This is a genomic window from Mobilicoccus massiliensis, from assembly GCF_000826525.2.
Lineage (GTDB): Bacteria > Actinomycetota > Actinomycetes > Actinomycetales > Dermatophilaceae > Mobilicoccus > Mobilicoccus massiliensis.
Window position 1 is genome coordinate 1 of sequence record NZ_LN651330.1, and the last position, 228,192, is coordinate 228,192.

Sequence of the window (228,192 nt, forward strand, 5' to 3'; positions counted from 1 at the left end):
GTGGCGGAGGGTCAGCGGCGGAGGGTCTGCTGGGTGGCGTCGGCCAGGAGACGGGCGGCCTTGGCGCGAAAGCTCGGCTTCGCGAGGAGTGCGGCGTCCGTGGGATGGCGCATGTTGCCGGCCTCGAGCATGATCGCGGGCCGCCGGCTGAGGTTGAGGCCGGCGATGTCGGTGCGTGGAGTGAGTGCGGTTCCGCGACCGAGATAGGTGGAGCGCGGCATCCCCGTGCGCGCGAACGCCGTTCGCACCCGCATCGCGTAGCGCGTCGAGGCCCGTTGTGCCGCGGGGCCGCCGGTCATCCGCGTCGAGGTGATGATGTGGAACCCGCGGGCCCGGCGTGAGGTGTTGCCGTCGGCGTGGATCGACAGGACGAGATCGGCGCGGGCGCGGTTGCCGATGGCGGCGCGTTCGTCGACGCAGGGTCCGACGCCGCGGTCGTTCGGGCGGGTGAGCACGACGGTCGCGCCGCGGCGGCGGAGCTCGGTGGCGGTGCGGTTCGCGAGGTTCCACGTGAACGCGTGTTCGCTCGCGCCTGACCGCGACGCGGTGCCGCTCGTGTTGCACGGCTTGGTGCGTCCGCCCCCGGCGGGGACGAGGCGGTCGTTGACGCGGCTGCGGCGTCCGTTGTGGCCGGGATCGACGACGATGGTCCGGCCGGTCAGGGGCCCGCGGGCGAGCGGGGCGAGACGGAGTCCGCCGGTCGAGGGCACGGCGTGCGGGCCGCGGGCAACGGTGAGGTGGCGCGTGGTGTGGACCGAGGCCGTCGGAGGTGTCCGACGAGCGACCGGCGTCTGCGCGACCGACGTGGGCCGGGTCGCCGCAGGTGCATTCGCATCGGCAGGCGGCGGGAACGCGGTGAGAGCGCTCGTCAGCGCGGCGGCGAGAGCGGTCGCGCCGAGGACACGGGCGGATCGGGGCATGACGTCTCCTTGATCGGGCCTGAGCCCACGGTCCCATGGCGATGACGTGCCGGGCACGGTGACGTGTCGACGGGGCGTACGCTCGCGGGGATCGACGCGAGGTGGAGGTACGGAGTGCGCATCCTGCTCGTCGACAACCACGACTCGTTCACGTTCAACCTCGCGCACGACATCGCACGCGTCACGGGTGCGATGCCCGACGTCATCGCGAACGACGCGCCCTTGTCCTCCTCCGTCCACGACGTGCTCGCGGGTTACGACGCGGTGGTCGTCTCACCCGGCCCCGGGACCCCGGATCGTCCCGACGACCTCGGACACTCCGGCGCCATCGTCGCGCAGGGCCAGGTGCCGGTGCTCGGCGTGTGTCTGGGGATGCAAGCCATCGCCCATGCCTACGACGCGAGCGTCGAGCGGGCGCCACGGCCCGTCCATGGCGAGATCGGTGAGGTCGCTCACGACGGAACAGGCCTGTTCACCGGGCTGCCGAACCCGCTGTCGATGGTCCGGTACCACTCGCTCGTCGTCACGGGGCTGCCGGCCGATCTCGTCGTCGACGCCACGTGCGAGGGCCTCGTCATGGCGCTGCATCATCGCGACCGGCCACTCTGGGGTGTGCAGACGCACCCGGAATCGATCTGCTCGCAGCACGGCCGCGACCTGCTGGGCACCTTCTTCGACCTCGCCCGGGAATGGAACGACCGGGCTCGGCGGATTCGGCAGTCTCCGGCTCCGGTCGCATCCCCGCGCGCGACCGACGCGCACGGCGCAACTGAGGGGCGGCCGGCTCGGGGCCGACGCGTCCTTGCTCGTGAGGTGGCGTGCGAGGCCACCGGGGAGAACGTGTTCGACGCGCTCTTTCGCGGCCAGGAGCACGCGTGGTGGCTGGACTCGGCGACCTCGCCGGGGTCCGGAGGAGTCTCGGCGTGTGGGTCGGCCGAGGGCCCGCTCGCGTGCATCGTCTCGCTGAGCGATGTCCTCACGATCCGCGACGGTTCAGGGATGCACACCTCGTCGTGCGATCCGCTGGACCTCGTCGGCGCAGACCAGGGCGCCCTCGTTCCGGCGCTCGGCGGCGAACGGGACGGCGTTCGTGAATACGTCTGGGTGCCGGGCGATTCCGTCTCCTCCGAGTACGAGGGTGGGCGTGGCGGGACGCCGTCGACGGGTGACGTGAGGGGACTCCGCGCGAGCCCGTCGTTGCCGTTCGTACCCGGATGGGTCGGATACCTCGGTTACGAGTACGCCGCGGCTCAGTTGCCGGATGCAACCGTGCCCGATGACCCCCGTGACCTCGCCCCGGAGTCACCGGCTCCGCAGCGCGTTCCGGACGACGCCCCACGCGCCGTGCTCGTCTTCACCGATCGACTCGTCGCGCTCGATCACGCCGGTAGCGCGTGGGCCATCGCGATCGCCGACGACACGTGCGCCGACCTCCAGCTCGCGTGGCTCGAATGCACCGCCCGGCGACTTCAGCGCCTCTCGCGTGCGGAGGCGCCGCCACCCGCGGAGGCCGCGCCCGACGTGCGGGACGTCTCGATCCGCCACGACCGTGCCGCCTACCTCGATCTCATCGATCGGTGCCGTGAGCAGATCGCCGCCGGTGAGAGCTACGAGCTGTGCCTCACCAACCGCATCGAGGTGCATGCGGCGATCGACTCCTGGGACCTCTACCGGCGGCTGCGCGCCACCTCGCCGCGCCCGTTCGCGGCCTACCTCGGCTTCGGCGACACCCACGTGCTCTCGGCGTCACCCGAACGGTTCCTGCGAGTCGATCCCGCGCCGAGCGGCACTCGCGTGCAGGCGAAACCGATCAAGGGCACCCGCCCGCGCGGCCGTACGCCCGACGAGGACGCCCGGCTCGCCGCCGAGCTCGCGGACGACGTCAAGGAACGCGCCGAGAACCTCATGATCGTCGACCTCTTGCGGCACGACCTGTCACGGGTCTGCCGGCCGGGCAGCGTCGAAGTCCCGCTGCTCTTCGACGTCGAGACCCACGCAGGGGTGCATCAGCTCGTGAGCACGATCGTCGGAGAGCTGGACGCCGGACGCACGGGGATCGACGTGGTGCGCGCGGCGCTGCCGGGCGGGTCGATGACCGGCGCTCCCAAGGAGCGCTCCGTGCGGATCCTGCGTGACCTCGAAGGCGGCCCCCGTGGGGTGTATTCCGGTGTCCTGGGCTACTTCTCGATCGACGGGACGATCGACCTCTCGATCGTCATCCGTACCGTGGTGCATCATCCCGACCGGCTCATCTACGGTGTCGGCGGCGCGATCACTGCGCGCTCGGATCCTCGGGCCGAATGGCTCGAGACGCTGGTCAAGGCGGCAACCCTCGGGCGGGCGTTCGGACTCGACCTCGACGCGATCCTCGACACGGGCGGGTGAGAGCGTCGAACACGCCACGCACGCACTGCATCGGTCTGCGTGGACGAGGAACGTGTCGGCCCGCGTGAGCGGCGGGGGCGCCGAACCACGGTTAGGGTCCGCCTCATGACGACGTACGCATGGACCGAGGACGGGCTCCGGCGCATGACCGAGCCCGGCGGCGAACTGCGTGTCGCGGACTCGTGGCGGCAGGCGGACGGCGCAGTGCGCAGGCTCGATCTGCATCGGGAGCGGTTCGTCGGGTCCGTGGAGTCGTGCGCACCGGGGGTGCGTGCGGGTGCGTTCTTCGACGCGGCGGCCGCAGCGGTGCCGACGGATGGGGAGTGGTTCCCGCGAGTTCGGCTCATGGATGAAGAGCTGTACCTCGACGTGCGCCCCGGCCCGCCTCGCAGCCCGAGTGCGGTGGTGCACGTGCTGCCGCCGGGCGACCCACGGCGCACCCCCCGTGTGAAGGGACCCGACATGGCGCTCGCCGAGCAGCTCATCGCCCAGGCTCGCGAGCAGGGCGCTGACGAGGTGCTCTATCGGGACGAGGCGGGTCTCGTGCTCGAGGCCGGGTATGCCTCGCTCGTGTGGTGGGACGGCGACGACCTGTGCGTGCCGAGCCGTGGCCTGCCCGTGTTGCCCGGTGTGACGCGAACGGTCGTCGAGGAGCAGGCGCGTGCGCTCGGGATGACCGTGCGGGAGGTTGAGGCCACGATCGACGACCTCGACGGCCGCGAGGCGTGGCTGCTCAACGCCTACCAGGGGTTGCGGCTCGTGACGGCCTGGGTGGGCAGCGAGATCGCACCCGGTGAGGGCGTGCGGTTCGGCACCTGGCGCGCCGCTCTCGAGGAGGCCTGACCGCGAGGCGACGCCTCGATCACTCGCCGCGCACACGTCGCAGTACCTCGTCGAGCGTCGCGCGGAGGGCGTCGCGGCGTGGGTCGAGCCACGTCGTGCGCACCTGCTCGTTGAGCCCGCCGGGAGTCTCGTGTCCGTCGGCGATCTGGGCGAAGGTCGTGCCCGCGGCTGCCTCCGACAGGGTGCCGAGGGCCGCGCCCTGGACGAAGGCTTCGGCCTCGGCCGGGGGAACGCCCTGCTCAGCGGCCCAGTCGACGACCGTGGCGAGGTAGTGCAGGAGGGTCGTCATCGTGGCCGACGTGGTCTGCAGCGCGTCGAACGCCGCCGCGGTCTCGACCGCGACCGTGCCACCGAGATGATCGAAGATCGCTCTGACCTGTGGCTGGTCGGGCAGGACGAGCGTGCGCCCGGCGTGGTGTCGCACGCTCGGCAGCGGGATGGAGCGAACGACGGTGACATCGCCGAGCAGGTCGGTGAACGTCTCGTGCGGCACACCGGCGACGACACTGACGACGAGCGTGCCGGGAGAGACGTCGAGTGGCCGCAGGGCCTCGTCGACCTGGTCGGGACGCACGGCGATGACGAGCACCTCGGCGCCGTCGACCACGGCATGGTTGCTCTCGCAGACCTCCACGTTCGGATGCCGCGCGGCGAGGTCGGCCGCGGTCTCGCGTCCCCTCGGTGAGAGCAGGATGCGCGGGCACGCGTCGGCAAGCCCGTCGACCATGGCGGCCGCGATCTTGCCGACCCCGACGAATCCGACCGTGGGAAGCGTCACCCGGCCTTCGTGAGGATCCGATTCGTGCCGGTTGCCGTGTCTGCTCGACTCCATGACCTCACGTTAGAGGCCGCCGCCGACAGCCCTTCGGCGCTCGAGTCGACGAGGTGAACGAGCAGGCATCGCAATGTCGTTCGTCTCGCGATGTTCGTCTCTGAAGCCGCTCGAGGTGATCACTGCCCGGGGTGGGAGTCGATGTTCCAGTAGTTCCCCTCGGGGTCGAGCACACCGGCGGACCGCCCGCCGTGAGGTGGCTCGTTCGGTTCCTGCGCGATCCGGCCGCCCGCCTCGACAGCGCGTCGCAGCGTGGCGTCGACGGCCTCGTCGGATTCGACGACGAGATTGCACACGCCCGTGCCCGGTCGGAGGGCGAGGCCCTTGGCGTCGTCGCGGACCGACCCGAACATCAGGCCGCCGTTGTCGCGCCACTGGAACTGGGCGTGGACGACGACGGTGGGGTCGAGCTCGTCGCGCACGACGAGCCGCTCGGTGAACCCGAGCGCGACGAGGAACGCGATCGCCGCGTCGGCGTCGCGGTAGCGGAGGCAGTGGAAGAGCTGTGGTTGCGTCATGCCGCCAGCGTGCGCGCGCTCACCCGGCGTCGTCTTGAAGGATTGGGAAGTCGTCGAGGGATGCTCGCGGCGTCATTCCCGAGATCGCCCGCCATTCACGGGTGAGGTGCGGCTGATCGGCGTATCCGGCTCGGGCCGCGACCTCGGCGAGACCGATGCCCGAGCGCAGGAGCTCGCGAGCGTGCTCGAACCGGGCGACACGGGCGAGCTGCGAGGGCGTGAGGCCGAACTCGTCGCGGACGAGCGTGAGGAGGCGCCGCCGCGAGAGACCGACGTCGCCGGCCAGCGTCTCCACCCGCACCGACCCGTGCGAGCCGCGCAACACGTCCCAGGCGCGGGCCGTCTCGGCGCGTGGCTCGACAGCCTCGATCCGTGACAGCAGGTACGCCTCGAGCAGGGCGAAGCGCCGTGGCCACGTCGCCTCCTGCAGCCGGGCCTGCAACGAGCTCGGCAGGCGCCGTTCGTCGTCGCCGGGCACGAGCTCGCCGGCGAACGCCGCGGCCGGTGCACCGAGCAACGCCCGGCATCCGAGCGGGGTGAGGCCGAGCTGGATGCCGTGCTGGCGGCCGTGGGTGCGGATGAGTGAGGGCCGCGTGTGCAGACCGGCGACGAGCGTCGTGAACCGGTCACGTCCGTCACCCGCGAGCCACCCGCAGTCGAGCGGTTCGTCGAAGGCGATGATCACCGTCAGGGACATCGAGGGCACGCCGTGGTGCGTCGCCGCCGGGTCGAGGCGGTAGTCGTACCCGACGCACGAGTCGACGTACGGGCGCAGGGCGGTCGGCATCCGGTACGGCCACTGCGGCATCGCCCACCTCCCCTTGATCGAGCGTTCTCAGCCTGACACGCCCCGCCGACATGCCCCCCGGACTTACGGTGGGCCGGTGACCGACTACGTCTCGCTACCCGGCCTTCGCACCCGCGACCACGAGATCGAGGTGCCACTCGTCCACGGCGATCCCGCCCGCGGCACGATCCGCGTCTACGCCCGCGAGGTCGCGGCGCCCGACGGGCTCGACCGCCCGTATCTCGTGTTCCTGCAAGGAGGTCCAGGGGGCGAGGCGCCGCGCCCGAGCGGAGTGCCGTGGGCGCCGGCCTGGTTGGAGCGGGCGCTCGCGGACTACCGAGTCCTCATGCTCGATCAGCGCGGCACCGGGCGGTCGACGCCGTTCGGAGAGGCCGATCTCACCACCGACGGGTGCCCGGCGAGCCCCCGAGTGGAGGTCGCGCCGCTGGTCGAGCGCCTCAGGCACTACCGCGCCGATGCGATCGTCGCCGACGCCGAGCTCCTGCGCGAACACCTCGGCGTCGAGACCTGGAGCCTGCTCGGGCAGAGCTTCGGCGGATTCACCTCGCTGCGCTACCTCTCGACCCACGCCGACCGTCTCGCGGAGGTCTACTTCACGGGCGGACTGCCGCCCGTCGGGCGCCCGGTGGACGAGGTGTACGCGCGCACGTACGCGCAGATGGCCCGCAAGTCGGAGCTCTTCTACCGGGGCTATCCGGGTACGCGGGAGCGCATGACGCAGATGCTCGCCGCCTGCGAGGCCGGCGACGTGCTGCTGCCGAACGGCGACGTCGTCACACCGCGGTGGTTCCGCACGCTCGGGCATCTACTCGGTGGCACGGGCGGCCAGGCCGCGCTCGCGCACCTGCTCGAGGGCGACGTCCGGGCTCCGTGGTTCCGGCACGACCTCGCGGCGCTGCTGCCGTTCGGGGGCCGTAACCCGCTCTACGCCGTCATCCACGAGTCGTCGTACTGCGATGGGGGAGTGACGAACTGGGCGGCCGCGCGCACGTATCCCGACGCGTTCGACGCCGAGCCCACGCTGCTCACCGGCGAGCACCTCTTCCCGTGGCACTTCGAGGACAGCAGCGAGCTCGCACCCTACGCCGCTCTCGCGGGCGCGATGGCCGAGGTCGAATGGCCGAGCCTCTACGACGCCGACGCCCTCCGCAACGCGGACGTCGCCTGCGCCGCCGCGATCTACGCCGACGACGCCTACGTCGACCGCGAGTTCTCCGAACAGACGGCCGCGCTCCTGCCCCGCATGCACCCGTGGATCACCAATCAGTACGAGCACAACGGCCTGCGCGTCGGCGGCGGCGCGCTGCTCGACCGGCTCATCGGGCTGGCGAAGGACCGGGCGGTGTAGCAGCGCAGTTCACGGACGACCGCGCTGCCGATCCGTCAACCGGGCACGGGTTCGGCACACTGCGCTCGTCGCAGGTCACGTGCGCGGTGTGCTCGAGGCGTGCACCGATGGTCGGGCCGGGGGCGAGGCCGATGACGCGGGTGGCGTCGTCGAGCCCTTCGGGGCGGTGGGTGACGAGCACGACGCTGCGACCGTGCGCCGCCTCGACGAGGTCGCGAAGCACCGCGACGGCCGTCGGGTGGTCGAGGTGGGCGACTGGCTCGTCGAGCAGCATCACCGGACGCCCCGAGAGAATCGCGCGGGCGATGCCGAGGCGCGTGCGCTCGCCGCCGGAGACACCGCGGCCACCCGTGCCCAGGCGTTCGTCGAGACCGGCCGGGAACGCGTCGAGCAGCGGGCCGAGCCCGGCCAGGCGCAGCGCCCGCACGATGTCGTCGTCGGAGGCCCCCGGCCTGGCCAGGCGCAGGTTCTCGCGCAACGTCGACGCGAAGACGTGCACCTCGTCGTCGACGATCGCCAGGTGGGTCCGCACGTCGGCGGGAACCTCGGCGAGAGCGTCGAACTCGCCCAGGCGGTACGTGCCGGAGGTCGGATCGAGGTAGCGCGCGAGCACGGCGAGCAGCGTCGATTTGCCCGACCCGTTCGGACCCACGATCCCGACGACGTCACCCGGTGCGACATCGAGATCGGCCCCGGTGAGCGCGGGCCGGGTCCCGTCCCACGACGCCGATACCGACCGGGCTTCGATCGGGGGTGCCGTCGCGTCACCGTCGGAGGACACCCGCCCTTCGCCGATCGCTTCCGGCGACGGAGGAACGTCGGCACGAGCCACGGCCGGCTCCTGCTCGAGCACTCGTGACAACCTCGCCGACGCGCCCTGGGCGCGGGCGAGCGCGCCGACCGCGTCGGGGATTCCGCCGATGACCTCGCCCAACGCGATCGGGGTGAGGACGAGCAGCGCGGCCAGCGGTGTCTTGAACCCCACCAGCACCCAGGGCTCGACGACGAACGCCATCCAGACCGCGTGACCGACGGCGACGAGCGGCATGAACCCGACTCCGAGTGCCCGACCCCAGGACTGCGCACGCACGGCCCGGGCGAGACGGTCCTGTGCCTCGTCGAGCCAGGTGAGCGCCTGCTCGTGGGCTCCGATGGCCGTGAGCTCGGCACCGTCGCGGGTCACCATCGCGGCGAGATCGGAGACCCGAGCCCGCGCCGCGACGACCTCCGCCTGCGTGCGGTGTTCGATCCACCAGTCGAGCGCGCCGACGACGAGCGTGGCGACGACCGCCGAGGCGATCACCGGGACCGCCGGAACGAGGAACACCGCGTCGATCAACCCCGCCGCGAGCCCCGTGATGACGAGCGCGACCAACGGAACGACGACCCTGACCTGGGCGTACGCGACATCGTCGAGGTCGTCGACGACTCCCGCGAGCAGATCACCGCGGCCGCGCCGCCCGAGCCTCGCCGGGGTGAGGGGGATGAGCCGGTCGTAGACCCGCGCGCGATCCTGCGCGAGGGCGGCCAACGCGGCATCATGCGACCTCACCCGCTCGACGTACCGCAGCACCGGCCGGGCGATGCCGAACGCGCGCACCGCGACGATGACCGCGAGCAGCGTGAGGATCTGCGGCCGGAACGACGCCGCCGTGATGAGCCACCCCGACGCGGCCGTGAGCGCGACTCCGCTCGTCAGCGCCAGCCCGCCGATGATCGCCGCCGGAACGATGCCGGGAACGAGTCGACGGGGACGAAAGCGTGTGGTCGGGGTGGGGTGGGTGGCGGTCATGCGAGGCCTCCCGTCGTGGGTGCGATGTGCAGGCCGTGGACGGCATGGCTCGTGTACGCCAGCCGTGCACGGATGAGGCGAGGCGTGCGCAGGCTCATCTCGCACCTCCTCGTGGCCCGATCTCGATGTGTGCGTCGGCGAGCTTGCCGAGCAGGGGACGGTGAGCGACCGCAACGACCGTTCGTGTGTCGGCGAGCTCGCGGATGAGCGCCGCGACGTGGTGTTCGGTCTCGGGGTCGAGGTGGGCGGTCGGCTCGTCGAGGAGGAGGAGGGGAGCGTCGGAGAGCAACGCCCGGGCCAGCGCGAATCGGGCTCGCTGGCCGGCGGAGAGACCGAAGCCGTCGTCGCCCAGAGGCGTGTCGAGCCCGGCGGGCAGTTCGGCGAGCAGTCCTGCGAGGTCGACCCGGTCGAGCACGGCGCGCAACTCTTCGTCGCTCGGAGATCCCGCCGCTCCGAGCAACAGGTTGTCCCGCATCGACACCGGCGCAAGGAACGGGCGCTGGGTGACGAGGTGTGCACGCGGCGCCTCGAGCCTGCCCTCGGTCGGGGTGCGGAGGCCAGCCAGCAGTTCGAGCAGGGTCGTCTTTCCCGCCCCCGACGGGCCGACGAGCATCGTCAGTCCGGGACCGATCTCGACGTCGAGGCCGTGGATCACGTCGGAAAGATCCGGTGCGTACCGGAAAGACAGCCCTCGCACTGTCACGGTCTCCCCGCGTCCGGGCTGCAGCGCAGCGATATCCGGGGCGGAAGTGGCATCGACACCGGTGGAAACGCCTGTTCGAGCGGAGGGGGTGGTGTCGGCGGGGGTGGCGTCGACACGGGTGGAAAGGCCTGTTCGGGCGGGGGCGACGCTCGCGATCTCCTCGAGGGCGGCGGCGCCGTCGGCGGCGTTGTGGAACTCGGCTCCGACGCGACGGACGGGCCAGTACGCCTCGGGGGCGAGGAGGATGAGGGTGAGGGCGATCTCGAGCTCCATGCGTCCGGTGGCGAGCATGAGCCCGGTGCTCACGGCGACGATCGCGACGGCGATGGTGGCGAGGAACTCCAGCGCGGCGGAGCTGAGGAACGCCAGGCGCAGGGTCGCGACCGTGGCCTCGCGATGGTCCTCGCTGACCTTGCGGATCGACTCGGTCTGCCGGTGCGCCCGCGAGTAGCCGACGAGCGTCGGCAGGCCCTTCATCACGTCGAGAAAGTGCCCGGAGAGCTGGGACAACGCGCGCCACCGTCGGTCGGTCGCGTCGCGGGTGGCCATGCCGATGAGCGCTGCGAACACCGGCAGCAGCGGCAAAGTGAGCACCGGGATGAGGGCGGTCAACGGGTCGAGGGTCGCCATCGCGACGATCGCCGCGAGCGGCAGCACGGCCGCCGCGACGAGCGACGGCAGGTACCGAGCGACGTACGGTTCGACGGCCGTCGCCCCCTGGGTCATCAGGGTCAACGGCGCGGTGGACTCGTGACCGACCCCGCTCTCTGCGCCGTGCGACCCGCCCGCGTGCGCAGGCTGCAGGCCGCCCGCGAGGATCTGGTCGGCGAGGCGCCGGCGCAACTCCGAGGAGACCGCCACACCGGTGCGCGCGGCCACGACCTCGGTCGCGGCCTGCGCGAGGCCCCGCACCGCGAAGGTGCCGAGGGCCCACGCGACGGCCGGCCCGAGCGGCTGGGCTCGCACCACGACGAACACGAGGTGCGCCACGGCGAAGGCCTGCGCGATGGCCGCCAGTCCGGAGATCGTGCCGAGCAGGCCGAGCCCGAGAATCCCGGCACGCGCACCGGGCGCGAGCCGCAGCAGGCGCGGGTCGAAGGGCTTCACGAGATCAGTTCACCACCCAGGTCGAGGACACCCGAATCCGGTTGCCCACCAGCGACGATGCGGTTCGGCGCCCTGCCCCGGGACGAGCGGCGCACACGAGCGCGGGGCTCTCGGGTCGTGCCGGGAGCCCCGCGTCCGCTCGTGTCGGGTTTCAGCCGCGCACCTTCTCGCGCGTCGGAGACACGTCGGGGATCTGGTCGGTCGACAGGCGCCGACGGAAGATCCAGTACGTCCACGCCTGGTAGGCGATGACGACGGGCGTGAAGATCACGGCGACGACGGTCATGATCTGCAGCGTCTGCTCGCTGTTGGCGGCGTAGAAGCCGACGCCGTCCTTGACCGTCGTCAGGGACGCGGCCGGGTCGAGCGTCGAGGGCATGACGTCGGGGAACAGCATGAGGAACAGCGAGCCCACCGCGAGCAGCGTGGTGAGGAACGTGCCGAGGAACGCCCACCCCTCGCGTCCCGCACGGTTGGCGAGGAGGCCCGCGACGAGCGCGACGGCCGCGAGGATCGTGAACACCCAGGCGGCGATCTTGTTGCCCGTGAGGATGTTCGTCCACGTGAGGAACACGACCGCGAGCACCGCCGTGACGAGACCCAGCTTGCCCGCGAGCCGGCGTGCATCCTCCCGGATGCCGCCCTTGGTCTTGAGCGCGATGAAGATCGCGCCGTGGGTGAGGAACAGGAACAGGGTGGTCAGGCCACCGACCAGTGCGTGCGGGTTGAGCAGCGTGAGGAGTGACCCCTGGAACTCCACGCCGCGGCCCAGGGTGTTCTCGTGCACCGCGAGCGGCGTGCCGCCGACGATGTTGGCGAAGGCGACGCCCCACAGCAGGGCCGGCACGAACGAGCCGATGATGATCGCGAGATCCCAGTTCTTGCGCCACGACGGCGAATCGCCCTTGCCGCGATACTCGAAGCCCAGCGCGCGCACGATGAGCGCGACGAGGATGAGCAGCAGCGCGAGGTAGAACCCGTCGAAGAGCGTGGCGTACCACTCACGGAACGCCGCGAACGTCGCACCGCCGGCGGTGAGGAGCCACACCTCGTTGCCGTCCCAGTGCGGGCCGATGGTGCCGAGCAGCACGCGCTTGCGCCGCTCGGAATCCTCCGCGTCCTGCCCCTTGCCGAGGATCGGCAGGAGCATGCCGACGCCGAAGTCGAACCCCTCGAGGCAGAAGTACCCGATCCACAGGACCGCGATGAGGATGAACCAGATGACTGCGAGATCCATTGCCAGGTCCCCTTCTCAGTACGTGTAGACGAGGGGTTCGTCCTCGCCCACGCCCTTGGTGACGGCCTCGGTGGGTTCGCCGATGTCCTCGGCGCCGAGCTTGACGTACTTGACGAAGAGCTTGACCTCGACCACGGCCAGCGCGCCGTAGAGCAGGGTGAAGACGATCATCGACGTCAACACCTCGGCCGCGCTCGTGCGTGGGGAGACACCGAACTCGGTGAGCATGACGCCCATGACGACCCACGGCTGGCGACCCATCTCGGTGAAGATCCAGCCCCAGGAGTTCGCGATGACCGGGAACAACGGGGTGGCGATGAGGAGCCAGTGCCACCAGGCCGGGCGCAGTTCCTTCTCCTTGGCCGACTTGCGGGTCGCCCACAGCGCGAGCACCGCGCAGGCCATCGCGGCGAACCCGAAGCCCATCATGAAGCGGAATGTCCAATAGGCCACCGGAATGTACGGCGTGTAGTTCGTGCGCGTGTCGTTCGTCAGCGCTGTGTCCGTGTAGGTGCTGAGGTAGTCCTTCTGAATGTCGTAGACGCCCTCGATCTCCGCGTCGAAATCGCCCTTGCCGAGGTAGCTGAGAAGACCCGGGATCTCGATGAGGTGCGCGGCCTCGGTGCCTTCGAGGTTGCCGACCGACAACACCGAGAACGGGGCGGGCCTCGCGTTGTAGTAGAGCGCCTCGGCCGCCGCCATCTTCATCGGCTGGACATCGGTCATGACCTTGCCCTGCAGGTCGCCGGTGACGATGACGCCGACGGAGGCGACGAGCGTGATGATCGCGCCCACGCGCGTGGCCCTGCGGTACAGCTCGCGGTAGTGCGGCTCGAGCGTGACGCCGTTCTTCGCCGCCCGGTGCAGGTGCCACAGGCAGACCGCCATGACGACGGCGCCGCCGGTCATGTACGCCGCGGTGATGACGTGCGGGAACGCGACCATCTGCACCTTGTTCGTCATCACGGCCATGAAGTCGGTGAGCTCGGCGCGGCCGTTGTCGGGGTTGATCCGGTATCCGACCGGGTGCTGCATCCAGCTGTTCGCCGCGAGGATGAAGAACGCCGACATCACCGTGCCGATGTGCACGAGCCACATCGTCGTCGCGTGCAGCTTCTCCGGAATGCGGCCCCACCCGAAGATCCACAGGCCGATGAACACCGACTCGAGGAAGAACGTGAGCAGCGCCTCCAGCGCGAGCGGCGCCCCGAAGATGTCACCGACCATGCGGCTGTAATCCGACCAGTTCATTCCGAACTGGAACTCCTGCACGATTCCCGTGACCAGACCCAGGGCGAAGTTGATGACGAAGAGCTTTCCGAAGAATCGGGTCAGCTTGTACATCTGCGGGTTGTGTGTGCGAACCCACGCCGTGTGGAATCCGGCGACGATCGCCGACATGCCGATCGTGATCGGCACGAACAAGAAGTGGTAGACGGTGGTGATACCGAACTGCCATCGCGCGAGTTCCAGCGCGTCCATGAAAAGCCCTCCAGATCAGGGCGGGAAGGCAGGCCGCGCAGGGTGGTCCACCCCCACGGACACCCTTCCCCGGGGTGGCCGATGTGGACGGCAGACGCCGCCCCTCGCCGCCAGGATCGACCGTACGAGCGCTCGACCCAAGGGACCAAGGTCCCCAGAAACGGCCCGTGACCTGCGGAAACCCCGAATCTGCTTGGGCGACACGGGAATTCTACCCACCGGTTATCGGTGGTCGTGATGGCCCCGATACGCGACACTGGCCGAGGGCCGTGAAAGCCTCGGTCAGTTCGACCGGGGCCCGCCCGATGCCGGACGAGGGAGACGCCATGGACGCCACGCAGTGGGACACCCGCTACACCGAGGAAGAACTCATCTGGGGTACCGACCCCAACCGGTGGGTCGTCTCCGAACTCGGCTCCCTCGCACCCGGTGCCGCGCTCGACCTGGGCTCCGGCGAGGGCCGGAACGCCATCTGGCTGGCCGCCGAGGGCTGGAAGGTGACCGCGGTCGACTTCTCCCGCGTCGCCACCGAGCGGGGTCAGGAGCTCGCCCGGGCGGCCGCCGAACGTCTCGGTCGTGACCTCGACATCACGTGGCGCGTCGAGGACGTCGCCACCGCCGAGGTCGACCGCTCCGCATACGACGCCGTCCTCGTCTCCTACCTTCAACTTCCCGCCCACGAACGTCGCCTCGCCATGCGCCTCGCCGCGCGGGCCCTCGCCTCCGGCGGGGAGATGCTCGTGGTCGCCCACGACGCCACCAACCTCACCGAGGGCTACGGCGGCCCGCAGGATCCCGAGATCCACTACACGTCTCGCGACGTCGAGGACGACCTGCAGGACTACATCGCCTCCGGCGCCCTCACCGTCGAACGCTCGGGCCGCGTCGCCCGCGAGATCGAGGCCGACGACGGCACCCACTACGCCTGGGACCTCCTCCTGCGTCTCAAGGGCCGCGACATGCACAAGGGCGAGGTCACCTTCGGCTGACGCACCCCCTCGGACAGGCGTTTTCACCCAAGCGAGCCGGGTGGAAAGGCCTGTCTGAGCGAGGGAGGCCGCCCGGGCCTTCATGACGACCCTGCCTGCACTGGGTCCGACCCGCTCGGACAGGCGGTTTCACCCCTGCGAAGCCGGGTGAAGGGCCTGTCCGAGCGCAAGGGGTCAGCAGGTATCGACCGCCTGCTTGCCGACCGGCGACCGCCCGTCCGGCCCCCATCCCGGCGCCACGCGTCCTCACCGGGTGAGGAGGGTCCAGATCGCGCGGTGGTCGGAGCCGGGGATGCTCACGGGCTCGGATTCCGTGGCGCGCCAGCCGCGGGCGAGGACGTGATCGATCTGGGTGAACGGCGGGATCGGGTCCCAGCGCGGCCAGGTTCGCGTCCACGGGAACCCGCCGCGGGGGGACTCGTCGAGCCCGGCGGAGTAACGACGGAACACCGGGTGTGACCGGCCGGCGTTGAAGTCGCCGGCGAGCACGAGAGGAAGATCGGTGGGCTGTGCCGCGATCCACTGCGCCGTGTCGCGCTGGTCCTCCTGCCAGCGGGACATCGGCGGCATGCGGGGTGACCACGCGTGCACGGCACGCAGGTGGGTGCCGTCGGGGAGGCGCACGACGATCTGATCGAACGCGGGCCGCCCCTGCGCGTCGTAGGCGTACTCCGACCCGTCGTCCGCCGTGACCTCGCCGCACGTCACCCCGGGCATGAGTTCGAGGCAGGTCACCGGCGTCCGGGTGGCGACGACCATGCCGCGGCCGCCACCGGTACGGCCGGTGACGTGAGGCAGGCGGCTCGTCAGGCCCCTGCGTCGAAGTTCGGACCAGAACTCCTCGGTCATCTCGGGCAGGACGAGGACGTCGACCGAGCGCGCGTCGACCTCCCGCATCAGCGCATCGGCGTCGATCCGGCCGACGTACGTGCTCGCCGAGAGCACCGAGAGCGTGCGCGAGCTCCGTGGCACGTCACCGATCGGGGCGGTGAGCACCGGGACGAGCATGACGAGGGCGGCCACGACGGCCACCGCCGCGGTGACGAGGCGGCGCCGCGCCACCGCCGCGATCGCGACGACGAACACGATCACCCCGAGCGACGGGGCGAGCGCCTGCAGCACCGCGAACCCGGCACCGCCGTCGACGAGGGTCGCCACCGCGGTCGACGCGCTCGCGACCACCAGGGCGGTGATCACGGCATCGAGACGGCGCAGGCTCACGCCCTCGCTGGCGGGCATCGTGGCGTCAGTCGCCGATCTCTCCGGCGGTGGCGGGACGCACGACGAGGCGGGTCCACGCTCCGACGTACACCCGGTCGTCGGCGTCGACCTCCGTGCGGCCGGTGATCGGCGAGGACGGCAGGGGCCCGACGGCGGGCCCGATCCACGTGCCGTTGCTCGAGTCGAGATCCTCGATCCACCACCGGCGGCCGTCGCTGGTGAGCAACGCCTGGCGGCGGCTGACGGCGGAGTCGATGCCGCAGTCGATGTCGGGCACCGAGCTCCGGCTGCGGCGGCCGATCAACGCATCCGAGCCGACGAGGGGCACGACCTCGGGCGGAGCCGGCGAGGGGCACGCCTCCTCGGTGTCCTGTTCGGCGTACCAGTCGGGGTCGATCCACACCTCGACCACCCAGTCGCCGACCACCTCACGCGACGGCGGACGGTTGACGGGGCGCGGGGACCGACGGTCCGGACTCGCGACCTCGTCGTCCTCGTGGCCGCCCCGGTCATCGACGCCCGCCACCGCGGCATCGGCGACGACCTGCTCACCCACCGGCGTTTCGGGATCGTCGCTCGCACGCACCGCGCTCGCCGAATCCGCACTCGTCGGTGCGGGCGAGGCCACGGGTTGGGCAGGTTCGGGCGGGGGCGCCGGGCTCGCGTCGTCCTCTGCCGGAGTCCGCGGTTCGGGTGGCACCGTCCGACCGACCGGGTCGGGCAGGTCGAGAAAGCTCGGTTCTCCGCCCTCGACGCGAGGCATGACGCCGGTGGTGAAATCGAAGCCGCAGACCTCGCAGAAGAGGTTGTCCTCGGCGTTGACCGCACCACAGTGCGGGCAGGCCTGCGCGGCAGCGGCATCCGACGATCCGGATTCGTCGTCGGCGACCGCGCCGCCCGCCTTCGGGGTCGACGCGACGCCGCCGGCGGCGACCCCCGGCGACGGCACCGCCGACCCCGCGGGCGCGTCCATGGGCACGCCGCAGACGTCGCAGTAGTCCTCGGCCGCGGAGTCGTGGCCGTCGGGGCATCGCGTCATCGCCTGACCCTGGTCGTCTTGGTCGAGGCCGTGTCGAGCGCCATCTCGTCGAGGCGGTCGATGCCCTGCTTGAGCCGCACGCGCCCGGTTCCGGCGTCGTCGATGTCGACGACGCGCGAGAGTCGGTCGGTGGCGTCGTCGTTGCCGGTCTCGGCGGCGAGCTGCACGGCGCGACCGAGACGGGTCGTGGCGGTGACGTCGTCGCCGATCGACTTGGCCGCGAGCCCCTCCTGGATCGCCTTGGCGAGCTCCGTCTGACCCGTGTAGTGGGCCACCTCGGGGCTGATCCGGGCGGTGAGCGAGTCGTCACCCGACCACTTGGCCTTGACGAGTCCCTGCGCGACCACGTCGTCACCGACGGCGAGTTGCACCCGGGCCGCGAGCTGTTCGGCGCCGAGCGCCTTGGCGGGCAACCGAACCGCGACGTGGTATTCGCGGGTCTCGTCGGCCCACGACCCCGTCGGGTACCCGCCGGTCAGCGGGTTGATCGTCGTGCGGCGCGCCGTGAGGTCCTCCAGCCGCGGCGCGACCTGACGCACGAACAGCACCTCCGACCCCTGCGGCGCCCACACCCGCAGCGTCGCGTCGGCCACGCCCCGCGCCATCGAGGCCCGCATGAGCCGCTCGAACTCCGCCGCCATGTCCTCCCGGCGCGGGATGAGGTCGACGGTGCCGAGCAGTGCCTCGGCGATGCGCCGCACCTCCTCCACCTGCCACGCGGCTCCCAGGCCGCGGCAGTCGGCCTGGAACCGCCCGCGCACCCGCTCGATGGCCTCGGTCAACTGCTCGGGCGTCTCGTGCTGGTTCTCACCGTCGGTGAGGAGGATGACGTGCTTCTGCGTGAGCGAGGGGACCGTGTCGAACAACTGGGCCGCGGCCAACAGCCACGTGCCCATCGCCGTGCCGCCGTCGGCGTAGAGCCGCCCGAGCGACCGCTTGGCCTCGAAGCGCGTGGCCGGTGACATCTGCACCATCGCGGCCGTGTACCCGTCGGGGTAGGCGAGTCGGGCCTGGTGGTTGCCGGCGACGACGGCGAACCACACGCCGTCGAGGATCTGGTCCAACGCCGTCGCGGCGGCCTCCTGGGCAGCGCGAACACCCGCGGCCTCCATCGATCCCGAGGTGTCGATGACGATGATCTCGCCGGCATCGCCACCGGCCGACTGACCGGCGCGCCCGGCGCCCGTGCACGTGATCGACACGATGGCGTGCACGTCGGTGGCACCCGCACCGAGGAACTCGTTCTGGTGGACCGCGGCCGAGAACTCAGCCATCCGTGCCTCCTTCTCGCGTCGATCGGGGGTCGTTCAGCCGAGCCGTGATGACCGTGATGTTGTCATGCCCGCCTCGGGCGTTCGCCCACGTGACGAGGCCGCGCGCCAGCGCGAGCGGATCGATGCGGGTCAGGGCCGTCGTGTTCCCGGCGTCCCCATCGGTAGCCGCCCGCGGGGGTTCGGCCACATCGCCGGCCGCGGCGACGTCGGCGAGCGCGGTGGCGAGGGCGGCCGGGTCGCTCGCGTAGTTCCACAGCCCGTCGGAGCACAACAGCAGCCACCCGGCGCGGTCGACCTGGAACGAGGCCTTGCGGGGGGTGTGCTCGGGCGCGTCGACGCCGAGCCACCGGGTGATCGTGTGCGCGCCGGGGCCGGATTCGGCCTGCTCCCGGGTGGCGCCGAGCGAGATCTGCTCCTCCGCCCAGGAGTCGTCGATCGTCAGTTGAACGGCGGGCGCGTCGTCGGGAAACCAGTAGGCGCGTGAGTCCCCGACCGAACCGACGACAACGTGACCCCCGTCGATCGCGGCCGCGACGATCGTGCACGAGGGGTTGGCGTGCTGGGCGTCGGCCACGGCCTCGTCACCGAGCTCCCGATGGACGGCCCGCGTGATGTCGGCCACGGCGTCGGATGCGGCGTCGGTGGCCGCGTCCAGGCGCGCCGACATCGCCGGGACGAGCGAGGAGGGCACACCGACGCCGGTGGAGGTCGCCCGCCCGAGGATCGTCACCGCGGCGTCGGCAGCGGCCTGACTCGCGTCCTCCGAACGCAATGCGGTCGAGACCCCGTCGCAGACGACGAGCCCGGCACGCGACCCGTCGACGACGAGGGCCATCGCGTCCTGGTTGGACTCGTGATGGACGCCGACGTCGCTCACCCCCGCCACCCACGGCGCCGCAGCGTCCTCGGTGTGGTCACGGGGATCGGGCCGGGGCGATCCGCACTGCTCGCAGTAACCGTCGGAGTACCCGCCGCCGCACTGGCACCGCGGCTGGTCGTCCTCCGGGATCGACGTGGGCGCCGGGGAGTGCGCCGCCGGCCCGCCGAGCACCAACATGCCGCCCGAACGAGGCGCGCCCTCGCCCGGGAGGCCCTGAACGGGCTCGGCCGCCTCGATCCTGCTGCCGCAGTTCTCGCAGTACGGGCCGTCTCCGGTGGTCGTGCGGCACGCCGGGCAGACGGTCAACTCCTCGGTGCTCTCCTGCGCCGCCAGCGGCGTCGTCGGGTCGGGGCCCGCGCCCTGCTCGGGGGTGCGCGCGGCGGACTCCTCTCCAGGCGAAGGTGTCTCGTCGCGGCCGGGCTCGTCGGGGTGACCGGGCGTCATATCAGGCTCCAGGGTCGGATGCGGTTGGCCTCGTCGACGAGTCGGTAACGCTCGCCGGGGTCGGGGGTGAGTCGGGCGAGGTCGCGGTAGGCCGACTCCAGAGAGCGGCGAAGGCGGGCCTCGTCGGCGGGTTTGTCGTCGATCTGCGCCTCCGAGTCGTCACCGGCGACGCGGGCGGCGAGGGCGCGTTCGTACACCTGCACCGCGAGCCAGGCACGAGCGCGGGGCTCGAGTGCGATGCCGGCCGAGCCGCGCAGGACCTCGAGCAGGTCGGCCACGCTGCCACCGGCGCGGGTGAGGAGGTCGGCGCGCATCCACCGGGCGCGCGAGTAGGCGCCCGAGGTGGCGGGCACGGTCTCGATCGCCTGCACGGCTCCGGCGTGGTCGCCCCGCGCCGCACGGGTACGGGCGAGGCCGAAGGCGGCGGCGACGATGTAGGCCGAATCCGTGCGCAGACACGTCGTGTAGGAGGCGTCGGCGGCGGCGAGGGCCTCCGCACCGCCGATCTGCTCGAACGCGCGGGCCATCGCGAGGCGCGGTGCGAGTTCACCAGGCAGCTGCGCGTACACCGCGCGGAACGATTCCAGGGCATCCGACCCGTCGCCGCGTCGCAGGGCGTCGAGGCCGAGCAGCCACACGGCCCGCCAGTCCCACGGGTCGTGCGAGAGCAGCGAGTCCGAGGCCTGCGCGACGAGGTCGCCGCGTTCGGCGCGCAGGGCGGAGCGTCCCATCTCGAGGACGACCTCGGGGGTGATCTCGGGCGCCGCGCGCAGGGCATCGAGCCGCCGCGCCGGATCGGACTCCTGCAGGCCGCGCAGCCAGGAGTTCATCGGGTCCTGCTCGTCGGGTTTGACGCCGGGCAGCTCCCACCAATCGAGGCTCTCGCCCGTGACGACCGGGGCCTCGAACGAGGGGGACACCGGCGCCTGGGTGGCCACGCCGCCTCCGGGCCGGTCGGCGACGACCTGACGCAGTACGCCGAGCGTCTGCACCCGCAGTTCCTCGATCGAGACGAAGCGGTCGGCCGGGTCGGGCGCACAGCACTTGGCGACGAGTCGGTAGAACGGGTCGTGCTCGCGGAACGCCGGCGTCTGGGTCAACGGCGGCAGCGAGTGCACGAATCGGCTCTGGTAGCCGCGGAACTCGGTGGTGAGCACGACCAGCGTGCGCCCGATCGTGTAGATATCGCTGCCGATCGACGGGCCGGTCTCGGCCACCTCGGGCGCCTGGTAACCGATCGTGCCGTAGATGGGTGACTCGAGGTCGTCGATCTCGCGCATGCCGCCGAGGTCGATGAGCTTGACGCCGTCGACGACGTGGATGAGGTTGTCCGGCTTGAAGTCGCAGTAGAGCAGCCCGTGGTCGTGCAGGTAGGCGAACGCGGGCAGGATGCCGAGGACGTAGGCGAGGGCGTGCTCGACCGGCAGCGGGTCGTACTCGCCCTTGGCCATGAGCCGGTCCTTGAGGATCTGCTTGAGCGAGACGCCGCCAACGTACTCCATGACCGTGTAGGCCAGGCCCTCGTGTTCGACGACGTTGTACACCTCGACGATCTGCGGGTGCTCGACCTGCGCGAGGAACTGCTGTTCGGCGATCGCGGCGGCGACCGCGTCCTCGTCGCCCGCGTTGAGGAGCCCCTTGAGCACGACCCACCGGTCCGAGACGTTGCGGTCGCGGGCGAGGTAGATCCAGCCGAGACCGCCGTGGGCGATGGGCCCGGCCACCTCGTACTGGCCGGCGACGAGGTCGCCCGCGGTGAGCTTGGGCGTGAACGAGAACGGGTTACGACACTGTGGGCAGTAGCCCTGGGTGCGGCCGGGAGACCCGTCGTGCGAGCGACCCACCGGAGCTCCGCAGGACGGGCAGATGCGCCGTTCCTCGGGCACGACCGGGTCGACGAGGACGGCCTGCATGGGGTCGGTCTCCTCGACCGGGGGCACCTGGGTCAGCCCGGCGCCGAGTCCCGAACGTCGGACGCGTCGGTGGGGTCGCACGTGACGTCGCACCCCTGCTCCCCGGGCCGAGCCGAGCGGGGTGACCGTGGCGCGATCGGGGACGAGACCGGATTCGACGGGGGAATCCGCGGCCTCGTCGCGTGAGGGGTCGACGGGCGAACCGGTGGCGGACCAGCCGGCCGAACCGGCGGATGAGGGTGCCTGGGACGCAACGGAGTTCGCCGAGTCGGGCGGGTCTGCGGCCGAGGTGGTCGGCGCAGGTCGGGCCGTGGGCGAGGGCATCGGGTCGGCGTCGGGTGCAGGGTCGGGGTGCTCGGGCATCCCGCACCAGTCGCAGTACCCGTCGAGATAGTGCCCGGGGCAGCCGGTCTCGCGGCAGGCGGTCATCGCCGGGCTCCCAGGTACGCGTCGAGGGCGCCGGCGACGGCGCCCAGATGAGCGAGATCGGTCGGCGTCGTCGTGAGCTCACGCCCGCGGCGCGCGAGCATGCGCGCGTCGTCTCGCAGGTGTTCGGGCAGGTCGTCGATGCGGCCGGCGTCGCGATCGAGCTGGGCCAGGAGGTCCGTGCGCCGTTCGAGGGCCTCCGCGTACGTCGAGCGCGCCATCTCCAGGGCTCGCCCGACCCGATCGAGGCGGGTGCAGAAGGCGTCGAGCTCGGCCGGATCGCTCGGAGGGTCGCCGAGGGCGGAGACGTCGGGCACCCCGAGCACCGGTGCGTCCGCGACGGTCGCGGCGCACCTCGCGGCGAGTGCGCGCACGGCGTCGCCGCGGGCCGCGAGGTCGGTGATCGTCGCCCGCACGCCCTCGAGTCGGTCGCGGGCACGGGTGCGGTCGGCCGCGGCCACGATGAGATCGCGTTCGGTGGTCGCGACCTGCACCTCGAGCGGACCGAGCAACCCGCCCACGTCGGCCCCGCGCCGCACGCGGTCGGTGAGATCGACGAGACGACGATCGAGGCCGACGAGCACCTCCTGGGCCGAGGCGGCCCGGCCGGCGGGAATGCCGGCGACGAGGTCACGGATGCGCTCGACCGAGGCGCGCAGCTCGCGCACCCGGTGCTCGACGTCGGGCTCACTGCCGTCGAGGCCGAGAGCGCGGCGCAGGCTCGCGGCGAGGGAATCCGAGAGGCGGCACGCCTCCGGCAACGAGACGGAGAGCGCGGTGCCCGCCGCGGCGTCGTGGTCGAGACGGCCCCAGATGAGGGTGGTGAGCCGGGTCCGATCCTGCGCGAGGAGGCGGCCGGAGTCCCAGGCCGCGACGAGCAGGTCGTGCCGGTCGGCCACGGCCTTCCACAGCGTCATCGACAACAGGATGTCGCCGGTGAGCGCTTGCCGGTCGGGCGACCGCACCGCGGCCTCGTCGAGCGCGTCGAGCTCGACCCGGCGCCGATCACGCCACGTACCGAGGGCATCGAGGTAGGTGAGCAGCTGCTCGGCCGGCACGTCCTCGCCGAGAGAGCCGGGAGCGGGGGGCGCGGTGACGAACGCGGTCATCGGTACTCCTTGCGACGCTCGTCGACGCCCATCCAGGCGAGCCCCGCCGCCGCCAGGCCGCCGACGAGCAGCAGCGGGCCCGAGCCGGACGTCGCGAGGCCCTGGGCCGACAGACCGCTGAACGCGTAGCCGGAGACCGCTCCGGAGAGAACGAGCGCTCCGGTGAGGCCGGGGTTGACGATCCGCTTGGTACGCACGGCGAGCCAGCGTGAGGCTCCGAGGAGCGCGACGAGCGTGGCGAGCGAGGTCACCGAGAGGAACCCGATCGAGAGCACGGAGGAGACCTCGGCGCCGTCGGAACGCTCGGCGTTCTTCGTGCCGAGTTCGGTGAGGACGGGGGCGATGCGCTGGGTACGGATCGATTCCGCCGCGGAGAAGCGGCCGGCGGCCGCCGAGCCGGTGGTGCTGCGGGCCTCCTCGAGCGCCGCGACGTACGCGGCGTACGCCGCCGAGAGGTCGGTGAGCCGGTCGACATCGCCGGTGAACTGTCGTGGGCCGGAGGCCGCGCGCGCGGTCGCGGAGGCGATACCGCTCGCACCCGCCTCGATGCTCTTGAGGTAGCCCTGCTCACCGGCCGCGCCGACGGGCAACCGCGGTGCCGTCGCCGACATCGACGAGATCGACTGGGCCGCGCCGTCGAGATCCTGGGTCTGTGCCTCGGCGACGGCCTGGACCCGAGGGGCGTCGCTCTGCACCAGCGCGTAGGCCGCCGCGCCGTTGAGCGAACAGGCCAGCACGCACCCCAGCGCGAGGCGGGTCATCGACGAGACGAGCGACTCCGCCCGGGCCCTACGGCGTGCCGCTCGTGTGTTGCCGCCCTTCTGTTCGATCTCCGCGTGGGGAGGAGTCCACGTGGCGGGGGTCGTGATCGTCGAGCCCGTCGGCCGGGGTGTCGTCGCCGGCGCGGTCGCGGTACCGGCCGAAACCCCCGTCTCGAGGGCACCGGTGGCCTGCGCCGTCGATGACGTGGCCGGCGCCGCCTGGGCCGCGGCCGAGGAGCGTGCGGGGCTCATGCGCGCTCCTCCGAGGGCTCTGATGTTTCGGAGAGCGGGTCTGCGTGCTCGACCGGGGGTGACGCATCCTCGGCTTGGGGTGAGGCGACGTCCGTGACCGGGGAGAGCGGATGCTGCAGCTCCTCGTCGTCGTGATCCTCGAGGTCGACGCGTTCGATGGTGCGTAGGTCGTCGATGCTCGGATCGTCGAGGTCCTGGACGCGCCACGCGTGGCGGCCGATGGCGCCCTCGAGGACGTTGCGGGCGAAGCGACCGTTGCCGAACGACTCGTCGCGGGGTGTGGCCGCGAGGATCTCGCGGAACCGGGTGAGCGCCGCCTCGGAGAGCACGTAGTCGGACTTCTTCGCGAGCGAGAGCAGGATGTCGGTGATCTCGTCGTCGGTGTAGTCGTCGAAGGTGATCGTCGTGCGGAACCGGCTGGCCAGGCCGGGATTGGTGTCGATGAACTCCTGCATCGGGCGGGGGTAGCCGGCGACGATGACGACGAGTTCGTCGCGGTGGTCCTCCATCTCCTTGACGAGGGTGTCGATGGCCTCCTGCCCGTACTGGTCGCCCGAGAGGGAGTAGGCCTCGTCGATGAACAGCACGCCGCCGAGCGCCGACTGGGCGATCTCGGCGGTCTTCGTCGCGGTCTGACCGAGGTAGCCCGCGACGAGCTCGGAGCGGTCGACCTCGACGAGCCGGCCGGTGGAGAGCAACCCGAGGGCGTGGTAGATGCCGCCGACGAGCCGGGCGACGGTCGTCTTGCCCGTGCCGGGATTGCCGACGAACACGAGATGCCGGGTCATCGTCGCGGTGCGCAGACCGGCCTCCTGCCGCTTGGCGTCGACCCTGAGCATCGCGACCTGTTGGTGGACCTCGCGTTTGACCCGGCGCAACCCGATGAGCTCGTCGAGTTCGCCGAGCAGTTCCTCGACCGACTTCTGCGGCGGGGCGGGCTCGGTGGGCCGGTCGGCGCCCGCAGGCTCGGCTGCACCCGCGACCGCGGCGGGAGCCTCGGCCGGGGAGTCGCCGGGGCGGATGCCGCCCGCGGCCGGTGAGGGCGGCAGGTCGAACGGTGTGAGCGGGCCGGGGGTGGGCGTGCCGCTCCACAGCTCACGGGTGGCGCGGGTGAGCGCCGCGAGCTGGTCCATGACCGCGCCCGAGGTCAGTCGCGCCTCCGGGAGCGCTGACGGTGGGGAGTGCGGATCGGTCGGCAGCCCCGGAAAGGCCCCGGCCGGGGACGCCCCGACTGCCGGAGTGGTCGGCATCGCGCCGGGATCGTCGGACGCCGTGACGGGCGCGTTGGTGGCCCGCACACCGACGGCGGCGAGCTGCGCCTGACCGGTCGTCGTCGCCTTGCCGACGGCCTCCCGGCTCGCGCCCGGCACCGTGCAGGCGGCGGTGGCGACGTCGACGAGTGCAGCGGCGTAGGCGCGTGCCTGGTCGGGCGCGTCGGCCGCGAGACCGGCGAGCAGCGGCGTGGGCCCGGAGGCGAATCGACGACCGCGCGAGGCCGCGTCGAAGAAGTCCTGCGTGGATCCACCCATGACCTCGCGCCACCCGAGATGCACCTGCGAGGGCGCCGACGTGCCGACCACGCCCGCCGCGAGACGACGACCCTCCTCACGCACCGAGTCGGCGTCCAACCCCGCGGCCGTGCCCACGCGCACGAGCGCGTCGAGGGCGACCGGCAGAGGCTGGGGATCGGTGGACGTCATCGGTGTCCTCTCGGTGAGATCGGGGCGGGTGCGGAACGGGTCGGGGTCGCCATTGCGCAGGTCACGGCGAGGGTGGTGCGAGTGGACTCGGCTCGTCCGCGTCGGTCGCGCCCTCCTTCTCGGCGCCCGGCACAGGCGTCGACGGCATCGGGGGCATCGGTGGCTCCGCCGCGCCGGAGCCGGTGAGATCGAGCCGGCCACCGCTGCTCGCCGGGCCGAACTTGTCCTCGAGGAACCGGGCGTGTGCGACGAGGGCCGTCGCGTCGTCGCGGCAGACCGCGTCGAACACGCGGTCCATCGTCGCGCCGAGCAGGTCGAGCTGGTCGACGAGCACCATGAGCGAGGTGCGCGCACCGTCGACGGGGCGGCTGTCGGCGAACCGGCGCGGCAACCGCAGGTATCCGTTGACGGCCTCGGGCAGGTAGTCCGTCGCGGTCGCCATCACCGAATACCCCTGATCGCTGCCGAGACCGACGACCTCCAGCCGGGGGATCGTGTCGCGCACGGTGGCGGTGACCCGACGTACTCTCGCCGCGACCACCGACGGGGCGGCGCCGCCCGCGACCAGCGACTCGGCGCGGTCGAGTGCGACCCGCAGGTCGTCGGCCGTGGGAGCCCGCGGTGTCTCGATCGGCTGCTCCGCCTCCGTCTCACGGCCGCCCAGCCGGGAGAGAAAGTCCCCGAACATGCTGCCCACCCTCTGTCGCGCCTCGTCGTTCGTCCGTCACCACCGACCCGTCACGGCTACAGACGCGGCGGGTCCCCGAGGTCGAACGCGCCGGCAGCGCGGCGCTGCTCGCTCGAACGGGCCCGGTCGAGGTAGCTCTGCGACTTGGCGACCTCGGACTCGAGCACGCCGATGGTCTGCGCCATGTTGTCGAGCGCGCGCACCTTGAACTGGTCGATGGAATCCATCGTCGCGTAGATGTTCTGGAACGCCGCCTGCAGCTGCGGCAGCCCGATCGTCGAGCTCGCGGCCTGCTCCTGGATGGCGGCGGAGTTGTCGCGCAGCATGACGCTCGTGCGCTCGATGAGGTTGCTCGTCGTCGTGTTGAGCGCGGTGATCTGCTCGAGCACGAGCTTCTGGTTGTTGAGCGCCTGCGCCACGATGACGGCCGTGCGCAGCGCCGAGATCGTCGTCGTCGTCGCGCGGTCGACACCCTTGATGAGCTCGATGTTGTTCTTGATGACGATGTCGATCGCGAGGTAGTTCTGGATCGAGACCGCGAGCTGCGTGAGCAGATCCTGATGCTTCTGGCGCACGTAGAACAGCACGTCCTCGCGCATCGCCTTGGCCCGCTCGGGGTCGGTGGCGTCGAGTTCGGCGATCTGGGCCGTGAGCTGCGCGTCGAGCCGCTCGGCGATGTAGACGTACTGGTTGAGCCGCGCCATCGAGCTCCAGAGCTGCTGCTTCTCGAGGTTGAGCGCGGCGTTGTCGCGCTGCAGCTCGTCCTGGCCGCTCTTGAGGGAGTGGAGGATGCCGTCGAGGTGCTTCTGCGCCGACTCGTACTTGCGGAAGTAGTCGGTGATGCGGTCGCCGAACGGGATCATGCCGAGCACCTTCTTGGCGCCCTTGGCCTGGCTCGGGTCGAGATCCTCGACCGTGCGGCGCAGGTCGAGCAGCGTGGCGCCGACCTTCGACTCCTTGCTCACCGCCCCCGACTGCAGCGCCTTGACCGGCGACTTGAGCAGCCGGTTGCTCGTCTCGGCCGCCGCCCGGATGTCGGAGTCGCCCATCGTGCGCACATCGGCGGCGCGGCGGTCGAACTCCGGACTCTTGGTGACGGCGGAGGTGAGCCCGGTGAGGTACTCCTGGACCTTGGACTCGAGCACCGGCACCGCCTCGGGCGCGACCTGCGGCGCCATCTTGGGCGCGCTCGTGGCGGGCACGGCCTGGGACGGCGCGGGGGCCTCGAGCGTGAGCGGCGGCGCCGCGGCCATCCCGGCCGGCGGCTGCAGGGGCTCGGTCATGGAATCTCCTTCACCTGGCTGGCGGGGTGGCGCGCATCCATTCCACCCCAACGGTCGCGACCACGTCCAACGTTCCCACACCCGCTCGGGGTAGACCTGTGGACAACCCGGATCACGGATCGGGGAATCCCCCTAGCGTGGCGACATGCCGTCGCCCACGCCCCTCTCACGAGCCACTCCGCCCCAGGTCCCGGGTCTGTCCGCCCTGCCCGACCTCGCAGGTCTGGCCGCGCGCCTCGACGCGGTCGCCGACGATCTGGTGCTGCAGTCCCGTCTGGCTCGTGCCGGGTACACGCAGGTGGTGTGGGACGACGAGGCGCGAGGCGCCCTCGACCAGCGCCTCGACGCGCTCGACCACGAGCTCACGGGCATCGTCGCCGGACTGCGCGAGCGCTCGGCCGCGCTCCGGCGTGACCTTCTCGGTGCGCAGCCGTGAGCCGCCCACCGGTGGGTCCGGGGTCGATCCCGCGGGCGTGGTCGCCCGAGATCCTCCCGCCGCGACCGCGCGCGCCCGTCCGGGTGGCCGGTGGAGCGCACGATCCGGCGAGCCGTTTCGTCACCGACGTCGAGGCGGTGCAGCGGGCGGCGGTGGCCTACCGCAATCGGGCCGAGGAGATGCGGCGGCACGTGTGGGACCTCCGCCGCATCGACCTCGACGTGTGCCTCGCCGCGATCCCGTCCGCGTCGTTCGCCCGTCGAGCCACCGACGCGCGGATCATCCTCGGCCTCGCTCGCACGCTCGAGCGGCACGTGCAGGCCCGCACCGCGCTCGCCGAGCACACCCAGGTGGCCGTCGTGCTCTACCGCGACGTCGACGCCGCCAACGCTCGCGCGTTCGATCTCCTACTGGACCGGGGGGTGCACGATCTGCGACAACCTCGCCAGAACCCGTGGGTGCTGGAGAGCGCGGGGCAGTGCACGACGACTCCAGGTACTCCCGGTACTCCAGGCAATGGTGAGGACGAGGAGTACCGGCTCCCGGCATGCCCGCAGTTCACGTGGCCCGACCTGCCGGTCGAGAACCTCTACGGCCGACAGGAGTTGGTCATCGACGACGTGTGGGCCCTGCCCACGCAGACGGCGGTGCCGGCCGGACTCGCGGGCGCGTTGCAGACCGTGCACGACAGCTACGCCGCCACCAGCCGCGACGGCGACGAGGAGGTCGACACGGTCGACGTCCGCAAGCGCAGCTACGTCGACGCCTCCGGACGAGAGCGGGAGAGCTACGTCGTCGACCTCGCCGGCACCTCCGCCTGGGATCTGCTCGACCTGCGCCGGGGGGAGGAGTATCGGTCGATGCGGCCCAACGTCGAGGGCGCCCTCGGGCGTGCCTCCGCCGAGGCCCGGCTCATCCCCGAGGTGCTCGAACGCGCCGGAATCCCTCCCGGCGCCGAGGTGCTGCTCGTCGGCCACAGCCAGGGCGGGATGACGGCCATGTCGGCCGCGGCGCTGCCCGCCATGCGGGCGTATCGGCTCAAGGTGCTCACCGCGGGCTCGCCGGTCGGGCGGATGCCCGTGGTCCCCGGCGTCACCTACCTGCATCTGGCCAACCCGGGCGACGTCGTGCCCCGGGCCGAAGGGGTGCGCAACCGCCCCTCACGCAATCAGGTGACGGTGACCACCGGCAAGCCGCCGCACACCTTCGACGAGGACCACGACATCGGCACCTACGTCGACGAGGCCGCTCGTATCGACGCCGAACGTGCCGCCGGAGTGCCGCCGTCACTGGAGTCGACGCTCAAGGAGTTCGAGGAGGCCGGGCACCTGCGGCGCGAGGGCGAGAGCGATGTCACGACGACGATCCGGGCACGGATCCGGCGGCGTTGAGGGCGAATCTCAGCCGATACGACGATCTCGCACAGCGGACACACAGGGCGACGAGACAGGTTGCGCACGTGGGACGAACGAGCGGGAATCCGTACCCCTTACGAGAACTTGACCAAAACCCTTGCGTGCCAAGGTTCTTAATTCTCCCAAGCTCGCAATTCTGTCCTCATGCCCGGCGTGCGGGTGCCGATAGTGCCCCGACACGGTCGACGAGACACGGCCGAACGAGGAGGGATGACGATGTCACTGCATGACGCATTCGACCTGTCGCCGCTCATCCAGGCCGCCCACCACGACCTGGGGGCACCGGTGACGGGCGAGACCCGCTGGGTCTGTGTCGGGGAGCGCGAACTCTCGGCGCTCACGACGAGCGACCGCGATCTCATCCGCGTGGTCACCGGAGAACGGCTGCCGGAGAGCGGCGACGGTGACCTCGCGGTCAGCTTCTTCGTGCTGCAGATCGCCGCCGACCGGCTCGTCGGCGCTCTGCGCGACGGCGACGACGTGCCGATCACCTACGTCGAGGACGTCTACACCGCCTACGAGGAGAACCCCAGCGGCACTCCGCTCTGCGGCGAGCTGCTCGACCTCTCCCTCGCCTACCTCGCAGGCCGCGAGCTCGCGCTCCTGGGTCCCGACCTCTCCTGACCCGCCCCTCGTCGCTCAGACAGGCGGTTCGCACCACTCTCCCCGCTCGAACAGGCGGTTTCGTCCGGCTTCGCGGGGTGAAAGAGCCTGTTCGAGCGGAGTCTGCCTCTGGTCGCTCCCCTCGATCCGGCCGTGTGCTCGCTGCCCTCGATCCGGCCGTGTGCCGGACGCTCAGCCCTCCCATGCGCACCACCCACCCCCTCCCGCTCGAACAGGCCTTTTGGTCGCACGGAATCGGACGAAAACGCCTCTCCGAGCGTTTTCGGGATTGCCCGGAGGACGAAAGTGCCTGTTCGAGTGTTCTCGTCACGCCTCGTGGTCGGGCGGCGGAGGCGCGCTCCGGCGGTGCGTGGCCGGTGAGGGTCCACTGTCGCGTTCCGCTGCGAGGCGTTCGGCGGGGGAGAGCAGCCGGGCGCGATCGAGTTCGAGGCGCATCGCGGCCTCGGCGGCGGCGCGGCGGGCCTCGAAATCCTGGATGAGGGCGGCCCGCCGGACCTCCGCGTGACTCGCGCGCCGGCGCCACGGGTTGTCCTCCTCCGACGACGGGGTCGGTGGTCCCGTCCGACGCCCGAGATCGTCGGGGTCGACGGGCGTGGGCACGTCGTCCGGGCTCGCGTTCTGTCCGTCGACGGCCGGGCTGAGGGGCGTGGTGGGGGCCGTGGTCGATGAGGGGGTCGTCTCCGTCGAGGTGGCCGCCGCCGACCCGCGCCGTCTCCGGCGTGAGGCGCGCGTCACCTCGATCGGCGTCGCGGGGAGCGGACTGCGGTGGCGTCCCCGGCCACTCGCGTCCTCGGGGTCCTCCTGACGGTGGTCGAGAGTTCGAGCGGCGAGGACGACGGTGCCGACGGCAGCCGCGGCCGCGTCGGTGATCCTGTGCCAGGGACGGCGTCGGCGTTCTCGCGACCGCGCTCGACGGGTGGGCAGTTCGCTCGGATCGTCCTGCCTGGGAGCGCTCGGATCGTCCTGCCTGACAGTGCTCAGGTCGTCCTCCGTGGCAATGCCCGAGTCCTCCTGCCTCGCAGCGCTCAGATCGTCCTGCCCGGCAGCGCCCGGATCGTCGTCCCTGATGGACGCGTCCGGATCGTCCCAGGCGAATGGCGCGATGGGAGGGGTTGACGCGACCTCGGGGTGCCGAGGCGATTCACCGTCGAGGTCGACGGTGGCGTCCGGGCGATTCGACGACCTGGGGTGGGAGGGGTTCGCATCGACGTCGCCCGCGGCGCTCTCGATGCGTCCGGTGTTCTCAGCGCTTTGGTCGGTCTCGTCGAGGGCGTAGGCCGCGGCCACGGCGGATCGCCCTCGGGGCACGGGGGCCGTCGGAAGCGGCGCGGCAGGCCGTCGTTCATCGGCGACAGCGACGGCCTCGCGACCAGCCGGAACGGCATCGATCGCGGCACGGTGTGTCGTCGCGAGCGCAGCAGGCGAGGCGGAAGCCGACGTGAGTTCCACGTGTGGCCGCCGCCGCGCGAGGCTCCTGCTCGCCCACACCGGCAGCGCCCGGCGTACGGGGGCGGGGAGGACGTCCAGGCCGGTGAGCAGGGCCTTCGTCGTCGCCGTCGACGACCACGAGACGGGGGCCGGCGCGGCGGACTCCCACTGTGTCCTCGCGAGGACGGTGCGACCGGCGAACCGCTGGACGAGTTCGTCCTCGGACAGCGACGAGGCCAACAGCGCGCACGTCCGACGTCCCTGCCCCAGCGGCGCCTCGGTCGTCGTGCCCGTGGGCTTCGGCGCGGCGACTGCGCGTTTGTCGAAGTCTCCCGGCTCGACCGACCACGTCGTCGCGTCGCACCCCGTCTCACCCCAGCGGATCTCGACCCCCACCTCCGCGAGCAGGCCAGGCAGGTCCGCGGCCTTCAGCGGCGGTTGCGCCGTCATCGTCACCGATGTCGGCCGCACCGAGACGGGCAGCGTCCCGAGCGGGCTCAGGGTCGAACCACCGGGGGCCGTGGCGACACGCACCGCGGTGGTGTCCATCCGGATCTCCGGCACGACGACCTGCACGGTCGTGCTCGGGGTGGCCGGGAGTTCGGTGCCGTTCACCCCGAGCGCCTGCGTCGCCGAGACGCCGATCGCGGTCAGCGCCAGGCCTCCGATCGCCAGCGGCAGGAGTCGCGTCATCACCGGGCTCCGTTCGGGGTGGGGGCCGTCGTCGTCGCGGGCCGTGCCGACCCACCGGCGCCGGTCGGTGAAAGCGAGTGACGGCGAGGTGAGCGACACGGTGAGCGGACGGGCTCCGACCGACGCGCCCTGGAGCGACTCCGGGCCGTTGCCCCAGCCGTTGCGAGCACCGGGAGCCTTGCCGTCGCGCGTGATCCGGGTCGCCGCGCTCCAGCGCACGGCGTAGGTATGGCCGTCCGCGGCGGCGGGCACGGTGTGCGCGCCGGAACGTCCCGCAACGGGTTCGAGGTCGGGGCCGCCGTCGAGCGGCACGACCTCGACGCGAGGCCCGACGGCCGTCAACTCCGCGGCGAGAGCGCGATCGCCCGCGGCGGGCGGGACGTCGACGGTGAGGGTGGAACGAGGCACGCCTCCGGTGTGGACGATCACGGGAACCTCGACGGTCACGGTGTCTCCCACTCGCGCCCGGATCCCCGCTTGCGTGTCCACCGTGCGCGGCGACCCGCCGGGGGAGGTGAGCAGGGTCTTGACCGGTCCGGCCTCGAGCGAAGCACCCTCGGGCGCGGGGACCGCGGCGCTCTGCCAGGCGGCGTACCCGGAGGTCGACATGGTGATCAGTGCGGCGCCCGCCGCCGCGGCGAGGGCGGCGCGCAGGTAGGTGGACGCCACGCGCACCTCCTCGGATCCGGACACACCTCGTCGTCGACCCGATCGGCACCGGCGCGACGCACATGAGAGATTCGAGACGAATTCATCGGGGCGACAAGCGAATTGCCGGTACGTGCGGTTCCTGCCGCTGTCACCGTCGGGCCGGGATGCGCCTCGGTGACGGACGTCATAGACGGGGTGAGGAGGCGTTAGGTTAGCCTGACCTCGTTCATCCGGATCGCCTATCGCGACGATCGACCACGCCTGTCAACACCGGCCCACCGGCCGGGTCGAGAGTAGTCGCCATGTCAGAGTTCGCCACCTTGATCGCGCGGCGCGAGATCCCCACCGGGACAGCCGCGCCCGCGCTCGCCGAGCACACACCCCGCACACGCGGTCTGCTGCGTCGCCGCCGCCCCGCCGCCGGAACCCTGGCCGCCCTGCCCGTCGGTGCCCGCGCGATCGTGGCCGGCGTCGGCGGAGACCTGGACCCCGCGGCCGCTCGCCGGCTCGTCGACCTCGGCTTCGCCCCGGGTGCCCTCGTGGAGGTCCTGCGCCGGGCCCCGCTGTCGGATCCGACGATCTTCCGCGTCGCCGACACCGAGATCGCGCTGCGCCGCCGACACGCGGCAGCGATCCGCATCGACGCCCCGCTCGCCTGATGGCGGCCGATCACTGCGGCGGAGGCGGTGCGACGGCGGTCGCGGGCGATCTGCGCATCGCGCTCGTCGGCAGCCCCAACGCCGGCAAGACGACGCTGTTCAACGCGCTGACGGGCCTGCGTGCCAAGACCGGCAACTACCCCGGCGTGACCGTCGCGCGCTTCGAAGGCCTGTGCCGCTGCGGCGAGGACGACGTCGTCGTCGAGGACCTTCCCGGAACGTACTCCCTCGACCCCATCAGCCCCGACGAGTACGTCGTCACCGACGTCCTCGATCCCGAGAACCCCACCGCGACGCCGGATGCCCTGCTCGTCCTCCTCGACGCGACCTCGCTGCGGCGATCGCTCGGGTTGCTCGCGCAGGTGTTGCAGGTCGGGCTGCCCACCGCGGTGGTGCTCTCGTTCACCGACGAGCTGCAGCGCCGCGGCGGCGCGCTCGACGTCGAAGCGCTGCGTCGCGCTCTCGGGGTCGACGTGCACGTCGTCGTCGCCGGGGGTCGCGGGATGGCCGAGCTGCGGGAGTCGTTGCCTGCGGCCCGGTCCTGGCGCGTGCCCCCGCTGGCGCCCCCGACGGACTCCGCCGAGACCGTCGCGTGGATCGAGTCGATCCTGCGCACCGCGCAGTACCGAACCCCCCAGGTCGACGAGCGCACCCGTCGCATCGACGCGGTGCTGCTTCACCCCGTGGCCGGCACGCTCGTGTTCTTCGCGGTGATGTTCACGTTCTTCCAGACGATCTTCACGCTCGCCGCGCCGGTGCAGGACAAGGTCGAGGAGGGATTCGCCGCGCTCGGCTCGCTCGTCGCCGCGCACGTCGCCAACCCGTGGCTCGCGTCGTTCCTCGGCGACGCGCTCATCGGTGGCCTCGGCGGCGTCGTCGTCTTCCTGCCCCAGATCGCGCTGTTGTTCCTGCTCGTCTCGCTCATGGAGTCGGTCGGGTACATGTCGCGGGCGGCGTTCCTCATGGACCGGGTGATGTCGAAGGCCGGGCTCGAGGGGCGCGCGTTCGTGGCGCTGCTCTCGAGCGTCGCCTGCGCGATCCCCGGCATCATGGCCACCCGCACCCTGCCCTCGGCCCGTGACCGCCTCGCGACGATGATGGCCGCCCCGCTCATGACGTGCTCGGCCCGGCTGCCGGTGTACGTGCTGCTCATCGGCCTGCTCGTGCCTCGCGAGGCACGGTTCGGACCCTTCGGCGCGCAGGGCACGATCATGTTCGTCATGTATCTCGTCGGAGCCGTCTCGGCGATGACGATGGCCTGGGTGTTCAAACGCATCGGTGATCGGCGTGGCCCGATCCTGCCGTTCTACATGGAGATGCCGAGCTACCGCTGGCCGAGCTGGCGATCGGTCGGGCTCGCGGTGTGGGACGCGTGCAAGGCGTTCCTGCGCAAGGTCACGACGATCATCCTCGCGACGACGATCCTGCTCTGGCTGCTGCTCAACCTGCCGATCCGCAGCGACGCCGACCTGGCCGCCGCGGGTGTCGACGTGGGCGACGACATCGCCGTGAGCTCCTACGTCGTCGATCACTCCTACGCCGCCGACATCGGTCGGGTGGTCGGGCCGGTCTTCGAGCCGCTCGGCTTCGACTGGCGCATCAACGTCGGTGTGCTCGCGTCGCTCTCGGCGCGCGAGGTCTTCGTCGCGACCCTCGGTCAGGTGGCGGCCGCGACCGATCCGGAGGAGCCCACCGCGGCGCTCTCGCACATGACCGTGCTCGACGGGGAGCACGCGGGCGAGCCGCTGTTCACGCCCCCCACCGTCGCCGCGCTGCTCGTCTTCTTCCTCTACGCCCTGCAGTGCATGTCGACCATCGGCGTGCTGAGACGCGAGACCGGCACGTGGAAGTGGCCCGCGATCGCGTTCTCGTACATGTTCGTCCTCGCCTGGACGATGGCGTTCCTCACCCGCCAGGTCGTCGAGGCGTTGATGTGAGATTCCGCCGTTCGTCGCGTCCCGGCGCCGCCTCGCGCCCCGAGCCGGAGGCCCGGCCAGACGAGTTCGGTGACGAGGGCACGGTCGTCCCGGTGCATCCGGAGGCCGTCACCGACGACCCGCGCGCTCTGCGATGGGTGGTGCCGCCGGGCGTGCTCGCCGTGCGGGGCAGGGTCACCGCCGCCCCCGGGGCGCTCGACACGCTCATCGCGAGCGGCGAGGTCGAGTGGGTCGAGGCCGGGGCGGACGCCGTGACGATCCGGTTGCGACCCGGCCTCACCTGGCGCGAGTTCGGTCCGCGGGTGCGAACCGCGCTCGGGGAGGCCCTGCGCCGACCGGAGGCGTGGAGCGCGGAATCCCACCGCGTCGAAGGCCCGGACGCCCTCCTCGCCGAGGCGGCGCGAGCGGCGATCGACGGCGAGGCAGGCGACTACGTGCGCTCCCACGGGGGTCACATCGAGTTCGTCGGCGCCCACGACGGCACGGTCGACGTCCGGCTCACCGGAGCCTGCGGCCACTGCCCGGCCGCCGCCGCGACGTTGAGGTACCGCGTGGAGACGGGGATCCGAGCGGGATACCCCGAGCTGGTGGACGTGCGCCAGGTCTCCTGACGCGCCGAGACAGCCGCCGTTTCCGGCCTCGACCTGCCCAACTCCAGGCGTGCCGGGCGTCGAAGCCGGAAACGACGGCTGTCTCGGCGCGCTGGGAGCGTCTCCGGTCCGCGTCAAGGGCGCCGGCGGGCGGCGAGTCCGGCCGTGGCGAGCACGACCCCGACCAACAGCACGACCCCGAGGTCGGGGATCGCGTGACCGGCCTGCAGCATCCACTGCTCGACGCGTTGTTGGGCGCCGACTCCGAGCACTCCGGAGAGCGACGCCGTGCCCTCGGTGACGAGGAGCAGGAGCCCGACCAGCACGAACAGTCCACCGGAGACGAGGTTGCCCACCGTGGTCTCGAACCGGCCGACGCGAACGGGCCGTGGACGCAGCCACGTCTTCGACCCGAGGTCGAGCCGGGTCCACAGCAGCGCGAGCGCCAGGACGGGCAGCACCATCCCGGTGGCGTAGACGACGAGGAGCATCGCCCCGTAGAACGGGTCTCCGCCGAGCGCCGCGACCGTGAGGACCGACCCGAGGATCGGGCCCGAGCACACTCCCGCCACCCCGTAGGCCAGACCGAGGGTGTAGATCGCGACGGGGCTCGCCGAGTCGGCCCCCGAGCCGCGGCGCGAGACCCCCGGCAACGGGATTCCCAGCATCTGCAGCACCCCGAGCACGACGATCACCCCCGCCGCGACGACGACGAGCCACGACCGCTGTGCGACCAGCAAGGCCCCCAGCCCGCCGGCGAGTGCTCCCAGCGGGACGAGCGTCGTCAGCAACCCGGCGAAGAAGACGAACGTGCGGCCGACGAGCGTCGTCGCCGACGTGAACGCGTACGCGAAGAACGCCGGCAGGAGCATCGCGGCACACGGGCTGAGCAGGGTCGCGACCCCGCCCAGCAGCGCGGCGGCGTATCCGATGTCGGTCATCGGTCACCTACACATCCGCACGCGGTGTGCCGTCGCAGAGGGTCTTCGTGGCTCCTCGCGGCGTTCACGGCTCTCGGCGCCTCTGCATGACGAGCCAGCGCGCGTCGCTCTGCCGCGCCCCTCACCGCTTGCCCGCGACCTGCCGTTCGACGGCCTGGACGAACACCTCCGTGGGCTGGGCGCCGCTCACCGCCTCGTTGCCGATGAGGAACAGCGGGACGCTGCCGGGAGCCCCGAGACGTCGCGCGTCCTCGGCGTCGCGTCGCAACTGCGCGGTGACCTCGGGTGAGTCCATGTCGGCGCCGAACTTCTTCATGTCCGGGACCCCGGCCTGCTGGGCGAACGCGACGAGTTTCTCGGGGGTGAGGTCGGGGTGGCCGCGTTGCGGCGCCGCGTCGAACACGACGCGGTAGAACTCCCAGAACCGACCCTGCATGCCGGCCGCCCGCCCGGCGCGCGCGGCGACCTGGGACTGTTCCCCGAAGATCGGCAGATCGCGGTACTCGATGCGCAGGGTGCCGTCGTCGACGAACCGCTGAAGCTCGGGCTTCGTCGTCGTGGCCCACAGCGCGCAGAAGGGGCAGCGCCAGTCGGAGAACTCCACGAGCACGACCGGGGCGTCGACCTTGCCGAGCGCGAACGGGTCGTCCTTCTCGCGACGTTGCACCGAGGCGATGAGCCGATCCGTCTCGCTCGTCCCCGTCGCACCCGGCGTGCCGCCCTCACCAGTGGTCGGCGCCGCGGCGGAGGTCGGCGCCGACGTCCCCGCCGGAGCCGGTGGAGCCGGTGGGGTGGCCGGTGAGTTGCCGCGCACGGCACCGAGGGCCAGGCCGCCGACGAGCAGCGCGGCCGCAGCGATGCCCGCCACGAGCGGTGCGCGTCGTCTCCTGCCGTGCCGGTCGGCGTCGGTGCGGACCTCGGGCGCCGGGCTGCTCACCCCTCGCCCTCGACACGCACGCGGCGGACCCCGAGTACCGAGCGGGCGATCGCCACGGCGACGTCGCGGTCGCGGGCGGATCCGGTACCGCGGATCGTCACGACGCCGTGGGCGACGTCGAACTCCCAGCCCTGCTGGCCGTAGTCGGCGAAGACCGACACGAGTTCGTCCTTGAGTTCGCTGTCCTTGCGCCAGAACGCGCGGATGATGTCGCTGCGGCTGACGATGCCGACGAGCTCCTCGCCGCGCACGACGGGCAGGCTCTTGATCGAGGTCGTGACGAACACGTCGACGAGGTCGGCCACGTCGGCGCCCTCGGTCGTGGTCCGCGGCTCCTTCGTCATGATCTCGGTGAGGTGCCGGGGCAGCGGCTCGCTGTCGGGAAGCAGTCCGAGTTGTGCGCGGCTGTCGGGTTCCACCGCACGGCGCAGTACGTCGATCTCGCTGATGACGCCGACGAGGTGGTGGGAGTCGTCGACGACCGGCAGCAGCGTGATGCGCTTGCTCGCGAGCAGGTCGATCGCCTCGTCGAGGTCGGCGCCGGCGTGGATGCTGACGCCCGGGGCCGTCATGATCTCTCGAACCAGCATGGCTTCTCCTGTCGGTCGGCGAGCGGGCGGCGGAGCGGGTCGACTGCCGGTTCTCCTGCCGCCCGGGGACAGTGTTTCATCCCTGCCTCCGGTCGATAGGCTGAGTCGGCCATCGCGTCGAGCCCCGTGCACGGGTGTCACACGCCGAAGGCGCCTGCGCGCCGGTCTGAGACGCGGGCGGTACGAGAGAAAGAGGCAGGTCATGAGCGGTGAGTGCGGATCCGGTGAGGCGCGTGGCGGCTGCGGTGGCGGTGGCTGCGGAGGTGGCTGCGGCGGGCCCTACGTCCCAGAGCTCGACGCCCGTGAACTCGACCCCATGATCCGTCAGTCCGCGATCTTCGGTGTGCTCATGGGTCTGCCGGCGCAGGGCTCGGTGCGGGTCGTCGTCAACACCGACCCCTCGGGCATCGCCCAGCTCCTCGAGGAACGGCTGCCGGGGGAGTACACCGCCGAGGTCGACCCGGTCTCCGAGGACGAGTTCCGGGTCGTGTTCGCGCGCGCATGAGCGACTGACGCCCGGGCTGGCGCGCTGACGCCGTCGCCCGGGCACGAGTGCGCGTCCGGCAGCCCCGTCCCGGGCGCCGCCCCGAGCCTCGTTCAGTTACGACGTACGACTTAAGGGCATCGTCACTTCATCCTCAAGGCGGATGCCCCCCCGAGGGCCCCGCCCGTACCGTGATGCATGCGGTGGCAGGCCGCATCCGAACCGGTCCGAATCCTCGGCCCGACGGGGGAACGCGCCGGGCGTGGAATCAGGGGTCACGCCCGGCAGCGTCCCCCTTTTTTCATGCCCGAAGCGACCTCGCCTCGACCTCGAACACGCAGAACGGCCGGCTCCCGAGACGGGAGCCGGCCGTTCTGCGTCGTGCGTCTCGTGACGCGGCCGTCAGCTCGGCTTGGGAGCCCCCTTGCGGGCGTAGCGCATCCACGTGATGACGATGCACAGGAGCGCGAACGCGATGCCGATGGCGTAGAAGATCGTCGGACCGAGCGTGGTCACGCCGATGCCGAAGAAGAACGGGCCGAAGGCGGCGATGGCGGCGGTCCAGCCGATGACGCCACCGGCCTGGCGCTTCTCGAAGATCATCGGCATCTGCTTGAAGGTGCTCGCGTTGCCGATGCCGCTGAACAGGAAGATCGCGAGCATGCCCCACAGGAACTGGTTGAACCCGGCGTGCAGAGTGTCGGCCGAGGTCGCGTCGGGGGAGAGGGCCGGGATCGTGTAGGCGATCGAGAACACGAGGCCGATACCGGAGATGAGCGTCCAGATCGCGCCGCCCATGCGGTCGGTGAGCGGGGCGAAGACGAACCGGGCCACGGCGCCGACCAGCGGGCCGAGGAAGACGTAGGCGGCGACGTCGGGCACGTTGTAGCCGGCCACGAGGACCTGCGTGTTCGCGCCCGTGCCCTGGACGATCTCGGGGTTGCCGATGCCGTAGAGGTTGGCCATGAGGAGGCCGAACTGCGCGGACAGGCCGGAGAACGTGCCGAAGGTCATGATGTAGAGCAGGGTCATGTACCACGTGTCGACGTTGCCGAAGATGTCGAACTGCTGCTTGACGTTGGCCTTGATCGGCACCGACTTGAGCATCGTCCACGCGAGGATCGCCCCGATGATCATCAGCGGGATCCACACGAACGCGGCGTTCTGGAACCAGACCTCCTTCGACGGCTTGCCCGGCATCGACATCATCTGGCTGCCGCCGAAGAACGCGAGGGCGCCGAGCGCGATGAGGTAGGGCGTCAGGAGCTGCACGAGCGAGACGCCGAGGTTACCGAGGCCGGCCTGGATGCCGAGGGCGGTGCCCTGCATGCGCTTGGGGAAGAAGTAGGACGTGCTCGGCATGAAGCCCGAGAACGCGCCGCCGCCGATGCCGGCGAGGAACGCGAGGACCATGAGCTCCCAGTAGGGGGCCGTGGGCTGTTGCACGCGCACGCCCCAGCCGAGGGTCGAGGCGACGAGCAGCAGCGTGGTCAGCGCCACCATCTTGCGGGTGCCCATGATGGGCGGCAGCACCATCCAGATGATGCGCAGCAGACCGGCCGCGAGGCCGGGCATGGCCGCCATCCAGTAGAGCTGGCTCTTGGTGAACTCGTATCCGAGCGGGTTGAGCTTGGGGATGATCGCGCTGGGCAGGAACCAGGCGACGAAGCACAGGGTGAGACAGAACGTCGTGATCCAGAGGGTCCGCCAGGCGAGACCGGAGTCCCACGTCTCGGCGTTCTCCGGGTCCCACGACTGCAGCCACTCGCCACCGGAGCGTTTGTCCGGAGCGGCGGCCGGGGTGGGGGTGCTGCTCATGAATTGACCTCGCTGTCGAGTGAGGGGCTGGGCGTGCGTGTCACGGCCACGGTGTGGTCGTCGATGTCACGCGCGATGTGCGGCGCGTGCTTCTCATGCATACGCAAGATCGTCACGTGCATCCACACGGCGCACACGGCGACGAGGATGAAGAGGACGAAGAACGTACTCGTCGGGAACCCGGACCATGCCTTGGTGTAGGCGAACAGCGGCGGCAGGAAGAAGCCGCCGAGCCCGCCGAGCATGCCGACGAGGCCGCCGACGGAGCCGACGTTGTCGGGGAAGTACTCGGGGATGTGCTTGTAGACGGCCGCCTTGCCGAATCCCATGGCGCAGCCGAGGAGGAACACGAGGGTCACGGCACCCCACAGCGGCATGGCGTAGGCGAGGTGCTCGCTCGTGTGCCCGTCGGCGTGGCTGATGACGATGTGGCCGTTGGGCATCATGAGGATTCCGCTGGTCACGAGCATGATCGCGAACGTCTGGTACATGACGCGGCGGGCGCCCCACCGGTCCGACATCCAGCCGCCGACCGGGCGCAGCAGCGAGGCCGGGAAGATGAACGTCGCGGTGAGCAGCGCCGCGCTCTGCAGCGAGACGCCGAAGTTGTCGATGTAGTACTTCGGCATCCAGGCCGACAGGGCGACGTAGGCGCCGAACACGGCGACGTAGTAGAGGCTGAACCGCCACACGCGCACGTCGCGCAGCGGGGTGAGCATCTCGCCGATCGGCTTGCTCGCACCGGGCATCCGGTCGTGCCGCGGTACGATGACGAAGGTCGCGATCGCCAGGACGATGAGCAGCACCGAGTAGATGACCGGGACGAGCCGCCACCCGCCCTCGATGAACCCGAAGTACGTGGCTCCGGCCGTACCGGTGATGAGCGCGGGACCGATGAACTTGGTGACCGACGCGCCGACGTTGCCGGCGCCGAAGAGTCCGAGGGCGAAGCCCTGACGGTCACGGGTGAACCAGGCGGCGTTCCAGGCGACGCCGACCGAGAAGAGGTTGCCGGCGAAGCCGACGAGGAACGCGAGGACGAGCAGCATCCCGTAGGAGTGCGCGGTCGCGACGAGGTAGGCGGGCACCGCGGTCATGATGAGCAGCGCGATGGTCATCTTGCGGCCACCGATGCGGTCGGTGAGCATGCCCGCCGGCAGTCGCCACAGCGATCCGTTGAGAACTGCGACGGCGGAGACCCACGCGAGCTGGGGGTCGGTGAGCCCCAACTCCTTCTGGATGGGGATGCCGAGGATGCCGAACATCAGCCACACCGCGAACATCACGGTGAAGGAGATCGTCGACATCCACAGGACGCGCTGGGCGCCGGGGGCCTGCGGCTCGGGGCGGGTTCTGGCCGCGGTCTGGCTGGTGGTCATCGGGTCCTCGGGACGGTCGTCGGCGCGTGGTCTTCGGGCCGAAAGGGACGGATACGGACATGTTCCAGTAAAACCGTCTCGTTCTCGCAGGTCACGGACCAGGGAATTAAGTCCCATGTCGCCCGTGACAATAAGGGAACTCGCGCCGGTTGTGGACATCCGGCGCGACACGGCGTGTCGGCGCATCTCTGGCCGTCGCGCCCCGGGGCCCCGCATGATGGGAGCATCGTCCTCGTCGACGACACCCCGACGTCCGGCGCATTAGGCGCCATGACTCCGGTATAAATGGTCACGTCGCCCCCTGACGAAGGAGCAGCCGTTGAGCACCACCGGATCCCGTCCGGCCGCTGGCATGGACACCTCGGCCACCGACGCACTCCTGCGGATGGGTCGCCGATTCCACACGCACAAGGCGTCCGTGGCGCCGGACCTGCGCACCATCACGGTCGAGGGTGGGCGCGACGCCGACACCTTCTACCGCGACCGCTGGAGCCACGACAAGGTCGTCCGCTCCACGCACGGCGTCAACTGCACGGGGTCCTGCTCGTGGAAGGTGTACGTCAAGGACGGCATCATCACGTGGGAGGCCCAGCAGACCGACTACCCGACGATCGGGCCCGACAGCCCGGAGTACGAGCCCCGCGGCTGCCCGCGTGGCGCGGCGTTCTCCTGGTACACCTACAGCCCCACGCGCGTGCGCTACCCGTACGCCCGTGGCGTGCTGCTCGAGATGTACCGCGAGGCCAAGGCCGCCCACGGCGGTGACCCGGTCGAGGCGTGGCGTTCGATCGTCGAGGACCCCGAGAAGGCGCGCCGGTACAAGCAGGCCCGCGGCAAGGGCGGACTCGTGCGCGTGACGTGGGACGAGGCGGTCGAGATCGCCGCGGCCGCGCACGTGCACACGATCAAGGCGTACGGCCCCGACCGCCTCGCCGGCTTCTCGCCGATCCCGGCGATGTCGATGGCGAGCTACGCGGCGGGCTCCCGGTTCTACTCGCTGCTCGGCGGCACCGTGCTCAGCTTCTACGACTGGTACGCCGACCTGCCCCCGGCCTCCCCGCAGGTCTTCGGCGACCAGACCGACGTGCCCGAGTCCGGCGACTGGTGGAACTCCGCCTACCTCATGATGTGGGGCTCCAACGTGCCCGTCACGCGCACGCCGGACGCGCACTTCATGACCGAGGTGCGCTACCGCGGCACCAAGGTCGTCGCGGTCAGCCCCGACTACTCCGACAACAGCAAGTTCGCCGACGAGTGGGTCGCGGTGCACCCCGGCACCGACGCGGCGCTCGCGATCGCGATGGGCCACGTCATCCTGCGCGAGTTCTTCGTCGAGAACGACACCCCGGAGTTCAACTCCTACGTCGCCACCTACACCGACCTGCCGTTCCTCGTGCACCTCGAGGAGCGCGAGGTCGACGGCCGGCGGTGCCTCGTGCCCGGCAAGTTCCTCATGGCGAGCGACCTCGGCGACCAGAGCGAGCACGCCGACTTCAAGACCGTGCTGCTCGACGGGTCGCAGGACCCGGCGGGCCGGCCCGTCGTGCCGCCCGGATCGATGGGCTTCCGCTACGGCGAGGAGGGCGAGGGCAAGTGGAACCTCGACCTCGGCGACATCCGTCCGCTGCTCACCGCGGCCGGCGGTGACGCCCAGGCCGTCGAGATCACGCTCCCGCGGTTCGACACGATCGACGGCGCGCCCGGCGCGGTGACCCGCGGCGTTCCGGCGCGTGAGGTCGACGGCCACCTCGTCTGCACCGTCTTCGACCTCCTGCTCGCCCAGTACGGCGTCGGCCGTCAGGGCCTGCCGGGCGACTGGCCCACCGGTTACGAGGACCCCGAGGGCGTCGGCACCCCCGAATGGCAGGAGTCGGTCACCGGCGTCTCGGCCGAGCAGTGCATCCGCCTGGCTCGTGAGTTCGCGCGCACCGCACGCGATTCCGGCGGTCGGTGCATGATCCTCATGGGCGCCGGCACCAACCACTACTTCCACTCCGACACGATCTACCGCGCGTTCCTCACCCTCACCAACCTCACCAGTTGCCAGGGCAAGAACGGTGGCGGATGGGCCCACTACGTCGGTCAGGAGAAGGTGCGCCCGCAGCTCGGATTCGCGCAGATGGCGTTCGCGCTCGACTGGCAGCGGCCTCCGCGCCAGAACATCTCGGCGTCGTTCTTCTACCTGCACACCGGACAGTGGCGCTACGACGGCTACCGTGCCGACGCCACCGCGTCGGCCACCGGCACGGGCATGTGGAAGGGCAAGGCGCCCGTCGACCTGCTCGCCGCCTCCGCACGCATGGGCTGGATGCCGAGCTACCCGACGCTCGCTGGCAACATCCTCGACCACTGCGACGCGGCCAAGAACGAGGGCATGAGCCCCAAGGACTACATCGTCCGCGAGCTCTCCGAGGGCCGGCTGCGCTTCGTCGCCGAGGACCCCGACGGCCCGCACAACCACCCCAAGGTCATGACGGTGTGGCGCTCGAACATCATGGGTTCGAGCTCCAAGGGCAACGAGTACTTCAACAAGATCCTCCTCGGCACCGACAGCTCCCTGCGGGCCGAGCCCGCACCGCCGGACCGTCGCCCGAGCGAGGTGCTGTGGAACGACGAGCTGCCCGAGGGCAAGCTCGACCTGCTCACCTGCCTCGACTTCCGCATGACGAGCACCACGCTGTTCTCCGACATCGTCTTCCCCGCCGCCACCTGGTACGAGAAGTACGACCTGAGCAGCACCGACATGCATCCCTTCGTGCACTCCTTCAACCCCGCGATCCAGCCGCCGTGGCAGTCCAAGAGCGACTTCGCCACGTTCAAGCTGCTCGCCGAGAAGGTCAGCGAACTCGCCCAGACCCACCTGGGCACGCGCACCGACCTCGTCGTCGCACCGCTGCAGCACGACACCCCCGACCAGCTCGCCTACTCCCGCGGCGTCGCCAAGGACTGGCGCCACGGCGACTGCGAGCCCGTCCCGGGCAAGACCATGCCCAAGATGGTCGAAGTCGAACGCGACTACACGCTCATCGCGCAGAAGTGGGGCGCCATCGGCCCGCTCGCCGAGAAGCTCGGCCTCTCCGTCAAGGGCATCACCGTCGACCCCGCACCCGAGGTCGACGTGCTCAAGGGCCGCAACGGCACCGTCCACGGCGGCGTCGCCGACGGACGCCCCGCCCTCGCCCGCGACATCGACGTCTGCGAAGCCATCCTCGCCTTCTCCGGCACGACCAACGGCCGCATCGCCACCGAAGGCTGGAAGAAGTACGAGGCACGCACCGGCCGCCGCCTCGCCGACCTCTCCGAGGACGAGGCCGGCAAGCGGATCACCTTCACCGACACCCAGATCGCCCCCCAGACCGTCATCACCTCCCCCGAGTGGTCGGGCAGCGAACACGGCGGACGCCGGTACAGCGCATTCGTCGTCAACGTCGAACGGCTCAAGCCGTGGCACACCGTCACCGGCCGCATGCAGTTCTACGTCGACCACGACTGGCTGCTCGAGACCGGCGAGGCCATGCCCATCTACCGGCCGCCACTCAACATGCACCTGCTCTACGGCGAGCCCGAACTCGGCGGCCCCGACGCCGACGGCATCGGCCTCACCGTGCGGTTCCTCACACCGCACAACAAGTGGTCCATCCACTCCGAGTACCAGGACAACCTGCTCATGCTCAGCCTCGCCCGCGGTGGCCAGGCCATCTGGATGAGCGACAAGGACGCCGCCAAGCTCGGCATCAAGGACAACGACTGGATCGAGGCCGTCAACCGCAACGGCGTCATCGCCTCACGCGCCATCGTCTCCTCCCGCATGCCCGAGGGCACCGTCTACATGCACCACGCCCAGGACCGCACCATCGACGTACCCATCGCCGAGGCCAGCGGCAAACGCGGCGGCATCCACAACTCCGCCACCCGGATCCTGTTCAAGCCCAGCCACGTCGCCGGCGGCTACGGCCACATCTCCTGGTCGTTCAACTACTACGGCCCCACCGGCAACCAACGCGACGAGGTCACGGTGATCCGCCGCCGCAGCCAGGACGTGACGTACTGATGTCCCGGCCTTCGACCGCGGGACGCTGTGCGTCCCGGTCGGTCACCGTCGTCCACGGCTGCCCCGAACTCCTGATGACCTCCGCTCCCACACACCGAGGAGTCCAGTAATGCGCGTCATGGCCCAGATGGCGATGGTGATGAACCTCGACAAGTGCATCGGGTGCCACACCTGCTCGGTCACGTGCAAACAGGCGTGGACCAACCGCGCCGGCACCGAATACATCTGGTGGAACAACGTCGAGACCCGACCCGGCCTCGGCTACCCCCGCACATACGAAGACCAGGAGAAGTGGAAGGGCGGCTGGGTCCTCACCTCGTCCGGCCGGCTCAAGCTGCGCGCCGGTGGGCGCGTCAAGAAACTGCTCCAGATCTTCGCCAACCCCGTGCTGCCCGGCATCGAGGACTACTACGAGCCGTGGACCTACGACTACGACACGCTCATCAAGGCCCCGCTGCAGAAGCACACCCCCGTCGCCCGGCCCTTCTCCCTCATCACCGGCAAGCCGATGAACATCGAGTGGTCGGCCAACTGGGACGACGACCTCGGCGGTAACACCGAACTCCTCGAACGCGACGTCGTCCTGCAGAAGGTGCAGGCCGACGTCAAGATGGAATTCGAGAAGACGTACATGTTCTACGTCCCTCGAATCTGCGAACACTGCCTCAACCCCAGCTGCGCCGCGAGCTGCCCGAGCGGCGCGATCTACAAGCGCTCCGAAGACGGCATCGTGCTCGTCGACCAGGACGCCTGCCGCGGCTGGCGCCAATGCATCACCGGCTGCCCCTACAAGAAGGTCTACTTCAACCACCGCACGGGCAAAGCCGAGAAGTGCACCTTCTGCTTCCCTCGCATCGAGGTCGGCATCCCCACCGTCTGCTCCGAGACCTGCGTGGGCCGGCTCCGCTACATCGGGCTCGTCCTCTACGACGCCGACAAGGTGCTCGACGCCGCCGTCGAGCCCGACGAGAAGAAGCTCTACGCCGCCCAGCGCGACTGCTTCCTCGACCCGCACGACCCGGTCGTCATCGAGGAGGCGCGCCGCGCCGGCATCGCCGAGGACTGGATCGCCGGTGCACAGAAATCCCCGGTCTGGCGCCTCATCCACGATTACGAGATCGCGCTGCCGCTGCACCCGGAGTACCGCACCATGCCGATGGTCTGGTACATCCCGCCGCTCAGCCCGATCGTCGACGAGGTCGCCAGGTCCGCGGACGCCTCGGTCGACGTCGAATCGACCGACGTGCTGTTCAGCGCCATCGACACGCTGCGCATCCCCAGCGAGTACCTCGCCGAACTCTTCACCGCCGGTGACGTGGGCATCGTCGACGGCGTGCTCAAGAAGCTCGCCGCGATGCGCTCGTACATGCGCGACATCAACCTCGGACGCGACCCCAAGGCCGAGATCCCGGCCTCGGTCGGCATGACCGAGGAGGACATGTACGAGATGTACCGCATGCTCGCCATCGCCAAGTACGAAGAGCGGTACGTCATCCCCAGCGCCCACGTCGAGGACGCACACCGCCTCGAAGAGCTCGCCACCGACTGCTCCGTGTCGCAGTACGGGGGCGGTGACGCCCCGTTCGGTGCCGACTCCGGTCGCGGTGGGCCGGTGCCCGTCGCGATCCAGTCCCGGCGCGAGATCGCCAAGCGGCAGACCGCCGACTCGATGGGCGACCCGAGCGACCGCAGCGAGGGGCTGACGCAGTGAAGATCTCCCTCCCGCTGTTGCGCCGACGGCCGGATCCGTCGTCGACGCCCCGGCCGTCGTACGGCTCCGCCGGCGGCGACCTTCGCGACCCCGAGGCGGGAACGCCCTGGACGCCACCCGACGCGGCGGTCCGCCAGGGCATCCCCGTGGGTGCGACGGTCATCGAACGATCCGTCGACGTGCGCGTGCCGGAATCCGACCGGGTCGTGTATCAGGCCGCCTCCCTCCTGCTCGACTACCCCGACGAGCAGCTCCTCGCCGACCTCCCGGTCATTCGGGCGGCTATCGAGGAGGGACTCTCCGGTCACGAGGCCCGTCATCTGCTCGCGCTCGTCGACCATCTCGAGTCGGTCCCGCTGGCCGAGACCCAACGGCACTACGTCGAGACCTTCGACCTGCGTCGTCGCTGCTGCCTGCACCTCACCTACTACGCCTACGGCGACACCCGTCGCCGCGGCATGGCGCTGCTCGACATCAAGCAGACCTACCAGCGGTGCGGTGCGACGCTGCGCGAGGACGAGCTGCCCGACCACCTGTGCGTCATCCTCGACTTCGCGGCGAGCGTGTCGCCCGCGGTCGGTCGCACGCTGCTGCTCGACCACCGGCCGGGCCTCGAACTGCTGCGGATCTCCCTCACCGAACGGGAGTCCGTATACCGACACGCGCTCGAAGCGGTGAGCCGCACCCTGCCCACCCTCGTCGGGCACGACCGCGACACCGTCCGTTCTCTCATCGCCTCCGGCCCGCCCGACGAGCAGGTCGGCATGGAGGCGTACGTCTCGGGTAGCCACGCAACGACTGGAGTGAGGGTCTGATCATGGGTGAGCTCTTGTGGGTCGCACTGCCCTACCTGTGCATGGCGGTCTTCGTCGTCGGTCACTGGTGGCGCTACAAGTACGACAAGTTCGGCTGGACCACCCGTAGCTCGCAGATGTACGAGAGCCGGTTGCTGCAGATCGGCAGCCCGCTGTTCCACTTCGGCCTGCTCTTCGTCATCGGCGGTCACATCCTCGGCCTCGTCATCCCCAAGTCGTGGACGACGGCCGTCGGCATCAGCCAGGACGTCTACCACTTCATGGCCCTGTCGCTGGGCGCGATCGCCGGCTTCTGCACCATCGTCGGCATGATCATCCTGCTCGCCCGCCGCCGGTTCACCCCGGCCGTGTTCAAGGCGACGACCGCGAACGACAAGCTCATGTACCTGTTCCTCGCCGCGGTCATCCTGCTCGGTCTCGGCAACACCGTGCTCGGCAACCTCGTGTCGCACTACGACTACCGCGACGGCGTCTCGATCTGGTTCCGCCAGCTCTTCTACTTCCAGCCCGACCCGACCCTGATGGAGCAGGCGCCGCTGACGTTCCAGCTCCACGCGATCCTCGCGTTCCTGCTCTTCGCGATGTGGCCGTTCACTCGGCTCGTGCACGTGTTCAGCGCGCCGCTGGAGTACCTGTGGCGGCCGTACGTCGTCTACCGGTCGCGTCCGGGCAGCCGGCTGGGCAGCCGCAGCGCCCGCCGTGGTTGGGAGCGCAGCACTCTGCCCGAGGACCGCGGCGCCGGTGCTCACGCGGCGCCTCGTCGCTGATCTCCACCGCCTCCTCCACCGTGCGAACCGGCGGGTCTCCCCAGGGAGGCCCGCCGGTTCGTCTGTCCGGCCGCGGAGACGACGCGTCTTGCGGGCCTGCCCTCGCCGGATCGGACGCTCCCGCGGGCGGCGCCGCTGCGACCGGCCTAGGGTCGATCCATGAGCGGGACGGAGACCACGCGACACCGGGTCGAGGACGCCATGCGCAGCGTGCGGCGGGAGGGGTTTCTACCCGCCGCGCAGCGGGGCGACGCTGGACTGGACCAGCCGCTGCCGCTCTGGGCCGGGCAGACCAACTCTCAGCCGACGACCGTCGCGAACATGCTCGAGCTGCTCGATCCGGCCCCCGGAGACCGGGTGCTCGACGTCGGCGCCGGGTCGGGATGGACGACCGCGCTGCTCGCACACCTCGTCGGCGCAGGGGGTTCGGTGCTCGGCCTGGAGATCGTGCCCGACCTCGCCGAATGGGGAGCGAGCAACGTCGCCGCCACGGATCAACCCTGGGCCCGGCTCGAAGTCGCCGATCCGGGCGAGCTGGGACGCGCCGCGGAAGGGCCGTACGACCGCATCCTCGTCTCGGCGATGGCGCGACGGCTCCCGCAGGATCTCCTCGACCAGCTCGCACCGGGCGGGGTCATGGTCGTGCCCGTCGACGGGTGGATGCTCCACGTCGAGCGGCCGACGGCGCCCGATGCGGAGACGGTCGTGACCCGCCACGGGCCCTACCGGTTCGTGCCGCTCCTCACTCCCGAATCGCGCTGATATGCGCTGATACTGCGCGGGAGTCAGGCGTCGGCGTCGTCGGCGGCCTTACGCCGCGCGGACCGCCCCTCGTGCACGGGCAGGTAGGCGAGGCAGGCGCCGGGCTCCGCGAACGGCACGACGTGGACGCCGTCGGTCGACTCGTCGCGGGCCTCATACGTGCCCAGTACTGCCCCGAGATGCACCGAACAGACGACCTCCGGGTTGCGCCGGGCCGCCTCGAGCATCGGGCACTCCTGCAGCCGGACCTTGAGCACGGTGGGCTCCGCCGACTCGTCCTCGGGCGTCGTCGCGTCCTGGGACTCCTGCGGGTCGTCGTCGCCCGGGGCGCCCTCGACGCGCGGGTCGAAGCCGAGATCGGTGAGCAGGGTGAGCGAATCGTCGGCGGCGTTGCCACCGAGGGAGTCGGTGGGACGATCGAGGGTGCTCATGCGACGGCCGGCGTCGACCGCGAAACCGCGGGCATCGGGCACCGCCTCGCTGATCTGGTCGGAGAGGGCCGAGACGAGGTTGACGTACTCGCGCATCTGCGGGCGGACCAGCTCGGGGGGCACCGCGGTGTAGCGGATGGCCGGACGTCCGCGTCCCTTGGCGGGGCCGGTCGTGCGGACGACCAGACCGGCCGAGGCAAGCGCGTCCAGGTGCTCGCGCACGGTGTTGGTGTGCTGACCGCACTCGGCGGCGAGGACTCCGACCGTGGTGGGCTCGGCGTGACGGCCGAGCTGCTCGAGCACGGACGCTCTCGCCTTGGACATCTGGGTGGCAGGGTCGAGCTTCGGGCCGACCGGTCGCGGCCCTAGGCCCTCCTCGGCGCGCTCTGTGGACACCTGCTCATCCTACGGGAAAATCCACGGAATGGACCGGGGGTCTGTGGGTACTGCCGCATGCACGCCTTCGCCGAGCCCCGCCCGCGGCCGCCCACTCGAGGTGGAAGATGGGATGGCAGCAGATGTGGGGTGATGACCCCCGATTTCCTGCCATCCCATCTTCCACGTCGGATTCCCCGGTGGGCGGGGGCGTCGGTGTGGGTGCGGGGAGCGTCGCGAGGGCGAGTGCGCGGTCGGCGTGAGGAGGCGCGCGCCCGTACGATGGCTCGCGTCACCTCGCTCCTGGGTGATGCCGCAGCGTGAAAGGTCCCTCGTGCGTCGAATTCGCCTCGCCCTGTTGACCCTCTCCACCGCGCTCGCGCTCGGCGCATGCTCGGGAATCCCGCCCGAGCCGTCGGTCGCGGGGCAGTCGGCGGGCGGCGGGGCGCCGGGGGCCGAGCAGCAGACCCCGACCCCGACACCCACGCCGAAGGAGCTCCCGCAGGGCGGCCGGCAGATCTTTCCCGCCTACCGCCTCGTCGGGTACTCCGGCATCAAGGGTTCCGGTCCCGGGTTGGGCCGCGCCGGCGTCGGCAACATCGACGACCGCATGACCGAGATGGTGGAGCGGGCGCAGCCGTACGGCAAGGACGGCCGCAAGATCATGCCGGTGCTCGAGTACATCGCGACGATGGTGCACCCCTGCAAGAACGCCCCGAAGTGCCGCACGGCCTCCACCGACGACAAGATCCAGGAGCACCTCGACGCCGTCCGCAAGGTCGACGGCATCCTCCTGCTCGCGATCCAGCCCGGTCGCTCCGACTTCCTCACCGAGGTCAAGCGCTACGAGAAGTTCCTCAAGGAGCCCGACGTGGGGCTCGCGCTCGACCCGGAATGGCGCATGGGCCCCAACCAGGAGCCGATGCACACGTTCGGGAGCACCGACGCCAAGGAGCTCAACCAGGTGAGCGCCTACGTCGAGAAGCTCGTGGCCGACAACGATCTGCCCGAGAAGGTGCTGCTCTACCACATGATCCGCGTCAACTGGGTGCGCAACCACGACGAGCTCAAGCCCCGCCCGGGTGTCGCCTTCATCCTCAGCGTCGACGGCATCGGCGACCAGAAGCTGAAGGAGGGCACCTGGAAGTCCCTCATGGCGGTCAAGCCCCCGTTCGTCCACCCCGGTTTCAAGCTCTTCTACCAGGAGGACACGGCCGGCAAGGGATGGAAGCTCATGACGCCGGAGCAGGTCATGGCCTTGACTCCGACCCCGGAGTACGTGCTGTACGAGTGATCTCGACCGGCGGCTCGGCGCGGTCAGAGCAGCCCGAGCATCTCCATCCGGGGCGCCTCCGCGGCGAGCACGGCCTTGAGCACGTCGGGATGACGGTGGTACCAGCGCACGTGCGCGCGCTGCACTCTCCTGATGGTGAGGTTGCGCCCGTTGACCGACCACCGATCCGAGGTGGGGGCCTCGACGCCGAGGGCCTCCGCGACCTGGGGTTCGACCGGCCCTCGGCACTGGCCGAGCAGCAGCGTTCCGGGATCCACGGCGGTGATGTCGACGTCGAGCGCCCGCTGGATGTCCTGGGCGATGCGAAGGAGCAGGAGGTTTCCGGGCCGGTCGACGGTGTGGACGGCGCCGAGCCCTGCGCCACGCACCGAGCTCGCGATCGAGCAGTCGGTGAGGGCTTCGTTGCGTCGCATCCGCAGGAGCTGCCAGGCCGCGAACTCCCGGATGACCTGGGCCGGCGGGACGAGGTCGCGCGCGCTCTCCGGTGACATGCGTCCGGCGGCGACGGCGACCGAACGCAAGTCGTGGTACGGGACCATCGGGGGATCGGAGAGACCGGCGACCGGGTCACGGCCGACGTGGAAGGGGTGAAGACCCGCGTAACTGATGCGCGGGAACGTCACGACGGGGATGCCGGGGCGCAGGTGCGGCAGCAGATCCCCGAGCCCGACGGGCAGGCCTCGGTAGCCGGAGGGGAGGTGCTCGGTGATGAGCGCGTCCGCGTGGTTGAGCAGACGCAGCATCCCGGGCACGTCGGCGAGGGTCATGTCGTCGACCGAGGAAGCACTCACCGCGATGTACGGGGCCCGCAGGTCGGCGGTGAGCAGGCGTCGGAGCGAGTCCGCCTGTGGACCGCCGAGAATGACCCACAGGGGTAGCACGCGCCGGCACCCACTGTTGCGCCCGCGCTGCCTCACCACCCTGGTGGCCGTTGCGCTCATGTCTCCCGGATACCCGAACGGCGCGGACCTCATGCGTGGCGACCACGGAGTTCGGGCTTCCGAGGGGCCTGATCGGGCCCGGATCACCGCGTCCTCACCAGCGGCGATGGGGTGATCCGTAGGCTGTGGACATGGCCAGCGATACGACCCGACCGACCGATCTCGATCCGCTCGACGAGCACGCACGGGGGCTGTGCGCGTTCGTCGACGCCTCGACCTCCCCGTACCACGCGGTCGCGGAGGTGGCGCTGCGCCTGGATGCGGCCGGGTTCGTCGAGGTCGTCGATGCCGACGCCTGGCCGGCCGAGCCCGGCAGCCACTACGTGCGTCGCGGCGGCTCGATCGCCGCGTGGTCGACGGCCCACCTCTCCCGGGATGCCGCGGCGTCGGCGCCGTTTCGCGTCGTCGGTGGTCACACCGATTCGCCCAACCTGCGCATCTCACCGCTGCCCGACCGGAGTTCGGCGGGATGGGACCAACTGGTCGTCGAGGTGTACGGCGGGCCGTTGCTCAACTCGTGGCTCGACCGCGACCTCGGCATCTCGGGGCGGGTGGCCGTGCGGGACGCCTCGTCAGCGACGGGCGTGGGGGAGCGGCTCGTCCGGGTCGATGAGGCCGTGCTGCGGGTGCCGCAGCTCGCGATCCACCTCGATCGCTCGTCGAACGACGGGCTCGCGCTCAACCCGCAGCGTCATCTCACGCCGATCTGGGGCGCGACCGGCGACGCCCCGTCGTTCGACGCCTACCTCGCCGGGCTGCTCGAGGTCGACGAACGCGACGTGCTCGCGTTCGACGTCATGACCCACGACCTCACGCCTTCCGGACCGCTCGGCCGGGCGCAGGATCTCCTCGCGGCCCCGCGGCTCGACAACCTCGGCACGTCCTACGCCGGGACGGCCGCGTTGATCGCCGCGATCGAGGCGCTGGGGCATGGGAACGGGCAGGGGGAGGCCGCGGAGTTCGTGCCGCTGCTCGTCCTGTTCGACCACGAGGAGATCGGTTCGACCACCAGCAGCGGTGGTGACTCGACGTTCCTGCCGACGGTGCTCGAGCGCGTCGTCCTCGCTCGCGGCGGCGACCGGCAGAGCTACTTCCGATCGCTCGCGGGCAGTCTCATCGTGTCGGCCGACATGGCGCACGCGACCCACCCCAACTACGCCGACCTGCACGAGCCCAATCACCGTGTCGAGATCAACGGCGGGCCGGTGCTCAAGGTCAACGCCAAGGGCCGGTACGCCTCGGATGCGCAGGGGGCGGCGCAGTTCGCTCTCGCCTGCGAACGGGCCGGGGTCCCGATGCAGGTGTTCCGCAGCCGCGGCGACATGCCCTGTGGGTCGACGATCGGCCCGATGTCCGCCGCGCTCACCGGCGTCACGACGGTCGACGTCGGCGCCCCCATGCTGTCCATGCACTCGGCTCGTGAGTTGACGGGCGCCCGCGATCCGGGCATGTACGTCGCGGCGCTCACCGCCTGCCTCGCGCCCCGCTGATCGATGTTCCGCGCAGGGGTGCGGCCTGGCCGTCGGGGGTCGTGCGACCGGTCGGCAGAATGACGGGCATGAACAGCATCCCGGCCGACGAGGTGGAACGACTGCTGGCCTACGACCGGGCGCACGTGTGGCATCCGTACTCCTCGGCGCTGCGGCCGTCGGTGATGCAGTTCGCCGAATCCGCGAACGGCGTGCGGCTCCGGCTGCGTCGTGCGGAGGACCCCGACGAGACCGTCGAGGCGATCGACGCGATGGCCTCGTGGTGGTGCGCGATCCACGGTTACGGCGTGCCCGAGCTCGACGCGGCGGCCCGCGGACAGCTCGACTCGATGAGCCACGTGATGTTCGGCGGCCTCACGCACGGCCCGGCGATCGCGCTCGCGCGGGCGTTGATCGACCTCGCCCCCGGTGCGGGCGGCGCGATCGGCGGCACGGGCACGGTCGGTGACCCGGGCGTCATGGCCGTGCCGGAGGACGAACGGCTCGCGCACGTCTTCTTCGCGGACTCCGGCTCGGTGTCGGTCGAGGTGGCACTCAAGGCGGTGTGGCAGTTCCACGCGCTCGCCGGGCGGCCGCGGAGCCGGATGTTCACGATCCGCGGCGGCTACCACGGCGACACGTTCGGGGCGATGAGTGTGTGCGACCCGGTCGGCGGCATGCACACCCTGTTCGGCGACATCCTGCCCGCGCACGTCTTCGCGCCCCGACCGCCGGCCGGCGTCGACCGCTCGCCCGACGATCCGGAGTTCGTGGCGTGGGAGCGCGCCACCCGCGCGCTGTACGCCGAGCACGCCGACGACATCGCCGGGGTCATCTGTGAACCCGTGCTGCAGGGGGCGGGCGGCATGCACGCCTACAGCCCGCACGCGGTGCGGGTGCTCGCCGACCTCGCCCGACAGCACGGCGCGCTGGTGGTCTTCGACGAGATCGCGACCGGGTTCGGCCGCACCGGCACCTTCTGGGCGGCGGATCGCTGCGGGGTCGTCCCCGACATCCTGTGCCTCGGCAAGGCCCTGACCGGCGGGTACGCCACGCTCGCCGCGATGCTCTGCACCCCCGCCGTCGCGCGCGGCGTCAGCGCCGAGCCGGCCGGGGCGCTCATGCACGGACCGACGTTCATGGCCAACCCGCTCGTCTGCGCGATCGGGGGCGCGAGCATCGACCTTCTCCGCCGCACCGATCCGCTCCCCAGGATCGGCGCTCTCGAGGCGAGGCTGGCCGAATCCCTTTCGCCTGCACGTGCGTTCACCTCCGTTGCCGACGTGCGTACGCTCGGGGCGGTCGGTGTCGTCCAGCTCGAGGAACCGGCGCGGACGGCGCAGATCGCGGCCGCGGCGCTGGCGCGCGGGGTGTGGGTGCGCCCGTTCCGCGACCTCGTCTACACGATGCCGCCGTTCGTCATGGACGACGACGACGTCGCGACGCTCGGGTCGGCCCTCGTCGAGGCCGTCGCCGAGGTGCACGGCCGATGACCGCGATCGGTGCGTCGGGCAATCCGGGTCTGGAGGCGTTCCTCGACGCCCACGAGGAGCGTCGTGCCCGGCTGGGTCTGGAACGGCACCTCGTGGCTCGTGCCGGCACGGCGGCCTCCGAGAGCGGCACCGCGCTGCTCGACCTCGCCGGGAACGACTACCTCGGCCTGCTCACCCACCCCGCGGTCATCGACGGTGCGGTCGCGGCGGCCCGCGCCTACGGCGGTGGCGCCGGAGCGTCGCGCCTCGTCACCGGGCATCTCGATCTGCACGACCACCTCGAGCGCGCTCTCGCCGACCATCTGGAGGCGCCGGCGGCACTGGTGTTCTCCACGGGTTATCACGCCAACCTCGCCGCGCTGTCGGCCCTCACCGACGCCGAGAGCCTCGTCGTCTCCGACGCTCACGCCCACGCCTCCCTCATCGACGGCGCGAGACTCTCGCGCGCCGAGGTCGCCGTCAACCGGCACAACGACGTCGACCACGTCGCCGAACTCCTCGCGACCCGGAGCGGCCGCCGCGCGGTCGTCGTCGTGGAATCGGTCTACAGCGTGCTCGGAGACGCGGCTCCCCTCGTCGACCTCGTGGCGCTCGCCGACGCGCACGACGCGACGCTGCTCGTCGACGAGGCCCACGGGCTGGGAGTCGTGGGTGGCCGCGGCGAGGGGGCGGTCGCCGCGCAGGGGTTCGGCGGGCATCCTCGGGTGGTCGTCACCGCGACCCTGTCGAAGTCGCTCGCGGCGCAGGGTGGGGTGGTGGCGGCGTCGGCTCGGGTGAGACAGCACCTCGTCAACGCCGCCCGCGCCTTCGTCTACGACACGGGGCTCGCACCGGCGGCGGCCGGCGCCGCACTCGCGGCTCTCGACGTCCTGCGGGCCGAGCCGGAGCGCGCCGACCGCGCTCGTCGCAACGCTGAGCTGCTCGCCGGAGCGTGCCGCATCGACCCGGTCCCGGGTGCCGTTCTCTCCGTGCCGATGCCGGGGCCGAAGGAGGCGCTCGCAGGCGTCGCGCAGGCGGCGGCCGCAGGCGTCCGGATCGGCTGCTTTCGTCCGCCCTCGACCCCCGACGGTGATTCCCGGCTGCGGCTCACCGCGCACGCCCAGCACACGGCCGACGACCTCGCCCCCGCGCTCGCGGTGCTCCGCGAGATCATCGACGCATGACCCGGGTCCTGTGCGTCGCCGGCACGAACACCGACATCGGCAAGACCGTCGCGGCCGCCGCGGTCGTCGCGAGTGCACGTGCCGCGGGGCTGCGCGTCGCCTACGTCAAGCCCGCCCAGACCGGGCTCTCGCCCGAGGAGACCGGCAGCGACGCCGACGAGATCCGCCGTCTGACGGGCGAGGTCGACGTGTACGAGTTCGTCCGTCTTCCCGACCCGCTCGCCCCCGCGACCGCTGCCCGCGTCGCCGGAACGCAGGTGCCCGCGGTCGCCGAACACGCCCGTCGCATCGTCGACCTCGCGAGCCGTGATGACCTCGACCTCCTCGTGGTCGAGGGCGCCGGCGGTCTGCTCGTGCGGCTCGACGCCGACGGGGGCACCCAGGCCGACCTCGCCCGGGAGCTCGTGGGGCATGGGCTGAACGTGTCGTTCGTCGTCGTCGCCGACCCGGCGCTCGGCACCCTCAATCTCTGCGCGCTCACCCAGGAGGCGCTCGACGCACGCGATCTGCGTTGCGAGGGCTACGTCTTCGGAAGCTGGCCTGCGGGTGACATCCCGCTCGCCCTCACGCACAACCTCGTGGACCTCCCGCACGTGACCGGTCGCCCCCTGCTGGGTCGAATCCCGGCCGGCGCGGGACGGCTCGCACAGCGGGAGTTCGTCGAGCAGGCACCGGGGTGGGTTCGGCTGCCCGACGCGTGGTGAGCAGACCGCGCACCGCCTCGCGGTCGGGTTTGCCGGGGCCGGTAAGCGGAATCGTGTCGGCGACGGCGACGAACCGCGGCAGGGCGTACCCCGGCAGGTCGAGACCGGCCCGCAGCGCCTCGAGGCCCGGTGCGGTGGCGCCGGGGCGGGCCACGAGGAGGGCGCCGACGATCTCCCCCCACTCGAGATCCGGCAGGCCCTGCACCGCGACGTCGGCGATCTCCGGGAACCGTGTGGCGATGGCCTCCTCGACGACGCGGGGCACGACCTTCATGCCGCCGGTGTTGACGACGTCGTCGGCCCGGCCGAGCAGCACCAGGCGGCCGTCGCGCAGCTCACCGAGGTCGTCGGTGCGAAACCACCGGCGTCCGGCCGTGCTGCGGAAGGCGTCGTCGAGCTCTGGCCGGCCCGCGTACCCCGTCGCGATCATCGGCCCACCGATCTCGACCCGCCCGTCATCGAGGCGAAGCTGAGCGCACGGCAACGGGATTCCGTCGTACACGCAGCCGCCGGACGTCTCGCTGGTGCCATAGCCGAGGGTGAGCCCGAGCCCGGCCGCGCGGGCCCGGGCCTGGACGGCCGCCGACAGTGGTGCGCCGCCGATGAGCAGGCGGTCGAAGCGGCGAGCGGCGTCGAGCGCGGCCGGGTCGTCGAGGATGCGGACGAGCTGGGTCGGCACGAGGGTCGTGTAGGTGCGGGCTGACGCGTCGTCGAGGAGGTCGGCGGCCCGGGTGAACGCCGCCGGGGTGAAGGGGCCCGGCGGCAGGCACACGGGCTCGTACCCGGCCGTGTGACTGCGCAGCAGGACCTGGAAACCGGTGATGTGCGCCGGGGGCACCGACAACAGCCACTGGCCGGGACCGCCGAGGTGGGCGTGCACACCGTCGATCGACGCCCGCAGTGCCGTGGCGGTGAGCTGGGCGAACTTGGACCGGCCGGTCGAACCGGAGGTGCCGACGAGCAGAACCGTGCCCTCGGCGACCTCGCAGTCGGGCAGCAGATGCGGTTCTGCGCACAGCGGCGGCCCCGACCCGTCCATGGCGGATTCGACCTGGTTCCAGGCGCGTACGGCGTCCTGCCAGGAGAGCCCCCGAGGCGGCCACTCCCGCACGACGTCCGACCGCATCCGGCCACCCTATGCCGCCGCGTCGGGACCCCGGCGCGGGTCCGCCGAGCCCGGCGGTGTGATCCAGGGTGCTCCGTGACAAAAGACCCGGTGGTGGAGCGCACACCCGGATTACTGTGGTCCGGACACAGACGTCCGGCACCAAGCGGGAAGGCTCGCACCTATGACCAAGTTCGTCTACGCCCTGTCGGAGGGCAACCGCGATCTCAAGGACCTCCTCGGCGGCAAGGGGGCCAACCTGGCGGAGATGCACAACATGGGGCTGCCGGTCCCGCCGAGCTTCACGATCACCACCGAGGCGTGCAAGGCGTACCTGGAGAAGGGCAGCGAGCCCACCGAACTTGCCGAGCAGATCGACGAGCACATCGCGCAGATCGAGAGCGAGATCGGCAAGAAGCTGGGTGACCCGCAGGACCCGCTGCTCGTCTCCGTACGCTCCGGCGCCAAGTTCTCGATGCCCGGCATGATGGAGACCGTCCTCAACATCGGTCTCAACGACGAGTCCGTCCAGGGACTGGCCAAGGTCACGGGGAACCCGCGCTTCGCCTACGACTCCTACCGGCGCCTGCTGCAGATGTTCGGCAAGACCGTGCTCGACATCGACGGTGAGGAGTTCGAGTCCGTTCTCGACGAGGCCAAGGACGCCAAGGGCACGAAGAACGACCTCGACCTCGACGTCGACGACCTCGAGAAGATCGTCGACCGGTTCAAGGCCATCATTCGTGACGCCACGGGCAAGGAGTTCCCGCAGGAGCCCAAGGAGCAGCTGCTCGAGGCGATGCGGGCGGTGTTCCGCTCATGGAACTCCGAGCGCGCCGTGCTCTACCGCCGCCAGGAGCGCATTCCCGCCGACCTCGGCACCGCCGTCAACGTGTGCACCATGGTGTTCGGCAACCTCGGCGAGACGTCCGGCACCGGCGTCGCGTTCACCCGCGACCCCGCGAGCGGCAGCCAGGGCGTCTACGGCGACTACCTGCAGAACGCCCAGGGCGAGGACGTCGTCGCCGGCATCCGCAACACGATGAGCCTGGCCGACATGGAGGGCGTCGACAAGCCCGCCTACGACGAGCTGATGGACATCATGGCCAAGCTCGAGCAGCACTACAAAGACCTGTGCGACATCGAGTTCACGGTCCAGAACGAGAAGCTGTGGATGCTGCAGACCCGCGTGGGCAAGCGCACCGCCGAGGCCGCGTTCAAGATCGCGTGCCAGCTCGTCGACGAGGGCGCGATCAGCGAGCAGGAGGCCCTCTCCCGCGTCAACGGCGACCAGCTCGTGCAGCTCATGTTCCCCCGCTTCGACGAGAAGGCCGAGAAGACCAAGATCGGTCAGGGCATGAACGCCTCGCCCGGTGCCGCCGTCGGTGAGCTGTGCTTCAGCTCGCCCAAGGCCGCCGAGCTCGCCGAACAGGGCAAGAAGGTCATCCTCGCCCGCCGTGAGACCAACCCCGACGACCTCGTCGGCATGATCGCCGCGCAGGGCATCCTCACCAGCCGCGGCGGCAAGACCTCTCACGCCGCCGTCGTCGCCCGCGGCATGGGCAAGACCTGTGTCTGCGGCGCCGAGGAGCTCGGCATCGACGTCGCCAACGAGACGATGAAGCTGCCCGACGGCACCGTGATGAAGGCCGGTGAGGTCGTGTCGATCAACGGCACCACCGGCGAGGTGTTCCGCGGTGAGGTGCCCGTCGTCGACCCGCCGGTGGTCAAGTACTTCGAGGGCCGGCTCTCGGAGTCCGAGATCGACGCCGACGAGCTCGTCCACGCCGTGCACCGCATCATGGGCATCGCCGACCGCATGCGCCGCCTCAAGGTGCGCGCCAACGCCGACACCGGTGACGACGCCGCCCGTGCCCGCCGCTTCGGCGCCCAGGGCATCGGTCTGTGCCGCACCGAGCACATGTTCCTCGGCGACCGTCGTCCCTTCGTCGAGAAGCTCATCCTCGTCGAGACCGACGACGACAGGCACGCCGCGCTCGACGCGCTCGCCCCGCTGCAGAAGGGCGACTTCGTCGAGATCTTCGAGGCGATGGACGGGCTGCCGGTCACGGTGCGCCTGCTCGACCCGCCGCTGCACGAGTTCCTCCCCTCGCACATCGAGATGACGGCCCAGGCCGCGGTCGCGAAGTCCAAGGGGCAGGACCTCACCGAGGACCAGCAGAAGATCATGGCGGCCGTCGAGCGCATGTCGGAGCAGAACCCGATGCTGGGTCTGCGCGGCGTCCGCCTCGGCATCGTCATCCCCGGCCTGTTCGAGATGCAGGCCAAGGCGATCCTCGAGGCTGCGGCCGAGCGCATCAAGGCCGGCGGTGACCCCAAGCCCGAGATCATGATCCCGCTGGTCGCCGCGGTGCAGGAGCTGGAGATCATGAAGGACGCGATCAAGCAGGTCGCCGACGAGGTCAGCGAGGAGACCGGTATCGACCTGCGCAACGTGCCGATCGGCACGATGATCGAGCTCCCGCGCGCGGCCGTCACCGCCGGGCAGATCGCGGAGTCGGCGGAGTTCTTCTCCTTCGGCACCAACGACCTCACCCAGACCACGTGGGGCTTCTCGCGCGACGACGTCGAGGGTGCGTTCTTCAGCCGCTACATCGACAAGGGCATCTTCGGTGTCTCCCCGTTCGAGACCCTCGACGTGGTCGGTGTCGGTGCGATGGTCGAGATGGCCGCCAAGGCCGGCCGCCAGACGCGTCCCGAGATGCACCTCGGCGTCTGCGGTGAGCACGGTGGCGACCCCGCGTCGGTGCACTTCTTCGACTCGATCGGCCTCGACTACGTGTCGTGCTCGCCGTTCCGTGTTCCGGTCGCCCGGCTCGAGGCCGGCCGCGCCGCCAACGAGGCCGAGGGCAGCGACTTCCGCTGAGCCTCACCGCCTTCGTACGCCGAGGAGCCCCGAACCTGGTCCAGGTCCGGGGCTCCTCGGTGCGAGCGGGTCGTTCCTCCCCGTGGAGAGGCGATGGCGAACGGCCCCCTCAGTCGCCGCGGTTGCGGGAGGCGATCGCGGCCGTGAGGGCGGTGGCGAAGGCGCACCATGCGGCGTAGGGCGCGAGACCGGCGCCGTGACCGGGGCTCGCCTCGCGGGCCCGGCGTGCGAGGTCGGCGGAGCTGAGCGCGAGCACTCCCGCCTCGAGCGTCGCGAGGTCGAGACGCCGCACCCGCCAGAACAGCACGCTCCAGCCCGCGTTGAGTACGAGATTGGCGGCGAGAGCGCGCCGGTAGTGCTCGGCCTCCTCGGCGCGGCCGTCGTCCTCCAGCGTTCGGATCACCGACGTCGAGATGCCGGCGATCGAGGCGTACAGCGGCGTCCAGACCAGCGGGAACGCGACGGGCGGTGGCTGCCACGCCGGCAGGTCCAACGCGCGGTACCAGCGTGACTTCGGCGTGGTGGCGAGGCTGCCGACGGCGGCCGCGGCAGCGACGGCGGCCGTCGTCCTCGCGAGCGTGGCCGGTCCGCGTTGGGGTGGCGCGCCGGCCATCGCCCGGCGGATCGCGTCGTCGTAGCCGGTCGGACCGCCCGGGGGAGGACCGACGAGCTCCTCGAGGTCGTTCTCGCGGCGGACGACCTCGTGGACGAGGCTGCCGACCAGCGGCCGGGCGAGACCGGAGGAGACGGGCGTGACCAGCCCGATCCATTGACTCGCGAGCTCCGGGGTGAGCACCGGCACTGGCACGATGAGCCGCTTGCGACGGCCGGTGACCGCGGCGAATCGCTGCATCATCTGCTCGTAGGTGAGCACCTCCGGCCCGCCGATGTCGAAGGTGCGGTTGGCCTCCGGGGGCAGGCCGGCGGCCGCGACGAGGTAGTGCAGCGCGTCGTCGACGGCGATGGGCTGGATGCGGTTGCGCAGCCACGTGGGCGTGATCATCGCGGGCAGCCGCTCGGTGAGATGACGCAGCATCTCGAAGGACGCCGAGCCGTCTCCGAGCAGGATGGCCGCCTGCAGGCACGCGGCCGGCACGGGGGAGTCGAGGAAGATCTCGCCCACCTCGACGCGGGAGGCGAGGTGCTCCGACAGCTTCCCCTCGGGGTGCAGCCCCCCGAGGTAGACGATGCGTTGCACCCCGGCCCGGTCGGCTGCCTGCGCGAACCGGCGGGCCATGTCCTTGTCACGATCGGCGAGGTCGCCGCCGCCGTCCATCGAGTGCAGGAGGTAGTAGGCGACTTCGATCCCGCCCAGCGCGCGGTCGAGGTCGGCGGCGTCGGTGGCGTCACCCTCCACGACGTCGACCTGGTCGGCCCAGGGGCTGCCGTCGAGCTTGCCGGCGTCACGGACGAGCACGCGCACGCGGTGACCGGCATCGAGCAGCCGGGGGACGAGGAGCCCGCCGACATAGCCGGTGGCTCCGGTGACGAGCACGGAACGGGGTGGGGTCATGGGTTCACCTCAGCAGGTCCAGGAGGGGCGGGAGGAGGAATAGCATGGTCGACGACCAGGCGATATGGACGAGGATCGGGCCCAGGACACCCCCGGTCACACGCCGCTGCAGCCCGCACACGAGGCCGAGGACCGCAGCGGCGAACACGAGCAGTGGAATGCCGCTCGTCGCCGTGGTCAGCGTGTAGAGGACGGTCGTCACCGCGACGGCGTGGCGGCGTCCGATCGCGGCGAACAACGCGCCGCGAAAGTACAACTCCTCGCCGATGCCGTTGAGGATCGTCACGAGCGCCACGACCCACAACGACCCGACGCGCGCGTGATCGAGCAGGGCGTCCACCGGCCCTCGGAGAACGGGGATCCGTGCGACGACGAGCGCACCCGCGAGGAAGAGCCCGATGAGCAGGGCCGCGAGGGCCGCCGACTGCACGACGGGCCGGCCGATCCCCCCCTGCCGGGTCCACGCGTGGCCCAGGTGCAGCGGCCCGGAGGCGAGCGCCCCGACGGCCCACACGGCGGCCAACGCGAGCGTGACCGGGTAGAACCCGGGCGCGCCCGCCGGGATGTGCAGACCGACCCCGAGGAGGATCGTGCCTGCGACCAGCGTCAGCGCCGCCACGACGCGACGACGCACGAGCGCGGTCCGTGACTGCGTGTGATCCCGGGGCACGGGATCGAGCAGGGCGGCGTGAACGAACGCTCGCAGCTCGCGCACGGGGTCGATCATCGCGCTGCTCCGGGTGGTGTCATCGAACCCCTTTCGTCGGGCCTCGGGCTGGTCGACGGGCGGTCGGGGCGACCGGAGCCCGGCCGCGGCCGAGGTCGGTCGCCACTAGCGAGCTCGTCACCGTCGACGGGATGAACTCGGCGGGACGCATGCGACGACCCGGCCGAACACGCCACCGGGTCATCGCCGGCTCCTTCGATGGTGGAAAGACTCGTCGCCGCGAAACTTACCCCCGCTCTGCCGATCTCACACGGGGTCGACGGTCGCGTCATCCTCATCGGCGTCGGCGACCGAAGCGCGCCGGGTCGCCTCGATGAGATCGTCGAGCACGCGCTCGACGAGGGCGAGCTCCTCGGACGTGTATCCCGCGAGCGCCTGCGCGTAGCTGCGGTTGAGCGGCCCGAACATCGTTCGGCTGGCGCGCCGTGCCGTGTCGGTGAGGCGCACGACGACGTGACGCCGGTCGCTGTCGTGCAGGGCACGAGTGGCGTGCCCGACGCGTTCGAGGCGGTCGACGAGGGCCGTGGCCGCAGCGGCGGAGAGGCGGGTGCGTCGGGAGAGCTCGCCCGGAGTCAGGGCCTCGCCGCGGCGCCACGCGCTCACGAGGGTGCCGATCGCGGTGACGTCGGTGCGATGCAGCCCGAGAGAGCGGGCGACGGCGTCGACGTAGCCGTCGATCTCACCCGTCAGCTCACGGAGCCGATCGCCGATCCCGCGGCCAGGCCGGTGATCCCGTTCTGCTGCGGTGCTCACCGTGCCCTCCCGATCGACCCTTCGACGAACCGGATCGCGGCCGCCCTTCCGCGCCGGGCCGGTCATGCCCGATCGTCGCATGACGGGCGAGCTCGAAGCGGGTATCCGGGCGGGCGAGGCTCCGAGCGGTGCCCGCCGACGGTCTTTGTGCGGCTCTGCACACGCGCGCCCACAATTTGTGCAGATCGCACGTAGTCGAGGTCGAACGCCTCTCCTAGCGTGACCGAATCGCTCCGCTTCCACCCGCGGACGATCTCTCGCCCACACCGACAGGAGGCAGCCGAGATGGATGCTGCACACGACGACTACGCGCTCGGCCGGGTCGCGCGGAACGACCGGCGGCACTGGTTCGGCATCGCCGTCCAGCGCTTCGGGCAGGTCTCGGCGCTCTCACAGTTCCTGCTGGGGGCGGCGCTGGGTTACGGCCTCGGGTTCTGGGACGCGGCCCTGGCGTTCCTCCTCGGCTCGATCCTGCTCGAGGTCATCACCTGCATCATCGGCGTCATCGGGCAGCGGGAGGGCATGCAGACGGCGCTGCTCGCGCGGTGGACCGGGTTCGGCGAGGTCGGCTCCTCGCTCGTCGGCCTCGCCATCGGCATCAGCCTCATCGGCTGGTTCGGCATCCAGAGCGGCATCTCGGCCGAGTCCCTCGACAGCCTCATGCCGGGTCTGTTGCCCGTCTGGGCGTGGAGCGTGCTCGCCGGCCTCGCGGTGACGGCGATCGTCGCGTTCGGGTTCCAGGGCATGCAGTGGCTCGCCAACGTCACGGTGCCGCTGTTCCTCGTGCTCGTGGGCTGGTCGATCCTCAGCGAGCTGTCGCGACACTCCCTCGCCGAGCTCATCTCGTCGCCCCCGCCGGGCGAGCCGATGTCGGTCTTCGCGGGCGCGGCGCTCGTCGCGGGCGGCTTCATCGTCGGCGCGATCGTCACCGCCGACATGACGCGCTTCAACCGCTCCGGGGCCGACGTCGTCAAGCAGACCGTCGTCGGGATCACCCTCGGCGAGTTCGTCATCGGGATGGCCGGGGTGCTGCTCGCCCACGCGGCGGGCACCGACAACATCGTCGCGATCGTCACCTCGTCGGTCGGCGTCGTCGGCCTGCTGATCGTGCTCACCGGCACGCTGAAGATCAACGACTGGAACCTCTACTCCTCCGCGCTCGGCCTCGTGAACTTCAGCTCCACGACGTTCGACCGCGCGCTCCCGCGGCGCGGCACGACGATCGTGCTCGGCGTCGTCGGCACGGCACTCGCCGCCGTCGGCATCCTGCAGAGCTTCACCGACTTCCTCATCGTGCTCGGCGCCGCGTTCCCGCCGATCGCGGGCATCATGATCGCCGAGTACTTCATCGTCCGGCGTTGGCGTCCCGAGCTCGACGCCACCCGCGACGAGGAGCTGCTGCCCCCGACCGCGCCGCGTTGGGTGCCCGTCACGCTCGTCATCTGGCTCGTGTCGTCGGTCGTCGGCTACCTGCTCACCTGGGGCATCCCGTCGGTCACCTCGCTGGTGCTCTCGATGGTGCTCTACGCGGTCGCGGGCAAGCTCGGCCTCGTCCGCGGCGTGGGCGTCGTGCCCACCGACAACGACATCCCCGTCGGCGGTGCCCCGCCGGTGGCGGTCGACCACGCCCAGCTCCCCACCGACTGACCCCCCACGGATTCGAGGAACTCAGCACATGCACATCGGAATCGACGTCGGCGGCACCAACACCGACGCCGTGCTCATGGACGGGACGACGGTGCTCGCCGGCGTCAAACGCACGACCAGCGAGGACGTCACGGCCGGGATCGTCGGCGCGATCGAGAGCATCCGCGCCGAGCGCGAATTCGACCCCGCCCAGATCTCGGCGGTGATGATCGGCACGACCCACTTCATCAACGCCCTCGTCGAGGCCCGCCGCCTCGCGCCGACGGCGGCCGTGCGTCTCGGGTTGCCCGCGACGCAGGCGCTCCCACCGATGGTCGACTGGCCGGAGCGGCTGCGCCGGGCGATCGGCGGCCACGCCTTCCTCGCGCACGGCGGTTACGAGTTCGACGGCCGGCCGATCTCCCCGATCGACCACGAGGAGCTGCGGCTCATCGCCGGGCAGATCGGTGACGCGGGCGTGCGCTCGGTGGCGATCTCGTCGGTCTTCAGCCCCGTCAACCATGACCTCGAGGTCGAGGCGGCGGACGTGATCCGCGGTGAACTCGGTAACGACGTCGCGATCTCGCTCTCGCACGAGATCGGGCGCATCGGGCTGCTCGAGCGCGAGAACGCGACGATCATCAACGCGGCGCTGCGCGAGCTCGCGGGCGGCATCGTCGACGGCCTCACCTCGGCGGTGCGCCAGATCGGCATCGAGGCGCCGGTCTACCTCAGCCAGAACGACGGCACGCTCATGGACGACGAGTACGTGCGTCGTTACCCGGTGGCGACGTTCGCCTCCGGCCCGACCAACTCGATGCGCGGCGCGGCGGCGACGAGCGGCCTGACCGACTGCGCCGTCGTCGACATCGGCGGCACGACGGCCGACATCGGGCTGCTCGTCAACGGCTTCCCGCGCGAGACGACGACCGAGGTCACCGTCGCGGGCATCCGCACGAACTTCCGCATGCCCGACGTGCTCTCGATCGGCATCGGCGGCGGCAGCCTCGCCGACCCCGAGAGCGCGGAGGTCGGGCCGGAGTCGGTCGGCTACCGGCTCACCGACGAGGCGCTCGTCTTCGGCGGCTCGGTGCTCACCGCGACCGACATCGCGGTCGCCTCCGGGCGGGTCTCCCTCGGCGATCCGCGCCGTGTCGCCCACATCGACAAGGACTTCGCCGAACGCGTCATCGCCCGCATCGCCGAACGGGTCGCCGACGCCGTCGACCGGATGCGGACCTCTCCCGACCCCATCCCCGTCGTCGCCGTCGGCGGCGGATCGGTGCTGCTGCCCGACGAGATCCCGATGTTCGGGGCCGTCGAGCGTCCGCAGAACTTCGCCGTCGCGAACGCCGTCGGCGCCTCGATCGCGCAGGTGGGCGGCGAGGTCGACAAGGTCGTCGCCGTCGACCCGGCCCGTCGCGACGCCATCCTCGACGAGGTGCGCCAGGAGGCGGTCGACAAGGCCATCGCCGCCGGCGCCCGGCCGCGCACGGTCCAGATCATCGACTTCGACGAGGTCCCCATCCCCTACCTGCCCGGCAACGCGACCCGGGTCCGCGCGAAGGCCGTCGGCGACCTCGACATGGGGATGTCATGAGCCGCGCCATCACCACCGACCTCGTCGCGGACCTCGCCCGCGGTGCCGCCGTGCTCGGCACCGGCGGAGGCGGCGACCCCTACATCGGCGGCCTGCTCGCCCGCCAGGCGCTCGCCGAGCACGGCCCGGTGCCGACCGTCGCGCTCGCCGACCTGCCCGACGACGCCTTCGTCGCCTTGGTGGCGATGATGGGCGCGCCGACGGTCATGGTCGAGAAGCTGCCGGGCCTCGCGGAGGTCGTCGCGCCGGTGCGGGCGATCGAGCGGCTCCACGGCCGCCGGGTGACGCACGTGCTCTGCGCCGAGGTCGGCGGGGTCAACTCGACGATCCCCATCGCCGCGGCCGCCGCGCTCGGCCTGCCCCTGCTCGACGCCGACGGCATGGGGCGGGCGTTCCCCGAGCTGCAGATGATCATCCCCACCCTCTACGGCGTCACGGCCTCGCCGCTCGGGTTCGCCGACGACAAGGGCAACGTGGGCGTGCTCGAGACCGTCGACAACCTCTGGACCGAGCGGATCGCGCGCGTCGCGTGCGTGGAGATGGGCTGCTCGGTGATGATCAGCGGCTTCGCGATGAGCGGCGCGCAGGCGAGGGAGGCGCTCGTCGACTCCTCGCTGAGCACGTGTCTGCGCATCGGCGCCGCCATCACGCAGGCGCGCCGCGACAACCTCGACCCGGTGGCCCGCGTCGTCGACGAGCTCGGGGGCCGGGAGCTGTTCGGCGGCAAGGTGCGCGACGTGCAGCGGGCCACGAGCGCGGGATTCGCCCGTGGCAGCGCCCGCATCGAGGGCGAGGGCCGCGAGCTGGAGCTGCTCTTCCAGAACGAGAACCTCGTCGCGCTCCTCGACGGCGAGCCGGTGGTGACGACCCCGGACCTCATCATCGTGCTCGGGGAGGACACCGGAGAGCCGATCACGACCGAGGCGCTGCGGTACGGCCAGCGCGTCCGCGTCGTCGCCGCCCCCGCGGACGAGCGCTGGCACAGCCCGGCCGGGATCGACTTGGCCGGCCCCCGGTACTTCGGGTACGACCTCGACCCGCTGCGCTTCGACGGCCGGAGGTCACAGCCGTGACGTGGCGACTGAGTGCGGACGACCTGCCGGACCTCGCCCGGGGCGCCACCCTGCTCGGCACCGGCGGGGGAGGCGATCCCTACATCGGCCGGCGGCTCGTCGAGCGCGTGCTCGGTGACGGAAGCATCGAGATCCTCGACCCCGACGAGATCGCCGACGACCTGTTCGTCATCCCGACCGCGCAGATGGGCGCGCCCACGGTGATGGTCGAGAAGATCCCCGCGGGCTACGAGGCGACGGCCGCGCTGCGCATCCTCGAGGAGCACCTCGGCCGCACGGCGGAGGCGACGATGCCCATCGAGTGCGGCGGCATCAACTCGATGATCCCGCTCGTCGTGGCGGCCGAGACCGGGCTGCCGGTGGTCGACGCCGACGGGATGGGCCGGGCGTTCCCCAAGCTGTCGATGGAGACGTTCGCCGTCTACGGCGTGCACGGCTCGCCCCTGGCGCTCGCGGGTGAGAACGGCGAGAAGGTCGTCATCGACACCGGCACCGACGACCGCCGGATGGAGTCGCTGGCGCGGGCGATCACAATCCGCCTCGGCGGGGTCGGGCACATCGCCGAGTACGCGATGACCGGCGCCGACGTGCGACGCACGGCCATCCCGCGCACCCTGTCGATGGCCTTGAGCCTCGGCCGGGCGATCCGGGAGGCGCGCGAGGCCAACCGCTCGCCGTACGAGGCGATCGAACAGACGCTCTCGACCACGTTGTACCGGTACATGCGGCGCTTGTTCGCGGGCAAGGTCGTCGACGTCGAGCGCCGTACCTCCGAGGGGTTCGCGAAGGGCGTCGCCAAGATCGCGGCCTCGGACGGCTCCGGCTCGACGCTCGAGCTGCGCTTCCAGAACGAGAACCTCGTCGCGTTGCGCGACGGCGAGTGCGTCGCGATCGTGCCGGATCTCATCTGCGTGCTCGAGGACGAGAGCGCCGAGCCGATCACGACGGAGGGGTTGCGGTACGGGCAGCGGGTGCAGGTGATCGGCATCTCGACGCCCGACATGATGCGCACGCCGGAGGCGCTCGCGGCGTTCGGTCCGGCGGCGTTCGGGCTGAGCGAGCCGTTCCGCCCCGTCGAGGAGCGCGCCGGTGTAACTCGGCAGGACGTTGTTGACGCGGGTCTTGAGGCGTGAGGCTGGAGGCTTGCCGCCGGCGGCGGTGTGGGGTCGATGGTAGTTGTAGTGGTTGACCCAGATGCTGATGCCGTTGCGTCGTTGTTGCTCACTGGTCCATGCCCGGGCATAGAGAACTTCGCTGCTCATCAGTCCTTGGTAACGCTCGACCTTGCCGTTGTGCTTGGTCGTGTAGGGGCGGATCCGCTGGTGGCGTGAGGCGAACGAGGCCAGGTGCCGGGTGAAGTGCTTGGAGGTGTAGGCAGGCCCGTTGTCGGTGACGATCCGCGTGTAGCGGGTGATGCCGTGAGCCCGGAAGAACACGCGGGCGCGGGAGAGGAAGGCGACGACCGTGGTCGCGGTCTCGTCGTCGTGGCACTCGCTGTAGGCCAGGCGGGAGAACCCGTCGACCGCGGAGTGGATGTAGGTGTACCCGGCGCGGGTGCCCTTGCGACCGCCTGCGCGGGCGGCGCGGTCGGCTGCCTTGTCTTGGGCGGATCCGCGTCCGTGGACGCGCCAGCCGCCACCGTCGGGGATTCGGGCGGCTTTCTTGACGTCGATGTGAATCATGTGCCCGGGATATCGGGCGGTGATCGTGCCCGGTGCGCGCAGCGGTTCGCCGTCGGCGTCGAGCCATGACAGACGCGGTAGGCCCACGCGGTGCAGGATCCGGGTGACCGTGCACGCCGCGATTCGTACGCCTTCGGCCGCCAGATCGGTGGCGATCCGTGTCGCTGAGCGATGCTTCTTGCGTAGCTCGATGATCCGCTCGACCACCACCTGGGATGTCTGGGTGGGGCGGTGGTGCGGTGCGCTGGAGCGGTCGGCCAGGCCGGCTTGACCGTGTTCGCGGTAGCGGTTGACCCATTTCGACAGGCACTGGCGTGACACGCCGGCTTCAGCGGCGACGTGGGCGATCGGGCGGTGCTGACAGCGCAGCACGAGCCGGTGACGGCCCTCGATGGTCAGGGGCGCATTACGGTGGGACACAGGGCAGGTCCTTCGAGATCGGCTACACGAGTTGCTTGGTCGCTACTCACGGTGCCGCCGTCGGACCTGCCCGTCCTCAACCCCGGCCACGCGTCAACAACCTCCTGCACCGCAACACCTAGGCTGAGCGGATGCCCTGGGTGCTCGAACGGTCCGACCTGGACCATTACGCCACCGGCGTCGCCCTCCTCTCCAGTGGAGGCGGAGGCCGCCTCGCCGGCTCGGTCCGCAGCGCCGCCGCTCGGGTCGACCTGCCGGTGACGGTGTACGCGGCCGACGAGCTCGACGCGTCGACCCCTTGCATGGCCGTCGGGCACGGCGGCTCGACGGTCCTGCAGACCGAGCGGTTGCCGAGCCCCGAGCCCTTCGCCCGCGCGATCGCCGCGGTCCAGCGGTGGACGGGGCAGCGGATCGACGCCGTCTGCCCCGTCGAGATCGGCGGCGCGAACGGTCTGGCGGCCCTGCACCTCGGGGCCCGGTACCGCACCGTCGACGCCGATCTCATGGGTCGCGCGTTGCCGTGGGTCGACCAGTTCAGCGTGCTCGCCGAGGAACTGCCGGGCCTCGTGCTCGCGACGGCCACCGGCGGCGAGGGGGTGGTCGTCCACGCCGACCCCCGCCCGGCCGACGCCGAGCGGGTGCTGCGCGCCGCCTTCATGAGCGCCGGTGGCTGGTCGGGTGTCGTCGTCGCCGGGTTCACGGTCGGCGACCTGCGAAGGCACGCGATCCTCGGGTCGATGGGCCGGGCCCTCGAGGTCGGTCGCGCGTGGGCGTCGGCCGTCGAGCCGGGCGAGCGCGCCGTCGCGGCCGGCGGGGAACTGCTCGGCGAAGGGCGGATCGAGGACCACGCCCCGGCCGACGACCACGACGTGCACTCGTTCGCGCTGATCCGGCGCGACGGCGCCGTCGTGCGCGTCGTCGCGGCGAGCGAGTTCCTCTGCGTGCTCGTCGACGGCGAGGTCGTCGCCGCGACCCCTCACATCGTCGACGTCGTCGACGTGCTCACCGGCGAGGTGCTGCAGGCCGACGAGGTCGCCGTCGGTCGTCAGGTCGCGGTCGTCGCCCTCCCCGGGCCGCAGTGGTGGACGGCCACCCCCGAGCGGGCCGCGCGGGTCGGCCTTGCGCGCTACGGCCTCGACGACCTCGATGACCCCAATGACATCGGTGCCCTCGGCCTCGTTGACCTCGACGACCCACCCGACCTCGTCGGACGGGGGCCTCGTGCCTGACGCGATCACGACCGCGGCCCTCCTGGCCCACCCCGACACCGGCGAGCTCCGCGTCATCGCCGACGCCGACGGCGCGTGGACGACAGTGCACGTCGGCGAACTGGAGAGCGACCTGCCGCCCGACTCCGGCGGCGCCCTGGCGATCCTCACCCGGCGCGCTCCGTCCAACGCCTGGCAGGTCGAGGCGATGCTGCGTCGTCTGCGCGACGCGGCTACAGCGGGCTCGCGCTGCCGTGGGAGACCGCGGCGCCCGAGAGCACCCGGACGATGGCTCGCCGGATCGGCCTCACCCTGCTGGCCGCCGACCGTCCCACCGCGCTCGCCAAGGCGTGTTGGGAGCTGCTCGAGTCGCGCCAGGCGCTCGTGCTCGCCTACGTGCACAAGGTCGCGCGCTCGATCGAGTACGCCGCGGCCGACCTGCACGACCTGCTCCGGCACATGGCGAGCGGCGTCGGGCATCCCGTGGCGATCGTCGACGAACGCGGCGTCCTCCGGCACGCCGGGCCACCGCCGTCACCGGAGCTGTTGGCGCGCGTCGACTTCGGCAGCCCGTGGATCGATCTCGTGCAGACGCCCGCCGAGTGCGCCGCGAGCGTCCGCGTGCACAGCACCGTGCGCCCCGGGTTGCGGCTGCTCATGAGCGGGCACGGACTCACCGACACGCAGGTCCGGGCGCTGGGCACCGCGGTCGAGGTCGCGATGCCGGCGGTCGCGGCCAGGCTCATGATCGACGAGGTGCACGCCTGGAGCGACGCCTCGCGCTCCTCCGCCATCCTCACGGAGTTGCTCGAGCGCAAGGGCGTGCCCGACGCGGAGCTCGAGCGCCGCCTCGTCGAACGCGGCTGGCGCACCGCGGGCTGGCATCTCGGCGTACGCGTCGTCGGTCGCGGGCGTCTCGACGGTCTCGAACTGGCACGCGTCGTCACCGAGCGCCTCCTCGCGCTGCCCGCCGATTCGCACGCGAGCGTGCTCGGCGAGGGGGTGTCGGGGTGGCTCACCTTCACCCGACGTCCGTCGCCGGAGGTCGTGGAGACGTGGGTGCGGCGGCTGCGCGAGCTTCACGACGACCTGCAGTCGGAGTTGGAGGTGGCGACCGGCATCGGCTCGCTCGCCCCGGAGGGAGCGGGCCTGGCCGCCACCCTGGCGGAGGCGACCGACGCGGCTCGGCTCGCGGTGCGACGAGCCTCGACGGGCTGGTTCCTCCACCTCGACCGGCTGGGCCTGACCCAACTTCTCGCGGCCTGGACGGCGAGCGACACCTTCGAGCCCGCCGCGCGCTCGCTGCTCGGCGCGCTCGGGCCCGAGGAGATCCGCACCCTGGCGGCCTACCTCGACCGGGAGTCCTCCCTCGTCGCGGCCGCGGCCGAACTCGGGCTGCACCGCAACACCCTGGGCCCGCGCATCCGCCGGATCGAGCAGCTGCTCGCCGTCGACCTCACCGACCCCGACGTGCGCCTCGCGCTCCACCTCGCCTGCCGGGTCGTCCTCGCCGGCGGCGACTCGCCAGGCCCCTGACGGGTCTGCTCGGAGTCTGCTCAGAGGCGGGTGACGTCGCGAACGGCGCCCTTGTCGGCGCTCGTCGCGAGGAGTGCGTAGGCCTTGAGAGCGGTCGAGACCTTGCGGGGGCGCTCGACGTGAGGCGTCCAGGCCTGCGCACCTCGGGCCTCCTCCGCCTCGCGGCGGCGAGCGAGCTCGGCGTCGTCGACGTCGAGGTGGATGGAGCGGTTCGGGATGTCGATCTTGATGACGTCGCCGTTCTCGACGAGCCCGATGGTTCCCCCCGACGCGGCCTCGGGGGAGACGTGGCCGATCGAGAGTCCGCTCGTGCCGCCGGAGAATCGGCCGTCGGTGAGCAGCGCGCACGCCTTGCCGAGCTTCTTGGACTTGAGGAACGTCGTCGGGTAGAGCATCTCCTGCATGCCCGGGCCGCCCTTGGGCCCCTCGTAGCGGATGACGACGACGTCGCCCTCGACCACGTCGCCACCGAGGATGCCCTGGCAGGCGTCGTCCTGACTCTCGAAGACCACGGCCCGACCGTCGAAGACGAGGATCGACTCGTCGACACCGGCGGTCTTGACGATGCAACCGGCCTCGGCGATGTTGCCGTAGAGCACGGCGATACCGCCGTCGGCCGAGAACGCGTTCTCGACGGTGCGGATGCAGCCGGCCTCACGGTCGGCGTCGAGATCGGTGTAGCGGGCACTCTGCGAGAACGGTTCGGTGGTGCGCACGCCACCGGGGGCCGCGCGGTACATCTCACGCACCTCCTCCCCGGCACGTCCCTCGGCGGTGATGTCGTGGTCGGCGATGACCTCGGCGAGCTTCGGGCCGCTCACCGTCGACGTGCCGCCGTCGAGGAGCCCGCCGCGCAGCAGCTCGGCCATGATGCCGAGCACGCCGCCGGCCCGGTGCACGTCCTCCATGTGGTACTCGGCGGTCGACGGCGCGACCTTGCACAGGTGCGGGACGTGGCGCGACATGCGGTCGATGTCGGCCATCGTGAAGTCGACACCCGCCTCCTGCGCGGCGGCGAGCAGGTGCAGCACGGTGTTCGACGAGCCGCCCATCGCGATGTCGAGGGCCATCGCGTTCTCGAACGCGGCCCGGGTCGCGATGCCCCGCGGCAGGACGGAGGCGTCGTCGTCCTCGTAATACGCCTTCGCGAGCGCGACGATGCGGTGACCCGCCCGCTCGAACAGGCGGCGACGGTCGGTGTGCGTGGCGAGCAGCGAGCCGTTGCCCGGCAGCGACAGTCCGAGGGCCTCGGTGAGGCAGTTCATCGAGTTGGCCGTGAACATGCCCGAGCACGAGCCGCACGTCGGGCACGCGGAGGCCTCCAGCTTGGCGACCTCGGCGTCGGAGACCGTGTCGTCGGCACCGGCGATCATCGCGTCGACGAGGTCGAGAGCGCGGGTGCCGTCGGGTGAGACGACCTTGCCCGCCTCCATCGGCCCGCCGGAGACGAAGATCGTCGGCACGTCGAGACGCAACGCGGCCATGAGCATGCCGGGCGTGATCTTGTCGCAGTTGCTGATGCAGACGAGGGCGTCGGCGGTGTGCGCGTTGACCATGTACTCGACGGAGTCGGCGATGAGGTCGCGGCTGGGCAGCGAGTAGAGCATGCCGTCGTGACCCATGGCGATGCCGTCGTCCACGGCGATGGTGTTGAACTCCTTGGCCACGCCGCCCGCGGCCTCGATCTGCTCCGCGACGATGCGGCCGACGTCGCGCAGGTGCACGTGACCGGGCACGAACTGGGTGAAGCTGTTGGCGACCGCGACGATGGGCTTGCCGAAGTCGGAGTCCGTCATACCCGTCGCGCGCCAGAGGGCGCGGGCACCGGCCATCGTGCGTCCGGACGTGCTCGTGGCGGATCGAAGGATCGGCATGGGGACCTCCTGCTCGGGTCGAGGATGACCGTCGTTCGTCCTCCATGATCCCGCGACCGGCCGGGGGCGATGACGAGGGGGTCCGACAGGTGAAACGTCCGTCCGAGATGCGGACGTGACGGACGTCCCGCCATCCGCCCTCGGGTCGCGGCCTGAACGCGCCCGGCGGGCCGATACTGTCTGCCTCATGTCAGCCAAGACGCCCAGCCCCGCCTTCTCCGTCCGCATCCGCGTGAGGATCGCCGACCGCCCCGGCGCGCTCGGCCGACTCGCCGTCGCCATCGGTGAGGCCGGTGGGAACATCAACGCCCTCGAGGGATTCACGGTCACCACGGCCTACCTCGAGGAGGACATCATCGTCTACTGCTCGAGCGTCGAGCATCAGCAAGAGATCCGGAAGGCCGTCGAGAGCGTCCCGGGCGTCAGCATCCTCGAATGGGAGGACCGCACCCACGCGCTGCACGAGGGCGGCAAGATCGAGGTGGTCTCCCCGGTGGAGATCCTCGACATGAACACCCTGGCCATGGCCTACTCGCCGGGCGTCGCGCGGGTGTGCACGACCATCGCGAACGACACGGCCGCGTCGTTCGACTACACGATCCGCAAGAACACCGTCGCGGTCGTCTCCGACGGCACGGCCGTGCTCGGGCTCGGCGACATCGGCCCCGAGGCCGCGATGCCCGTCATGGAGGGCAAGGCGCAGCTCTTCAAGCAGTTCGGCGGGGTCGACGCGTTCCCGATCTGCCTCGACACCAAGGATCCCGACAAGATCGTCGAGATCGTCACGGCTCTGGCCCCCACCTTCGGCGGCGTCAACCTCGAGGACATCTCGGCCCCCCGTGCGTTCGAGATCGAGGAGCGGCTCTCGGCCGGTCTCGACATCCCCGTGTTCCACGACGACCAGCACGGCACGGCGATCGTCACGGTCGCGGGCCTGGAGAACGCGCTCAAGATCGTCGGCAAGAAGCACGCGGACCTCAAGGTCATCGTCGCCGGCGTGGGCGCGGCCGGCGTCGCGGTGTCGAAGATGCTGCTCAACGCAGGTGTCACCAACCTCGTCGGCGTCGACCGCAACGGAGCCGTGCACACCGGGCGCGAAGACCTCAACTCGAGCAAGCAGTGGTTCGCCGAGAACACCAACCCCGAACGGCTCGCCGGCACGATCACCGAGGTCATCAAGGGCGCCGACGTCTTCCTCGGCCTCGCCGGACCCGACCTGCTCACCGTCGCCGACGTCGAGTCGATGGCGAAGGACCCGATCGTCTTCGCCATGGCCAACCCCGACCCCGAGATCCGCCCGGAACTCATCAAGGACATCGCCGCGGTCATCGCCACCGGCCGCAGCGACTTTCCCAACCAGATCAACAACGTGCTCGCGTTCCCCGGCATCTTCCGCGGCGCTCTCGACGCCCGCGCCACGACGATCTCGGAGAACATGAAGCTCGCCGCGGCCCGTGCCATCGCCGACGTGGTCGGCGACGACCTGCACCCCCAGTTCATCGTGCCGACCGCCTTCGACCACCGCGTCGCCCCGGCCGTCGCCGAGGCCGTCCGCGCCGCGGCGATCGAGGACGGCGTCTGCCGCTGACCGCCGAGACACCCGCGGCCTCCCAGGACAGGCGGTCCCACCGGGGCCCGGCACCCCTGGCGCTCGAACAGGCGGTTTCACCCGGCGAGGAGCGTGCTGTGTCGTCGTGGGAGGGGATGAAACCGCCTGTTCGAGCGGGAGTGTGACCACCGTTGCCGGGGGTCCGGGGTCCTCCGGGGCTCGGACAGGCGGTTTCATCCGACGAGTAGCGTGCTGTGTCGTCGTGGAGGGGTGAAACCGCCTGTTCGAGCGGGAGTGTGACCACCGTTGCCGGGGGTCCGGCGGCCTCGGGGCTCGGACAGGCGGTTTCTCCGGGGTCTCGGCGGCCCTCGGGGCTCGGACAGGCGGTTTCACCGGGGTCTCGGCGGCCCCTCGGGGCTCGGACAGGCGGTTTCACCGGGGCCCCGGCGTCCCCTGGAGCTCGAACAGGCGGTTTCACCCGACGAGGAGCGTGCTGTGTCGTCGTGGAGGGGGTGAAACCGCCGGTTCGAGCGGGAGCGTGACCACCGTTGCCGGGGGGCCGGGGTCCTCCGGGGCTCGGACAGGCGGTTTCACCCGGCGAGGAGCGAGCGGGAGCGTGACCACCGTTGCCGGGGGGCCGGGGTCCTCCGGGGCTCGGACAGGCGGTTTCACCCGGCGAGGAGCGTGCTGTGTCTCGTCGTGGAGGGGGTGGAACCGCCTGTTCGAGCGGGAGGGTGACCGCCGGAGTGCCGGAGTGCCGGCGCCGGTTGGCGGCCGGGGTGGCCGGGTCAGAGGGTGAGCAGGACCTTGCCGATGTGACTCGACTCCTCGAGCGTGCGGTGGGCGTCGCGGACGTCGTCGATCGGCATGCGAGCGTGGACGATCGGTCGGACGGCTCCCGATTCGATGAGCGGCCATACGTGCTCGCGGACGGAGGCGATGATGGCCGCCTTCTCCTCGACCGGCCGCATCCGCAGCGAGGTCGCGATCACGGCGCCGCGCTTGCTCAGCAGCTTGCCGATGTTGAGTTCGCCCTTGACACCGCCCTGCAGGCCGATGACGACGAGCCGGCCGTTGGTCGCGAGCGCGGAGACGTTGCGGTCGAGGTACTTCGCGCCGATGACGTCGAGGATGACGTCGGCGCCGTGGCCGTCGGTGGCCTCCTTGAGCTTCTCGACGAAGTCCTCCTCGCGGTAGTTGATGAGGATCTCCGCGCCGAGTTCCCGGCAGAACTCGAGCTTCTCCGCCGACCCCGCCGTGACGGCGACGCGGGCACCGACCTGCTTGGCGAGCTGGATCGCCATCGTGCCGATGCCGCTGCCGCCGCCGTGGATGAGCAGGGTCTGACCCGGCTGGAGGTTCGCGGTCATGAACACGTTGGACCAGACCGTCGCGACGACCTCGGGCAGCGCGGCCGCGTCGACGAGCTCGACTCCGGCGGGCACCGGCAACACCTGGCCCGCGTTCACCGCGACCTTCTCCGCGTAACCGCCGCCGTCGAGCAGCGCGCAGACCTCCTGGCCGACCTCCCACCCGGTGACGCCCTCGCCGAGCTGCGCGATCGTGCCGCTCACCTCCAGGCCGGGGAGCTCCGAGGCGCCCTTCGGCGGCGGGTAACCTCCCTGGCGCTGAAGCAGATCCGCGCGGTTGACGCCCGCGGCGGCGACGTCGATGAGCACCTCGCCGGGCTTGAGCGAGGGGGCGTCCACGTCGGCGAGGACGAGAGCGTCGAGGTCTCCGAATTCAGGAATCGTCACAGCCTTCATGTCGTCACCCTAGGAGTGCGGGCAGGGCGTGCGCCTGTCGACCCGGCCGGGCGCTTCGTGAAGCGGCGTGCGGTTCGGTCGTCGGTGCCCGGGTTCTGTGCACCGTGCACGTCGTCGGCGACGTGCACGGTGTGCCCAGGCGGCCACGGATGACGGATCGGCCGCGAGCGCCGTGTCAGCGCACGTGGCGACGGGCTTCGTCGAGATCGGCGGGTGTGTCGACGTCGAGAACGGCATGGCCGAGGGGAGCGAGGCCGTCGAGGCGCAGCCCGGCGAGGGTGCGGTAGACGCCGGCGTCGCGGTGCGGCGCGGAGTTCAGCGCTGAGGCGAGCGGTTCGCGCCGGTAGGCGGCGAGCAGCGGTTGCAGACGCCCGTCGGGTTGCCGGGCGGCGACCCCGTCGAGCTCTGGGCGGTCGCGGAGTGCCGCGACGCACGCGGCGGCCGTGGTTCCGGCGAACGGCTGGTCTCCGGCGAGGGCGACGACGATCGGTGTCGGGCACCGTTCGAGGCCGGCGACGAGGCCTGCCACGGGGCCGCCGAGGGGCGGATCCTCGCGGGCCCACCGCACCTCGCGCGACAGCTCACGCGGATCACCGACGCAGACCACCGGCCAGTCCGTCGGCAGCGACGCGACGAGCGTCTCGAGGATGCTGCGATCACCGAGGCGCATCGCGGTCTTGTCGTCGCCGCCCAGGCGCCGAGAGGTGCCGCCGCACAGCACGATCGCCCCCACGGCGTCATGCGACGACGCGGATGGGACCCGGTTCGGCATCAGAGGAGTCGGGGGTCGGCCACTCGCCGTCGCAGCGCGTGTATCGCATTACGCCCGAGCGTGGCGACGAGCGCCCAGGTCACACAGACGGGCGCGGTGAGCGCGGCCGCCACGAAGATCCACTTCCACCACACGGCGACCAGCGGCAGGGCGAGCACGAAGAAGAGTGCCGAGGTGAGCAACGCACCCGCCTTGGAGGAGTACAACAGCCCGACCGGGCCCAGCAGAGCGGCGAGGACGACGGCGACCAGCACCGAACGCGGCGCTCGGACCGGCCTGGCCGACCACAGGTGGGCGAGGCGGGTTTTCCCGCTCTGCGCGCGGAGCGATCCGCTCGAACACTCGGTGAGCGTGTCCTGAGGGTTGCCGTGGGCGTCGTAGCCACCGACGCGCGGGCCCGGCGACGCAGGCGGGGCCGTGACGTTCGACGGGGGGAGCGGCGAGATGGGCGGGATCGGGGCCTGGTAGGTGCTCACCAGCCGTCTCCGCGGACGGCGAGGATGCGGCGGTGGCGTTCGTTGGTGCGGTGCCCGGCCCACACGCCCCAGATCATGCACAGCGGCCAGACGACCGGCAGGCCGTGGCCGAGGGTGAGGACGGCGACGACGAGGGTGAGGCCGGTCATGACGATCGTGCCGAGGAACGTCGTGTAGATCATGCCGAGCGGCCCGAGGAAGAACGTGAGGATCGCCGAGAGCAGCAGCGACTTGCGCGGAGCGGCGTCGACGTACACCGGGGTGCGTGGATATCGCGGATACGTGGGCGTGGTCATCGGTCCTCCTCCTCGCAGGGACACCGATGGAACGCCTCGGCGAGGAGATTCGTTCCGCCCGTCAACCGACGGGACCGTACCCGGGTGGCCGTCGTGGCGCCGTCGGCGCCGGCGGGGCGGGCCGCCCCCGCAGCAGCAGGCACATCTGGCCGAACCAGCCGAGCCCGACGCAGATGAGCCCGATGACGACCAGGGCGGAGAACACCTCGCTGTCCGCCGGCGCACCCGTGAGTCGTGCCGCGACCGAGGTGGTCGAGCCGGGAGCGTCGCCGAAGTCGGCGAGGCAGAGTCCCACGAGGAACATCCCACCCCAGACCGTCGCCTGCGCCACCGCCTCGGCCTCGTGCAGGGAGAGCCGGGGCCGCCTGCCCATGCCCTGCGCCGTCACGAAGAGTGCGGGCAGGAAGAGCAGGATCATCGGGATCGTGCCGTACCCGAGGATGAGGAACGTCATCCAGCCGCCACCCCCGATGTAGGTCCGGCCGATCGTCACCCAGAAGCACGCCAGCAGGGTGCCGGAGGCCATCGACCGTGCGACGGCCCTCGCGAACGGGCTCATCGGCTCGCTCGGGCGCACCTCCTCGGGCTCAGCGGCCCTGGTGGCCGAGGTGGAGAGGTGGGGTGCAGTGGGATCGGGGTCCATCGGGTCACCTCGAACGGCGGGGACGAACACCGGCGGCTGCCGGCTTCCCCCAGGCTCGGCCGATCACACCGGCATGTGGGTCCCGGGAGCCGCGGCCGTCCACAGGCAGGGGGCACGCGACGCCCCCGACTCCTCAGCCGCCGAGCACGGTGAACGTGCCGACCGCGTGCGCGATGGGAGCGTCGTCGACGGGTCGCATGAGGTCGGCCTCGACGAGGACGAGTCTCTTGCCGGCCTTGCGCACCTCGGCGCTCGCGCGCAGGTCGTCGCCCTCCTTCGCCGGGCCGAGGTAGGTGACGGTCATCGAGACGGTGGCGGTCTCCTGCCCCTCCTCCAGGTGCTCGCGCACGGCATCGCCCATGGCGGTGTCGAGGATCGTCGCCATGACCCCACCGTGCAGGGTGCCGTTGCGGTTGAGGTGTTCGGCGCCGACGGTGAGCGCCTTGCCGGCGTCGTCACCCGGGCGTGGAGACTCCTGCGGAGAGGCGGAGGTGATACCGAGTCGGTCGGGAAACGCAGTCATGCTCCACCCTTACCCGCGAGGTGGCCGTTCCAAGAGGTCAGGCCGGACGAGAGCGGCCGACCGGCGCCGGGGTCGGGTCGTCGCCTCGCTGGGAGCCCAGCCGCGGGAACTCGCGCAACGAGAAGACGACCTCCACGGGCACCTCGAAGTACTCCGCGATGCGCAGCGCGACGAACAGGCTCGGTGCGTACTCCCCGCGTTCGAGATACCCGATGGTCTGGTAGTGCACGCCGAGTGCGTCCGCGAGTTGTCTGCGTGAGACCCCACGCTCGGCGCGCAGCATCGCGATGCGGTTGTGAACCTGCTCGCGGGTGGTGCTGCCGTCGGACATGGGCCCCTCAGTCCTTCCTGTCGGACATGGCCTTCAGTATCCCTTGGCCATGACGCGATCCCGCGCGGCGGCCACGACCGACCCCGACTGGCGTCGCACCATGCGCCGCAGGACACCCGGCGTGAGAGCCAGGCCCACGACGGTCCACACGAGGAGGGCGACGGCGGCCGTGCCGGTGTGGAAGGTTCCGCCCATCTCCAGGGCGGCGGCCTCCGGCGGCAGCATCGCCGCGCGCAGCCCGACCCCGAGCCAGTACGTCGGCAACACCTGTCCGATCCACTGCAGCCACGTCGGCAGTGACGCGAGCGGGTAGAAGATGCCGCTGATCGCCATGGTGGCGTAGATGCCCATGCTGACGATGCCGAGCGCGAGGGGGCCGCTCAGGGCGGCGCCCAGCAGGGCACCGGCCGGCATCGTCGCGGCGAGACCGAGGGTGCAGAAGGCGAGGAACAGCGCCCATCGCCCCGGCGTCGACGGGGCGATGCCCTCGACGAGGAGGCCGCCGAGGCCGACGAGGGCGATGGTCGGCAGCAGGCTCACGGCGCCGTAGGTGAGCAGGCCGGACAGCAGGTGGGCACCCATGGCCCCGGGAACCGCCTTGGCCCGAAGGAGCGTGCCGTCCTCCCGCTCCTGCATGAGGCCGCCGCTGATCCCCATGAGACCGCCGGTGACCAGGTACATCGCGGCGACGCCGGGGATGCCCAGCTGGGCCAGGGAGATCGCGCTGCCCATGACCGAGGAGTCGCGCAGGAAGAAGAGCACGAAGAGGCCGATGGCCGGCCAGATGAGCCACCCGACCGCCGTCCACGACAGCAACTCGATGCGGGTCTGGATGCGGGCCTGGCGCAGCGCGCCGGACATCGTCGTGTTCACGGGGCCACCTCGCGATCGGGGGTACGGAGCCAGAGGGCGCCGGCATCGGCCGCGTCCGCCGGGTCCGCCGCGTCGGCCGCATCGCAGTCACCCGCGCTGCGCCGGACGAGAGACAGGTAGGCGTCCTCGAGGCCGGCACGCCGGACCTCGAGGTGGCTGATGGGCGACCCCGCGGAGAGCAGGACGTCGCGCAGATAGTCGACCGGGTCCTCGCAGGCATGGACCTCGATCACGCCGTCTCGTTCGAACCGCACCTCCGACGTGCGCGAGGCGGCCATCCGCAGGGAGTCCGGCGACCCGTCGGCGACGATGACGCCGCGGGCGAGGATCACGACCCGGTCGGCGAGTTTCTCGGCCTCGTCGAGGTCGTGGGTGGTGAGCAGGATCGTCACGTCCTCGTCGGCCAGCGAGGCGATGAGGTCGTGGAAGTCGCGACGGGCGGCGGGGTCGAACCCGGCGGTGGGTTCGTCGAGAAAGAGGACCTCCGGGCGCCCGACGATGCCCACGGCCACGTCCAGCCGCCGTCGCTGGCCGCCGGAGAGCTTGGAGATCTGCGTGCGGGCCTGCTCGGCGAGGCCGACCCGTTCGAGGAGGGCGTCGGTGTCCCACGGCCGGGGATCGTCGGGCGTCGAGTACGGGCGGTAGAACTCCCCGAGATGAGCGAGGAACTCCCGCACCCGCCACCGGGGGTGATCGCGCCAACTCTGCAGCACGACGCCCACCCGCGCCCGCCACGCCTCGTCGGCCGAGAGCGGGGTGCGGCCGAGCACCTGCACCTGCCCGGCGGAGGGGGCGCGAAAGCCCTCGAGGATCTCGATGGTCGTCGTCTTGCCCGCTCCGTTGGGCCCGAGGAGTGCGACGACCTCGCCACGACGAATGGTCAGGTCGAGGCCGTGCAACACCCGATGACTGCCGTAACTCATCTCGAGACCGCGAACGTCGATCGCGACCTCGGCCGTAGATGTCATGTGAAGGAATGTAGTACGACTGCTACGAACGGTGCAAGGGAAGCGCTCGGACTCACCATCGGCGTGGTCCTCGCCGGCCACGTTCCGGGCATGATGAGTCGATGCGGTGCTTCGTGAGTCTTCCCGTGCCCGAGGACGTCCGCGCTCATCTCGACGCGTTCCTCGAGCCGCGCCGGCTGGCGGAGGACACCCTGCGGTGGTCGTCGCCCGAGCGATGGCATCTCACGCTGGCGTTCATGCCCGACGTCTCCGAGGTGGATCTCGAGGATCTGCAGGAGCGGCTCGAGGCGGCCTGTGCGCGCCGGCGTCCGCTCGAGCTGCGCCTGCGCGGCGGTGGTGTCTTCGGGTCCGCACGCAAGGCGCGGGTGCTGTGGGCGAACGTCGCGATGCCGGCCTCGGACCGCGAGGAACTCGACCTGCTCGCCGTCGGGGCACGGCATGCCGCCGCGGCCGCGGGGACGGTCGTCGAGGGCGGGCAGTTCGTGCCCCACCTCACGCTGGCGCGCACACCCCGGCCTCGCGAACTCGGCCATCTGCTGCAGGTTCTCGACGTCTACGAGAGCCCGTCGTGGACGGCGAGATCCGCCGACCTCGTCGCCTCCGAGCTGACCCCGGTCGTGCGGCACGAGGTGCTCTCCACCCATCGCCTCGGACCACCCGACCCGGACGAGGAGAAGTGGTGGCGTCGCGGCATCCTCGGACGTCAGGAGCCTGCGGAGTAGGCGCGGCGCCTCCGGAGCGCGCTTGTATCGGGGCCGCGATCGGGCCCAGGAACGCGTCGACCGGCATCCCCCCCTTCGCCAGGCCTGCGGCGTGGAACGAAGGCTTGGTCAAGTGCTGACCTGACCGAGGCGAGCCGGTTACCGGGCCGTCGGCCGAGGCGGGGATGATTGACGATGCGTCCGAGATGCCCGGACGACGTCGATCGGTCTCAGGGGGAGATCTCACCATGGCCCAGTCCCGCCCGTTCACGCGCCGCAGCCTGCTCGGCGCAGCTCTGCTCGGAGCGACCGGTGTCGCCGCCGGGTGTGGATCGGCGGGGATCCCACCCGAGCCGGGGATCGGCCGTTCCGGTGGCGAGGCCGCGACCCCCGAGACCCCTGGGACCCCGGCCGGCTCCGCCGACTCGTCGCCGTCCGCCACCGCCGAGGCGACGAACGCCGAGATCATCGCCCGCGCCACGGTTCCCGTGCTCTGCTATCACCAGGTGCGGCCGTACGAGTCGGGCGACACCTCGTACAGCAAGCAGTTGCTCATCATCGAACCGGCGCGCTTTCGCGAGCAGCTCGATGCGATCAAGGGCGCCGGGTACACGACCATCACGCCCGACGACTACCTCGCACACCTCACCGGCGGCGCGCAGCTGCCCGAGAAGCCCGTCATCCTCAGCTTCGACGACGGCAAGGACAACCAGCCCGAGGTCGCCCTCGCGGCCGTGGCCGAGCGCGGGATGAAGGCGACGTGGTTCATCATGACCACCGTCATCGGCAATCCCGGCTGGACGACCAAGGCCCAGATCCGTCAGATGGCAGAGGCGGGCATGACGATCGGTGCCCACACCTGGGACCACCACGACGTGCGCAAGTACAAGGGCAAGGACTTCACGATCCAGTTCGACGAGCCGCGCGAGAAGCTGCAGGAGCTCTCGGGTCAACCGGTCGACACCTTCGCCTACCCGTACGGAGCGTGGAACCCCGCGGCGCTCCCGCACCTGGAGAAGGCCGGTTACCGCACCGGTTTCCAGCTCTCCGACAAGCCGATCGACGGTCGGCACCCCCTCATGACGCTGAGGAGATCCCTGACGGCGTCCGACTGGACCGGTGAGCAGGTCGTCGCCAAGCTCCGGGAGATCGCTCAGAAGGCCTGACGCATCCCATCGCCTACTCGCCGGTCGGGCCCTAGCGTGTGTCGCATACGTGAACGTTCGAGCGGGGGAGTGACACATGTCGAAGGGTCGTCGCGTCGCCAAGGGATGCGGTCTCGGGTGCGGCGGGCTGGTGGTGCTGCTGCTCGTCGTGGCCGCCGTGTTGCTGATCTGGAAGCCATGGGCTCCGGAGATCGTCGTCGTCGAACCCGGCCCCGGTGGCGAACGCGTCAGCGACGCCGGGCTGCTCGGCAACTACTACCGTGCCGACGGTGACGGCCGGCCGGCGGTGCTCGTCCTCGGCGGCTCCGAGGGCGGCATCAGTGACGGGCCCGACGGCGCCGCACGTGCGCTGCACGAGAAGGGGTACTCCGCGCTCGCGCTCTCGTACTGGGGCGGCCCGGGACAGAAGCCGCGCATGGAGGATCTGCCCCTGGAGACCTTCGACACCGCGATCGAATGGCTGAAGAAGCAGCCCGAGGTCGACCCGAAGCGCCTCGCGATCATGGGCGCCTCCAAGGGTGGTGAGGCCTCCGTGGTCGTCGGCTCGCGCCACCCCGACATCAAGGCGACCGTCGGATACGTGCCCTCGCACGTCGTGTGGCAGGGCCTCGACCAGGCCGAGCCGTGGCGGCTGTTCACCGGGATGAGTTCCACGTGGAGCGCGGCGGGGCAGCCGTTGCCGTACGTGCCCTACAGCGAGGACTTCCGCGGCGGCCCCCTCGTCGAGCTGTATCGCATGTCGTTGCAGAACCTCCCCGCCCACCAGGACGCGATCATCCCCGTCGAGAAGGCCGCCGGGCCGATGCTGCTCGTCTGCGGTGGAGTCGACACGATGTGGCCGTCATGCGACATGTCGGACGCCGTCCGCGATCGCGCCGCGGCCGAGAACGGACGCCCGGTCTCGGTGCTCGACTACCCGCAGGCCGGTCACCTGATCTTCGGTCCGCCACTGCCCGCCGACTCCCCGTTCCGTGCGCGTCTCGCCGAGATGGGCGGCACCGTCGAGAGCAACTCCGCCGCCCTCGAGGACAGCTGGCCCAAGGTCCTCGTCTTCCTCGAGAAGAACCTGCGCTCGTAGAAGCACCCCGCATCCGTCGCCGCAGGTGGGTAGCGTGACGGCATGGCCTTCTACGTCGTCAACTACACCTACCGCGCCGATGTCGACCTCGATTCGGTGCGGCCCCGACACCGCGAGTTCCTCGGTGATCTCGTCACCCAGGGGGTGCTGCGCGCCTCCGGGCCCCTCGTCGGCGTCACCCCGCCCGCCGCCGTGCTCATCTGCGAGGCCGACTCCGCCGAGGCGGTCTCCGACGTCCTCGCCGACGACCCCTTCAAGGCCGCCGACTTCATCGCCGGAGCAGAGATCACCGAGTGGAACCCGGTGCTCGGAGTCTTCGCGCCCTGACGTCACGGCGAGAACCCCGCGGCACACCTCCTGGGTGCACCACCCGTACTCGCAGCAGCTCTGCCGACCCCGGAACCGTCGCGCCCCGGACCCGCACGCTCCCACCCAAGATGGAAGATGGGATGGAAGCAGCAGCGGGGTGATCACCCCGGATTCGCTTCCATCCCATCTGCCACGACGAAGGGGGCGATCTGTGATCCACCCGGAGTCGAGTGAATCGGGGTGGGGTGGCCCGTACCCGAGATGCCACGCCCTACGTTGACGAGCAGCGCAGTGGGACGCGCGGCTACTTGCCGAGTTCGGCGGCGCGGGCGTCCCACTCGTCCCAGATCTCCTGCTTGTGCTCCTCCATCTCTTCGAGGGCGACCTTGCGGCCCTTCTCGGTGAGGTGGTCGACGTAGAGGGTGCCGTCGAGGTGGTCGGTCTCGTGCAGGAGGCAGCGGGCGAGCAGACCGGTGCCCTCGATGCGGAGGGGGTTGCCGCGTTGGTCGACGCCGCGGACGACGGCGTAATCGGCGCGGGTGAGTTCGTAGCCGCCGCCGGGGACCGAGAGGCAGCCCTCCCAGCCGGTCTGGCGGCCGGCGACGTCGTCGGGCAGCTTCTCGACGACGGGGTTGACGATGTGGCCGGCGTGGCGGATGTCGTACTTGTCGGTGCAGTCGTAGACGAAGACGCGGAGGTCGACGCCGATCTGGGTGGCGGCGAGTCCGGCGCCGCTGGCGACGGCGTTGGTCGCGAACATGTCGTTGATGAGTTCGCGGAGTTCCTTGGTGCCGAACTCGGTGACCTCGCGGGTGGGGGTGTGCAGCACGTCCTCGCCGATGACGGTGATGCGGCGGCGTTTGCCGCGTTTCACCTCGGGGAGGATGAGGGGCAGGTGGTCGACGGGGACGCCGTCCAGTCGGGGTCGGCGGTCGGGCGGGGGCCCGGGACGGTCCTTTCTGGGGCGACGCACGAACGAACCGAGACCACCGAACGCAGACATGCGTCCCATGATTCCGCAGATCGGCCGGGCCCGACCAATCAGGCGGTGGCGGGTGGTGCGAGCAGGTCAGGCCGTGGCGGGATGGGCGTCGCGTTGCGCCTGTTTCAGCAGGGCGAGGGCGTCGCGGTCGGAGAGCCGCAGAGCGCGGGACTCGGCGACGAAGGACTCCGCCAACGTGGTGAGGCGCGCGCGGCGTACCTCGTCGGTGGCCTCGGCGCTCTGTTCGACGACGGTGGTTCCGCCGCCGCGGCGGGTGACGACGAGTCCGGAGGCCTCGAGCTCGCGGTAGGCGCGGGCGACGGTGCCGTTGGCGAGGTCGAGGGCGGTGGCGAGCCGGCGCACCGACGACAGTCGGGTACCGGCCTCGAGCTGCCCGGAGGTGATGTAACCGGCGAGCTGCCGGCGCAACTGCTCGTACACGGGAGTGGGGTCCTCCGGGTCGATGCTGACGGCGATGCTCATGGGCGGACCTCCTCGTGCACGCGTGCCGGCGGGTTGCAGGATCGAACGCAGACTCGCGGGGCGTTGTATCGAATGACTGACACAATACGACTCGGGCTCGGCGATCGCCCGATTGCCTGGCACGCGCGTCGCCGTGACTCGCGTCTCGGCCCCTAGGCTGTGAACATGCTGCTGTTCGAAGGGGATCCGGAACGTGTCGCCACGGTGCTGCCCGACGCGGTGATGTCGCCGGAGCGGCCGATCCTGCACTTCACGATCGGTCTGCTGATCGAGGCGGGATGGACGGTGCGACTCGTCGAGTGGCAGTCCGGTGAGGAGACGAACCTCGACGTGGCGGAGCGGCAGGCCGCCCGCGATCTCGATGGTGTGTCGGCGCCCTTGCATCTCGTCGTCGGGTTCTCCACCGGAACGGCGGCCGCTCCCGCGGCGGTCGACCGGCGTCTGCCCGCGGTGTGGCTGCGTCCGATGCTGCGCGACGAGCGTGTTCGCGCGGCGCTCGAGGCGTCGCTCGAGCCGGGCCTGCTCGTCGGGGGCACAGGTGACCCGCAATGGGATGGCGAGTTCGCCACCTCCACCGGGCTGCAGGTGTGGTCCGTCGATGACGCCGACCGCTCGCTCGAGATCCCGGGCTCGGTCAAGGACACGCTCAAGTCGCTCACCCGCACCACGCGGCGCATCGAGGACTTCGTCCGCGGTCTGGAGGTGTGAGCCCGACGGCATCTGTGCACGCGTGCCGTCCTCCGTGCCCGGGGTCCACGGGGTGCGTCGAGCACCGTATGCGTGCACGGAGGGTCGATCGGGTGCCTCGGGCGAACGGCCTGGCGCCGGATGACGGCGAAACGCGCGCGAGATCGATACGGGTGGGCCGGTAGCCTGGGCGGGTGCTGACCATGCAAGACGCCCTCCGCAAACTGTCGGACTACTGGACCTCGCGTGGCTGCCTCACGTGGCAGCCGTTCAATACCGAGGTCGGCGCGGGAACGATGAACCCCGCCACGGTTTTGCGGGTGCTCGGCCCCGAGCCGTGGGACGTCGCCTACGTCGAGCCCAGCGTGCGGCCCGACGACTCCCGGTACGGCGAGAACCCCAACCGGTTGCAGACGCACACGCAGTTCCAGGTCATCCTCAAGCCGGAGCCGGGCGACCCGCAGGAGCTCTACCTCGGCAGTCTCGAGGCCCTCGGCATCGATCTGGACGCGCACGACGTGCGCTTCGTCGAGGACAACTGGCAGCAGCCGGCGATCGGCGCGTGGGGGTTGGGCTGGGAGGTCTGGCTCGACGGCATGGAGATCACGCAGTTCACGTACTTCCAGCAGGTCGGCGGCCAGGACCTCGACCCGATCCCGGTCGAGCTGACGTACGGCCTGGAGCGCATCCTCATGGCCCAGCAGGGCGTGACGCACTTCAAGGACATCGCCTACTCCCGCAAGCCCGACGGCGAGATCATCACGTACGGCGAGGCCTTCGGCCAGCAGGAGTACGAGATGAGCCGGTACTACCTCGACGACGCCGACGTCGAGACGAACAAGGCGCTGTACGCGAACTACGTCTCCGAGGCCACGCGCATGGTCGAGGCGAGGCTGCCCGTACCGGCGCACCAGTACATCCTCAAGTCCAGCCACGCGTTCAACGTGCTCGACGCCCGTGGGGCGATCTCGACCACCGAGCGGGCGCAGGCGTTCGCGACGATGCGTCGTCTCATGCGCGACACCGCCACGTTGTGGGTCGAGCGGCGGGAGGAGCTCGGGTTCCCGCTGCTCAAGCAGGACGACGCCGCCGAGGCGAAGACGACTGCCGTCGACGTGCCGACGATCCCCGCCGACGCCGCGCCGCGGACGTTCGCGCTCGAGATCGGCGTCGAGGAGCTCCCGCCGCACGTCCTCCCGCAGACCGTCGAGGCCGTGCGCGAGGCGCTGACCGAGGGGCTGGCCGCCACCCGTCTGGAGCACGGTGACATCACCGTCGACGGCACTCCCCGGCGGATCGTCGCCGTGGTGAACGACGTCGCGGCCCGCGAGCCCGACGCCACCCAGCTGCGCAAGGGCCCCAAGTGGCAGGCCGCGTTCGACGCCGACGGCAACCCCACTCGTGCGCTCGAGGGCTTCATGCGCGGGCAGGGTGTCACCGTCGAGCAGGTCGTCAAGGCCGAGGTGGGCGGCAACGAACACGCCTGCGTCGAGGTCGACGCACCCGGTCGCAGCGCGCTCGAGGTGCTCGGCGGGCTCGTCGAACAGATCGTCGGCGGGCTGCGTGCCGAGAAGAACATGCGGTGGAACGACCCGGGCCTGAGCTTCTCCCGCGCCGTGCGCTGGCTCGTCGCACTCTGGGGCGACGTGGTCGTGCCGGCCCGCATCTCCGGGGTCACGGCCGGTCGCACCACCTACCTGCAGCGGCTCACCGCCGGAACCCGCGAGGGGGACGGCCGCAGCGGCAACCGCGCCGACGGCGTGCTCGTCGGGTTCGTCGACGTCGACAGCGCCGAGGGGCTTCTCGAGGCGATCGAGCGCGGCGGGATCGAGTGGAACACGAAGGCGCGCCGCGAGAACATCGTGGCGCAGGCCACGGCACTCGCTCGGGACACCGGCGGCACGATCGACTTCGACGCGAACGCGGCGCTCGTCGACGAGATCACCAACCTCGTGGAGGACCCGCGGGGGGTGCTCGGCCGCTTCGACGAGCGCTACCTCGAGTTGCCCGAGCGCATCCTCACCTCGGTCATGGCCAAGCATCAGCGCTACCTGCCGGTGCGCGACGCCGACGGCAGGCTGATGAACGCGTTCGTCACGATGGCCAACGGGCTGTGCGACGACGACGTCGTGCGCGCGGGCAACGAGTCGGTGCTGCGGGCGCGCTACGAGGACGCGTTGTTCTTCTGGAACGCCGACCTCGAGACGACGGCGGTCGACGACTTCGTGCCCGGCCTCGACAAGCTCACGTTCGAGAACCGCCTCGGGTCGGTGGGGCAGCGGGCGCGCCGCATCGCCGATGTCGCGGCAGCACTCGGCGACGAGATCGGTCTCGACGCCGCCCAGCGTGAGACCCTGACCCGCGCCGGTCAGCTCGCCAAGTTCGACCTCGCCACGCAGCTCGTCGTCGAGATGAGCAGCCTCGCCGGGTTCGTCGCCCGCGAGTACGCCCTGCGCAAGGGGGAGCCGGAGGCCGTCGCCGACGCCCTCTACGAGATGGAGCAGCCGCACACGAGCGCCGACGCGGTGCCCGCCTCGGTGCCCGGCGCGCTGCTCGCCCTCGGCGACCGGTTCGATCTGCTCGCCGCCATGTTCGGTCTCGGCGCGAAGCCGAGCGGCTCGTCCGACCCGTTCGGTCTGCGTCGCGCCGCGCTCGGCGTGATCCGCATCCTTCGCGAGCGCACCGAGCTCGCCGGCCTCGGCGTTCGCGCGGGGTTGGAGGCCGCCGCCGCCCGCCTCGCCGAACAGGGCATCACGTGTTCGCCCGAATCTCTCGACGCCGCCGAGGAGTTCACCATCGGCCGGTACGCACAGCTCATGCGCGACGAGGGGCACGGCGCCGACATCGTCAACGCGGTGCTGCCGGCCGCGGGCCGCCCCGCAGCGGCCGACGAGCTCGCCCGCGACCTCGAGTTGCTCGTCGCCGACGAACAGTTCCACGAGCTGGTCGAACAGATCGTGCGCATCCGCCGCCTCGTTCCGGCGGGCACGTCCCCGCAGCACGACGCGGAGTTGCTCACCGAGCCCGCCGAGCGCAAGCTCCGCGAGGCGCTCGAGGCACTGGACCCGCAGGCGCGCTCCGGCCTCGCGCCGTTCGCCGAACACGGCCGGGTGCTCGTCGGCCCGATCGCGACGTTCTTCGACGACATCCTCGTCATGGCGAAGGAGGAGGACGTCCGCGCCGCGCGCCTCGGCCTCCTCGCCGCCGTCGCCGCCGCGACCCCCGAGGGGCTCGACTGGCAGGCGGTGGACGCCGCCACGTCCTGACCGACCCCGACTCCGACCCGGCCCCGACCTCGACCACAGCCCCCGTCCCGCCGATTGCGGGTGAGGCGCTCGACGGCACCCGCTCGTGACGCGGGCAGGGCTCCCGGGGCGGTTCGAGTGGTGGTAGTTTCCGCGTGGCCCGGCGCGGGTGCCGGAACTCCCTCGACCACGAATCGAGCTCATCATGGCAACCAGCAGCGGAGAGCCGTCCGGCGACGTGTCGGCCCGGCCCACGGAGGAACTGCACCGGGCACTGCGCCCGCGACACATCAACATGATCGCGATCGGCGGCGCGATCGGCACCGGGCTGTTCGTGGCCTCCGGCGCGACGATCAGCAACGCCGGCCCGGGCGGTGCGCTGCTGTCGTACGCCGCGATCGGGTTCATGGTGTTCCTGCTCATGCAGAGCCTCGGCGAGATGGCGACGTATCTGCCGCTCGCGGGCTCGTTCGAGGCGTACGGCACGCGCTTCGTCAGCCCGTCGTTCGGCTTCGCCACCGGCTGGAACTACTGGTACAACTGGGCGATCACCGTGGCCGGCGAGCTGGTGGCCGCAGCCGTCGTCATGCAGTTCTGGCTACCCGACACCCCGGGCTGGGTGTGGTCGGCACTGTTCCTCGCCGTGCTCGTCGCCCTCAACGCGATCAACGTGCGGGCCTTCGGCGAGGGGGAGTTCCTCTTCGCCTCGATCAAGGTCATCACCGTCGTCGTGTTCCTCATCGTGGGCGTGCTGATGATCCTCGGCATCCTCGGCGGCAGGTCACCCGGATTCTCGAACTGGACCGCTGGGGAGGCCCCGTTCGTCAACGGCTTCTTCGGCATGATGAGCGTGTTCATGATCGCGGGGTTCTCGTTCCAGGGCACCGAGCTCGTCGGCGTCGCCGCCGGTGAGGCCGAGGATCCCGAGAAGTCCATTCCGCGGGCCATCCGCAACGTGTTCATCCGCATCCTGCTCTTCTATATCGGTGCGATCGCCGTCATCGGGTTCCTCCTGCCCTACACCGACCCTCGCCTGCTCGGTGCGGCCTCGGACGACAACATCACGATCGCGCCGTTCACCCTGATCTTCGAGAACGCCGGCGTGCTCGGCGCCGCGTCGGTGATGAACGCGGTCATCCTCACGGCGATCCTCTCGGCCGGGAACTCGGGCATGTTCGCCTCGACCCGCATGCTCTACGCCCTCGCCGTGCAGGGCAAGGCGCCCAAGGTGTTCGCTCGCGTGACGCGCTCCGGCATCCCGTTGCCGGCCCTCACCGCGACCGCCCTCGTCGGGGCGCTGTGCTTCATCGTCAGCCTCGTCGGCACGGGAACGGCCTACGAGATCCTCGTCAGCGCCTCCGGCCTCGCGGGCTTCATCACGTGGATGGGCATCGCCTGGTGCCACTTCAACTTCCGGCGCGCGTACGTGCGCCAGGGGCACGATCCGAACGACCTGCCGTACAAGGCCGCCCTGTTCCCCATCGGGCCCATCGTCGCGCTGATCATGTGCGCCGTCGTCATCGTCGGTCAGAGCTTGGAGTTCTTCACCGGCGAGGGCGATCTCAAGCACTTCCTGCTCGCCTACCTCGGGCTCCCGTTCTTCCTCGCCCTCTGGGGAGGCCACAAGCTCGTGACGAGGTCGCAGAAGGTCGACCTCGCGCACGCCGATCTCACGCGCCGCTGAGACGCGGCTCCGGTCGCGGTGGCAGACGAGAAGGCGGCCGGCGTGGGGTGATCACCCCACGTCGACCGCCATCCCATCTGCCGCCTTCGGCAGGTCAGTTCTTGACGTGCGCGTCGAGGAACCGGATGAGCTGGTCCTGGATTGCGGGGTCGGTGAAGAACTGCTGGTCGCCGTGGGCCGTGTCGATGAGAGTGATCTCGGAGGTGCCGCCGGCGTCCTTGACCGCCTTGGCGAAGCGCTCGGCCTGCGGGTACGGCGCCGTGCAGTCCTCGCGCCCCGAGAACAGCAGGACCGCAGGCGAGTCCGCCGCGGCGTAGGTGACGGGACTGGCCGTCTTGGCCGCCTCGTGTCCCGCGGGAACGTCGGGATCGGTGCCGATGAGCCGCCCGTGGGAGGACTCCGCGCCGGGCTTGCCGCCGCCGCAGATCTCCTTCTGGTCGCGGGTGCGCGCGGTGAGGTCGTAGATGCCGTAGTAGCCGACGAACGCCTTGACCTTCGCGTCGGTGGACGTGTCGCCGAGCGTGCCCTGCAGATCGGCGCGGTCGGGCGTGAGCGCCGTCATCGCCGCGAGGTGGGCGCCCGCCGAGTCGCCCATGAGCGCGACGCGATTCGGGTCGATGCCGAGTTCGCCGCCGTGGGCCTTGAGATAGCGCACGGCCGCGGCGACGTCCTGCATCGGCTGCGGGAACCGGGTGTCGGGCAACAGGTGATAGTTGGGCGCGGCCACGGCGTAACCGCGCGAGAGCATGAGCTCCTTGGTCTGCACCATCTGGATGTCCTCGGCGCGGCCGATGTCGCTCTTGTCGCCGCCCTTCCATCCGCCGCCGTGCACCCAGATCACCAGCGGGAACGGCCCGGGGCCCTGGTCCTTGGGCAGGAAGAGATCGACCTTGTGCTCGGTGATGCCGTCACCCACGGTGTCGATGTCGAGCCGCTCGGGCACGACCTCGCCCGCCGTCGCGCTCTGCGAGGTCTGAGGCGGTGCGCTGCTCGAGGCGGTCGGGCTCGAACCCGTCTCCGGTGTGCTGCCGGAGCCTCCGCATGCGGTCAGTGCGCCGGCCATCGCCACGCATGTCGCGATCGTCATGAATGCTCGCCACGTCATCGCTGGTTCCCCCTCCAGGTCGAACGTCCGTCCCCGTGGACGCCCCCACCCTAAGCGGTACCGCCGTACGCGTGCATCGCCTGTTGTCGACAGCGGCGGACTCGGCGACGTCGGGTGGCTCAGGCGGTCCCCGAACGCTCGGTGAGGCGCTTGATCGACCCGAGGACGTCACGCAGCCCACCGCGCACCGACTCGGCGTCGGCGCGTTCGCTGACGATGCTCACGGTGAGGCGGGCGCCGCCGTCGTAGCGCTCGATCTCGAAGCTGCCCCGGTAGCCGTGACGGCCGCCCACGGCGCCCCAGCTGAACGTGTGCCCGGGGGAGTCGACGCGGGTCCACGCCGTGCCCGTGACCTCGACCCGGGTGCCGTCGGCCAGGCGCGGAGTGGCCGTGACCTCGACCGCACCGTCCCCGACCTCCTCCGCCCGTTGCAACCGCGGCATGTAGCGCGGCAGGTTGCCCACGTCGGCGAGGTAGTCGAACAGTGCCTGGGGGTCGGTGTCGATGTCGACGGACTCCACGTACTCAGCCATGGGAACGGTCTACCGGCCCGCTCGCAGCCCCGGCAAGGGACTTCCGTCACGCTCCGCCGTTCTCGAGCCGGAACACGAGCCGGACACGGGTCTGCGTGCGCTCGAACCCCTCAGCTCGCGGTCCACCCGCCGTCGAGGACGTAGGAGCCGCCCGTCATGGTCACCGCCGCCGGGGAGCACAGGAACAGCGCGAGGTCGGCGACCTCGTCGGGCTCGACCATGACCTTGCGCGCCATGCGGTGGAGCATGACCTTGGCGACCACCTCGTCCTCCGCCATGCCGTGCACGCGGGCCTGGTCGGCGATCTGCTTCTGCACCAGGGGAGTGCGCACGTAACCGGGGTTGATGCAGTTGCTCGTGACGCCGTGTTCGGCGCCTTCGAGGGCGACGACCTTCGACAGGCCCTCGAGGCCGTGCTTCGCCGAGACGTACGCCGACTTGAAGGCCGACGCCCGCAACCCGTGCACCGAGCTGATGTTGACGATCCGCCCCCACTCCTGCTCGTACATGCGGGGGAGCGAGGCGCGGATGAGCATGAACGGTGCCTCGAGCATGACCCGCTGAATCGCCCGAAAGACGTCGGGCTCGAACTCGTGCACCGGCGAGACGCGCTGGAACCCGGCGTTGTTGACGATGATGTCGGCCGTGACGTCGAGGCGGTCGAGCACGGCGGAGTCGGAGAGGTCGGCCCCGATGCCGCGTCCGCCGAGGGGCTCGGCCACCGAGGAGGCGGCCTCCTCGTCGAGGTCGATGACGACGACCTCGGCGCCGGCGCCGGCCAGGGCCTGCGTGCACGCGAGGCCGATGCCGCTCACTCCGCCGGTGATGATCGCGGTGCGTCCTGACAGGTCGACGTTGACGAGGTCGCTCATGTCCACTCCGTTCGTGGGAATCCGGGAGGTTCGGCAGGGGGTTCGTCACCGACTCTAGGCCCGCGCCCGGCCCGCCGGTGCCCGAGCGATCGTGCGGACCGTGCGGATCGGCATGCGAACGGCATCGACGTGACGGGGGAACGAATCGGGCCCCGTCGAGACGGCGTGAAGGGTGGGGGCACGGGAAAGGGCCCACCCCGTTTGGGGTGGGCCCTTCACTCCGGATGACCGGCGAGAGCGTGGATCAGGCCTGGGCCTCGTGCTCACGCAGGCGGGTGCGGAGCTCGTCGAGCGAGCCGCTGGTGTCGAGACCCTTGGCCGCGAGCTCGGACTTGAGCTGAGCGGTGTTCATGAGGTTGTAGTTGCGCTTGGTCTGCTCGTTGGCAGCGTCGGCGACGGTCTCGGTCTGCGCCTTGGCGGCGTCGGTCGCGCGCTCGGTCTGCGCCTTGGCGGCGTCGGTGGCGCGCTGGGTCTGCTCGGTGGCGACGCTCGTCATGCGCTTGGTCTGCTCGGCGGCGGCGTTGGTGAAGCGCTCGGCCTGGTCGCGGGACGCGGCCTGGGCCTCGGCGACCTTCTCCTCGACGACCTGACCGAACTGCAGGGCCTGCTCGCGGGCGGAGTTCGCGAAGGACTCCATCTGCTGGCGGGCGGTCTCGGTCATCGTCTTGGCCTGCTCACGCCACGCGGCGTAGAACTCCTCGGCCTGCTGGTTCCACTGGCTGCCGACCTGCTGGTTGGCGTCGAGGATCTTGTGCGCGGTCTCACGCTGAACGGTGAGGGCCTTGGCGTAGAAGTCGAAGAGCTCGTCGACGACCTTGCGGGGGTCGACCGTGCTCGACGGCGTCATCATCGCGGTGGGGCGCTCGAGCTGCTGGGAGAACTGCGAGGTCATCGCGTCCACGGCGGAGAACCAGTTCTCCTGCATCTTGCGGGTGGCCTCGATGTACTGGCTGGTGATCGACATGAGTGACTCCTTCGGGTCGGTGTCGTCGGCAGTGCCCGTCATCGCCGGACACTCTGCTTGAAATAGTACGCACCAGTGTTTGGCATGTCAAGCAGTCGGGCGATGCGGTGTGACGTCGACTCTCCGGTACCCGAAAGGCATCCGGATGACGCGGGGGTGGCCGTGGGGTGGCCACCTCGAGGGTGAGGGATCGCGTTCGCGGTCGCGCGAGGCGGGTCGCGCGAGTCGGAGTGTGCCCCGCCGAGACGGATTCAGGCCTCGACGTGGCGCTCGACGAAGGTGCGGTAGAGGGCGAGGAGGGCCTGCTTCTCCTCCGCGCTGAGCACGGGGTCGTGGTCGATCGCGTCGACGACGGCGGGGGAGGCGGCGTCCTCGCCGGCCTCACCGTCTCCCCGGGCCTTGCGCAGGTTGGTGGCGCCGGCCGACATCATCCCGGCCTGGGTGAGCAGGTGTTCGGTGGAGATGTCGAGTGCGTCGGCGATCGAGCCGAGCACCTTGAGCGACGGCTGGTGCAGGCCACGCTCCACCTGGCTGAGGTAGGCGTTGGAAACGTTCGAGAGCCCGGCGAGCTGGCGCAGCGAGAGATCGGCGAGCTGGCGCTGGGCCCGGATGTAGGACCCGAGCACCGATGGCGGCTTCTCCTGCGTCATGGCCCCTCCTCGTGATGGTGGACGTCGTGGCGGTCGTTTCGGTGGACGGGCCGTGCCTCGGGTCGATCGAATCGAGGGAGTGCCGCCCGGTCCGGGTGCGTCCGTCCCAGGATACGGGACGAGGGTCCTGGCGCCCGGAGTGTCGCATTCGCCCGTTCGTGGTTCTGTACGGATTCGGCCCTCGTCACGTGCATCTCGACATGCGTCGTCATCTGTCTTCGTCGGTGCCGGACTCGCCGGTAGGGCCGTGCATCGGGTTAGGGTCACATCGAGTGTCCGAGGTCACACATCTTCGTGCCTGCCATCGGGCGTTCCGCACTACGCCCCACCGACAAGCGAGGAATGTCATGGCTCAGCAGCAACCGGCCGAGCAGAAGCTCCGCGAGGCCTACGACAAGACCGAGAAGCAGGTGTCGCGCGCATCGGAGGAGCTCGTCGCCAGCCAGGGATTCGCCGAGGTCCTGGCGACCCTCACGAGCAACGCGGTCGCGCTGAGCCGCGTCGTCTCGATCGGGCTCGACCAGGCCGTCCGGGCGACCCGGTTCGCGGGTCAGCGCGACATCCAGCGGCTCGGTCGCCAGCTCAACCGCACCGAGGACAAGCTCGAGCAGGTTCTGCAGGTCGTCGAGAACCTCGAGGACGAGCTCGCGGCCACCCGCGCCGAGCGCGACGAGGCGCTGCGTGAGGCCCGGCCGCGTCGGGCCGCGGCCGGTCGCGCGTCCGCCGCCGAGGTCTCCGACCGTTCGACGCGTGCCCGGCGCACCGCGCGCACGGCCAAGACCGCCCGGGCGGCCAAGAGTGCCTCCGCCGCCCGTTCCGCCTCGGTCACGCCGGAGGGATCGGAGCAGTGACGATGCTCCAGTCGATGCTGCGGCTCCCGCAGACCGTCCTGCAGACCTCGAACATCCTGCTCACCACCGATGACGCGGTCATTGGTGCGACGCCCAAGGATGTCGTGTGGACGCACCGCAACACCACGCTCTACCGGTACCGCAGCAACAAGCGCCGCTTCCCCGTGCCCGTGTTGCTCGTGTTCGCTCTCATCAACCGGCCGATGATCTTCGACCTGAGGCCGGGCAACTCGTTCGTCGAGTTCCTGCTCGAGCGCGGCTTCGACGTGTTCCTGCTCGACTGGGGCGTGCCGTCGAGCTCCGACGACGACATGGGCATCGACGACTACGTGTGCGACGAGCTCACGTGGGCGGTGCGCGAGGTGCGCCGGGCGAGCGGCAGCGACGAGATCTCCATGATCGGCTGGTGCATCGGTGCGGCACTCACCGCCATGTACGCCGCCCTCGAGAACGACGGACCGGCACGCAACCTCGTGCTGCTGACGATGCCCGTCGACACGCAGGGGTCGTTGTACGAGAAGTGGGTCGGTCAGGACGCGTTCGACGAGGACTTCGTCGTCGAATCCGTCGGCAACCTCGCGGGCCGCGCGGTCGACTGGGCCAACAAGCTCATGAAGCCCGTGCAGAACCACGTCGTCACCAAGCGTCGGCTGTTCGAGCAGGTGCACGACGGCACGGTCAACAAGGTGGCCTACCAGGCCATGAGCAAGTGGGTCAGCGACAACCCGCCGTTCCCCGGCCGTGCGTTCGCCCAGTGGATCCGCTGGATGTATAAGGAGAACCGGCTGGTCCGCGGCCGGATCATCCTGCGCGGCCGCCGCGTCGACCTGCGCAATCTCACGCAGAGCATCCTCGTGGTCACGGCCAGCGCCGACCACATCGCGCCCCGCGAGTCCACCCTGCCGCTGCTCGACCTCATCGGCAGCGACGACGTCGAACACATGGACCGCAAGGGTGGCCACATCGGTCTCATGGCGGGATCCAAGGCCCGTCGGGAGATCTGGCCCGACATCGCCGACTGGCTCGAGCCCCGCTCCCAATGGGAGCCGATCCACCTCGTCGACGAGATCGACGCGATCGATGAACTCGACGAGATCGACAGCGCCGACCTCGTCGAGTAACGCCCCCGGCGGTGTACGCCCTCGCCGCCGGCCCGACCTCCTGCACCACCAGCACGAACCTCACTCAGCACCGAAGCGATGCCCACGGCCCTCCCGCTGCCACGGGAGGGCCACCACCAGAAGGAGAGTTCGATGACCGCAGAGACCACCACCGTATCCGCCGAGGAGACGATGCCCACGAGGCTCGGCGCCGCACCCCGCGGCGGCAAGCTGGCCGGTCGCGTCGCCTTCGTCACCGGAGGAACGCGTGGCATCGGCGCCGCGATCAGCAGCAGCCTCGCGCGTCAGGGTGCCACGGTCGCCGCCGGCTACGCCGGCAACACCGAACGCGCCGAGGAGTTCCTCGCCGACCTCGAGGAGCACTGGGGCGGCGACGGCCGCGAGTTCAGCATCCACCAGGGCAACGTCGGCAACCCGGAGGACTGCCGGCGCACCATCGAGGAGGTCATCGCCAAGCACGGCCGCCTCGACATCCTCGTCAACAACGCGGGCATCACCCGTGACCGGGTCGTCTCCAAGATGACCGACGAGGACTGGCAGTCCGTCATCGACGTCAACCTGTCGGGCGCGTTCTACCTCTCGCAGGCCGCCCTCAAGCACATGCTCGAGCGCGGCACGGGCCGCATCGTCAACGTGAGCTCGGTCATCGGCGAGATGGGCAACATCGGCCAGGCCAACTACGCGGCGTCCAAGGCCGGTCTGTTCGGTCTCACCAAGACCCTCGCGCGAGAGGCCGCGTTCCAGCTCGCCCGCGACGGCAAGCTCACCGAGGACACGATCGGTGTCACGGTCAACGCCGTCACGCCCGGTTACGTGCTCACCGAGATGGTGCAGGCGGTGCCCGAGAAGGTCCTCGACAAGATCAAGGGCAACATCCCCGTTCACCGCCTCGCGCGTCCGGAGGAGATCGGTCGCGTCGTGCACTTCCTGTGCGCCGACGAATCCGGCTTCATCACGGGCCAGGTCTGGGGCGTCAACGGCGGTCAGGACATGTGATCGTCCGACTCCACACCCGCCGGTGGGCGGGGAGCCGTCGTGCTCCCCGCCCACCGGCGTGTCCAGGGGTGGATGTCGTGACTGATTCTGTGACCGATGCTGCGACGGGGCGTCAGCGGGGGTCAGGACATGTGATCGCCCGTCCCCCCCCCCGCCGGTGGGCGGGGAGCCGTCGTGCTCCCCGCCCACCGGCGTGTCCAGGGGTGGATGTCGTGACTGATTCTGTGACCGATGCTGCGACTGACTCAGGGCGATTCCCGCCTGACCCCGGGCGAGGTCTGAGTGGTGTGCCGGGGGCCTGACGGGTGCCTTCTCCTGGCCTCTCAGGACGGCCCGTCTCAGGTGACGGTCGCGACCCCGGCGATCGCGTGCGCCGGCTCAAGTGCGCGGTCGCCGCGCCGATGGACAGACGGGTGTCGCCGACGCCGGCGATGCCTCCTGCCCGTCACGAGAGGACCCTCCATGAGCCGTCGCGGCGCCTGGTCGCGAGTCAGTGAACGTCTGCGACGGTCGGTCTCCGGCTCGGGCCGCGACTCGAGCTCGGGTACGGGAGGGCTCACGCGCGCCAGACAGGCGACCGTCGTGGGTGCCGCGTCGACGATCGCGCTGGCCCCTCTGGCTGCCGGGGCGCCGCCGGAGTTCGGCCTGTCGAGTTCGGAGCTGCCGCGGCCCGTCGGTGTCGTTAGCGTCGCCGGGCCCCGCACTGCGGTTCCGGCCTCGTTGCCGTGGCTGGGAGTGGCGCGGAACGGCTCGGGACTGCCGGCCGTCTTCGCGGGGCTGACGGCGGCCAGTCCGACGGGCATCCCCGCGCCGGTGGCGGCGGCCTATCGGTCCGCCGAGGCGTCGCTGGTCAGGACGCAGGCGGGCTGTCACCTGCCGTGGTGGTTGCTCGCGGGCATCGGTCACGTCGAATCGGGTCACGCCGGTGGGCGGGTCGACGGCGACGGCCGCACGCAGGGGGTGATCTACGGTCCGGTGCTCGACGGGTCCACGCCGGAGACCGCGGTCGTGCCCGACACCGACCGCGGCGCCCTCGACGGCGACACCGCGTACGACCGCGCCGTGGGTCCGATGCAGTTCCTCCCCTCCACGTGGCGATCCTTCGGCGCCGACGGGGACGCGGACGGCAAGGCCGACCCCCACGACATCGACGACGCCGCGCTCAGCGCCGGACGCTACCTGTGCTCCGGCGGTGACGATCTGCGTGATCGGGCCGCCCTGCGCACCGCGATCCTGCGCTACAACCCCTCGGAGACCTACGTACACAACGTCCTCGCCGCGGGGGAGGCCTACCGCGACGGCCGTACGCCGCCACCGCTGTGGATCCCGCCGGTCGGGGCGGGCGACTCCCCGCGAGCCGCGGTGCCTCCGACCGTCGTCGCCGCCGGGCCGCCGGCGAGGAGTGCTACCGCCCCCGCCGCCCCACGCAGTGGGACGAACGCGATTGCCCCGCGGGAAGGGACCGGCACGTCGGCGGCGACCCGTCGCGGCGCGTCGACCTCACCCACCGTGACGCGCATGCCGAGCGCCCCGCGCCCGGCCGCGTCTGCGCTCCCCACCACGCGCCGCACGACGGCGCGACCGACCGGATCGCCCCGGGAGTCGACGCCGACACGTCCTTCGTCGACGACGCCGCCGACACCCATCACGGACACGGCGCCGGATTCGCGCCCGGACGCCACCACCGCCCTGCCTCCGTGCGTGCTCGACCCGAGCCCCACGTCGACGACCACGACGACCCCAGCGCCGACCCCGACGACGACCTCGACGACGACGCCCGTTGTCCCGACGCCCGCTTCCACCTCTGCGGCTCCCGTCCCACCGGTTGCCACGCCCACCGCCCCCGTGCCGCCGGCTTCGGGGACGACGCAACCGAACGGGACGGCGACCCCCGGTGGTCCTCTGCCGAGTCCGACCTGCACCCTCCCGGCGATACCCGCGACCCCTTCGGAGCCACAGACGCCACAGACGCCAACGACGCCGGCGACCCCCACGCCGACGTCTCCGGCCACCACCTCGGCCGCTTCTCCCACTACCACATCGACGGCCGAAAGCGCGCGCTGACGCGAACCCTTTACTCGCTCCTGCAGATCGGCGGTGTTACCGTGTGCAAGTCGGACAGTCGACTTGGGGGCGGGGTTCGAAGTGAAGCGTCAACTGGATGCCGACGGCTACGACATCACCGATGAGACCGAGCCGCGCAGGTCACGCCTGCCCGTCGTCCTCGTCGGAGTCGGGTCGGCCGTCGTCGTCACCGCCTCGGCGGGGCTCGTGGCCTACACGCTGACGCGCCCCGTCGGCGGCTCCGAGCACACCGCCCGGGCCGCCGAGGCGCACATCGTCACCTCCCTAGGTCACGCCGTCACGGCGGACGCGGCGTCGGTGGATGCCGCCCGGCCGACGGCGCAGGCACTGTTCGACGACACGATCGGCAGGCCGCCGGGTCTCGCCGCGGGCGCCACCGACACCATTCCCCCGCGCGTGCTCGACTCCTACCGCCGCGCCGAGGCCACGCTCGCGGGCTCGAACGAGTCTCCGAAGTGCCGGCTGCCGTGGTGGCTGCTCGCGGGAATCGGCAAGGTGCAATCCAACCACGCCGCCGGCGGCCAGGTCGACGCGAACGGCACCTCGACCGTCCGCATCGTCGGCCCGCGTCTGGACGGCACCACGGTCGGCGCCGAACTCGTCCGAGACACCGACAAGGGCGCCCTCGACGGCGATCTCACCTTCGACCGGGGCGTGGGTCCGATGCTCGTCGTGCCGCAGACCTGGGAGAAGATCGGCCGTGACGGCGACCAGGACGGTCGCACCGACGTCTCCGACTCCGACGACGCCGCGCTCGCGGTCGGGACGTTGCTGTGCTCGGCCGGCTCGGACCTCTCCACCCCCGACGGCCTCGCCGAAGGGCTCGTCCGACTCGACGACACCGCGGCCTTCCCCGCCGACGTGCTGCCCTGGGCCGCCCACTACCGCGCCGGAGCGACCCCGCCACCGGCCTCGAGCGCCTCGCCCTCGAACGGCGCCACCCCGACCCCGGGTGCTCCGGCCACCGCGACGCCCGGCATCCCCGGGCCCGAGACGACGACTCCCACCCCGGCGGCCGGGGGCCTCGGATTCACCACGCAGCCCACCACGGCGCCACCGCCCGCCTCGCCGGTCACGGCCGAGGCGGGGCGGGGCGCCGACGACGCACCCAGCGGCAGGGGTCGCGGCACTGCCGGCGAGCGCGGCAACGACAGCGGCCGCCGCGGGGACGACGGCAACGCCGGCGGCAGCAACGTCGACGACTGAATCCCGAACCGGCACCTCGCCGCGCTCGGCACCGACTCCTGTCCGACGCGAACCCCCCTGTGGCGGTAGCGAGGCCTCGCCTCACCGCCGGTCTCGTCGGTCCTACCCCGCGATCGACGCCGTCGACTTTGGTCAGGACAGGTGCCGCCCTTCGGCCGATTCCGCGCCAGGCGTGGTGATTGTCAGGATGGGACCATGCGCGAACCCGTCCTCACCCCGGCCCGTCCGTTGTCCCTGCCCCTGATCGGAGCGTCCTACGGCGAGGTCCTGCGAAGCCCTCGCTGGCGATGGTGGAACCCGGTCGTGGCGTGGGTGCTGGCGATCGTCCTCGGCCTGGTGGCCGTGTTCGTGCCGATGCTCGTCTACGGATTCACGGTCGCGGCGACGACCGGCGCCGAGGCGTTCTCCACGGACATGGAGATGACGCCGTCGATGACCTTCGTGCTCAACGTGTCGTTGGCCCTGCTCATCGTGGTGTCGCTGGCGGCGGTGGCCATCGGGTTCCCGGTCGCGGCGAGGTTCCTCCACTCGGTCGAGGGGCGCGTGCGGTGGGCGTGGCTGATCCGGTGCGTGCTCGTCCTCCTGCCGCTCTTCGTCGTCTACGTCGTCGGCGTGTGGGCGCTCGACGGCGCCCGCAGCCTCGGTCCCTCGCAGGGCTGGCCGGCGTTGCTCGCGATGGCGGTGTTCATGACCCCCCTGCAGGCGGCGGGGGAGGAGTACCTGTTCCGCGGGTTCGTCCTCGCCTCGATCGGGTCGTGCTTCCGGCGACCGATCGTCGGGCTCGTCGTCGCGGGAACGCTGTCGACGGTTCTCTTCGCCGCGGCCCACGGCTCCATGGACCCGTGGATCCTCATCGACCTCGGCGGCATCGCAGTCGCGTGCGTCTACCTCACGTGGCGCACCGGAGGGCTCGAGGCCGCCGTCGCCCTCCACACCACGAACAACGTCGTCGTGTTCTTCCTCGGCATCCTCACCGGAACGGTCTCGGAGAGCTACGTGGACAACACGACGACCGGGACGCCGGAGCAGGCGCTCGTCTCGGTGGCGGTGTCCGCGCTCGCGACCGTGCTCCTGCTCTGGCAGGCCAAGCGGGTGGGCGTCCACCGTGCGGTGCCCGCCTCCGTCGGCGCCCGGCCCTGACGAGCCTCGCCGATTCCTGTTCCGGGTGAGGGCCGGACATGCCATCGTGTGTGGACGCGTGGAGAAGACCGGCCCGAGGCCCGGGTCCCGCGCACCCAGGACCACGGCCAGGCAAGGAGCCACGATGACCGAAGTACACGGCGAGAGCGACGTCGAGACCGGAGTGGTGCGCCTGCGGGATGCCCTACAGGGTGTGCCGACGTACAAACCGGGCCGGCCGCCGACGCAGTCACCGGACTTCGTCTCGTACAAGATGAGCAGCAACGAGAACCCCTACCCGCCGCTGCCCGGGGTCATCGAGGCTGTCGCGCGTTCCGCCGAACAGCTCAACCGTTACCCCGACATGGGAACGGCCGCGCTGCGGGAGGCGATCGCCTCCGACGTCGGCGTGAGCGCGGAGGAGATCGTGCCGGGCACGGGGAGCTCCGGCGTCCTCAGTGCCATCGTGGGCGCGACGTGCGAGGCCGGCGACGAGGTGGTCTACGCCTGGCGCAGTTTCGAGGCCTACCCGATCATGGTGGCGCTCTCGGGTGCGCGGTCGGTGCAGGTGCCGGTCACCGAGGACGGCCGCCACGACCTCGACGCGATGGCCGACGCGATCACCCGCGACACCCGACTCGTCATCGTGTGCAGCCCGAACAATCCCACCGGCCCGGTCGTGCACACCGGCGAGCTCGAACGGTTCCTCGAGCGAGTGCCGGCCGATGTCATCGTCGTCCTCGACGAGGCCTACCTCGAGTTCGTCCGCGACGCCGAGGCCCCCGACGGCCTGGCCGTCTACCGCGCCCACCCCAACGTCGTGCTTCTGCGCACGTTCAGCAAGGCGTACGGGCTGGCGGGCCTGCGCGTCGGGTACGCCGTCGCGCGTCCCCAGATCGCCGGGCCGCTGCGCTCGTGCGTCATCCCCTTCGCCGTGAGCGACCTCGCCGCGAAGGCCGCGATCGCCTCCCTGGAGGCCAAGCCGGAGTTGCTCGAGCGCGTGGAGGCCCTCGTGGGCGAACGCACGCGAGTGCTGCAGGGCCTGCGCGAACTCGGCTACGACGTTCCGGAGACCCAGTCCAACTTCGTGTGGCTGCCGCTGGGTTCGAGGACCCAGGAGTTCGCCGAGGCCGCCGACGCGGTCGGTCTGTCGGTGCGGGCGTTCGGCGACGAGGGGGCGCGGGTCTCGGTCGAAGCCCCCGAAGCCAACACGCGCCTGCTGCAGGTGGCCCGGGAGTTCGCCGAGCGGCTGCGCTGATCCGGCGGTCCGGACGCGGAAACCGGCCGGGTCTCTCAACCCGCGTCGCGCGAGTCGTGGCCCCAGGCGTCGCCTCGATCCACGTCGAGATCGAGGTCGACGTCGTCGTAGTCGGCGAGACGGTCGCCCTCGCGCAGCACGGTGGGCAGCCAGCGCGCGGACCCGAACGACATCGCGACGGCGAACGCCGCGAGAAGCGCCGCGTCCACCCACGGCCGCCACCCGGCGACCGCGACCGCGCCGTCGCCCGTCAGCCACAAGGGAACGACGTCGCCGGTGGTGACACCGATGAGACCGGGGCGGTCGATGTCGCTCGTCTCGACCCGCCCGGAGGGTGCGGCGTAGCGCACGACGCAACCGCTGATGACCTCGGCACTGCACGAGACGACCTCACCGGTCGCTCTCTCGGCCGTCGCGCTCATCAGCGCGTTCGCGCCCGTCTGCCACACCGCCGACCCCCAGAGAAGCAGCGCGAGCGATGCGGTGACGACGAGGGCTACGAGGGGGAACACCCGGCGGCGTGCGGGCGGGCGGAGGCGATCCGGCGACATGCCCTCCTATCGGCCCGACTACACGCGAGTTCAGACGCCCGCCCAACTCATGGCCACAGTGCCTCCGACGGGCGTGATGTGGGTTACCGTCTTCCGGACACGCCCAGGCCGACGGCATCGGGGACAGGTGCGGCACCCACCCCACGCCGGACCTGCCGGTCCGTCCCACTCTCCACGAAGGAGTGCGTATGAGCGACAACGGAGTTGCCCGAGCTTTCGATTTCGAGGTCGAAGGCGTCAAACATCATGAGTCGACCGTCGGCTCGCCGTTCTACGACGGCGGGCCCGAGGCGATCCGGTTCATCGACAAGGACGGGAACCGGATCCGCAACGAGGTCAACCTGCCCTACGACAAGTACGTCGACGCGTTGACCGAGGAGGACGGCCGTCGCCTCTACCGCGACATGGCCCTGATCCGGCGCCTCGACGCCGAGGGCACCGCCCTGCAGCGACAGGGTGAACTCGGCCTGTGGCCCGGCCTGCTCGGCCAGGAGGCCGCGCAGATCGGCATCGGCCGGGCGATGAAGCCGCAGGACTACGCCTTCCCGGCCTACCGCGAACACGGAGTGGCCTGGTGCAAGGACGTCGACCCCCTCGCGATCATGGGGATGTACCGCGGCTGCAGCCACGGCGGGTGGGACCCCGACGAGAAGCGGTTCCACATGTACACGATCGTCATCGGCAACAACGCCCTCCACGCGGTCGGATACGCGATGGGTGTGCAGCGCGACGGCGACTACGGCACCGGCGATCCCGAGCGCGACACCGCCGTCGTCACGTTCTTCGGCGACGGCGCCACGGCGCAGGGCGACATCATGGAGTCGTTCGTGTTCGCCGCGGTCAACCAGGCGCCGGTCGTCTTCTACTGCCAGAACAACCAGTGGGCGATCTCCGAGCCCAACGTGCGCCAGACCCGCAACCCCCTGTACGAGCGCGCCTCCGGCTTCGGGTTCCCCGGCGTGCGGGTCGACGGCAACGACGTCCTCGCCACCTACGCCGTCTCCCAGCACGCGCTCGAGCACGCCCGCAGCGGCCAGGGCCCGTTCCTCATCGAGGCCTACACCTACCGCATGGGTGCGCACACCACCTCCGACGACCCCACCAAGTACCGCGACTCCGCGGAGGTCGAACTGTGGCGTGAGCGCGACCCGCTCATGCGGCTCAAGAACTTCCTGCTCTCGCTGCACGAGACCGAGGAGGCGTTCTTCGACGAGGTCGACCGCGAGGCCGACGAGCTCGCCGCCAAGGTCCGCGCCGGGGTCCAGCAGATGCCCGATCCGCCGACGTCGATGCTCTTCGAGAACACCTACGTCGACCCGCACGAGCCGCTCGAGCAGCAGCGTGCGGAGTTCGAGGAGTACATGGCCGGCTTCGAGAACGAGGAGGCGTGATGAGCACCAAGCTCACGCTGGGCAAGGGCATCAACACCGGCCTGCGACGCGCGATGGAGAACGACCCCAAGGTCATCGTCATGGGCGAGGACGTGGGCAAGCTCGGCGGCGTGTTCCGCATCACCGAGGGGCTGCAGAAGGACTTCGGCGAGGACCGGGTCATCGACACCCCGCTCGCGGAGTCCGGCATCGCGGGCACGGCCATCGGTCTCGCGCTGCGCGGGTACCGCCCGGTGGTCGAGATCCAGTTCGACGGGTTCATCTACCCCGCGTTCGACCACATCACGAGCCAGCTCGCCAAGATGCCGGCCCGCTCGCACGGGCACGTCCGGCTGCCCATCGTCGTGCGCGTGCCCTACGGCGGCGGCATCGGTGCCGTGGAGCACCACAGCGAGTCCAACGAGTCCTACTTCCTCCACAGCGCCGGTCTGCGGGTCGTGACGTGCAGCAACGCCGAGGACTCCTACTGGATGATCCAGCAGGCCATCGCCTCGGACGACCCGGTGATGTTCTTCGAGCCCAAGCGCCGCTACCACGAGAAGATGGAGGTCGACCTCGACGCGACGAGCGCGCCTCGTTCGATGGAGGAGCCGCGGCTCGTGCGCGAGGGCACCGACGTCAGCCTCGTCGCGTGGGGCCCGATGATGAAGACCGCCCTGCAGGCCGCCGCCGCGGCCGAGGCGGAGGGCACGTCCATCGAGGTCGTCGAGCTGCGCGGGCTCAACCCGCTCGGCATCGACGCGATCACCGACTCGGTCGAGAAGACCGGCCGACTCGTCGTCGTCCACGAGGCGAGCAAGTTCCTCGGCCTCGGCGCCGAGATCGCCGCCCAGGTGCAGCAGCGCTGCTTCTACCACCTCGAGGCGCCCGTCGAGCGCGTCACCGGCTACGACATCCCCTACCCGCCGAGCAAGCTCGAACACCTCCACCTGCCCGACCTCGACCGCGTGCTCGACGGCGTCGACCGCGTGCTCGCGTACTGACCGCGCCACGGAGAGGACGCATCGACATGGGTACGAAGACGTTCAACCTCCCCGATCCCGGTGAGGGCCTCACCGAGGCCGAGATCGTGTCGTGGAAGGTCAAGCCGGGCGACGCTGTCAAGGTCAACCAGATCGTCGTCGAGATCGAGACGAGCAAGTCCCTCGTCGAGCTGCCGATCCCGTGGGACGGCACCGTGGGTGAGCTGCTCGTCGAGGAGGGCACCGAGGTCGAGGTCGGCAAGCCGATCATCACGATCGAGGTCGCCGGCGCGGGAGACCCGGTGCCCGATGCCGGTGACGCCGCTCCGCCCACCGACGCCGGCGACGGCTGGGGTGGCACGGCGGCTCCCGAGAGCACCGGTCGCTCCCGGGCGACGAAGGTCACCGACGGGGGCACGGCGGGTGCGACCGGTGGGTCGGCCGGGTCGGCCGGGTCGACGTCGGGGTCGTCCTCGGGTGGTGGCTCGATCAAGACGTTCAACCTCCAGGACCCGGGTGAGGGCCTCACCGAGGCCGAGATCGTGTCGTGGAAGGTCAAGCCGGGCGACGAGGTGAAGGTCAACCAGATCGTCGTCGAGGTCGAGACGAGCAAGTCGCTCGTCGAGCTGCCGATCCCGTGGGCCGGCACCGTCGTCGACATCCTCGAGTCCGAGGGCACCGAGGTCGCCGTCGGGGCGCCGATCATCACGATCCGCGTCGCCGGCGCTGAGGGCGACGCGGCCGGCGCGGGAGAGGACGACGCCAAGCGTGAGCCGAACCTCGTCGGCTACGGCGAGATCGCCGGCTCGACGACGCGTCGTAAGCGGCGTGGTGCGGGGGCTGCCGGCGGTGCCGCCGGCGGCGCTCCCGTGGCGCCGGCTGCGAGCGCGGCACCCGCCTCCGCCGCACCCCAGCAGGCAGCACCGCAGCAGGCAGCACCGCAGGAGACCGCGGCGCAGAGCGACCGGACCTCGGCCCGGGCCTCCGCGGGTCGCCCGCTCGCCAAGCCGCCGGTGCGCAAGCTCGCCAAGGACAACGGCATCGATCTGGCCCAGGTCAGCGGCTCGGGCAAGAACGGGATCATCACCCGCGCCGACGTCGAGGCGTACATCGCCGGTGGCGCTCGCGACGCGGGCGAGCAGGCCGCAGCTGCCGACACGACGGCAGTGGCCGCGTCCTCCGGGGCCGCGACCTCCCGTGCTCAGGGCGAGCGTGAGACCCGCATCCCGGTCAAGGGCGTGCGCAAGATGACGGCGCAGGCGATGAGCGCGAGCAAGTTCACCGCTCCGCACGTCACCGAGTTCGTCACGGTCGACGTCACTCCGATGATGGAGCTCGTCGAGCGGCTCAAGGCCGACCGTGAGTTCCGCGACGTCAAGGTCACCCCGCTGCTCGTCGTCGCCAAGGCCCTGCTGCTCGCGTGCCGCCGTAACCCCGGCGTCAACGCACAGTGGGTCGACGAGCCCGACGGCTCGGCCACGATCGTGCAGAAGAGCTACGTCAACCTCGGCATCGCCGCGGCCACCCCGCGCGGGCTCATCGTCCCGAACATCAAGGACGCCGACGCGATGTCGATGCGCGAGCTCGGCGAGGCCATGGGCGCGCTCGTCGACACGGCACGTTCGGGCCGTACTCAGCCTGCGGACATGTCGGGCGGCACGATCACGATCACGAACGTCGGTGTGTTCGGTGTCGACACCGGTACGCCGATCATCAACCCGGGCGAGTCCGCGATCTTCGTGTTCGGGGCGGTTCGTCGTCAGCCGTGGGTCGTGGGGACGGGCGCCGACGAGCGCATCGAGCCTCGCTGGGTCACCCAGCTCGGTCTGAGCTTCGACCACCGGCTCATCGACGGCGATCTGGGCAGCCGGTTCCTCGCCGACATCGCCGCGATCCTCGCCGATCCGGCCAGGGGCCTCGTCTGGGGCTGACCTCGGTCACCGACGACGCCGCAGGATCCACCCGGATCCTGCGGCGTCGTCGTATCTGTGGCAGCTCTGACGCTGAACGGTCACCGTGTGTGCCGGGCCGGCAGCGACCGCCGGCGCACGACCGCGATGGTGACGAGGGGAGACCTGCCTGCGCGGACTAGACCTGGCGCTGGGTGAACGCCGGCAGGGAGATGTCCAACTCCTGCTCCCCGGGCTCGCCTTCGACGCGGTACGTCACGCGGACCACGGGCTTGGTGCCGGTGGAGTACCCCTCGAGCAGGAGGCGCGCGTTGTCGCCGGCCGGAGTCGCGTCACCATGCTCGGCGTCCTGCTCGCACACGACGCCGACCCGCACGGTGGAGTCGTCGGTGCCGCTCGGCATGCCGAACTCCCGCAGCACTGGGCCGGGGTCGACGACCTCGGCGTCGGTGACCGTGGCCACTCCGGGCTTGTCGAGGCACAAGGTGACGAACCACGAGTACGGGGCGTTGACCGGTGGGTGGTACACGCCATGAGAGTGACCGGTGCCGTCGTCGGCGACGACGAGGCGTGGGCCGGGCTCGGGCATGAAGGCGACCGCGGCGGCGAGGAGACAGGCGAGGAGTCCGCCACCGACGACGAGGGCAGCGGAGTTGGGCTTGCTCATGTGCCGATTGTCGTCCGAACCGGGGCGAGCAGAAGGGTCTTCGGTCCCGCAGGTTTCGGCGAGCCGGCCTGCGCGCCGGCGGGCGTCGACGTCAGGGGGTGATGACGAGCGAGTCGAGAACCCGGCGAGCCACGTCGTCGTCACCGTGGACGGAGTAGTGGAGGTCCTCGGTGCTGCGGCGGCCGGCGGCGCGGCGGGTGAACGCCTCGGTGCTCATCTGGATGCTCGTCGTCTTGCCGATGACCGGGATGGGGCCGGTCTCGTCGACGCCCCCGGTGAACATGAGGCTGCCGTGGGGCTTGCCGTCCTCGTCCTCCTCGACACGAACGCCGCTGCGGGCGACGACGGGGCCCGTGAGCTCGATCATGACGACCCGGCCGGTGGGGACGCCGGCGCGTTTGACGACGATCATCGGCAGCGCGTCGAGCACGGTCTGCGTGAAGTTGGCGGCGCCCAGCGAGTCGAGGTTGCCCGGGCGGCCGAGGGCGGCGCGGATGTCCTGTTCGTGGACCCACAGGTCGTTGATCCGGATGCGCAGGGCCCGAAGCAGCGGCATCTGCTTGCCGCCCGGCATGTCGACGACGATGGCGTCGACCTCTTCGGGGTCGAGCTCCTTGAGGTCCTTGAGCTGTCCGAGCCGTCGGGCCATGACCTGCTGCAGTTCCTGGACCACCTCGGCGCCGGGCCGGGGGCGGCGCAGTTCCACGCCCTGCTCGATGCCTCGGGCGAAGTCGCTGTGGAGGTGGTCGTGATCGGGCACCTCGACCTCGGGGTCGGGGCGGCCCATGAGCCCGGCCTCCAACGCGACGACGTGGGAGAGCTGGTCCTTCACCGTCCAGCCGGGGCACTCGGTGGGCTTGTCGAAGTCGCGGTCCGAGCAGGGGAACGCGAGGTCGATGATCGCCTGCGCGGTCTGGGTGTAGGCGTCGACGAGCTCGGACAGTTCTTCGGGCGCGGCCGGGTGCATAGGCATGACCTCAGCCTAACTAGGGTGGGCGTCATGGCCATCTCGGAACGGGTCCGTACTTCTGTCACCCCTTCGCCGCGGGTCGCCGTGGTGGGGGCGGCGGTCGCGGTCGCCCTGGTGGCGATGGTCCTCGCCGGTCGGGTGGGTGGCATCTTCGCCGAGTTGCCGGGGTTCTCCGACGGCGGGGCGCTCGCGCGCTGGGGCGTCCCGGCGTCGCGGGTGGTGCTCGACGTCTCGGCGGCCGTCACCATCGGGTTGCTGCTGCTCGCGGGAACGATCGTCCCCGAGCGCACCTCGACCGATCGTCGTCGCACCGCGTGCCGGCTCGCGGTCCTCACGGGCAGTGTCTGGGTGCTGGCCTCCCTCGCGTTGCTGGTCTTCTCGGTCTCGAACATCTCGGGCGTGCCCGTCGGCGACCCGATGTTCGGGGCGCAGGTGGCCTCGGTGGTCTGGGATTTCGAGTTCTTCCGCACGATCCTCATCAGCACGCTCGTCGCACTCGGCGCGGTGCTGCTCGCCCTCGGCGCGCGCACCCCGACGTCGATCACGTGGTCGGCCGCGCTGGCGATCGTCGCGGTGCTCGTCCTCGCGCTCATCGGCCACTCCGGCGGCGCGGCGGCTCACGACACGGCGGTCAACTCGATCGCGGTGCACATGGCCGCGGCCGCGGTGTGGATGGGAGGCCTGGCCGGTCTCGTCGTCCTGCGACCGACCCTCGGCAAGGATCTGCCCGTCGTCGTCGCGCGGTACTCCCACCTCGCGCTGTGGGCGTACTGCGGCATCGCGATCTCGGGCGTGCTCAACGCGACGCTGCGCATCTCGTCCTTCGCCGGGCTCGCCACCCCGTACGGGGCGTTGCTGCTCGTCAAGGTCGCCGCCTTCGTCCTGCTCGGCGTCGCCGGGTGGCGCATGCGCGCCGCCGTGGTGGGGCGCTTGCAGGCCGATCACGCCGACGGGCGCGCCTTCGCGACGCTGGCGGTCGGCGAGATCGTGGTCATGGCGCTGGCGTACGGCGTGGCCGTCGCGCTCTCACGCACCCCGCCGCCGGTCCCGCAGACCGAGTCGCCCGACATCGTCACCTCGCTCACCGGCTACCCCGACCCGGGCGGTCCGCCCACCGGGGCCGACTGGTTCACGATGTGGCGGCCCGACTGGATCTTCCTCACCGCCTCGGCCCTCGCGATCGGCCTGTACGTCGCGGGCGTCGTACGTCTGCGCCGGCGCGGCGACGCGTGGCCGATCCACCGCACCCTGTTGTGGATCCTCGGCTGGCTCGTCTTCGTGTGGACCACGAGCGGCACCCCGGGCATCTACGGGCGGCTCACGTTCTCGGCCCACATGGTCATGCACATGACGCTGACGATGGGCGCGCCCGTGGTCATGGCGTTCGGTGCGCCGCTGACCCTCGCCTCGCGGGCGCTCAAGGCCCGTAAGGACAAGACGCTCGGCCCGCGGGAGATCCTCCTTGCGACCGCACACTCGCGGTGGATGAACTTCTGGGCCAACCCCGTCGTGGCCGGGTTCAACTTCGCGGGCAGCCTCTACATCTTCTACTTCACACCGTTGTTCGAGCTCGGGCTGCGCACCCACGTCGGGCACATGATCATGGTCGTCCACTTCATGCTCGCCGGGTACGTGTTCGCGTGGTCCCTGGTCGGCATCGACCCCGGCCCGCGCCGCTGGCCGCCGTCGCTGCGTCTCGTGTTGCTGTTCGCCACGATGTCGTTCCACGCGTTCTTCGGCGTCATCATCATCTCGATGACGACCCTGCTCGGGCACGACTACTTCACCCAGCTCGCCCTGCCGTGGGTCGGCAACCTCCTCGACGATCAGCGTGTCGGCGGAGCGATCACCTGGGGCATCGGTGAGTTCCCCATGCTCGCGCTCGCGTTGCTCGTCGCCGGCACGTGGATGCGCTCCGACGAGCACGAGGCCCGTCGGCTCGACCGGCAGGCCCTGCGCGACCACGACGCCGAACTCGAGGCCTATAACGAGGCCCTGCGCCGGCGTGGTGAGGCGATGCGCCGGGCGCAGGAGGCCGAGGAGGCCCGCTATCGCGCCCGCCAGGAGGGGCGACGCGACCGCCGCGAGGACGGCCACCCGCGCGCGAAGTGACCGGTCGTCCCGTCACGGGCCGGGGTGGACGGGCACGCTTTCACGAGGTGGGAGCTGACGACCCGCGTTCTCGGGACGCTGCTCCGACGCCTCGAATAGGGTCGGAGGTGAGGCGCAGCCCGCAGGGCGACCACGGCCCGACCACGGCAGGACACGACACGAAGAGGTGCTTCCATGACCGACCGTCCTCTCCTCTGGCTGCGTCACGAAGTGCGTCCCGGGGAGGGGCGAGCCGCCATCTCGCCGCGGACGGCGCGCGAACTGCGCGAGGCCGGGTTTCGTGTCGTCGTCGAGGAGAGTCCGCAGCGCGCGTTCCCCCTCGCCGAGTACACGGCGGCGGGCTGCGAGACTGCGGCGACCGGTACGTGGCCGGAGGCGCCGGACGATGCGATCGTCGTCGGGCTCAAGGAGCTTCCCGACGGTGACTCCCCGCTGCGGGACCACGTCTACTTCGGGCACGCCTTCAAGCACCAGCACGGTGCGCGGCACCTGCTCTCGCGGTTCGTCGAGGGCGGCGGCACCCTGCTCGACCTCGAGTACCTCGTCGACGAGGACGGACGTCGCGTGGCGGCGTTCGGTTACTGGGCGGGGTACGTCGGCGCCGCCCTCGCCGTGCTCGAGTACCGCCGACAGCTCGAACCGGGCATGGCTCCGCGCGGCAAGGCCGAGCTCGACGCGTTGCTGCGCGAGGGTCAGGCGGGGGAGCGGCCGACCGCCCTCGTCATCGGGGCCCTGGGTCGCAGCGGCCGGGGTGCATGCGACGCACTCGAGGCCGCCGGAGTGACCACCACGAGGTGGGACGTGGCCGAGACCCTCGAGCTCGACAAGCCGGCGTTGCTCGGCCACGACATCCTCGTCAACTGCGTCATGGTGAGCACGCCCGTGCCCCCGTTCGTCACGGAGGGCGACCTGGACGAAGAGGGTCGCAGGCTGTCGGTGATCTCCGACGTGACCTGCGACGTCACCTCCGACTGCAACGTGCTGCCCGTCTACGACGCGATCACGACGTGGCAGGAGCCGGTGCGTGAGCTGCGGCCGGCCGATCCGGCCCGGGGTCGCCCCGCGGTGCGCATCGTCGCGATCGACAACCTGCCGTCACTGCTGCCCGCCGAGGCCGCCGGCACCTACGCACGCGACCTGCTCCCCACGCTGCTGACGCTCCCCGACGGGCCGGTGTGGCAGCGGGCACGAACGCGGTTCGCACTCGCGCTCGCCGACGAGGGTCTCGATGCGCCGGGGGCGACTGAACCGGTGTGACGGTGGCGCCGAGGCCGGCGTCCTCCCCGATGACGTTCGAGAGGGACGCCGGACGCGGCGCATGCCCGGCGATCAGCGGGGAGACAGGCCCCACGCGTCGGCGAGCAACTCGTAGCTGCGGCGGCGCAACGTCGGGTCCCACGTGTAGGTCGCGACGATGAGCTCGTCGAGGTCGTAGCGCTCGACGAGCTTCTCGAGGTGAGCGACGGCCTCGTCGGGCGTGCCGGCCACCGAGAACGACAGGTCGACGCCGCCGCCGGTGGGGGCGAAGGCGGGTCCGCCACCGAGTCCCTGTGCGGGCCCGGCCGGGCCTTCACCGGGCGGGTCGAGAGGCGCGAGCCGCCCGGTCATGATCCGGGTGCGCATGGCCTGTGCGGTCGTGGCGAGGTGCTCGGCCTCCTCCGTGGTCGGGGCGCAGATGACGTTGACGCCCGCCATGACGTAGGGCTTGTCGATCTGCGCGGTCGACGCCTCGGTGCTGAACCGGGTGCGGTAGACCTCGAAGGCCTGGTCGATCGCCTGGGGGGCGAAATGGGAGGCGAACGAGAACGGCAGCCCGAGTGCGGCGGCGACGCTCGCCCCGCCGAGCGAGGAGCCGAGCATCCACAGCGGCACCTTCGTGCCCTCGCCGGGCAGCGCGCGCACGCGCAGGCCGTCACGGCCCGGCGTCGGCCGATCGCCGAGCAGCAACGAGAGCTCGGCGACGTCGCTCGCGAAGTCGCGCAACTCGCCGGAGCCACGAGAGAGCGCAGCCGCGGTGACGGGGTCGGTGCCGGGAGCACGGCCGAGGCCGAGGTCGATGCGGTCGCCGTAGAGCGTGGCCAGGGTGCCGTAGTACTCGGCCACCATGAGCGGCGCGTGGTTGGGCAGCATGACACCGCCGGAGCCGACGCGGATCGACTCGGTGTGGCCGGCGACGTGGCCGAGGAGCACGGCCGTGGCCGAGCTCGCGAAGGTGACGCTGCCGTGGTGCTCGGCCATCCAGAAGCGCTCGTAGCCGGCCTTGTCGGCGGTCTGCGCGAGCAGCGTGCTGTCACGAAGGGCATCGGCCGCGGTGGAACCCGCGCTCACCGGTGCGAGATCGAGAATGGAAAGGGGGACGCGACGTGTACTCACGTTCATGGCAACGTTCGCACAGCACCCGGATATTGCCTCCGGCTAAGCAATTCGCCGTGTTTTCGCCCGGCCTCCTTGGAGTTGGGGCATCATCCGCCGATGATCGAAGCAGGACACCGACACTCACGGAGGCACCATGTCCATCGGCTTCGGCATCTTTCTCATCGCCCTCGGCGCGATCCTCTCGTTCGCGGTCAAGGACTCGGTCCCCGGCATCGACCTGACGATGATCGGCTACATCCTCATGGGGGCGGGGCTCGTGACGGCCATCGTGTCCATGGCCATGATGAGCCGCTCGCGCACCGGTGTCACCCGCCGCACCACCACCGTCGAGGACCCGCGCGACCCGCGCGTCTGACGCCTCTGGCAGTGATCGCGTCCGGCGGTTCCGACGCGTCCGGTGGCTCTCTCTACGCACCCCTGCACCGCCGACGTCACGACGCTGCCCGACCCGGTGGACCGGGAGGGGCAGCGTCGTCGTGCGTGCTCGCAGCGCGGCTCAGAACGCGGATTCCGGCACGTCCATGAGGGAGTTGTCGGTCATCTCGCAGCTCACCCGCTCGGCCGCCATCCGGGGCAGGACGGTGCGGGTGAAGAACCGGGCCGCCGCGATCTTTCCGGTGTAGAAGTCGGCGTCGGCGCCGGTGGCACCGGCCTCGAGCGCGGCCGTCGCGACGTCCGCCTGGCGCAGCAGTAGCCACCCGACCATGACGTCGCCCGCCGCGAGCAGCAGGCGGGTCGTGTTCTGGCCGACCTTGTAGAGGTTGGCGAGGTCGCCGCCCTCCTGCCGCGGGTCGGACTTCATGAGCTCGCCGATCATGTAACCGCCGATCGCGGTGATGTCCTCGACGGCCTTGCCCAGCAGCTCGCGCTCCTTGGCCAGCGGGTCGTCACCGAGTGCGGAGCCGGCGAGCACGGTGGCCATGACCTGCTCCGACATCCAGGTGAGGGCCTTGCCCTTGTCGCGCACGATCTTGCGAAAGAAGAAGTCCTGGCCCTGGATGGCCGTCGTGCCCTCGTAGAGGGTGTCGATCTTGGCGTCGCGCACGTACTGCTCGACCGGGTAGTCCTGCAGGAACCCGGAGCCGCCGAAGATCTGCAGCGACTCGCTGCCGAGGAGCACCCAGGCCCGTTCGGAGCCGACGCCCTTGACGATGGGCAGGAGCAGGTCGTTGACGCGGGCGGCCATGTCGGCCTCCGAGCCCTTCTCGAAGTCCATCGAACCCGACTCGAGGTAGGCCTGATCGACGATGTCCTGCTGCATCGCGGTGAAGAGCACGACGGCACGCAGACCCTCGGCGTAGGCCTTCTGCAGCATGAGGGAGCGACGCACGTCGGGATGGTGGGTGATCGTGACCCGCGGGGCGCTCTTGTCGGCCATTTGGGGGAGGTCGGCGCCCTGCACGCGCTCCTTGGCGTACTCCAACGCGTTGAGGTACCCGGTCGAGAGCGTCGCGATGGCCTTGGTGCCCACCATCATCCGCGCGTACTCGATGACGCGGAACATCTGGGCGATGCCGTCGTGCACGTCGCCGACGAGCGTGCCCACGGCGGGGTGCTTCTCGCCGAAGCGCACCTCGCACGTGGTCGACACCTTGAGGCCCATCTTGTGCTCGACGTTGGTGACGTAGACGCCGTTGCGCTCGCCGAGATCGCCGGTCTCGAGGTCGAACATGTACTTGGGCACGGCGAACAGCGAGAGGCCCTTGGTGCCGGGCCCGGCGCCCTCGGGGCGGGCGAGGACGAGGTGCATGATGTTCTCGCTCAGGTCGTGCTCACCCGAGGTGATGAAACGCTTGACGCCCTCGATGTGCCAGGTGCCGTCGGGCTGCTGGACGGCCTTGGTGCGGCCGGCACCCACGTCTGAGCCTGCGTCGGGCTCGGTGAGCACCATGGTCGAGCCCCACTGGCGCTCGATCATGTGCCGGGCCATCGTCTTCTGGTCCTGGGTGCCGAGTTCGTGCAGAACGCGCGCGAAGCCGTAGCCCGCGGAGTACATGTACACGGCCGGGTTGGCGCCGAGGATGAGTTCGGCCACGGCCCAGTTGAGCGTGGGAGGGACGACGGTGCCACCGAGTTCGGCCGGCACGTTGAGCATGCCCCAGCCGGCCTCGGTGTACGCCTTGTACGACTTCTTGAACGATTCGGGCAGGGTGACCTCGCCGGTCTCGGGGTCGAACACCGGGGGGTTGCGGTCGGAGTCGAGCAGGCTGTCGGCGATCTCGTTCTCGGCCAGGCGGGCGACCTCGTGAAGGATCTCGCGGGCGGTGTCGGCGTCGATCTCCTCGTAGGGCCCGGAGCCGAGAACGTCGCCGCGTCCGAGCACCTCGAACAGGTTGAACTCCAGGTCGCGCAGGTTGCTCTTGTAATGGCTCACCGTCGGAATCTCCTCATGTCGTGACCGTGGATCCCGCCGTGGTCCGGGGCGACATCGCACATTACTGATCGGTAATCAGGATGGCGGACGGGGTGGGTGCCCGCAAGCAGTGGTGTGCCGCGTCACAAACGGGCAGGGTGGGGACGAAGCCGCCTCGTCGGGGGCTGGTGACCGTGCCGGCGACGTGGGAAAATGACTGCTGGATGACATCGAGTTGAACGAGAGGTGAACGACGATGGGTGCAGGGGCCGAGGCGTCCGAGGCGACGAGCACGGCGTCCGAGAAGAGCGCGACCGGCGTGACGGAGGAGAACGCGGCAGCCGACGACAGCACGACGAGCACGCTCGGGGAGATGGCCGTCGAGACCGAGACCGAGGTCAAGCTCGAGTGCCCGCGCCGGTGGACGATGCCGCGGCTGGACGGGATCGGGCGGGTCGCGACGGTGCGCGGGCCCCAGCGGATGACGCAGACCGCCACCTACCTCGACACCCTCGGTCTCGATCTGCTGCGCAACAAGCACACGCTCCGGCGACGCACCGGTGGCAGTGACGCCGGTTGGCACCTGAAGACGCCTGGCGACGACTCCGCGGAGGAGTCCGGGCGGGTCGAACATCGCCTGGCGCTCGGCCGCTCGGCCGCGCTCATCCCCTCCGAACTCATCGAGATCGTCGCGCCCTTGATCGACGGAGCCGTGCTGCTGCCCGTCGCGACCCTGCGCACCCGCCGCACGCGTCGCGAGCTCTGCGACGAGGCGGGCACGGTGCTCGTGCTGGTCGAGGACGACGTCGTGGAGGCCACGACCTACGTCGACGGCGAGCGGGTCCACCGCTGGCGTGAGGTCGAGGTCGAGGTCGTCGACGGCGCCGGTGAGGATCTCGCCGCGGTGGTCGATGCGCTCGTCGCCAAGGGACTCATGCTCTCCGACAGTCCCAGCAAGCTCTCCCGCGCACTCGCCGAGCCGATGGCCGCGTCGAGCGGCAAGAAGGGCCGCACGGCCGGAGAGGTCGTCCTCGACTACCTCTCCCAGCAGGCCGGGGTGCTGCAGGCGAGTGAGCAGCGCCTGCGTGAGGACGCTCCGGACTCCGTGCACAAGGCGCGAGTGGCGACGCGGCGCCTGCGCAGCACCCTCAAGACGTACCGACCGCTGTTCGAGCGCGTCGACACCGACCCCGTGCGCGATGAGGTCAAGTGGCTGACGGGGGCGCTCGGCGAGCCCCGTGACGCCGAGGTCATGCAGGAGCGCATCGGTGGGCTACTCGACACCCTCGAGCCCGACCTCGTCGTGGGCCGCGCCGACGTCCACATCCGTGCGGCGCTCGAGGCCGAGCACGAGCGGGCGCACGCGCACATGGTCAAGGCGCTCGACTCGACCCGTTACGAGCGCATCATGGGCGACCTCGTCGAGTTGCTCCTGCACCCGCCGTTCTCGGTGATGGCGCACGAGCCGGCGTCCGACGTGCTGCCCGATCTCGTCGCCGCGGCCTCGGACAAGGTGGGCAAGCAGGCGAAGCGCGCCGCGGCGATGCCGGAGGGCGCCGAGCGCGACGAGGCGGTCCACGAGATCCGCAAGCTCGCCAAGGCCGCCCGGTACGCCGCCGAGGCCGCGGGCAAGGCCTCCGGTGGCTCGGCCAAGCAGATCGCCTCCGCCTACGCCGAGTTGCAGGAGGCCCTCGGTGACCACCAGGACAGCGTCGTCTCTCGCGACGTCGTCATGCGGCTGGCCGGCGACGCCCGCCGGGCCGGTCAGGAGACCTTCACCTACGGCGTTCTCGCCGAGCGCGAGTACGCCGGCGCCCGGGCCGTGGAGGAGCGTTACGTGCCGCTGCTCGAAAGCGCCCGTAAGGCCGCCAAGAAGATCGGTTGACCCGTCGACGACCCGAGCATGAGAAGACGCGTTCGCCGCCCCGGCCTGAGTCGGGGCGGCGAACGCGTCGTGTGGAGCGAGTGACGGGAATCGAACCCGCGTATCAAGCTTGGGAAGCTTGTGTTCTACCATTGAACTACACTCGCGTTTTCGCAGGTCAGCGCCGCTTTTGGTCGTCTCGCCGTTCTTTCGTGAAGAGCGGTGGATCGCCGCCGGCGTGGCCGCGTGGTTCTGCAGTCTACGACACCGTCGCGTCATCTCGTGCACACGGTCCCGGAGCCGCGCCCGGGCGATGCGGGCGCGGCTCCGGGAGTCTCGCGAGGTGCGGGCCGCGTTCGACGGCCGGGCCCGACGACCGGGCTCAGCGGCAACCGACCACGGCGGTGGCCATCGTGTCGACCGCGCTGCGCACCGACGCGGTCCTCGTGTTGCCGTTCTGGATGAACGCGAAGGCGCGGATACGACCGTCGCTGCCGCGGGCGACCCCGGCGAGCGCGACGGCGTCGCCGAGAGTGCCCGTCTTGGCCATGACCTTGCCGACCGCGCACCGCTGCCCGGCGGCCTTGAAGCGGCTGCGCAGCGTGCCGGTCTGACCCGAGCGCGGCATCGCACCGTAGGCGAACGTCACCTGTCGCATCGCGGGGTCGTCCCACATGTGGTCGACCGCGGCGACGAGGGCGCGCACCGGCATCCGGTTCGACCGGGAGAGGCCCGAGCCGTCCTTGTTGACGTACCCGGTGAGCGGGACGCCGGCGCGCGAGAGGACGGCGCGCTGGTGGGCCAGGGAGTTCGTCCACGTCGGCCGAAGCCCCGCCTCGAGCGCGGCGACGCGCAACAGGTACTCGGCGTAGTCGTTGTCGCTCACCGAGAGCATGTGGGCGACGAGCGAAGACACGGGCGCCGACCAGCTCGCGCTGAGCTCGTTCGCGCCCTTCGACGTCGCCGCCGCGCCGGCGTACCGCGCGCTGATCCCGGCCTTCTTCAGCGACGCGGCGAAGGAGGACGCGGCCGCGGTGGTGCCGTTGGCCCCGCCTCGGTGGTGGGCGAGGGTCAGGCCGCGGACAGGCTGCACCTCGCTGCCTACGTAACTCCGCTTCCAACCCGTGGCGCTCGTCGGCGCGGGAAAGACCGTGGCGTCGGCGTAGAGGGTCACCGAGCGCAGCCCCTGAGCGCGCAGGCTCGCGGCGGTGCGCTGGGCGAGCGTGCTCAACTTCGAGGCCGTCAGCGAGGGATCTCCCGCGCCCTTGAGGTAGACGTTCGTCGGAACCGCGGAGCTCTGATAACTGCGGGTCACGAGCTGGGTGTTCGGCGACGTCGACGAGAGCACGGTGATCGCGGTCATGACCTTCTGCGTCGACGCCGGCATGCGGGTCGTGCCGGTGCGGCTGGACCACAGCGTGGCGCCGGTGGACTCGTCGAGCACGAGGCCGGAGAATCCGCTGCCCAGGTAACGGCTCTGCGCGCCGGTCCGCAGGCGGGAGGTCATCGCCTTCGTCGCCGTGGCGGAGGCGGGGCTGGTCCTCGCTCGTGACGCGGTGGTGGCAGAGGTGGCCGCCGCCGTGGAGGCGGCGGCCGCGGACGCGCCGTGGGCGACCGGGGCGGTGGCGAGGGTGGGGACGGAGAGGGTGGTCGCCGCGACGGCGGCCGTGACGCAGGTGCGCAGACGCATGGATTTCCTCGGATGCTCGCTGGGACGAAACGCGAGACCCCCTGCGTCACAACGATCGTCACGTGGACGAGACCTTTTCGTGATGCACTCGCAGCCCCCTCTTCGGCCGCGGGGGTGCCCGGCTTGAGCAATCCGGGGCCTTTGCCTGCTCACAGTGATCCGCCGCGCACCTGCAGCGGACGCCCTCGTCCACCCTCGACGAGGACCTCCGCAGGGCCGCGGGACAGGTAGCGTGTGTCCGTGCTGCTCTCCGATCGTGACATCAAGGCCCAGGTGGACGCCGGGCGCGTACGCCTCGACCCCTACGACGCGGGCATGGTGCAGCCCTCGAGTATCGACGTGCGTCTCGACCGCTTCTTCCGGCTGTTCGACAACCACAAGTACCCCTACATCGACCCCGCCGAGGAGCAGCCCGACCTCACGCGACTCGTCGAGGTCGAGCACGGTGAGGCGTTCGTGTTGCACCCGGGGGAGTTCGTGCTCGGGTCGACCTACGAGAACGTGTGCCTGCCCGATGACGTGGCCGCGCGCGTCGAGGGCAAGTCCTCCCTCGGCCGGCTCGGGCTGCTCACGCACGCGACGGCCGGATTCGTCGACCCCGGGTTCGACGGTCACGTCACCCTCGAGCTGAGCAACGTCGCCACCCTGCCCATCAAGCTCTACCCGGGCATGAAGATCGGCCAGCTCTGCTTCTTCCAGCTGTCGTCCGCGGCCGAACACCCCTACGGCAGTGCGGTGTACGGCTCGCACTACCAGGGCCAGCGGGGACCCACGGCGAGCCGGTCGTTCGCCGGGTTCACCTGCATCGAGGTCTAGGCGACGCGCGATGGCCCGCATCGTCCGGCGTCGTCCGCTCACCCGCGCGCGGCACACCGTCGAACGCGGACGGCGGCCCGTCGAGGCAGCCGTCGTCATGCTCCACGGCGGCCCGGAGCGCGGCTTTCGCGAGACCCCCAGGTGGAGCGCTCCCTACCTGCGCCTTCGCCCGTTCGGCCGCCGGATCCGTGAGCTGTCCGACGACCGCATCGCCATCGTGCGCGTGCAGCACACCCAGACGGGCTGGAACGGCGGCGAGCGCACGACCCTCGCCCAGGCCCGCCTCGTGCTCGCCGACCTCACCGAGCGGCGCCCCGACCTCACGATCGGACTCCTCGGACACTCCCTGGGAGGCCGCACCGCCCTCGCCGCCGCCGATCACGACAAGGTGCGCAGCGTCGTCGCCCTCGCTCCGTGGGTCACCCCGTACGACGACGTGGAGCACCTCGTCGGCTGCGACGTCCTCGTCGTCCAGGGAGAGCGTGATCGCGTGTGCCCGCCGCGGGATTCGGAGGCCTTCGTCGCTCGGCTGCGCGCCGCCGGAGGGTCGGTGGAGTACGCGCCCCTCGCCGGCTGTGGACACGCGATGATCCGGCGCGCCGGCCTGTGGCACGAGCTCGCGGCGTCGTTCCTCGTACGCACGCTGCTGGCGCCGGAGTCGCCTCTCGAGCCCCCGCCGGAATCCTCTCGTCACTGAGCCGGATTCATGTCGCTCTCGGCCGGCCACGCTCATCGGATGCGGTCAGTGGCCTGTCAGAACGGGCAGTTGTCGGTGGTGGCCGTTACGTTGGGGCGCATGATCCGGTTCGACCGCGTCACCAAGACGTATCCGGGCGGCACGGTCGCCGTCGACGACCTGACGCTCGAGGTGCCGCGTGGCCGCATCACGGTGCTCGTCGGCCCGTCCGGCTGTGGCAAGACCACCTCGCTGCGCATGGTGAACCGCATGATCGAGCCCACCTCGGGAACGATCTACCTCGACGGCGTCGACACCGCCACGATCCCGCCCACCGAGTTGCGGCGCGGCATCGGCTACGTCATCCAGCAGGGCGGGTTGTTCCCGCACCGCACGGTCGAGCAGAACGTCATGACGGTGCCCAGGCTGCTCGGGTGGTCCACGGCCAAGGCGCGAGAGCGCGCCCGCGAGTTGCTCGAGGTCGTCGGCCTCGCGCCCGAGCTGGGCCGGCGCTACCCGGGGCAGCTCTCCGGCGGTCAGCAGCAACGCGTCGGTGTGGCGCGCGCCCTCGCCGCCGACCCGCCCGTCCTGCTCATGGACGAGCCGTTCAGCGCCGTCGACCCCGTGGTGCGCGAGGGCCTGCAGGACGAGCTCCTCACCCTGCAGGCACGGCTGCAGAAGACGATCCTGTTGGTCACCCACGACATCGACGAGGCCGTCAAGCTCGGCAACGAGGTCGCCGTCCTGCGCGTCGGCGGGCGCCTCGCCCAGGTCGACCCACCCGCGCGACTGCTCGCCGAGCCCGCCGACGACTTCGTCGCCTCGTTCGTCGGGCGCGATCGCGGCTACCGCTCGCTGGCGTTCCAGGGGGCGCAGGTGCAGATCCACCCCGAGCGCGCCGTGCGCGTCGGCGACGCCCTCGACGGCTCCGGTTGGCAGCTCGTCGTCGACGACGCCGGCAGACCCCTGGGCTGGATCGACTCCGATCACGAGGGCATCGCCTCGGCCGACGACCTGCGTCTGGGCGGCACCCTCGCCCGGCAGGACGGCACCCTGCGCGCCTACCTTGACGCAGCCCTGTCCTCGCCCAGCCGCCGCGGTGTCGTCGTCGACGACGACGGTGTGCTCGTCGGCATCGTGCGTCCCGCAGAAGTGCTCGAGGCCATCGAGGCCGCGGGGCGGGCCGGCGCGGCGGGTTCTCGGGAGCCCGCATGACCTGGTTGCCCGAGAACATCGACACGGTCGGCAGTCTCGCCCTCGCACACTCCTACCTCGCGGGCCTGCCACTGCTGTTCGGGCTGCTGCTCGCACTGCCGCTCGGCTGGGCCGCGCACCGATGGGAACGGGTGCGTCCCATCGTCGTCGTCGGCACCGGGTTGCTCTACACGATCCCCTCGCTCGCGCTGTTCGTCCTCATGCCGCTCGTCCTCGGCACGAAGATCCTCGCGCCCGAGAACGTGCTCGTCGCCATGACGATCTACACCGTCGCTCTCCTCGTGCGTACCGTCGCAGACGGCCTCGACTCGGTGCCCGACAACGTGGCCGCCGCCGCCACGGCGATGGGGTACGGCCAGGTGGCGCGCACGCTGCGCATCGACCTCCCGCTCGCCGTTCCCGTCATCGCCGCCGGTCTGCGCGTCGCGGCCGTGAGCAACGTGAGCATCGTCAGCATCGCCTCGCTCATCGGCGTCGCCCAACTCGGCAACCTCCTCACCGACGGCTACGGGCGCGCGTTCCCCGAGGTGCTCTGGGTCGGCATCCTCGCGTGCGTCCTCCTCGCCCTGCTCTTCGACGTCGTCATCGTCGTTCTCGCCCGGGTGCTCACGCCGTGGACGCGCGCCGGGAGGCCGGCATGATCGACCGCCTCATCGCCTGGTTCACCGACCCGCTCAACTGGTCGGGATCCGACGGCATCCTCACGCGGGTGGGCGAGCACGTCGTGTACTCCGTGATCGTCGTCCTCGTCGCTGCCCTCATCGCCGTCCCGGCCGGGCTGCTCATCGGCCACACCGGCAGGGGTCGCTGGCTCATCAGCTCCACCAACGCGGCCCGCGCCGTTCCGAGCCTGGGGCTGCTCTTCGCGGTCGCGCTGTGGCTCGGCCCCCGACTGGAGTCCGACCTCGCGTTCGTCCTGCCCAGCCTCATCGTGCTCGTCATCCTCGCGATGCCGCCGCTGCTCTCCGGGGCCTACGCCGGCGTCGAGGCCGTCGATCCCGCCGCACGCGACGCCGCCTACGGCGTGGGCATGACCTCGCGCCAGGTCCTGCTCGGCGTCGAACTACCCTGCGCCACCCCGCTACTCATGTCGGGTCTGCGCAGCGCCACCCTCCAGGTCGTCGCCACCGCCACCATCGCCTCCTACATCAGCCTCGGCGGCCTCGGCCGCTTCCTCATCGACGGCCTCGCCTCCGCCGACTACGCCCAGGTCGCCGGCGGCGCGCTGCTCGTCGCGCTCCTCGCCCTCCTCGTCGACGGCGTCCTCGCCCTCGTCCAGCGCTTCGTCACCTCTCCAGGGCTGCGACTCGACTCCGGCCGAGCCGCCGGGGGGAAGGAGCCGGAGAACGGCGACGAGACCGACGTCGCCTCCCGCCGGGCCGCCGCCGAGACCGACGCGCCCGCAGACGCCCTCACCAGCCACCGGTCGAGCATCGACCGCCCCGTCCCCTGAGTTTCCACCGCAGGTATCCCACCGGCAGAAAGGCCACGACAGTGACCATCCGCACCCGCACCGGCCTCGCGGTCGCCCTCGCCGCGACCCTCTCCCTCGCTGCCTGCGGCGGCGGAGGCGACCCGCTGAACAACCAGCCCGCCTCAGGCGGCGGTGGCACCGCCGCGGCCGGCACGGTCACCGTCGGCTCCGCCGACTTCTCCGAGTCCAAGCTGCTCGCACAGATCTACACCGGCGCGCTCAAGGCCAAGGGCGTCAAGGTCAACGAGCCCCGCCTCGGCATCGGCGCCCGCGAGACCTACCTCAAGGGCCTCACCGACGGCTCCATCAACGTCCTGCCCGAGTACACCGGCGCCCTCACGTCGTACTACGACAAGAACTACTCCGGCACCGACCCCAACGAGGTGTACGAGCACCTCAAGACCGTTCTGCCCCAGGGCGTCACCGTGCTCGACCCCAGCACCGCCGAGAACAACGACTCCATCACCGTCACCAAGGCCACCGCCGAGGCCAAGTCGCTGCGCACGCTGAGCGACCTCGCCAAGGTCTCCGGCGACCTCACCCTCGGCGCCCCCGCCGAGTTCAAGGAGCGCACCCAGGGCATCCCCGGCCTCGAGAAGACCTACGGCATCACGTTCAAGCAGTTCCGTCCCCTCAACGGCCAGGCCCTCATCCAGGCCCTCACCAACGGTCAGGTCGACGCCGCGAACGTCTTCACCACCGACCCCGCGTTCACCCAGCACGAGATCGTCGCCCTCGAGGACGACAAGGGGCTCTTCGGCAGCCAGAACGTCGTCCCCCTCGTCTCCTCCGACGTCGCCCAGAACAAGGAGGCCGTCGCCGCCCTCAACGGCGTCTCCAAGGCCCTCACCACCAAGGACCTCCAGCAGATGCTCACCCAGGTCGACGTCCAGCACGCCGACCCCGCCCAGGTCGCCGACGATTTCCTCAAGAGCCGCAACCTCGGCTGACCTCGGTCTCGTGGGTCGGCCGGCCTGGGTTTCGTAAGGCTGGTCGCGTGGGTGGGCCGAGGGGCGCGGCGCCTACCATCCGCAGCACCTCCGCTAGCGCTCCGGTGCTGCTCCCGCCAGGCCCAGCCAGTCGCCGCGTCCCTCGGCCCACCCCCGCCGGGTTGGCGCGGGTGGGCTCGGGGAGCGCCGTTCTCGTGTGATCCCCGCGAGCGGCCGGTCCTCGCGGGCTGGTGCGGGTCCGCTTCGTGACCCGTTGCGCTGCTCTCGGTTCGGTGTCTCGCGCGTCGTTTCTCCGCTGGGAGGCTCATCTCTGGGGAGGCCGAGGTGGATTCTGGAAGCCGCGGTGCGGACCCTTCGCCCTCTTGCGGGTCGTCCTGGGGTGCCGTAGGCAGGGGGCATGAACGAGATGCTGACGATCACGACCGACGCGGGGCAGGCCGAGGCCTACCTCACCCGACCCGACGACCAGCGCCGTCCCGGCGTCCTGTTCTTCATGGACGCGATCGGGGTGCGTGAGCGGACCAAGCAGATGGCCGACCGCATCGCCTCCTGGGGTTACGTCGTGCTCATGCCCAACGTGTTCTACCGCGAGGGCACGGCGGACGAGCTGAAGCCCGAGATGGACCTCACCGATCCCGAGCAGCGCGCGAAGTTCGGCGAGATCAGCGCGCCCCGGGTCAAGGCGTACACCCCCGACCTGGCGAATCCCGACACCGAGCGCTGGTTCGACACGTTGTCGCAGTACGCGACGACGCCCTACGGCACCGTCGGGTTCTGCATGGGGGCGCGACTCGCGATCCGCGCCGCGGCGCTGCGGCCCGACGAGGTGGCCGCCGTCGCCGGGTTCCACGGCGCGAACCTCGTAGAGGAGGCCTCCGACAGCCCGCACCGCCTCGTCTCGGACACGAAGGCCGAGTACCTGTTCGGGCACGCCGACAACGACAAGCTCAACGGCGCCGACGCGATCGCCGAACTCGAACGCAGCCTCGACGCCGCCGGCCTCACGTACACGAGCGACGTCTACCCCGACGCCCCGCACGGATACACGATGTCCGACACCTCGAGCTACCAGGAGGCGGGGGAGAAGAAGGCGTTCGGAGAGCTCGAGGCGTTCTTCGCCCGCACCCTCGGCGCACACTGACGCACCCGGCAACGCCGTGGAACCCTCCGGACCAGCTGGCCCGGAGGGCTCCCGCTGGTGAGAGGCCGCATGCCCGGCGAGTGAGGCGGTCGCGGAAGCGGCGTTCCACTATCGTCGGTGCCAGACGATCCGGCGCCTCGACGACGACCGCCAGTGCACTCCCCGGCCCCCGAAGGGTTGTCGGAGGCGTCCGCCACACTGACGACATCCGACGCACCCGCCGGCCGCGTCACTCCTTCGACACCAGGGGAGCCTCACGTGCTGACCCGCCTCCTGCGGCGATTCCTCGCTCCGTACACCGGCCTGCTCGTGTTGGTGTGCGTGTTCCAGCTCGGTCAGACGTTCGCGGCGCTGTGGCTGCCCACGCTCAACGCCGACATCATCAACAACGGGGTGGCCAAAGGCGACGTCGACTACATCTGGGCCGTGTCCGTGCCGATGTTCCTCGCCTCGTTCATCCAGATCGCGTGTGCGATCGGGGCGGTCTGGGCGGGCGCCCGTGCCGCGATGGGCCTCGGGCGCGACGTGCGGGCGCAGCTGCTCGAACGGGTGATGACGTTCTCGGCCCGCGAGATCGCCCGCTTCGGCGCCCCGTCGCTAATCACGCGCAACACCAACGACGTGCAGCAGGTGCAGCAGCTCGTCTTCATGGCCTGCATCATGCTCGTCGGCGCCCCGATCATGATGGTCGGCGGCATCGTCATGGCCTTGCGTGAGGACGCGGGGCTGTCGTGGCTCGTCGCCGTCGCGGTGCCGGTGCTCATGGTCTCGGTGCTGCTCATCATCCGCCGCATGGTGCCGCTGTTCCGGCAACAGCAGACGCGTCTCGACGCGGTGAACCGGGTCATGCGCGAACAGCTCACCGGGCTCCGGGTCGTGCGGGCGTTCACGCGCGAGGAGGCCGAACGACGCCGTTTCGGCGCCGCCAACGAAGACCTCACGCAGACGACGCTCGAGGTCGGCCGGCTCATGGTGCTCATGTTCCCCGTCGTCATGGCGGTGCTGAACTTCTCCACGGTGGCGGTCATCTGGTTCGGCGCGCACCGCGTCAACTCCGGTGGGATGGAGATCGGTTCGCTGTTCGCCTACCTCACGTATCTCACCCAGATCCTCATGAGCGTCATGATGGCGACGATGGTGGCGACCACGGTCCCTCGCGCCGCCGTCTCGGCCGAGCGCATCGGTGAGGTGCTGGCCGAGTCGACGAGCGTCGTCGCGCCCACGAACCCGGTCCCGCTCGGCGATCTGCACGGCGAGGTCGAGTTCGACGACGTGTCGTTCACCTACCCCGGGGCGGAGGAGCCGGTGCTCGACCGGGTCTCGTTCACCGCACGGCCGGGCACGACCACGGCGATCGTCGGCAGCACCGGCTCCGGCAAGACGACGCTGGTCAAGCTGCTGCCGCGGCTCTTCGACGCCACCGGTGGCTCGGTGCGGCTCGACGGGGTCGACGTGCGCGACATCGACCCCGAGCAGGTATGGACGCGCGTCGGGCTCGTGCCCCAGAAGCCCTACCTGTTCAGTGGCACGGTCGCCTCCAACCTGCGGTTCGGCCGCCCGGAGGCCACCGACGACGAGCTCTGGGCCGCGCTCGAGGTCGCGCAGGCGGCGGGTTTCGTGCGCGCCTACGACGACGGCCTCGATCACCCCATCAGCCAGCGCGGCAGCAACGTCTCCGGCGGGCAGCGGCAGAGGCTGTGCATCGCCCGCGCGCTCGTCGCCCGCCCCGAGCTGTACCTGTTCGACGACTCGTTCTCGGCCCTCGACGTCGCGACCGACGCACGCCTGCGCGCGGCACTCGTGCCGTGGGTGGCCGACGCGACGGTCATCGTCGTCGCCCAACGCGTCTCCACCATCGTCGACGCCGACCAGATCGTCGTGCTCGACGCGGGTCGCGTCGTCGGCATCGGCACCCACGACGAGCTCCTCGACACGTGCGAGACGTACCAGCAGATCGTCAGTTCGCAGCTTCGCGTCTCCGATCTCGACGACGCCGGCGTGCTCGTCGCCGCCGAGCGGTCAACGGGAGCGGTGCAGGGCGGCGGGACGACCCGAGTTCTGCCCGACGACGGTGGCTCCCACGCCGAGGAGCCCGGGTCATGAGCGCCGACGCGGCGCCGAAGGCCTCGGCGTCTTCGAGCGCGTCGGACGAGGCCGACGAGGCGGCGGTCGCCAAGGAGGCCCGGCGCAAGGGCGGCGGCGGCCACGGTGTCGGTGTGCCCGCGGAGAAGTCGATGGACTTCTTCGGCTCCGGCAGGCGGCTGCTCGGGCGCCTCACGCCGGTGCGTCTTCACGTCCTCGCCGCCGTGCTCCTCACGATCGTCAGCGTCGCCCTCTCGGTCCTCGGCCCGAAGGTGCTCGGCCTGGCCACCGACCTGCTCTTCGCGGGTGTCTTCGGCGCCCGGCTGCCCGCGGACGTGAGCAAGGAGCAGGTCGTCGCGGGCCTCCGAGCGCAGGGGCAGACCAACCTCGCCGACATGCTGTCGGCCATGGACGTCGTGCCCGGCCGCGGAGTTCCGTTCGCCGAGATCGGGCAGGTGCTGCTCGTCGCCGTCGCCCTGTACGCGGCCTCCGCCGTGCTCATGTGGCTCGCCGGGCGCATCGTCAACTACGTCTCGATGGTGACGATGCGCCGCCTGCGCGACGACGTCGAGAACAAGACTCATCGACTGCCCCTGGGGTACGTCGACGGGCAGCCCCGCGGTGAGCTGCTCAGCCGCGTCACCAACGACATCGACAACCTCGGCCACAGCCTGCAGCAGACGTTCGGTCAGCTGCTCAACTCGCTCGTCACGGTCGTCGGCATCCTCGGCATCATGCTGTGGATCTCACCACTGCTCACGCTCATCGCGCTCGTGGCGATTCCGCTCTCGGCCGTCGCGACCGGGTTCATCGCCAAGCGCAGCCAGAAGCAGTTCGTCCGGCAGTGGAACCGCACCGGGGTGTTCAACGGGCAGATCGAGGAGGCCTTCACCGGTCACGAGCTCGTCACCGTCTTCGGCCGCCGCAAGGAGGCGGTCGCCGACGCGCTGCGGACCAACGGCGAGCTGTACGACGCCGCGTTCGGCGCCCAGTTCGTCTCGGGCCTGATGATGCCCGTGATGGTGTTCATCGCAAACCTCACGTACGTGCTCGTCGCGGTCGTCGGCGGACTCAAGGTGGCCTCGGGGCAGATGACCCTCGGCGACGTGCAGGCGTTCATCCTGTACTCCCGCCAGTTCACCCAGCCGCTCGCACAGGTCGCGTCGATGGCCAACCTGTTGCAGTCGGGAGTCGCGTCGGCGGAGAGGGTGTTCGAGCTCCTCGACGCACCCGAGCAGGTCCCCGACCACCCCCACGCAGACCTGCCCGCGCGGGCACGAGGGCGCATCGAGTTCGACGACGTCTCGTTCAGCTACGACCCCGCCCGGCCGCTCATCGAGCACCTCGACCTCGTCGCCGAACCCGGGCAGACCGTCGCGATCGTCGGCCCGACGGGCGCCGGCAAGACCACGCTGGTCAACCTCATCATGCGGTTCTACGAGATCGACGCGGGTCGCATCACCCTCGACGGCGTCGACATCACCGACATGTCACGCCGACAGCTGCGCAGCCAGATCGGCATGGTGTTGCAGGACACGTGGATGTTCCAGGGCTCGATCCGCGACAACATCGCCTACGGCCGGCCCGGCGCCACCGACGAGGAGATCCGCGGCGCCGCCGAGGCCACGTACGTCGACCGGTTCGTCTCCCACCTGCCCGACGGGTACGACACGATCCTCGACGACGAGGGCGGCAGCATCTCCGCAGGTGAGAAGCAGCTCATCACCATCGCGCGGGCCTTCCTCGCGAGTCCGAGCCTGCTCATCCTCGACGAGGCCACCTCCAGCGTCGACACCCGTACCGAGCTTCTTCTGCAGCAGGCCATGACGGCACTGCGCAGCGACCGCACGAGCTTCGTCATCGCCCACCGTCTGTCCACCATCCGCGACGCCGACCTCATCCTCGTCATGGAGAACGGACGCATCGTCGAACAGGGCAGCCACGACGAACTCATCGCGGCCGGCGGGGCCTACGCCCGGCTCCACGCGGCGCAGTTCGCCGGCGAGGAGACGTGAGCGGTCGCACGGCACCCGGGACGACCGCGGTGCTCTACCCGCCGCGGGTCAACGTGAGGAGTCCTCGGCGCCTCGCGGGATGCCGAGGGTGGCGAGCAGATCCTCGTGGAGCTGGATCCACACGAGGTTGAGCGAGGGCAGGTCGGGGGAGTCGACCCACGCGTTCTCGAGCGACCGCACCCGGAGGAGCGCGTCCTCCAAGCGGCGCTGATGGAGGCCGAACCGGGGGAGTGTCGCGGTGAGCTGCGCGGTGACCGGGCGCAGATCGGCGACGAGTCTGCCCAGGCCGCGGACGACCCGATCGTCGTGGGCGGCGTCGCGGTGGTCGTTCGCGGCCATCGGGTCCGCCGCGGTCGGACGAAGCTGCCAGCGGGTCATGAGGGGCCCGAGCCGGTCGTTGAGCGGGAGGAAGGCCGTGTGCGCGTCGACGACCGACTCCCGCGCACCCGTGGCGTCGAGTTCCGCGGCGAGCAAGGCCTCGTTCCGTGCCCGCCCCGCGTCCGTGAGCGACCACCCCTGGTCGCCCCCGAAGCTCGTGCGCCGCGCCCACCCGAAGGCCTCGGCGTCGAGCAGGTGCTCGCTCACCTCGTTCGGGTCCAGCGCGTAGAGCGCGGCGATCTTCTGCGGCGTCGTGAAGCCGAGCAGCCGCACACCGTGCAGGGTCAGCAGCAGCACAGGATCCGCAGTCACCTCCGGATGATCCCACCCCGGACGAGGTCGTCGTCTTCTCGGCACGCGCCGCCGTCTCCGTCGATCTCCCAGAACGTCCGGAGGAGGCGAAGCACGCGGAACGGGCCGGTGGATCGCGACGACATCGCCATCCACCGGCCCGTTCCGTGGCTGCCCGAGGTTCAGTTGCCCCCGAGAATCCGCATCGCCTCCGACGCGGCGATGGTCTTGCCGCCCGCCGCCTCGACGAGCTTGCCCCACGCGCCGGCCGCCGGCGCAGGCGTGGCCGTCGAGGGAGTCTCCGGCGCGCTCTCTCTCGGGGCCCCTGCCGTGGGCTCGGTCGCGGGCTCCGCTGTCGGTGCAACCGGTGCCTCGTCCTCGTCCTCGGCCTCGGGCGCAGTCTGCGTCGGCGTGTCGACCTGCTCCGACGCCTCCACCTGCGGCGCGTCCTGCGTCGCCGGGGTCGAGGTCATTGCCGCCTCGGCGGCCTGATCCTGCGCCTTGGCGGCATCGGTGTCCCGAGCGTCGTCGGTCTCGGTCTCGACCGCCGCTCGACCCTCTTGCTCGGCCTCGACCGCCGGTTGAGCCTCGGGCTGCGACGACGTCGTCGGCTCCGGTGGCGTCGATGCCTCGGGCTGCGGCGCGGCCGGCGGCTCGGGTGCCGGTTCGGCTGCGGGGGTCGAAGCGCTCGAGCCGCCCATCATCGCCAACGCCTCAGACGCCGACATCCGGCCCTTGGGCATCTCGACGGGCTTGGCGGGAGCCGCCTTCGCCGGAGCCGGGGTCGTCTTCGCCGACGCCGTTGTCGACGGGGCCGATGGCGGTGCCGTCGTCTCGGCCTCGGGGGCCGTTCCGGCCGCAGGTGAGGCCGTGGCGGACGACTCCGTCTTCGGCGCCGGTGCTTCCTGTGGCTCGACCGCCGCGGGTGCCTCGGCGGTCTCGACCGGTGCGGCCGGCTCCTCCGCGACGGTCGCGGGCGTGTCGGCCTCGTCCGCCGGGGCAGGGGAGGACGCCCGCATCATCGCGAGGGCCTCGGCGGCCGACATCTTGCCCTTGGGCATCTCCACCGGCTTGCTCGAACGAGCCGGTGCCGGCTTGTCCGAAGTCGCGGCGGGCGGTGCCTGAGCTGCCTGAGGCTCCGCCTGGGCCGCAACCGGGGGTTGTTCGGCCGGAGCGGCCGGTGCCTGCGCCGCAGCCGACGGCTCGGCCTCGGGGGCAGGCTCGGCGGAGGGCGCCGTCTGCCCGCCCTGCGCCTGCATCATCGCGAGGGCGTCGGCGGCCGACATCTTGCCCTTGGGCATCTCGGCAGGCTTGCCCTGCGGCGCCGAGGCCTGGGGGGCCGTACCGGCGGGCGTGGCCGTCTGTTGCGCGGCCGGAGCCTTCGCGGGTGCGCTCGCCTCGGCCCCGCCGGTCTCAGCGGTACCGGCCGCACCACCTGCGGCACCACCCATCGCGGCGAGAGCCTCGGCGGCGGACATCTTGCCCTTGGGCATGGCGGCCTTCGGGGCCTCCGCGGGGGGCGCCTGCGTCGTCGGCGACTCCGCGGCGGGAGCGGCCTCGCTCGACGCCGGGGCGGTCTCGGCCTGGCCCCCCTGTGCCTGCATCATCGCGAGGGCGTCGGCGGCCGACATCTTGCCCTTCGGTGCCGCCGCCTTGGGGGCCGCCTCCTCGCTCGCCGGCGACTGCGCCTGCGAGGGAGCCGACTCCTGCGCAGGAGCAGCACCGCCGCCCTGTGCCTGCATCATGGCGAGGGCGTCGGCGGCCGACATCTTGCCCTTCGCCTTGCCCTCCGTCGCAGCGGCCGCGGGCGCCTCGGTCTCGGCGACGGGCTGTTCGGCGGTCTCTTCGCGTGCCTGCTCGGCGGCCTCGGCCGTCTCGTCGTCGACCTCGAACTCTCCGGAGCCACCCTCGGCGGCCTCGTCCTTCGCCTCCTTCTCGACCTCGGCCGGGGTCTCGCCACCGGCCGCGCCGAACTCGCCGGCGGAGGTCACGTCGACGTCCTCGTCCGGGGCCGCGTCCGGCTCCTCACCACGACGCACGGCGGCGAGCAGCATCTGGGCGACGTCGACGACCTCGACCTCCTCGCGTGCCTCGCCGTCGGACTGCATGGCGGTGAGGCCGTCGCTGAGCATGACCCGGCAGAACGGGCAGCCGACGGCGATGCGGTCGGCGCCGGTCTCCACGGCCTCGGCGGTGCGGTTGAGGTTGACGCGGGTGCCGAGGTTCTCCTCGGCCCACATGCGGGCACCACCGGCGCCGCAGCAGAACGACTTCATGCCGTGCCGCGGCATCTCGCGCAGTTCGACCCCCGGGAGGGCGCCGATGAGCTCACGCGGTGGGGCGTACACGTTGTTGTGCCGGCCGAGGTAGCACGGGTCGTGGTAGGTGACCGACGGCGCGGTGGAGGCGACGTTCTTCGCCGACGACAGGCCGGGGTGCTCCTCGGGGCGGGCGACGGGCACGAGTCGCTTCTCGCGCACCAACCGGTTGAGGAGCTGGGTGTGGTGCAGCACCTCGTACGTGCCACCGTTCTGCGGGTATTCGTTGCGCAGGGTGTTGTAGCAGTGCGCGCAGGTGACGACGATCTTCTTGGCGCCGACCTCGTCGAGCATCTCGATGTTCTGCGCGGCGAGCATCTGGTAGAGGATCTCGTTGCCCGCGCGGCGGGCCGAGTCGCCCGTACAGGCCTCGGTCTCGCCGAGCACCGCGAACGACACTCCCGCCTCGTCGAGCAGCTCGGCGACGGCGCGGGTCGTCTTCTTCGCGCGGTCCTCGAAGGCGCCGGCGCACCCGACCCAGAACAGGTAGTCGACCTCCGAGAGGTCCTCGACGTCGCTGCCGACGACCGGGATGTCGAACTCGAGGCCCTTGGCCCAGTCCAGGCGCATCTTGGGTGCCATGCCCCATGGGTTCTGCTTGGACTCGAGGTTCTTGAACAGGCCGCCGAACTCCGTGGGGAACGCGGATTCGATGAGCACCTGGTGACGACGCATGTCGACGATCGCGTCGACGTGCTCGATGTCGACCGGGCACTGCTCGACGCACGCGCCGCACGTGGTGCACGACCACAGCACGTCGGAGTCGATGATCGCCTCGGGCCCGAGCGCGTCGTACGCCCCCAGGGGGTGCTCTGCCTCGTAGCCGGTGTCGCCGACCAGGGGCACCGTCGCGAGCTGACGGGTGTGCTCGGGCAGCGCGCCCCGCTCGTCGGCGGTGGCCTTGAGCCACGGGGACACGGCCTCGGCGTGGTCCCGCATCGTCATCATGAGCATCTTGGGCGAGAGCGGCTTGTCGGTGTTCCACGCCGGGCACTGGCTCTGGCAGCGGCCGCACTCGGTGCAGGTGGAGAAGTCGAGCAGCTGCTTCCACGTGTAGTCCTGCACGTGGCCGACGCCCATCGTCATCGTCGCCTCGTCGTCGTCGCCGGCGTCCTCCTCGGCGGCCTCCATGAGGTCTTCGAGGTTCTCGGCGGTGACGGCCTGGCCGTTCACCGTCATCGGCTGCAGCGCACCCAGGCTCGTGCGGCCGTCGGCGTGACGCTTGAACCAGATGTTGAAGAACGCGAGGAACCGGTGCCACGCGACACCCATCGTCGGGGTGAGCGACACGACGATCATCCACGTGAACGAGACGAGGATCTTGATCGCGGCGACGAGGACGATCGACTGCTCGATCCAGGTGACGCTCTGCGACATCCACAACCCGCTCAGCGGCGCGGAGAGCGGGAAGTGCAGCCAGACGTTCGTGTCGGGCTCGGTGAGGCGGACGAGCGCCGCCTCCTGGCTACGCAGCGAGAGGATGCAGATCGAGACGAGCAGGATGATGATCTCGACGAAGTACGCCTGCCACCACACGGATCCGAAGAACCGGCTGCGGCGGCCGTGATCGCCGGCGGCGCTGCGCGGGTGGTTCTTCTGGCGGATCGCCATCAGCACGAGGATGCCGATGAGGCAGCCCCACGCGAACACCTCGATGACCCACTCGAACGGCGGGAAGTGCCCGATGATCGGCAGGCGGAACTCCGGCCACACGAGCTGGAAGAACGCGTTGACCAGCGTCGTGAACAGGATGAGGAAGCCCAGCGCCGTGAACCAGTGGGCGATCGCGACCACCGGCAGCCGCGCCATGCGCGTGTGCCCGAGGAACTCCCGCAACAGCGTCGCCGTGCGTCGGCCCGGTTGCCCGGTGCGGGTGTGGTCGGGCGCGCCGGTGCGGAACAACGCGGTGTAGCGGTAGACCTGCCGGAAGAGCAGGACCCATCCGACCGTCGGGACGATGAGGCACAGGACGATCGCCGTGATCTGCAGCGCTGACATGGCTCGAGAATACGGAGTCGTTCGTGTGTTTTGCCCCGACGGACGCCGTTCGATCCCGTGGTGTGGGTGGTCTCACGGTTTTCGCCGAAACGAGGTGACCCGCCAGTAGCTTTCGAGGCTCCGGGGGATCGGGCCGCCGTCCCGTGGTCGATGGCCCGACGGCCCGCCTCATGCGCCATGTGAGCGCATCGCGCGGCGTGCTCGGTGTGAGCGAACGCACCCACGGGCGGACGCGTCCGTCACGGCCGGCCGAGGATCGTTCTCTCCCAGTCTCTTTCCGCATCGGTGCTCGTCACGGCACTGAGTCGGCGGCGCGTTCGTCTCGCATCACGGAGCCGCCCGGTTCGCGAAGCCCGGGCGGCGGATCATAAGGTGAGGTTGGAATACCGATAACGCGCTGCGGCGTTGTCGCCCATAGAGGCGACCGCACGCGCGGTCGACCACGTCTCCCGCAGCGCAGATCGACGCAGATCGAACTCGACGAAAGGCAACACCGTGCCCATTCATGACGACGTGACCCAGCTCGTCGGCAACACCCCCCTCGTCCGGGTCAACCGCACCCTCGAGGGCGTCGACGACTCCACGACCGTGGCCGCGAAGCTCGAGTTCTACAACCCCGCGAACTCCGTCAAGGACCGCATCGGTGTCGCGATCGTCGACGCGGCCGAGTCCGCAGGCGAGCTCCAGCCGGGCGGCACGATCGTCGAGGCCACCTCCGGCAACACCGGCATCGCCCTCGCGATGGTCGGCGCAGCCCGCGGCTACGACGTCGTCCTGACCATGCCCGAGACGATGAGCGCCGAACGCAAGGCCCTGCTGCGCGCATTCGGCGCCGAACTCGTCCTCACCCCCGGCCCCGAAGGCATGCGCGGCGCCGTGGAGAAGGCGGAACAGATCGTCGAGGAGCGCGGCGGAGTGCTCGCCCGCCAGTTCGCCAACGAGGCCAACCCCGCCATCCACGCGAAGACCACCGCCGAAGAGATCTGGCGCGACACCGACGGCGACGTCGACATCGTCGTCTCCGGCATCGGAACCGGCGGAACGATCACCGGCGTCGGCCGAGTGCTCAAGGAGCGCAAGCCCGGCGTCAAGATGGTCGCCGTCGAGCCCGCCGAATCCCCGATCCTCAACGGCGGCAAGCCCGGCCCCCACAAGATCCAGGGCCTCGGCGCCAACTTCGTCCCCGAGGTCCTCGACACCGGCATCTACGACGAGGTCATCGACATCGACGTCGACACCGCCGTCGAGTTCGCCCGCAAGGCCGCCACCAAGGACGGTCTGCTCGTCGGCATCTCCTCCGGCGCCGCCCTCGCCGCCGCCCAGCAGGTGGCCCGACGCCCCGAGAACAAGGGCAAGACCATCGTCGTCATCATCCCCAGCTTCGGCGAGCGCTACCTCTCCACCGTCCTCTTCCAGGGACTCACCGACTGACCCCCGCACATCCCCGATCGAAGGACGAGACATGACACAGGCAAGCTCGGTCGTCCAGGCCGCACGCAAGGCCCTGCCCACTCTCCGGCTGGTCGGGGACACGCGGGACACCCGCTACGACCCGCCCGAGGACGCCGAACGCTGCGTCGGCATCACCTGCACCCACGAAGACGGCCACCACCCGAGCGGCCCCGACCGCCGCCCCTGGTGGAAGAAGGTCAAGGACACCGTCCTCGAAGACCTCGACGCCGCCGTCGAACGCGACCCCGCCGCCACCTCCCGCGCACAAATGGCCATCGTCTCCCCAGGCCTGCACGCCATCTGGGCCCACCGCGTCGCCCACACCATGTGGCAACACGACAAACTCCGCATCCCCGCCCGAGTGCTCTCCAACATCGCCCGGACCGCCACCGGCACCGAAATCCACCCCGGAGCCACCATCGGCCGGCGGTTCTTCATCGACCACGGCATGGCCGTCGTCATCGGCGAAACCACCGAGATCGGCGACGACGTCATGCTCTACCAAGGCGTCACCCTCGGCGGCCGCACCCTCGACAAGGGCAAGCGACACCCCACCCTCGGCAGCGGCATCACCGTCGGAGCAGGCGCCAAGATCCTCGGCGCCGTCACCCTCGGAGACGGCTCGCAGATCGGCGCCAACTCCGTGGTCGTCAAGGACGTCCCGGCGAACAACGTCGCCACCGGCATCCCCGCCCGCCACCCGTCGACGCCATGTACGCCGAGCCGGCGCTCTGGATCTGACGCGTACTTGCCGCTCGGGCGCGGCCTCGCCCCGGCGTTCTTTGTTCCGTCGATTCAAGAGCTCGCTTCGCTCGCTCGAATCGACGGCGAAGGGGCCCGATCCGGTGTGGATCGGGCCCCTTCCTGCCGTGCGGCGCGGATCAGTCGGGCTCGGACGCGACGTTGTCGTCGCGGATGCCGACCGCCTCGTTCTCGGTGCGCTCCTCGGACTCCTCGAGGATGACCTCGGCCTGGTCGTCCGGATCGTCGCTGCCGGCGGCGCGCTCCTCCGGGAGGAGTTCCGCCCGGCGGGCCACGTCAGCCGGGTCGATGTCGTCGCTACCGCCGTGACCGGTGGCATCGGTCACGAGGACTGGACCTTCGTCTCCCGCGGGGAGTAGTCGCTGCCCTTCTCCTCGCCGATCATGGCGCCGTCGTTCGAGTTCCTGACCTCCGACGCCTTGTTCTTGGCGGCATCGGCGGCGGACGAGGCCTTGTCCTTGGCGGCGGAGGCCGCGTTGCCCGCAGCCGAGGAGAGCTTCGCGCCCACGTCCGGGGCCTTGTCCTTGACCGTCTCGGTCGCGGTCGACACCTTCTCCTGAACACGCGGGTCGTGCCAGAGGGCGTCCGCCTGCTTCTTCATCTCGTCGTAACGGTCACGACCGGCGCGAGTGCCGAGCACGTAGCCGACCGCGGCACCGGAGAGGAAGGCGAGCTTGAGCTTCATGGGTACATCCCTTTCGTCGACTGGAGGCGACTTTACGGGTTCACCCCGACATACGCTCCCTGTCCGACACGCCACGCCGCCACCCCAGTCCGGAGCCGCGCCGTGAAGAACCGCGTCGAGGTGGCAGCCGAGATGGCAGCCACACCGGGGTGATCACCCCACCGTGCCTGCCATCCCATCTGCCGTCATGATCACGCCACCGCCTCGACCAGGAGCGCTGCCGGAGCACCAACGAGACGGGGGAGAGGGCAGGCAGGGCGGAGGGCGTGGGATTCGAACCCACGATGCCGTTACCGACATAGCGGTTTTCAAGACCGCCGCACTAGGCCACTATGCGAGCCCTCCACGTCGAGGCCGTACAGGCATCGACGGATCCACGTTACCCGCGCAGGCCGCCCGATCCCGAACCCGATCGGGTCAGGCATTCGCGACATCCGCGTGCGGAACCGAAGAGATCCGCGAAGGAGAGCCCGCTTGCGCCGCTTTTTGCGCAACGATGGAGGTATGGCGGCGGTGACGATGACGATGGTGGCGCGGGAGGCGGGAGTCTCGGTCAGCACGGTCTCCCATGTCATCAACGGCACGCGCCCGGTGGCGGCGCACACGAGTCGGCAGGTCCGGCAGGCGATGGAACGGCTCGGGTTCACCCACCAGCCGGTGGCGCGGTCGCTGGCCGCGGGGGCGACGACGACGATCGGGGTCGCGATCCCACTCTCCGGAGATCCGTTCCACCAGGAGTTGTTCGCGGGCATCGAGGGTGAGGCGCGGCGCCAGAAGTTCGCGGTGCTCGTCTCCGACACCTCCGACGACCCCGAGCGCGAACGCGCCGCCGTGGCCAACCTCGTCGCCCATCACGTGCGGGGCATGCTCATCTCGCCCACCGCAGGATGGACGTCGGGAGCGGCCAAGGTCATCCGTGAACACCGGCTCGCGTGCGTGCTCGTCGATCGTCTCCAGCGCGCGCAGTTCGATCAGGTCGGCGTCGAGAACGAGCGCGCGACGGTGACCCTCGTCGAGCACCTGCTGACCAAAGGCCATCGGCGCATCGCGTGCATGTCGGGGCGGCAGGGCTTGTCGACGACGGAGGAGCGCATCGCCGGGTATCGGGCGGCGATGGACGCTGCCGGGGTCGCGGTCGACGAGTCACTCGTCGTCAGTGGCGACTCGACGGATACGGGCGGCCGCCGGGCGATGCGCGCACTACTCGCTCTGCCCGAGCGCCCCACGGCGGTGTTCATCGCCAACGACTCGATGAGTATGGGCGCCTTGCGAGCCCTGAACGAGGCGGGCTGCCTGATTCCCGACGACATCGCGGTGGTCTGCTTCGACGACCCGCCGTGGGGAGACCTGTGCAGCCCCGGCCTCACGGCCATCGCCCAGCCGACCTTCGCCATGGGAGCCCGGGCGGTTCAGTTGCTGGCCAAGCGCATCGAGGATCCGGAAGCCACACCGTCGACCCTGCGTCTGCGTGGTGAGGTCACCCACCGCGGTTCGTGCGGCTGTCGCGGGTGACGGCGACCTGCTCGCCGGTCGAGAACGTGGGGCCCGCAGACGCACCCCCGGCCGTCACGACTCGTTCATCGGGACGTTCCCCAGGCGTGGCCGTGGGGTACCATCACGGTCATCGACACTTGAGAATGACGACGCCACCAGGGGCTTTGCGACCGCCGGATCCGCCGGAACGGTTCCTCCTCCCCCCTGCTGTATGGCGTCTTGTCGTGCTAACGTGATCGCGGTTGCAAGTGCAGTTCCTCGCAGTACGGCTACGGTCGCCGGCGCGTGTGCTTCGCTCTGGCGTAGTGCACAGGTGTCCCGCTCGACGTAGGGGTCTCGTGCGGCAGCCGGGACGCCGCGAAGTGCGACGTCCATCGCCACACCAGTAGAGAGTTGTTTTCCCCATGGCACAGGGCACCGTCAAGTGGTTCAACGCTGAGAAGGGCTTCGGCTTCATTGCGCAGGATGGGGGTGGCCCCGACGTCTTCGTGCACTACTCCGCGATTCAGACGAACGGCTACCGCTCGCTCGATGAGGCGCAGCGTGTCGAGTTCGAGGTCACGCAGGGTCCGAAGGGTCCGCAGGCCGACAACGTCCGCCCGCTCTGATCATCACAGACTTCCGCGAAGGGCTCCCGGTCATCACCGGGGGCCCTTCGCGCATGTCGGGGCTCCTCAGCAGGGGTGACCTACCCTGAAGGGCGTGAGCGACGACGAACACCGCCGCGACGTGACGCCGGCCGCAGAACACGGCGCGAGACGCCCGACTCCCGACCTCGGCGATCTTCCCTCGGCGCGTGGCTCGTCCACGTCCGAGGAGTCCCGGGACCGGCCCGCGCCGGGTGCGCAGGGGGGCTCCGGCAGCTCCGCGCAGGCCGCGTTCTGGCCGGAGGACTACACGCCGGGCCGCGCCGACTACGTGTGCATGACCCTCCTGGCTCTGAGCGCCGTCTACGGCATCGTGATCATGCTGGCGCGGCCGACGCTGCTGGCGTTCAACCCGCTCGTGCTCGCCACGTTGTCGGGCAGCCGCAGTGCGCTGGTGACGATCGGAGCCCAGCACGCGGTGGGCGCGACCGGTCTCGTGGTGGTCGTCGCCGCGTTCGTGCTCTCGACGATCAGCGTCATCAAGCTGGACCTGCTCTTCTGGTGGGCGGGCCGTCTGTGGGGGGACTTCTTCATCGTGAGCCTCGTCGGTGACTCCGCGCGCAAGGCCAAGCAGGCCGCGCGGGCGGAGGCGCTGGCGCGGCGGTACGCGACGCTCGCGATCGTGCTGTGCAACGTACCCATCCTGCCGATCCCTCGCAGCCTCGTGTGCGCGGTGCTCGGAGTGTCGGGTACCTCGTTCCGCAAGTTGCTGGTGGTCGACCTGGTCGCCGCCGGGATCGTGCAGGCACTGTGGCTCTATCTCGGGTTCCGCATCGGTGAGCCGGTCGTGCAGGCCGTCGAGGTCATCGCGCGCTACTCGCTGTGGTTGACCCTGGCGATCTTCGTCGTCATCGTCCTCGGAGCCATGCGCAAGTCCCGCTCGCGGGCCCGGGCGGCCGGCGACGCATGAGCCTCGCGAGCGGGCCGGGTGCGACGCGCACGCGCCTCGAGGCCGTCGTCGCGGCCGGGCTCGTCGTCGTCACGATCTACGGATTCGTCGCGGTGCCGCTGCGGGCCTGGCTGCTCGGTCTCGACCCAGCGGCACTGGCGGCGATCACGGGCAGCCGCCCGGCCCTCGTCGCGGTCGGAGCCTTGGCCGCCGCCGAGGGGCGGGCGTGGCTGTGGCCGCTGCTCGTCGCCACTGTGTCGATCCTCAAGTTCCACTGGGTGTTCTGGTGGGCCGGGCGGTTGTGGGGTGAGCACGCGCTCGTGCGGGTCGCGGGTGACACTCCTCGCGCGCGGCGACGTATCGCGCGGGCGGAGGCACTCGTGCGTCGTTACCAGGTGCCCGCGATCGCCGTGACCTACGTGCCCCTGCCGGTCGCGCGCGAGCTCGTCATCGTCGCACTCGGCACGGCGGGCCGCCGGTTTCGCGTCTTCGTCGCGCTCGACCTCGCGGCCGCTGCGGTGACCCAGAGCCTGTGCGTTCTGCTGGGTGCGTGGCTCGGTGAGTCCGCGGTCGTCGTCGTCAAGCAGTACGCGATCTACGCGGGTTGGGTCGCGCTCGTCGCGCTGGCGGCGATGACGGTGGCGGCGCTGCGTGCGTGGCGCCGTCGGCGCCGTGACGGCGACGAGGTCAGCACGCGTCGTTGACGTTGACCAGCCCCTGCTTGGGCTCGTGCGTGGTCGGTGAGCCCGAAGGAGTGCTCGTCGGGGTGGGGCTCTGGGTGCGCGTCCCGCTGCCGGACGGTGTGGGCGTGCCCTCGGCCGGGGCGGGCGAGATCGCGTTCTGGACGATCTCTCGCATGTGGTCGAAGTCGGGGTCGGTCACCTTGACGATCTTGTTCGTGAACGGCAGCGAGCGGATCTTGCCCTCCTGCATGCGCGACACGAGTTGCGCCCACGCCCCGAGGTGTTGTTCGGGCACGTCGGTGTACACGTGGTCCTTCGCGACCTTGGCCAGGGCGGGGTACCGCTCGAGCATGACGGCCGGGTTCACCTGCTTGACCAGCGCGCCGACCATGCAGCGTTGCCGGGCCATGCGGTTGAAGTCGTCGGTGGTGGCTCGCGAACGCGAGTACCACATGGCCGTGTAGCCGTCCATGTGCTGCGGGCCCGGCTCGATCCACCCCGAGATCGAGCCCGGGACGATGCGTCCGTTCTCGACCTTGCCGCCGATCGGGATGCGCTCCTTGACGTCGATGTCGACTCCACCCATCGCGTCCACGAGAGCCGAGAAGCCGCGGATGTCGATGACGACCGTGTAGTCGATGCCGATGCCGAGGATCTCCGAGAGCGTCAGACGCGTCGCGGTGAGGCCGGGCATCGGGTCGCCGGGGAAGAGGGCCTTGTGCTTGTCGCCCTCGTTCCACACCTCGTTGAGCAGGCACTTGTCGCCGCAGTCGTAGCCGTTCGGATACACCTGCGAGAGCGGATTGGCCGGCCCGAAAGGCACCTTCTCCAGGTTGCGGGGGATGCCGAAGAGCACGCTGTTGCCGGTCCGGGTGTCGATGCTCGCGACGATCATCGAGTCGGTACGGATGCCGGGGCGCCCGGGGTAGGCGTCGGAGCCGATGAGCATGACGTTGACCCGCGGGACGTTGCGCCAGGCGTCCTCACCGCTGCCGAGGGGGGTGGCTGCGCCGTCGCCGCGGCGGATGCCGCCGTGGGCGAAGATCGAGGAGACCGTGTCGCGGTGGATCATCACGTACTGCAGCGCGGGGGCGGCCGGGGCCATGATCGCGAGCACGAGGATCGTCGTGAACAGCGAGGCGAAGACGCGTTTGCCGGTCTGCGGGCGGGTGGGCCAGTTGACCACGGCGGTGTGCACGACGGAGATCGCGAGCACGATCAGCGCGGCGATGCCCACGCCGACCAGCGCGAGGAGCAGGTTGGGGCGCACCCCGAGGTAGAGCGCGGCGTCGGTCGGCCCCTCGACGTAGACGTAGGCGGCGGCCGCGACGACGGCGGCGACGAAGAGCGCGAGCAGGGTTCCGCCGATGACCCGGCGGTTGCTCAGCAGCAGGCCCGAGCCGGGGAGGATCGTGCCCAGCGTCGTCATCCCGACGAGTCGGCCGAGGCCTCGCCGGGGCCCGCCGTCCGGATGCGCACCGGTCATCGTGTGTGTTCCCTCCCCGCGTCCCGTGACGCAATCCCACCAATTCTGCACCGGTCATCGGCAGTTTCCACACTGTTCTGCGTGCATTGGTGGCCTGATGCCGGTCCAGGTCTTCATGACTCAACGGTCGGCGGGGCGGTTTTGTGCCCCAGGGAGTCTCCCGGGTAGGCTGGCCTCTGCCGTTCTTCGCGCCTCCTGAGGGCGAGTTGCGGCGTGGAGGCGTCGCCTAGTCCGGTCTATGGCGCCCGCCTGCTAAGCGGGTTTGGGGGTTAAACCCCATCGAGGGTTCAAATCCCTCCGCCTCCGCAGACAGACCGCTCGTGTCGGCCACGATCACCGTGCCCTCACGAGCGGTCTTTGCATGCCCCGGCAGTGCGTTCGTGGTCGGGTCTGCTCACCCACGTGGCAGCCGCAGCGTGAAGCACGTGCGTCCCGGTCGGGAGTCCACCGCCACCTCACCGCCGTGCGCGAGCGCCACGGCCTGCACGATCGACAGGCCGAGCCCGGTCGAGCCGCCATGGCGATGGCGAGCGGTGTCACCACGGGAGAAGCGCTGGAAGATCGTCGGCAGCACGCTCGGGTCGATGCCTGGGCCGTCGTCGGTGATCGTGACGACGGCGCCCTCGCCGTCCGGGTGCAGTGCCCCGGTCACCGTCGTGCCGGGTGGGGTGTGCAGCCGCGCGTTGGCCAGGAGGTTGACGAGCACCTGGGTCAGCCGCGCCCGGTCGCCGGTCACCTCGACGGGCTCGTCGGGCAGCTCGAGCCGCCACGTGTGCTCGCGGCCGACGATGCGGGCGTCGCTCACGGTCTCGACGAGGAGCATCGCGAGGTCGACCGGCTCGCGCTCCAGCTCCCGCCCCGCGTCGAGACGCGCGAGCAACAGCAGGTCCTCCACGAGCGCGGCCATGCGTCCGGATTCCGACTCGACGCGCGTGAGGGACGTGCGCACCTCGCCGGGCAGCCGCGGGTCGCGCAGGGACAGCTCGGTGTAGCCGCGGATCGACGAGAGCGGTGTGCGCAACTCATGGCTCGCGTCGGCGACGAACCGCCGCAACTGCCCTTCGCTCTCCTGCCGGTGACGTAGAGAGGCGTCGACGTGCTCGAGCAGGTCGTTGAGCGCGGCGCCGACCTGCCCCACCTCGGTGCGGCGGTCGGTGTCGCGGGCGGGGACGCGCTCGGCGAGCGTGACCTCTCCGCTGGAGAGCGGAAGCCGTGAGACGCGGGTGGCGGTCGCGGCCACCCGGTCCAGCGGCCTCAGCGCACGGCCCACGAGCCAGGCCGTGCCCAGCCCGACGAGGACGAACCCGAGCAGGCCGAGGCCGGCGGTGATGATCCGCATCTGCCGGACGGAGTCGAGCAGCGGCTGCAGCGGTAGACCGGCGACGACGCGCCGACCGTCCGGAGTCGTCGACCCCACGAGCCGGTAGGCGCCGAACGGTTCACCGAGATCGACCGTCGAGGGTCGGCTCGTGAGCCCGGCCTGCAGCAGGGCCTGCACCTGCGGTGGGTTGAGAGATCCGGTCTCGTCGTGTCGCACGGTGACGGTGTTCGTCACCACCGTCGATCCGTCGACGACGACGACGAGCATGTCGGCGAGCGGACGGCCGTTCGACGGCGGCCCGCCGTGGTTCTGCGGGCCTCGGGGGCCGAGGACGCGGGTGGCCGTCGTCGCGACGCGGGCGTCGAGCTCGGCCATGAGGCTGCGCTCGAGCAATGCGCTCATCCCGATCCCGCTGCCGAGCGTCACGAGGGCGAACAACGTGACGATCGAGGTGACGAGTGTGCGGCGCAGGGTCCACGCCCGACCGCGGCGACGTGCGACCTCCGGATGGGCGTCGAGCACGACACCCGAGACGGCCGTGCTCACGAGGCCGGCTTGAGCACGTAGCCGGCGCCACGCATCGTGTGGATCATCGGATCCCGGCCCGCGTCGATCTTCTTGCGCAGGTAGGAGACGTAGAGCTCGACGACGTTGGCCTGACCGCCGAAGTCGTAGTTCCACACGCGGTCGAGGATCTGTGCCTTGCTCAACACCCGCCGTGGGTTGCGCATGAAGTAGCGCAGGAGTTCGAACTCCGTGGCGGTCAGAGTGATCTCGTCACCGCCGCGAGTGACCTCGTGGGAATCCTCGTCGAGCGTGAGATCGCCGACGACGAGGAGTGCGGAGGAGTCGTCGGTGCTCGCCGCGGTGCGCCGCATGAGTCCCCGGACGCGCGCGACGACCTCTTCGAGGCTGAACGGCTTGGTGACGTAGTCGTCGCCGCCCGCGGTGAGACCCGCCACCCGGTCCTCCACGGCGTCACGGGCGGTGAGGAACAACACCGGCACGTGCGGGTCCTCCGCCCGCATCCGCCGCAGCACCTCCATGCCGTCGAAGTCGGGCAACATCATGTCGAGGACGACCGCGTCGGGTCGGAACGACTTCGCCTCACGCACCGCGACCAGGCCTGCGGCCGCGCTGCGTACCTCCCAGCCCTCGTAGCGCATCGCCATCGACAGCAACTCGGTGAGGTTGACCTCGTCGTCGACGACGAGCACCCGCAGGGGTGAGCCGTCGGGCCGGGTGAGACGTGCGGTGGTCGTCATGTCATCCAGTGAACCCCCGACGGGGCCGTCTTCTGCTGTGCCGCGCCTGTGGAGGAGCTGTGCGGATGAGAGTCGCCGGCGAGCATGCCGGGTCGGGCGGGGCTACGGCCATGCCGACGCCGACCACGCCGACACGGCCGCTGCACCTCAGTCGTCGCGCATCACTTGATGGATGAAGCGTGCGACACGCTCGCGCAATCCTTCGATGCGTAGCCCGGTCCAGAACTCTCGTTCCTCCGCAGTCGCTTGATCGCCGATCTCGCTTCTCGAGGGGGCCCGCCGGACGTTGGACGAGCAGGCGAAGCCGGCGCAGGCGAGGGTGCCGATCGTGCCCCCATCTCGGCCGGCCTTTCCTGCAAGTGGCGCAATCACCATGCGCACGTTGTCGGTCGCCTTGACGTCCTCGCACCACACGCAGATGGCCTTGCGATTGGTGGGGGCACCGCTTCCGGCCGCACGCAGGAGGATGCCGCGTACGGTGCCGTCCACATGCATGACGACATAGGAGATTCCGGGGCGCTTGGCGTCGGTCCAGCCGAGGTAGTCGAGGGAGCCCCAATCGAGGTGGTCCAGCTCGGGGATGGTCGCTCGGTTGGCCTCACCCTTGGAGGCGTTGACGAAGGAACTGCGGATCTGCTGCTCGGTGATGGGTTGCACGGTTGACTCGATTCGTGACGCAGGGCGCGCACGCCCACCGCCGGACGAGTCCCTTCCGGAGTCGTTCTAGAGCGTGGGGGGCGTGCACAGGAAGAATGGAGGAAGCGAGACGTGCTCTGCGCAGCAGGCCATGACGGCCACCTCCCCTTCTCGCCCCTCGGCGCGGTGCTCTCGATCGAGTCGTCGTCGTTCACCCCGACCCTCGGGGAACGATCTCGCATCAGTACACCTGCGGCCAGGATCTCTCGTCAAACGGGCAGGCGTTCTGGACGGGCAGTGATGTTCCGGCCACCCGCCGCGCGGCAGAGCCCCCACTGAACCCGACACGGAACACCCCGACGGGGCCGTCTTCTGCTGTGCCGCGCCGTGGAGCGGCCGTGCGGGTGAGAGCCGCCGACGAGCCTGCCGGGTCGGGCGGGTGCCGCTCGACCCGGCAGGGTGCGGTCAGGCGTGAGGGGAGGTCGCCTGCCGGGGAGGCGATGCGTCCGCCGCCTCGGTGCGGCGCCGGCCGGCCCGGGACCGCACGAGGTAGCCCAGGCCCACGATGCCGACCCACGCCAGGCCGTACAGCGGGGTGAATCGGCTGGAGGGTTGGGTCGTCATGACGAACACGACGAACGCGAGAAAGGCGAGGACGACGTAGTTGGCGATCGGGAAGAACGGCATGCGGAACCCGAGTCGCGCGACACCCTCCGGCCCGATCCGTCTGCGGAAGAGGATCTGGGTGATGAGGATCATCGTCCAGTTGAAGATGCCCGCCATGAGCGCGATCGGGACGAGCAGGAGGAAGACCTTCTCTCCGAGGACGAAGACCATCACCACTGCGACGCCGGTGACCGCGGACGAGACGAGCACGCCGACGTAGGGCGACCCGCTCTGGTTGAGCCTGGTGAGGAACGCCGGGGCGTCACCGCGCAGCGCGAGGCTGTAGAGCATGCGGCCGTTGCTGTAGAGGCCGCTGTTGTAGGCCGACACCGCAGCCGTGAGGACGACGATGTTGAGGATCGTCGCGGCCGCCGGAATGCCGAGCTGGTCGAAGATGAGCACGAACGGACTGTGCTTCTCGTCGAGGGTGTTCCACGGCACGAGGCAGAAGACCACGAACAACGCTCCGATGTAGAAGATGAGAATCCGGTAGACGACCTGGTTGATCGCCTTCGGGATCGTCGTGCGGGGGTTGTCGGCCTCACCGGCCGTGATGCCGATGAGTTCGACACCGCCGAAGGCGAACATCACGACCACGAGTGCGCTGAGCATTCCCCACAGGCCGTTCGGCATGAAGCCGCCGTGCGCCCACAGGTTGCTCGTGCCCACCGCGTCGCCGCGTCCGCCCACGATGAGGAACAGGCCGAGAGCGATCATCGCGATGATCGCGATCACCTTGATGATCGCGAACCAGAACTCGAACTCGCCGTAGGCCTTCACGTCGATGAGGTTCACGGCCGTGATGATGACGAGGAAGACCGCCGCCGTGATTCCCGGGTGCACGTCGGGCAACCAATAGTTGACGTAGATCCCGACGACCGACAGCTCTGCCATCGACACGAAGATGTAGTTGAACCAGTAGTTCCATCCGGAGAAGAATCCCGGAAAGCGCCCCCAGTTCTCGGTCGCGTAATAGCTGAACGCTCCCGACACCGGCGTGTGCCACGACATCTCGCCGAGGGCACGCATGACGATGAGGATCGCGAGACCGCCGAGTGCGTACGTGAGCAGGACGGACGGGCCCGCGATCTGCGCGCTCCCGGCGGAGCCGTAGAAGAGGCCCGTGCCGATCGCCCCGCCGAGAGCGATCATCTGGATGTGCCGATTCTGCAGGTTGCGGCGGAGGCCGGGGGTGCCGGTCACCGCGTCAGGGGCGCTCGGCCCCTGACCCGGTCGGGTACTCATCGTCGCTCCTTCAATCCACGGGGCGCAGCTTGGAGGTGAAGTGGCGCAGGACCTTGGGCTCCCACGTGATCTCGTAGCCCTTGACCTGCTCGGCGCGCTTCTTGATCTCACCGAGGGCCTCGGCGATGACGTCGAGGTGGGCCTGGGTGTAGACGCGGCGGGGGATCGCGAGGCGCGTGAACTCCAGCGGCGCCTGCTGCTCCTCTCCCGTCTCGGGGTTGCGGTCCATGAGGTAGGAGCCGATGTCGCACCCGCGGATGCCCGCCTCGATGTAGAGCTCGACCGCGAGGGCGTGGCCGGGGTATCCGTTCCAGGGCAAGTGGGGCAGGAGTTTGCCGGCGTCGATGAAGATGGCGTGGCCACCGGCGGGTCGCTGGTAGGGGATGCCGAACTCGTCGAGTCGCGCGCCGAGGTAGGCGACCTGGCCGAGCCGGTACTCCAGGTGGTCCTCGTCGAGACCCTCCACGAGTCCGACGGCGAGAGCGGCGAGGTCACGCCCCGACAGGCCGCCGTAGGTGATGTAGCCCTCGCTGGAGATGACGAGCGACCTCACGTCCGGAACGTGCTCACCCTCCTCGCGAACCCCGAGGAGGCCACCCATGTTGGTCACGGCGTCCTTCTTGGCGCTCATCGTGAAGATGTCGGCGTAGGAGAAGAACTCCTTGGTGATCTCGCGCGTGCTCTTGTCGGCGTACCCCTCCTCGCGCGACTTGATGAAGAAGGCGTTCTCGGCGAAGCGGGCGGCGTCGATGACGAGCGGGATGTTGTGCCGGGCGGCGACCTCGGCCGTGGCCTTCATGTTCGCCATCGAGACCGGCTGACCACCGACGGAGTTGTTCGTGATCGTCATGACGATGCCGGCGATGTTCTCCACGCCCAGTTCGTCGATGTACGCCTCGAGGCGGCCGACGTCCATGTTGCCCTTGAAGGGGGCCTCGTGCATCGAGTCGAGCCCCTCGGGGCACACGCAGTCGACCGGGCGACCGCCCGCGAGGCCGACGTGGGCGCGGGTGGTGTCGAAGAACGTGTTGGAGATGACGAACTGGCCGGGTTTCTCGATGAGGACGGGAAAGAGGACCTTCTCGGCCGCGCGGCCCTGGTGAACCGGCTGGATCCACTCGTACCCGAACAGTTCGCGGGCGTTGTCGAGGAGCTGGTAGTAGCTGCGGCCACCGGAGTAGGACTCGTCGCCGGTCAGCATGGCAGCCCACTGGGTGTCGCTCATCGCGTTCGTGCCGCTGTCGGTGAGCAGGTCGATGTAGACGTCCTCCGCCTTGAGGGAGAACAGGTTGTAGCCGGCCTCAGCGATGAGCTTCCGCCGCTCCTCCTCCGTCGTCATGCGGATGGGCTCGACCATCTTGATCTTGAAGGGTTCGGGAATGTAGCGCATCACTGCCTCCTTGGGCATGCCGCCGAGGAGGCCTCGACGGCGTCGTCACTGGCTGATGTTGAGCACTTCAACAGTACGACCAAGGCCCTTCACGTGTAGCCGTATTCTCAACTTCGTGTTGAAGTCTGCGGGTAGGATCGTGGGCATGGCCAACGCGAAGGGCGAGGCGGCGCAGACGCGTGGGCGACTCTCCCTGCCCGATCCCGACCCCGACGAGGCGCGGCGCATCCTCGACGAGCTCTCCGGCCTCGTCGAGCCGTTGCACGCGTCGATCCCGGGTGCGAACGAGGTCCTCCTGCACGACCTGGCGCGGCTGCCCAACTCGGTGATCGCCATCGCAGGAGAACTCACCGGGCGCAGCGTGGGGTCACCGGCCACCGACACGCTGCTGCGCGCGGTCGCCCGGGGCGAGGTCGACACGATGGTCGCCTACGAATCCCGTCTGCCGGGAGGGCGTGAGCTGCGCTCCACGACGATCATCTCGCGCGATTCCGGTGGCGTACCGGTCGCCGCGTTGTGCATCAACGTCGACGTGACCATGTGGCGCGCCGTCCACACGCTCGCTTCCTCCATGCTCCCGGCGCAGCCCCTCGGCCCGAGCGCATCGGCCGAGGACGGGGAGGCCTTCGTCGGCGACATCGACGGGCTGGCACAGCACCTGCTGGCGCAGGCCATCGGAGCGAGCGAGGCCCCCGTCGAGCTGATGCAGAAGCGCCACAAGCTCGCCGTCGTCCAGGATCTCAAGGACCGGGGGTTCTTCATGCTCAAGGAGAGCGTCGAGACGGCCGCGCAGGCACTCGGGGTCACCCGCTTCACGATCTACAACTACCTCAACGAGCTGGAGGCCGACGGCCGCTGAGGCGCCCGCCTCGACGACCGCGGTGAGCGACGCGAAGGGCCGGCCGCCTCCTGACGGAGACGGCCGGCCCTTCGTTCGAGCGGGGGATCAGCCCTCGATGTTCTTCTTGAGCGTCGCGAGCTCGTTCTTGAGCTCGGTGGGCAGGCGGTCGCCGAACTTGGCGAGCCACTCCTCGATCATCGGGAGCTCCTTCTTCCACGCCTCCTCGTCGTAGGCGATCGCGTCGGCGACCTCCTGGGGCGTCATGTCGAGGCCCTCGACGTCGATGTCCTCGGCCTTGGGCAGCAGGCCCACCGGCGACTCCTCGGTCTCGACCTTGCCCTCGAGGCGGTCGACGACCCACTTGAGCACGCGGCTGTTGTCACCGAAGCCCGGCCACAGGAACTTGCCGTCCTCGCCCTTGCGGAACCAGTTGACCTGGTAGATCTTGGGCAGCTTCGCGCCCTCGGTCTTGCCGATGTCGATCCAGTGCTGGACGTAGTCGGTGGCGCTGTAGCCGATGAACGGCAGCATCGCCATCGGGTCGCGGCGCACCACGCCGACGGCGCCGGCCGCCGCGGCGGTGGTCTCCGAGGAGAGCGTCGTGGCGATGAACGTGCCGTGGTTCCAGTCACGGGCCTCGTAGACCAGCGGGATGGTGGTGGCCCGGCGCCCGCCGAACAGCATCGCGTCGATCGGCACACCGTTCGGGCTGTCGTACTCCTCGGCCGCGATCGGGCACTGCTTGATGGGCGTGGTGAACCGGGCGTTGGGGTGGGCGGCCTTGTCGGCGGACTCCGGGGTCCACTCGTTGCCCTTCCAATCGATGAGCTCGGCCGGCTTCTCGTCGGTCATGCCCTCCCACCACACGTCGCCGTCCTTGGTGCGGGCGACGTTGGTGAAGATCGAGTTGCCCCGCTCGATCGTCTCCATGGCGTTGGAGTTGGTCGACCAGCCCGTGCCGGGCGCGACGCCGAACAGGCCGAACTCGGGGTTGACGGCGTAGAGACGACCGTCCTTGCCGAACCGCATCCAGGCGATGTCGTCGCCGACCATCTCGGCCTTCCAGCCCTCGATCGTGGGCTCGAGCATGGCGAGGTTGGTCTTGCCGCACGCGCTGGGGAACGCGGCCGCGATGTAGTGCGTCTTACCCTCGGGCGAGGTGAGCTTGAGGATGAGCATGTGCTCGGCCATCCAGCCCTCGTCGTGCGCGATGGCCGAGGCGATGCGCAGCGCGTAGCACTTCTTGCCGAGCAGCGCGTTGCCGCCGTATCCCGAGCCGTAGCTCCAGATCGCGCGGTCCTGCGGGAAGTGCGAGATGTACTTGGTCTCGCTGCAGGGCCACGGCACGTCCTCCTGGCCCTCCTCCAGGGGAGAGCCGACGGAGTGGAGGCACTTGACGAAGTCGGCGTTCGTGGCCTCCATCTTCTTGAGGATGTCGGCGCCGATGCGGGCCATGATCCGCATGTTCGTAACGACGTAGGCGGAGTCGGAGAGTTCGACGCCGTACTTGGGGTCGTCGGCGTCGAGGTGACCCATGACGAACGGGATGACGTACATCGTGCGGCCCTTCATGCAGCCGCGGTACAGCTCGGTCATCTCCGACTTCATCTTGTCGGGGTCCATCCAGTTGTTAGTGAACCCGGCCGCGTCCTCGTTCTCGGTGCAGATGAACGTGCGGTCCTCGACGCGGGCGACGTCCTTGGGATCGCTCGCGGCCCAATAGGAGTTGGGCTTCTTGCTCTCGTCGAGCTTGACGAAGGTGCCCGCCTCGACGAGTTCGCCTGCCAGGCGGTCGTACTCCTCCTGCGAGCCGTCGATCCAGACGATCCTGTCGGGCGTGGTGAGGGCGGCGACCTCCTCGACCCAGGCCGCGAGCCCCTGGTGGGTGGTGCCCCCTGTAGTGGGAATGTCCGTCGAGGTCGTCATGGTCTTCGCCATCCCTTTCGTGGTCTCTCCGGTGAGTCACGTCCATGTCCAGCGTAGGCATGTCCGCTGATCAGCGCCCCGCCGTCCCGTCGGCGCCGGTGGGCGTGTCCGACACGTGGACGTGATGTGAGCACTCACGGTACCGGGGGCAGTGGGCCTACGCGCCTCCCGGAGGTCCCGCGACCGACCCGCAGAGGTGTGAGTCGCCTCACCCCAGGTCGGGTGCGGTGGCGGCCCGGGAGGGCTGCAGCGATGGACGATCGCCCGATTCGCATTCTCGGGGGCGCGCGGGTAGAGTCTTTCGACGTCGCCACCGGTCGTCACCGAGCGACGAGCGCCCGTAGCTCAACGGATAGAGCATCTGACTACGGATCAGAAGGTTAGGGGTTCGAATCCCTTCGGGCGCGCAGACGAAAAGAGTCCCGAACGCCTCCGCGTTCGGGACTCTTTTGCTGTTCCGGTGTCTGTTCCGGCGAATTTCCGGGGCCGTGGTGATCTGTGTTCTCAGGCGAGTTCGGCGAGCACGGCGGGGATCTGCCGCAACAGTTCACGGGCGAGGAATCCGGACGTGCCGACCTGCGCCGAGAGGCGCTCACCCGCACGGCCGTGCGCGTAGGTCGCCCAGCAGGCGGCCTGTGCCGGGGTGGCGCCGCGAGCGAGCAGGCCGGCGATCGCGCCTGCCTTGACGTCGCCGGATCCGGAGACTCCGAGGCCGGGGCCGCCGCTCTCGTCGCGCCAGATCCGCCCCTCGGGAGTGGCGATCCAGGTCAGGCTCCCGCCGGAGGCGACGACGGCTTTCGATCTGCTCGCCAACCGCTGGATCGCCGCCCGGGGGTCGTCCTCGCAGGCCTCGTCTTCCTCGCCCAGGGTCCGTGCGAGTTCCTGCATGTTCGGCGAGAGCACGGCGCGGCCGCTCAGGTGCGCGACGCCGTCGGGATGCTCGGTGAGGTAGGCCATGCCGAGGGCGTCGATGACGACGGGCACGTCGAGGCGCGGCACGACCGCCGACAACAGGGCGACGGCGGCTTCGGGGGAGCCGATGCCCGGGCCGAGGAGCACCGCCGCGCAGCCGGAGGCGAGCTCGACGATCTCGTCGGCGGCAGAAGCGGCGATGTCACCGGCACCGTCGGTGGGCAGACCCGCGACCATCGCCTCGGGAAGGTGCATCGCCATCGGGACCGCCACGGGTTCGGGCGTCGCGACCTGCAGCTTGCCGGCGCCCCCGCGCAGGGCGGCCTCGGCGGCGAGCAGCACGGCTCCCGGCATCGCGACGTTGCCGCCGACGACGAGCACCCGGCCGCGAGACTCCTTGCCGCCGGCCGAACTCGGCAGGGGCCAGTCCCGCAGCACTGCGGGGGTGAGCACCGGCTCGCACGACTCCTCGGGCGAAGAGGTGGCGTGCACCTCGGGATCAGGCATCTGCGCCCTCGTCTCCCTTGGCCTGCTCGTGCGTCTGGGGAGCGTCGGCGAGGTCGGTCGCGCGCGTGTTCGCGTACTCGACGAGCTCGAGACCGTCCTCCTGCGCCCGGTAGATCGTACGTGCGCAGTTGGCCATCGGGGTGTCGTTGTCGATGCCCATGAGGACCTCCTCCTCGAGAGACTCGAGGACGTAGCGGAAGCTCATGATCACGGCCTGGTGGCTGAAGATCCAGACGTTCTCGCCGTCGTACTCACTGCGGATGTCACCGAGGACGCTGCGGACCCGCAGAGCCACGTCGGTCCAGCTCTCGCCCCCCGGTGGCCGGTAGTAGAACTTGCCCTCGTGGCTGCGCCGCTCCGCCTCCTCGGGGTACTTCTCGCGAATGCCGAGCCCCGTGAGCCCGTCGAAGATTCCGAGGTCGCGCTCGCGCAGACGCTCGTCGACGACGAGGTGCTCGACCTGCGGCGAGTTCGCCAGGGCGATCTCGGCGGTCTCCCGCGCCCGGCGGTAGGGGGAGACGAGCACGATGCTCGGGCGCTCGTTCTCGGGCAGCTCGCCCAGCACGCGCCCCACGCCCTCCGCCTGACGGCGGCCGTCCTCCGACAGTGGCGTGTCGGCATCCCGTGTGTCGATCTCGAGGCGTCTCGCGCCCTGCTCCCGGGCCACTCGGTCGGCCACGTTGCCGGCGCTCTCGCCGTGCCGCACGAGCACCAGCTCTCGGGGCGCCTGGCGATGTCCGGCGGAGATGTCACTCATGCCTCACCCGTCCTCGTCGGTGTAATCGGTCGGTGGTGTCACTGGTCGGACCCGCGTCGAAGCGCGGGCGTCTCGTGACGTCTTACCCACTCGAGCGCCGAATCATCCGAGCACGCCGCGCCCGTTGGAGGCAGATGGGATGGTGGTCGTGGCGGGGTGATCACCCCGGTCTCGTTGCCATCCCATCTGCCGTCTCGAGCGGGACGAGGTCGGTCGGCTCGGGTCGTCGTTCAGCGGCGGCGGTCGTCCGAGTCCAGGCCGAGGAGTCGACCGAGATCGCCGACGACCTGGCTGACGTCGTTGAGGGTCTCCTCGGCCTCGTAGACCTCGGGGGCGGAGGCGACGCCCGGCTGCGACGCCGGTGGTGTCGCCGGGGCGGGCACGGGGTCGCCGAGCCGGGTGGGTGCCGTGGGCCGTTCGGGGCGATCGCGCGGCGGGGCCGGCTGCCCGCTGGCTGAGTCGGGCAGGACGACGCCCTCGTACGCGCGCCGCTCACGGGCGGCCGCCGGGGCGGGAGCCGGCCGCGCCGGTGAGAGCAGCTGGGCCACTCGCGCGGGACGGACCCGGTAGGCCCGGTCCCAGGGATTGGCCGGGCGTTCGCGGGTGCCGTTGCCGAACCGGAAGCCGACGAGCGGCATCGCGCTCACGGCGATCGCGGCACAGCTCGCGAGCGTGACGAGCAGGTCGGTCGAGGAGGACGCGAACGTCGCCGCGAGCACGAGCATCCCCACGGCCAGGCCGAGCAGGGCGAGGGCGAGGGAGTGCGCCCATCCGTCGTCGTCCTTGTCACGTCTCGAGCCGAGCGCGTCGACGCCGTGTGCCGCCACGAGAAAGGCCGCGGCGAGCAGGCAGAACAGGAGGGCGTCGTCGGCGCCGCCGATCACGGTGACCTCCTGGGGGACGGTGGGGGAGCGGACATGGACGGAGTGCGGGCTCGTCCGCAGAGTCGTCGGGGTCGGCGCGTCGTGCGGACGCGAAGGCGCGCGCGACCCGTATCTCTCATCGTCCGCAGCGAGGGCGGGTTGACCCTTCGGCGCCTCCGGGCTTGCTCGGGGTGTGGGGCCCCGGGCCGCCGATCCCCGCCGAGACAGCCGCCGATTCCGGCTCGGAGTAGGGCCCGCGTCGAGGGGCGAGGGGGCGGGTCGGAATCGACGGCTGTCTCGGCGTCCGAGCGCCCGGGCAGTCGGTGACGTGTGCTCTACCCTGGCTGTATGGCCGATCCTCGCTCACTGCACGGAATGACCTTCGCGATCAACGCCGGCGAGCACGGCGACGTGCAGGAGTTCTACACCTACGTGTTCGGCCGCGGCCCCGACACCAAGCCGATGGACGACTTTCTCGAGTGGCAGGTGTGCGAGGGCGCTTGGCTGCAGATCTCGACGGGGCACGATCGCCCCGGTTCGAACAACGCGCGGGTGCGGTTCGAGGTCGAGGACATGGACGTGGCGGTCAAGCGTCTCGACGAGGCCCGGGTGCCGTACGGCGAGGTCGTGACCGTTCCCGACGTGGTGCAGTTCGTCAACTTCTCCGACAACTGGGGCAACGCGCTCGGCTACTACCACCTGTTCGCGCCGCGTCCGCTCGTCACCGAGGACGAGCGGATGCTCCAACTGCTCGACCAGCGTGTACGTGCCGAGCGTCGGCGCGTCTACGAGCAGGGCGGCGACCCCGGTGAGGTCGACATCGACGCCATTCGCGCCGAGATCGGTCTGCGGCCCGAGAGTGGGCCCAGCACCGGAGCCCAGCCCCGCGTCGACCCCTCCGAGACCACGAACCCCGCGGACACCACGTCCTGACGCCCACCCCCTGGACTTCCGCCGTCTCGGCCCTCACCGCGACGGCGAGGCGCTCACCACGCCGGTACGTGCCGGCCTGGGCCGCAGGGCGATCGAGACGATCGCCGCGCTCGTCGCGAGGATCAGTGTGACCGCGAGGAGCAGCGACGGCGCGTCGGTGAGGGCCACGTGCATGATGGCCCGATTCGGGCTCAGCGCCGCGAACCCGAACGCGACGAGCGTGCCGAGGTAACTCCCGCTCATGTTGCGCCGGTGAGCGAGAATGTTTCCGCGACTGATCGCGACGATGCCGGCGGTCACCGACGCGAGCGTGAACACCGCGAGGCCGTGCAGCCAGTTGAACCCGTGCGGGTGGATGGCGAACGAGCTCGCGCAGGTGCCGACCATCGCGCCCACCCAGACGCGGCCGACCAGGCGATGGGCCGCGTCGCGACGACGCCGCAGGATCTGCAGCGGTCCGAGTGTGAGCACGAAGGACGCGAGCGTCGCGTGAAGGACCATGAGCGGCTCCATGTCCGTAAGATAGAAGCGCTATCCGAGCGGCGGCAACGTAGATCCTGCACCCGCGACCGCTATCCGATGGGAGGGCCGTGCGCCTCAAGGAGCTCGCCGAACGCGCCGACACCTCGCCGGCGTCGATCAAGTACTACCTGCGCGAAGGTCTGCTGCGTCCGGGGCGTCGCGTCAACGCCACGCTGGCCGAGTACGACGAGGGCCACCTGCGGCGCCTCGACCTCATCTCGGCGCTACGACGCGTCGTCGGCGCGTCGATCGACGACATCCGAGCGCTCGTGGCAGACATCGACGATCCCGAGCGCAGCCTCTACGACGTCCTCGGTCGTGCTCAGATGATCGGTCTGGGAATGCCGCCCGCGTCGTCGGCCGGGGACGAGCCGGAGTCGGTGACCAGGCTGCTCGAACATCGCGGCTGGGGGACGGCCATCCAGGTGCGCGGGCACCTCGCGGAGCAGGTACGGCTCATGACCGCTCTCGGCATCGAGGTGCGGCCGGAACGCCTCGAGGCGTACGCCGACGCCGCCGCCTCCGTGGCCGATCTCGACATCGACGCCGTCGCCACCGCCACGAGTCGGGACGAGGCGGCGATGCGCGTCGCCGTCGGCGTGCACACGTACAGCCGGCTGTTCCTGCGCATGCTCGCCGTCGCGCAAGCCGGGCGGGCCGACGAGCTGCTCGGCTGAACGATCAGCGGCGCCACCAGCGCGGACGCCGATCGTGGGGGCCGTGGTCGTCCTCGTCCCACGGATCGGCGTGCGTCGAACCGAGCGAGCTGTAGAGGGTCTCGGAGTAGTCGGGGTCGCGGCCCCGGCGTCGCTTCTCTCGCTGGCGGTCGGTGACGGGGCTGGCGCCGTCGGTCGACCCCATCGAGAAGCTCAACGTGTCGGGATCCTCGTCGCGCGCACGGTCGTCGTCGTGGTCACGACGCCTACGCCGGCCGCCACGTCGCCCGAGGTCGGCGATCTCGCTGCGCAGCGACGGCCGACGGGTGGGATCCTCCTCCTCCCACGGGTCGTAGCTCTCGTGGCGGGCGCCTCCGCCCGTCTTGCCGAGGTGGCGCGGTTCGAGGGAGTCGTCGACGAGCTCGTCGTCGGCGAGATCGGTGTCGACGTACCCCTCCTCGTCGTACTCCGACCCCGTCTTGAAGATCGTGCCGACGATCTTGAGATACGTGTTGTTGGGGTTGGGGATGAACTCGACGTCGGAGAGCGCCTGGTCCTGCCCCGCGCTCTCGAGGACGAACGTGCCGTAACCGAAGATGCGGCCGGCGATGGAGCGCCGGAACGTCATGTCGGTGACCTTCGTCATCGGCAGCATGTCGACCTTGCGGATGATGAAGCCGTAGATGAGCAGGAGCCGTTGGTCGGTGGCGACGAACCATTCGTCGTTCCACTCCCAGACCCGCACGATGGCGCGCCCGAACACGACCAGCCACCCGATGAGCAGGGCCCGGACGAGCCCCTCCGGTGCGCCCGCGGTGTAGGCCGTGCCGATGAGCAGCAGCGTGACGGTGGTCGTGGCGAGCGGCTCGGCGATGGCGAACCAGTGCCGGTGCGTGGCGACGACCACCCGCTCACCCTCGGTGAGGTACTTGTCCAGCCGGTGGGTCTGGTCGTCGATCATCGCGCCTCGAAGACCGGCCTCAGAACGCCGTGATGAGACGGTCGAAGAACGTGGCGATGGCGTTGAAGCCGTTGACGATGATCTCCCAGATCGTCACGACGATGTCGGCCGCCTTGTTGGGGGAGGTGAAGATCGCCCAGAGCACGAAGATCCAGAAGATCCACGTGAACACCTTCTTGATCGAGGGGGGCATCGATCTCCTCGCTTCTGCCGTGTGAGGGGTGGGTCGTGGCGGGTCGGCCGCGGGGTCGCCGACGACACGGTCGCGCGACTCCCGGTGTCATCGAACCACATCGACCTCAGAGGGGGAGGCAGCCGGAGCCCGGCGCGCCGATGGCTCCATCGGAGATCGCCCGGGAGGGCCGAGGTGGGCGACGGGTCAGACGACGCCGTAGAGCCGGTCGCCCGCGTCGCCGAGACCGGGCACGATGTAGCCGTTCTCGTCGAGCTTCTCGTCGATCGCACCGACGACGAGCGTCACGGGGATGCCGAGCTGGTCGCCGCTCTCGCGCACGGCCTCGATCCCCTCGGGGGCGGCGATGAGGCAGACGGCCGTGATGTCGTCGGCGCCGAGGTCACGGAGGAACTCGAACGCCATGACCAGGGTGTGGCCGGTCGCGAGCATCGGGTCGATGACGAACACCTGGCGCCCCTCGAGGGTCTCGGGCAGGCGGTTGGCGTAGGCGTGCACCTCGAGGGTCTCGTCGTTGCGCACCATGCCGAGGAACCCGACCTCCGCGCTCGGCAGCAGGCGGGTCATGCCCTCGAGCATGCCGAGGCCCGCGCGCAGGATCGGGACGATGACCGGCTTGGGGTTGGACAGCTTGATGCCCGTGGTCGGGGCCACCGGGGTGCGGATCTCGAACGGATCCACGCGCACCTCGCGCGTCGCCTCGTAGGCGAGCAGGGTCACGAGCTCTTCGGCGAGGCGCCGGAACGTGGGGGAGTCCGTGCGCTCGTCGCGCAGATAGGTGAGCTTGTGGTTGATGAGTGGGTGATCGGCCACGTGCACGCGCATGGGGGAAACTTATCCGGTGACCACGTCGAACACGCCCACGCCTCGCCCGACTGGCGGGCGTGGGGGGGTTCGACGTGGTCACCGGATAAGTTTCCCCCATGCGCGCGCGCGGCGGCGGAGGTGGGCGGCGGGCCGGCGGTGGCACTCGGGAGTTCGAGCCGTGGCTGGAGGAATCGCTGGCCCTCGCGGCGGAGTGTCTGCCGCACGGCGACGTGCCGGTCGGAGCCGTGGTGGTCGACGCGAACGGCCACGTCATCGGCCGCGGACGCAACGTGCGTGAGCAGTCGGGCGATCCCACCGGGCACGCCGAGATCCTCGCCCTTCGTGCGGCCGCGGCGAGCCGGGGTGGATGGCGGCTCGACGGATGCACCCTCGTCGTCACCCTCGAGCCCTGCGCGATGTGCGCGGGGGCCCTCGTGCAGGCCCGTGTCGACCGTGTGGTGTTCGGGGCCTGGGACGACAAGGCGGGTGCCTGCGGCTCGGTCTGGGATCTCGTGCGCGACCCGCGCGCCCTGCACCGCGTCGAGGTCGTCGGCGGCGTGCAGGAGGCGCGGTGCGCGCACCTGCTGCTCGACTTCTTCGGGGACCGCAGGTGAGGTCGCCCGGCCGCAGGCGGGTCCTGCGGGTGGGCGACTTTCTGCGCTCGGTTGTGCGACGTCGCATGTGAACGGCCGGATTTCGTGCGCCCGTTCACGCTCTTGTAAGGTTGCCCACGGTGGCGTGTCCGAGCGGCCAAAGGAGCACGCCTCGAAAGCGTGTGTGGGGGCAACTCCACCGTGGGTTCGAATCCCACCGCCACCGCTCTGCGTCGCCCAGCGCGATGCCCCGACCGCCGGCCCTCCGTCGAGGGCCGGCGTTCCTCGTTACGGGAACGCGCGCCGGCCATGTGAGGTGCGACGAAGGAGACGACCGATGACCGACGTGTGGCGCTCGATCGTGCTGTTCGCGCTCGCGGCGGTCTGCGAGATCGGTGGCGCGTGGCTCGTGTGGCAGGGCGTGCGTGAGCACCGCGGATGGCTGTGGATCGGTCTGGGGGTTCTCGTCCTCGGCCTGTACGGCTTCGTCGCCACGCTCCAGCCCGACGCCGAGTTCGGCCGGATCCTCGCCGCGTACGGCGGGGTGTTCGTCGCCGGTTCACTGCTGTGGGGGATGGCCGTCGACGGGTTCCGTCCCGATCGCTACGACGTCATCGGCAGCCTCATCTGCCTCGCGGGAGTCGCGGTCATCATGTACGCCCCACGCCCCCACGCCTGAGACCCGCCGAGACAGCCGTCGTTTCCGGCCACAGGTGTCTGCGCATCCTCACGGCGGGTGCGCCGGGCCGGAAACGCCGGCTGTCTCGGCGAGGCTCAGATCGGGGCGATCGCGCGCACCGGGCCTTGTTCCCGCCGGGGGCAGGCGGAGGTGTAGTGGCCGATCTCGAGGCAGTGCCCGCATCGGGGCAGGTGAGCGGGGGGCGCCGGCGGCAGGGGTTTGCGGACCGGCCGGGAGAACGACCCCGACCCGGGTTCCGGCGCGGGTGGTGCCTCGGGCGGGACGAGGTCGTCGAAGTACGTCGGGATGCCCACCGACGTCGCGGTCGCGCGTAGGTGCCGCAGCGCGCGGGTGCCGATCCGCTTGCGCTCGAAGGCAGCTCGTCGCAACGACTCAAGCAGTCGCTCCTGGATCTGGCGCAACTCCGCCGCGCCGTACCCGGCGGCGACCATGAGCCGGGTGAGGCCGCGCACCTCGTCGGCGACGATCCGACCCTGCAACAGCAGGGGGACGAGCACGTCGAGGAACCGTCCGACGCGGGTGTCGTTGAGTTCGCGAGCGAGGCCGGAGGCGCGGGCGAAGAGGTCGTCGAGCCAGGGATCGACCCTCTCTCCCGCCGGGGAGAGCGACCTGTCGGCGCCGGGCAGCACCAACGCCTCGGGATCTCCGGCGGCCGCGCACGGATAGCGGAGCGAGGATCCGTGCCGAAGGAGGATGGCGGGCAGCAACGCGGCCGTCGCGTAGGCATCGTCGAGGGCGCTCCGTCCGACGACGGCCGTGGCCTCGACCTGGCGCGCGAGCGTCGGCAGTCGGTGATTGCGCGTCGGGAACGTCGTCCGGCCGATCGTGAACGTGCACAGCGCCGGCATGCTCGGTGCGAGCACCCCGGCCTCCATGAGGTGGGCGTCGAGGAGCTGCTCGAGGAACTCCGCGTGGTGGGCGAGGACGACGCGCCCCTCGAGCAGCGCGAGCAGGTGGGGCGCGACACGCGCGAACGACGGCGCCTCGTGGAGGCGGGCTGCGAGCTCGGACAGATGCGGTGGGATCGCTGCGGTCTCGGCCGACAGGAGTGTGGTGTACCGGCCCTCGATCCCGCCCTGTGCGTCGACATGCAGAACGGCGAGCGAGACGATCCGGTCGCGTACCGGGGTGAAACCGGTGGTCGTGTACCCGATCACCGCGTAGGGGCCGGTGTGCGGGATGCCGCCCGGCAGGTCGGTGCCGCCGAGTCCGAAGAGGCGGGTGCGTCCGTGCCGGGGTGCGGTGTGGGCGGCGTCGGGCGGCGGTGCGCCTGCGTGCATCGACCTACGGCGACGCGTCGCGGGAGCTGCACGGCCCGCCGAGTTCGCGGCCTCGTCGGGGTGCGGGCGAAGATCCGACGCCGGAGACCGAGGGGCGGATTCGGGTGGCGGGGTCGGAGCCGGCTCGGCGGTCGCGTCGGGCGGCGAATCCGCGGCGAACATGCGGAACAACACGAGCAGCACGACGAGCAGCACGACCACGCTCACCAGCCCCGTCATGCCGCCTCCGCGCGTCTCGTCCGTGCCCTCACGTCCCATCGGGCCAGGGGCCGTCGACCTGAGCCGCCCTCGAGCGTTCGGGGCCGACGTAGGTCCTGCCCGGGGGTGGGGGAGGCGTGGCAGGCTGGGCGTATGAACCGTCGCCATGCCCTCGTTCGTCGTCCGAGCACTCGTCTCGCCGAGGGGCTCGTCACTCACATCGACCGGTCGCCGGTAGATCCCGACCTGGCGCAACGGCAGTGGGAGGCCTACGTCGCCGCCCTGCAGAACGCGGGGTGGGAGACCATCGAGGTGCCCCCGGCCGAGGACCACCCCGATTCGGTGTTCATCGAGGACCCGGTGTTCGTCTACGGCGATCTCGCGGTGCTCACCCGATCCGGCGCGCCCGAGCGCCGGGGTGAGACCGACGGCCTGCGTGAGGTGCTCGAACGGCACGGCTACCGCGTCGAGGAGATGACCGAGCCCGCCACGCTCGACGGGGGAGACATCCTCAAGTTCGACGGCACGGTGTGGGTGGGGCAGGGCGGCCGCACCAACGAGGAGGGCCTCGCGCAGCTCACGCGGCTGCTCGAGCCGTTCGACGTCGAGGTCGTGGGGGTGCCGCTGGAGTCGGTGCTGCACCTCAAGACGGCGGTCACCGCGCTGCCCGACGGCACCGTGATCGGCTACCCGCCGCTCGTCGACGCGCCCCTGACCTGGGGCGACGACTTCATGGCCGTGCCCGAAGAGGCGGGCGCCCACGTCGTGCTCCTCGGCGACGACACGGTGCTGATGTCGACCTCCGCGCCCGAGACCGCGGAGCTGCTGCGCGAGCGCGGACTCGAGGTCGTCACCGTCGACATCTCCGAGTTCGAGAAGCTCGAGGGGTGCGTCACCTGCCTGTCGGTGCGGTTGCGCGGCTGACGAACACCGGCGGTTCGGCGCCGGATCTCCACGCAAGAGCTGGCGCCGTGGCCGTTCTACGGCCGGACGGGCTCGCTGGGCAACGACGACAGCCAGATCGTCACCGCGAGCAGGTCCGCGGTGCCACCGGGGGAGAGTCCGGCCGCCGTGAGCTCGTCGTCGAAGTGCTCCATGAGGCTGCGGTAGCTCGGGTGCAGCGCACCGCCCTGCCTGAGGAGCTCCTCGGCGCGGCGAGCGACGCGCGCCATGGCCTCGACCCCGCCCCGTTTGGCGAGGTTCGTGTCGGTGTTGACCGCGAGCATCGCGAGCAGAGCGTGCAACAGCGCGCGGTCGCGCATCATCGGCCCGAGCGCGAGGTGGGGCTGCACGGCGAGGATCTCCATGGCCTCGCGGTAGGCGACGAGACCGACGCCTCGGGCGGTCGCATAACCGGCGGCCGCCTGCCCCCGGGCTCCCGTGAGTCCGTGGTCGCGAAACAGTCGCTCGCCGGCGGTCGCCGGCAGCGCGTCGTTGGTGAGCAGGTCGTCGACGAGCAATGATCTCGCGAGGTCGCCGACGTCGTCACACACCGAGATGTCGACCGTTCGTCCCAGGCGCAGCCGCCGTCCGGCACATCCGATGAGCAGCCCGAAGGCGAACACCGCGCCCTTGTGCGTGTTCACGCCTCCGGTCGCCTCGAACATGGACTCCTCGGCCGAGATGCCGACGCCACGCAGGCGTGCGAGGAAGTCGTCGTCCGTCTCACCGCCGTGCACGAGCCCGCACTCCCCGAAGACACCCCACCAGGGCGCCAGCGCGTCGGCGCTACGAATGAGCGTGTGCAGGTCCATGTCGCCGTGCGCACCCCGGTTGCGGTGGTCGACGAGCCCGGGTTTGGGCGTGAGCTGCGCCTCGATGCGGAGAGCGGAATCGGCGAGTCGCGCGAGACGGTCGAGATCGGCGCGGGCGTTGGTGGACACGGTGGCCTCGATCACGACAGCACCCGATCGATCGCGGCGAACAGCTCCGCGACGTCATGGGCGCGCGAGCGGCTACAGGGGGCGGCGGGGCCGTCACAGACGAGACACCGTCGTGGCGAGGCGCCGAGATCCGCGCGTTGTATCGGTACATCACGAACGACGACGTCGAGATCGAAGAGGCGCCCCCACGGGTGGGTGTCCTCCGCGGCGACGAGCCGGCGCTTTGCCTCCAGCGGTTCCATCGCGACGACGAGGTAACCCTGGGCTCCGGTGGCGAGGTCGTGGGCCTCCCGGTGCAGAAGGCTTGTGTCAGTACATCTAGTCCCATCGTCGGTTGTCGTGCACGCCTCGACGGCGGCGGTCATCGCGGCGTCGAACACCCGCCGAGACCACGCCGGGTTCTTGTCCGGCCCCGGTACGACCAGCGTGATGCTGACGACCGCCACCTTCCGCTCGAACAGGCCGTCCCGGCCCGTGTCACGGGATCCGGAGCCGGGCGCGACCGCCTGCGTCGGCCCCGAGCGCGGTGGAGACGCCTGTTCGAGCGGTTCGTGGGAGGCGTCGAGTCGGCCCGTGTCCGACGCCTCGGCCCCCGACGCCTCGGCCTCCGACGCCTCGGCCTCCGACGCCTCGGCCTCCGGCGCCTCGGCCCCTGACGCAGGCGTCTTCGACGCCAGGGCCTGCGGCTCCCCGGTCTCCCGCGCGCCGAACCTCGCGGCGAGGGCGCGTTGACGGGCGGCGCGGGTGTCGCGTGCGGCGAGCATGTCCTCGACGGAGACGGTGGGTGAGGTCATGACGGTCAGCTCGCTGCGACCTGGCGCACGACGTCGATGACGCTCGTGTCGCGGTAGCGGATGCGGCCGACGATGCGCTCCTCGAACTCGATCGGCGCGGGGACGCCCGTGATGCCCGTCGCGCGGTCGTAGAGGTTCTCGATGGTCGTGACGGGCAACCCGGCGGCCTCGAGGCGTGAGCGCACGTCGGGCCGGGACGGGTGGACCGCGATGCCGTGGTCGGTGACGAGCACGCCGACGTTCTCGCCCGGCGTGACGAGGGTGGTCACCCTGTCGACGACCGTCGGTATCCGGCCTCGGATCAGGGGGCCGACGATGATCGAGAGGTTGGCGCCGGCGGCGGTGTCGCAGTGGCCGCCCGAGGCGCCCATCATGATGCCGTCGGAGCCGGTGACGACGTTGACGTTGAAGTCGAGGTCGATCTCGAGCGCCGAGAGGATGACGACGTCGAGTTCGTCGACGGCGGCGCCCTTGCCGAGCGGGCTGGCGTACTCGTCGGCGGAGATCTCGCGATGCCGGGGGTTCTCGGCGAGTGAGCGCCCTGCGACGGCGTCGAAACTCTGCACGTCGAGGACCTTCTCGACGAGTCCCTTGGTGTGCAGGTCGACGATGCCGGCAGTGATGCCGCCGAGCGCGAACCCGGCCGTGACGCCGTGACGCCGCAGCCGCGGTTCGAGGAATCGGGTGGCGGCGGTGGCGCTCGCGCCGGATCCGGTCTGCATCGAGAAGCCGTCGCGGAAGTAACCGGAGTGCTCGATGACATCGGCGGCGTGCCGGGCGATGAGCAGTTCACGCGGGTTGTTCGTGATGCGTGCCGCGCCGACGCTGATCTTGCTGGGGTTGCCGATCGTGTCGACGCCGACGATGAGGTCGACCTGGTCCTGGGTGATGCTCGCGGGCACGTGGGGATAGGCGACGATCTCCTCGGTGAGCAGCACGACCACGTCGGCGTAGGTCGCGTCGACCTTGGCGTAGCCGAGTGAGCCGCAGCGTCCGCGGCCGGCGACGCCGTTCGCGTTGCCCATCGCGTCACAGGCCGGCACGCCGAGGAACGCGACGTCGACGTGCAGTTCACCGGACTGGACCAGCGCGACCCGGCCGCCGTGGCTGTGGATGTCGATGGGCTCGTCCATGAGGCCACGGGAGATCTCACGGGCCAGCTCCCCGCGCATGCCCGAGGTGTAGATGTGGCGGATCACCCCGTTGCGGATGTGCTCGACGAGGCCCGCGTGGCAGGCGTTGAGGGAGCTGCCGGCGAGGGTGAGGTCGCGAAAGCCCATGCGTGCGAGGGTGTCGACGACCCGCAGCACGCAGGCGTCGCCCTCGCGGAAGTGGTGGTGGAACGAGATCGTGCCGCCGTTCTCGAGCCCGGAACGCGTGATCGCCTCCTCGAGGGTGTCGACGAGCTTGCGAGAGCGCTTGGTGCCCGGGTCACGCAGATGCGGCGTCGCGGCGGCCCAGTCGGTGAAGATCGCATGCCCGCCGAGGGAGTCACGGTCCGCCGCCGAGAGGCCGTCGAGGCGGGAGGTGGCGGCGGTGTTCATGACGTGGCTCCTTGCGACTCGCGGCGCACCCCGGAGGCGGCGGCGTAGCGGATCGTGCGTCGGGCGGCCTCGATGATCGGCGCGTCGATCATCTTTCCGCCGAGCGAGACCACGCCGAGGCCTTCGGTCGCGGCGTGCTCGGCGGCCTGGACGACGAGCCGGGCGTGATCGAGCTGCTCCTGCGTGGGGGCGTAGGCGTTGTGCAGCAGGTCGATCTGTCGTGGGTTGACCAGCGACTTTCCGTCGAATCCGAGGCGCCGGATGACGTCGACCTCGGCGAGGAACCCCTCCTCGTCCTCGACGTCGGAGAACACGACGTCATAGGCGGCGATGCCGGCGACGCGGGCGGCGTGCAGCACGGCGCAGCGGGCGTAGAACAGCTCGGAGCCGTCACCGCGCGTCGTGCGCATGTCGATGACGTAATCGAAGCCGGCGAGCGCGATCGACACGAGTCGCGGTGTGGCGGTGGCGACCGCGACCGCGTTGACGACCCCGGCGGCCGACTCGATGGCGGCCATGAGCCGGGTCGAGCCGACCTCTCGGCCGCAGGCGCGTTCGATGGCCTCGACGGCGTCGGCGAGGTCGAGGATGTCCTGCGCCGTCTCGGTCTTGGGCAGGCGGATGACGTCGGCGCCAGCCCGCACGGCGGCTTCGAGGTCGTCTCGCCCGAAGGGAGTGTCCAGGGGGTTGATGCGCACGACGGTCTCGATGCCCGCGTACAGCCCGCTGCGGAGGGTCTGCATGACGAGCAGGCGCGAGGTGTCCTTCTCCCGCAACGCGACTCCGTCCTCGAGGTCGAACATGATCGCGTCGGCGCCGTGGATGTAGGCGGTCGAGAGCATCGCGGCGTTCGAGCCGGGGATGAAGAGCATGCTGCGGTGGGGCATCTGCTCGGGATGGCGGTGCCGGGTCAGGGCGTCGAGGTGGGGGCGGTGTTCCTCGGCTTGTGCGTCCGGTGTTGTCGGCGGCGTCTCGCCGGAGACCTCGGGTGTCGGTGCGGCGTGGTCGTCGGCGGGCCGGTTCACAGCGCGCTCCAATCGACCTCGTCGTTCGAGGCGCGCATGACCGCGGCCTGCACCCGGGCGCGCAACGTGCAGTCGAGCGCGCCCTTGTCCTCGACGACGATCTGGCCGTTCTCGACGCCGAGCGCCGCGAGGGTCTCGTCCACGACCGCCCTGATCTGGGCTCCGAACTGGGCGGCGACCGTGGAGACGACCGTCACCTCCAGCTTCTCGTGAGGGGAGACCCGGACGACGGCGTCGCTGGATTCCAGTGTGCCGGCGAGGGAGTCGTTGACGATGCGCATCACACACCTCCGCGGATCGGGGTCGGGATCGAAGACGGCGAGGTCGGCGCGGAGGCGTGCATCGAGGAGAGCAGCTCGAACGTCGGCCGGGGGACGAGAGGGCGCAGCCCGTCGAGATCGCCGGCGGTGAGGCGGCGGCGCACCTCGGTGGCCGAGACCGCGGTTTCGCCACGTTCGAGGCGGGGGATCTCGACGACCTCGACGGCGGGGGCGGGCAGGTCACGACGCTCGAGCCAGTAGTGCATGTCGGTGTTGTACTGGCGGGTGACGGCGCAGAAGGGCTCGGTGCCGACGTACCGGTGAGTGATGCCGAGCGCGGGCGCGATGTGCTGCCGAAAGATGAGCAGGTCGACGGCGGTGGCGGCGAGGTCGACGATGCCGCGGTCCTTGATGAAGTACGTCGGGAACGTCGCCTTGCTCACGACGTAGCGCGTGCCGGGATGCACGTGGATGCGGTCGCGGGCGTCCATCTCGGTCACGCCGGCGCGTACGAGCGCGAGACGCTGCTCGAAGGAGAACGCCGAGGCGTCCTCGCCGACGACGAAGACGTGCAGGTAGTCGCACTCGACGGCCGCGCGGGTGAGCAGGTGGCGGTGGCCGAGGGTGAAGGGGTTGGCGTTGAGCACCACGGCGCCGACGCGCTCGCGGTCGCGGCGGTAGTGCCGCAGGCTCTCGGTGTAGGCGTGGATGCCGCGGGGGGTGTTCTCCATCATCGCGACCTGGTCGGGCACCGTGACGACGGGATGGAACCCGCACGAGCGGAACGCCTGTTCGTTCTTCGGTGAGGTGTAGAGGAACAGGTGGGAGTGGCCGCGATCGAGTGCGACGAACGACAACTCGAGCATGAGGCGCGGCAGCAGGTCGTGGCCCTGCATCCGCTCCTTGACGGCCACGCATTTCACGACGTTGCCCGTCAACCCTGCGCAGCCGAGAAGCTCTCCGTAGTGCCGCGCGGTGACGACCACCTCGAGGGCGGCGTCGAGGTCGAGAGCGCTGCCGGCGAGGAAGCGCCGGATCTCCTCCATCTCCTCCGGGTGGGCAGCCGGGCTCACGGTGGAGAGGTCGATCTCCTCCAACACGGCGCCCACTTCCTTCACAGATCCGGCCGCCCGCACACAGCGCCCCCACGCTGCGTGGCGGGGCCGCGCGTCACGTCCAGGTTAGGCGCGAGGAACCGGACTCATGCAGGAATTTCGGCAGAACGGACAGGGCGTGAGACAGGTCGTCCGTGTCAGGGATGTCCGCGTCCTTCACCGCGTTGGGCGGGCGCCGTGGTCATCTCGATCGCGGGGGCCGGTGATGCGGACCTCTTCCGTGTCAAGGAAGCACGCTGCCGGACCTCGGGTCACCGTGCGCATCGGTGAACCGCGGGCCCGCGAACCAGGAGCCGGGGCGCGACCGACGACGGTCGACGGCCCGGCAGGGCCGTGCGCCTGCTTGACTCATCCTGGGCCCACGGCCACGCTGCATCAGGTGAGCACCCGTGAGTCCACGCAGCGTCGCGACCCCGAATCCGCTGTGTTCGCAGCACTGCTCGGCGCCTGTGCCGGAGCGTCGCTGGGGGTGCGGACCCGCGGACGATCTCGCGCCGAGGCCTCGGACGGAGGGCTCGTGCGGGTGCGGCTGGATCGCGTCGCCGAGTACGCGCCGCTCCTGACCGACGCGGCTCCGGTGGAGGGCGAGCCGTGGCTCGTCACCGCGATCCGGAGGGGACTGTCGAGTCGGTGCGACCCGATGGCCGAGTTCGTCGAGGCGCTCGATCTGGCGGGGCGGCCGCGGCTCGAGGCGGCGGCGGAGGCCACCGTGGCGGCCGCGGTCAGTGCCGCCGTCGACGGCTGCGCGGTGCCGGTGCTCACGAGCCTGGGCGTCATGGCCGGGGATCTCGCCCGCGAGGTGGCCGAGGACACTCCCGGCCCCGATCTCGGCGCTCGCCTGCAGTGGGCGACCGCCCTCGCGACCCGCACCGATGACGATCCGGTCGAGATCCTTGATCTGCTCGTGGGCACGAGCGGCATCGTGCAGGAGTGCGTACCGGCGGCGTTCGCGCTGCTCGCCGTGGACGACGAAGGGTCCGCACCCGACGACGACGTCGACGTGTTCGAGGCATGCGTGCGCGCTGCCCGGCTCGGCGGCGCCGCCGACGTCATCGCGACGACCGTCGGCGCGGTGCTCGGTGCCTTGCACGGACCGGAGGCGCTGCCGACCGACGTCGTCGAGGACGCGAACGACTCGTGGCCGGCCCTGCGATCTCTCGGTGCAGAGCTGGCCACGAGCCGGTGAAGCGTTCGGCGTCTCGTCGACGCTTCGGGATCGCGGCGACGCGCCGGTCAGGCGGCGTCGTCGATGATCGCGTCGTCCACCCGCTCGAGCCCCGTCAGGTCGACGAGGAGACGGTCGAGTTCGACGAGCTGGTCGGGATCCCAGGGCGTGAAGGCCGCCTCGACGACGCTGACCCAGCCGGTCATCTCCGCCAGTGCGGCGCGAAGTTCGATGTCGTGAATGGTGCTGGTACTCATACTGCTTCCCCGATCTCTCTGCCCGGCCCCCCGCCGGGCAACGGCGGTGTGCCGTCACCCGCCTATCGGCGCGATGGGCAGCCGTCCAAGAGGATTCTCGAGAAACTTGACGCTCGTCCTGGTCGCCCGTGCCGAAGGGCGGCCGCGTGCGTCCTCGTTCCGTGCTGGTAGTTGACGCATCCTGCACCACGACATGGCTGGTCATGGAGGTGGGCGGCCGAACTGGTCGAGTGGATGTTGCCTGGCGAGTAGCAAATTCGGGCCAGGAGGGCTGTCCGCGAGTCGTTCACCATGTGAGACGGGCTCGGTGACGGCCGCCTTTCGCGCCTCAGCAGGCCGGGGTCGTCGTGGGCGGTGTGACTGCCCCGAACTCGTTGCCGATGACGAGGTCGACGCGCGTGCCCTCGCGTTGGATCGGCTTGAGCACGGAGCCCCGGATGTGGTGCGCGAGGACCTTCGCGCCGGTCGCGGCAGCGGGGCCGTGGCGGATCTCGGCCGGTACCTCGACGACCGTGCCCGCGGGGGCGTTGATGGCCTCCCCGACGGTGAAGCGCTGCGCCCGCAGGGTGTCGGCGGTGTGACTCGCCAGGCCCGCGCGTGAGGTCGCGTTGAGCACGTCGACGGTGATTCCGGCGGGGGGCTCGGGGCAGGAGCTCGGCGTCGCCGCGGGTGTCCGGCCGTCCGTGGCGTCGTTGCCGACGAAGGCCCGCACTCCGGCGACGGCGAGCGCGAGCACCACGAGCCCGAGCGTGGTGAGGTACATCGCGCGACGCCGCCGACGCCGGGCCGTCGGCATCCCCGCCTCGTACGCGTAGCTCACGTGCCCTCCGTTCTGCCCCACCCCCGATGGTGTCACGACCTGCGGGTCGGACCCGTGTGCCCCGCCGCCATCACGGCAAGGTCATGACCGCCGGCGCCGCCCGCAGCCCCCGCTCGAACAGGCACTTTCACCCGCGGCAGCCCCCACACCTCCCCTCAAACAGGCCTTTTGATCGCGCGAAGCCGGGGCAAACCGCCTGTCCGAGCGTCGTCATGCCGGGCGGGTCAGCGCATTCGTCTCGCGCCGCCTCCCGTGTTCAGGGGTGACCCCTTAGGCTGCGCCCGTGAGTACCGAGCAGCTCGATGCCATTCGTGCCGGCTACGCGACGACCGGGTCGTCGATGCAACTCGGGGCTGCGGTCTCGGGTGAGCCGTCGGCACCGACCGCCCATCCTGACGTGCAGGTCGATCTGCCGCTGTCGGTGATGAACCGGCACGGCCTCGTCGCCGGCGCCACCGGAACGGGTAAGACGAAGACGCTGCAGCTCATGGCCGAGCAGTTGTCGGCGAACGGGGTGCCGGTGTTCCTCGCCGACATGAAGGGCGACCTTTCGGGGCTCGGCGCGCTGGGGGAGGGCAACGAGCGCGTCCTCGCCCGCGCCACGGACGTCGGTCAGTCGTGGGAGGCCCTCGGATTTCCGGTCGAGCTGTTCAGCCTGGGCGGCAAGGGGACCGGCGTGCCGATGCGCGCGACGATCACGGATTTCGGCCCGACGCTGCTGTCGAAGGTGCTCGGGCTCAACGCGACACAGACCTCGAGCCTCGGTCTCGTCTTTCACTACGCCGATCAGCGTGGGCTCCCGCTGCTCGACCTCAAGGATCTGCGCGCCGTCGTGCAGTACCTCACCTCCGACGAGGGCAAGGGCGACCTCAAGGAGCTCGGTGGACTGTCGTCCGCCACGGCGGGTGTGATCCTGCGGTCGCTCATCGCGTTCTCGGATCAGGGTGCGGACGTGTTCTTCGGCGAGCCGGAGCTCGACACGAACGACCTGCTGCGCGTCTCCGACGACGGGCGCGGGATCATCTCGTGCCTCGAGTTGCCTGCGGTGCAGGACCGGCCGGCGATGTTCTCGACGTTCCTCATGTGGCTGCTCGCGGATCTCTTCCACGACCTGCCCGAGGTCGGCGACGTCGACAAGCCCAAGCTCGTCTTCTTCTTCGACGAGGCCCACCTGTTGTTCGACGACGCGAGCAAGGAGTTCGTCGACCAGATCGAGCAGACCGTGCGCCTCATCCGGTCCAAGGGTGTCGGCATCTTCTTCGTCACCCAGACCCCGCGCGACGTTCCCGCGGGGGTGCTCGGGCAGCTCGGCAACCGCATTCAGCACGCGTTGCGGGCGTTCACGCCGGAGGACGAGAAGGCGTTGCGGGCGACGGTCAAGACGTTCCCGAAGAGCGAGTACGACCTCGGTGAGCTGCTGACGAACCTCGGAACGGGCGAGGCGGTCGTTACCGTGCTCTCCGAGCGAGGTACGCCGACGCCGGTGGCGTGGACGCGCATGCGCGCCCCGCAGTCACTCATGGCGCCCATGGACGCCGCCGCGATGGCCGAGGTGGTGGCGAGGTCGCCCCTCGGGTCCAAGTACAACGAGGCCATCGACCGGGAGTCGGCGTACGAGCGACTCTCGGCGCGGGTCTCCGGAGCGTCCGAGGGCGGAGCCGCGACACCGGTCGAACAGCCGGCGCCTGCGCCGACGCAGCCTGCGCCACAACGGGGCCCCCAGCCCATCCCGATGGATGATCGCGAGCCGGCGCCCCGCCGCTCCAAACAGGCGGCGCCGAAGGAGGAGCCGGGCCTCATGAAGCAGGTTATGGAGAACCCGATGATGCGCTCGATGCTCCGCAGCGCCGGCACCGCTCTGGGTCGAGAGATCACGCGCAGCATCTTCGGCACCGCTCGCCGTCGCCGCCGCTGACGGGACCCGTCAAGGCGCCGGGCGCGAGAGCCGCGTGCTCGCCCGACGCTCGAACAGGCAGTTTGCGCCTGGCCCGCGGGTTTGTCGCGGTGTCGAGTGGCACAAACCGCCTGTTCGAGCGGGGGTGGGTCGTCGCCCAGGGTTACGGCTACGGCGTGACGAGCTTGTAGTCCTTGGCGATCTTCGTGACGGTACCGACCGCCGTGGCCGGTTTGAAGTCGATCGCCATGCTCGTGGCGCCCGCCGCGGTGATGTCGGTCGGCTTGACCGTGAGCGTCTTGGATGACGTCTTCGTGCCGGCGGTGATCGTGTACTTCGTCGTCCACGAGGTGATTCCCTCGGCCGGCGCGTAGGTGACCTTCGTGCCGCTGGCGGGCCCCTGGTTGGCCAGCTCGATGTTCTTACTTGCGCTGGTCAAGTCGAAGCTCTGGCCGGCCGAGGTGAGCTGGTTGTCGACCGTGTACCCACGGTTGGCGACCGGCCTGAGGTAGATCTTCGCCGTGTCAGCGCCCTTGTCGAACTTGGGTTTGTACGTGGCGATCCCGCTCTTGGCGGCCTTGACGGCCTTGTAGGTCGTCTTGAAGGAGCCGTCCTTCTGCTTGACGTCCTGGCCGACCCACCACGTCATGCCGGGCTTCGCCTTCAGGGACACCGTGTCGGACTTGGTGCCGGCGAGATCCTTGTGGCTCACCATCGCGTCGTTGACGAGCACCTGTGCGGCTCCGGGTACGTCGCGGAAGGCGACCTGCCTCGAGAGCGACTCGAGCACGTACTTGCTGCTGGTCCGCTCCGCCGTGACGGTGACCTCACCGGCGTGGAGGTCGTCGGGGTCGACCTTGAGGTAGGCAACGCCCTTGATCGCCACGGGCTTGTTGTTCCCGATCCTCCACTTGACGCCTTCGATGCCGGTCACGCGAACGGTCTCGTAGGCGGCGCCGGGGCCGTAGCCCTTGTGGGCATCCAGCGGATCCTCACCGGTCTCGACGGCTGCGTCGAGCGCCGCCGCTGAGATGGTGACGGTCGGGGTGTCGGTGATCTTGCCGACCGGGTCGAAGGTCGGGATGTTGTCGACCGTGTAACCGGCATCCTTGGTGGCGACCACGGTCGAGCTCAGGGTGACCGGAACGTTGATCACGTCGGCCCTGGCGAAGGAGGACGAGTCGAGCACCGTCGTCTTGGTGCCGGTGGTCACGGTCCAGACGATGCCGGTGGTCTTCGGAAGACTCACGAAATCCCGGGAGCCGGGGACGTCGTTCCACGTCACCTTGAGGTTCGCGGCATCGATCGGGTCGCCGTCGATGTTCGTGGGGGCGGGAAACACCCATTCGGTCGGTGTTCCGGTGGCCATCGACCAGATGCTCAAGTCGTTGTTCTGTGCGAGGTCGGCCGTGACCGTCGCGCCTCCGGTGACAGCGACATCCTTGTACTCGTCGCCGGTGGCGATGTCGACGGCCTGACCGTTCACGGCCCACGAGACGCCCGGAATGTTCAGCAGACGGATCACGTCCATCGAGGTGCCCGGTCGATCCAGCAGGCGCGGGTACTGCGCCGCCTTGAGCGACACGGTCTTGGGCTTGGGGGTGGTCGCGGCCGTGGCGGCGGTGGTCCCCGCTGCCATGAGGCTCGTGGCCGTGACGGTGAACGCGGCCAGGGCGGCCAGGGTGCGGCGGGGTGTGGTGGGCATGCGAGGTCCTTCTCTTTCGTGGCTCGTCCGTGAGACACGCCGGGTGATCCAGAGTGTGCGCGCGCTGCGGGCGTGAGCCGTGGGCGGGCGCGGTGCCTTCATGTACGGCCGACCGAGACGGTTTCGCACTCAACCGAAGATCACGGAAAGATAACGGGGCAGGTGAGTGGCATCGTCACGCATTTGCGCACATGGGAGGGGCGCGCTGCGAGCGGCGATGTGCTGGTCCGGGGCCCGTTGGCTCAGAGCCCGATTGCCCGGCGGGGAGTTATCGTTCTGGCCAAGAGGCGCCGTTCTCCGTCTCGCTCTCGCAACTGTCACGTCGCGCCTACGACGGCGGAATGGCCGCCAGCGCCTCGGGTGAGGCGAGTCGTGAGAGGTCCGCGCGACGGTCTGCGAGTTCGGCCCACGGGGCTCCGGCGGCGGCGGCGGTGATCGATCGTACGGCGGCGACCACGGCAGGGGTTCCGTCGGTGCAGATGGCATGCCGCGGCAGCCCGGTGGAGCGGACGAACGCGCCTTCGACGGCCAGGCCGAGCACCGTGGCGAGGTCGGTGAACGTCGCGCCGGTGCCGTGAAGCGGCAGGTCGTAGACGATCGCGACGGTGCGGTAGGCGTCGGCCCAATGCGAGATCTGAAGGTCGTAGAGCCGCGCGGAGTACTGCCGGATGACGTCGTCGGCGGGAAACATCATGCGCATGACGTGCTGCAGTCGATACACCGTGGCGATCGGCGTCAGGGTCGATTCCTGCTCACTGATCGCGTCGATGAGTTCGCGCAATGTGAGGTCGGGCAGGATCTGCGCGAGCCTCTCGGTTGCCGCGTCGAGTCGGCGGATATGCACCTCGGGGCGAAACAGGTAGGCGATGAGATCGAGCTGATAGTTGGCGGCGAACGACCAGCGACGGATGAGCCGCGCCTTGTTGGCGCTGCCCGGATCGATGCCGCTCTCGACACACATGTCGCGAAAGCAGCGCATGACCCTCTCGATGGGGAGCGTGTCGAAAAGACTGTTTGCGTGCGAGTAGGCGACCGGTCCTGACGAATTGGAGGACGTGTCGAGCACCGCCTCGCCGAGCGCGCGAATTCCCGCCTCGAGAAGCCACCGCACCTCGGGCTCGTTGGGGTCACGGGCGACGGCGCCTCGTCGTGTGGTCAGCGTGGTGAGGTGGGTGACGACTCCCGTGAGGTCGTCATCGCCCGGGTTCGCTGACGGGCACGGAGGTAGGGCGGACACACGGCCCCCTTCAGAGCAAAACGACCAATTGATCCATGATCGCCTGAATGTGGGCCGGTCAGGCGGCCTACGCCGAGCGACCATGCAGTTGCGACCGGATGGTTGCAACCGCGGATCGCCCTCCGATGGTCTCGCATTCCTGGGTATCTGGCACCGCCGATCGCGACTGCTCATACCGGGATGACGGAATGGTCAAGCCGCGGCAACAAAATCTTCACGACTGAAGTCCTGAACCTCGAATGATCCAGGAGCTCGGGGCGCCCTGCCGCTGAAATCGCTCGTCCGATGGCCGATAGGTGGGCAGGAGCACACGAATCTCACGGAAGAGACCTGCCATGACCCACGGACTGGGACACCGACTCACGCGCGCCACCCTCGTCACGCTCGTCGCCCTCGCGCCTGCCGTGGCGACGACGGCGGCGCCGCCCGCTTCTGCCGCGAGCAATGACCCCCTCGTCACCGTCACCGATGGATGTGGACGGGTGGATTCGCTGACCATCGACAGCGGCGGGCGGTACTGGCTCCAACTGTTGCCCGATGGGAAGGCGGCCGCTACGTCCTCCGCCAAGCCGCAGCTGGAAGACCCTGTCGAGGACTGGGCGAAGTACTACGGCTACATCGAGTTCTCCGGTTCGTGGCGGCGCACGTCCGATCTCGCGAAGTCCTATCTCCTCGTGCGGGTGCTCAAGGACGACGGGGTGAGGAGCTTCAAATACGTCTCCCAGGTCCTCGCCGGCGCGGAGGGCACCGCGATCCGTGGCACCGATCAGACCAAGCTCACCAACGAGGATTGCGTGCAGCCGGAGGAGCCGACGTTCACCGATGAGGAGGGTTCGGCGAACGACACGGTGACGATTCCCAGCACGCCGGGGGTGAAGTATTCCGGTAAGCCGGGTGTCACGCCGGGCAAGGGCACGGTGACCGTGACGGCGACGGCCGAGAAGGGCTTTCGTCTCGCTGACGAGGACGGCGTTCCGTTGCCGGTGTCGGCGACGCGCTGGACGCACACGTTCGACGGGACGTCGCCGGTCGAGGTGCCGCGGGGCAAGGCGCCGGCGTTCCGGCGTGGCGCGACTATTCCGGCGAGCAAGGGCAAGCCCGCGGGTCGTGGGCCCAACGTCGTCATCGTGCGGTACGTGCCGGGTGTGGCGTGGGTGGTCGACGGCAAGCAGGTGAAGGTCACGGAGAAGCAGACCATCGTCGAGGTGCCCGTGGGTGACAAGGCGTCGGTGGAGGTGCAGGCGGTCTCGGCCGATCCCAAGGCGTTCGCCCTCTCGGGCGAGACCGAGTGGGTCGTCGGGATGACGCCGAGCACGAAGCCGGCCGCGCCCAGGGTCGTGGCGGCGCCGGGCGGGGTGAATCTGCGGAAGAGTCCGTTGACGTGGTCGCCGGCTCCGGGGTTTCCGAGCTACGCCAAGCACAACGTGCGCTACCGCGTGGTGACGTTGACGAAGAACAACGTGCGTGCGTCGGCACCGTGGCGGCCGTGGTTGCAGGAGACGACGCTGCGCAACGGCCTCATCACCGCCAAGCCGGGCACGGTCATCGAGGTCACGGCGCAGTCGGTCGCGAACCGCCGGGTGTCGGCGTGGTCGGCGCCGACGACGGTGTGGTTCCCGCTCGACGTCAAGGGCGGCGGCGCGAAGAAGTTCTGGACGCTGCGCACGGAGCCGGGCGCGATCGGCTCGTCGATGTACGGCGCGCACCAGCGCACGAGCGCGTGGACGACGAAGACGCCCACGACGAACAAGGTGCTGCTCTGGTTCGGCACCGCCCCGAACGGTGCTCCGGCTGCGGTGTACGTCGACGGCAAGCGCGTCGCGACGGTCCAGACCAAGGCCCCGCGTGTGCGGTCGCGTCAGATGCTCAAGGCGATTCCCGTGCTGTGGGGCAAGCATGTCGTCACGGTCGTGCATGCGGGAAAGAACGGTCAGACGCTGCGGATGGACGGGGTGGCGTACGGGCGGTGAGGCGGTAGCCCGGGGCAATGACCGTCGCGTGCTCGTGCGACCGACCGGTCGTACGAGGGTGCTCGTGGGGGTCGGATCGCGGCCGATTGGACAGCTGACCCGTGCGGTGTCCGGCCCGGTGGCCCGCAGAAGGCGATGATCCGAAAGGACGCGGGCTGCGCATGCGCATCAATCAGAACCTCGCGGCGATGAATGCCTACCGCTCGTCGACGACGAACCAGAGCGGTCTCGACAGAGCCATGGAGCGGTTGTCATCGGGGCTGCGGATCAATCGCGCGGCCGACGACGCTGCGGGACTCGCGATCTCCGAGACCATGCGCGCGCAGGTCAACGGGCTGAGCCAGGCGGTCAGCAACACCCACGACGGCATCAACCTCATGCAGACGGCCGAGGGCAGCCTCAACGAGGACCACGCGATCCTGCAGCGGATGCGCACCCTCGCCGTGCAGGCGGCCACCGGCACCAACAGTAAAGAGAACCTGCAGCAGATCCAGGCCGAGATCGATCAGCTCATGGCGCAGATCGACCAGATTGCCGACAGCACGCAGTTCAACGGGATGCCACTTCTCGATGGGACTTTCGTCAAGAAGAACTTTCAGATCGGCGCCAATGCGGGGGACACGAAAGAAGTGACGATCGGTCATCCGATCTCCTCGCTCGTGCCGCCGACCTCACCCGCGTACGCGTTGTGGGGGCTCGACGACGCCGCCGAACGCGCCAAGATTCCGAACCCTTTCGTGGTCCAGCAGAACGTCACGGCGGCCGGCGAGACGATCACCGTGAGCGTCGACCTGCCCGATCCGCCTCCTGCGACCGCGACAGAACTCGCCGATGTCCTTCGTGCGGATCCGAACTTCAGCGCGTCGTTCGACGTCGCGATCGGGGATTGGAAGGAGCCTGATATCGAGCCCAGGATCGGCGTCAATCTCGGAATCATGGCGAAGACTCCGGGTGCCGGTGGGGTCACGGTTCTGAACACGGAGAGTTTTGCGCGCACACAAGCCAGGGCGGGCAGCGACGAGATCCCCGCGGAGTACGGCGGGTACCACGCAGCCGAATTGCTCGGTGGCCCGATCGACGTCACCCGGGAGGCCGGCTCCACGACGACGACACCGACGACGCCTCCCAGCGACGGCTACTGGAGTCCGACCGGAGATCTCGTCAACGAGGCCTACGTCTGGGTCCCTGCGAATTCGGGCGGGACAGGCGATCCCATCACCCAGACGTGGGCGTCGGGAGCCTCCGACGCCATCGAGCGCATCGACCGCGCGATCGCGCGCGTCAGCCGTGGGCGCACCGAGATGGGGGCCACTCAGAACGTCCTCGCCTGGGGTTGCCCCCGTTTGACGGACATCGATTAAGCGGCTTGGGCCGCGGTGGTGTTGCGGTGTTCGAAGGCTACCGGGCTGATGAATCCGAGGGCGCTGTGGCGCCGGCGGCGGTTGTACAGGGTCTCGATCCACTCGCTCACACCGCGGATCGCGGCGGCACGGGTGCCGAACTCGTGTCGGTTGAAATACTCGGTCTTCAGCGTGGCCCAGAAGCTCTCTTGTTGGGCGTTGTCCCAGCACACTCCGGTACGGCCGACCGATAGCCGCACGCCGAGCCCGGCGGCGGCGTCGTGCAGCTGCTGGGAGGTGTACTGGCAGCCCCGGTCAGCGTGCAGGATCACCCCACGGTCGAAGCCCTCGCGGAAGGTGACCGCGCGCCGCAGGGCTTGCTCGACGAGGTCGGTGTGCAGGTTGTTGCTGAAGGCGTAGCCCAACACGCGGCGCGAACAGCCGTCACGGACCGCGCACAAGTACAGCCACCCCTCACCAGTGGGCAAGTACGTGATGTCCGAGGTCCACACCTTGTTGAGTGCGCCGGTGTCGAAGCGCCGCCCGACCAGGTCCGGGATCGCGTGCGGTGAGGGACCACTGATCGTGGTCACCGGCGTCCACGGCCGCGGACTGACCCCTCGGATCCCTTCGGCGCGCATCGCTTTGGCCACCGTCTTCGTCGAGACCTTCTCGCCGGCGGCGCGTAGCTGCGCGGTGATCCGCGGGGCGCCGTAAACCCCGTCTGATTCCTCGTGCGCGGCAAGAACCAGGGCGCGGACCTGGCGCCAACGCCGCTCCCGCGGCCCCGGCTCGGTCCCATGCCGGGTGGCCCAGTCGTAATAGCCCGAACGGGACACACCCAGCAGCTCACACATCCGCGCCACGCTCGGACGCTGCGCGGCGGGCTGGGCCTTCTCCACGTGGATCAACGCGAACGCGGCGTCGGGTTCGACGCGTTCTCCGTCGCGAAGAAGGCCGCTGCTTTTTTCAAGAACTCCCGATCCATCCGCAACTGCGCATTCTCCGCACGCAGCCGCTCCAGCTCGGCCCGCTCGTTGATGTCTACCGCCGCCGGCGGGTCATCCACCCGGGCTCGCTCCGCAGCAACCCACCGGCCCAGCAGTTGCTCGCCCACCCCGATCTCCTGCGCGACCGCGCGGATCGTGCGGCCGGTGTCGATCACCAGATGCGCGGCATCACGCCGGTACTGCGGCGTGAACTTCTTCCTGGCTGCACCCATGACAGCATCCTCTCCCGCCAGGTCACCCTGACCAGTCCGGATGTCCGTCAAACGGGGTCAAGCCCACGCCCACACGGCGCGTGCGAACGGGGTCGCTGCCGAGAACCTCGCGATGTCAGAAAGCCGTATCCGCGACGCCGACCTCGCCAAGGAGGTGGCGCAGATGGAGCGTTGGAAACTGCTGTGCCAGTCGTCGATCTCCATGCTCAGCGAGGCCAACAAGGTGCCGCAGACGCTGCTGAAGCTGCTCGGCTGAGGTCATCTGCCCCTGATGGGCGCGTCCAGCCCACGAGAGTCGACGCGCCCACGGTGATCGCGTGGCAATCGACGCCCAGAGTGACCTGCGAGCCGTGGTCGGGTCGTCGTCGGCGCAGCGGTCAGAGGGTCCACTCGGCGTCATCGAAGACGACCGAGGCCACCTTCGCGTTGGCGGGCACCTCGAAGAGGATCCAGCCGTCGACGGTGCCCTTGGGCTTGAGGTCGATGTTCTGCGGCAGCGCCTGGCCCTTCGCGGGCTCGGCCATGGGGTTTGCGTCGTACGCCTGACCTTGCTTGGTGTAAACCTTGGCGCCGTACCAGCTGAGGTTGGTGTACGTGGTCGAGCCGACGTTGGTCACCTTGACGTGGGCAGACACGAACTTGTTGCCCTCCGCAGGCTTGATGAGCCCGTTGTCGGACTTGACGTCGTCCTGCACCTTGTCGACGGTGAGGGAGGCATTCCCCTGGCCCTTGAAGTCGTCGATGACGATGGCCTTCCCGAGCTTCACCTCCTTGTCGGAGGCAGCCTCTTCGCCGCTCCTGACCTGGGCGGTATCGGCCGCGTCGCCGCCCTTACCAGCCGAGTTCTCCGAGGATCCGTCGAGAGAGCTGGCGGCGACGATAGCGAGGATCATCCAGATGATTCCCACGAGTGCGGCCAGCGACGACAGGATCAGTCCGGCCATCGCGGACCCGAAGTTCGTGGCGCGCCCGGCGCGAGCGCGAAACAGGCCGGCGATCGAGAGGCCGAGACCGATCAGCGCCAGGGGAATCGCCGTCACCCCGACGACCGGCATGAGCGCCATCACCAGCGAGATGATGCCGAGGACGAGCCCCGCCGTGCCGAGCCCGTTCTGCGGGGGTGCGAGGTGCGTGCCGCTGCTGGTGGCCATGATGTGGTCCCTTCGTCCTGATCTGGCTGCGGTGATCCCTCGCATCATTCCCTATCGCGGGCGGCGAGATCCGACGGAGAGTCGCGGTTGTTCCTGAGGTCTGCGGTGACGTAGCGGATGGGTGCAAGAAGGTGAGGATCTTCTCCATCCGGAGAGGGGCACGTGCAGGCCATGGGCCGTACGCGGATCACTTGGTTTTGGTGGCCAGCTCACGCATGGACGCCCAGCGTCGATAGGAGGCAGAGCGGGGCCAAGCGAACACCCCACAGCGGGGCCGTAGCGACGAGGAGGACATGGATGGCAGAGCACAGCGCCGTCTACGTCGGCGAGGGGCGGCTGCTCGTCACGACCGCATGGGGGTTCCACCTTTACTGCCCATCGCGAGAAATGAGCATCGTGCCGCAGCTCGTGGCGAGCGGTAAATTCGAGCGCGAACTGGCTGATTTCCTCATTTCGAGCATCTTGCCAGGGGACGTCGTTGTAGATATCGGCGCCAATATCGGAGTCTTTACGACGATGCTCGGCCACCTCGTGGGTGACAAAGGAAGGGTCTTCGCGTTCGAGCCGGTCTCTGCCAACTTCGACTTCTTGCGTGACAATGTCGAATCGAACTGGTTGGGGCCGAGGGTCTCGCTGCACCAGTGCGCGATCGGCGATAGTAATGAGTTGGAGTACATCAAGAGCCACCCATGCTGGGGAGGGCTGGCTTCGGTCGGTTCGGTCGGCACCTCGCAAATGACAACGGGCGTCTCAGGCCGCGGATCTTATATCGAGCAGACGCAGGTGTTCAGGTTGGACGACATACTCGAAGGCGACGGGGAGTTGGCGCTTGTCAAGATCGATGTTGAGGGACACGAGCTCCGTGTTTTTCGAGGAATGTCCCAATTGCTGGCGGATCGCCGTATTCGAGCGGTTGTGTTCGAGTGCATCGCCTCTCGCATGGGCGACGACTGGCGGCCATTCGTTTCCCTGCTGGCCGAGTTGGCCAAGGATGGTTGGACGTTCAGCATTCTGCGGGGCGAAAGGCAAGGGGAATCGGTATCCGTGGAGGACGTTGCAGCCCACGGGCATTTGTATCACGTGCTCATGCGTCGACCGGGTGAAGCCGAACATTCTGCCCTGCAACCTTCGTTGGACCCCTTGGTGGTCGGGCCTGACGACCCGCTGCTCCTGAAGATCGAAGGTGCCGATTGAGTACGCCTCAGATTCTCCACTTCGTGTGGATCGGCGATAATTCCAAGCGCCCCGATGGGTGTATCGAGTCCTGGCGTAAGCTGAATCCGGGCTATGAAATTCGCGTGTGGGGCAACGATGATCTGGCTTCGCGAAGCTGGGTGAATGCTGCACATATGCGTCAAATGAGTCGGTACGAGTTGTGTGGAGTGGCCGACCTCATGCGGTATGAACTGTTGTATGAGTTCGGGGGTATCGCGCTGGATGCGGACTCCATGTGCGTCCGCCCCCTCGAGCCCTGGCTTCTCGAGCCGGACGATTTCACATGCTGGAGTAACGAGATCCACCTGCCGGGGCTACTGGCTAACGGGGTGATGGGTGCAGCGCCCCGCTCCCCCTACATTGCGGCCATTATGATGCGCATAAAAGACGCGCCTTCCGTGACGTTTGATCGTGCATGGAAGACCACGGGTCCGGTGGTGACGACGAATGTGTGGCGGGAGTTTGCGTACCCTCTGACCGTCTACCCATCTCACTACTTCCTTCCGGATTTTCACTCCGGTGAGTCGTATGCTGGGCGCGGCCCCATTTTCGCTCGGCAGTTCTACGGATCGACCTACAACGGGCTCCGTTCGGGTTCGCACGACGAATATGATCGCATCAGCGCGCTCGTGTTGGAGGATGTCGTCGGGGCGGCCCGCGCGGTCGCTGGTTCCGTGACAGAAGCCCCGGGCTCATGAGCTCTCGGGGGTAGCCGATGAGAGGGCATGGAGACTCCTCTGCTTGCAGCCGCCCTCATCGTCAAGGATGAGGAAGCCAACCTCCCAGGCTGCTTGGATTCACTACGGGCCCTCGGTGATCTCATGTCGGAGATCTGTGTCTACGACACCGGCTCGACGGATCGCACCATCGAGGTCGCGGAGGCTGCCGGTGCCCGCGTCGAGCGCGGCTACTGGGATGATGATTTTGCTCGCGCGAGGAACGCGGCATCCGCCATGTGTGCGTCCAAGTGGGTTTTAACACTCGATGCTGATGAACGCATCGTCGTGCTCGACCCGGTGAGATTCAAATCGGCCTTGCGATCGGCACTTACAGCGGAGTTGTATGGCGCGGACGCGTTGCTAGTGGCGGTCGCGGACGTGCGCGGAGGGGTGGAGTTGCAAGCCCACGAATCGATTCGTCTGCATCGTCCGGGCCGCTGCCGTTGGCGCGGTCGCGTTCATGAGACCATCGTGAGTCTGCGAAGCCCTGAGCGGCCCGTCGCTGCCGACCTTCCACGCTCGGTTGTTTACATCGATCATCACGGTTACGGAGATCAAGCCAAGAACCCGTTGCGGTTCGACCGCAATCTGAAACTTGCAGACGCCGCGGTGCGCGACCTGCAGTCGACGGAAGATCTCCCAGCATATGTCCAGGCACTCGTGGACCGAGCCCGTACCAAGCGGGCCCTGGGCGACGTGGGCGGCGCGCTGAGCGACCTGCGAGCTGCTTGGCTGCAGCCCGTATCTACCAGCTACCGTGCCTTTGGTGGAGAACTGCTGGTCGAGACGCTGATTCAGGTGGGGCAGTTCTCGGACGCGGAGGCAGTCCTTAGGCAACTACGGTCGGAAGGCGTCTCGCGGGCCGGCTATTGCGACTGGCTGGAGGCGACCATGGCCACCGCGTTGGGTGACACCAGCCGAGCACTCTGCCTGCTCCGCGGTGTCGGAGTGATCGCTAGCTCTCTTGGGGTCGTTGTTGGCCCGCGTATTCTGTTGGAAGACCTGATGTGGGCGGCCATCGCAGAAGGCCAAAACTTAGAAGCCGCATCATCGCTGGTCAACCTGATGGCTGCGCAGGGGGTAATACGTCGAAAATTCGGCGACCTGCTTCTGAATCTGGCATCGGACGTGCCGACCGATGGATTGATCGACGTGCTTCTCGAGCATGACCGCGGCCACATCCCTGAGCTGGCGGCAGAACTGGAGCTCAGTCGGGCACCCGGCCCTGAGATCGCAGCCGCTCTGAGGAGAAGATCCCCGGCCAAATCGCCTGCGGTGCAGGCATGCTCGCGTCGCTGAAGATAATTCTGGACGAACACCTTCAGGTGGTGGTTGATCGTCCGATGGGTTGGGTGTCGGGCACCGGTTGACCCGGCATCACGCCGGGGCAATTCGCCTCGACTGGCGTCATCCAAACGGGTGGCGCCTCGGGATCGCCAAGGAAGGCGACCCGGACCCCACATCCACGAAGGAGCATCATCATGGGTCTTCAGATCAACACCAACGTCGCCGCACTCAACTCCTACCGCAACCTCACGGGCACGCAGGGTTCGATGCAGACCTCGCTGGAGCGCCTGAGCTCCGGCCTGCGCATCAACCGCGCTGCGGACGACGCTGCTGGTCTGGCCATCTCCGAAAAGCTGCGCAGTCAGGTCAACGGGCTGAACCAGGCGCAGGCCAATGCGCAGGATGGCGTCTCGCTCATCCAGACCGCTGAAGGAGCGATGAACGAGTCGCACTCCATCCTGCAGCGCATGCGTACCCTCACCGTGCAGGCTGCCAACGGCACCAACACGGCAGAGGACCGCGGGGCCATTCAGAAGGAGCTCAACTCCCTGACCAAGGAACTCAACGGCATCGCCGACCGTACGGAGTTCAACGGCTCCAAGCTGATCGACGGCAGCTACGGCACCACTGGCGTATCGTTCCAGATCGGTGCCAACAAGGGCCAGACGATGGACGTCAAGATCGGCGACATGAGCGCGGGCGCTTCGGGCCTCAACCTCGCTGCGGGCACGGGTGGCGCCGCGACCTTCAAGATTGACCTTGGGGCGGCCTCGGCTACGGCGACGGACTTCTCGAACGCTCTCGACGCCATCGACACCGCTATCAAGAGCGTGTCGAGCCAGCGCGCCGACCTCGGTGCTGTCCAGAACCGTCTCGACCACACCATCAAGAACCTCGGTGTGTCGGCGGAGAACCTGGCCGCCTCGGAGAGCCGCATCCGCGACACCGACATGGCGAAGGAGATGACGAACTTCACCCGTTCGCAGATCCTGCAGCAGGCCGGCACCGCGATGCTCGCCCAGGCCAACCAGAGCTCGCAGGGTGTCCTGCGTCTCCTCGGCTGACCCGAGCTGATCTGAACAACTGAACAACCCTCAGGGGGCATGGGCGATCGCCCGCGCCCCCTGAGCGGTTTTCGGTTCATCCACGGAAGGAGAAGACGGCATGCAGATCAGCGGATTGGGCTCAGGCATCGACACTGCCTCGATGGTCCAGCAGCTCATGAGCGTGGAACGGCTCGCCGGCAAGCAGTACACCGCCGGTAAGACGAGTGCGCAGGCCCTCGTCAACGCCTACACGAGTCTCAACGGCAAGATGAAGGCGGTGGCGGACGCCGCCGCCAAGTTCGTCCCGACCTCGGTCATCGACAAGCCAGTGTGGAACAGCGTCGCGGCGACGAGCAGCAACACCGACATCGCCAAGGTCACCGCCGGTGACAAGGCACAGGCCGGAACCCTGACGTTCTCGGTCAAGAGCCTTGCTCAGGCGGGCACCGTGCTCGGCGACAAGTCGTTCGCCGCCACCGATGTCGTCAACGGTGGCGCGGCCTTCGACTTCAACGTCGAGGTCGCGGGCAAGACGACGAACATCAAGGTCGGCCCCGATGCCAAGCTCGTCGATGTCGTCGCTGCCATCAACCAGCAGGGCGGCACCGACGTCAAGGCCACGATGGTGCAGGTCGCGACGGGCACCTACAAGCTGCAGGTCACCTCGGCCAGCACGGGTGCGCAGAGCAACGTCAACGTCACCAACGGGACCACGCCGCCGGTCGTCGCCGACGTGCTCGGCAACTTCGCCACCGTCGCCAAGGGGCAGGACACCGTCCTGCACATCGGTGACCCGGCCTCCGGCTACGAGGTCACGTCGTCCACCAGGGACTTCAAAGACCTACTGCCGGGTGTGACGATCAGCCCGGTCAAGGCCGACCCCGCCACGCAGGTCACGGTGGATCTCAAGAGCGACGTCGACGGCATGTCGACCAAGATCGAGGAGCTCGTCAAGGCCGCGAACGAGGCCTTGTCGAACATCAAGATCAACAGCGGCTACAACAAGGACAAGCCAGAGCTGTCGGGCCCCTTCGTCGGAGACGCCACCACGCGCGACCTGACCAACCGCATTCGGGAGGCCGTGGTCGGCTCCTCGAGCGCACTCCCCGCGGCCGCAGGCATCTCCATCGACAAGGCCGGCACGATCACGTTCGACAAGGCGAAGTTCGCCGAGGCGTACGCGAAGGACCCGGTCGTCGCGCAGAAAAGCGTCGACGCCTTTGCGAGCAAGCTCGGCGAGGTGAGCAAGCAGGCGACCGACACCGACAAGGGCCTCATCACCCTGCAGATCAACAGCCAGAACGCCCTGATCAAGGACTACTCGGCTCAGATCACCCGGTTCAACGACCGAATGGATCTGCGGCAGCAGACCCTCACCGCGCAGTTCCAGGCCATGGAGTCGATGCTCGGCAAGCTCCAATCGCAGGGCTCCTGGTTGCAGAGTCAGCTCGCCACGCTCCCGACCGGCTGACCGGTCACGACGAACAGGACACGCGCATGACCACCCAGTCCCACCTCCGCAACCAGTACGCCCGCGAGGCCGTCACCACCGCATCGCCCGCCAAGCTCGTGACGATGCTGTACGACCGGCTGCTCAAGGACCTCAAGGATGCGGAGGCGGGCCTGGGGGAACGTGACATCCAGGGCGTGCACAACGCCCTCACCCATGCGCAGGACATCCTCTGCGAGTTCCACTCCACCCTCGACACCTCGGTGTGGAAGGAGGGGGAGAACCTCAAGCGCCTCTACGAGTGGTCGATCGACATGCTCATGAACGCCAACATCGAGAAGAACCTCCAGCGCGTCGTCGACGTGCGCGAGGTACTCGAACCTCTCGCCGACGCGTGGCACCAGGTCGCGCGTGTCTCCAACGGAGAGTCGTGAGCCTCGCCGCCTGGGAGCAGGCCCTCACGCAGATCGAGGACGAGCTCGACGCCCACGAGGAGGCCGTGCGCAGCGGCACCGCAACGGTCGTTCCCCAGTGGGAGCCGCCGACGGACCTCGGCCCGTTGCCGGCACCGCTTGCCGATCGGGTCACACACCTGACGAGCCGCATTCAACTGCTCTCGACGTTCGTCCAGTACCAGCTCGCCGCCACCGAGAGCGATCTCGCCCACCTCGAGCGGCAGAACGGCCGACCGAAGAGCTCCAGCGCCATCTCGCTGTATCTCGACAGTTCGGTCTGAACACAGACGATTCCGCGCGCCACGGACGGTGCGCGCGCAGGGACCGCCAGACGGCATCGACGACATTCTTCAGGTCGCCGGGGCGGTCTCCGATAGGAAGCCAGGCCGTTCGGACACCTGACCCGAACCGCCGACCCGGGCGGCATCGCCCGCCCACGACTCACGGATGAGGAACACCCACCATGGTTGCAGCGTTCAGCGGATTGCACATCGGCACGTCCGCGATCCATGCCGCCCAGCGCGGCCTGGACGTCACCGGTCAGAACATCGCGAACTCCGCCACGCCCGGATACGCGCGTCAGCGCGTCGACCTCGAATCCATCGGTGGCCCCGGAGTCCCCGCCTTCTGGTCCAAGTACGACGGCACCGGCGAAGGCGTGCGGGTCACCGGCGTCACCCGGATGACCGACCAGTTCCTCGTCGCCCGCGCCAACAACGCGAACGCCGCCCTGGGCAACCTCGAAGAGCTGCAGAAGACCATGGCCGCCGTCGAGCGCACGGTCAGCGAACCGAGCGACACCGGCCTGCAGAAGAAGCTGCAGCAGATGTGGAACGCCTTCGGCGGCGCCGGCAACAGCCCCGCGGTCGCCAACGAGGCACCCCGCGCGCTCGCACTCGAGAACACACGCAACGTCGCCGGCCAGCTCAACCAGATGGCCAACTCGATGTCCACGCAGTGGCAGGACACCGGCTCGGAGCTCTCGGCCAACATCACCGACATCAACAAGATGGCCGAGGACGTCGCCAAGCTCAACACCGCGATCCGCAACAACGACATCGCCAAGGTGCCGAGCAACGAACTGCTCGACCAGCGCGACCTGCTCATCTCGCGGATCTCCGAGCTCACCGGCGCCACCGTTCGCCCGGCCGAACTCGACCAGGATTCGCCGTTCAACAGCCAGGCCGTCGACGTGTACATCGGCGACAAGAAGCTCGTGGACGGCATCAAGGCCAACGAGCTGAAGGTCGCGGACCCCAACGGCGGCGCCTACCCGGCCGATGGATCGACGCCCGGAAAGGTCCAGGTTGTCTGGGCCGACGGAAGTGACGCGGGCATTCCGTCAGGTCGTGTCGCCGGTCAGCTCACGAGCATGAACGAGACGATCCCGTCGTACATGAAGCAGTTCGACGCGATCGCGAGCCAGCTCGCCAAGACCGTCAACGACCAGCAGGAGGCCGGCTACACGGTCACCGGCGACAAGGGCGCGCCCCTCTTCGTCGCCGAAGGTGGTGGGACGATCACCGCCCGCAACATTCGCGTCGATGCCGCAGCGGTCCCCAACTCGATCGCCGTTTCCAAGGGCAACCCGAAGGGCACGCCCCCGTCGCTCGACGGTGAGAACGCCATGGCGATGGCCGCTCACCTGCGCGACGCCGCCGGTCCGGACGAGACCTACAAGGCGATGGTCGTCCAGTTGGGTGTGCAGACGCAGTCGGTCAACCGGAACGTCCAGGTCCAGCAGAACGTCGTGCGCAAGGCCGAGGACGCGCGCGACAACGTCTCCGGCGTCTCCCTCAACGAGGAGATGACCAACATGATCCAGTTCCAGCACTCGTTCAGCGCCGCGGCGAAGTTCATCGCGACCATCGATCAGACGCTGGACACGCTCATCAACATGAAGCGCTGACGGGGGTAGCGACATGTCACTTCGCATCACACAGAACTCGATGAACCGGACTCAACTCGCCGGTCTCAACACCAGCCTGTCGCGCCTGCAGGGCACGCAGGAGCAGCTCACCACGGGCAAACGCATCAGCCGGCCGTCCGACGACCCGGTAGGCACCGTGTCCGCGTTGCGGTTCCGCGCGGAACAGAGCCAGCTCGAGCAGTTCGGCGCCAACATCACCGACGGGCTCGCGCGCCTCACGGCCTCCGACGACGCGCTGACGCAGACGGCGAACATGACGGTGCGCATGCGCACCCAGACCCTCGCCGCGCTGAACGGCACGCTCGGCCCGAACGAGCGCAAGGCGATCGCCGCCGAGATCAAGGAGCTGCGGGGCGGTCTGCTCCAGCAGGCCAACAGCCAGTACGCGGGTCAGCCGCTCTTCGGCGGCACGACGCCGAACGCCAACGCCTTCGACGCCGCCGGCAACTTCCAGGGCAACACGCTGCCGGTGCTGCGCCAGGTCAATGACTCGCCGGGCACGGCCGGTCAGATGAACGTCGGCGTCAACGGCCAGGAGGCCTTCGGCAACGCCCTCGTGAAGGGCACCGGTGACCTGGACAAGCTCGCCGCGGCGATCGAGAGCGGCGATGATGCCGGGATGCGCGCGGGCCTCGAGGCCGTCGACACGCTGCGCACCAACATCCTCAACGTGCAGGCCACCGTGGGTACTCGCGTCAACCGCCTCCAGAGTCTCGAGTCGCTCAACGGCAAGCAGAACGACGCCTCCACCATCGCCCTGTCCAAGGTCGAGGACACCGACTTCCTCAAGGCCGCCATGGACCTCTCGATCCAGTCCAACGCCTACCAGGCCGCCCTTTCGGCCTCGGCCAAGGTCATCCAGCCCTCCCTCATGGACTTCATCCGCTGACGTCGCCAGCGATCGCGAACGGCCCCCGGCGCCATGCCGGGGGCCGTTCGCGTTCTGCGCAGTCGGGTGAGCCGCGTCCCGGTCACACGACCGTCCAGTCGCGCACCCGGTTGTGTCAGAACCTCGCGATGAGGGTCGATAGGAACGTGCTCCCGGACGGACCCGGGCGCGAGCACACCCACGGAAGGGACCACGATCGTGCGTCGACGTACTGCCGCGCTGGCGGCCACCATGACTGCGGCATTCGTCGCGACCACACTTGTCTCGGTACAAGATGTCTCGGCATCGGCCGCACCGGCGACCGGCGGCGGGTACCCGTGTCGCGGCTACGGGTTGATGAACTACAGCAACCCGGTCACCGACCTCGACCAGGACCGCTTCACCTGGAACACGTTCAAGCGCACCAAGGTCGGCAACGGCATGCACGACATCAACTGGAAGCTCGACCCCTACCGTCAGGATTCCTGGAAGACGCTCTTCCACACCCTCAACTGGACCGGCGCGTACATCGACAAGTCCACGCGCGGCATCACCAAGCTGCGCGACCCGAAGGCGATCGACAAGGCCCTCGTCATCACGCAGGACTGGGTCCGCGACAACAAGTACCCCTGGCCCACGGGCCCCGGCGCAGGCAACGCCACCCACACGCGCGCCGACTTCATGATGTGCCTGCGCGACGGTCTGGCCGAGCTCGGCCGACCGGCACCCAAGTGGCTCGACGCCTCGTTGCTGCAGCACGCGGAGTGGCTCAAGAAGAACACGTGGAAGGACCACAACGTCGGCACCGAGCAGACCCTCGCCGTGCTCGGCGTCGGCTGCACCCTCGGGCGCCGCGACCACGTCACCTACGGCGTCGGCAAGCTGAGCGCCGACATCACGCGGGTCATCGACTCCCAGGGCGCCAACAACGAGCAGGCCGTCGGTTACGCGCGCTACAACTACGCGCTGTGGGGCTACGTCGGCAACGCCCTCACCGGATGCAACATCAGTACGCCCGCTGCCCGCACCATTCAGAGTCGCCGCGCCGGTCTGCAGACCTTCCTCGACTTCGCCCTCAAGCCCGACGGCACCTACCAGCAGCTCGGCGACACCCAGATCGAACGGCCTCAGGGCGAGCTCACCCCCGCCGCGCAGTGGATCACGAGTGACGGCAAGGCCGGTGCTCCGCCTGCCCAGCGCGTGAAGATCTACAACGCCGGTTACGTCTTCGGCCGCTCCGGTTGGGGCACCCGGGGGCGCACACAGTCGCAGGAGTCGGCCTACGCCCTGCGCTTCGGCCCCCTGCGCGCCGGTCACGGCCACAGCGACCACACCGCCATCACGTGGAACACCCAGGGCCGCTCGATCCTCGCCGACACGGGCACGGGCTCGTACAACCAGGACGCGTGGCGCCTGCACTACATCGGCCCCGAGGCCCACAACCAGCTCGTCGTCGCCGGCATGCGCAACGGGTCGGCCACCAAGCTCGTGCGCTCGAAGATCGCCGACAAGGCCGACTTCTACCAGTTCTCCGACACGCCCTACCTCAAGACGAACCGCAGCCGCAGCATCATCGTGCTCTCCGACCCCGACATCGTCGTCGCGTTCGACAAGGCCACCTCGTACAAGCCGACGACGTTCACGCAGTACTGGCACCTGCCCTACGACGTGTCGCTCAGGACCAGCGGCACTCGCGCCACCGCGTCGAAGGGCAACGTGACGACGACCCTGCTGCAGCTCCCCGCAGCCGGGGCCAAGCAGGCACCCTTCGGGCAGGTCAAGGGCTCGACCAAGCCCATCCAGGGTTGGCAGTGGACCGACTACTTCCACAAGTACAAGGCCCCGGTCGCCACCGTGACGCAGAAGGGAGCCTCGGCCGCCATGGTCACCGCCATCGTCGCCGCTCCCGGATCGACGCCGGTCGCGGTCAAGCCCGTCATCAGCGGCTCGACCACGACGTACACCTTCACCGTGGGATCGAAGACCGCCGTCGTCACCCTCGACGGCAAGGGCACCCTGACGCGCGTGCGGTGACCTCCACGGCCCCCGAGCCCGTCGACGACGCGTTTCACGCCCGGGGGAGTGCTCGACTACAGTGATGGACGGCCCCCCGCGTGGTGGTACCTCACCCAACTCCCCCAGGGCAGGAATGCAGCAAGGGTAAGTGAGCTCTTCCAGGTACGCGGGGGGTCCTCTCATGCCCCGGCGCGAGTGGCACAGGTGGGGTGGTTCGCCCGGACAGGCCGTTTGCGCCCAGCGAAGCCGGTGCAAGCCGCCTGTCCGAGCGAGAGCACGCGGCGCGGTGCACGCGCCGCCCCGGTGGGTTCACACCCGTGACCACGGGCGCACCCGTCGTCCACACGGAGACCAACCGTTGTCGGTGGGGGCCGATAGCCTCTGCTTCGTGACCACAGCCCTGTACCGCCGCTACCGCCCGCAGGACTTCTCCGAGGTCATCGGGCAGGAGCACGTCACCGAGCCGCTCATGCAGGCGTTGCGCAGCGGGCGCATCGGCCATGCCTACCTGTTCAGCGGCCCGCGGGGCTGCGGCAAGACCACCTCGGCACGCATCCTCGCTCGGTGTCTCAACTGCGAGCAGGGGCCCACGCCCACGCCGTGCGGTGAATGCGACTCCTGCCGGGCCCTCGCGACGGGCGGCCCGGGCAGCGTCGACGTCATCGAGATCGACGCGGCCTCTCACGGTGGCGTCGACGACGCCCGTGACCTGCGCGAGAAGGCGGCCTACGGGCCGGCCCAGTCGCGGTTCAAGGTCTACATCATCGACGAGGCGCACATGGTCACGCCGCAGGGCTTCAACGCCCTGCTCAAGATCGTCGAGGAGCCGCCCGAGCACGTGAAGTTCGTGTTCGCCACCACCGAGCCCGAGAAGGTCATCGGCACGATCCGTTCGCGTACCCACCACTACCCGTTCCGGCTCGTGCCGCCGGCGCGGCTGCAGGACTACCTCGAGCAGCTCTGCGAGCGCGAGGGTGTCGCGGTCGAACCGGGCGTGCTGTCGTTCGTCGTGCGTGCCGGCGGAGGCTCGGTGCGCGATTCGCTCTCGGTGCTCGACCAGCTCATCGCCGGTTCCGACGAGCACGGACTCACGTACGCCGGCGCCGCCGCGCTACTCGGGTTCACCGAGGGCGAGTTGCTCGACGCGTGCGTCGATGCCATCGCCGCCGGCGACGGGGCCGGCATGTTCCGGCAGATCGACCGGGTCATCGAGACGGGGCAGGATCCGCGCCGGTTCGTCGAGGACCTGCTCGAACGGTTCCGCGACCTCATCGTGCTCTCGGCGGTGAGCCAGTCACCCGACGCCGAGGCACACACGGCCGCCGTGCTGCGTGGGCTGCCCGACGACCAGATCGTGCGCATGCGGCAGCAGGCCGGGGCATACGGTCCAGGGCAGTTGTCGTACGCGGCCGACGTCATCAACGCCGGGCTCACCGAGATGACCGGTGCGACCTCCCCGCGCCTGCAGCTCGAGTTGCTGTGCGCGCGGTTGCTGCTGCCGACCGGCTCCGGTGAACACGGGTACGCCGCCCGGCTCGACCGGCTCGAACGCCGGCTCGACGTCGGGGGTGGCATCGCGACCTCCGCTCCGCCGCACGGGTTCATGCCTCCCGCTGCCTCGAGCGCGCCGGCGGGCGCCGGCGAGGACGCGGCGCGCGAGGTCGAGCGACGCGGTGACGAGGCGCGCGGTGTTGACGCGCGGGACGACGAAGCGGGCCGTCCTCACGGCCGCGGTGACGTGACCGGTGGCGGCCGCGCGGCCGCCGAGGCGCCCGGCCGATCCGGTGGTCCTGGTGCCGGCCGTCACGGACGTGAAGAGCCGGGTGTTCCCGGTCGCGGTGCCGAAGCACGAGCCGGTGGGCAACGGCCCGGTCAGGGCGGTGGCGAAACGGGCGGTGCCGTCGAACGCGCCGAGGCGAGACAGGGTGAAACGCGGCGCGGTGGCCAGGTGCCAGGTGCTCCGGCCCAGGGCGAGCAGGAACGAGGACAAGGCCCGCACGGGCCTTCGGCGGGTGGTCAGAGGCCCGTCGACCGGGACACCAGTGGTGCGCCCGGCCACGCAGGGGCGACGGGTCCGCGCGGTGGCGTCGACACCGAGATGATCCGCCGCAACTGGCCCGATGTGCTGCAACGCATCTTCAACATCCGGCGGGTCACGTGGACCTTCCTGTCCGAGCACGCCCAGGTGCTCGACTACGACGGCAACCGGCTGCTCCTCGGGCTCTCGACCAAGGGCCTCGCGACGACGTTCCGCAACGGTCCGCACGGCGAGGTGGTGCGCCAGGCTCTCAGTGAGGCGCTGGGCATCGACACGCGCGTCGAGGGCATCCCGGCCAGCGACGCTCCGGCGGCCCGCGGGGGTGGTCGACCTCGCGGCGGCGACGAGCCCGGCGACGGCGGACGCCCCGGAGGCCCGGGGGGAGTCGGCCCGTCAGGCGGTGGCCGACCCGGTGACGGGCCCCGGTCCGGCGGGTCGGGTGCGCGCCCACCCCATCACGGTCCAGCGCCAGAGGCCGGGGCGGCAGGCGGGCGCGGCGACTCTCGACGCGGTGAGCGGGCCGGCATCGACGGGCCTGCCGGCGAAGGGAGTGCCGGCCCTGCCCCGGTGCCTGCTGACAACTCCGGCACAGGGGATCGCAGCGGCATGCGGGCATCGGATGCTCCGCCCGCCAACGTCGGGCAACCGGGCGGGGTGCCCTCCGACGCCGGCCGTGGCCACTCTGACGGTGGCGCTGCAGGAACTATGCCTCGGCAAGCGGCCGGCCATGAGGCGGGCGTATCGGGTGGCCTGCCGGATCGAGTAGGCGATCACGCATCGCACCCCGAGGGCCGGAACCGGGGCGGCGGAGACGCCCCGCCTGGGGTGCCCAGCCGTTCCACTGAACATCAGCCGTCGACCGACGAGCGACCTCCGCTCACCGACGACGACATTCCTCCGGACGAGGAATCCCTCCCACCCGACCCCGGATTCGGCGGGCGCGGCACGGGCGCAGGCGACGCTCGCGCGGCCGTCGCCCCCGGTGCGCCCCGCACGCACGGCGGCTCCGACGGCGTCGCGCCGGCAGGGTCGGCGTCTCAGAACCTCGGTGCGACCCAGAACGACCATCACGGCGGCGCCGGATCGGCGGGAGCATCTCGCTCCGCCCCCGGACGGGCTGGCGGCGCCGGATCGGCGGGAGCATCTCGCTCGGCCCCCGCACCAGCCCGTCCGGGTGCCGACGCGGCCGGCTCCGACGCGTCTGCTGTCGAAGCGCCCCCGCGACGCGTCCATCCCGGCGCGGCGCAGGCTCGCGAGGCCATCCGGGCTGCGAGACGCGGTGGCCAGCGACAGGACTCCCACGACGCCGCCGTACCCCCGCGTGCACAGAACCACGACGACGAGGTGAGCGCCGACGACGAGGACATCGTCGACGCCGGCGCGGTGGGCCAGCCCGTCATCGCCACGGTTCTCGGCGGCGTCGTCATCGCCGAGGAAGAGGGCTGACGCGGAGCCAGGCCTGCTGACCGTCATCGTCCCTCGATGAGGGTGACGGCCCGCCCCTTTCGCCTCGCTGCCCGGGCACGTCGGCTCCACAGGCGTCCGGGCGGCCATCGTCGCCACCGGCGGAGGGAGAGGCGGATTCGGTCACCTCGCTGCTCGTCCGTGGCTGTGGCACTTGACACCTCCGTGTGAGAAGACGAGAGGTCCGATGGCCTTGGTCCGCTCTGCGTGATCGTCTGGCGGCGTCGTGCGCGCACCACGGCCTGGGTGCGGACGGAGACGCGCAGTGGCGCACCCTCGGATCCGCGCACGTAGAGTGAACTGCCCCTGAGCCCGAGGAGTGGGAGAACCGTGTACTACCGACTCGCGCGAACCGTGTCCAAGCCGTTGTTGCGTGCCGCGTTCCGGCCCGACGTCTCCGGCATCGAGAACATCCCTCTCGACGGGCCCGTGATCATCGCGAGCAATCACATCTCGTTCTTCGACAGCATCGTCATTCCGGCGGCCTCTCCTCGGCAGATCTCCTATCTCGCAAAGTCGGAGTACTTCACCGGTCATGGCCTGCGCGGGCGCATCAACCGGCTGTTCTTCGACGGCATCGCCGGCGCCATCCCCGTCGACCGCGATGACACTCGGGCCGCGCACAAGTCGCTCGAACTCGCCCTGGGCGTCCTCTCTCGCGACGGCGCTTTCGGTATCTATCCCGAGGGCACCCGCTCTCGCGACCTGCGTCTCTACCGGGGCCACACCGGTGTCGGCCACCTCGTGCTCGAGTCCGGAGCGCCGGTCGTGCCCGTGGGAGTGCGAGGCACCGAGAAGATCCAGCCCGCCGGCTCGCGGTTCGTCCGCCCCGCACGGGTCGCCGTCCGGTTCGGTCGCCCCCTCGACTTCACGGGCCGCTTCGACGGCGTCGCCAAGGGCAAGGCCCGCCGCATGATCTCCGACGAGGTCATGGACGCCATCGCCGCCATCACCGGCCAGGAGCGAGTCGACGAGTACAACGTGCGACCGGCCAAGCCCGCAGCCTGAGCCGGGCGCGGTTCGCCCGCCATCCGTACGCCGGAGGTGACGTGCGCCTCCGGCCGCATCCTCGGGATCCTCGACTCGGCGACGCGAGCGCGACATCGCCCATGCAGCGCCGACCTCTACGGTCACCGGATCACCTCGCCTCCTCGACCCGCTCACGGATGACTTCGTACCGGCCGAGATCGTGCTTGGTGAAGCGAGCGATTCTCCAGCCGAGCCGTCTCAGATCCCGTTCCCGTTCGCGCTCGGCCACACGGATTCGCGCCCGCTCGCGCGCATCGTTGCCTTCGTACTTCTCTTCGCCGTCGTACTCACAGACCACCCGGCTACCGCGGATGCGCAGATCGACCCGGTAGCGACGCTGCACGGAGAGCTCGACGACGTGCTGTGGCTCGACCGCGAACCCGAGGGCGAGCAGGTCGTGGCGCAGCAGACTCTCGCCCGCCGACTCCGACCGCGGGTCGGCGAGGTCGAGCACTCGCCGGACTCCGGCCACACCCCGGTTCGAACGATGAAGAGACACGCCGGCCTGGAGTCGTGTCGTCGTCGTCGCACCCCGGAGAGCCCGGCCGGCGTTGAGGTCGGCGACCCCGTTGCGCAGAGCCCTGTCTGCCGCGACGAGATAGGCACGCGGAGACGAGAGCCCGACCTGAACCGCTGCGATCTCCGGTGCAACCGCGACGGCCTGCACCGGGTCCTCATGATCCAGCGGCGTGCCTGCCTGCAGACGGTGCCACCTGCGTCCCGAGGCTCGATTGACGCTCGGCTTCTCGACGCGGCCGACGTGAACGATCCGCAGATCCGCGTCGTACGTGGGCAGCCCCCAGTACGCCAGCGCGGAATGGTGGGTGAGGACGGTCGTGGGTGGCAGCATGTCGAGCACGGCTCGCGCCCGACGAAGGTGCGCTTCCTCGGGCGTGACGTTGCCTGCCGGAGTGGTGTACGCGCCCCTACCGACGCGCAGCAGCTCCCCGCCGCGTACGGCGGCAGCCACCGCCGCACGGTGCACGCCCCACTCTCGGAACTGCCGCACGGTGACGACCCCGGCCCGAGCGGCGACGAGCTCGGCGAGAAGCGAATCCATGCACTCAGTCCATCCGCTCTCAAGGAGGCGACGAGCGCGCTGACCCTCGTCCTGTGGACGGCGTGTCGGCGGACGGCCGGTTGTGGACGAGCGCGGTGCGACGAGGCTCCAGGCATCCGTGCACGGGTTGGGTGCAGGATGCACGTCGTCCACGGCGTGTTCTGTGTGCTCGAGGGGTGCACGGATGACTCAGGGCGTGGGGGGAGTGTCGACGGCCTGCGTCGGGAGCGGGAGGCCGGGTTCGACGACGTTGAGCGTGCATGAGCCCAGACTTCGGCGTCCGTGCACGGGTTGCGTGATCGATGCAGGTCGCAGACGACGTGCGCTCTGTGTTCAAGGCGTGCATCGATGTCTTAAGGGGTCTGCACGCCCATGCTGACGTGCACGGATGCCTCGATCCGCGGGTCGGCGCCGACGATGTCTGCACTCACCCGATTCCCTCGTCGGCACCCCTGCGCACCTCGTTCCCGAAGGGTTGTCGCTGCGGCCACGTAGGCTGTGGGGCGTGTACGAAGGCGCAGTGCAGGACCTCATCGACGAACTCGGGCGGCTGCCCGGGATCGGTCCCAAGAGTGCCCAGCGCATCGCGTTCCACATCCTCACCGCCGACGAGGAGGACGTGACGCGGTTGGCGCAGGCCCTCGAGAAGGTCAAGGCCACGGTGCGGTTCTGCGAGGTGTGCGGAAACGTGGCGGAGTCCGAGCAGTGCCGCATCTGTGCCGACCCGCGCCGCGATCCGAGCGCGATCTGCGTCGTCGAAGAGCCGAAGGACGTCGTCGCCATCGAGCGCACCCGCGAGTTCCGTGGGCGCTACCACGTGCTCGGCGGCGCGATCAGCCCCATCGAGGGTGTCGGCCCCGACGATCTGCGCATCACCGAGTTGTTGTCGCGGCTGGCCGACGGCACCGTCGACGAGGTCATCATCGCGACCGACCCCAATCTCGAGGGGGAGGCCACGGCCACCTACCTCGGCCGCATCCTCAAGACCGTCGGGGTGCGAGTCAGCCGCCTTGCGTCCGGGCTCCCGGTCGGAGGCGATCTCGAGTACGCCGACGAGATCACTCTCGGGCGTGCCTTCGAAGGAAGGAGGCTCCTCCATGCCTGACGCCACCCGCCCCGCCGCTCGCAACGTCGAACAGGTCGACCCCGACCTCGAGCTCCTGTGCGAGGAGACCGCCGCCGAGGCTCGCGCGTTCCTCTCCGTCGTCCGCGAGGTCGCCGGGGGAGCGGTGCCCCAATCGGCGCTGCCCGTGCTCTCGCTCGCCCTCAGCCAGGTCCTCGTCACCGGCACCCGGCTGGGCGCCATCACCGACGTCGTGCCTGCCCGCCGCTTCGAGCCCGACCTCGGCAGCGACGAGGACGTCGAGTCCCTGCGCCTGCAGCTCGCCGGACTCTTCACCGGTCTCGACGACTACGCCGAGGTCATCGACCCCCTCACCACGACCGAGTGCGCGCGCTCGCGCGTCTCCGACGACCTCGCCGACATCTGCGCCGCCCTGCTCCACGGGCTGCGGCATCACGCCGACGGCGAGCTCACCGAGGCACTGTGGTGGTGGCAGTTCAGCTACCTCGCCACGTGGGGCTCGCGGGCGTCGAGCGCACTTCGGGTCCTGCAGTCGATCCTCGGCCACATCCGCATGGACGCCGACGACGAGACGGTCGCCGAGGCCCAGTTCGACGCGCTCCACCGCTGACCCGAACAGTCGTGCGGCCGAGGCGATCCCAGTCGCGCGCCCCATCCCGAACCCCCGTGAAACCACCACCTCGCCCGCCATGCGGTCGTGAATCTGCCCACCTGTCGAGATCGGTAGACTCGGGTGGCCATCACGCTGATCGTGGTCAGCATCCGAATCGCCAGCAGTGGAGACACTCGTGACTCTGGTCGTCCAGAAGTTCGGCGGCTCGTCACTCGCCGATGCCGAGAGCATCAAGCGGGTCGCGCGCCGCATCGTCGAGACCCGACGGGCCGGCAACGACGTGGTCGTCGTCGTATCCGCCATGGGTGACACCACCGACGAACTCATCGATCTCGCCCAGGAGGTCAGCCCGCTGCCTCCGCTGCGCGAGATGGACATGCTCCTCACCGCCGGCGAGCGGATGTCGATGGCGCTGGTCGCCATGTCGATCGCCACTCTCGGGCACACCGCGCAGTCGTTCACCGGCTCACAGGCAGGGCTCATCACCGACGAGAAGCACGGTCAGGCCAAGATCATCCAGGTCACGCCCGGCCGTATCCGCAATGCCCTCGACGAGGGGCACATCGCGATCGTCGCCGGGTTCCAGGGCGTGAGCCACGAGACGAAGAACATCACCACGCTGGGTCGCGGCGGCTCCGACACCACCGCCATCGCGCTCGCCTCGGCCCTCGAGGCCGACGTGTGCGAGATCTACACCGACGTCGACGGCGTGTTCACCGCCGACCCGCGCATCGTCCCTTCCGCCCGTCGCATCACCGAGATCTCCACCGAGGAGATGCTCGAGATGGCGGCCTGTGGCGCGAAGATCCTGCACCTGCGTTGCGTCGAGTACGCCCGCCGGTACGGAATCCCCATTCACGTGCGGTCGTCGTTCTCGAACAAGCCCGGCACGCTCATCACCGATCGCAACGAAGAAGGAGAAGAGAAGGTGGAGGCTCCCATCATCTCCGGCGTCGCGCACGACCGCAGCGAGGCCAAGATCACCGTCGTCGGTGTGCCCGACAACCCGGGCAAGGCCGCGGAGATCTTCCGCGTCGTCGCCGAGTCCGGCGCGAACATCGACATGATCGTGCAGAACGTCTCGGCGGTCGAGAGCGGTCGCACCGACATCTCCTTCACCCTGCCCAAGACCGACGGGCAGGCCGCCGCCAAGGCGCTCGACCGCATCCGCGACTCCGTCGGGTTCGAGTCGCTGCGCTACGACGACCAGATCGGCAAGCTCTCCCTCGTCGGCACGGGCATGCGTTCCAACCCGGGCGTGAGCGCCACGTTCTTCAAGGCGCTCTCGGACACGGGCATCAACATCGAGATGATCTCCACCTCCGAGATCCGCATCTCGGTCGTCACCCGCGTCGACCAGCTCGACGACGCCGTCCGCGCCGTGCACAGCGCCTTCGGGCTCGACTCCACCGACGGCGAGGCCGTCGTCTACGGAGGCACCGGCCGGTGAACGGCGTGGGCGAGCGCAGCCGCCCGACACTCGCCATCGTCGGCGCCACCGGCGCCGTCGGGCGAGTCATGCTCGAACTGCTCAGCCAACGCGCCGACGTCTGGGGCGAGATCCGCCTGCTCGCCTCGGAACGTTCGAGGGGATCGGTGCTCTCGGTGCGGGGCGAGGACGTCGCCGTGCGCGAACTCACGGTCGAGGCGCTCGAGGGCGTCGACGTCGCGATCTTCCTCGTGCCCGAGCACGTCGCCCTACGCTGGGCGCCGGTGGCGGCCGAGGCCGGCGCCGTGGTCATCGACAACTCGCGGGCCTTTCGCGCCGAGCGTGACGTGCCGCTGGTCGTGCACGGGTACAACACCGCGCAGGTCGCCAACCGCCCTCGCGGGATCATCAGCAGCCCGACGGGATCCACGCTCATCCTTCTCGACGCGACCGCGGCGCTGCACAGCGGATGGGGACTCACCGAACTCGTCGTCACGACGTTCGAGGCGGCCACCGGTGCCGGTGTTCGCGGCGGGGAACGCCTCTACGCCGAGACGAAGGCCGTCGCCGGAGATCCCGACCTCGGCTGGCACATCGGAGACGTCCGTCGCCGCATCGACGAGGAACTGCCGCCCGGTTCGCCGTTCCCGGCGCCGCTTGCCCTCAACCTCGTGCCGTGGGTGGGCCGCGAGGCGGGTGCGGGGTGGAGCACGAGCGAGATGAGCATCCGTGACGAGCTGCGCAAGGTCCTCGACCTGCCGTCCCTGCACGTTGCGGCCACGTGCGTCCGGGTGCCGGTGATGTCGTCGCACTCGATGGCCGTGCACGCCCAGTTCGAGAACCCCATTCCGCTCGAGCAGGCCCGCACCGCGTTGCTGCAGGCCCCGAGTGTGGTCGTTCTCGACGACATCGAACACGACGAGTGGCCCACCCCGGTCGACGTCACCGGCTCCGAGCCCACGTTCGTCGGTCGCCTGCGCCAGACCGCCGACTTCCCCGACGCCGTCGACTTCTTCGTCTGCGGCGACAACCTACGCAAGGGCGCCGCGACCAACACCGCACAGATCGCCGAGACCCTCGCCGACGAACTCGGTGCGTGACCCCCGGATCCTCTCAGCTCCCCTTCAGCTCGGCCGACCACTCTGGTGACCGGTTCGTTGGACACACCGCATCCACGCGGTGGGGATGGCTGGTCGCCATGGGCTGCGGGTGATCCCCGACACCGATGACTTCCCCCGGGGGAGAGGCGTCGGTCTCGGGGGCATCCGCAGCCCTTTCTCGTGTCCGGAGCCCGGTGGACGTCGGCGCCTGTTCGCATGCGATTCGCGTCGGCGTGGCCGAACTCGCCCGTCTCGCGGGGACGAAACCGCCTGTTCGAGCCCGGGTGTGGCGGGTTTGCGAAAGTGGCCGTACCAGGGGCCGGTGGTGGCGGCCCGCTGAGCCCTTCCCGCCCGCCGAGGGCCGGCCCGATACGGACGCCCGCCCGGGTGCGTTCGGAGAGTGCGGAATTCGCCGTCCCCGGCGCATCGACGCAGGTGGGACCGCGCGACCGAGCGGTCGCCGCAGCCCTCGCGAGTCCGCGACGCGAGCCTCCTCCCAGGCTCCGTGCAGGCGGCAACCGTTCACGAATTCGGACGGGCCGTCGATAAGGACTCCGCAGGCCGAGGATCGGCGTGCACTTCGGACCCCCGCCACCGATGGGAAATCCATGATCACCGTCACCCGCAGGAACGGCACTGCTTTCGCGCTCAATCCCGATCTGATCGAGCGCGTCGAGGCGACCCCTGACACGGTGATCACCCTAGTGAGCGGAACGAAGTACGTCGTGGCCGAGACCGTGGACCGCATCGTCGAGGAGGTGTGTGCGTTCCGGGCTGCCGTGCTGGTCGCCTCTGCGCACCCCGCGCCTCCCGAGCCCCCGGTTCGACTCCACTCCGTCTCGACCTCGGAGAACTGACCCATGGACAAGGGAACCGCTATCGGCGTCGGCCTGACCTTCGCCGCCGTCATCGCCACCGCGCTCATCGACGGTGTACACCTCACCGCGCTGCTCAACCCCGCCGCGCTCGTGCTGATCTTCATCGGCACGTTCGGCGCCGCCGCGGGCAGCCTGATGATGTCGGAGTACAAGACCGCGTTCGCGGGCCTGAAGAAGGCCTTCACCGTCGCGCGTCCCGACGCCTCCGGGCTCGTCGACGTCATCGTCAAGATGGCCGACCGCGCCCGCCGCGAGGGTCTGCTCGCGCTCGAGGACATGGCCAAGGACATCGACGACCCCCTCCTCAAGGAGGGCATCCAGATGACCGTCGACGGCACCGACGCCGACGAGATCGCCGACCTGCTCGACGCCCGCATCGCGGCGAAGAAGGACGAGGACAAGGTCGCCATCGGATTCTTCGAGGCGATGGGTGGTTACGCCCCGACCATCGGTGTCGTCGGCGCCGTCCTCGGCCTCATCCACGCCCTCGGCAACCTCGAGGACGTCGGCGCACTCGGCGGCATGATCGCCTCCGCGTTCGTCGCCACCATGTGGGGTGTGCTCATCGCCAACGGCGCCTGGCTGCCGATCGCCGGAAAGCTCAAGCGGGTCAGCCAGCTCGAGGTGGCGAACATGGAGATGATCGTCGAGGGCGTCCTCGCGGTGCAGGCCGGCACGAGCCCGCGCATGGTCGAGCAGAAGCTGCGCTCGGCCCTTCCCGGCGGCGGCCAGACGGCCGACGCCAAGGACGCGAAGGCGGCCTGATGGCACGCAAGAAGACGCCGGAGGAGCACGAGGGGCACGCGAACCACGAACGGTGGGTGCTCAGCTACGCCGACATCCTCACGTTGCTGCTCGCCCTGTTCATCGTCATGTTCGCGATCTCCAAGGTCGACCAGAAGAAGTTCGAGGAGTTCGCCCGCGGCACGGCCGAGGGTTTCGGCAACGTCGCGGTGACCGGCAAGGCCGGCAACTTCGAGGGCGGCGACGGAGTCCTCAAGGACCAGAAGCCCGCGCAGTCCGAGGACGTGCCGTCGACGCGGCCCGACGACCGTGACTCCGCGCTCGCGCAGGCCGCGATCCAGAAGGAGAAGGCTCGCGTCGAGGCGGCCTCGGCGGAGAAGAGGAACCTCGAGGACATCAAGGCCAAGATCGCTGCCGACCTGAAGAAGAAGGGCCTTTCGGGCGCGGTCGAGATGAAGGTCGACGAGCGCGGCCTCGTGGTCAACATCGTCACCGACAAGGTGCTGTTCGACACGGGCAAGACCCAGTTGCAGCCGGCCGGCCTCAAGATCCTCGACGCGATCGCCCCCTCGCTCAAACCGCTGCCCAACGAGATCGTCGTCGAGGGGCACACCGACAACGTGCCGATCAGCGGCACCTACCGCTCCAACTGGGAGCTGTCGACGACCCGCGCCACGGAGGTCCTCCAGCGCCTGCTCGCCGACGGACTCGACCCCGTCAAGGTCACTCCCACCGGGTACGGGCAGTACCGCCCGCTGGCCACCAACAGCACGGATGCCGGCCGGGCCCGCAACCGGCGCGTCTCGGTGGTCGTCCTGCCCTACCTGCCCCAACAGCAGGCGGAGACGGGTCTGGCGGCGGCGACCCAGAACCCCGACAACGCGGGGGCCGTCGCTCCGACCGTGGCGCCCAAGGCACCGACGATCGCCCCGTCGATCGAGGCCCCGACGCCCCCGTCGCCGTGATCGTTCCCGCCTCGCACCTCGAGCACCGACCTCTCCAGGGAGAACCACCATGAGTGAAGCGGCCGAAGAAGCGCCGAAGGGCAACAAGAAGCTCGTCATCATCGTCGTCGCCGCGCTCGTCGTCGTGCTCGCCGCCGTGGGCGTGGCCGCGTTCATGCTGCTCGGAGGCGGCGACAAGAAGGCGGAGCAGGCGGCTCCGGAGGCCGGCATCGTCGTCCCCCTCAAGGACGACATGACCCTCAACCTCGCCGACGGCAAGTTCCTCAAGCTCCAGCTCGCGCTGCAGCTGACGAAGGACGCGAGCGAGGCGGCGGGCGAGAAGGCCGTCGACACCTTCGACGGCTCGATGGCGCAGGACGCCGCGATCTCGGTGTTCTCCACCTACAAGTACAACGAGCTCCTCGACCCGAAGACGAAGGAAGAGGCCCGCAAGAAGCTCACCGACGAGGTGAAGAAGCGCTACGACGGCGACGTCATGCAGGTCTACTTCCGACAGTTCGTCATGCAGTGACCCACCGCCCGTCGACCCCTCCCACCACCCGTCTCCGCGCGGCGTCCAGGCCGCGAGGGACGCTCAGAACAGCCGTCTTTCGGCCGATGTGAGGTCTTGTGAACGCCGAACCGCAGCTCTACGACTTCCGGAGTCCCAGCCGGTTCAGCCGCGAGCAGATGCGGGCGCTCCAGATGGCCTGCGAGACCTTCGCGCGTCAGATGGCGACCGTGCTCTCGACGACGCTGCGCATCGTCGCGCACTCCAACCTCGAGGAGATCCGGCAGACCACCTACGACGAGTACATCGACGGGGTGCCCAACCCCTCGCTGCTCGCCGTGCTGAACTTCGCGCCGCTGGACGGCGACGGCGTCTTCCAGCTGCCCATGGACCTCGTCATGGGCGTCATCGACCGCCTGCTCGGCGGCCCCGGCGACGCCCAGCAGCCCAGTCGCGCCCTCTCGGAGATCGAGGGTGCGCTCATCCGCAACCTCGTGCGGCAGATGGTCTACGAGCTGCGGTACGCGTTCGAGTCGCTCGGCGGGGTCAAGGGGGAGGTGCAGTCGCTCGAGTCGGATCCGCAGTTCCTGCAGCTCGCCCCGCCGGCCGACCCGATGCTCGTCGCGGCGTTCGAGATCAAGCTCGGAGACCAGGTCGCGACCTCGACCCTGTGCCTTCCGGTCGAGACCATCGCCCCCGTCCTCGAGATCGTCCACGCCAAGCCCGAGATCGAGCTCTCCGGCGCCAAGGCCGAGGCCGCGGAACACCTCAAGACCCGGATGCACGAGGTGCCGGTCGACGTGCGGGTGAGCTTCGCGCCGATCGAGTTGGCGTCGCGCGACATCCTCGACCTCGAGGTCGGCGACGTCCTGCCTCTGCGCCACCCCACCAACCAGCCGTTGACCCTCCAGGCCGACGGCGTGCCCGTCGCCACGGCCGTCCCCGGCAGCTACGGCAAGCGCCTCGCCTGCCAGATCGTCACGTCATGACCCGCACGTCCGCGAAGAAGGAAGACTGATGCCCACCACGCCAGAGCTCGACGCGGCCCTCGTCGCCGCGGCCCAGGCGCTGCCTGCTCACTTCGCGAACGCCGACGACCTCACGGTCGAAGGCCTCGACGCCATCCAGGCGACGACCATGTCGCTGCCCGGGGGTGCGTTCGCGGTCGAATCGGTCGTGCAGGGCAACGACGACATCGGCACGGTCGTGCTCATCATCACCGGCCTCGTCGACCACAAGAACGGCGAGGTCTTCGACCGCACCGAGGCGCGCACCCTGTGGAGCGCGGCCCTCGAGGAGGGCCTCACGGCCATGCAGGGCGAGGTCGGGGAGTTCAAGACCGGCCAGGCGCACATGACCGACCCGTTCGACGTTCTGGAGAACGCCGACGAGGCCACGGTCGCAGGCGTCTTCGCCGACCAGACCCTCGCCGCGCTGCTCATCGCCCAGCCCAAGCAGGCGACCGGCCAGGGCGCCGCGGCCGAACTCGCCGCCGCGACCGCCGCCGCCGAGGCCGATCAGTCGGGGGAGGACCCGGACGCCGAGGCGGTCGACGAGGACGCCGTCGACGAGGCCACCGCCGAGGACTCGGCCGCCACCACCGATGGGGCGAGCGAGACGGAGGAGGCTCCCGAGTTCGAACCCGCCGCGGGTGCGGAGGGCATGGCCGCCGGTATGCCGGGCGCGGCACCCGGTGGGATGCCCGGCGCGCCAGGGATGCCCGGGGCGCCGGGGATGCCGGGGATGCAGCCCGGTTACGACCCCTACCAGGGCTACCCGCCCGGCGCGTACCCGCCGGGATACCCGCCCTACGGTTACGCCCCGCCGCAGGACCCCGAGGCGGCCGCCGCTGCCGCCGCCGAGGCCGCCGCACGCGCCCAGGCCAACATGAACCTCCCGGGCATGCAGACCCCGATGCTCACCCCGTTCGCACCGGGCGCCGGCCACCCGATGGATCCGCGCCGCATCGACCTCCTCCGCGAGGTCATCATGGGTGTGAGCGTCGAGCTCGGCCGCACCCGCCTGACGGTGCAGGAGATCCTCGGCCTCACCCCGGGCTCGGTCGTCGAACTCGACCGGGCCGCCGGTGCGCCGGTCGACGTCCTCGTCAACGGCACCCTCATCGCCCACGGCGAGGTGGTCGTCGTCGACGAGGAGTTCGCCGTGCGCATCTCCGAGGTCGTCACCCCGCAGCCCGGCAGTGAGGGCCGGGTCACGGCGTGACCGACGGTTCGCTCGCCCTCACCCTGCTGCGGGCGGTGATCTCTCTGGCGCTCGTGCTGGGGCTCCTCATCGCCTGCATGCGCCTGCTCGCCCGCCGCGGTGGCTTCTCCACGAGCGCCCGGGTGGGGGTGGACGTCGAGACGCTCGGACGACGCCAGCTCTCGCGAGGTGCCTCGGTGCACGTCGTGCGCGTCGGCTCCAAGATCCTCGTGCTCGGCGTCACCGACTCCGAAGTTTCGAACCTCGGCGAGCTGTCGGGGGACGACGTTCGTGCCGATGAGGAGACGACGGAGGTCGACGGCACCGTCGGGCGGGTCCCCACGGCCGCGCCCACCACACTGCTCGAGGCCCTGCGACGCCAGGGTCAGGTCGGCCGCCTCGTCGCCGACGTCACCGGCCGCGGACGCGGCGGTCGCCATCGCGGAGGGAGTCGGGTATGAGCCGTGCGCGACACCTGCTCACCCTCGTGATGCTCGGTGCGGCGACGCTGTCGGCTCCGCTCCTCACCGCGAGCCCGGCTTCGGCGACGACCACGTCCCCCGCGGTCGTGGTCGCGGCTCCCGCCGCTCACGCCCCCGCCGCCGCATCCGCCCGGCGGCCCCACCCACTCCGCCCTCCCCGCCCGCGACGCCGGAGTCGCCGACCGGTGGCATCACCGTCAACGTCGACAGCGGTGGCCGCAGCCAGGTCGTGACGATCATCGTCCTCATGACGGTGCTCTCGATCGCGCCGTCGATCCTGCTGCTCATGACGTCGTTCACCAAGATCGCCGTCGTCCTCGCCCTCACCCGGCAGGCCATGGGCACCCCGACCATCCCGCCCAACCAGGTCATCGCCGGCGTCGCCCTGTTCCTCAGCCTGTTCGTCATGGGCCCGGTGATCGGCCAGGTCAACGAGCAGGCCGTGCAGCCGTACACCAAGGGCTCCATCACGATGACCGAGGCGTTCGAGCGCGGCGAGGCACCGTTGCGCACGTTCATGCTCAAGCAGACCGGCAAGGACGAGCTGCAGGCCATGGTGACGATGAGCGGTCAGCAGCAGCCGGCCGATCCCAAGGACGTCGAGTTCACGACCCTCGTGCCCGCGTTCGTGCTGAGCGAGCTCAAGACGGCGTTCATCATCGGGTTCGTCATCTTCGTGCCGTTCCTCGTGATCGACCTCGTCGTGGCCTCCGTGCTCATGGCGATGGGAATGATGATGCTCCCGCCGATCATGATCTCGATGCCGTTCAAGATCCTGCTGTTCATCATGGTGGACGGCTGGAGCCTCATCACGACCGCGCTCGTCTCGGGCTACATGGGGACGTGAGGCGATGAGCGACAACGACGTGATGCACCTGGCGGTCCAGGCGATGATGCTCGGCGCCAAACTGGCCGGGCCGATCCTCATCGTCACCCTCGTCATGGGATTCGTCATCTCGCTGCTGCAGGCCGTGACGCAGGTGCAGGAGGCGACCCTCACGTTCGTGCCCAAGGTCATCGCGGTCGCCCTGATCCTGCTCTTCATGGGCAACTGGATGATGCACGAGACGGTGACCTTCACCGAGAACCTGCTCCACGATCTGCCGCGCGTGATCCGAAACGGGCGATGATCTCGGTGGCGGTGAACTTCGCCCTCGACGGACTCTTCGCTCTGCTTTTCGTCACCCTGCGGGTCGTGGCCTTCCTCATCATCGCGCCGCCGTTCAACAGCACGTCGATTCCCATGCGGGTGCGCGCCATGCTCGCGTTCGCGATCGCCCTTCCGATCTTTCCGCGCTATATCGGCAAGGCACCGGTGGACGGGCTCGGTGACATCATCACCGCCACGGTGTGGCAGGTGCTCGCCGGCCTCGCGATCGGCTTCGTCGTGCATCTGCTCTTCTCCGCATTGCAGGCCGCTGGAAGCCTCGTCGACATGTTCAGCATGTTCGCGATGGCGAGCATGCTCGACCCCATCTCGAACACGCAGTCGGCGGTGTTCGGGCGCATCTATTCGCTCATCGCCACGACCCTGCTCTTCGCGACCGGCGGGCACCTGCTGTTGTTGCGCGGACTGCTGCAGACCTTCGACGTCGTGCCCGCGGGGCCCGTCGACCTCGGACGTCTGGCGAAGATCGTCTCCGGCGACCTCGACACGCTGTTCATGTCGGCATTGCAGATCGGTGCACCGATCCTCGCCGTGCTCTTCCTCACCGACCTCGCACTCGGCCTCGTGAGCCGGGCCGTGCCGAGCCTCAACATCTTTCAGCTCGCGTTCCCGGTCAAGACGATTCTCGTCGTCTCGCTCGCGGCCCTCGCCGTGGCGATGATGCCGGGCGCCATCGAGACGGTCGTCGGCGGGATCCTGCGCGAGTTCCCCGCCGTCAGCCGATCGGTCGGGGGGTGAGCCGTGGCCGAGGACAAGTCGAACAAGACCGAGAAGGCCACACCGCAAAAGGTCAAGCAGGCGCGCGAAGAGGGCAACGTCCCCAAGACGCAGGACCTCTCGATGTGGCTCACCGTGCTGATCTTCGTGGTCCTCGGGCCCGCCATGCTCACGAAGACCCGTGACAGCTTCTCCGAGATGATGCACGGCGTCGCGGGGGTCGCGGTGAAGCCCGAACTCGGAACGGCCACCCAGCTCTTTCGCCAGTCGATGATCGGGACCCTCACGCTCATCGCGCCCATCGTTCTCGGCTGCATGATCGCCGGCGTCGTCGGGCACGTCGTTCAGGGCGGCGTGAAACCCAGCCCCAAACGATTCAAGCCGAAATGGAAGAAGCTCAATCCCATCGGCGGGCTCAAGAACATGTTCGGTCTGCACGGGGTGTGGACCCTCGTGAAGACCCTCATCAAGTTCGTCGTGTTCGGGCTCGTCGCCTACAACATCGTCGCCGGCGCCGTGACGCAGATCGCGGGGTCGGGTTCGTGGTCGGTCGGCGCGGTGCTCCACGTCGTGTTCGACGCCTCGATGAACGTCATCCGCACGATCGCCGTCGTGGGACTCGTCATCGCCGCGGCCGACTACGCGATGGAGCGGCACCGCGTGAACAAGTCGCTGAAGATGAGCAAGGACGAGATCAAGCGCGAGAACAAGCAGCAGGAGGGCGACCCGATGGTCAAGGGCCAGCGTCGCGCCCGCCAGCGGGAGATGGGCCGGCGCCGCATGATGGCCGCCGTCGGCGAGGCGAGCGTCGTCATGACCAACCCCGCGCACGTCTCGGTCGCGCTGAAGTACGAGCGCGGATCCGGAGCACCTCAGGTCGTCGCCAAGGGATCCGGCCACCTCGCGCTGCGCATCCGCCAGGAGGCCGTCGCCCACGACATCCCGATCGTCGAGGACGTGCTCGTGGCCCGAATGCTCTACAAACTCTGCGACATCGACGAGTTCATCCCCTTCGAGCTCTACGACGCGATCGCCGAGGTGCTCGCGTTCGTCATGCACCTGTCCAACCGCGGCGCCGCGGCCGGCACCCACGAGTCGCCGCTGCGGCATCCCGACTTCGACGGCACCCTGCCCGACGACCTCACCGACGCGGCTCTCGGCATCCGCACCCCCGTCGACGACGAGACCCCGGCCGACGCCGCTGCCTGAGCGCCGACGCCGTTGCGGCCCGCTCAGATCGGCCATTCCCGGGCCGATGGGAAGGGGGTCCGTAGGCCGGGTGAGTGGGTGATGCCCGAAGGGGGATCGGGCGGCTCACCGCTCGACCTGCCCCGAGCAGCCCCGCCCGGTCACCGGCCCGAACGACGACCACCTGCCGTCATCCGGCATTCCGACCAGCAGCGAAGAGGTGAGGCGTGAAGTCGAGCCGACTGGGCATGATCGGCATCCCGGCCGCGATCATCGGCATCATCGTCATGATGGTCGTGCCAATGCCGCCTGCCCTGCTCGACCTGCTGCTGGCGTTCAACATCGGCCTGTCGGTGCTCATCATGCTCGTCAGCCTGCGGGTGACCAAACCGCTCGACTTCTCGATCTTTCCCGCGCTGCTGCTCATCACGACGCTGTTCCGGCTCTCGCTCAACATCAGCTCCACGCGGCTCGTGCTCAGTCGCGGCTACGCGGGCAAGGTCATCGAGGCGTTCGGTGACTTCGTCATCGGCGGCTCGCTCGTCGTCGGCCTCGTCATCTTCATCATCCTCATGGTGATCCAGTTCGTCGTCATCACCAACGGTGCCGGCCGCGTCGCCGAGGTCGCCGCCCGCTTCACCCTCGACGCCCTGCCCGGCAAGCAGATGGCCGTCGACGCCGACCTCAACTCCGGGCTCATCGACGAGAACGAGGCGCGCAAGCGACGCAAGGAGGTCGCCGCCGAGGCCGACTTCTACGGCGCGATGGACGGTGCCTCGAAGTTCGTCAAGGGTGACGCCATCGCCTCGGTCGTCATCACCGTCGTCAACCTCGTCGGCGGGTTCGCCATCGGCATGCTGCAACAGGGCATGAGCGCGCAGGAGGCGATGCACCGCTACAGCCAGATGACGATCGGCGACGGCCTCGTCTCACAGATCGCCGCCCTGCTGCTCTCGGTCGCGACCGGCCTCATCGTCACGCGGGCGACCACCGAGCAGGACATGGGCTCGGATCTGCTCGGTCAGTTCGGCAAGCAGAAGCAGGCCATGCAGATCGCGGGCGGTGCGCTGCTCACCCTCGGCCTCATCCCGGGGTTGCCCAAGGTGCCGTTCATCGTCCTCGGCATCGGTGCGCTGTTCCTCGCCACCCGCATGAAGAACGCCGACGACGCCGACGAACCCGAGCTGCCCGAGGTCGAGGACCTGCCGACGACCCCCCAGAAGGACTCCCCGCTCGCGATCGCGCAGGACATGCGCGTCGAACCCCTCGAGCTCGAACTCGCCTACGACCTCATCGACCTCGTCGACGCGGCCTCCGGCGGAGACCTCCTCGACCGCGTGCGCGCCCTGCGCCGCAAGCTCGCCCAGGAGATCGGCATCGTCGTCCCCCTCGTGCGCACCCGCGACAACCTCGACCTGCCGCCGCGGCACTACGCGATCCGCGTGCACGGCGTCGAGGTGGCACGCGGGCAGGCCCCGGCGGGCATGGTGCTCGCCATCGGCGACGACCTCGACTCCCTGCCCGGCATGGTCACCCAGGAGCCCGTCTTCGGCCTCGAGGCCAAGTGGGTGCCGGCCGAGCTGCGCGAGCACGTCGCCCTCGCGAACTCCACCGTCGTCGACCGCAGCTCGGTCGTGACGACGCACATGGCCGAGGTGGTCCGCGTCCACGCCGCCGACCTGCTGGGCCGCGAGGACGTCAAGATGCTCGTCGACATGGTCAAGCAGTCCAACCCCGTCGTCATCGAGGAGCTCACCCCGCAGCCGCTCTCGCTCGGCGAGGTGCAGCGCACGCTGCAGGCCCTGCTCGCCGAGCGCGTCTGCATCCGCGACCTCGTGCGTATCTTCGAGGCCATGTCGATGCGCGCCAAGGTCAGCCCCGATCCGGAGGGCCTCGTCGAGGCCGCGCGCACCGCACTCGGCCCGGCCATCGCCGCGAGCCACGCCGTCGATGGCCGCCTCTCGGTCATCACGTTCGACCCGATCCTCGAGCAGCGCATGCTCGAGACCCTGCGCCAGGGCGACTCCGGCTCGTTCCTCGTCATGGACCCGATGCTCGCCGAGCGCATCGCGATGGAGACCGCCCGCGTCGCCCAGGCCGCGGAGGCCGCCGGCGACCCGCCGGTGCTCGTCTGCGCCCAGCCGCTGCGCCTCGCCGTGCGCCGCCTGCTGGAGACCTCCGCACCACGCACCCCCGTGCTCTCCTACTCGGAGCTCGGTGGCCAGCTCACCCTCGTCACCTCCGGAGTCGTGAATGTCGCCGAAGTCACGGCCGCCTGAGCGCGGCAAGGGCGGCAAGAAGGGCCGCAAGGGCAAGAAGGGCCGGCAGGCCCCGGATGCCTCGGAGGTCCGTTACCAGGAGATCGTCGAGGAGCGTGGCGTGCCCTTCGGGCTCGTCGTCCTCATCGCCGTCGTCATGACCCTGCCCTCGCTCACCGGGTTCTTCGACGGGACCATGGAGTTCCGACCCGTGATCGTCCGCCTGCTCGCGGCACTCCTCGTCGCCTGGCTGCTGTGCCAGCTCGTGTACTCGGTGATCAAGTCCTTCGGCAAGGAGGAGACGACGGTCGTGACCGAGAACGTCGAGGAGCGGCCCGCCGACTACGGCTACGGCGACGACCCCTACGGCCAGGACCGCCCGGCATCCTGACCCGAGCCGACGAACGCGCCGAGACAGCCGGCGTTTCCGGCATGGTGCGCGTTGCGCGCGATGACAGGGTCGCCGAGACAGCCGGCGTTTCCGGCCTGGGCGAGTGGATACCGTGCGAGAGGCGAGCCCGGGCCCGGAAACGTCGGCTGTCTCGGCGCCTGGGGGCGGAAACGGCGGCTGTCTCGGCGGGTGGGGCGCTTTGCTCTCAGTGCTGGAGCAGGGCGCCGCGGGCGCGGCGGAGGTGGGAGCGCAAGGCGGCGAGGGAATCGTCGAGGTCGCCACGGGCGATCGTCTCGACGAGGGCCACGTGCTCCTTGTAGGCGGCCTCCATGCGCTCGTGCGTGGCTGCCCGCGACTGCCGGGAGGCGAGGCGTCGCTGACGGTCGCGCAGGCTCCGCATGAGGTCGACGAGGAAGCCGTTCTGGCAGGCCTCGACCATGACGAGGTGGAACTGGGTGTCGGCCTCATGGAAGCCGGCGAGGGAGCCGTTGTGAAGCTGGCTCTGCTGTTCGCCGACGAGCTCCCACATCCGGTCGACGAGCGCGCGCGGCGGTTCGGCGAACTCGGTGAGCACCTTGGTGGCGGCGAACGTCTCGATGAGTTCGCGGGCCTCCATGACCGAGGCGACCTCGTCGTCGGAGAGCGGCACGACGACGGCGCCCCGCTTGGGGTACAGCTCGAGCAGGCCCTCGGACTGCAGGCGCAGAAACGCCTCGCGCACGGGGGTGCGGCTGATTCCCAGCGCAGCCGAGACCTGACCCTCGGTGATGACCTCGCCGCCCGCGTGATGTCCGTCGAGGATCTTCTCGCGCGTATCGGTATAGGCCCGTTCGGTGGCCGACATAGCCCTGCTCATCCGTGTCCCTCCCAGTCAGTCCGGACTGCCCGCACACGTCAGATACAGCCGTGCGCTGCGGTCCCCCCAAGACTGACGCCATGAATGACGGTAGGGCATGAATCCGCCTCTGGCAACTGCATCGTCGCAGGTGAGAGGGGGTTTGGACCGGACGAGCGTCCGACTTGGAGACCCTCGTCGAGGGTTCGGCGAGTGCTGTTCGAGGCCGTCGATGACGGGCTCGGGAGTCCTGCAGGCGGGTCGCGGGAGGTGCCCGTCCACGCGCACCGGGCCACCGCGCGCGCCGGCCGTCGACGGGGGGCGGGGACCGGGGAGCCGGTCGATGCGGCCCTCGCCGGCGACGGTGTGGGACGAATGCGCCTGGAACGCACCGAAGCCGCAGACCAGAGAATCTGATCTGCGGCTTCACGTGGTGGCCAGGGGCGGGGTCGAACCGCCGACCTTCCGATTTTCAGTCGGACGCTCGTACCAACTGAGCTACCTGGCCCTGACAAGCTGGGCGACCCCGACCGGGCTCGAACCGGCGACCTCCGCCGTGACAGGGCGGCGCGCTAACCAACTGCGCTACGGGGCCTCGTGGATGAGGGTACTGCTCGTTACTGCGTATCCCCAACGGGATTCGAACCCGTGCTACCGCCGTGAAAGGGCGGGGTCCTAGGCCGCTAGACGATGGGGACCTGGTTGTCGCTCCAGGCCCTCGCCGTCGTGCTGACCAGGTGCTCACACGCAGCTCGAGTCTGTCGAGGACTTGATGAAGCATAGGGGACGAACCGCTCGACCTCCAAAACGAGCGTCGCCCGCGCACCGGCCGCCATCGACGCGCGTGACCTGGCGAGCGGGATCCTCGCAGCTCAGCGGGTTGTCCATGCGAGAAGCTCATCCACCGGCCAGGTCGTGACGATGCGGTCGACCGGCACGCCGAGGCGCGCGGCGCGTTCGGCCCCGTAGGCGAGGAAGTCGAGTTGGCCGGGGGCGTGAGCGTCGGTGTCGATGGCGAAGAGACATCCGGCGTCCATCGCGAGACGGATGAGGTCGTCGGGCGGATCGCAGCGTTCGGGCCGAGAGTTGATCTCGACCGCGACGTCGTTCTTCGCGCACGCGGCGAACACGGCCTCGGCGTCGAACTCGCTCGGCGGGCGGGTGCCCCGACCTCCGGTGATGAGACGGCCGGTGCAGTGACCGAGGACGTCGACGTGGTGATTCTCGACGGCACCGATCATCCGTCGGGTCATCGGGGCGCTGCTCATCCGCAGCTTGCTGTGCACCGAGGCCACGACGACGTCGAGCCGGCCGAGCATCTCGTCGGTCTGATCGAGCGATCCGTCGTCGAGGATGTCGACCTCGATGCCCTTGAGCAGCCGGAACGAGCCGTCGAGGTGGGCGTTGACGCGGTCGACGATCGACAGCTGCGTGGCGAGCCGCTCGGCGGTGAGGCCGTTCGCGACCTTGAGCCGGGGGGAGTGGTCGGTGAGGGCCTGGTACCCCCGCCCGAGCTCGAGGCACGTGGCGACCATCTCCTCGATCGGGGAGCCGCCGTCGGACCAGTCGGAGTGCGAGTGCAGATCGCCGCGCAGCCGCTCGAGGAGGGCGGTGGTCTCGGCCGTCTCCTCCACGAGTGGGCCGGCGTCGAGCTTGGCGAGGTAGTCGGGCGTCGCCCCCGCGAGCGCCTGCTCGATGACCTTGGCGGTGCTCGCGCCGATCGAGGGCAGATCGGTGAGCGTGCCGGCCTCCGCGCGGGCGCGCAGCTCGGACTCGTCGGTGGCGAGCACGACCCCGGCGGCCTTGCGGAACGCCTCGACCTTGCGGGTCTCGCCGCGCCGCCGTTCCATGAGGAACGCGATGCGGCGCAGGGCGTCGAGCGGCTGGATCGGGGCGGAGTCGGAGGAGACCATGCCTGATTCTGGATCACGAGCGTGCGGGGAGCCCGCCGTCTGCGAGACTGCCGCCATGAACCTGCTGAACCAGTCGCTGAACGACGTCGACCCCGAGATCGCCAAGGCCCTGGACGACGAGCGTCTGCGCCAGGAGCACACCCTCGAGATGATCGCCTCGGAGAACTTCGCGCCGGTGTCGGTCATGCAGGCTCAGGGCTCCGTGGCCACGAACAAGTACGCGGAGGGCTACCCGGGCCGCCGTTACTACGGTGGCTGCGAGCACATCGACGTCATCGAGGATCTTGCGCGCGACCGGCTCAAGTCGCTGTTCGGCGCCAAGTTCGCCAACGTGCAGCCGCATTCGGGCGCCCAGGCCAACACGGCGGTGTTCTTCGCGCTGCTGCAGCCGGGTGACACGATCCTCGGTCTCGACCTCGCGCACGGCGGCCACCTCACGCACGGCATGCGGATCAACTACAGCGGCAAGATGTTCGAGGTCGTTCCGTACCACGTCGACGATCAGGGGCTGGTGGACATGGAGGAGGTCGCCCGCCTCGCCCGCGAGCACAAGCCCAAGATGATCATCGCCGGCTGGTCGGCCTACCCGCGTCAGCTCGACTTCGCGCGATTCCGCGAGATCGCCGACGAGGTGGGTGCCTACCTCATGGTCGACATGGCGCACTTCGCCGGGCTGGTCGCGGCCGGGCTGCACCCCAACCCCGTGCCGCACGCGCACGTCACCACCTCGACGACGCACAAGACCCTGCGGGGTCCGCGCGGCGGCGTCATCCTCACCGACGACCCGGACCTGTCGAAGAAGTTCAACTCGGCGGTGTTCCCCGGCCTGCAGGGCGGCCCGCTGGAACACGTCATCGCGGGCAAGGCCGTCGCCTTCAAGCTCGCCGCCGAGCCGGAGTTCGCCGAGGTGCAGCAGCGCACCCTCGACGGCGCTCGCATCCTCGCCGAGCGCCTGACGCGACCCGAGATGGCCGAGCTCGGCGTCAAGGTCCTCTCCGGCGGCACCGACGTGCACCTCGTGCTCGTCGACCTGCGGGACTCCGCGCTCGACGGTCGTCAGGGCGAGGACCTGCTCCACCGCATCGGCATCACGGTCAACCGCAACGCGGTGCCGAACGACCCGCGCCCGCCGATGGTCACCTCCGGCCTGCGCATCGGCACCCCGGCCCTCGCGACCCGCGGCTTCGGTGCCGAGGAGTTCACCGAGGTCGCCGACATCATCGCCGAGGCACTGCACCCGGGCGTCGACGACGCGAAGGTCGCCGAGCTCCAGGGACGCGTCAAGGCCCTCAGCGAGAAGTTCCCGCTTTACCCGGCGCTCGCCTGACCGAACCTTTCGAGACGGCCCTCATCCCGCGCGCGGGATGAGGGCCGCCTTGTTCCACCTGCGGCCCGCCCCTTCGCCCTCGACCTCGACGCGTGGGATCCCGGATCTCGCGCGGGGTTTCGCCGCGAGCTGCCCGGGTAAGGTGTGCAATTCGGCGATCGACGCCCGAGCCCGACGGCCTCGCCGCCCCGCCGCCGCCTCAAGCCTCGGAGGAGACATGTCGCTCAGTGTGTTCGACCTCTTCTCGATCGGGATCGGCCCGTCGAGTTCCCACACGGTCGGCCCGATGCGTGCCGCGGTGATGTTCGTCGACGCCCTGCACGACGAGGGCCTGCTCGACGACACCACCCGGGTCAAGGCCGAGTTGTTCGGTTCGCTCGGCGCCACCGGCCACGGCCACGGCAGCATGACCGCCGTCATCCTCGGGCTCTGCGGTGAGCGCCCGGAGCTCGTCGACCCGCGGGCCGTCGAGGACGAGATCGCCTCGGTGCGGGAGCTGGAGTTGCTCAAGCTGCGCGGCGAGCGGGAGATCCGGTTCGTCGAGTCCAGCGACCTCATCCTCCACCGGCGCAAGAGTCTGCCGCTGCACCCGAACGGCATGACGTTCTCCGCGTACGGCGAGAACGACACCCCGTTGCTCGAGAAGACGTACTACTCGGTGGGCGGCGGGTTCGTCGTCGGCGAGGGTGCCGACGACGAGACGTCGATCGTCGAGGACACGACGCCGGTGGCACACCCCTTCCGCACGGGAGACGAGTTGCTCGCCGTGTGCGACGAGACCGGGCTTTCGATCGCGGAGGTCATGTTCGCCAACGAGCTGTCGTGGCGGCCGGCGGAGGAGGTCCGGGCCGGTCTGCTCGAGCTGTGGGCGGTGATGCTGGCGTGTATCGACGCGGGGATGCAGACCGAGGGGGTGCTGCCCGGCGGTCTGAAGGTGCCCAGGCGCGCGGCCGGGCTCCGTCACAAGCTCGAGACCGAGGTCGATCCGCAGGACCCGCTTCGTGGCATGGACTGGCTCACGCTCTACGCGCTCGCCGTCAACGAGGAGAACGCCTCGGGTGGGCGCATCGTCACCGCGCCGACCAACGGTGCCGCCGGCATCATTCCCGCGGTGTTGCGCTACTACGTCGACTTCGTGCCCGGTGCCGACGAGGACGGCATCGTCCGGTTCCTGCTCACCGCGGGCGCGATCGGCGTGATCTACAAGGAGAACGCCTCGATCAGCGGCGCCGAGGTCGGCTGCCAGGGTGAGGTCGGCTCGGCGTGCTCGATGGCCGCGGCCGGCATGGCCGCGGTGCTCGGTGGGTCACCGCGCCAATGCGAGAACGCGGCCGAGATCGGTATGGAGCACAACCTCGGCCTCACGTGCGACCCCGTCGGCGGCCTCGTGCAGATCCCGTGTATCGAGCGCAACGCCGTCGCGGCGGTCAAGGCCGTGACCGCGGCCCGCACGGCGATGCGTGGCGACGGCCACCACCTCGTCTCCCTCGACAAGGTCGTCAAGACGATGCGCGAGACCGGGCGCGACATGAAGGACAAGTACAAGGAGACGGCCCGCGGCGGACTCGCGGTCAACGTCATCGAGTGCTGACGGTGCGCCGGGCGCCCGGCGACTCGACGTGAGCAGGTGCCCTGCGAACGACGACGAATGACGGCGCCTGTGGAGGTCGGCGGCTCGAAGGTGCCACAATCGGGGGCCGTGGCCCGGTCGGGGATCGCCGAGCCTGACGCGCGTGCCCGGATCCCCACCATCGGTGAGCGGGAGAGCGCATGGCGAACGCGGTGGTGACCAAGGTCCTGCGGCGACCCGTTCGCCTCGTGCCGCTGGCCTTCTTCGGCGTCATCGTCGTCGGTACGTTGCTGCTCTGCATCCCCGCGACCCATCACGACGGGCAGGTGCGCCCGCTGGTCGCGGCGTTCACCGCGGTCTCGGCGACCTGCATCACCGGGCTCACCGTGGTCGACACCGCGACGTACTGGACCCCGCTCGGCCAGGTCATCATCCTGCTGCTCGCGCAGATGGGCGGCTTCGGCATCATGTCGATCGCCACGCTCATGGCGATCATCGTCAAGGGTCACATCGAGTTGTCGAACACCCTCGTCGTCCAGACCGAGACCCAGACCCAGGACCTCGGCCAGGCCCGCCGCGTCGTCGTCCGGATCGCCGTGAGCATGCTCGCCGCCGAGATGGTCTCGGCGATCATCCTCACCCTCCGCTTCCACTACACCCACGGCTTCGACTGGGGGCAGTCGATCTGGCACGGGATCTGGTACGCGTGCATGGCGTTCAGCAACGCCGGTTTCGCGTTGCAGAGCGACAGCATCATGTCGTTCGTCTCCGATCCCCTGACGATCGTCGTGCTCAGCCTCACCGTGTGGGCCGGCAGCCTCGGCTACCCCGTGTTCTGGGAGCTGCTCAAGAAGTGGCGCCGCCCGAACACGTGGTCGGTGCACACCCGGCTGACGTTCTACGGGTTCATGGTGTTGTTCGGCATCGCCTTCGCCGCGTTCCTCGTCTTCGAGTGGGACAACCCCGACACCCTCGGCCCGATGGGCCTGGCGAACAAGGTCACCGCCGCGATCGCGGCCGGGGTGATGCCCCGCTCGTGTGGGTTCAACATCGTCGATTACGCGTTCATCAAGGACGAGACGACGATCATGAACATCGTGATGATGTTCATCGGCGGCGGCAGCGCCGGTACGTCCGGCGGCATCAAGGTCTCGACGTTCTTCCTCCTCGCGTTCCTCATCCTCGCCGCCGCCCGCGGTGAACAGGACGTCACCGTCGCGCACCGCCGCATCGGCGACGAGACGCTGCGGCAGGCGGTCACGGTCGCGCTCATCGCCGTCGCCTGCCTCGTCGGGGGCACGATGGTGCTCGCGATCCTCACCGACCTGCCGCTACCGCACGTGTTGTTCGACGTGACCTCGGCGTTCGGCACCGTGGGGTTGTCGATGGGCATCACGCCCTCGCTGCCGGCGGGCGGCCAGCTCACGCTCATGATGCTCATGTTCCTCGGCCGCGTCGGCACCTTCACGGCCGCCTCCGCGCTCGCTCTGCGCACGTCGACGCGGCACTACCACCTCCCGGAGGAGCGCCCGATCGTCGGGTGATGTCCATGGTCGATCACACCCGCCGACGCAATCCGGCCCGCATCGTTCCCCTCTCGTTCCTCGCCGTCATGGCGGTGGGCACGATGATGTTGTCGTTGCCGATCGCCCACGCCTCCGGACGTACCGACGTGCTCGCGGCGGCGTTCACCACCGTCTCGGCGACGTGTGTCACCGGCCTGGTCACGGTCGACACCGCCACCTACTGGACCCCGTTCGGGCAGGCCGTCATCATCCTGCTCATCCAGATCGGCGGCCTCGGCACGATGACGCTCGCCACCCTGCTGGCGCTGCTCGTGCGCGGCCGGGTCAGGCTCGGCATGCTCATGCGCACGCAGACGGAGACCAAGACGATGGGTCTCGGCGACGTGCGCCGCGTCGTCGTCCGCATCGTGCTCGCGACCCTCGCGGCCGAGGGGGCGATCGCGCTGTGGCTCACCTGGCGGTTTCGCGCGGCCTACGACGACGACCTCCTCACCGCGCTCTGGCACGGGGTCTTCCACGCCGTCTCGGCGTTCAACAACGCCGGATTCGCGCTCTACTCCGACAATCTCGTCGGGTTCGTCTCCGACGGCTGGATCATCGCCCCGATCTGCCTGGCGATCATCGCCGGCGGCATCGGCTACCCGGCGTACTTCGAGCTGCTGCGACGCTGGCACCGGCCCCACGCATGGTCGATCTACCTGCGGCTGACACTCGCCGGGTACGCCATCCTGCTCGTCGCCGGCATCGCGGCGTTCGTGCTCTGGGAGTGGAACAACCCGGGCACGCTGGGCCCGTTGGATCTGTGGGGGAAGGTCTGGGGCAGCGTGGCCGGCGGGGTGTTCCCGCGCACGGCCGGATTCAACAGCATCGACTACGGGCAGATCCGCCCCGAGACCCTCGTCGTCGACCTCGTGCTCATGTTCGTCGGTGGCGGCAGCGCGGGCACGGCCGGCGGCGTCAAGGTGACGACGTTCTTCCTGCTCGCCTACGTCATCTGGTCCGAACTGCGTGGTTCGACGGAAGTGCGGCTCGGCAACCGGGGCGTCTCGCTCGCCGCCCAGCGGCAGGCGCTCACCGTCGCCCTCCTCGGCGTCGGGCTCGTGACGAGCGCGGTCATCGCCCTCATCGTGCTCACCGATCACCCGCTGGACCGGGTCGTCTTCGAGGTCGTCTCGGCGTTCGGCACCGTCGGCCTCTCGATGAACCTCACGCCACAGCTGCCCCCGGCCGCCCAGCTCGTCATCATGGGAGTGATGTTCTGCGGTCGTGTGGGCACCGTCACCGTGGCCTCGGCGCTCGCGCTGAGCCGCCCCCGCACCTACCACTACCACCTGCCCGAGGAGCACACCATTGTTGGATAGGAAGAGAATCCGCGGCGTCGCCGAATCCGTGCTCGTCATCGGCCTGGGCCGGTTCGGGTCGTCGGTGGCCACCTCCCTCGTCGAGATGGAGAAGGAGGTGCTCGCCATCGACGACAACCCGGTGCTCGTGCAACGGTGGTCGGGCGAGTTGACGCACGTCGTCCAGGCCGACACGACCGACGAGGAGGCGCTCCGTCAGCTCGGCGTCGCCTCGTTCGATCGTGCCGTCGTGGCGATCGGGTCGGACATCGAGGCGAGCGTCCTCACCGTCCTCGCGCTGTCCGAGGCGGGGGTGCAGGAGATCTGGGCCAAGGCCATCACCCTCAAGCACGGCAAGATCCTCGAACGCGTCGGCGCCCACCACGTCGTCTACCCCGAGCGCGCGATGGGGTTGCGGGTCGCGCACCAGATCGTCGGCACCATGGAGGACTTCATGGAGCTCGAGGGCGGCTACGGACTGGCCCGCATCCTCGCGCCGACGATCACCTGGGGCATCCCGCTCGGCAAGTCCGACGTGCGCTCGCGTCACCGCATCACGGTCGTCGGCATCAAGAAGCCCGGCATGGGCTTCACCTACGCCGATCGCGAGACCGTGCCGCGGCAGGGCGACGAGATCATCATCTCGGGTTCGGTGCGTGCTCTCGAGAAGTTCAGCTCGTTGCCACACGTGGACTGACCAGGGCCGACGCGCCGCCGTGCGTGTTTGCGTGATGA

The 228,192-nt window shown here is 70.1% G+C and carries 195 protein-coding genes, 8 tRNA genes, 1 other RNA gene and 3 pseudogenes; 114 read left to right on the plus strand and 93 right to left on the minus strand.

The features are described from left to right. Positions 1–11: 11 nt before the first annotated feature. Complete coding sequence (locus tag BN1197_RS09805; protein WP_040159098.1) at positions 12–920, minus strand: N-acetylmuramoyl-L-alanine amidase; 909 nt, start codon at positions 918–920, stop codon at positions 12–14. Between the two features lie 63 nt (positions 921–983). On the opposite strand from BN1197_RS09805, the gene pabB reads away from it, so the two are divergent. Further along, a complete protein-coding gene (gene pabB, locus BN1197_RS09810) occupies positions 984–3,305 on the plus strand; it encodes an aminodeoxychorismate synthase component I (protein ID WP_082043781.1) in 2,322 nt (773 codons plus the stop codon). A gap of 105 nt (positions 3,306–3,410) precedes the next feature. Further along, positions 3,411–4,148 (plus strand): aminotransferase class IV, encoded by a 738-nt coding sequence (locus tag BN1197_RS09815; RefSeq protein WP_052466441.1) that lies wholly within the window; start codon positions 3,411–3,413, stop codon positions 4,146–4,148. Positions 4,149–4,167: 19 nt separating this feature from the next. Here the strand turns inward: BN1197_RS09815 and BN1197_RS09820 are convergent, their stop codons facing one another. From BN1197_RS09820 to BN1197_RS09830, 3 genes are all read right to left on the minus strand, one after another. Further along, positions 4,168–4,926: an NAD(P)-binding domain-containing protein gene (locus BN1197_RS09820; RefSeq protein ID WP_040159100.1), complete on the minus strand. Its 759-nt coding sequence runs from the start codon at positions 4,924–4,926 to the stop codon at positions 4,168–4,170. A gap of 173 nt (positions 4,927–5,099) precedes the next feature. After that, the gene (locus BN1197_RS09825; protein WP_040159102.1) at positions 5,100–5,498 is read right to left on the minus strand and encodes a VOC family protein; all 399 of its coding nucleotides are present in this window, start codon (positions 5,496–5,498) and stop codon (positions 5,100–5,102) included. A 19-nt stretch (positions 5,499–5,517) separates the two neighbouring features. Beyond that, the gene (locus BN1197_RS09830) at positions 5,518–6,306 is read right to left on the minus strand and encodes a helix-turn-helix domain-containing protein (RefSeq protein WP_040159103.1); all 789 of its coding nucleotides are present in this window, start codon (positions 6,304–6,306) and stop codon (positions 5,518–5,520) included. Positions 6,307–6,382: 76 nt separating this feature from the next. On the opposite strand from BN1197_RS09830, the gene BN1197_RS09835 reads away from it, so the two are divergent. After that, entirely contained in the window at positions 6,383–7,654 is a 1,272-nt protein-coding gene (locus BN1197_RS09835; RefSeq protein ID WP_040159109.1) for an alpha/beta fold hydrolase, read from the plus strand. On the opposite strand, the gene cydC is transcribed toward BN1197_RS09835, so the two are convergent. The 4 genes from cydC to BN1197_RS09855 form a co-directional block, all read right to left on the minus strand. Continuing rightward, complete coding sequence (gene cydC, locus BN1197_RS09840) at positions 7,623–9,446, minus strand: thiol reductant ABC exporter subunit CydC (protein ID WP_082043783.1); 1,824 nt, start codon at positions 9,444–9,446, stop codon at positions 7,623–7,625. The two genes, BN1197_RS09835 and cydC, sit on opposite strands and share 32 nt — an antisense overlap. A 94-nt stretch (positions 9,447–9,540) precedes the next feature. Next, positions 9,541–11,256: a thiol reductant ABC exporter subunit CydD gene (cydD, locus tag BN1197_RS09845; protein ID WP_040159111.1), complete on the minus strand. Its 1,716-nt coding sequence runs from the start codon at positions 11,254–11,256 to the stop codon at positions 9,541–9,543. 151 nt (positions 11,257–11,407) lie between these two features. Beyond that, complete coding sequence (cydB, locus tag BN1197_RS09850; RefSeq protein WP_040159114.1) at positions 11,408–12,493, minus strand: cytochrome d ubiquinol oxidase subunit II; 1,086 nt, start codon at positions 12,491–12,493, stop codon at positions 11,408–11,410. Between the two features lie 15 nt (positions 12,494–12,508). Continuing rightward, the gene (locus BN1197_RS09855; protein WP_040159121.1) at positions 12,509–13,975 is read right to left on the minus strand and encodes a cytochrome ubiquinol oxidase subunit I; all 1,467 of its coding nucleotides are present in this window, start codon (positions 13,973–13,975) and stop codon (positions 12,509–12,511) included. Positions 13,976–14,301: 326 nt separating this feature from the next. Here BN1197_RS09855 and BN1197_RS09860 point away from each other — a divergent pair, with 326 nt between their 5' ends. Further along, complete coding sequence (locus BN1197_RS09860) at positions 14,302–14,964, plus strand: class I SAM-dependent methyltransferase (protein WP_040159122.1); 663 nt, start codon at positions 14,302–14,304, stop codon at positions 14,962–14,964. 246 nt (positions 14,965–15,210) lie between these two features. Here the strand turns inward: BN1197_RS09860 and BN1197_RS09865 are convergent, their stop codons facing one another. From BN1197_RS09865 to BN1197_RS09915, 10 genes are all read right to left on the minus strand, one after another. Next, positions 15,211–16,203: an endonuclease/exonuclease/phosphatase family protein gene (locus BN1197_RS09865; RefSeq protein ID WP_040159123.1), complete on the minus strand. Its 993-nt coding sequence runs from the start codon at positions 16,201–16,203 to the stop codon at positions 15,211–15,213. Positions 16,204–16,210: 7 nt separating this feature from the next. Next, the gene (locus tag BN1197_RS09870; protein WP_040159125.1) at positions 16,211–17,224 is read right to left on the minus strand and encodes an FHA domain-containing protein; all 1,014 of its coding nucleotides are present in this window, start codon (positions 17,222–17,224) and stop codon (positions 16,211–16,213) included. Then, positions 17,221–18,498, minus strand: coding sequence for a VWA domain-containing protein (locus BN1197_RS09875; RefSeq protein ID WP_040159127.1), 1,278 nt, complete (start codon positions 18,496–18,498; stop codon positions 17,221–17,223). Before BN1197_RS09875 ends, BN1197_RS09870 begins: the two co-directional genes overlap by 4 nt. Further along, positions 18,491–19,822: a PP2C family protein-serine/threonine phosphatase gene (locus BN1197_RS09880; RefSeq protein WP_082043784.1), complete on the minus strand. Its 1,332-nt coding sequence runs from the start codon at positions 19,820–19,822 to the stop codon at positions 18,491–18,493. The genes BN1197_RS09875 and BN1197_RS09880 overlap by 8 nt, the downstream gene beginning before the upstream one ends. Continuing rightward, the gene (locus BN1197_RS09885) at positions 19,819–22,164 is read right to left on the minus strand and encodes a serine/threonine-protein kinase (RefSeq protein ID WP_040159130.1); all 2,346 of its coding nucleotides are present in this window, start codon (positions 22,162–22,164) and stop codon (positions 19,819–19,821) included. The genes BN1197_RS09880 and BN1197_RS09885 overlap by 4 nt, the downstream gene beginning before the upstream one ends. Continuing rightward, positions 22,161–23,270 carry a hypothetical protein gene (locus BN1197_RS09890; RefSeq protein ID WP_040159133.1) on the minus strand — a complete coding sequence of 370 codons (1,110 nt, stop codon included), beginning with the start codon at positions 23,268–23,270 and terminating at the stop codon, positions 22,161–22,163. Before BN1197_RS09890 ends, BN1197_RS09885 begins: the two co-directional genes overlap by 4 nt. After that, on the minus strand, positions 23,267–24,283 hold the full coding sequence (locus BN1197_RS17340; protein ID WP_040159135.1) for a hypothetical protein: 1,017 nt from the start codon (positions 24,281–24,283) through the stop codon (positions 23,267–23,269). Before BN1197_RS17340 ends, BN1197_RS09890 begins: the two co-directional genes overlap by 4 nt. Continuing rightward, positions 24,280–25,983 carry an AAA family ATPase gene (locus BN1197_RS09905; protein WP_052466443.1) on the minus strand — a complete coding sequence of 568 codons (1,704 nt, stop codon included), beginning with the start codon at positions 25,981–25,983 and terminating at the stop codon, positions 24,280–24,282. The genes BN1197_RS17340 and BN1197_RS09905 overlap by 4 nt, the downstream gene beginning before the upstream one ends. Before the next feature lie 61 nt (positions 25,984–26,044). Continuing rightward, on the minus strand, positions 26,045–26,671 hold the full coding sequence (locus BN1197_RS09910) for a hypothetical protein (protein WP_040159645.1): 627 nt from the start codon (positions 26,669–26,671) through the stop codon (positions 26,045–26,047). Positions 26,672–26,727: 56 nt separating this feature from the next. Further along, positions 26,728–27,954: a toxic anion resistance protein gene (locus BN1197_RS09915; RefSeq protein WP_040159137.1), complete on the minus strand. Its 1,227-nt coding sequence runs from the start codon at positions 27,952–27,954 to the stop codon at positions 26,728–26,730. A 145-nt stretch (positions 27,955–28,099) separates the two neighbouring features. Between BN1197_RS09915 and BN1197_RS09920 the strand changes: the two genes are divergently transcribed. The 3 genes from BN1197_RS09920 to BN1197_RS09930 all read left to right on the plus strand — a co-directional run bounded on the left by BN1197_RS09920 (position 28,100) and on the right by BN1197_RS09930 (position 30,429). Continuing rightward, on the plus strand, positions 28,100–28,390 hold the full coding sequence (locus BN1197_RS09920) for a hypothetical protein (protein ID WP_040159139.1): 291 nt from the start codon (positions 28,100–28,102) through the stop codon (positions 28,388–28,390). Beyond that, positions 28,387–29,781 (plus strand): alpha/beta hydrolase family protein, encoded by a 1,395-nt coding sequence (locus BN1197_RS09925; protein ID WP_141397259.1) that lies wholly within the window; start codon positions 28,387–28,389, stop codon positions 29,779–29,781. Before BN1197_RS09920 ends, BN1197_RS09925 begins: the two co-directional genes overlap by 4 nt. A 240-nt stretch (positions 29,782–30,021) precedes the next feature. Beyond that, positions 30,022–30,429: a hypothetical protein gene (locus BN1197_RS09930; protein ID WP_141397260.1), complete on the plus strand. Its 408-nt coding sequence runs from the start codon at positions 30,022–30,024 to the stop codon at positions 30,427–30,429. A gap of 306 nt (positions 30,430–30,735) precedes the next feature. Here the strand turns inward: BN1197_RS09930 and BN1197_RS09935 are convergent, their stop codons facing one another. After that, positions 30,736–33,219: a hypothetical protein gene (locus tag BN1197_RS09935; RefSeq protein WP_141397261.1), complete on the minus strand. Its 2,484-nt coding sequence runs from the start codon at positions 33,217–33,219 to the stop codon at positions 30,736–30,738. A 284-nt stretch (positions 33,220–33,503) separates the two neighbouring features. Here BN1197_RS09935 and BN1197_RS09940 point away from each other — a divergent pair, with 284 nt between their 5' ends. Genes BN1197_RS09940 through BN1197_RS09950 form a run of 3 tightly spaced genes read left to right on the plus strand, consistent with a single transcriptional unit; the run spans position 33,504 to position 36,408 of the window. Continuing rightward, positions 33,504–33,860: a FeoA family protein gene (locus BN1197_RS09940; protein WP_082043787.1), complete on the plus strand. Its 357-nt coding sequence runs from the start codon at positions 33,504–33,506 to the stop codon at positions 33,858–33,860. After that, positions 33,860–35,797, plus strand: a complete 1,938-nt coding sequence (gene feoB / locus BN1197_RS09945; RefSeq protein ID WP_052466444.1) for a ferrous iron transporter B — start codon at positions 33,860–33,862, stop codon at positions 35,795–35,797. Before BN1197_RS09940 ends, feoB begins: the two co-directional genes overlap by 1 nt. Further along, the gene (locus BN1197_RS09950; protein ID WP_082043788.1) at positions 35,794–36,408 is read left to right on the plus strand and encodes a NifU family protein; all 615 of its coding nucleotides are present in this window, start codon (positions 35,794–35,796) and stop codon (positions 36,406–36,408) included. Before feoB ends, BN1197_RS09950 begins: the two co-directional genes overlap by 4 nt. A 113-nt stretch (positions 36,409–36,521) precedes the next feature. Here the strand turns inward: BN1197_RS09950 and BN1197_RS09955 are convergent, their stop codons facing one another. The 3 genes from BN1197_RS09955 to BN1197_RS09965 all read right to left on the minus strand — a co-directional run bounded on the left by BN1197_RS09955 (position 36,522) and on the right by BN1197_RS09965 (position 38,855). Continuing rightward, positions 36,522–37,328, minus strand: a complete 807-nt coding sequence (locus BN1197_RS09955) for a cytochrome c biogenesis CcdA family protein (RefSeq protein ID WP_040159148.1) — start codon at positions 37,326–37,328, stop codon at positions 36,522–36,524. A gap of 121 nt (positions 37,329–37,449) precedes the next feature. After that, positions 37,450–38,265 (minus strand): DsbA family protein, encoded by an 816-nt coding sequence (locus tag BN1197_RS09960; RefSeq protein WP_082043789.1) that lies wholly within the window; start codon positions 38,263–38,265, stop codon positions 37,450–37,452. Beyond that, positions 38,262–38,855: a CBS domain-containing protein gene (locus BN1197_RS09965; RefSeq protein ID WP_040159151.1), complete on the minus strand. Its 594-nt coding sequence runs from the start codon at positions 38,853–38,855 to the stop codon at positions 38,262–38,264. Before BN1197_RS09965 ends, BN1197_RS09960 begins: the two co-directional genes overlap by 4 nt. A 202-nt stretch (positions 38,856–39,057) precedes the next feature. On the opposite strand from BN1197_RS09965, the gene BN1197_RS09970 reads away from it, so the two are divergent. Further along, the gene (locus tag BN1197_RS09970; protein WP_040159154.1) at positions 39,058–39,360 is read left to right on the plus strand and encodes a DUF2249 domain-containing protein; all 303 of its coding nucleotides are present in this window, start codon (positions 39,058–39,060) and stop codon (positions 39,358–39,360) included. A gap of 381 nt (positions 39,361–39,741) precedes the next feature. On the opposite strand, the gene BN1197_RS09975 is transcribed toward BN1197_RS09970, so the two are convergent. Continuing rightward, complete coding sequence (locus BN1197_RS09975) at positions 39,742–41,157, minus strand: MFS transporter (protein ID WP_040159156.1); 1,416 nt, start codon at positions 41,155–41,157, stop codon at positions 39,742–39,744. Continuing rightward, positions 41,154–42,536 carry an MFS transporter gene (locus BN1197_RS09980; protein WP_040159160.1) on the minus strand — a complete coding sequence of 461 codons (1,383 nt, stop codon included), beginning with the start codon at positions 42,534–42,536 and terminating at the stop codon, positions 41,154–41,156. Before BN1197_RS09980 ends, BN1197_RS09975 begins: the two co-directional genes overlap by 4 nt. A gap of 352 nt (positions 42,537–42,888) precedes the next feature. Here BN1197_RS09980 and BN1197_RS09985 point away from each other — a divergent pair, with 352 nt between their 5' ends. The 5 genes from BN1197_RS09985 (at position 42,889) to BN1197_RS10005 (ending at position 50,642) form a co-directional block, all read left to right on the plus strand. Further along, on the plus strand, positions 42,889–46,587 hold the full coding sequence (locus tag BN1197_RS09985; RefSeq protein ID WP_052466446.1) for a nitrate reductase subunit alpha: 3,699 nt from the start codon (positions 42,889–42,891) through the stop codon (positions 46,585–46,587). A gap of 109 nt (positions 46,588–46,696) precedes the next feature. After that, positions 46,697–48,298 carry a nitrate reductase subunit beta gene (narH, locus tag BN1197_RS09990; RefSeq protein WP_040159164.1) on the plus strand — a complete coding sequence of 534 codons (1,602 nt, stop codon included), beginning with the start codon at positions 46,697–46,699 and terminating at the stop codon, positions 48,296–48,298. Next, the gene (narJ, locus tag BN1197_RS09995; RefSeq protein WP_040159167.1) at positions 48,295–49,113 is read left to right on the plus strand and encodes a nitrate reductase molybdenum cofactor assembly chaperone; all 819 of its coding nucleotides are present in this window, start codon (positions 48,295–48,297) and stop codon (positions 49,111–49,113) included. Before narH ends, narJ begins: the two co-directional genes overlap by 4 nt. A 2-nt stretch (positions 49,114–49,115) precedes the next feature. Then, positions 49,116–49,880 carry a respiratory nitrate reductase subunit gamma gene (gene narI, locus BN1197_RS10000; protein WP_040159169.1) on the plus strand — a complete coding sequence of 255 codons (765 nt, stop codon included), beginning with the start codon at positions 49,116–49,118 and terminating at the stop codon, positions 49,878–49,880. Positions 49,881–50,039: 159 nt separating this feature from the next. Beyond that, complete coding sequence (locus BN1197_RS10005) at positions 50,040–50,642, plus strand: protein-L-isoaspartate O-methyltransferase family protein (protein ID WP_040159172.1); 603 nt, start codon at positions 50,040–50,042, stop codon at positions 50,640–50,642. A gap of 23 nt (positions 50,643–50,665) precedes the next feature. On the opposite strand, the gene BN1197_RS10010 is transcribed toward BN1197_RS10005, so the two are convergent. Next, entirely contained in the window at positions 50,666–51,469 is an 804-nt protein-coding gene (locus BN1197_RS10010; protein WP_141397262.1) for a helix-turn-helix transcriptional regulator, read from the minus strand. Between the two features lie 313 nt (positions 51,470–51,782). Here BN1197_RS10010 and BN1197_RS10015 point away from each other — a divergent pair, with 313 nt between their 5' ends. After that, on the plus strand, positions 51,783–52,742 hold the full coding sequence (locus tag BN1197_RS10015) for a hypothetical protein (protein ID WP_040159174.1): 960 nt from the start codon (positions 51,783–51,785) through the stop codon (positions 52,740–52,742). 23 nt (positions 52,743–52,765) lie between these two features. On the opposite strand, the gene BN1197_RS10020 is transcribed toward BN1197_RS10015, so the two are convergent. Next, a complete protein-coding gene (locus tag BN1197_RS10020) occupies positions 52,766–53,683 on the minus strand; it encodes a WcbI family polysaccharide biosynthesis putative acetyltransferase (RefSeq protein WP_141397263.1) in 918 nt (305 codons plus the stop codon). A gap of 131 nt (positions 53,684–53,814) precedes the next feature. Here BN1197_RS10020 and BN1197_RS10025 point away from each other — a divergent pair, with 131 nt between their 5' ends. From BN1197_RS10025 to bioD, 4 genes are all read left to right on the plus strand, one after another. After that, positions 53,815–55,173, plus strand: coding sequence for a M18 family aminopeptidase (locus BN1197_RS10025; RefSeq protein ID WP_052466450.1), 1,359 nt, complete (start codon positions 53,815–53,817; stop codon positions 55,171–55,173). A 68-nt stretch (positions 55,174–55,241) separates the two neighbouring features. After that, the gene (locus tag BN1197_RS10030) at positions 55,242–56,645 is read left to right on the plus strand and encodes an aminotransferase class III-fold pyridoxal phosphate-dependent enzyme (protein WP_040159178.1); all 1,404 of its coding nucleotides are present in this window, start codon (positions 55,242–55,244) and stop codon (positions 56,643–56,645) included. Next, on the plus strand, positions 56,642–57,808 hold the full coding sequence (locus tag BN1197_RS10035) for an aminotransferase class I/II-fold pyridoxal phosphate-dependent enzyme (RefSeq protein WP_040159181.1): 1,167 nt from the start codon (positions 56,642–56,644) through the stop codon (positions 57,806–57,808). Before BN1197_RS10030 ends, BN1197_RS10035 begins: the two co-directional genes overlap by 4 nt. Continuing rightward, entirely contained in the window at positions 57,805–58,512 is a 708-nt protein-coding gene (gene bioD, locus BN1197_RS17800; protein WP_040159185.1) for a dethiobiotin synthase, read from the plus strand. The genes BN1197_RS10035 and bioD overlap by 4 nt, the downstream gene beginning before the upstream one ends. 40 nt (positions 58,513–58,552) lie before the next feature. On the opposite strand, the pseudogene BN1197_RS10045 reads toward bioD, so the two are convergent. Continuing rightward, a pseudogene (locus tag BN1197_RS10045) lies at positions 58,553–59,638 on the minus strand (AMP-binding protein); the annotation flags it as partial. Between the two features lie 163 nt (positions 59,639–59,801). Here BN1197_RS10045 and ppdK point away from each other — a divergent pair. Continuing rightward, a complete protein-coding gene (gene ppdK / locus BN1197_RS10050; protein ID WP_040159187.1) occupies positions 59,802–62,504 on the plus strand; it encodes a pyruvate, phosphate dikinase in 2,703 nt (900 codons plus the stop codon). Between the two features lie 109 nt (positions 62,505–62,613). On the opposite strand, the gene BN1197_RS10055 is transcribed toward ppdK, so the two are convergent. From BN1197_RS10055 to BN1197_RS10065, 3 genes are all read right to left on the minus strand, one after another. Next, positions 62,614–64,017 (minus strand): tryptophan-rich sensory protein, encoded by a 1,404-nt coding sequence (locus tag BN1197_RS10055; RefSeq protein WP_040159190.1) that lies wholly within the window; start codon positions 64,015–64,017, stop codon positions 62,614–62,616. Positions 64,018–64,021: 4 nt separating this feature from the next. After that, positions 64,022–64,744, minus strand: a complete 723-nt coding sequence (locus BN1197_RS10060; RefSeq protein WP_040159192.1) for a CPBP family intramembrane glutamic endopeptidase — start codon at positions 64,742–64,744, stop codon at positions 64,022–64,024. Between the two features lie 246 nt (positions 64,745–64,990). Continuing rightward, a complete protein-coding gene (locus tag BN1197_RS10065; RefSeq protein ID WP_141397264.1) occupies positions 64,991–65,497 on the minus strand; it encodes a MarR family winged helix-turn-helix transcriptional regulator in 507 nt (168 codons plus the stop codon). 285 nt (positions 65,498–65,782) lie between these two features. On the opposite strand from BN1197_RS10065, the gene BN1197_RS10070 reads away from it, so the two are divergent. The 4 genes from BN1197_RS10070 to BN1197_RS10085 are packed head-to-tail and all read left to right on the plus strand — an operon-like array spanning position 65,783 to position 70,929. Continuing rightward, positions 65,783–67,144 (plus strand): purine-cytosine permease family protein, encoded by a 1,362-nt coding sequence (locus tag BN1197_RS10070; protein WP_040159195.1) that lies wholly within the window; start codon positions 65,783–65,785, stop codon positions 67,142–67,144. 28 nt (positions 67,145–67,172) lie between these two features. Next, the gene (locus tag BN1197_RS10075) at positions 67,173–68,723 is read left to right on the plus strand and encodes a hydantoinase/oxoprolinase N-terminal domain-containing protein (protein WP_040159198.1); all 1,551 of its coding nucleotides are present in this window, start codon (positions 67,173–67,175) and stop codon (positions 68,721–68,723) included. Then, complete coding sequence (locus BN1197_RS10080) at positions 68,720–69,796, plus strand: S-methyl thiohydantoin desulfurase family protein (protein WP_040159201.1); 1,077 nt, start codon at positions 68,720–68,722, stop codon at positions 69,794–69,796. The genes BN1197_RS10075 and BN1197_RS10080 overlap by 4 nt, the downstream gene beginning before the upstream one ends. Continuing rightward, positions 69,793–70,929 carry an S-methyl thiohydantoin desulfurase family protein gene (locus BN1197_RS10085; protein WP_052466456.1) on the plus strand — a complete coding sequence of 379 codons (1,137 nt, stop codon included), beginning with the start codon at positions 69,793–69,795 and terminating at the stop codon, positions 70,927–70,929. The genes BN1197_RS10080 and BN1197_RS10085 overlap by 4 nt, the downstream gene beginning before the upstream one ends. On the opposite strand, the pseudogene BN1197_RS10090 reads toward BN1197_RS10085, so the two are convergent. Continuing rightward, a pseudogene (locus tag BN1197_RS10090) lies at positions 70,885–71,898 on the minus strand (IS481 family transposase); the annotation flags it as partial. The gene BN1197_RS10085 and the pseudogene BN1197_RS10090 sit on opposite strands and share 45 nt — an antisense overlap. Positions 71,899–72,029: 131 nt before the next feature. Between BN1197_RS10090 and BN1197_RS10095 the strand changes: the two are divergent. Both BN1197_RS10095 and BN1197_RS10100 read left to right on the plus strand, forming a co-directional pair. Next, positions 72,030–73,127: a DUF917 domain-containing protein gene (locus tag BN1197_RS10095; RefSeq protein ID WP_052466458.1), complete on the plus strand. Its 1,098-nt coding sequence runs from the start codon at positions 72,030–72,032 to the stop codon at positions 73,125–73,127. Positions 73,128–73,394: 267 nt separating this feature from the next. Next, positions 73,395–74,642: a PucR family transcriptional regulator gene (locus tag BN1197_RS10100; protein ID WP_245851882.1), complete on the plus strand. Its 1,248-nt coding sequence runs from the start codon at positions 73,395–73,397 to the stop codon at positions 74,640–74,642. Between the two features lie 20 nt (positions 74,643–74,662). Here BN1197_RS10100 and ilvD read toward each other — a convergent pair whose 3' ends face one another. Then, the gene (ilvD, locus tag BN1197_RS10105; RefSeq protein WP_040159203.1) at positions 74,663–76,516 is read right to left on the minus strand and encodes a dihydroxy-acid dehydratase; all 1,854 of its coding nucleotides are present in this window, start codon (positions 76,514–76,516) and stop codon (positions 74,663–74,665) included. A 187-nt stretch (positions 76,517–76,703) separates the two neighbouring features. Here ilvD and BN1197_RS10110 point away from each other — a divergent pair, with 187 nt between their 5' ends. Then, positions 76,704–78,104 carry an NAD-dependent malic enzyme gene (locus BN1197_RS10110; protein ID WP_040159205.1) on the plus strand — a complete coding sequence of 467 codons (1,401 nt, stop codon included), beginning with the start codon at positions 76,704–76,706 and terminating at the stop codon, positions 78,102–78,104. Positions 78,105–78,853: 749 nt separating this feature from the next. On the opposite strand, the gene BN1197_RS10115 is transcribed toward BN1197_RS10110, so the two are convergent. From BN1197_RS10115 to BN1197_RS10155, 9 genes are all read right to left on the minus strand, one after another. After that, the gene (locus tag BN1197_RS10115) at positions 78,854–79,831 is read right to left on the minus strand and encodes an NAD(P)H-quinone oxidoreductase (protein ID WP_040159220.1); all 978 of its coding nucleotides are present in this window, start codon (positions 79,829–79,831) and stop codon (positions 78,854–78,856) included. 175 nt (positions 79,832–80,006) lie between these two features. Next, on the minus strand, positions 80,007–80,564 hold the full coding sequence (mobA, locus tag BN1197_RS10120) for a molybdenum cofactor guanylyltransferase (RefSeq protein WP_052466460.1): 558 nt from the start codon (positions 80,562–80,564) through the stop codon (positions 80,007–80,009). 38 nt (positions 80,565–80,602) lie between these two features. Continuing rightward, positions 80,603–81,079 (minus strand): hypothetical protein, encoded by a 477-nt coding sequence (locus BN1197_RS10125; protein WP_040159221.1) that lies wholly within the window; start codon positions 81,077–81,079, stop codon positions 80,603–80,605. Next, positions 81,076–81,375 carry a hypothetical protein gene (locus tag BN1197_RS10130; protein ID WP_052466462.1) on the minus strand — a complete coding sequence of 100 codons (300 nt, stop codon included), beginning with the start codon at positions 81,373–81,375 and terminating at the stop codon, positions 81,076–81,078. The genes BN1197_RS10125 and BN1197_RS10130 overlap by 4 nt, the downstream gene beginning before the upstream one ends. Positions 81,376–81,436: 61 nt before the next feature. Next, the gene (locus BN1197_RS10135; RefSeq protein WP_040159222.1) at positions 81,437–82,018 is read right to left on the minus strand and encodes a hypothetical protein; all 582 of its coding nucleotides are present in this window, start codon (positions 82,016–82,018) and stop codon (positions 81,437–81,439) included. A 133-nt stretch (positions 82,019–82,151) separates the two neighbouring features. After that, entirely contained in the window at positions 82,152–82,541 is a 390-nt protein-coding gene (locus tag BN1197_RS10140; RefSeq protein ID WP_052466464.1) for a PaaI family thioesterase, read from the minus strand. A 37-nt stretch (positions 82,542–82,578) separates the two neighbouring features. Beyond that, positions 82,579–82,872: a helix-turn-helix transcriptional regulator gene (locus tag BN1197_RS10145; protein WP_040159224.1), complete on the minus strand. Its 294-nt coding sequence runs from the start codon at positions 82,870–82,872 to the stop codon at positions 82,579–82,581. Between the two features lie 33 nt (positions 82,873–82,905). Then, positions 82,906–83,745, minus strand: coding sequence for an ABC transporter permease (locus BN1197_RS10150; protein ID WP_095999896.1), 840 nt, complete (start codon positions 83,743–83,745; stop codon positions 82,906–82,908). Then, complete coding sequence (locus tag BN1197_RS10155; RefSeq protein ID WP_217991187.1) at positions 83,742–84,713, minus strand: ABC transporter ATP-binding protein; 972 nt, start codon at positions 84,711–84,713, stop codon at positions 83,742–83,744. Before BN1197_RS10155 ends, BN1197_RS10150 begins: the two co-directional genes overlap by 4 nt. Positions 84,714–84,826: 113 nt before the next feature. Here BN1197_RS10155 and thpR point away from each other — a divergent pair, with 113 nt between their 5' ends. From thpR to BN1197_RS10175, 4 genes are all read left to right on the plus strand, one after another. After that, positions 84,827–85,435 (plus strand): RNA 2',3'-cyclic phosphodiesterase, encoded by a 609-nt coding sequence (gene thpR / locus BN1197_RS10160; RefSeq protein ID WP_176489737.1) that lies wholly within the window; start codon positions 84,827–84,829, stop codon positions 85,433–85,435. Positions 85,436–85,662: 227 nt separating this feature from the next. Continuing rightward, entirely contained in the window at positions 85,663–86,580 is a 918-nt protein-coding gene (locus BN1197_RS10165; RefSeq protein ID WP_052466470.1) for a polysaccharide deacetylase family protein, read from the plus strand. Positions 86,581–86,656: 76 nt separating this feature from the next. Beyond that, positions 86,657–87,658 carry an acyl-CoA thioester hydrolase/BAAT C-terminal domain-containing protein gene (locus BN1197_RS10170; protein WP_052466473.1) on the plus strand — a complete coding sequence of 334 codons (1,002 nt, stop codon included), beginning with the start codon at positions 86,657–86,659 and terminating at the stop codon, positions 87,656–87,658. Between the two features lie 42 nt (positions 87,659–87,700). Next, positions 87,701–87,985 carry a YciI family protein gene (locus tag BN1197_RS10175; protein ID WP_040159225.1) on the plus strand — a complete coding sequence of 95 codons (285 nt, stop codon included), beginning with the start codon at positions 87,701–87,703 and terminating at the stop codon, positions 87,983–87,985. Positions 87,986–88,271: 286 nt separating this feature from the next. Here the strand turns inward: BN1197_RS10175 and def are convergent, their stop codons facing one another. Continuing rightward, positions 88,272–88,970, minus strand: coding sequence for a peptide deformylase (gene def / locus BN1197_RS10180; protein ID WP_040159682.1), 699 nt, complete (start codon positions 88,968–88,970; stop codon positions 88,272–88,274). 66 nt (positions 88,971–89,036) lie between these two features. Beyond that, positions 89,037–89,432 carry a GntR family transcriptional regulator gene (locus tag BN1197_RS10185; protein WP_040159231.1) on the minus strand — a complete coding sequence of 132 codons (396 nt, stop codon included), beginning with the start codon at positions 89,430–89,432 and terminating at the stop codon, positions 89,037–89,039. Between the two features lie 165 nt (positions 89,433–89,597). Here BN1197_RS10185 and BN1197_RS10190 point away from each other — a divergent pair, with 165 nt between their 5' ends. The 3 genes from BN1197_RS10190 (at position 89,598) to BN1197_RS10200 (ending at position 95,048) form a co-directional block, all read left to right on the plus strand. Next, positions 89,598–90,140, plus strand: coding sequence for a hypothetical protein (locus tag BN1197_RS10190; RefSeq protein ID WP_141397265.1), 543 nt, complete (start codon positions 89,598–89,600; stop codon positions 90,138–90,140). A gap of 182 nt (positions 90,141–90,322) precedes the next feature. Next, the gene (locus BN1197_RS10195) at positions 90,323–93,385 is read left to right on the plus strand and encodes a glycine--tRNA ligase (RefSeq protein WP_082043838.1); all 3,063 of its coding nucleotides are present in this window, start codon (positions 90,323–90,325) and stop codon (positions 93,383–93,385) included. Between the two features lie 184 nt (positions 93,386–93,569). Continuing rightward, a complete protein-coding gene (locus BN1197_RS10200; protein ID WP_040159234.1) occupies positions 93,570–95,048 on the plus strand; it encodes an amino acid permease in 1,479 nt (492 codons plus the stop codon). 94 nt (positions 95,049–95,142) lie between these two features. Here the strand turns inward: BN1197_RS10200 and BN1197_RS10205 are convergent, their stop codons facing one another. The 5 genes from BN1197_RS10205 to BN1197_RS10225 all read right to left on the minus strand — a co-directional run bounded on the left by BN1197_RS10205 (position 95,143) and on the right by BN1197_RS10225 (position 99,172). Beyond that, a complete protein-coding gene (locus tag BN1197_RS10205; protein ID WP_245851883.1) occupies positions 95,143–96,135 on the minus strand; it encodes an alpha/beta hydrolase in 993 nt (330 codons plus the stop codon). A 137-nt stretch (positions 96,136–96,272) separates the two neighbouring features. Next, positions 96,273–96,686, minus strand: a complete 414-nt coding sequence (locus BN1197_RS10210) for an SRPBCC family protein (protein ID WP_040159236.1) — start codon at positions 96,684–96,686, stop codon at positions 96,273–96,275. A gap of 110 nt (positions 96,687–96,796) precedes the next feature. Continuing rightward, positions 96,797–97,558, minus strand: a complete 762-nt coding sequence (locus tag BN1197_RS10215) for a 3-hydroxybutyrate dehydrogenase (RefSeq protein WP_040159688.1) — start codon at positions 97,556–97,558, stop codon at positions 96,797–96,799. A gap of 244 nt (positions 97,559–97,802) precedes the next feature. Continuing rightward, positions 97,803–98,522, minus strand: a complete 720-nt coding sequence (locus BN1197_RS10220; protein WP_141397266.1) for an SAP domain-containing protein — start codon at positions 98,520–98,522, stop codon at positions 97,803–97,805. Between the two features lie 251 nt (positions 98,523–98,773). Then, on the minus strand, positions 98,774–99,172 hold the full coding sequence (locus BN1197_RS10225; protein WP_040159239.1) for a helix-turn-helix domain-containing protein: 399 nt from the start codon (positions 99,170–99,172) through the stop codon (positions 98,774–98,776). Positions 99,173–99,519: 347 nt separating this feature from the next. Here BN1197_RS10225 and BN1197_RS10230 point away from each other — a divergent pair, with 347 nt between their 5' ends. From BN1197_RS10230 to hisC, 7 genes are all read left to right on the plus strand, one after another. Further along, on the plus strand, positions 99,520–100,023 hold the full coding sequence (locus BN1197_RS10230) for a hypothetical protein (protein ID WP_040159241.1): 504 nt from the start codon (positions 99,520–99,522) through the stop codon (positions 100,021–100,023). 2 nt (positions 100,024–100,025) lie between these two features. Further along, positions 100,026–101,144 carry an alpha/beta fold hydrolase gene (locus BN1197_RS10235; RefSeq protein ID WP_095999904.1) on the plus strand — a complete coding sequence of 373 codons (1,119 nt, stop codon included), beginning with the start codon at positions 100,026–100,028 and terminating at the stop codon, positions 101,142–101,144. Between the two features lie 132 nt (positions 101,145–101,276). Further along, the gene (locus BN1197_RS10240) at positions 101,277–102,140 is read left to right on the plus strand and encodes a beta-ketoacyl-ACP reductase (RefSeq protein ID WP_245851884.1); all 864 of its coding nucleotides are present in this window, start codon (positions 101,277–101,279) and stop codon (positions 102,138–102,140) included. A gap of 462 nt (positions 102,141–102,602) precedes the next feature. Further along, the gene (locus tag BN1197_RS17535) at positions 102,603–104,204 is read left to right on the plus strand and encodes a lytic transglycosylase domain-containing protein (protein ID WP_052466477.1); all 1,602 of its coding nucleotides are present in this window, start codon (positions 102,603–102,605) and stop codon (positions 104,202–104,204) included. Positions 104,205–104,285: 81 nt separating this feature from the next. Beyond that, positions 104,286–105,431, plus strand: a complete 1,146-nt coding sequence (locus BN1197_RS10250; protein WP_052466479.1) for a lysozyme family protein — start codon at positions 104,286–104,288, stop codon at positions 105,429–105,431. A 195-nt stretch (positions 105,432–105,626) separates the two neighbouring features. Next, positions 105,627–106,571: a CPBP family intramembrane glutamic endopeptidase gene (locus BN1197_RS10255; protein WP_052466481.1), complete on the plus strand. Its 945-nt coding sequence runs from the start codon at positions 105,627–105,629 to the stop codon at positions 106,569–106,571. 124 nt (positions 106,572–106,695) lie between these two features. Then, positions 106,696–107,808 carry a histidinol-phosphate transaminase gene (gene hisC, locus BN1197_RS10260; protein WP_040159243.1) on the plus strand — a complete coding sequence of 371 codons (1,113 nt, stop codon included), beginning with the start codon at positions 106,696–106,698 and terminating at the stop codon, positions 107,806–107,808. Between the two features lie 35 nt (positions 107,809–107,843). On the opposite strand, the gene BN1197_RS10265 is transcribed toward hisC, so the two are convergent. Beyond that, positions 107,844–108,359 carry a hypothetical protein gene (locus BN1197_RS10265; protein WP_040159245.1) on the minus strand — a complete coding sequence of 172 codons (516 nt, stop codon included), beginning with the start codon at positions 108,357–108,359 and terminating at the stop codon, positions 107,844–107,846. Positions 108,360–108,547: 188 nt separating this feature from the next. Between BN1197_RS10265 and BN1197_RS10270 the strand changes: the two genes are divergently transcribed. From BN1197_RS10270 to BN1197_RS10280, 3 genes are read left to right on the plus strand one after another with little or no spacing between them, the layout of a single operon-like run. After that, positions 108,548–109,750: a thiamine pyrophosphate-dependent dehydrogenase E1 component subunit alpha gene (locus BN1197_RS10270; RefSeq protein ID WP_040159248.1), complete on the plus strand. Its 1,203-nt coding sequence runs from the start codon at positions 108,548–108,550 to the stop codon at positions 109,748–109,750. Next, positions 109,750–110,733, plus strand: coding sequence for an alpha-ketoacid dehydrogenase subunit beta (locus BN1197_RS10275; RefSeq protein ID WP_217991188.1), 984 nt, complete (start codon positions 109,750–109,752; stop codon positions 110,731–110,733). Before BN1197_RS10270 ends, BN1197_RS10275 begins: the two co-directional genes overlap by 1 nt. A 26-nt stretch (positions 110,734–110,759) precedes the next feature. Beyond that, entirely contained in the window at positions 110,760–112,643 is a 1,884-nt protein-coding gene (locus BN1197_RS10280; protein ID WP_040159251.1) for a 2-oxo acid dehydrogenase subunit E2, read from the plus strand. A 157-nt stretch (positions 112,644–112,800) separates the two neighbouring features. Here BN1197_RS10280 and BN1197_RS10285 read toward each other — a convergent pair whose 3' ends face one another. Continuing rightward, on the minus strand, positions 112,801–113,289 hold the full coding sequence (locus tag BN1197_RS10285) for a hypothetical protein (RefSeq protein ID WP_040159253.1): 489 nt from the start codon (positions 113,287–113,289) through the stop codon (positions 112,801–112,803). A gap of 91 nt (positions 113,290–113,380) precedes the next feature. Next, a complete protein-coding gene (locus BN1197_RS10290) occupies positions 113,381–114,262 on the minus strand; it encodes a maleylpyruvate isomerase family mycothiol-dependent enzyme (RefSeq protein ID WP_040159255.1) in 882 nt (293 codons plus the stop codon). Positions 114,263–114,289: 27 nt separating this feature from the next. Between BN1197_RS10290 and BN1197_RS10295 the strand changes: the two genes are divergently transcribed. Together BN1197_RS10295 and BN1197_RS10300 are read left to right on the plus strand one after the other, a co-directional pair. Beyond that, the gene (locus BN1197_RS10295) at positions 114,290–116,371 is read left to right on the plus strand and encodes a cytochrome c oxidase assembly protein (protein ID WP_245851885.1); all 2,082 of its coding nucleotides are present in this window, start codon (positions 114,290–114,292) and stop codon (positions 116,369–116,371) included. 174 nt (positions 116,372–116,545) lie between these two features. Then, positions 116,546–117,628, plus strand: a complete 1,083-nt coding sequence (locus BN1197_RS10300) for a saccharopine dehydrogenase (RefSeq protein ID WP_040159257.1) — start codon at positions 116,546–116,548, stop codon at positions 117,626–117,628. A gap of 72 nt (positions 117,629–117,700) precedes the next feature. On the opposite strand, the gene BN1197_RS10305 is transcribed toward BN1197_RS10300, so the two are convergent. Then, positions 117,701–118,750, minus strand: coding sequence for an LLM class flavin-dependent oxidoreductase (locus BN1197_RS10305; RefSeq protein WP_040159259.1), 1,050 nt, complete (start codon positions 118,748–118,750; stop codon positions 117,701–117,703). Between the two features lie 130 nt (positions 118,751–118,880). Between BN1197_RS10305 and BN1197_RS10310 the strand changes: the two genes are divergently transcribed. After that, entirely contained in the window at positions 118,881–119,102 is a 222-nt protein-coding gene (locus tag BN1197_RS10310; RefSeq protein WP_040159261.1) for a DUF6458 family protein, read from the plus strand. Positions 119,103–119,243: 141 nt separating this feature from the next. Here the strand turns inward: BN1197_RS10310 and BN1197_RS10315 are convergent, their stop codons facing one another. After that, positions 119,244–121,121, minus strand: coding sequence for an acyl-CoA dehydrogenase (locus tag BN1197_RS10315; RefSeq protein WP_040159263.1), 1,878 nt, complete (start codon positions 121,119–121,121; stop codon positions 119,244–119,246). 235 nt (positions 121,122–121,356) lie between these two features. Between BN1197_RS10315 and BN1197_RS10320 the strand changes: the two genes are divergently transcribed. Continuing rightward, a complete protein-coding gene (locus BN1197_RS10320) occupies positions 121,357–122,985 on the plus strand; it encodes a CYTH and CHAD domain-containing protein (protein WP_052466483.1) in 1,629 nt (542 codons plus the stop codon). Between the two features lie 72 nt (positions 122,986–123,057). Here BN1197_RS10320 and BN1197_RS10325 read toward each other — a convergent pair. Next, positions 123,058–123,131 (minus strand) — tRNA-Gly (locus tag BN1197_RS10325). A 215-nt stretch (positions 123,132–123,346) separates the two neighbouring features. Further along, positions 123,347–124,654: a D-alanyl-D-alanine carboxypeptidase/D-alanyl-D-alanine-endopeptidase gene (locus tag BN1197_RS10330; protein WP_040159265.1), complete on the minus strand. Its 1,308-nt coding sequence runs from the start codon at positions 124,652–124,654 to the stop codon at positions 123,347–123,349. 240 nt (positions 124,655–124,894) lie between these two features. Here BN1197_RS10330 and dcd point away from each other — a divergent pair, with 240 nt between their 5' ends. From dcd to BN1197_RS10375, 9 genes are all read left to right on the plus strand, one after another. Next, positions 124,895–125,470, plus strand: coding sequence for a dCTP deaminase (dcd, locus tag BN1197_RS10335; protein ID WP_040159707.1), 576 nt, complete (start codon positions 124,895–124,897; stop codon positions 125,468–125,470). A gap of 10 nt (positions 125,471–125,480) precedes the next feature. After that, positions 125,481–126,167, plus strand: coding sequence for an alpha/beta hydrolase family protein (locus BN1197_RS10340; RefSeq protein WP_052466485.1), 687 nt, complete (start codon positions 125,481–125,483; stop codon positions 126,165–126,167). A gap of 99 nt (positions 126,168–126,266) precedes the next feature. After that, a complete protein-coding gene (locus BN1197_RS10345; RefSeq protein ID WP_040159266.1) occupies positions 126,267–127,361 on the plus strand; it encodes an ABC transporter ATP-binding protein in 1,095 nt (364 codons plus the stop codon). Further along, complete coding sequence (locus BN1197_RS10350) at positions 127,358–128,002, plus strand: ABC transporter permease (protein ID WP_040159268.1); 645 nt, start codon at positions 127,358–127,360, stop codon at positions 128,000–128,002. Before BN1197_RS10345 ends, BN1197_RS10350 begins: the two co-directional genes overlap by 4 nt. Continuing rightward, positions 127,999–128,814, plus strand: coding sequence for an ABC transporter permease (locus BN1197_RS10355; RefSeq protein ID WP_082043839.1), 816 nt, complete (start codon positions 127,999–128,001; stop codon positions 128,812–128,814). The genes BN1197_RS10350 and BN1197_RS10355 overlap by 4 nt, the downstream gene beginning before the upstream one ends. A 41-nt stretch (positions 128,815–128,855) precedes the next feature. Further along, positions 128,856–129,785, plus strand: coding sequence for an ABC transporter substrate-binding protein (locus BN1197_RS10360; protein WP_082043794.1), 930 nt, complete (start codon positions 128,856–128,858; stop codon positions 129,783–129,785). Between the two features lie 397 nt (positions 129,786–130,182). Continuing rightward, entirely contained in the window at positions 130,183–130,926 is a 744-nt protein-coding gene (locus BN1197_RS10365) for a dienelactone hydrolase family protein (RefSeq protein WP_040159270.1), read from the plus strand. Positions 130,927–131,184: 258 nt separating this feature from the next. After that, positions 131,185–133,029: an ABC transporter ATP-binding protein gene (locus tag BN1197_RS10370; RefSeq protein ID WP_082043795.1), complete on the plus strand. Its 1,845-nt coding sequence runs from the start codon at positions 131,185–131,187 to the stop codon at positions 133,027–133,029. Beyond that, complete coding sequence (locus BN1197_RS10375) at positions 133,026–135,023, plus strand: ABC transporter ATP-binding protein (RefSeq protein ID WP_052466487.1); 1,998 nt, start codon at positions 133,026–133,028, stop codon at positions 135,021–135,023. The genes BN1197_RS10370 and BN1197_RS10375 overlap by 4 nt, the downstream gene beginning before the upstream one ends. Positions 135,024–135,071: 48 nt before the next feature. On the opposite strand, the gene BN1197_RS10380 is transcribed toward BN1197_RS10375, so the two are convergent. After that, positions 135,072–135,713 carry a hypothetical protein gene (locus BN1197_RS10380; RefSeq protein ID WP_040159271.1) on the minus strand — a complete coding sequence of 214 codons (642 nt, stop codon included), beginning with the start codon at positions 135,711–135,713 and terminating at the stop codon, positions 135,072–135,074. Between the two features lie 161 nt (positions 135,714–135,874). After that, positions 135,875–140,008 carry a (Fe-S)-binding protein gene (locus BN1197_RS10385; protein WP_040159273.1) on the minus strand — a complete coding sequence of 1,378 codons (4,134 nt, stop codon included), beginning with the start codon at positions 140,006–140,008 and terminating at the stop codon, positions 135,875–135,877. Between the two features lie 495 nt (positions 140,009–140,503). Here BN1197_RS10385 and cysK point away from each other — a divergent pair, with 495 nt between their 5' ends. Further along, entirely contained in the window at positions 140,504–141,439 is a 936-nt protein-coding gene (cysK, locus tag BN1197_RS10390; RefSeq protein WP_040159275.1) for a cysteine synthase A, read from the plus strand. Between the two features lie 151 nt (positions 141,440–141,590). Continuing rightward, positions 141,591–142,157, plus strand: a pseudogene (gene epsC / locus BN1197_RS10395) (serine O-acetyltransferase EpsC); the annotation flags it as partial. A gap of 184 nt (positions 142,158–142,341) precedes the next feature. On the opposite strand, the gene BN1197_RS10400 reads toward epsC, so the two are convergent. The 3 genes from BN1197_RS10400 to BN1197_RS10410 form a co-directional block, all read right to left on the minus strand. Beyond that, positions 142,342–142,548 (minus strand): hypothetical protein, encoded by a 207-nt coding sequence (locus BN1197_RS10400; RefSeq protein WP_040159277.1) that lies wholly within the window; start codon positions 142,546–142,548, stop codon positions 142,342–142,344. Then, complete coding sequence (locus BN1197_RS10405) at positions 142,545–142,907, minus strand: hypothetical protein (protein WP_040159279.1); 363 nt, start codon at positions 142,905–142,907, stop codon at positions 142,545–142,547. Before BN1197_RS10405 ends, BN1197_RS10400 begins: the two co-directional genes overlap by 4 nt. A 258-nt stretch (positions 142,908–143,165) precedes the next feature. Then, positions 143,166–143,252: transfer RNA gene (locus BN1197_RS10410), tRNA-Ser, on the minus strand. A 159-nt stretch (positions 143,253–143,411) separates the two neighbouring features. Between BN1197_RS10410 and BN1197_RS10415 the strand changes: the two genes are divergently transcribed. The 4 genes from BN1197_RS10415 to BN1197_RS10430 all read left to right on the plus strand — a co-directional run bounded on the left by BN1197_RS10415 (position 143,412) and on the right by BN1197_RS10430 (position 146,641). Further along, positions 143,412–144,419: a LacI family DNA-binding transcriptional regulator gene (locus BN1197_RS10415; protein WP_040159281.1), complete on the plus strand. Its 1,008-nt coding sequence runs from the start codon at positions 143,412–143,414 to the stop codon at positions 144,417–144,419. Positions 144,420–144,805: 386 nt separating this feature from the next. Continuing rightward, entirely contained in the window at positions 144,806–145,009 is a 204-nt protein-coding gene (locus BN1197_RS10420) for a cold-shock protein (protein WP_040159283.1), read from the plus strand. A 94-nt stretch (positions 145,010–145,103) separates the two neighbouring features. After that, complete coding sequence (locus BN1197_RS10425; RefSeq protein WP_040159285.1) at positions 145,104–145,958, plus strand: DedA family protein; 855 nt, start codon at positions 145,104–145,106, stop codon at positions 145,956–145,958. Continuing rightward, positions 145,955–146,641, plus strand: coding sequence for a hypothetical protein (locus BN1197_RS10430; RefSeq protein ID WP_052466489.1), 687 nt, complete (start codon positions 145,955–145,957; stop codon positions 146,639–146,641). The genes BN1197_RS10425 and BN1197_RS10430 overlap by 4 nt, the downstream gene beginning before the upstream one ends. Here the strand turns inward: BN1197_RS10430 and BN1197_RS10435 are convergent. Beyond that, positions 146,625–148,049 (minus strand): LCP family protein, encoded by a 1,425-nt coding sequence (locus tag BN1197_RS10435; protein WP_245851886.1) that lies wholly within the window; start codon positions 148,047–148,049, stop codon positions 146,625–146,627. The two genes, BN1197_RS10430 and BN1197_RS10435, sit on opposite strands and share 17 nt — an antisense overlap. 272 nt (positions 148,050–148,321) lie before the next feature. Between BN1197_RS10435 and BN1197_RS10440 the strand changes: the two genes are divergently transcribed. Then, a tRNA-Ser gene (locus BN1197_RS10440) sits at positions 148,322–148,412 on the plus strand. An 88-nt stretch (positions 148,413–148,500) separates the two neighbouring features. On the opposite strand, the gene BN1197_RS10445 is transcribed toward BN1197_RS10440, so the two are convergent. The 5 genes from BN1197_RS10445 to BN1197_RS10465 all read right to left on the minus strand — a co-directional run bounded on the left by BN1197_RS10445 (position 148,501) and on the right by BN1197_RS10465 (position 154,629). After that, complete coding sequence (locus BN1197_RS10445) at positions 148,501–149,973, minus strand: sensor histidine kinase (RefSeq protein WP_082043796.1); 1,473 nt, start codon at positions 149,971–149,973, stop codon at positions 148,501–148,503. Next, a complete protein-coding gene (locus BN1197_RS10450; RefSeq protein ID WP_040159289.1) occupies positions 149,970–150,692 on the minus strand; it encodes a response regulator transcription factor in 723 nt (240 codons plus the stop codon). The genes BN1197_RS10445 and BN1197_RS10450 overlap by 4 nt, the downstream gene beginning before the upstream one ends. A gap of 147 nt (positions 150,693–150,839) precedes the next feature. Beyond that, positions 150,840–151,349 (minus strand): FBP domain-containing protein, encoded by a 510-nt coding sequence (locus BN1197_RS10455; RefSeq protein WP_040159291.1) that lies wholly within the window; start codon positions 151,347–151,349, stop codon positions 150,840–150,842. A gap of 444 nt (positions 151,350–151,793) precedes the next feature. Next, positions 151,794–153,239: an amino acid permease gene (locus BN1197_RS10460; RefSeq protein ID WP_052466491.1), complete on the minus strand. Its 1,446-nt coding sequence runs from the start codon at positions 153,237–153,239 to the stop codon at positions 151,794–151,796. A gap of 10 nt (positions 153,240–153,249) precedes the next feature. Next, the gene (locus tag BN1197_RS10465; protein ID WP_040159725.1) at positions 153,250–154,629 is read right to left on the minus strand and encodes a tryptophanase; all 1,380 of its coding nucleotides are present in this window, start codon (positions 154,627–154,629) and stop codon (positions 153,250–153,252) included. Between the two features lie 145 nt (positions 154,630–154,774). Here BN1197_RS10465 and BN1197_RS10470 point away from each other — a divergent pair, with 145 nt between their 5' ends. Further along, entirely contained in the window at positions 154,775–155,488 is a 714-nt protein-coding gene (locus BN1197_RS10470; RefSeq protein ID WP_082043797.1) for a helix-turn-helix transcriptional regulator, read from the plus strand. 87 nt (positions 155,489–155,575) lie between these two features. On the opposite strand, the gene BN1197_RS10475 is transcribed toward BN1197_RS10470, so the two are convergent. Continuing rightward, the gene (locus tag BN1197_RS10475; RefSeq protein WP_052466611.1) at positions 155,576–157,396 is read right to left on the minus strand and encodes a phosphoenolpyruvate carboxykinase (GTP); all 1,821 of its coding nucleotides are present in this window, start codon (positions 157,394–157,396) and stop codon (positions 155,576–155,578) included. A 334-nt stretch (positions 157,397–157,730) separates the two neighbouring features. Here BN1197_RS10475 and BN1197_RS10480 point away from each other — a divergent pair. Beyond that, positions 157,731–157,803 (plus strand) — tRNA-Arg (locus tag BN1197_RS10480). A gap of 97 nt (positions 157,804–157,900) precedes the next feature. Here the strand turns inward: BN1197_RS10480 and BN1197_RS10485 are convergent. The 3 genes from BN1197_RS10485 to BN1197_RS10495 all read right to left on the minus strand — a co-directional run bounded on the left by BN1197_RS10485 (position 157,901) and on the right by BN1197_RS10495 (position 160,456). Continuing rightward, positions 157,901–158,815: an NAD(P)H-hydrate dehydratase gene (locus BN1197_RS10485; protein ID WP_052466494.1), complete on the minus strand. Its 915-nt coding sequence runs from the start codon at positions 158,813–158,815 to the stop codon at positions 157,901–157,903. Next, complete coding sequence (locus BN1197_RS10490; protein ID WP_040159293.1) at positions 158,808–159,572, minus strand: histidine phosphatase family protein; 765 nt, start codon at positions 159,570–159,572, stop codon at positions 158,808–158,810. Before BN1197_RS10490 ends, BN1197_RS10485 begins: the two co-directional genes overlap by 8 nt. A gap of 230 nt (positions 159,573–159,802) precedes the next feature. Then, positions 159,803–160,456 (minus strand): hypothetical protein, encoded by a 654-nt coding sequence (locus BN1197_RS10495; RefSeq protein WP_040159295.1) that lies wholly within the window; start codon positions 160,454–160,456, stop codon positions 159,803–159,805. Positions 160,457–160,783: 327 nt separating this feature from the next. Between BN1197_RS10495 and BN1197_RS10500 the strand changes: the two genes are divergently transcribed. Further along, complete coding sequence (locus BN1197_RS10500) at positions 160,784–161,368, plus strand: VOC family protein (protein ID WP_176489738.1); 585 nt, start codon at positions 160,784–160,786, stop codon at positions 161,366–161,368. A 33-nt stretch (positions 161,369–161,401) separates the two neighbouring features. On the opposite strand, the gene BN1197_RS10505 is transcribed toward BN1197_RS10500, so the two are convergent. Beyond that, positions 161,402–161,881, minus strand: coding sequence for a DUF2306 domain-containing protein (locus tag BN1197_RS10505; protein ID WP_040159296.1), 480 nt, complete (start codon positions 161,879–161,881; stop codon positions 161,402–161,404). Between the two features lie 77 nt (positions 161,882–161,958). On the opposite strand from BN1197_RS10505, the gene BN1197_RS10510 reads away from it, so the two are divergent. Then, complete coding sequence (locus BN1197_RS10510) at positions 161,959–162,567, plus strand: MerR family transcriptional regulator (RefSeq protein WP_040159298.1); 609 nt, start codon at positions 161,959–161,961, stop codon at positions 162,565–162,567. A 4-nt stretch (positions 162,568–162,571) separates the two neighbouring features. Here the strand turns inward: BN1197_RS10510 and BN1197_RS10515 are convergent, their stop codons facing one another. The 3 genes from BN1197_RS10515 to upp all read right to left on the minus strand — a co-directional run bounded on the left by BN1197_RS10515 (position 162,572) and on the right by upp (position 164,525). Continuing rightward, entirely contained in the window at positions 162,572–163,507 is a 936-nt protein-coding gene (locus tag BN1197_RS10515; protein ID WP_052466498.1) for a PH domain-containing protein, read from the minus strand. Positions 163,508–163,526: 19 nt separating this feature from the next. Next, positions 163,527–163,700 (minus strand): hypothetical protein, encoded by a 174-nt coding sequence (locus tag BN1197_RS17345; protein ID WP_176489739.1) that lies wholly within the window; start codon positions 163,698–163,700, stop codon positions 163,527–163,529. Positions 163,701–163,886: 186 nt separating this feature from the next. Further along, positions 163,887–164,525, minus strand: coding sequence for a uracil phosphoribosyltransferase (gene upp / locus BN1197_RS10520; protein WP_040159300.1), 639 nt, complete (start codon positions 164,523–164,525; stop codon positions 163,887–163,889). 98 nt (positions 164,526–164,623) lie between these two features. Between upp and BN1197_RS10525 the strand changes: the two genes are divergently transcribed. From BN1197_RS10525 to BN1197_RS10535, 3 genes are all read left to right on the plus strand, one after another. Next, positions 164,624–165,121, plus strand: a complete 498-nt coding sequence (locus tag BN1197_RS10525; RefSeq protein ID WP_082043800.1) for a nucleoside deaminase — start codon at positions 164,624–164,626, stop codon at positions 165,119–165,121. A 118-nt stretch (positions 165,122–165,239) separates the two neighbouring features. After that, a tRNA-Ser gene (locus BN1197_RS10530) sits at positions 165,240–165,326 on the plus strand. A 111-nt stretch (positions 165,327–165,437) separates the two neighbouring features. Then, positions 165,438–165,779 (plus strand): YnfA family protein, encoded by a 342-nt coding sequence (locus tag BN1197_RS10535; RefSeq protein ID WP_040159302.1) that lies wholly within the window; start codon positions 165,438–165,440, stop codon positions 165,777–165,779. 95 nt (positions 165,780–165,874) lie between these two features. Here the strand turns inward: BN1197_RS10535 and BN1197_RS10540 are convergent, their stop codons facing one another. Continuing rightward, on the minus strand, positions 165,875–167,299 hold the full coding sequence (locus BN1197_RS10540) for an exonuclease domain-containing protein (protein WP_176489740.1): 1,425 nt from the start codon (positions 167,297–167,299) through the stop codon (positions 165,875–165,877). A gap of 132 nt (positions 167,300–167,431) precedes the next feature. Between BN1197_RS10540 and ddaH the strand changes: the two genes are divergently transcribed. Continuing rightward, positions 167,432–168,202 carry a dimethylargininase gene (gene ddaH / locus BN1197_RS10545; RefSeq protein WP_040159304.1) on the plus strand — a complete coding sequence of 257 codons (771 nt, stop codon included), beginning with the start codon at positions 167,432–167,434 and terminating at the stop codon, positions 168,200–168,202. Positions 168,203–168,258: 56 nt separating this feature from the next. Here the strand turns inward: ddaH and BN1197_RS10550 are convergent, their stop codons facing one another. Genes BN1197_RS10550 through citC form a run of 6 tightly spaced genes read right to left on the minus strand, consistent with a single transcriptional unit; the run spans position 168,259 to position 173,884 of the window. Continuing rightward, complete coding sequence (locus BN1197_RS10550) at positions 168,259–169,176, minus strand: triphosphoribosyl-dephospho-CoA synthase (RefSeq protein WP_040159306.1); 918 nt, start codon at positions 169,174–169,176, stop codon at positions 168,259–168,261. Next, positions 169,173–169,955, minus strand: coding sequence for a citrate lyase holo-[acyl-carrier protein] synthase (gene citX, locus BN1197_RS10555; RefSeq protein WP_052466501.1), 783 nt, complete (start codon positions 169,953–169,955; stop codon positions 169,173–169,175). Before citX ends, BN1197_RS10550 begins: the two co-directional genes overlap by 4 nt. 5 nt (positions 169,956–169,960) lie before the next feature. Continuing rightward, positions 169,961–171,499 (minus strand): citrate lyase subunit alpha, encoded by a 1,539-nt coding sequence (gene citF / locus BN1197_RS10560; protein WP_040159308.1) that lies wholly within the window; start codon positions 171,497–171,499, stop codon positions 169,961–169,963. Beyond that, the gene (locus tag BN1197_RS10565; protein ID WP_245851888.1) at positions 171,496–172,524 is read right to left on the minus strand and encodes an aldolase/citrate lyase family protein; all 1,029 of its coding nucleotides are present in this window, start codon (positions 172,522–172,524) and stop codon (positions 171,496–171,498) included. Before BN1197_RS10565 ends, citF begins: the two co-directional genes overlap by 4 nt. After that, complete coding sequence (citD, locus tag BN1197_RS10570) at positions 172,521–172,805, minus strand: citrate lyase acyl carrier protein (protein ID WP_040159310.1); 285 nt, start codon at positions 172,803–172,805, stop codon at positions 172,521–172,523. Before citD ends, BN1197_RS10565 begins: the two co-directional genes overlap by 4 nt. Then, a complete protein-coding gene (gene citC, locus BN1197_RS10575; protein WP_040159745.1) occupies positions 172,805–173,884 on the minus strand; it encodes a [citrate (pro-3S)-lyase] ligase in 1,080 nt (359 codons plus the stop codon). Before citC ends, citD begins: the two co-directional genes overlap by 1 nt. Before the next feature lie 394 nt (positions 173,885–174,278). Between citC and BN1197_RS10580 the strand changes: the two genes are divergently transcribed. Beyond that, positions 174,279–175,085 carry an ADP-ribosylglycohydrolase family protein gene (locus BN1197_RS10580; protein WP_176489741.1) on the plus strand — a complete coding sequence of 269 codons (807 nt, stop codon included), beginning with the start codon at positions 174,279–174,281 and terminating at the stop codon, positions 175,083–175,085. 47 nt (positions 175,086–175,132) lie between these two features. On the opposite strand, the gene BN1197_RS10585 is transcribed toward BN1197_RS10580, so the two are convergent. Further along, positions 175,133–175,321 carry a hypothetical protein gene (locus BN1197_RS10585; protein WP_040159317.1) on the minus strand — a complete coding sequence of 63 codons (189 nt, stop codon included), beginning with the start codon at positions 175,319–175,321 and terminating at the stop codon, positions 175,133–175,135. 328 nt (positions 175,322–175,649) lie between these two features. Continuing rightward, entirely contained in the window at positions 175,650–176,141 is a 492-nt protein-coding gene (locus BN1197_RS10590; RefSeq protein WP_141397268.1) for a LytR C-terminal domain-containing protein, read from the minus strand. A 340-nt stretch (positions 176,142–176,481) separates the two neighbouring features. Here BN1197_RS10590 and BN1197_RS10595 point away from each other — a divergent pair, with 340 nt between their 5' ends. Then, on the plus strand, positions 176,482–178,056 hold the full coding sequence (locus tag BN1197_RS10595; protein ID WP_095999905.1) for a helicase HerA-like domain-containing protein: 1,575 nt from the start codon (positions 176,482–176,484) through the stop codon (positions 178,054–178,056). 148 nt (positions 178,057–178,204) lie between these two features. On the opposite strand, the gene BN1197_RS10600 is transcribed toward BN1197_RS10595, so the two are convergent. Together BN1197_RS10600 and BN1197_RS10605 are read right to left on the minus strand one after the other, a co-directional pair. Next, on the minus strand, positions 178,205–179,740 hold the full coding sequence (locus BN1197_RS10600; protein ID WP_040159321.1) for a hypothetical protein: 1,536 nt from the start codon (positions 179,738–179,740) through the stop codon (positions 178,205–178,207). A gap of 328 nt (positions 179,741–180,068) precedes the next feature. Further along, on the minus strand, positions 180,069–180,977 hold the full coding sequence (locus tag BN1197_RS10605; protein WP_040159323.1) for a hypothetical protein: 909 nt from the start codon (positions 180,975–180,977) through the stop codon (positions 180,069–180,071). A 335-nt stretch (positions 180,978–181,312) separates the two neighbouring features. Here BN1197_RS10605 and BN1197_RS10610 point away from each other — a divergent pair, with 335 nt between their 5' ends. Then, positions 181,313–182,947, plus strand: a complete 1,635-nt coding sequence (locus tag BN1197_RS10610) for a hypothetical protein (RefSeq protein WP_040159325.1) — start codon at positions 181,313–181,315, stop codon at positions 182,945–182,947. Positions 182,948–183,108: 161 nt separating this feature from the next. After that, a complete protein-coding gene (locus tag BN1197_RS10615) occupies positions 183,109–184,308 on the plus strand; it encodes a flagellin N-terminal helical domain-containing protein (protein ID WP_052466507.1) in 1,200 nt (399 codons plus the stop codon). Here the strand turns inward: BN1197_RS10615 and BN1197_RS10620 are convergent. Further along, positions 184,305–185,509, minus strand: a protein-coding gene (locus BN1197_RS10620) for an IS3 family transposase (protein ID WP_095999898.1) whose coding sequence is annotated in 2 segments (ribosomal slippage) — positions 184,305–185,257 and positions 185,257–185,509 — 1,206 coding nt in all. Because the reading frame shifts where the segments join, the coding sequence is not laid out codon by codon here. The two genes, BN1197_RS10615 and BN1197_RS10620, sit on opposite strands and share 4 nt — an antisense overlap. A gap of 40 nt (positions 185,510–185,549) precedes the next feature. Here BN1197_RS10620 and BN1197_RS10625 point away from each other — a divergent pair. Then, on the plus strand, positions 185,550–185,765 hold the full coding sequence (locus BN1197_RS10625; RefSeq protein WP_040159330.1) for a flagellin: 216 nt from the start codon (positions 185,550–185,552) through the stop codon (positions 185,763–185,765). A 121-nt stretch (positions 185,766–185,886) separates the two neighbouring features. On the opposite strand, the gene BN1197_RS10630 is transcribed toward BN1197_RS10625, so the two are convergent. Then, positions 185,887–186,660 carry a DUF4190 domain-containing protein gene (locus BN1197_RS10630; RefSeq protein WP_052466509.1) on the minus strand — a complete coding sequence of 258 codons (774 nt, stop codon included), beginning with the start codon at positions 186,658–186,660 and terminating at the stop codon, positions 185,887–185,889. Positions 186,661–186,957: 297 nt separating this feature from the next. Between BN1197_RS10630 and BN1197_RS10635 the strand changes: the two genes are divergently transcribed. The 13 genes from BN1197_RS10635 (at position 186,958) to BN1197_RS10695 (ending at position 202,156) form a co-directional block, all read left to right on the plus strand. Continuing rightward, positions 186,958–187,854, plus strand: coding sequence for an FkbM family methyltransferase (locus BN1197_RS10635; protein WP_052466511.1), 897 nt, complete (start codon positions 186,958–186,960; stop codon positions 187,852–187,854). Next, the gene (locus BN1197_RS10640) at positions 187,851–188,573 is read left to right on the plus strand and encodes a glycosyltransferase family 32 protein (RefSeq protein WP_082043804.1); all 723 of its coding nucleotides are present in this window, start codon (positions 187,851–187,853) and stop codon (positions 188,571–188,573) included. Before BN1197_RS10635 ends, BN1197_RS10640 begins: the two co-directional genes overlap by 4 nt. Before the next feature lie 27 nt (positions 188,574–188,600). Next, the gene (locus tag BN1197_RS10645) at positions 188,601–189,893 is read left to right on the plus strand and encodes a glycosyltransferase family 2 protein (RefSeq protein WP_052466514.1); all 1,293 of its coding nucleotides are present in this window, start codon (positions 188,601–188,603) and stop codon (positions 189,891–189,893) included. A 182-nt stretch (positions 189,894–190,075) separates the two neighbouring features. After that, a complete protein-coding gene (locus BN1197_RS10650) occupies positions 190,076–190,945 on the plus strand; it encodes a flagellin N-terminal helical domain-containing protein (protein WP_040159332.1) in 870 nt (289 codons plus the stop codon). A 100-nt stretch (positions 190,946–191,045) separates the two neighbouring features. Beyond that, a complete protein-coding gene (gene fliD, locus BN1197_RS10655; protein ID WP_040159334.1) occupies positions 191,046–192,398 on the plus strand; it encodes a flagellar filament capping protein FliD in 1,353 nt (450 codons plus the stop codon). A gap of 26 nt (positions 192,399–192,424) precedes the next feature. After that, positions 192,425–192,811: a flagellar export chaperone FliS gene (fliS, locus tag BN1197_RS10660; protein WP_040159337.1), complete on the plus strand. Its 387-nt coding sequence runs from the start codon at positions 192,425–192,427 to the stop codon at positions 192,809–192,811. Continuing rightward, on the plus strand, positions 192,808–193,113 hold the full coding sequence (locus BN1197_RS10665) for a hypothetical protein (RefSeq protein WP_040159339.1): 306 nt from the start codon (positions 192,808–192,810) through the stop codon (positions 193,111–193,113). The genes fliS and BN1197_RS10665 overlap by 4 nt, the downstream gene beginning before the upstream one ends. Positions 193,114–193,295: 182 nt before the next feature. Continuing rightward, on the plus strand, positions 193,296–194,741 hold the full coding sequence (gene flgK, locus BN1197_RS10670; protein WP_040159341.1) for a flagellar hook-associated protein FlgK: 1,446 nt from the start codon (positions 193,296–193,298) through the stop codon (positions 194,739–194,741). Between the two features lie 13 nt (positions 194,742–194,754). Beyond that, positions 194,755–195,651: a flagellar hook-associated protein FlgL gene (flgL, locus tag BN1197_RS10675; protein WP_040159343.1), complete on the plus strand. Its 897-nt coding sequence runs from the start codon at positions 194,755–194,757 to the stop codon at positions 195,649–195,651. A gap of 198 nt (positions 195,652–195,849) precedes the next feature. Beyond that, positions 195,850–197,664 carry a heparinase II/III domain-containing protein gene (locus BN1197_RS10680; RefSeq protein WP_040159345.1) on the plus strand — a complete coding sequence of 605 codons (1,815 nt, stop codon included), beginning with the start codon at positions 195,850–195,852 and terminating at the stop codon, positions 197,662–197,664. A 67-nt stretch (positions 197,665–197,731) separates the two neighbouring features. Further along, positions 197,732–197,828: signal recognition particle sRNA small type (gene ffs / locus BN1197_RS10685), an RNA gene on the plus strand. 206 nt (positions 197,829–198,034) lie between these two features. Next, positions 198,035–201,130 (plus strand): DNA polymerase III subunit gamma and tau, encoded by a 3,096-nt coding sequence (locus BN1197_RS10690; protein ID WP_052466517.1) that lies wholly within the window; start codon positions 198,035–198,037, stop codon positions 201,128–201,130. Between the two features lie 348 nt (positions 201,131–201,478). Continuing rightward, a complete protein-coding gene (locus tag BN1197_RS10695) occupies positions 201,479–202,156 on the plus strand; it encodes a lysophospholipid acyltransferase family protein (protein ID WP_040159347.1) in 678 nt (225 codons plus the stop codon). A gap of 130 nt (positions 202,157–202,286) precedes the next feature. Here the strand turns inward: BN1197_RS10695 and BN1197_RS10700 are convergent, their stop codons facing one another. Beyond that, entirely contained in the window at positions 202,287–203,237 is a 951-nt protein-coding gene (locus BN1197_RS10700; protein ID WP_040159349.1) for a type IV toxin-antitoxin system AbiEi family antitoxin domain-containing protein, read from the minus strand. Between the two features lie 505 nt (positions 203,238–203,742). On the opposite strand from BN1197_RS10700, the gene recR reads away from it, so the two are divergent. The 17 genes from recR to BN1197_RS10785 all read left to right on the plus strand — a co-directional run bounded on the left by recR (position 203,743) and on the right by BN1197_RS10785 (position 218,946). Further along, complete coding sequence (gene recR / locus BN1197_RS10705) at positions 203,743–204,342, plus strand: recombination mediator RecR (RefSeq protein ID WP_040159351.1); 600 nt, start codon at positions 203,743–203,745, stop codon at positions 204,340–204,342. Beyond that, positions 204,335–204,931, plus strand: a complete 597-nt coding sequence (locus tag BN1197_RS10710) for a DUF5063 domain-containing protein (protein WP_040159353.1) — start codon at positions 204,335–204,337, stop codon at positions 204,929–204,931. The genes recR and BN1197_RS10710 overlap by 8 nt, the downstream gene beginning before the upstream one ends. A gap of 178 nt (positions 204,932–205,109) precedes the next feature. Continuing rightward, positions 205,110–206,384, plus strand: coding sequence for an aspartate kinase (locus tag BN1197_RS10715; protein ID WP_040159356.1), 1,275 nt, complete (start codon positions 205,110–205,112; stop codon positions 206,382–206,384). Positions 206,385–206,389: 5 nt separating this feature from the next. Next, on the plus strand, positions 206,390–207,463 hold the full coding sequence (locus BN1197_RS10720; protein WP_315969810.1) for an aspartate-semialdehyde dehydrogenase: 1,074 nt from the start codon (positions 206,390–206,392) through the stop codon (positions 207,461–207,463). Positions 207,464–208,071: 608 nt separating this feature from the next. Continuing rightward, positions 208,072–208,320, plus strand: a complete 249-nt coding sequence (locus tag BN1197_RS10725; protein ID WP_040159359.1) for a flagellar FlbD family protein — start codon at positions 208,072–208,074, stop codon at positions 208,318–208,320. 3 nt (positions 208,321–208,323) lie between these two features. After that, positions 208,324–209,106 carry a motility protein A gene (locus BN1197_RS10730; RefSeq protein ID WP_040159362.1) on the plus strand — a complete coding sequence of 261 codons (783 nt, stop codon included), beginning with the start codon at positions 208,324–208,326 and terminating at the stop codon, positions 209,104–209,106. Continuing rightward, positions 209,106–210,050: a flagellar motor protein MotB gene (locus tag BN1197_RS10735; protein ID WP_040159364.1), complete on the plus strand. Its 945-nt coding sequence runs from the start codon at positions 209,106–209,108 to the stop codon at positions 210,048–210,050. The genes BN1197_RS10730 and BN1197_RS10735 overlap by 1 nt, the downstream gene beginning before the upstream one ends. Positions 210,051–210,099: 49 nt before the next feature. Then, positions 210,100–210,561, plus strand: a complete 462-nt coding sequence (locus BN1197_RS10740; RefSeq protein WP_040159366.1) for a flagellar basal body-associated FliL family protein — start codon at positions 210,100–210,102, stop codon at positions 210,559–210,561. Positions 210,562–210,659: 98 nt separating this feature from the next. Continuing rightward, a complete protein-coding gene (gene fliM, locus BN1197_RS10745; RefSeq protein WP_040159368.1) occupies positions 210,660–211,529 on the plus strand; it encodes a flagellar motor switch protein FliM in 870 nt (289 codons plus the stop codon). 28 nt (positions 211,530–211,557) lie between these two features. Then, positions 211,558–212,763 carry a flagellar motor switch protein FliN gene (gene fliN / locus BN1197_RS10750; RefSeq protein ID WP_040159370.1) on the plus strand — a complete coding sequence of 402 codons (1,206 nt, stop codon included), beginning with the start codon at positions 211,558–211,560 and terminating at the stop codon, positions 212,761–212,763. Next, a complete protein-coding gene (locus BN1197_RS17805) occupies positions 212,760–213,203 on the plus strand; it encodes a FliO/MopB family protein (protein WP_052466519.1) in 444 nt (147 codons plus the stop codon). Before fliN ends, BN1197_RS17805 begins: the two co-directional genes overlap by 4 nt. A 250-nt stretch (positions 213,204–213,453) precedes the next feature. Next, positions 213,454–214,071 carry a flagellar type III secretion system pore protein FliP gene (gene fliP, locus BN1197_RS17810; RefSeq protein ID WP_052466521.1) on the plus strand — a complete coding sequence of 206 codons (618 nt, stop codon included), beginning with the start codon at positions 213,454–213,456 and terminating at the stop codon, positions 214,069–214,071. A gap of 4 nt (positions 214,072–214,075) precedes the next feature. Next, a complete protein-coding gene (fliQ, locus tag BN1197_RS10765; RefSeq protein ID WP_040159371.1) occupies positions 214,076–214,354 on the plus strand; it encodes a flagellar biosynthesis protein FliQ in 279 nt (92 codons plus the stop codon). A gap of 11 nt (positions 214,355–214,365) precedes the next feature. Then, a complete protein-coding gene (locus tag BN1197_RS10770) occupies positions 214,366–215,130 on the plus strand; it encodes a flagellar biosynthetic protein FliR (protein ID WP_245851890.1) in 765 nt (254 codons plus the stop codon). Positions 215,131–215,133: 3 nt separating this feature from the next. Further along, a complete protein-coding gene (locus BN1197_RS10775; RefSeq protein ID WP_040159375.1) occupies positions 215,134–216,318 on the plus strand; it encodes an EscU/YscU/HrcU family type III secretion system export apparatus switch protein in 1,185 nt (394 codons plus the stop codon). Positions 216,319–216,524: 206 nt separating this feature from the next. Then, the gene (flhA, locus tag BN1197_RS10780) at positions 216,525–218,576 is read left to right on the plus strand and encodes a flagellar biosynthesis protein FlhA (RefSeq protein WP_040159377.1); all 2,052 of its coding nucleotides are present in this window, start codon (positions 216,525–216,527) and stop codon (positions 218,574–218,576) included. Further along, on the plus strand, positions 218,551–218,946 hold the full coding sequence (locus BN1197_RS10785; protein ID WP_040159380.1) for a hypothetical protein: 396 nt from the start codon (positions 218,551–218,553) through the stop codon (positions 218,944–218,946). Before flhA ends, BN1197_RS10785 begins: the two co-directional genes overlap by 26 nt. A 205-nt stretch (positions 218,947–219,151) precedes the next feature. Here BN1197_RS10785 and BN1197_RS10790 read toward each other — a convergent pair whose 3' ends face one another. The 5 genes from BN1197_RS10790 to BN1197_RS10815 form a co-directional block, all read right to left on the minus strand. Next, positions 219,152–219,802 (minus strand): GntR family transcriptional regulator, encoded by a 651-nt coding sequence (locus BN1197_RS10790; RefSeq protein ID WP_040159381.1) that lies wholly within the window; start codon positions 219,800–219,802, stop codon positions 219,152–219,154. 410 nt (positions 219,803–220,212) lie between these two features. Next, positions 220,213–220,289: transfer RNA gene (locus BN1197_RS10800), tRNA-Phe, on the minus strand. Between the two features lie 13 nt (positions 220,290–220,302). Continuing rightward, positions 220,303–220,376 (minus strand) — tRNA-Asp (locus BN1197_RS10805). A 30-nt stretch (positions 220,377–220,406) separates the two neighbouring features. Then, a tRNA-Glu gene (locus BN1197_RS10810) sits at positions 220,407–220,479 on the minus strand. A gap of 174 nt (positions 220,480–220,653) precedes the next feature. Beyond that, positions 220,654–221,694: a PHP domain-containing protein gene (locus BN1197_RS10815; RefSeq protein WP_040159385.1), complete on the minus strand. Its 1,041-nt coding sequence runs from the start codon at positions 221,692–221,694 to the stop codon at positions 220,654–220,656. A 55-nt stretch (positions 221,695–221,749) separates the two neighbouring features. Here BN1197_RS10815 and glyA point away from each other — a divergent pair, with 55 nt between their 5' ends. From glyA to BN1197_RS10840, 5 genes are all read left to right on the plus strand, one after another. Further along, positions 221,750–223,021, plus strand: coding sequence for a serine hydroxymethyltransferase (gene glyA / locus BN1197_RS10820; RefSeq protein WP_040159387.1), 1,272 nt, complete (start codon positions 221,750–221,752; stop codon positions 223,019–223,021). Positions 223,022–223,238: 217 nt separating this feature from the next. Next, the gene (locus BN1197_RS10825; protein WP_040159389.1) at positions 223,239–224,612 is read left to right on the plus strand and encodes an L-serine ammonia-lyase; all 1,374 of its coding nucleotides are present in this window, start codon (positions 223,239–223,241) and stop codon (positions 224,610–224,612) included. Between the two features lie 179 nt (positions 224,613–224,791). Continuing rightward, the gene (locus BN1197_RS10830; protein WP_040159391.1) at positions 224,792–226,135 is read left to right on the plus strand and encodes a TrkH family potassium uptake protein; all 1,344 of its coding nucleotides are present in this window, start codon (positions 224,792–224,794) and stop codon (positions 226,133–226,135) included. Next, complete coding sequence (locus BN1197_RS10835) at positions 226,135–227,478, plus strand: TrkH family potassium uptake protein (protein WP_040159393.1); 1,344 nt, start codon at positions 226,135–226,137, stop codon at positions 227,476–227,478. The genes BN1197_RS10830 and BN1197_RS10835 overlap by 1 nt, the downstream gene beginning before the upstream one ends. Continuing rightward, entirely contained in the window at positions 227,468–228,154 is a 687-nt protein-coding gene (locus tag BN1197_RS10840) for a potassium channel family protein (protein WP_040159394.1), read from the plus strand. Before BN1197_RS10835 ends, BN1197_RS10840 begins: the two co-directional genes overlap by 11 nt. The last annotated feature ends 38 nt before the right edge of the window (positions 228,155–228,192 follow it).

Excerpts from the sequence above, each read along its gene's own strand:
- flgK (WP_040159341.1), top strand. The coding sequence starts at position 193,296 with ATGGTTGCAGCGTTCAGCGGATTGCACATCGGCACGTCCGCGATCCAT.
- BN1197_RS10035 (WP_040159181.1), top strand. The coding sequence starts at position 56,642 with ATGACCGCGATCGGTGCGTCGGGCAATCCGGGTCTGGAGGCGTTCCTC.
- BN1197_RS10615 (WP_052466507.1), top strand. The coding sequence starts at position 183,109 with ATGCGCATCAATCAGAACCTCGCGGCGATGAATGCCTACCGCTCGTCG.
- BN1197_RS10475 (WP_052466611.1), bottom strand. The coding sequence starts at position 157,396 with ATGACGACCTCGACGGACATTCCCACTACAGGGGGCACCACCCACCAG.
- glyA (WP_040159387.1), top strand. The coding sequence starts at position 221,750 with ATGAACCTGCTGAACCAGTCGCTGAACGACGTCGACCCCGAGATCGCC.
- BN1197_RS10710 (WP_040159353.1), top strand. The coding sequence starts at position 204,335 with ATGCCTGACGCCACCCGCCCCGCCGCTCGCAACGTCGAACAGGTCGAC.
- BN1197_RS10725 (WP_040159359.1), top strand. The coding sequence starts at position 208,072 with ATGATCACCGTCACCCGCAGGAACGGCACTGCTTTCGCGCTCAATCCC.
- BN1197_RS10265 (WP_040159245.1), bottom strand. The coding sequence starts at position 108,359 with ATGTCGCCGGATCGCCTCCGCCCGCCCGCACGCCGCCGGGTGTTCCCC.
- BN1197_RS09875 (WP_040159127.1), bottom strand. The coding sequence starts at position 18,498 with ATGGCTGAGTTCTCGGCCGCGGTCCACCAGAACGAGTTCCTCGGTGCG.
- BN1197_RS10110 (WP_040159205.1), top strand. The coding sequence starts at position 76,704 with ATGTCAGCCAAGACGCCCAGCCCCGCCTTCTCCGTCCGCATCCGCGTG.
- BN1197_RS10815 (WP_040159385.1), bottom strand. The coding sequence starts at position 221,694 with ATGGTCTCCTCCGACTCCGCCCCGATCCAGCCGCTCGACGCCCTGCGC.
- BN1197_RS10025 (WP_052466450.1), top strand. The coding sequence starts at position 53,815 with ATGGCCAGCGATACGACCCGACCGACCGATCTCGATCCGCTCGACGAG.
- BN1197_RS10740 (WP_040159366.1), top strand. The coding sequence starts at position 210,100 with ATGAGTGAAGCGGCCGAAGAAGCGCCGAAGGGCAACAAGAAGCTCGTC.
- BN1197_RS10790 (WP_040159381.1), bottom strand. The coding sequence starts at position 219,802 with ATGAGCAGGGCTATGTCGGCCACCGAACGGGCCTATACCGATACGCGC.
- BN1197_RS10505 (WP_040159296.1), bottom strand. The coding sequence starts at position 161,881 with ATGGAGCCGCTCATGGTCCTTCACGCGACGCTCGCGTCCTTCGTGCTC.
- BN1197_RS09980 (WP_040159160.1), bottom strand. The coding sequence starts at position 42,536 with ATGACCACCAGCCAGACCGCGGCCAGAACCCGCCCCGAGCCGCAGGCC.
- BN1197_RS09965 (WP_040159151.1), bottom strand. The coding sequence starts at position 38,855 with ATGCTGGTTCGAGAGATCATGACGGCCCCGGGCGTCAGCATCCACGCC.
- BN1197_RS10295 (WP_245851885.1), top strand. The coding sequence starts at position 114,290 with ATGGCCATCTCGGAACGGGTCCGTACTTCTGTCACCCCTTCGCCGCGG.
- BN1197_RS17535 (WP_052466477.1), top strand. The coding sequence starts at position 102,603 with ATGAGCCGTCGCGGCGCCTGGTCGCGAGTCAGTGAACGTCTGCGACGG.
- BN1197_RS10825 (WP_040159389.1), top strand. The coding sequence starts at position 223,239 with ATGTCGCTCAGTGTGTTCGACCTCTTCTCGATCGGGATCGGCCCGTCG.
- BN1197_RS10625 (WP_040159330.1), top strand. The coding sequence starts at position 185,550 with ATGTCCGTCAAACGGGGTCAAGCCCACGCCCACACGGCGCGTGCGAAC.
- BN1197_RS10145 (WP_040159224.1), bottom strand. The coding sequence starts at position 82,872 with ATGTCCGACGGCAGCACCACCCGCGAGCAGGTTCACAACCGCATCGCG.
- BN1197_RS09930 (WP_141397260.1), top strand. The coding sequence starts at position 30,022 with ATGTCACTGCATGACGCATTCGACCTGTCGCCGCTCATCCAGGCCGCC.
- BN1197_RS10375 (WP_052466487.1), top strand. The coding sequence starts at position 133,026 with ATGAGCGCCGACGCGGCGCCGAAGGCCTCGGCGTCTTCGAGCGCGTCG.
- BN1197_RS10485 (WP_052466494.1), bottom strand. The coding sequence starts at position 158,815 with ATGCCTGATCCCGAGGTGCACGCCACCTCTTCGCCCGAGGAGTCGTGC.
- ddaH (WP_040159304.1), top strand. The coding sequence starts at position 167,432 with ATGAACCGTCGCCATGCCCTCGTTCGTCGTCCGAGCACTCGTCTCGCC.
- BN1197_RS10320 (WP_052466483.1), top strand. The coding sequence starts at position 121,357 with ATGGGTGCAGGGGCCGAGGCGTCCGAGGCGACGAGCACGGCGTCCGAG.
- BN1197_RS10135 (WP_040159222.1), bottom strand. The coding sequence starts at position 82,018 with ATGGACCCCGATCCCACTGCACCCCACCTCTCCACCTCGGCCACCAGG.
- BN1197_RS10435 (WP_245851886.1), bottom strand. The coding sequence starts at position 148,049 with ATGACGACGCTGGGCACGATCCTCCCCGGCTCGGGCCTGCTGCTGAGC.
- BN1197_RS10070 (WP_040159195.1), top strand. The coding sequence starts at position 65,783 with ATGGATGCTGCACACGACGACTACGCGCTCGGCCGGGTCGCGCGGAAC.
- BN1197_RS10540 (WP_176489740.1), bottom strand. The coding sequence starts at position 167,299 with ATGACGGGGCTGGTGAGCGTGGTCGTGCTGCTCGTCGTGCTGCTCGTG.
- BN1197_RS10830 (WP_040159391.1), top strand. The coding sequence starts at position 224,792 with ATGGCGAACGCGGTGGTGACCAAGGTCCTGCGGCGACCCGTTCGCCTC.
- BN1197_RS10420 (WP_040159283.1), top strand. The coding sequence starts at position 144,806 with ATGGCACAGGGCACCGTCAAGTGGTTCAACGCTGAGAAGGGCTTCGGC.
- BN1197_RS10730 (WP_040159362.1), top strand. The coding sequence starts at position 208,324 with ATGGACAAGGGAACCGCTATCGGCGTCGGCCTGACCTTCGCCGCCGTC.
- BN1197_RS10630 (WP_052466509.1), bottom strand. The coding sequence starts at position 186,660 with ATGGCCACCAGCAGCGGCACGCACCTCGCACCCCCGCAGAACGGGCTC.
- BN1197_RS10460 (WP_052466491.1), bottom strand. The coding sequence starts at position 153,239 with ATGAGTACCCGACCGGGTCAGGGGCCGAGCGCCCCTGACGCGGTGACC.
- BN1197_RS10215 (WP_040159688.1), bottom strand. The coding sequence starts at position 97,558 with ATGAGCGACCTCGTCAACGTCGACCTGTCAGGACGCACCGCGATCATC.
- BN1197_RS10465 (WP_040159725.1), bottom strand. The coding sequence starts at position 154,629 with ATGCGCTACATTCCCGAACCCTTCAAGATCAAGATGGTCGAGCCCATC.
- BN1197_RS10310 (WP_040159261.1), top strand. The coding sequence starts at position 118,881 with ATGTCCATCGGCTTCGGCATCTTTCTCATCGCCCTCGGCGCGATCCTC.
- BN1197_RS10100 (WP_245851882.1), top strand. The coding sequence starts at position 73,395 with ATGGCTCGCCGGATCGGCCTCACCCTGCTGGCCGCCGACCGTCCCACC.
- BN1197_RS09870 (WP_040159125.1), bottom strand. The coding sequence starts at position 17,224 with ATGACGCGATGCCCCGACGGCCACGACTCCGCGGCCGAGGACTACTGC.
- BN1197_RS09825 (WP_040159102.1), bottom strand. The coding sequence starts at position 5,498 with ATGACGCAACCACAGCTCTTCCACTGCCTCCGCTACCGCGACGCCGAC.
- BN1197_RS10030 (WP_040159178.1), top strand. The coding sequence starts at position 55,242 with ATGAACAGCATCCCGGCCGACGAGGTGGAACGACTGCTGGCCTACGAC.
- BN1197_RS10515 (WP_052466498.1), bottom strand. The coding sequence starts at position 163,507 with ATGATCGACGACCAGACCCACCGGCTGGACAAGTACCTCACCGAGGGT.
- BN1197_RS10595 (WP_095999905.1), top strand. The coding sequence starts at position 176,482 with ATGCAACTCGGGGCTGCGGTCTCGGGTGAGCCGTCGGCACCGACCGCC.
- BN1197_RS10735 (WP_040159364.1), top strand. The coding sequence starts at position 209,106 with ATGGCACGCAAGAAGACGCCGGAGGAGCACGAGGGGCACGCGAACCAC.
- fliD (WP_040159334.1), top strand. The coding sequence starts at position 191,046 with ATGCAGATCAGCGGATTGGGCTCAGGCATCGACACTGCCTCGATGGTC.
- BN1197_RS10075 (WP_040159198.1), top strand. The coding sequence starts at position 67,173 with ATGCACATCGGAATCGACGTCGGCGGCACCAACACCGACGCCGTGCTC.
- BN1197_RS10300 (WP_040159257.1), top strand. The coding sequence starts at position 116,546 with ATGACCGACCGTCCTCTCCTCTGGCTGCGTCACGAAGTGCGTCCCGGG.
- BN1197_RS10170 (WP_052466473.1), top strand. The coding sequence starts at position 86,657 with ATGTCGAAGGGTCGTCGCGTCGCCAAGGGATGCGGTCTCGGGTGCGGC.
- BN1197_RS10490 (WP_040159293.1), bottom strand. The coding sequence starts at position 159,572 with ATGAGTGACATCTCCGCCGGACATCGCCAGGCGCCCCGAGAGCTGGTG.
- citX (WP_052466501.1), bottom strand. The coding sequence starts at position 169,955 with ATGACCTCACCCACCGTCTCCGTCGAGGACATGCTCGCCGCACGCGAC.
- BN1197_RS10365 (WP_040159270.1), top strand. The coding sequence starts at position 130,183 with ATGAACGAGATGCTGACGATCACGACCGACGCGGGGCAGGCCGAGGCC.
- BN1197_RS09805 (WP_040159098.1), bottom strand. The coding sequence starts at position 920 with ATGCCCCGATCCGCCCGTGTCCTCGGCGCGACCGCTCTCGCCGCCGCG.
- feoB (WP_052466444.1), top strand. The coding sequence starts at position 33,860 with ATGGCGGCCGATCACTGCGGCGGAGGCGGTGCGACGGCGGTCGCGGGC.
- BN1197_RS10095 (WP_052466458.1), top strand. The coding sequence starts at position 72,030 with ATGCCCTGGGTGCTCGAACGGTCCGACCTGGACCATTACGCCACCGGC.
- BN1197_RS10140 (WP_052466464.1), bottom strand. The coding sequence starts at position 82,541 with ATGACTGCGTTTCCCGACCGACTCGGTATCACCTCCGCCTCTCCGCAG.
- BN1197_RS10340 (WP_052466485.1), top strand. The coding sequence starts at position 125,481 with ATGGCCCGCATCGTCCGGCGTCGTCCGCTCACCCGCGCGCGGCACACC.
- BN1197_RS10115 (WP_040159220.1), bottom strand. The coding sequence starts at position 79,831 with ATGAAGGCTGTGACGATTCCTGAATTCGGAGACCTCGACGCTCTCGTC.
- cydB (WP_040159114.1), bottom strand. The coding sequence starts at position 12,493 with ATGGATCTCGCAGTCATCTGGTTCATCCTCATCGCGGTCCTGTGGATC.
- ilvD (WP_040159203.1), bottom strand. The coding sequence starts at position 76,516 with ATGCCGATCCTTCGATCCGCCACGAGCACGTCCGGACGCACGATGGCC.
- BN1197_RS10055 (WP_040159190.1), bottom strand. The coding sequence starts at position 64,017 with ATGACCCCACCCCGTTCCGTGCTCGTCACCGGAGCCACCGGCTATGTC.
- BN1197_RS10205 (WP_245851883.1), bottom strand. The coding sequence starts at position 96,135 with ATGACGATCGCGACATGCGTGGCGATGGCCGGCGCACTGACCGCATGC.
- BN1197_RS10200 (WP_040159234.1), top strand. The coding sequence starts at position 93,570 with ATGGCAACCAGCAGCGGAGAGCCGTCCGGCGACGTGTCGGCCCGGCCC.
- BN1197_RS10240 (WP_245851884.1), top strand. The coding sequence starts at position 101,277 with ATGACCGCAGAGACCACCACCGTATCCGCCGAGGAGACGATGCCCACG.
- BN1197_RS09885 (WP_040159130.1), bottom strand. The coding sequence starts at position 22,164 with ATGACCGCCTGCCGCGAGACCGGCTGCCCCGGGCACTATCTCGACGGG.
- def (WP_040159682.1), bottom strand. The coding sequence starts at position 88,970 with ATGTCTGCGTTCGGTGGTCTCGGTTCGTTCGTGCGTCGCCCCAGAAAG.
- BN1197_RS10405 (WP_040159279.1), bottom strand. The coding sequence starts at position 142,907 with ATGAAGCTCAAGCTCGCCTTCCTCTCCGGTGCCGCGGTCGGCTACGTG.
- BN1197_RS10275 (WP_217991188.1), top strand. The coding sequence starts at position 109,750 with ATGAGCACCAAGCTCACGCTGGGCAAGGGCATCAACACCGGCCTGCGA.
- BN1197_RS10835 (WP_040159393.1), top strand. The coding sequence starts at position 226,135 with ATGTCCATGGTCGATCACACCCGCCGACGCAATCCGGCCCGCATCGTT.
- BN1197_RS10020 (WP_141397263.1), bottom strand. The coding sequence starts at position 53,683 with ATGAGCGCAACGGCCACCAGGGTGGTGAGGCAGCGCGGGCGCAACAGT.
- BN1197_RS09920 (WP_040159139.1), top strand. The coding sequence starts at position 28,100 with ATGCCGTCGCCCACGCCCCTCTCACGAGCCACTCCGCCCCAGGTCCCG.
- BN1197_RS09860 (WP_040159122.1), top strand. The coding sequence starts at position 14,302 with ATGGACGCCACGCAGTGGGACACCCGCTACACCGAGGAAGAACTCATC.
- citF (WP_040159308.1), bottom strand. The coding sequence starts at position 171,499 with ATGAACACCGCCGCCACCTCCCGCCTCGACGGCCTCTCGGCGGCGGAC.
- narH (WP_040159164.1), top strand. The coding sequence starts at position 46,697 with ATGCGCGTCATGGCCCAGATGGCGATGGTGATGAACCTCGACAAGTGC.
- BN1197_RS10635 (WP_052466511.1), top strand. The coding sequence starts at position 186,958 with ATGGCAGAGCACAGCGCCGTCTACGTCGGCGAGGGGCGGCTGCTCGTC.
- BN1197_RS10210 (WP_040159236.1), bottom strand. The coding sequence starts at position 96,686 with ATGGCTGAGTACGTGGAGTCCGTCGACATCGACACCGACCCCCAGGCA.
- BN1197_RS10500 (WP_176489738.1), top strand. The coding sequence starts at position 160,784 with ATGGCCGATCCTCGCTCACTGCACGGAATGACCTTCGCGATCAACGCC.
- flgL (WP_040159343.1), top strand. The coding sequence starts at position 194,755 with ATGTCACTTCGCATCACACAGAACTCGATGAACCGGACTCAACTCGCC.
- BN1197_RS10255 (WP_052466481.1), top strand. The coding sequence starts at position 105,627 with ATGCGCGAACCCGTCCTCACCCCGGCCCGTCCGTTGTCCCTGCCCCTG.
- hisC (WP_040159243.1), top strand. The coding sequence starts at position 106,696 with ATGACCGAAGTACACGGCGAGAGCGACGTCGAGACCGGAGTGGTGCGC.
- BN1197_RS09940 (WP_082043787.1), top strand. The coding sequence starts at position 33,504 with ATGTCAGAGTTCGCCACCTTGATCGCGCGGCGCGAGATCCCCACCGGG.
- BN1197_RS10470 (WP_082043797.1), top strand. The coding sequence starts at position 154,775 with ATGGCCAACGCGAAGGGCGAGGCGGCGCAGACGCGTGGGCGACTCTCC.
- BN1197_RS17340 (WP_040159135.1), bottom strand. The coding sequence starts at position 24,283 with ATGAGCCCCGCACGCTCCTCGGCCGCGGCCCAGGCGGCGCCGGCCACG.
- BN1197_RS10270 (WP_040159248.1), top strand. The coding sequence starts at position 108,548 with ATGAGCGACAACGGAGTTGCCCGAGCTTTCGATTTCGAGGTCGAAGGC.
- BN1197_RS09970 (WP_040159154.1), top strand. The coding sequence starts at position 39,058 with ATGAGCGGTGAGTGCGGATCCGGTGAGGCGCGTGGCGGCTGCGGTGGC.
- bioD (WP_040159185.1), top strand. The coding sequence starts at position 57,805 with ATGACCCGGGTCCTGTGCGTCGCCGGCACGAACACCGACATCGGCAAG.
- BN1197_RS09880 (WP_082043784.1), bottom strand. The coding sequence starts at position 19,822 with ATGACGCCCGGTCACCCCGACGAGCCCGGCCGCGACGAGACACCTTCG.
- BN1197_RS10220 (WP_141397266.1), bottom strand. The coding sequence starts at position 98,522 with ATGTCGATCACCAGCCAGTACATCGAGGCCACCCGCAAGATGCAGGAG.
- upp (WP_040159300.1), bottom strand. The coding sequence starts at position 164,525 with ATGCGCGTGCACGTGGCCGATCACCCACTCATCAACCACAAGCTCACC.
- BN1197_RS10185 (WP_040159231.1), bottom strand. The coding sequence starts at position 89,432 with ATGAGCATCGCCGTCAGCATCGACCCGGAGGACCCCACTCCCGTGTAC.
- BN1197_RS17345 (WP_176489739.1), bottom strand. The coding sequence starts at position 163,700 with ATGCCCCCCTCGATCAAGAAGGTGTTCACGTGGATCTTCTGGATCTTC.
- BN1197_RS10535 (WP_040159302.1), top strand. The coding sequence starts at position 165,438 with ATGACCGACGTGTGGCGCTCGATCGTGCTGTTCGCGCTCGCGGCGGTC.
- BN1197_RS10175 (WP_040159225.1), top strand. The coding sequence starts at position 87,701 with ATGGCCTTCTACGTCGTCAACTACACCTACCGCGCCGATGTCGACCTC.
- BN1197_RS10415 (WP_040159281.1), top strand. The coding sequence starts at position 143,412 with ATGGCGGCGGTGACGATGACGATGGTGGCGCGGGAGGCGGGAGTCTCG.
- BN1197_RS10345 (WP_040159266.1), top strand. The coding sequence starts at position 126,267 with ATGATCCGGTTCGACCGCGTCACCAAGACGTATCCGGGCGGCACGGTC.
- narI (WP_040159169.1), top strand. The coding sequence starts at position 49,116 with ATGGGTGAGCTCTTGTGGGTCGCACTGCCCTACCTGTGCATGGCGGTC.
- BN1197_RS10645 (WP_052466514.1), top strand. The coding sequence starts at position 188,601 with ATGGAGACTCCTCTGCTTGCAGCCGCCCTCATCGTCAAGGATGAGGAA.
- cydC (WP_082043783.1), bottom strand. The coding sequence starts at position 9,446 with ATGACCGCCACCCACCCCACCCCGACCACACGCTTTCGTCCCCGTCGA.
- BN1197_RS10060 (WP_040159192.1), bottom strand. The coding sequence starts at position 64,744 with ATGATCGACCCCGTGCGCGAGCTGCGAGCGTTCGTTCACGCCGCCCTG.
- BN1197_RS10290 (WP_040159255.1), bottom strand. The coding sequence starts at position 114,262 with ATGCCTATGCACCCGGCCGCGCCCGAAGAACTGTCCGAGCTCGTCGAC.
- citD (WP_040159310.1), bottom strand. The coding sequence starts at position 172,805 with ATGCGCATCGTCAACGACTCCCTCGCCGGCACACTGGAATCCAGCGAC.
- BN1197_RS09855 (WP_040159121.1), bottom strand. The coding sequence starts at position 13,975 with ATGGACGCGCTGGAACTCGCGCGATGGCAGTTCGGTATCACCACCGTC.
- BN1197_RS09830 (WP_040159103.1), bottom strand. The coding sequence starts at position 6,306 with ATGCCGCAGTGGCCGTACCGGATGCCGACCGCCCTGCGCCCGTACGTC.
- BN1197_RS10350 (WP_040159268.1), top strand. The coding sequence starts at position 127,358 with ATGACCTGGTTGCCCGAGAACATCGACACGGTCGGCAGTCTCGCCCTC.
- BN1197_RS10430 (WP_052466489.1), top strand. The coding sequence starts at position 145,955 with ATGAGCCTCGCGAGCGGGCCGGGTGCGACGCGCACGCGCCTCGAGGCC.
- BN1197_RS09955 (WP_040159148.1), bottom strand. The coding sequence starts at position 37,328 with ATGACCGACATCGGATACGCCGCCGCGCTGCTGGGCGGGGTCGCGACC.
- BN1197_RS10230 (WP_040159241.1), top strand. The coding sequence starts at position 99,520 with ATGGCTCAGCAGCAACCGGCCGAGCAGAAGCTCCGCGAGGCCTACGAC.
- BN1197_RS10225 (WP_040159239.1), bottom strand. The coding sequence starts at position 99,172 with ATGACGCAGGAGAAGCCGCCATCGGTGCTCGGGTCCTACATCCGGGCC.
- BN1197_RS10155 (WP_217991187.1), bottom strand. The coding sequence starts at position 84,713 with ATGACATCTACGGCCGAGGTCGCGATCGACGTTCGCGGTCTCGAGATG.
- BN1197_RS10330 (WP_040159265.1), bottom strand. The coding sequence starts at position 124,654 with ATGCGTCTGCGCACCTGCGTCACGGCCGCCGTCGCGGCGACCACCCTC.
- BN1197_RS09910 (WP_040159645.1), bottom strand. The coding sequence starts at position 26,671 with ATGTTCGGGGACTTTCTCTCCCGGCTGGGCGGCCGTGAGACGGAGGCG.
- BN1197_RS10525 (WP_082043800.1), top strand. The coding sequence starts at position 164,624 with ATGCGCGCGCGCGGCGGCGGAGGTGGGCGGCGGGCCGGCGGTGGCACT.
- BN1197_RS10785 (WP_040159380.1), top strand. The coding sequence starts at position 218,551 with ATGTCGCCGAAGTCACGGCCGCCTGAGCGCGGCAAGGGCGGCAAGAAG.
- BN1197_RS10130 (WP_052466462.1), bottom strand. The coding sequence starts at position 81,375 with ATGACCACGCCCACGTATCCGCGATATCCACGCACCCCGGTGTACGTC.
- BN1197_RS10165 (WP_052466470.1), top strand. The coding sequence starts at position 85,663 with ATGGCCCAGTCCCGCCCGTTCACGCGCCGCAGCCTGCTCGGCGCAGCT.
- BN1197_RS10385 (WP_040159273.1), bottom strand. The coding sequence starts at position 140,008 with ATGTCAGCGCTGCAGATCACGGCGATCGTCCTGTGCCTCATCGTCCCG.
- BN1197_RS10600 (WP_040159321.1), bottom strand. The coding sequence starts at position 179,740 with ATGCCCACCACACCCCGCCGCACCCTGGCCGCCCTGGCCGCGTTCACC.
- fliN (WP_040159370.1), top strand. The coding sequence starts at position 211,558 with ATGCCCACCACGCCAGAGCTCGACGCGGCCCTCGTCGCCGCGGCCCAG.
- BN1197_RS10080 (WP_040159201.1), top strand. The coding sequence starts at position 68,720 with ATGAGCCGCGCCATCACCACCGACCTCGTCGCGGACCTCGCCCGCGGT.
- BN1197_RS09975 (WP_040159156.1), bottom strand. The coding sequence starts at position 41,157 with ATGAGCAGCACCCCCACCCCGGCCGCCGCTCCGGACAAACGCTCCGGT.
- BN1197_RS10650 (WP_040159332.1), top strand. The coding sequence starts at position 190,076 with ATGGGTCTTCAGATCAACACCAACGTCGCCGCACTCAACTCCTACCGC.
- fliS (WP_040159337.1), top strand. The coding sequence starts at position 192,425 with ATGACCACCCAGTCCCACCTCCGCAACCAGTACGCCCGCGAGGCCGTC.
- fliQ (WP_040159371.1), top strand. The coding sequence starts at position 214,076 with ATGAGCGACAACGACGTGATGCACCTGGCGGTCCAGGCGATGATGCTC.
- ppdK (WP_040159187.1), top strand. The coding sequence starts at position 59,802 with ATGACCAAGTTCGTCTACGCCCTGTCGGAGGGCAACCGCGATCTCAAG.
- BN1197_RS10305 (WP_040159259.1), bottom strand. The coding sequence starts at position 118,750 with ATGAACGTGAGTACACGTCGCGTCCCCCTTTCCATTCTCGATCTCGCA.
- BN1197_RS09985 (WP_052466446.1), top strand. The coding sequence starts at position 42,889 with ATGGACACCTCGGCCACCGACGCACTCCTGCGGATGGGTCGCCGATTC.
- BN1197_RS10280 (WP_040159251.1), top strand. The coding sequence starts at position 110,760 with ATGGGTACGAAGACGTTCAACCTCCCCGATCCCGGTGAGGGCCTCACC.
- BN1197_RS10285 (WP_040159253.1), bottom strand. The coding sequence starts at position 113,289 with ATGAGCAAGCCCAACTCCGCTGCCCTCGTCGTCGGTGGCGGACTCCTC.
- BN1197_RS10005 (WP_040159172.1), top strand. The coding sequence starts at position 50,040 with ATGAGCGGGACGGAGACCACGCGACACCGGGTCGAGGACGCCATGCGC.
- BN1197_RS10355 (WP_082043839.1), top strand. The coding sequence starts at position 127,999 with ATGATCGACCGCCTCATCGCCTGGTTCACCGACCCGCTCAACTGGTCG.
- BN1197_RS10450 (WP_040159289.1), bottom strand. The coding sequence starts at position 150,692 with ATGACGACCACCGCACGTCTCACCCGGCCCGACGGCTCACCCCTGCGG.
- BN1197_RS09890 (WP_040159133.1), bottom strand. The coding sequence starts at position 23,270 with ATGACCGCGTTCGTCACCGCGCCCCCCGCTCCCGGCTCTCTCGGCGAG.
- BN1197_RS10610 (WP_040159325.1), top strand. The coding sequence starts at position 181,313 with ATGACCCACGGACTGGGACACCGACTCACGCGCGCCACCCTCGTCACG.
- BN1197_RS10700 (WP_040159349.1), bottom strand. The coding sequence starts at position 203,237 with ATGGATTCGCTTCTCGCCGAGCTCGTCGCCGCTCGGGCCGGGGTCGTC.
- BN1197_RS10585 (WP_040159317.1), bottom strand. The coding sequence starts at position 175,321 with ATGAGTACCAGCACCATTCACGACATCGAACTTCGCGCCGCACTGGCG.
- BN1197_RS10190 (WP_141397265.1), top strand. The coding sequence starts at position 89,598 with ATGCTGCTGTTCGAAGGGGATCCGGAACGTGTCGCCACGGTGCTGCCC.
- BN1197_RS09905 (WP_052466443.1), bottom strand. The coding sequence starts at position 25,983 with ATGACGTCCACCGATCCCCAGCCTCTGCCGGTCGCCCTCGACGCGCTC.
- BN1197_RS09865 (WP_040159123.1), bottom strand. The coding sequence starts at position 16,203 with ATGCCCGCCAGCGAGGGCGTGAGCCTGCGCCGTCTCGATGCCGTGATC.
- BN1197_RS10235 (WP_095999904.1), top strand. The coding sequence starts at position 100,026 with ATGCTCCAGTCGATGCTGCGGCTCCCGCAGACCGTCCTGCAGACCTCG.
- BN1197_RS09815 (WP_052466441.1), top strand. The coding sequence starts at position 3,411 with ATGACGACGTACGCATGGACCGAGGACGGGCTCCGGCGCATGACCGAG.
- BN1197_RS09915 (WP_040159137.1), bottom strand. The coding sequence starts at position 27,954 with ATGACCGAGCCCCTGCAGCCGCCGGCCGGGATGGCCGCGGCGCCGCCG.
- BN1197_RS10195 (WP_082043838.1), top strand. The coding sequence starts at position 90,323 with ATGCAAGACGCCCTCCGCAAACTGTCGGACTACTGGACCTCGCGTGGC.